Source organism: Paenibacillus sp. FSL K6-0108, from assembly GCF_045040695.1.
In the GTDB taxonomy this organism is placed as follows: Bacteria; Bacillota; Bacilli; order Paenibacillales; family Paenibacillaceae; genus Paenibacillus; species Paenibacillus pabuli_B.
Genome location: NZ_CP150288.1, coordinates 2998914 through 3229599, shown reverse-complemented (window position 1 = coordinate 3229599; position 230686 = coordinate 2998914). Strand labels below are relative to the sequence as shown.

180 protein-coding genes, 1 riboswitch and 1 other annotated feature (2 of these 182 only partly in view) are annotated in these 230686 nt (G+C 46.0%); of the genes, 47 read left to right on the top strand and 133 right to left on the bottom strand.

Going from position 1 to position 230686, the window contains the following annotated elements:
- The 5 genes from MHB49_RS14850 to MHB49_RS14830 form a co-directional block, all read right to left on the bottom strand.
- Positions 1-1347: the 5' portion of an ABC transporter substrate-binding protein gene (locus MHB49_RS14850; RefSeq protein WP_405156651.1), read on the bottom strand. Its footprint begins 210 nt before the window's first position; only the first 1347 of its 1557 coding nucleotides appear in the window; its start codon is at positions 1345-1347; its stop codon lies off the left edge, out of view.
- Positions 1348-1437: 90 nt separating this feature from the next.
- Positions 1438-2352 (bottom strand): carbohydrate ABC transporter permease, encoded by a 915-nt coding sequence (locus tag MHB49_RS14845; protein WP_247902606.1) that lies wholly within the window; start codon positions 2350-2352, stop codon positions 1438-1440.
- A gap of 26 nt (positions 2353-2378) precedes the next feature.
- On the bottom strand, positions 2379-3341 hold the full coding sequence (locus MHB49_RS14840) for a sugar ABC transporter permease (RefSeq protein WP_247902605.1): 963 nt from the start codon (positions 3339-3341) through the stop codon (positions 2379-2381).
- A gap of 214 nt (positions 3342-3555) precedes the next feature.
- Positions 3556-5322 carry a sensor histidine kinase gene (locus tag MHB49_RS14835; RefSeq protein ID WP_405156650.1) on the bottom strand — a complete coding sequence of 589 codons (1767 nt, stop codon included), beginning with the start codon at positions 5320-5322 and terminating at the stop codon, positions 3556-3558.
- A complete protein-coding gene (locus MHB49_RS14830) occupies positions 5319-6827 on the bottom strand; it encodes a response regulator (protein ID WP_405156649.1) in 1509 nt (502 codons plus the stop codon). The genes MHB49_RS14835 and MHB49_RS14830 overlap by 4 nt, the downstream gene beginning before the upstream one ends.
- 276 nt (positions 6828-7103) lie before the next feature.
- On the opposite strand from MHB49_RS14830, the gene MHB49_RS14825 reads away from it, so the two are divergent.
- On the top strand, positions 7104-8081 hold the full coding sequence (locus MHB49_RS14825; protein ID WP_405156648.1) for an alpha/beta fold hydrolase: 978 nt from the start codon (positions 7104-7106) through the stop codon (positions 8079-8081).
- A 100-nt stretch (positions 8082-8181) separates the two neighbouring features.
- On the opposite strand, the gene MHB49_RS14820 is transcribed toward MHB49_RS14825, so the two are convergent.
- From MHB49_RS14820 to MHB49_RS14800, 5 genes are all read right to left on the bottom strand, one after another.
- The gene (locus MHB49_RS14820; protein WP_405156647.1) at positions 8182-8835 is read right to left on the bottom strand and encodes a hypothetical protein; all 654 of its coding nucleotides are present in this window, start codon (positions 8833-8835) and stop codon (positions 8182-8184) included.
- A gap of 377 nt (positions 8836-9212) precedes the next feature.
- Complete coding sequence (locus MHB49_RS14815; protein ID WP_247903153.1) at positions 9213-10694, bottom strand: DHA2 family efflux MFS transporter permease subunit; 1482 nt, start codon at positions 10692-10694, stop codon at positions 9213-9215.
- Between the two features lie 65 nt (positions 10695-10759).
- On the bottom strand, positions 10760-11347 hold the full coding sequence (locus MHB49_RS14810; protein ID WP_405156646.1) for a TetR/AcrR family transcriptional regulator: 588 nt from the start codon (positions 11345-11347) through the stop codon (positions 10760-10762).
- A gap of 461 nt (positions 11348-11808) precedes the next feature.
- Positions 11809-13026: an MFS transporter gene (locus tag MHB49_RS14805; protein WP_405156645.1), complete on the bottom strand. Its 1218-nt coding sequence runs from the start codon at positions 13024-13026 to the stop codon at positions 11809-11811.
- 311 nt (positions 13027-13337) lie between these two features.
- On the bottom strand, positions 13338-14267 hold the full coding sequence (locus MHB49_RS14800; protein WP_405156644.1) for an NAD(P)/FAD-dependent oxidoreductase: 930 nt from the start codon (positions 14265-14267) through the stop codon (positions 13338-13340).
- Between the two features lie 392 nt (positions 14268-14659).
- Here MHB49_RS14800 and cyoE point away from each other — a divergent pair, with 392 nt between their 5' ends.
- Positions 14660-15592 (top strand): heme o synthase, encoded by a 933-nt coding sequence (gene cyoE / locus MHB49_RS14795; protein WP_405156643.1) that lies wholly within the window; start codon positions 14660-14662, stop codon positions 15590-15592.
- Positions 15593-15701: 109 nt separating this feature from the next.
- On the opposite strand, the gene MHB49_RS14790 is transcribed toward cyoE, so the two are convergent.
- From MHB49_RS14790 to MHB49_RS14770, 5 genes are all read right to left on the bottom strand, one after another.
- Positions 15702-17471 (bottom strand): ABC transporter ATP-binding protein, encoded by a 1770-nt coding sequence (locus MHB49_RS14790; RefSeq protein ID WP_405156642.1) that lies wholly within the window; start codon positions 17469-17471, stop codon positions 15702-15704.
- Entirely contained in the window at positions 17468-19213 is a 1746-nt protein-coding gene (locus MHB49_RS14785; protein WP_405156641.1) for an ABC transporter ATP-binding protein, read from the bottom strand. The genes MHB49_RS14790 and MHB49_RS14785 overlap by 4 nt, the downstream gene beginning before the upstream one ends.
- A 144-nt stretch (positions 19214-19357) precedes the next feature.
- Positions 19358-20089, bottom strand: a complete 732-nt coding sequence (locus MHB49_RS14780) for a Stf0 family sulfotransferase (protein ID WP_405156640.1) — start codon at positions 20087-20089, stop codon at positions 19358-19360.
- Positions 20090-20536: 447 nt separating this feature from the next.
- A complete protein-coding gene (locus tag MHB49_RS14775; protein ID WP_405156639.1) occupies positions 20537-21361 on the bottom strand; it encodes a stalk domain-containing protein in 825 nt (274 codons plus the stop codon).
- Between the two features lie 120 nt (positions 21362-21481).
- A complete protein-coding gene (locus MHB49_RS14770) occupies positions 21482-22717 on the bottom strand; it encodes an MDR family MFS transporter (protein ID WP_405156638.1) in 1236 nt (411 codons plus the stop codon).
- A gap of 147 nt (positions 22718-22864) precedes the next feature.
- On the opposite strand from MHB49_RS14770, the gene MHB49_RS14765 reads away from it, so the two are divergent.
- Complete coding sequence (locus MHB49_RS14765) at positions 22865-24631, top strand: ABC transporter substrate-binding protein (protein WP_405156637.1); 1767 nt, start codon at positions 22865-22867, stop codon at positions 24629-24631.
- 83 nt (positions 24632-24714) lie between these two features.
- Here the strand turns inward: MHB49_RS14765 and MHB49_RS14760 are convergent, their stop codons facing one another.
- From MHB49_RS14760 to MHB49_RS14740, 5 genes are all read right to left on the bottom strand, one after another.
- A complete protein-coding gene (locus MHB49_RS14760; protein WP_405156636.1) occupies positions 24715-27351 on the bottom strand; it encodes a PAS domain S-box protein in 2637 nt (878 codons plus the stop codon).
- A 193-nt stretch (positions 27352-27544) separates the two neighbouring features.
- Positions 27545-29929 carry a polyprenyl synthetase family protein gene (locus tag MHB49_RS14755; protein ID WP_405156635.1) on the bottom strand — a complete coding sequence of 795 codons (2385 nt, stop codon included), beginning with the start codon at positions 29927-29929 and terminating at the stop codon, positions 27545-27547.
- Between the two features lie 189 nt (positions 29930-30118).
- A complete protein-coding gene (locus MHB49_RS14750; protein WP_405156634.1) occupies positions 30119-30916 on the bottom strand; it encodes a sulfite exporter TauE/SafE family protein in 798 nt (265 codons plus the stop codon).
- Between the two features lie 473 nt (positions 30917-31389).
- On the bottom strand, positions 31390-32145 hold the full coding sequence (locus MHB49_RS14745; protein WP_405156633.1) for an SDR family NAD(P)-dependent oxidoreductase: 756 nt from the start codon (positions 32143-32145) through the stop codon (positions 31390-31392).
- A 328-nt stretch (positions 32146-32473) separates the two neighbouring features.
- Entirely contained in the window at positions 32474-32950 is a 477-nt protein-coding gene (locus MHB49_RS14740) for a DUF6376 family protein (protein ID WP_405156632.1), read from the bottom strand.
- 140 nt (positions 32951-33090) lie between these two features.
- Here MHB49_RS14740 and MHB49_RS14735 point away from each other — a divergent pair, with 140 nt between their 5' ends.
- Positions 33091-34059, top strand: a complete 969-nt coding sequence (locus MHB49_RS14735; RefSeq protein ID WP_247902576.1) for a bile acid:sodium symporter family protein — start codon at positions 33091-33093, stop codon at positions 34057-34059.
- A gap of 84 nt (positions 34060-34143) precedes the next feature.
- Here the strand turns inward: MHB49_RS14735 and MHB49_RS14730 are convergent, their stop codons facing one another.
- From MHB49_RS14730 to MHB49_RS14700, 7 genes are all read right to left on the bottom strand, one after another.
- Positions 34144-34404, bottom strand: a complete 261-nt coding sequence (locus MHB49_RS14730) for a hypothetical protein (protein WP_405156631.1) — start codon at positions 34402-34404, stop codon at positions 34144-34146.
- 272 nt (positions 34405-34676) lie between these two features.
- Positions 34677-35762 carry an aspartate-semialdehyde dehydrogenase gene (asd, locus tag MHB49_RS14725; RefSeq protein ID WP_405156630.1) on the bottom strand — a complete coding sequence of 362 codons (1086 nt, stop codon included), beginning with the start codon at positions 35760-35762 and terminating at the stop codon, positions 34677-34679.
- Positions 35763-35879: 117 nt separating this feature from the next.
- Positions 35880-36157 (bottom strand) — a binding site (T-box leader).
- Positions 36158-36348: 191 nt separating this feature from the next.
- Positions 36349-37194: a class I SAM-dependent methyltransferase gene (locus tag MHB49_RS14720; protein WP_405156629.1), complete on the bottom strand. Its 846-nt coding sequence runs from the start codon at positions 37192-37194 to the stop codon at positions 36349-36351.
- Positions 37195-37343: 149 nt separating this feature from the next.
- On the bottom strand, positions 37344-38216 hold the full coding sequence (gene galU, locus MHB49_RS14715; RefSeq protein ID WP_405156628.1) for a UTP--glucose-1-phosphate uridylyltransferase GalU: 873 nt from the start codon (positions 38214-38216) through the stop codon (positions 37344-37346).
- Position 38217: 1 nt separating this feature from the next.
- Positions 38218-38655 (bottom strand): GtrA family protein, encoded by a 438-nt coding sequence (locus MHB49_RS14710; RefSeq protein ID WP_405156627.1) that lies wholly within the window; start codon positions 38653-38655, stop codon positions 38218-38220.
- Positions 38648-39634, bottom strand: coding sequence for a glycosyltransferase family 2 protein (locus MHB49_RS14705; RefSeq protein WP_405156626.1), 987 nt, complete (start codon positions 39632-39634; stop codon positions 38648-38650). The genes MHB49_RS14710 and MHB49_RS14705 overlap by 8 nt, the downstream gene beginning before the upstream one ends.
- A 32-nt stretch (positions 39635-39666) precedes the next feature.
- Positions 39667-41922 carry an ArnT family glycosyltransferase gene (locus MHB49_RS14700; RefSeq protein WP_405156625.1) on the bottom strand — a complete coding sequence of 752 codons (2256 nt, stop codon included), beginning with the start codon at positions 41920-41922 and terminating at the stop codon, positions 39667-39669.
- Positions 41923-42125: 203 nt separating this feature from the next.
- Between MHB49_RS14700 and MHB49_RS14695 the strand changes: the two genes are divergently transcribed.
- Positions 42126-42809, top strand: a complete 684-nt coding sequence (locus MHB49_RS14695; protein WP_405156624.1) for a response regulator transcription factor — start codon at positions 42126-42128, stop codon at positions 42807-42809.
- Positions 42809-44335 (top strand): sensor histidine kinase, encoded by a 1527-nt coding sequence (locus MHB49_RS14690; RefSeq protein ID WP_405156623.1) that lies wholly within the window; start codon positions 42809-42811, stop codon positions 44333-44335. Before MHB49_RS14695 ends, MHB49_RS14690 begins: the two co-directional genes overlap by 1 nt.
- 163 nt (positions 44336-44498) lie before the next feature.
- On the opposite strand, the gene MHB49_RS14685 is transcribed toward MHB49_RS14690, so the two are convergent.
- The 8 genes from MHB49_RS14685 to MHB49_RS14650 form a co-directional block, all read right to left on the bottom strand.
- On the bottom strand, positions 44499-45083 hold the full coding sequence (locus tag MHB49_RS14685) for a haloacid dehalogenase (RefSeq protein WP_405156622.1): 585 nt from the start codon (positions 45081-45083) through the stop codon (positions 44499-44501).
- A gap of 43 nt (positions 45084-45126) precedes the next feature.
- On the bottom strand, positions 45127-45714 hold the full coding sequence (locus MHB49_RS14680) for a GNAT family N-acetyltransferase (RefSeq protein WP_405156621.1): 588 nt from the start codon (positions 45712-45714) through the stop codon (positions 45127-45129).
- Positions 45715-45753: 39 nt separating this feature from the next.
- On the bottom strand, positions 45754-47220 hold the full coding sequence (locus tag MHB49_RS14675; protein ID WP_405156620.1) for a S8 family serine peptidase: 1467 nt from the start codon (positions 47218-47220) through the stop codon (positions 45754-45756).
- A gap of 114 nt (positions 47221-47334) precedes the next feature.
- On the bottom strand, positions 47335-47910 hold the full coding sequence (locus MHB49_RS14670) for a GNAT family N-acetyltransferase (RefSeq protein WP_247902563.1): 576 nt from the start codon (positions 47908-47910) through the stop codon (positions 47335-47337).
- Positions 47897-48400: an NUDIX hydrolase gene (locus MHB49_RS14665; protein WP_405156619.1), complete on the bottom strand. Its 504-nt coding sequence runs from the start codon at positions 48398-48400 to the stop codon at positions 47897-47899. The genes MHB49_RS14670 and MHB49_RS14665 overlap by 14 nt, the downstream gene beginning before the upstream one ends.
- Before the next feature lie 179 nt (positions 48401-48579).
- Positions 48580-48885 (bottom strand): hypothetical protein, encoded by a 306-nt coding sequence (locus MHB49_RS14660; RefSeq protein ID WP_247902562.1) that lies wholly within the window; start codon positions 48883-48885, stop codon positions 48580-48582.
- A gap of 98 nt (positions 48886-48983) precedes the next feature.
- Entirely contained in the window at positions 48984-50738 is a 1755-nt protein-coding gene (locus tag MHB49_RS14655) for an ATP-binding cassette domain-containing protein (protein ID WP_405156618.1), read from the bottom strand.
- Positions 50723-51646, bottom strand: coding sequence for an energy-coupling factor ABC transporter ATP-binding protein (locus MHB49_RS14650; RefSeq protein WP_405156617.1), 924 nt, complete (start codon positions 51644-51646; stop codon positions 50723-50725). Before MHB49_RS14650 ends, MHB49_RS14655 begins: the two co-directional genes overlap by 16 nt.
- A 52-nt stretch (positions 51647-51698) precedes the next feature.
- Here MHB49_RS14650 and MHB49_RS14645 point away from each other — a divergent pair, with 52 nt between their 5' ends.
- From MHB49_RS14645 to MHB49_RS14635, 3 genes are all read left to right on the top strand, one after another.
- Positions 51699-52289 carry a biotin transporter BioY gene (locus tag MHB49_RS14645; RefSeq protein WP_405156616.1) on the top strand — a complete coding sequence of 197 codons (591 nt, stop codon included), beginning with the start codon at positions 51699-51701 and terminating at the stop codon, positions 52287-52289.
- Positions 52290-52735: 446 nt separating this feature from the next.
- Positions 52736-53494, top strand: coding sequence for an iron-siderophore ABC transporter substrate-binding protein (locus tag MHB49_RS14640; protein ID WP_405156615.1), 759 nt, complete (start codon positions 52736-52738; stop codon positions 53492-53494).
- A gap of 87 nt (positions 53495-53581) precedes the next feature.
- Positions 53582-55129 (top strand): AraC family transcriptional regulator, encoded by a 1548-nt coding sequence (locus tag MHB49_RS14635; protein ID WP_405156614.1) that lies wholly within the window; start codon positions 53582-53584, stop codon positions 55127-55129.
- Positions 55130-55198: 69 nt separating this feature from the next.
- Here the strand turns inward: MHB49_RS14635 and MHB49_RS14630 are convergent, their stop codons facing one another.
- The 4 genes from MHB49_RS14630 to MHB49_RS14615 form a co-directional block, all read right to left on the bottom strand.
- The gene (locus MHB49_RS14630) at positions 55199-57088 is read right to left on the bottom strand and encodes a beta-glucoside-specific PTS transporter subunit IIABC (protein ID WP_405156613.1); all 1890 of its coding nucleotides are present in this window, start codon (positions 57086-57088) and stop codon (positions 55199-55201) included.
- Between the two features lie 214 nt (positions 57089-57302).
- Positions 57303-58133 (bottom strand): BglG family transcription antiterminator LicT, encoded by an 831-nt coding sequence (gene licT, locus MHB49_RS14625; RefSeq protein WP_090902232.1) that lies wholly within the window; start codon positions 58131-58133, stop codon positions 57303-57305.
- A 284-nt stretch (positions 58134-58417) separates the two neighbouring features.
- The gene (locus tag MHB49_RS14620; protein ID WP_405156612.1) at positions 58418-59860 is read right to left on the bottom strand and encodes a 6-phospho-beta-glucosidase; all 1443 of its coding nucleotides are present in this window, start codon (positions 59858-59860) and stop codon (positions 58418-58420) included.
- Between the two features lie 367 nt (positions 59861-60227).
- A complete protein-coding gene (locus MHB49_RS14615; protein ID WP_405156611.1) occupies positions 60228-61058 on the bottom strand; it encodes an amidohydrolase family protein in 831 nt (276 codons plus the stop codon).
- 312 nt (positions 61059-61370) lie between these two features.
- Between MHB49_RS14615 and MHB49_RS14610 the strand changes: the two genes are divergently transcribed.
- Positions 61371-63095, top strand: coding sequence for a cellulase family glycosylhydrolase (locus MHB49_RS14610; protein WP_405156610.1), 1725 nt, complete (start codon positions 61371-61373; stop codon positions 63093-63095).
- A 149-nt stretch (positions 63096-63244) separates the two neighbouring features.
- Here the strand turns inward: MHB49_RS14610 and MHB49_RS14605 are convergent, their stop codons facing one another.
- Positions 63245-63682 (bottom strand): hypothetical protein, encoded by a 438-nt coding sequence (locus tag MHB49_RS14605; RefSeq protein ID WP_405156609.1) that lies wholly within the window; start codon positions 63680-63682, stop codon positions 63245-63247.
- A gap of 376 nt (positions 63683-64058) precedes the next feature.
- On the opposite strand from MHB49_RS14605, the gene MHB49_RS14600 reads away from it, so the two are divergent.
- Entirely contained in the window at positions 64059-64505 is a 447-nt protein-coding gene (locus tag MHB49_RS14600) for a hypothetical protein (RefSeq protein ID WP_405156608.1), read from the top strand.
- A 106-nt stretch (positions 64506-64611) separates the two neighbouring features.
- On the opposite strand, the gene MHB49_RS14595 is transcribed toward MHB49_RS14600, so the two are convergent.
- The 3 genes from MHB49_RS14595 to MHB49_RS14585 all read right to left on the bottom strand — a co-directional run bounded on the left by MHB49_RS14595 (position 64612) and on the right by MHB49_RS14585 (position 69426).
- Entirely contained in the window at positions 64612-66579 is a 1968-nt protein-coding gene (locus MHB49_RS14595) for a sucrose-specific PTS transporter subunit IIBC (RefSeq protein WP_405156607.1), read from the bottom strand.
- Between the two features lie 20 nt (positions 66580-66599).
- Complete coding sequence (locus tag MHB49_RS14590) at positions 66600-68081, bottom strand: glycoside hydrolase family 32 protein (protein WP_405156606.1); 1482 nt, start codon at positions 68079-68081, stop codon at positions 66600-66602.
- A gap of 361 nt (positions 68082-68442) precedes the next feature.
- Positions 68443-69426, bottom strand: coding sequence for a LacI family DNA-binding transcriptional regulator (locus tag MHB49_RS14585; RefSeq protein WP_405156605.1), 984 nt, complete (start codon positions 69424-69426; stop codon positions 68443-68445).
- Positions 69427-70002: 576 nt separating this feature from the next.
- Between MHB49_RS14585 and MHB49_RS14580 the strand changes: the two genes are divergently transcribed.
- The gene (locus MHB49_RS14580) at positions 70003-71085 is read left to right on the top strand and encodes a bifunctional 3-deoxy-7-phosphoheptulonate synthase/chorismate mutase (protein ID WP_405156604.1); all 1083 of its coding nucleotides are present in this window, start codon (positions 70003-70005) and stop codon (positions 71083-71085) included.
- A gap of 147 nt (positions 71086-71232) precedes the next feature.
- Here the strand turns inward: MHB49_RS14580 and MHB49_RS14575 are convergent, their stop codons facing one another.
- From MHB49_RS14575 to MHB49_RS14505, 15 genes are all read right to left on the bottom strand, one after another.
- Positions 71233-72906 carry a ribonuclease J gene (locus MHB49_RS14575; protein ID WP_405156603.1) on the bottom strand — a complete coding sequence of 558 codons (1674 nt, stop codon included), beginning with the start codon at positions 72904-72906 and terminating at the stop codon, positions 71233-71235.
- Positions 72907-73145: 239 nt separating this feature from the next.
- Positions 73146-74417 (bottom strand): L-rhamnose isomerase, encoded by a 1272-nt coding sequence (gene rhaA / locus MHB49_RS14570; RefSeq protein WP_405156602.1) that lies wholly within the window; start codon positions 74415-74417, stop codon positions 73146-73148.
- 18 nt (positions 74418-74435) lie between these two features.
- On the bottom strand, positions 74436-76505 hold the full coding sequence (locus MHB49_RS14565; RefSeq protein ID WP_405156601.1) for a bifunctional aldolase/short-chain dehydrogenase: 2070 nt from the start codon (positions 76503-76505) through the stop codon (positions 74436-74438).
- Positions 76506-76748: 243 nt separating this feature from the next.
- Positions 76749-77681: a glycoside hydrolase family 5 protein gene (locus MHB49_RS14560; RefSeq protein WP_405157139.1), complete on the bottom strand. Its 933-nt coding sequence runs from the start codon at positions 77679-77681 to the stop codon at positions 76749-76751.
- Positions 77682-78048: 367 nt separating this feature from the next.
- Entirely contained in the window at positions 78049-78759 is a 711-nt protein-coding gene (treR, locus tag MHB49_RS14555) for a trehalose operon repressor (protein ID WP_247903150.1), read from the bottom strand.
- Between the two features lie 132 nt (positions 78760-78891).
- Positions 78892-86406 (bottom strand): fibronectin type III domain-containing protein, encoded by a 7515-nt coding sequence (locus MHB49_RS14550; protein WP_405156600.1) that lies wholly within the window; start codon positions 86404-86406, stop codon positions 78892-78894.
- A gap of 172 nt (positions 86407-86578) precedes the next feature.
- Entirely contained in the window at positions 86579-87235 is a 657-nt protein-coding gene (locus tag MHB49_RS14545; RefSeq protein WP_405156599.1) for a prolyl oligopeptidase family serine peptidase, read from the bottom strand.
- 9 nt (positions 87236-87244) lie between these two features.
- Complete coding sequence (locus MHB49_RS14540; protein WP_405156598.1) at positions 87245-88267, bottom strand: SDR family oxidoreductase; 1023 nt, start codon at positions 88265-88267, stop codon at positions 87245-87247.
- 97 nt (positions 88268-88364) lie between these two features.
- Positions 88365-88790, bottom strand: a complete 426-nt coding sequence (locus tag MHB49_RS14535) for a cupredoxin domain-containing protein (protein WP_405156597.1) — start codon at positions 88788-88790, stop codon at positions 88365-88367.
- A 206-nt stretch (positions 88791-88996) separates the two neighbouring features.
- Entirely contained in the window at positions 88997-89950 is a 954-nt protein-coding gene (locus MHB49_RS14530; protein WP_247902539.1) for a DMT family transporter, read from the bottom strand.
- Positions 89951-90054: 104 nt separating this feature from the next.
- A riboswitch (purine riboswitch) is annotated at positions 90055-90165 on the bottom strand.
- A gap of 120 nt (positions 90166-90285) precedes the next feature.
- Complete coding sequence (locus tag MHB49_RS14525; RefSeq protein WP_405156596.1) at positions 90286-92499, bottom strand: DEAD/DEAH box helicase; 2214 nt, start codon at positions 92497-92499, stop codon at positions 90286-90288.
- Positions 92496-93839 carry an ATP-binding protein gene (locus MHB49_RS14520; protein ID WP_247902537.1) on the bottom strand — a complete coding sequence of 448 codons (1344 nt, stop codon included), beginning with the start codon at positions 93837-93839 and terminating at the stop codon, positions 92496-92498. Before MHB49_RS14520 ends, MHB49_RS14525 begins: the two co-directional genes overlap by 4 nt.
- Positions 93840-93846: 7 nt before the next feature.
- Positions 93847-95556 carry a TerB N-terminal domain-containing protein gene (locus tag MHB49_RS14515; RefSeq protein WP_405156595.1) on the bottom strand — a complete coding sequence of 570 codons (1710 nt, stop codon included), beginning with the start codon at positions 95554-95556 and terminating at the stop codon, positions 93847-93849.
- 150 nt (positions 95557-95706) lie between these two features.
- Positions 95707-98214: a diguanylate cyclase domain-containing protein gene (locus tag MHB49_RS14510; protein ID WP_405156594.1), complete on the bottom strand. Its 2508-nt coding sequence runs from the start codon at positions 98212-98214 to the stop codon at positions 95707-95709.
- Between the two features lie 78 nt (positions 98215-98292).
- On the bottom strand, positions 98293-98898 hold the full coding sequence (locus tag MHB49_RS14505; protein WP_405156593.1) for a biliverdin-producing heme oxygenase: 606 nt from the start codon (positions 98896-98898) through the stop codon (positions 98293-98295).
- 413 nt (positions 98899-99311) lie between these two features.
- On the opposite strand from MHB49_RS14505, the gene MHB49_RS14500 reads away from it, so the two are divergent.
- From MHB49_RS14500 to MHB49_RS14485, 4 genes are all read left to right on the top strand, one after another.
- Positions 99312-100109: a Nif3-like dinuclear metal center hexameric protein gene (locus tag MHB49_RS14500; RefSeq protein ID WP_405156592.1), complete on the top strand. Its 798-nt coding sequence runs from the start codon at positions 99312-99314 to the stop codon at positions 100107-100109.
- A gap of 168 nt (positions 100110-100277) precedes the next feature.
- Positions 100278-100703: a DMT family transporter gene (locus MHB49_RS14495; protein WP_024633836.1), complete on the top strand. Its 426-nt coding sequence runs from the start codon at positions 100278-100280 to the stop codon at positions 100701-100703.
- Between the two features lie 34 nt (positions 100704-100737).
- Complete coding sequence (locus MHB49_RS14490; protein ID WP_405156591.1) at positions 100738-101436, top strand: Crp/Fnr family transcriptional regulator; 699 nt, start codon at positions 100738-100740, stop codon at positions 101434-101436.
- Positions 101437-101453: 17 nt separating this feature from the next.
- A complete protein-coding gene (locus MHB49_RS14485; protein WP_405157138.1) occupies positions 101454-101939 on the top strand; it encodes a DMT family transporter in 486 nt (161 codons plus the stop codon).
- 87 nt (positions 101940-102026) lie between these two features.
- On the opposite strand, the gene MHB49_RS14480 is transcribed toward MHB49_RS14485, so the two are convergent.
- The 4 genes from MHB49_RS14480 to MHB49_RS14465 all read right to left on the bottom strand — a co-directional run bounded on the left by MHB49_RS14480 (position 102027) and on the right by MHB49_RS14465 (position 107224).
- Positions 102027-102743 (bottom strand): YebC/PmpR family DNA-binding transcriptional regulator, encoded by a 717-nt coding sequence (locus MHB49_RS14480; protein WP_247903147.1) that lies wholly within the window; start codon positions 102741-102743, stop codon positions 102027-102029.
- 265 nt (positions 102744-103008) lie between these two features.
- Positions 103009-104730, bottom strand: coding sequence for an assimilatory sulfite reductase (NADPH) hemoprotein subunit (gene cysI, locus MHB49_RS14475; RefSeq protein WP_405156590.1), 1722 nt, complete (start codon positions 104728-104730; stop codon positions 103009-103011).
- A gap of 54 nt (positions 104731-104784) precedes the next feature.
- The gene (locus MHB49_RS14470; RefSeq protein WP_405157137.1) at positions 104785-106623 is read right to left on the bottom strand and encodes an assimilatory sulfite reductase (NADPH) flavoprotein subunit; all 1839 of its coding nucleotides are present in this window, start codon (positions 106621-106623) and stop codon (positions 104785-104787) included.
- Positions 106624-106834: 211 nt separating this feature from the next.
- Positions 106835-107224 carry a helix-turn-helix domain-containing protein gene (locus MHB49_RS14465; RefSeq protein ID WP_247902527.1) on the bottom strand — a complete coding sequence of 130 codons (390 nt, stop codon included), beginning with the start codon at positions 107222-107224 and terminating at the stop codon, positions 106835-106837.
- 176 nt (positions 107225-107400) lie between these two features.
- Here MHB49_RS14465 and MHB49_RS14460 point away from each other — a divergent pair, with 176 nt between their 5' ends.
- Complete coding sequence (locus tag MHB49_RS14460) at positions 107401-107961, top strand: NAD(P)H oxidoreductase (protein WP_405156589.1); 561 nt, start codon at positions 107401-107403, stop codon at positions 107959-107961.
- A gap of 163 nt (positions 107962-108124) precedes the next feature.
- Here the strand turns inward: MHB49_RS14460 and MHB49_RS14455 are convergent, their stop codons facing one another.
- Positions 108125-113332 carry an S-layer homology domain-containing protein gene (locus tag MHB49_RS14455; RefSeq protein ID WP_405156588.1) on the bottom strand — a complete coding sequence of 1736 codons (5208 nt, stop codon included), beginning with the start codon at positions 113330-113332 and terminating at the stop codon, positions 108125-108127.
- Positions 113333-113744: 412 nt separating this feature from the next.
- Positions 113745-115301, bottom strand: a complete 1557-nt coding sequence (locus MHB49_RS14450; RefSeq protein ID WP_405156587.1) for an ABC-F family ATP-binding cassette domain-containing protein — start codon at positions 115299-115301, stop codon at positions 113745-113747.
- 244 nt (positions 115302-115545) lie between these two features.
- Here MHB49_RS14450 and MHB49_RS14445 point away from each other — a divergent pair, with 244 nt between their 5' ends.
- Positions 115546-116019: an SET domain-containing protein gene (locus MHB49_RS14445; RefSeq protein ID WP_247903145.1), complete on the top strand. Its 474-nt coding sequence runs from the start codon at positions 115546-115548 to the stop codon at positions 116017-116019.
- 212 nt (positions 116020-116231) lie between these two features.
- On the opposite strand, the gene MHB49_RS14440 is transcribed toward MHB49_RS14445, so the two are convergent.
- The 4 genes from MHB49_RS14440 to MHB49_RS14425 all read right to left on the bottom strand — a co-directional run bounded on the left by MHB49_RS14440 (position 116232) and on the right by MHB49_RS14425 (position 120831).
- On the bottom strand, positions 116232-116840 hold the full coding sequence (locus tag MHB49_RS14440; protein ID WP_405156586.1) for a DUF1349 domain-containing protein: 609 nt from the start codon (positions 116838-116840) through the stop codon (positions 116232-116234).
- Positions 116841-116869: 29 nt separating this feature from the next.
- Entirely contained in the window at positions 116870-118216 is a 1347-nt protein-coding gene (locus MHB49_RS14435) for a dihydrolipoyl dehydrogenase family protein (protein ID WP_405156585.1), read from the bottom strand.
- Between the two features lie 64 nt (positions 118217-118280).
- The gene (opuFB, locus tag MHB49_RS14430) at positions 118281-119795 is read right to left on the bottom strand and encodes an osmoprotectant update ABC transporter permease/substrate-binding subunit OpuFB (protein WP_405156584.1); all 1515 of its coding nucleotides are present in this window, start codon (positions 119793-119795) and stop codon (positions 118281-118283) included.
- A complete protein-coding gene (locus MHB49_RS14425) occupies positions 119788-120831 on the bottom strand; it encodes an ABC transporter ATP-binding protein (RefSeq protein WP_405156583.1) in 1044 nt (347 codons plus the stop codon). Before MHB49_RS14425 ends, opuFB begins: the two co-directional genes overlap by 8 nt.
- Before the next feature lie 378 nt (positions 120832-121209).
- On the opposite strand from MHB49_RS14425, the gene MHB49_RS14420 reads away from it, so the two are divergent.
- From MHB49_RS14420 to MHB49_RS14410, 3 genes are all read left to right on the top strand, one after another.
- Complete coding sequence (locus tag MHB49_RS14420) at positions 121210-121572, top strand: iron-sulfur cluster biosynthesis family protein (RefSeq protein WP_247902516.1); 363 nt, start codon at positions 121210-121212, stop codon at positions 121570-121572.
- A 250-nt stretch (positions 121573-121822) separates the two neighbouring features.
- Positions 121823-122599, top strand: a complete 777-nt coding sequence (locus tag MHB49_RS14415; RefSeq protein ID WP_405156582.1) for a D-alanyl-D-alanine carboxypeptidase family protein — start codon at positions 121823-121825, stop codon at positions 122597-122599.
- A 540-nt stretch (positions 122600-123139) separates the two neighbouring features.
- The gene (locus tag MHB49_RS14410) at positions 123140-123772 is read left to right on the top strand and encodes a nitroreductase family protein (RefSeq protein ID WP_405156581.1); all 633 of its coding nucleotides are present in this window, start codon (positions 123140-123142) and stop codon (positions 123770-123772) included.
- Positions 123773-123810: 38 nt separating this feature from the next.
- Here MHB49_RS14410 and MHB49_RS14405 read toward each other — a convergent pair whose 3' ends face one another.
- Positions 123811-124029: a hypothetical protein gene (locus MHB49_RS14405; RefSeq protein WP_405156580.1), complete on the bottom strand. Its 219-nt coding sequence runs from the start codon at positions 124027-124029 to the stop codon at positions 123811-123813.
- A 108-nt stretch (positions 124030-124137) separates the two neighbouring features.
- Here MHB49_RS14405 and MHB49_RS14400 point away from each other — a divergent pair, with 108 nt between their 5' ends.
- Positions 124138-124602 carry a GyrI-like domain-containing protein gene (locus tag MHB49_RS14400; protein WP_405156579.1) on the top strand — a complete coding sequence of 155 codons (465 nt, stop codon included), beginning with the start codon at positions 124138-124140 and terminating at the stop codon, positions 124600-124602.
- A gap of 92 nt (positions 124603-124694) precedes the next feature.
- Here MHB49_RS14400 and MHB49_RS14395 read toward each other — a convergent pair whose 3' ends face one another.
- Both MHB49_RS14395 and MHB49_RS14390 read right to left on the bottom strand, forming a co-directional pair.
- Positions 124695-125939, bottom strand: coding sequence for an aminopeptidase (locus tag MHB49_RS14395; protein ID WP_247902511.1), 1245 nt, complete (start codon positions 125937-125939; stop codon positions 124695-124697).
- A 111-nt stretch (positions 125940-126050) separates the two neighbouring features.
- Positions 126051-127592: an acyl-CoA synthetase gene (locus tag MHB49_RS14390; protein ID WP_405157136.1), complete on the bottom strand. Its 1542-nt coding sequence runs from the start codon at positions 127590-127592 to the stop codon at positions 126051-126053.
- A gap of 285 nt (positions 127593-127877) precedes the next feature.
- Between MHB49_RS14390 and MHB49_RS14385 the strand changes: the two genes are divergently transcribed.
- Complete coding sequence (locus MHB49_RS14385) at positions 127878-128192, top strand: hypothetical protein (protein ID WP_405156578.1); 315 nt, start codon at positions 127878-127880, stop codon at positions 128190-128192.
- Positions 128193-128393: 201 nt separating this feature from the next.
- Here the strand turns inward: MHB49_RS14385 and MHB49_RS14380 are convergent, their stop codons facing one another.
- Positions 128394-129398 (bottom strand): aldo/keto reductase, encoded by a 1005-nt coding sequence (locus MHB49_RS14380; protein WP_405156577.1) that lies wholly within the window; start codon positions 129396-129398, stop codon positions 128394-128396.
- 203 nt (positions 129399-129601) lie between these two features.
- Between MHB49_RS14380 and MHB49_RS14375 the strand changes: the two genes are divergently transcribed.
- Positions 129602-130447, top strand: a complete 846-nt coding sequence (locus MHB49_RS14375; RefSeq protein WP_405156576.1) for an AraC family transcriptional regulator — start codon at positions 129602-129604, stop codon at positions 130445-130447.
- A gap of 75 nt (positions 130448-130522) precedes the next feature.
- Here MHB49_RS14375 and MHB49_RS14370 read toward each other — a convergent pair whose 3' ends face one another.
- The 13 genes from MHB49_RS14370 to MHB49_RS14310 form a co-directional block, all read right to left on the bottom strand.
- Entirely contained in the window at positions 130523-130921 is a 399-nt protein-coding gene (locus tag MHB49_RS14370; protein WP_247902507.1) for an Asp23/Gls24 family envelope stress response protein, read from the bottom strand.
- 33 nt (positions 130922-130954) lie between these two features.
- Entirely contained in the window at positions 130955-132034 is a 1080-nt protein-coding gene (locus tag MHB49_RS14365) for an AI-2E family transporter (RefSeq protein ID WP_247902506.1), read from the bottom strand.
- A 99-nt stretch (positions 132035-132133) separates the two neighbouring features.
- Positions 132134-133585 carry an ATP-binding protein gene (locus MHB49_RS14360; protein ID WP_405156575.1) on the bottom strand — a complete coding sequence of 484 codons (1452 nt, stop codon included), beginning with the start codon at positions 133583-133585 and terminating at the stop codon, positions 132134-132136.
- Positions 133563-134270: a response regulator transcription factor gene (locus MHB49_RS14355; RefSeq protein ID WP_405156574.1), complete on the bottom strand. Its 708-nt coding sequence runs from the start codon at positions 134268-134270 to the stop codon at positions 133563-133565. The genes MHB49_RS14360 and MHB49_RS14355 overlap by 23 nt, the downstream gene beginning before the upstream one ends.
- A gap of 219 nt (positions 134271-134489) precedes the next feature.
- Positions 134490-135917 carry a 4-hydroxyphenylacetate 3-hydroxylase family protein gene (locus MHB49_RS14350; protein WP_405157135.1) on the bottom strand — a complete coding sequence of 476 codons (1428 nt, stop codon included), beginning with the start codon at positions 135915-135917 and terminating at the stop codon, positions 134490-134492.
- Positions 135918-136113: 196 nt separating this feature from the next.
- The gene (locus MHB49_RS14345; RefSeq protein ID WP_405156573.1) at positions 136114-138066 is read right to left on the bottom strand and encodes an ABC transporter permease; all 1953 of its coding nucleotides are present in this window, start codon (positions 138064-138066) and stop codon (positions 136114-136116) included.
- Entirely contained in the window at positions 138041-138811 is a 771-nt protein-coding gene (locus MHB49_RS14340) for an ABC transporter ATP-binding protein (protein ID WP_072732602.1), read from the bottom strand. The genes MHB49_RS14345 and MHB49_RS14340 overlap by 26 nt, the downstream gene beginning before the upstream one ends.
- 273 nt (positions 138812-139084) lie before the next feature.
- Positions 139085-140071: a sensor histidine kinase gene (locus tag MHB49_RS14335; protein WP_405156572.1), complete on the bottom strand. Its 987-nt coding sequence runs from the start codon at positions 140069-140071 to the stop codon at positions 139085-139087.
- A complete protein-coding gene (locus MHB49_RS14330) occupies positions 140068-140772 on the bottom strand; it encodes a response regulator transcription factor (protein WP_405156571.1) in 705 nt (234 codons plus the stop codon). The genes MHB49_RS14335 and MHB49_RS14330 overlap by 4 nt, the downstream gene beginning before the upstream one ends.
- A gap of 73 nt (positions 140773-140845) precedes the next feature.
- Positions 140846-142183: a beta-N-acetylhexosaminidase gene (gene nagZ, locus MHB49_RS14325; RefSeq protein ID WP_405156570.1), complete on the bottom strand. Its 1338-nt coding sequence runs from the start codon at positions 142181-142183 to the stop codon at positions 140846-140848.
- A gap of 396 nt (positions 142184-142579) precedes the next feature.
- A complete protein-coding gene (locus MHB49_RS14320; RefSeq protein ID WP_405156569.1) occupies positions 142580-143683 on the bottom strand; it encodes an NADH:flavin oxidoreductase in 1104 nt (367 codons plus the stop codon).
- A gap of 326 nt (positions 143684-144009) precedes the next feature.
- A complete protein-coding gene (locus MHB49_RS14315) occupies positions 144010-145323 on the bottom strand; it encodes a hypothetical protein (protein ID WP_405156568.1) in 1314 nt (437 codons plus the stop codon).
- A gap of 282 nt (positions 145324-145605) precedes the next feature.
- The gene (locus MHB49_RS14310) at positions 145606-146655 is read right to left on the bottom strand and encodes a 2,3-butanediol dehydrogenase (RefSeq protein ID WP_405156567.1); all 1050 of its coding nucleotides are present in this window, start codon (positions 146653-146655) and stop codon (positions 145606-145608) included.
- A 445-nt stretch (positions 146656-147100) separates the two neighbouring features.
- Here MHB49_RS14310 and MHB49_RS14305 point away from each other — a divergent pair, with 445 nt between their 5' ends.
- Positions 147101-148144, top strand: coding sequence for a LacI family DNA-binding transcriptional regulator (locus tag MHB49_RS14305; RefSeq protein WP_405156566.1), 1044 nt, complete (start codon positions 147101-147103; stop codon positions 148142-148144).
- Positions 148145-148283: 139 nt separating this feature from the next.
- Here MHB49_RS14305 and MHB49_RS14300 read toward each other — a convergent pair whose 3' ends face one another.
- The 3 genes from MHB49_RS14300 to MHB49_RS14290 all read right to left on the bottom strand — a co-directional run bounded on the left by MHB49_RS14300 (position 148284) and on the right by MHB49_RS14290 (position 150317).
- The gene (locus MHB49_RS14300) at positions 148284-149258 is read right to left on the bottom strand and encodes a D-2-hydroxyacid dehydrogenase family protein (RefSeq protein ID WP_405156565.1); all 975 of its coding nucleotides are present in this window, start codon (positions 149256-149258) and stop codon (positions 148284-148286) included.
- Between the two features lie 187 nt (positions 149259-149445).
- Positions 149446-149697 carry a hypothetical protein gene (locus MHB49_RS14295; protein ID WP_405156564.1) on the bottom strand — a complete coding sequence of 84 codons (252 nt, stop codon included), beginning with the start codon at positions 149695-149697 and terminating at the stop codon, positions 149446-149448.
- Positions 149698-149732: 35 nt separating this feature from the next.
- On the bottom strand, positions 149733-150317 hold the full coding sequence (locus MHB49_RS14290; RefSeq protein WP_247902491.1) for a TetR/AcrR family transcriptional regulator: 585 nt from the start codon (positions 150315-150317) through the stop codon (positions 149733-149735).
- A gap of 246 nt (positions 150318-150563) precedes the next feature.
- On the opposite strand from MHB49_RS14290, the gene MHB49_RS14285 reads away from it, so the two are divergent.
- Entirely contained in the window at positions 150564-151784 is a 1221-nt protein-coding gene (locus MHB49_RS14285) for an MFS transporter (protein ID WP_405156563.1), read from the top strand.
- A 6-nt stretch (positions 151785-151790) separates the two neighbouring features.
- Here the strand turns inward: MHB49_RS14285 and MHB49_RS14280 are convergent, their stop codons facing one another.
- Positions 151791-151952 carry a hypothetical protein gene (locus MHB49_RS14280; protein WP_247903375.1) on the bottom strand — a complete coding sequence of 54 codons (162 nt, stop codon included), beginning with the start codon at positions 151950-151952 and terminating at the stop codon, positions 151791-151793.
- A 13-nt stretch (positions 151953-151965) separates the two neighbouring features.
- The gene (locus MHB49_RS14275) at positions 151966-152430 is read right to left on the bottom strand and encodes an SRPBCC family protein (protein WP_405157134.1); all 465 of its coding nucleotides are present in this window, start codon (positions 152428-152430) and stop codon (positions 151966-151968) included.
- 109 nt (positions 152431-152539) lie between these two features.
- Between MHB49_RS14275 and MHB49_RS14270 the strand changes: the two genes are divergently transcribed.
- Positions 152540-152701 (top strand): hypothetical protein, encoded by a 162-nt coding sequence (locus tag MHB49_RS14270; protein WP_405156562.1) that lies wholly within the window; start codon positions 152540-152542, stop codon positions 152699-152701.
- 128 nt (positions 152702-152829) lie between these two features.
- Here the strand turns inward: MHB49_RS14270 and MHB49_RS14265 are convergent, their stop codons facing one another.
- From MHB49_RS14265 to MHB49_RS14235, 7 genes are all read right to left on the bottom strand, one after another.
- Positions 152830-153921, bottom strand: coding sequence for an HD-GYP domain-containing protein (locus MHB49_RS14265; protein WP_099852681.1), 1092 nt, complete (start codon positions 153919-153921; stop codon positions 152830-152832).
- Between the two features lie 277 nt (positions 153922-154198).
- Positions 154199-156034, bottom strand: a complete 1836-nt coding sequence (locus tag MHB49_RS14260; protein ID WP_405156561.1) for a UbiD family decarboxylase — start codon at positions 156032-156034, stop codon at positions 154199-154201.
- A 281-nt stretch (positions 156035-156315) separates the two neighbouring features.
- A complete protein-coding gene (locus MHB49_RS14255) occupies positions 156316-157644 on the bottom strand; it encodes a sensor histidine kinase (RefSeq protein ID WP_405156560.1) in 1329 nt (442 codons plus the stop codon).
- A 5-nt stretch (positions 157645-157649) separates the two neighbouring features.
- Positions 157650-158318: a response regulator transcription factor gene (locus MHB49_RS14250; RefSeq protein ID WP_405156559.1), complete on the bottom strand. Its 669-nt coding sequence runs from the start codon at positions 158316-158318 to the stop codon at positions 157650-157652.
- 45 nt (positions 158319-158363) lie between these two features.
- Positions 158364-160328 (bottom strand): ATP-binding cassette domain-containing protein, encoded by a 1965-nt coding sequence (locus MHB49_RS14245; RefSeq protein ID WP_405156558.1) that lies wholly within the window; start codon positions 160326-160328, stop codon positions 158364-158366.
- Positions 160329-160563: 235 nt separating this feature from the next.
- Positions 160564-161856: an amidohydrolase gene (locus tag MHB49_RS14240; protein WP_405156557.1), complete on the bottom strand. Its 1293-nt coding sequence runs from the start codon at positions 161854-161856 to the stop codon at positions 160564-160566.
- A gap of 80 nt (positions 161857-161936) precedes the next feature.
- Positions 161937-162230: a hypothetical protein gene (locus MHB49_RS14235; protein ID WP_247902482.1), complete on the bottom strand. Its 294-nt coding sequence runs from the start codon at positions 162228-162230 to the stop codon at positions 161937-161939.
- Positions 162231-162296: 66 nt separating this feature from the next.
- Between MHB49_RS14235 and MHB49_RS14230 the strand changes: the two genes are divergently transcribed.
- Positions 162297-162584, top strand: a complete 288-nt coding sequence (locus MHB49_RS14230; RefSeq protein WP_405156556.1) for a response regulator transcription factor — start codon at positions 162297-162299, stop codon at positions 162582-162584.
- A gap of 135 nt (positions 162585-162719) precedes the next feature.
- On the opposite strand, the gene yidC is transcribed toward MHB49_RS14230, so the two are convergent.
- Both yidC and MHB49_RS14220 read right to left on the bottom strand, forming a co-directional pair.
- Positions 162720-163598, bottom strand: coding sequence for a membrane protein insertase YidC (gene yidC, locus MHB49_RS14225; RefSeq protein WP_405156555.1), 879 nt, complete (start codon positions 163596-163598; stop codon positions 162720-162722).
- Positions 163599-163977: 379 nt separating this feature from the next.
- Entirely contained in the window at positions 163978-165624 is a 1647-nt protein-coding gene (locus MHB49_RS14220; RefSeq protein WP_405156554.1) for a DUF4153 domain-containing protein, read from the bottom strand.
- 133 nt (positions 165625-165757) lie between these two features.
- On the opposite strand from MHB49_RS14220, the gene MHB49_RS14215 reads away from it, so the two are divergent.
- Positions 165758-167542: an ABC transporter substrate-binding protein gene (locus MHB49_RS14215; protein WP_405156553.1), complete on the top strand. Its 1785-nt coding sequence runs from the start codon at positions 165758-165760 to the stop codon at positions 167540-167542.
- 61 nt (positions 167543-167603) lie between these two features.
- Here MHB49_RS14215 and MHB49_RS14210 read toward each other — a convergent pair whose 3' ends face one another.
- Together MHB49_RS14210 and MHB49_RS14205 are read right to left on the bottom strand one after the other, a co-directional pair.
- Positions 167604-168956, bottom strand: a complete 1353-nt coding sequence (locus MHB49_RS14210; RefSeq protein ID WP_405156552.1) for an FtsW/RodA/SpoVE family cell cycle protein — start codon at positions 168954-168956, stop codon at positions 167604-167606.
- A complete protein-coding gene (locus MHB49_RS14205) occupies positions 168953-169288 on the bottom strand; it encodes a PadR family transcriptional regulator (protein WP_024631897.1) in 336 nt (111 codons plus the stop codon). Before MHB49_RS14205 ends, MHB49_RS14210 begins: the two co-directional genes overlap by 4 nt.
- Before the next feature lie 293 nt (positions 169289-169581).
- Between MHB49_RS14205 and MHB49_RS14200 the strand changes: the two genes are divergently transcribed.
- The gene (locus MHB49_RS14200) at positions 169582-170166 is read left to right on the top strand and encodes an AAA family ATPase (RefSeq protein WP_247902474.1); all 585 of its coding nucleotides are present in this window, start codon (positions 169582-169584) and stop codon (positions 170164-170166) included.
- Positions 170167-170340: 174 nt separating this feature from the next.
- Here the strand turns inward: MHB49_RS14200 and MHB49_RS14195 are convergent, their stop codons facing one another.
- The 3 genes from MHB49_RS14195 to MHB49_RS14185 all read right to left on the bottom strand — a co-directional run bounded on the left by MHB49_RS14195 (position 170341) and on the right by MHB49_RS14185 (position 175155).
- Positions 170341-172503, bottom strand: a complete 2163-nt coding sequence (locus tag MHB49_RS14195) for a cytoplasmic protein (RefSeq protein WP_405156551.1) — start codon at positions 172501-172503, stop codon at positions 170341-170343.
- Positions 172504-172812: 309 nt separating this feature from the next.
- The gene (locus MHB49_RS14190) at positions 172813-173778 is read right to left on the bottom strand and encodes a sugar phosphate isomerase/epimerase family protein (protein WP_405156550.1); all 966 of its coding nucleotides are present in this window, start codon (positions 173776-173778) and stop codon (positions 172813-172815) included.
- A gap of 180 nt (positions 173779-173958) precedes the next feature.
- The gene (locus MHB49_RS14185) at positions 173959-175155 is read right to left on the bottom strand and encodes an ROK family transcriptional regulator (RefSeq protein WP_405156549.1); all 1197 of its coding nucleotides are present in this window, start codon (positions 175153-175155) and stop codon (positions 173959-173961) included.
- Positions 175156-175775: 620 nt separating this feature from the next.
- Between MHB49_RS14185 and MHB49_RS14180 the strand changes: the two genes are divergently transcribed.
- Entirely contained in the window at positions 175776-175874 is a 99-nt protein-coding gene (locus MHB49_RS14180; RefSeq protein ID WP_405156548.1) for an IS3 family transposase, read from the top strand.
- 415 nt (positions 175875-176289) lie between these two features.
- On the opposite strand, the gene MHB49_RS14175 is transcribed toward MHB49_RS14180, so the two are convergent.
- The gene (locus MHB49_RS14175) at positions 176290-177129 is read right to left on the bottom strand and encodes a YitT family protein (protein WP_113052849.1); all 840 of its coding nucleotides are present in this window, start codon (positions 177127-177129) and stop codon (positions 176290-176292) included.
- 376 nt (positions 177130-177505) lie between these two features.
- Between MHB49_RS14175 and MHB49_RS14170 the strand changes: the two genes are divergently transcribed.
- The 3 genes from MHB49_RS14170 to MHB49_RS14160 all read left to right on the top strand — a co-directional run bounded on the left by MHB49_RS14170 (position 177506) and on the right by MHB49_RS14160 (position 180402).
- Entirely contained in the window at positions 177506-178564 is a 1059-nt protein-coding gene (locus tag MHB49_RS14170; protein ID WP_405156547.1) for a fatty acid desaturase, read from the top strand.
- Between the two features lie 93 nt (positions 178565-178657).
- Positions 178658-179806 carry a sensor histidine kinase gene (locus MHB49_RS14165; RefSeq protein WP_405157133.1) on the top strand — a complete coding sequence of 383 codons (1149 nt, stop codon included), beginning with the start codon at positions 178658-178660 and terminating at the stop codon, positions 179804-179806.
- The gene (locus tag MHB49_RS14160; RefSeq protein ID WP_247902469.1) at positions 179803-180402 is read left to right on the top strand and encodes a response regulator transcription factor; all 600 of its coding nucleotides are present in this window, start codon (positions 179803-179805) and stop codon (positions 180400-180402) included. Before MHB49_RS14165 ends, MHB49_RS14160 begins: the two co-directional genes overlap by 4 nt.
- Before the next feature lie 138 nt (positions 180403-180540).
- On the opposite strand, the gene MHB49_RS14155 is transcribed toward MHB49_RS14160, so the two are convergent.
- The 8 genes from MHB49_RS14155 to MHB49_RS14120 form a co-directional block, all read right to left on the bottom strand.
- Positions 180541-181449, bottom strand: coding sequence for a hypothetical protein (locus MHB49_RS14155; protein WP_405156546.1), 909 nt, complete (start codon positions 181447-181449; stop codon positions 180541-180543).
- A 61-nt stretch (positions 181450-181510) separates the two neighbouring features.
- Positions 181511-182251, bottom strand: coding sequence for a polysaccharide deacetylase family protein (locus tag MHB49_RS14150; protein ID WP_405156545.1), 741 nt, complete (start codon positions 182249-182251; stop codon positions 181511-181513).
- Between the two features lie 396 nt (positions 182252-182647).
- A complete protein-coding gene (locus tag MHB49_RS14145) occupies positions 182648-183151 on the bottom strand; it encodes a ferritin (RefSeq protein WP_076291009.1) in 504 nt (167 codons plus the stop codon).
- A gap of 258 nt (positions 183152-183409) precedes the next feature.
- Positions 183410-183529, bottom strand: coding sequence for a hypothetical protein (locus MHB49_RS14140; protein ID WP_017688846.1), 120 nt, complete (start codon positions 183527-183529; stop codon positions 183410-183412).
- Positions 183530-183629: 100 nt separating this feature from the next.
- Positions 183630-183887, bottom strand: a complete 258-nt coding sequence (locus MHB49_RS14135) for a YolD-like family protein (protein WP_247902466.1) — start codon at positions 183885-183887, stop codon at positions 183630-183632.
- Positions 183888-184051: 164 nt separating this feature from the next.
- Positions 184052-185749 carry a hypothetical protein gene (locus tag MHB49_RS14130; protein WP_405156544.1) on the bottom strand — a complete coding sequence of 566 codons (1698 nt, stop codon included), beginning with the start codon at positions 185747-185749 and terminating at the stop codon, positions 184052-184054.
- Positions 185746-186210, bottom strand: a complete 465-nt coding sequence (locus MHB49_RS14125; protein WP_405156543.1) for a hypothetical protein — start codon at positions 186208-186210, stop codon at positions 185746-185748. The genes MHB49_RS14130 and MHB49_RS14125 overlap by 4 nt, the downstream gene beginning before the upstream one ends.
- Positions 186198-192455, bottom strand: coding sequence for a hypothetical protein (locus MHB49_RS14120; protein WP_405156542.1), 6258 nt, complete (start codon positions 192453-192455; stop codon positions 186198-186200). Before MHB49_RS14120 ends, MHB49_RS14125 begins: the two co-directional genes overlap by 13 nt.
- 142 nt (positions 192456-192597) lie before the next feature.
- Between MHB49_RS14120 and MHB49_RS14115 the strand changes: the two genes are divergently transcribed.
- Positions 192598-193806, top strand: a complete 1209-nt coding sequence (locus MHB49_RS14115) for a GGDEF domain-containing protein (RefSeq protein ID WP_405156541.1) — start codon at positions 192598-192600, stop codon at positions 193804-193806.
- A gap of 98 nt (positions 193807-193904) precedes the next feature.
- Here MHB49_RS14115 and MHB49_RS14110 read toward each other — a convergent pair whose 3' ends face one another.
- On the bottom strand, positions 193905-194426 hold the full coding sequence (locus MHB49_RS14110) for a hypothetical protein (protein WP_405156540.1): 522 nt from the start codon (positions 194424-194426) through the stop codon (positions 193905-193907).
- A gap of 57 nt (positions 194427-194483) precedes the next feature.
- Positions 194484-196130, bottom strand: coding sequence for a diguanylate cyclase domain-containing protein (locus MHB49_RS14105; protein ID WP_405156539.1), 1647 nt, complete (start codon positions 196128-196130; stop codon positions 194484-194486).
- Between the two features lie 298 nt (positions 196131-196428).
- Here MHB49_RS14105 and MHB49_RS14100 point away from each other — a divergent pair, with 298 nt between their 5' ends.
- From MHB49_RS14100 to mnhG, 6 genes are read left to right on the top strand one after another with little or no spacing between them, the layout of a single operon-like run.
- Entirely contained in the window at positions 196429-199383 is a 2955-nt protein-coding gene (locus tag MHB49_RS14100) for a Na+/H+ antiporter subunit A (protein ID WP_405157132.1), read from the top strand.
- Position 199384: 1 nt separating this feature from the next.
- Positions 199385-199723 (top strand): Na(+)/H(+) antiporter subunit C, encoded by a 339-nt coding sequence (locus MHB49_RS14095; protein WP_090896831.1) that lies wholly within the window; start codon positions 199385-199387, stop codon positions 199721-199723.
- Complete coding sequence (locus MHB49_RS14090) at positions 199716-201194, top strand: Na+/H+ antiporter subunit D (RefSeq protein WP_405156538.1); 1479 nt, start codon at positions 199716-199718, stop codon at positions 201192-201194. The genes MHB49_RS14095 and MHB49_RS14090 overlap by 8 nt, the downstream gene beginning before the upstream one ends.
- 6 nt (positions 201195-201200) lie before the next feature.
- Positions 201201-201677 carry a Na+/H+ antiporter subunit E gene (locus tag MHB49_RS14085; RefSeq protein ID WP_405156537.1) on the top strand — a complete coding sequence of 159 codons (477 nt, stop codon included), beginning with the start codon at positions 201201-201203 and terminating at the stop codon, positions 201675-201677.
- Positions 201677-201961: a Na(+)/H(+) antiporter subunit F1 gene (locus tag MHB49_RS14080; RefSeq protein ID WP_247902457.1), complete on the top strand. Its 285-nt coding sequence runs from the start codon at positions 201677-201679 to the stop codon at positions 201959-201961. The genes MHB49_RS14085 and MHB49_RS14080 overlap by 1 nt, the downstream gene beginning before the upstream one ends.
- Complete coding sequence (gene mnhG / locus MHB49_RS14075; RefSeq protein ID WP_405156536.1) at positions 201945-202337, top strand: monovalent cation/H(+) antiporter subunit G; 393 nt, start codon at positions 201945-201947, stop codon at positions 202335-202337. Before MHB49_RS14080 ends, mnhG begins: the two co-directional genes overlap by 17 nt.
- A 139-nt stretch (positions 202338-202476) precedes the next feature.
- Here the strand turns inward: mnhG and MHB49_RS14070 are convergent, their stop codons facing one another.
- The 6 genes from MHB49_RS14070 to MHB49_RS14045 form a co-directional block, all read right to left on the bottom strand.
- Positions 202477-203649 (bottom strand): rhamnogalacturonan acetylesterase, encoded by a 1173-nt coding sequence (locus tag MHB49_RS14070; RefSeq protein WP_405156535.1) that lies wholly within the window; start codon positions 203647-203649, stop codon positions 202477-202479.
- A gap of 42 nt (positions 203650-203691) precedes the next feature.
- Entirely contained in the window at positions 203692-204711 is a 1020-nt protein-coding gene (locus MHB49_RS14065) for an alpha/beta hydrolase family protein (RefSeq protein WP_405156534.1), read from the bottom strand.
- A 488-nt stretch (positions 204712-205199) separates the two neighbouring features.
- Positions 205200-207467 carry an MMPL family transporter gene (locus MHB49_RS14060; protein ID WP_405156533.1) on the bottom strand — a complete coding sequence of 756 codons (2268 nt, stop codon included), beginning with the start codon at positions 207465-207467 and terminating at the stop codon, positions 205200-205202.
- Between the two features lie 42 nt (positions 207468-207509).
- Positions 207510-208664, bottom strand: a complete 1155-nt coding sequence (locus tag MHB49_RS14055) for a type III polyketide synthase (protein ID WP_405156532.1) — start codon at positions 208662-208664, stop codon at positions 207510-207512.
- Between the two features lie 218 nt (positions 208665-208882).
- Positions 208883-209503: a flavin reductase family protein gene (locus MHB49_RS14050; RefSeq protein WP_247903138.1), complete on the bottom strand. Its 621-nt coding sequence runs from the start codon at positions 209501-209503 to the stop codon at positions 208883-208885.
- 167 nt (positions 209504-209670) lie between these two features.
- Positions 209671-210672, bottom strand: coding sequence for an iron-hydroxamate ABC transporter substrate-binding protein (locus tag MHB49_RS14045; protein WP_405156531.1), 1002 nt, complete (start codon positions 210670-210672; stop codon positions 209671-209673).
- A 251-nt stretch (positions 210673-210923) separates the two neighbouring features.
- On the opposite strand from MHB49_RS14045, the gene MHB49_RS14040 reads away from it, so the two are divergent.
- The gene (locus MHB49_RS14040) at positions 210924-211517 is read left to right on the top strand and encodes a hypothetical protein (RefSeq protein ID WP_405156530.1); all 594 of its coding nucleotides are present in this window, start codon (positions 210924-210926) and stop codon (positions 211515-211517) included.
- 138 nt (positions 211518-211655) lie between these two features.
- Here the strand turns inward: MHB49_RS14040 and MHB49_RS14035 are convergent, their stop codons facing one another.
- Both MHB49_RS14035 and MHB49_RS14030 read right to left on the bottom strand, forming a co-directional pair.
- Positions 211656-212897 (bottom strand): multidrug effflux MFS transporter, encoded by a 1242-nt coding sequence (locus MHB49_RS14035; protein WP_405156529.1) that lies wholly within the window; start codon positions 212895-212897, stop codon positions 211656-211658.
- 39 nt (positions 212898-212936) lie between these two features.
- The gene (locus MHB49_RS14030; RefSeq protein ID WP_247903137.1) at positions 212937-213683 is read right to left on the bottom strand and encodes a GTP pyrophosphokinase family protein; all 747 of its coding nucleotides are present in this window, start codon (positions 213681-213683) and stop codon (positions 212937-212939) included.
- Between the two features lie 244 nt (positions 213684-213927).
- Here MHB49_RS14030 and MHB49_RS14025 point away from each other — a divergent pair, with 244 nt between their 5' ends.
- Positions 213928-214797, top strand: coding sequence for an alpha/beta hydrolase family protein (locus MHB49_RS14025; protein WP_405156528.1), 870 nt, complete (start codon positions 213928-213930; stop codon positions 214795-214797).
- A 133-nt stretch (positions 214798-214930) separates the two neighbouring features.
- Positions 214931-215647, top strand: a complete 717-nt coding sequence (locus MHB49_RS14020) for a YoaK family protein (RefSeq protein ID WP_405156527.1) — start codon at positions 214931-214933, stop codon at positions 215645-215647.
- 36 nt (positions 215648-215683) lie between these two features.
- Here MHB49_RS14020 and MHB49_RS14015 read toward each other — a convergent pair whose 3' ends face one another.
- Positions 215684-216580, bottom strand: coding sequence for a LysR family transcriptional regulator (locus MHB49_RS14015; protein WP_247902447.1), 897 nt, complete (start codon positions 216578-216580; stop codon positions 215684-215686).
- A gap of 134 nt (positions 216581-216714) precedes the next feature.
- Here MHB49_RS14015 and MHB49_RS14010 point away from each other — a divergent pair, with 134 nt between their 5' ends.
- From MHB49_RS14010 to MHB49_RS14000, 3 genes are all read left to right on the top strand, one after another.
- Positions 216715-217425 (top strand): O-methyltransferase, encoded by a 711-nt coding sequence (locus MHB49_RS14010; RefSeq protein WP_405156526.1) that lies wholly within the window; start codon positions 216715-216717, stop codon positions 217423-217425.
- A gap of 77 nt (positions 217426-217502) precedes the next feature.
- Positions 217503-218852, top strand: coding sequence for an MFS transporter (locus MHB49_RS14005; protein ID WP_405156525.1), 1350 nt, complete (start codon positions 217503-217505; stop codon positions 218850-218852).
- 209 nt (positions 218853-219061) lie between these two features.
- Positions 219062-220183 (top strand): AbrB family transcriptional regulator, encoded by a 1122-nt coding sequence (locus tag MHB49_RS14000; RefSeq protein ID WP_405156524.1) that lies wholly within the window; start codon positions 219062-219064, stop codon positions 220181-220183.
- Between the two features lie 77 nt (positions 220184-220260).
- Here MHB49_RS14000 and MHB49_RS13995 read toward each other — a convergent pair whose 3' ends face one another.
- The 9 genes from MHB49_RS13995 to MHB49_RS13955 all read right to left on the bottom strand — a co-directional run.
- Positions 220261-220491 (bottom strand): hypothetical protein, encoded by a 231-nt coding sequence (locus tag MHB49_RS13995; protein ID WP_405156523.1) that lies wholly within the window; start codon positions 220489-220491, stop codon positions 220261-220263.
- 49 nt (positions 220492-220540) lie between these two features.
- Complete coding sequence (locus tag MHB49_RS13990; RefSeq protein ID WP_247902442.1) at positions 220541-220804, bottom strand: YkgJ family cysteine cluster protein; 264 nt, start codon at positions 220802-220804, stop codon at positions 220541-220543.
- Between the two features lie 29 nt (positions 220805-220833).
- A complete protein-coding gene (locus MHB49_RS13985) occupies positions 220834-221688 on the bottom strand; it encodes a chemotaxis protein (protein ID WP_405156522.1) in 855 nt (284 codons plus the stop codon).
- A 278-nt stretch (positions 221689-221966) separates the two neighbouring features.
- The gene (gene treP, locus MHB49_RS13980; RefSeq protein WP_405156521.1) at positions 221967-223985 is read right to left on the bottom strand and encodes a PTS system trehalose-specific EIIBC component; all 2019 of its coding nucleotides are present in this window, start codon (positions 223983-223985) and stop codon (positions 221967-221969) included.
- Positions 223986-224015: 30 nt separating this feature from the next.
- A complete protein-coding gene (gene treC / locus MHB49_RS13975; protein ID WP_405156520.1) occupies positions 224016-225737 on the bottom strand; it encodes an alpha,alpha-phosphotrehalase in 1722 nt (573 codons plus the stop codon).
- Between the two features lie 312 nt (positions 225738-226049).
- Positions 226050-227399, bottom strand: a complete 1350-nt coding sequence (gene dctA, locus MHB49_RS13970; protein ID WP_405156519.1) for a C4-dicarboxylate transporter DctA — start codon at positions 227397-227399, stop codon at positions 226050-226052.
- Between the two features lie 237 nt (positions 227400-227636).
- On the bottom strand, positions 227637-228329 hold the full coding sequence (locus tag MHB49_RS13965) for a metal-dependent hydrolase (RefSeq protein ID WP_247902437.1): 693 nt from the start codon (positions 228327-228329) through the stop codon (positions 227637-227639).
- A gap of 88 nt (positions 228330-228417) precedes the next feature.
- Complete coding sequence (locus MHB49_RS13960; protein WP_405156518.1) at positions 228418-230109, bottom strand: alpha-glucosidase; 1692 nt, start codon at positions 230107-230109, stop codon at positions 228418-228420.
- Between the two features lie 120 nt (positions 230110-230229).
- On the bottom strand, positions 230230-230686 hold the 3' portion of the coding sequence (locus MHB49_RS13955) for a VanZ family protein (RefSeq protein WP_405156517.1). 2 nt of this gene lie beyond the right edge of the window; 457 of the gene's 459 nt are visible here — the last part of the coding sequence; only part of the start codon is in view: it crosses the right edge, with 1 base visible at position 230686; the stop codon is at positions 230230-230232.

The following is a 230686-nucleotide window of genomic DNA, read 5'->3' as shown; positions in this document are numbered from 1 at the left end:
TCCGGCCAGTGGACTTTGACCATTCTCTTCCGCTTTCTTGGCGCCTTCATTCTGCAATTTATCGTTAATGGCTTGCCATTCGTCCGGATACTTCTCCTGCAGGTTCATATATCCATCATAGAGCCCGGTCCAGCCTGGCTTTTTGTTCTCCGATTTGATGCCTTCATAGCTAACGAATTCGCCATCCAGCTTGTAATTCTCTCCTTCAACCCCGTACTGCAACAGATTGTAGTACGTTCGATCGGTGTGAGCCTTTTCGATAAGCTTCAGAGCCGTTTCGACGTGCTTAGAGTGAGCACCGATGGAGATCATGGTGATATTATCCGGTGCCATGAACGGCATGTAAGCCGGAATATTGTTGAAATAATAATCAAACCAGCCATACTCAAAATCAGGATGAAGCTCTTTCAGTGCACCAACATAACTGCTGCTGACAGCGCCAAAGTGGTTGTTAAATTCAAGCGGCTTTTTGTCGGCTTTCATCAATTCCAGCGTTTCGCTTGTCGCATTGCCTTGAGCAGCCAGGATATCGTGGCTCACAATGCCATCTTCATACCACTTTTTGGACCGCTCCAGCACCTGTTTATATTCAGGTGTGTCGTACATGCTGATCGCCTTGTATGGCTCATCCACATTGGCAACAACGTACCCTTTTACCAGATCCAGATATTTGGAACCAGCAACCAGAGTCCAGACGTTATCCGCAAACCGCTTGTCATTAATCATCGGTGTGTCTGGATAAGCTTCTTTGGCTTTGTAAAGATATTGTTCTACGGTATCCAGATCTGTAATTTCCGGTAATCCCCACGCTTTGCGCAGATCTTCTCGGAACAGCAGGCCTTCTCCGCCGCCTCCGGGCTTATTGTATTGTGGAATGCCGTAGAGGCTGTTGTTAATTTTTACGGTATCCAGAGTACCTTTATAATGCTCCACCAGATCAGGCACATCTCCAAGCAGTGGGGTCAGATTCGCAAATGCATTCTTGGTGGCGAACGATGCAAAGTCCGACCAGGCGCCGCCTACATAAACGTCGTATTCCTTCGCGGCGATAGCTCTGCTGATCTGATTCTTTTCGTCTCCCCAAGGCACAAAGTCAAACCGGATCGTTGCCCCCAGATCCTTAATCGTTAACTCATCCAGTTGCTTGTAAAAGTTGTCCATGCCACTGGCGGGAGCATTCCCCATTGTGATCCCCTTCAATTGCACAATCGCCTTGCCATCGGATGTCGTAGTGCCTGAACCTTCGGCAGCACCTTTGTCCGAACCCCCATTCGAACATGCAGAAAGGATAACCGTGAATAGCATGAGACAGGACAGAAGTGATTTTTTAATATGTAACGCTTTCAAAACAATCCCCTCCATTATGATGATATTTTTGTATGTGGAGCGACCAGTGGCAGCCTTTCACCATATCCTGATCGTGTAAAACCATAATCATTATCCCTTCACGCCTCCAACAATCAGACCGCTCACAAAATGACGCTGCATATACGGATACAATAGTATAATGGGACCCGTTACCAGCATGGTGGTTGCCAGCTTCATCGTCTCACTTGGCAGTTGATCCACAACAATCTGAGCATCCCTGACAGCATCCGTCACACGGGATAACATACGATAAAGCAGATACTGCAATCCCCATTTCTCCTGATCCGAAATCAAGTACAAACTATAACCAAACCAGTTATTCCAGTAACCCAGTCCAAGGAACAGTCCGATTGTTGCACTAACAGGCTTCGAGAGTGGAAGAACAATCTGCCAATAGATTCTGAAATCACCTGCCCCGTCGATTCGTGCTGACTCCATCAAGGAATTGGGAATGCTTTTGACATAATTGCGGAACAGGAACACATTAAATGGAGAGAGCATACCCGGAAGAATGATCGCCCACAACGTATGATTGAGATGCAGCACATTGGCAACCACCAGGTAGGTGGGAATCAGTCCGCCGCTGAACAGCGTGGTAAAATAGATAAAGAAGGCCACCTTGTCCCGGTGCTTAAAATCCGGACGGGATAGAATGAATCCGCTCATGGACGTTGTCAATAATCCAAGTAACGTGCCCAGCACCGTAACATAGATTGTCACGAGATACGCCCTCCCAATTTCCCCTCCCAAGGTCGTGAAAACAATTTTGTACGCATCCAATGTGAAATCCTGGGGCAGCAGTGAGTAGCCGTTCACTACAATTTTGGATTCATCACTCAGTGAACCTGACAGCATCAGGATAAATGGAGCGACGCAGATTAGTGCGACCAAGCCAACAATGACCACAGCCATAACATCGAATATTTTCGAGCTTGCATCCACTTTTAACTTCTTCTTGTCAGATGTTGCTGCAAGTTGTGCCATCAAGCTTCCTCCTATTCCGTTGATAATTAAAATAAAGAATTTTCACGATCCACTTTACGCACAATTGCATTTACCGTCACAACAAGTACCAATCCGAACATCGATTGATATAGTCCTGCCGCTGTCCCCAGTCCAAGACTGAAATTCACCGTTAATGAACGGTATACATACGTATCGATTATGTCGGTTGCATTCAGCAGCAGTCCGTTGTTACCGATTATGTTCCAGAACAGATCGAACTGCCCCCTCATAATTCCTCCGATAGCAAACAAAACCAGGATGATAACCGTCGGTTTCAAAAGCGGCAGTGTAATGTACCGAATCCGTTGCCACTTGCTGGCGCCATCGACATACGCTGCTTCGTATACGCTTTCATCAATGCCCATAATGGATGCTAAATAGATGACCGTCCCGTACCCCAGCCCCTTCCAGATTTCGATAATGACGATAATGAACGGCCAGGCCTCAGGTGACTGGTAGAAGTCAAAGCGCTCCAAACCCAATGACGTAAAAACGTTGTTAAACACACCATACTTGTAGTTGAACAGATTGTATACAATGGAGCCAACCACAACCATCGAGACGAAGTAAGGCATGAACATCAGCGTCTGCGAGGTTTTCATGAATTTCTTGAATGTCAGTTCCCTAAGCAGGACAGCCATGGCGATCTGACAAATGTTGCCGAGCACAATGAAGGCCACATTATAGAGCAGCGTATTGCGAGTCAATTTCCAGACAATTGAATCCCAGCCTCCTCTGAACAGGAACTCAAAATTTTTCAACCCAACAAACGGACTGAACAACCCCTTGCTAAAGTCATAATCGGTAAACGCATTGTAGAGACCCGCCATGGGAAGGTAGCTGAATAAGGTGAAAAACACGACCAGGGGAATCAGCATAATATAATAGGTTTTGTGTTCCCTCAGGTCTGCAAAGCGCCTTTTCCTCTGTTTGAGCGCTTTTGTCATTGCTATATTTGGTTCTGCCATCGTATCACCCTCTCCTTGCTTCCTATTGTAGTCCGGCATACTACCTCTCCACTATTCGAATTTCACAAGATTTCTGGTACTTTTCGATGAAAATGCAAAACAAAAGCGACAGGTAGAAATACCTGTCGCCATGATCTCATCCTATTCACGGAAAGGCTGCCGTCGTTTGCTTCGTTTACGGAATCCAAAGTTATCACGATTTTTCTCATCAAAATCATGTACTAGCTTGCTTCAATTCATGTGTAACCCGAAAAACCATGGGAATATTGATAATTACACTTGTGCCTCTACCCTGAACTGATTCATAATGTATCCCATCCGTTTCATTATAATAAAACTCCAGTCGTTTGCGGATGTTATGTACGCCGTATCCGCTCCCTTGATGGCGGTGTTGCCGAGAGGGGGATTGCTCTAAGCCAGGGCCATCGTCAGTGACTACGATCCGTACTCGCCCCTCCTCTATGCCTCCCGTAATTGTAATGATGCCATGACCCTCGGGCTTTTCCAGAATACCGTGTACAATCGCGTTCTCAACCAAAGGCTGTAGCGTAATTTTGGGCAGCATACATTCCATGATCTCCTCGTCTACGTGTACATCGAATTGGATCTTGCCTTTGAATCTTTTTTGCTGAATGCTTACATAGATCTCGGATAACCGCAGCTCATCTCTCAGTGTTACAAAGTCTTCCCCTTTATTCAGAATCAACTTGTAATAGTCAGAGAGGGCGTAAATGACCTGCTGAACGTTCTGCTTCTCTTCTTTCTGGGCCATCCAAACGATCATATCCAGCGTATTATACAAAAAATGAGGGTTAATCTGGGACTGCAATGCCCGCAGTTCTGCCCCTTTCTTTTCTTGTCCAAGTCTGTATTGATTGTCCATTAGTTCCCTGACACTGTTAATCATATAATTGTAGCTTGATACCAGGTGACCTACTTCGTCCTCCCTGTTGGCAATATCCAGCGTGTTTAATCTGCCTTGCCGAACCTGGCTCATTCTGTTCATAAGCAAGAAGATGCGACTGGTAATGGATTTCGTCACCGGGATGATGCATACGAGTAGAGCCAGGCAGACTAGCAAGTAAACGAGGAGAACCTTGTTTCTCACCTGATTAACGGCTGTAGCTGCCGTATCCGGAGATATAACGGAGTGCAGGAACAGATTGCTGGATCCAACTCTCGAATCTCGGACGATATAAGAGGAGTCACCCACTTTGACTTCTTCAAACTGATTTCGGCTCACCTGAGAACTGTATCCACTTCGTTGTTCCAGCTCCGCATGTCCATTGCTGATTACCACTTCTCCCTCATCCGTATCCAAGTAGACCAGCTGCTCCATAGCTGAATTCATGATATAAGGCTGAAGCTGGGGCAACTCCACACGCAGCGTTACGATGCCTACAGGCTCTGAATAGTCGTTAATATTCCACAGCACTCTTCCGAGGGCTAAATAACTAACGGACGATGTGGCACCCTCATCTTTCATCATCACCCACACCGCTTCGCCGCCCCCTGCAACGATCCTTTTTACCCACGGCTTGGACGACACCTGTGCATATGGACGATACATCGTTGCGTGTGGACCTGTAATGACGAAGTCATCATTAATATAATATACGATCCCGTTAATCTCAGAGTTTGTCTGAAGAATACGTGTATAGTCGGTGATCCGTTCAAAGGCGGACAGCTGCTCCGACACCTGCATGCCCTCCGGGTCCTTGGAGAACACCGCATTGATCTGCTCGTCAATCGTAATCATCGACGACACTTCCTCAATGTGGGAGAATTTGCTGGACAGCAGTGATAAAGTTTGGTCAAAACTTTGGTTGGCTGCATAGTTCTGTCCGGTGATTACAGTATTACGAAGTTCGCCGTATGTAGTTGAGAACGTAATCATCAGCGGAATAATGCCTGCGAGTGCCAGCAGAATGACCAGCTTTTTTTGCAGAGATAGATTGCCCAACCACTTCAGAGCCCTCATTTGGAGAACTTCTTTCGATATTCCACAGGCGTTACGCCCGTAGCAGCCTTAAACACCTTGGCAAAATATCCTGCACTGGCATAACCGGACATTTTCGAAATATCGATCATTTTGAAGTGCTCCTCAAGAATAAGCTTCTTGGCAAGCTCCAACCGATAGTCATTCAGATACTGCTTAATCGTAGTTCCTGTCTCCTGCTTGAACAGAACACCAAGATGGGCGGTGGATAAGTGCACATGGTCTGCAATCTCACGCACATCCAGGTCTACATCACTGCAATGCTCAGAAATATAGTTCATCACATTACGAATCAAGCCCGAATATGGCGATATCCGTGTGAACTCCTCCTGATATGCATAACATAGCTCAAGCATGTGATCCTTCACCTCAAGCATCGTACGGCATTCGTTCAACTGCTTCTCCACATCTTGAATCTGAACCATGCTCCCCGTGCGGATCAGTACACCATTCCTCTCCTTGAACAGCGCATTGGCAAACGTGACACACATGGACAGAACTCTTTCTCTTGCCAGTTCCCCTTCTGCCAGCACTCTGTTACAGAACGTCTCCATCCAGTTGATCAATCCTTCCGGTTCCTGCTTCAACAACCGGTAGAATTCAGGATATATGTCACTTCTGAGCCCTTGTGGTGCGTAATTCACCGAATCATATTTGAAGTAACACAGATCTGGCTTGAAAAAAACACGTTCCATGGCCAGTACCGCTTCGCGGAAACTTCTGGATACTTCCTCCAGTCCGGCCACTACCTGACCAGCTGCAATACGAAGTTCGCTGTACTCCCTGCATAGCGTTTGTGCCAGTACCCTCACCATCTCATCATCCGGTCGGGGCAGTGACACGACAAGCAGCAAACGGTCATAATCCAATTGCTCGGCGATGGTAGCAAAGTTATGTTGTTCCCAATAGTTCTGGATGTTGACAGCATCAACTGGCATTTCTTTATTGAACTGAGATATGATCAGACATACATAGCTCGCATGTATCGGATAACCGATCTCCTGAGCTTTACGCCTAAGTTCATCAGCTTGGTGGGACTGTGTTCTCAAAGCATTAGCCAGCTTCACACGCTCCAAATCCATCTTCTGATCCAGCAGCAAATGCTGTGCCCTCCGTTCAGCGATATAATGTACTGTCTTCTGAATGGCATTCTCCATCTCCGGCAGCTTGATTGGCTTCTCCACATAATCGACAGCCGAGAGCTGTATCGCACTTTTCAGATAAGCCACGTCCATATACCCGCTCATGAATAACAGCTTGCTATCCGGACAGACTGCCACGAACTGTTCAGCAAATTCGATACCATTCAGCTTTGGCATCCGTATATCCGTAATGACAATCTCAGGCCTTTGAGCGGTTGCTATACGCAAAGCCTTGGCTCCATCCTCGACCTGAAGCACCTCATGTACACCAAAGCTCTTCCAGTCGATAGCCTCCACTAGCCCTTCTCTTGTATAATCGTCGTCATCCGCAATCAATACTTTCATCGCGATGCCCCCTTTTTTACAATGTGCAGCTAAGGCGTTCGTTAAGATAGCGCTTACATTTATAAGCACGTTCTGCTTCCTCGCCCTTTCTATTCCTCATATCGGTATAATATATCAACAGTGCCGCCTTTGGCTATCAATCAATTCTGAGAAATATACATTTCATCCAATTATATCGGGTGAAAAATAATTAAGATGGAATTAAGTCTCTGTTTTCTCCCCAATAAGATTGGGCATATATGATAGAGAAAATACAGAGAGAGTATGTGAGAGATAATGAAAAAATTTCGCAGAAGATTATTTAAGACGTTTATATTCGGGGCTGTGGCTGTACTTCTCCTACTGTGTACAGGTATGATCTATCAGCAAGTAAGTACCCGTCAGGATCTGAAAACATTTATCCCCCCTGGCAAGCTCTACAGTATACATGGAGACAATATGCATTTATATACGGGTGGTCAAGGAGATGTAACTGTTGTCCTTGCATCCGGATGGGGCACAGCTGATCCTTATGTGGATTATTATCCGCTCTATGAAAAGCTGGCACCTTATACGAAATTTGCGGTTTACGATCGCTTTGGCTATGGTTATAGCGATATGACCGATAAGAAACGCGATGTCGATACCGTGGCAGATGAATTGCATGAGTTATTAGAGGTATCTGGGCAAAAGCCACCATACGTCTTGGTAGGTCACTCCCTCGGTTCGCTGGAAACACTCCGGTTTGCGCAAAAGTATCCGGATGAAGTACAAGGTATTGTCATGGTGGATGGAGGAAGTCCGGAATATTACGCCAATGACACTGACGATATGTCAAGTGTGATTGGTGGCTTCATGAACCAATTCCGGATCAAAACCGGTTTGTTTCGGTTGACCTTACAGTCTGACGCTGTTTTGGAAGCCTCCAATGCCAATCGCAACGGTCTGAAGTTCGTACCAGATAATCTGAAGAAAATAGATACAACGGCTCTACTGCTTAACTATGGGAATGCGAACACCGTGGATGAATTACGTGAAATGACAGCCAATGCCGAGGTTGTCGTCGACAACAAAAAGCCCTTCCCGTTTCCGCTTACCATACTGACAGCGGATTACTTTGGAGCCAGTGAGCCTATATGGGATAAAACCCAAGCTGAATTTACTTCCTGGTCGGAACACTCCAAACATGAGACCGTTAAAGATACCGAGCACTATATTCATCAATATCATCCGGATCTTGTTGCCAATGAAATATTGGAACTGGTTAAGAAGTAGATTCCCTGAAGAAATGCCAAACTGGCTGTACAGTTCATTTGCAAAAATACCCCTAACGATTCTGGTATCGTCAGGGGTATTTTATTTTGGGTTAGAGGTTTCACTGTGCTAATGCCATTCTTGGTGTTTGCAATCTGAAATGTGCCAATGCCTCCTGAACCTCAATGCTCGTTAGACCGTGTCGATCAAGATAATGCATAACCTCCTCCATGTTAGCACCATCACCGCTGTATATCCGCTCAGTCTTTCGAAAAATCTCTTGTTGTAATCGCTCTCGAATACGCATGCAGCTGACAGGCTCACACAGCCAAAAATCAGTTCGCTTGACCTCTCCTGTTGCCGTCCATAACAAATTCTCATATCGTATGACATCCCAATCGAGATAACCGGCCTGAATCTGCTGAAGTTCTGTTGAAAACATATCATATATCAGGTTGCGCGGTATGTCTCCGTATGTTGCCCGATACTGTCCCAGATTGAATCCCTCAATCCATTCTGTCAGCACAAAATTCCCAGCAGCGTACGCATACAATTCGGGAACATGACGATTGTTTTGCAATGACAAGAGCGCTTCACACTCCAATTCTCCATTCACCTTTCCGCGAGGCGTATATATCTTAAGGCAGTAATCTTGTATACGATAGACAACCGACTGCTTTCCCATTAGCGAAGCTTGCATAGTCAGATGACCGTTTTTTTCATAGCGATCTAGCAACTGTTTTATATTCGCAGGTATAGATTTAACGATTCTCATAAAGACGTCTCCTTGCTTATAAAATACACTCTAAAACGTTTTCTTCTATTCGTTATCATTAATCTACTCTCTATATTAACTTTAAAATTCCATATGAACATATACAATTTCATCAGATCATGAACTATTTGCTTCCAACATCGAGATTTATTCCAGAGGCTGTCTTCATATCCTGGGGAATGGGTTTACCATTTTCTAAGGAACTTGAGACGCGTTCAAGTCCGCTTCAGCTTGCTGTAGGTTTGATAAATGCTCTACTCACCTGGCAGGTTTAATTTCACTTTAATGGATGGAACCCGTTTCATGTCAAGGTACAAAAAAACGGCGCCCCCTCTATTGAAGAGAGAGCACCGTTTCATTTCTCATATGACTTTTAATTAATGCATAGGACCTTGTTGACCCTGCTGAGCACCAACCTTAACTCGTTTCACGAAAAGTGAAATGATCAGTCCAATGATCGCAAGAACCATTGCGAAGATAAATGCATTTTGTACACCGGATGTAAAACCAGCCAATTGATTCTCTGGACTTTCAGGGTTCGTTACACCGCTCAAGAAGCGGGTCTGACCTGCGCTCAGTATACTTACCGCAACAGCTGTACCAATAGCTCCTGATACCTGCTGCAATGTATTCATAATCGCCGTTCCGTGTGGGTAGAAAGCAGGTGGCAATTGATTCAAGCCGTTGGTTTGTGCAGGCATCATAATCATCGAAATCCCAATCATCATGAATACATGCAGCGTAATAATTTTGGTCAGAGTTGTTGTTGGAGTAATTCCTGTGTACATGAAGAGTACAACTGTCACAATCGCAAGACCAATAATCACAAGCCATTTTGGACCGAACTTGTCAAACAGACGACCCATAACCGGGGACAAGAATCCATTCAGCAAGCTGCCCGGAAGCAGTACCAGACCGGCAGTCAGTGCCGTAACCGCCATACCTTGTTGCAGGTACATCGGCAGGATCAGCATGGATGACAACATCATCATCATACAAAGGAAAATCAGAATCAAGCCGACTGTAAACATTGGATATTTGAATGCCCGCAGATCCATCATCGGCTGTTTCATTCTCAATTGACGGATGCTGAACAGCAGCAAAGATAATACTCCAATTACCAGTGTGGCTACAACGATTGGACTGGTCCAGCCACCGCCACTATCCCCATGTCCTCCTGCACTACTGAATCCGTACACGATACCACCAAAACCAAGTGTGGAAAGCACAATGGAAAGAACATCAATTTTGGGCTTGGTCAAATTCGAAATATTCGGTAAAAACAGCAAGCCGCATACCAATGAAATAATGAAGAACGGCAAGGAGATCCAGAAGATCCAGTGCCAGCTCAGATTGGCCAGAATCAGACCCGAGATACTCGGACCACTTGCTGGTGCAAACATGATAACCAAACCGATCAATCCCATGGCAGCGCCACGTTTTTCAATCGGGAAGATTACCAATATGGTGTTGAACATTAGTGGCAGTAACAGAGCTGTACCTACAGCTTGCAATACCCGTGCCACCAACAGAACTTCAAAACTCGGTGCAATAGCAGCAACTAGCGTTCCTGCAATCGAAAAAATCAGAGAAGTTGTGAACAACTGTCTCGTTGAAAACCATTGTAACAGCATACCGGAAACCGGCACCAAAATACCCAAAACGAGCAGATAACCTGTCGTTAACCATTGAATGGTAGTTGGTCCCACTTCGAGCAATCCCATAAGCGGTGTCAATGCCACATTTAGTGCCGTTTCACCAAACAGACCAATAAAGCCGCTGAGCAGCATGGCGAATAAAATCGGAAATACTTTATATTGTTTTGTTTCTTGTTGATCCTTTACAGAACCAGCCTTCATGGCAGCTTCCACAATCCCATCCTCCTCAAACAATCTGACGATTTCTATTTCTCTCTTTACGAAGCTTATTGCTTCTCTTTTGCATTCTTCGCCACAACGGACAAATAATCAGCAGCCGTCAGCAAAGGCTGTTTGTCCTGGTTGGTCAGGCTGATAATCAATGCGCCCTCCATTAAGGAAATGACGAGAAGCCCCATCTCTTGTGCTTTCTTTTCGCCTATACCATCCAAAATCAGATGTTTCGTAATGATTTGCTGCCATCCTGCAAACACGTCCTGACAGGCAATTCGCAATTGTTGACTGATGCATGAGGTTTCCACGGCTGCCCAGAAACTAAATGGAAGAAAACCCGTAAATCCTGCCGCTTCCGTTTCAACCGCCAAGTCATGAATAAATTGCTGAATGGCATCCCCGGTATTATCATGAGCAGCAAACAATTCTTCAAACTTCTGCAGAATGTTTTCATTGGCTTTTTGAATGCACTCGTGAGCGAGCTCTTCCTTGCCATGTGGGAAATAATGATATAACGAGCCTTTCGGCGTACTGCTCTCCTTAATAATCTGATTTAGACCGGTCGCATGATATCCTTGTGAAAAAAACAGTCTGGCTGCTGTGCTGACGATTAGCTCTCTAGCATTAGACTTTTCACTCAATAAAGCCACATCCTTCAATAAATTATAACAATCGGTCTATATAATTAAAACCGTTTCGAAAAACACTGTCAACCCTTATATTTAGGCCAATTTTCGTGATAGCGCTATCAATTCAATGTTGCAGAGATTCTTTACTTAACGGATGATACGAGCAGTTCCACGAATTGTAAATATTGGAATGAAAGATGCGGATGAAGATAAGCGTTTTCCATTAGAAGTCATAGAAGCTGAGTGAAGTTTATCCTCAAAATAAAATAAAAAAAGCGAGAATTGATCCTCGCTTTTTTTGTGTATCATTCTTTACATGGAATTCGCATCACTTACTCGAAGAAATCATCGAACGACCGCACAGGTTTTACATCCATGGGCTGTTTGGACGCAGCCAGACATGCATATGCCCCCACATATACAATTAAGCATAACAATATTAATGATAGCATGTTAAGCACTCCCTTTTTTATCTATCCATTCAGAATCTTCTTTTTCAAAATACGATTTACTTGCTCTGAACTGGCCAGCATCACGATAAGGAAAACAAGTACAACCAGCGGGAAAAAGCCGATATTAGTTTTCGCAGCAAGAACGCCAAAAAGCGGAGGCAGCAATGTGGTTCCTGTGTAAGCCAGTGCCATTTGGTATCCCATTAATCGGGCAGAATTCGCTTTGCCGAATCGAGCTGGAGTTTCATGAAGAAGCCCGGGATAGATGGGTGCAAGCCCCAAACCAATCAGCATAAATCCAGCCAGTGCAAATGAAATGGATAATGGAAGCAATAAAATGATGCCACCCACAATGGCAGTCACTTGACCTGCCAGAATTAAGACCCGATTTTTTATTTTCAACGTGATAAAGCCCGTAATTAACCTGCCAATTGTAATACCCCCGTAGTATAAGGAGATCCAGCCCGCAGCCGTTTCTGCCGAGATGTTCCTTGCGCCTACCAGATAGCTGGCTCCCCATAAACCGACCGTTGTCTCCACGCCACAATAAAACAGAAATGTGATCAGTGAATTTTTGACTCCCTTCATCTTCAATACATTATGTTCGGGTCTGTTCTCACGCTGTTCTATCGTGTTGTTTGCCTGCACATCATTTGATTCGTTGTTCAGATTCGTACTCTCCCGACTTGCAGCAACACGCTTCCACAACGGCAATGTTGCAAACAAAATGAGGACAAGACAGCACTGGACGACGGCTACAGCTGTGTACCCGCTTCTCCAGGAATGATGTTCCGCAATGTAATACGACATAATGATGGGACCCATCGTCGCGCCCACACCCCAGAAACAGTGCAGCCAGTTCATATGGTGTGCTTTGTAATGCTCAGCAACATAATGATTCAGCGCAGCATCAACGGCTCCGGCTCCTAGACCCAGAGGAATGGCAAGAATAACGAGCCATACCAATGAAGGTGCGAAGGAAAATCCAAGGAGCGCTCCGGCAGTCAGGCAACAGCTGATTAACGTAACCATGCCTGTTCCCCATTTTTGAATAACCGTGCCGCTTACCAAGCTTGAAACAATGGTTCCTCCCGCAACGACCATCGACAGAATTCCTGCTGACCCAAACGAAGCGCCAAGTTCAGGCCACATGACTGGCCAAGCTGAACCTAGCAGAGAGTCAGGAAGCCCCAGACTGATAAACGCAAGGTAGATAATGATAAGAAACCAAGTTGCCATAAATCGATCCCTTCCCTGCATATAAATTGAAAGTAAATGAACACAAGAATACTAATTAAACCACTTTATTTATATACTTTATAAAGCTCATTCATTATATTGCGTTAAAAAAAATTCTTTGTCAAGAGATCGGTTCATGATTTTGGATTTTCAAACCCTATGGTCGGAACCATTCTACTAAGTGACGGATAAGCTCTGCTGCACACAAAAAGGGGATTGCGTTTGCAATCCCCTTTTTCATCTGATCAATTTTATTAATAGTATCTTCTATGCAAATTTCCAAACATTCATATAACGGATAAGCCGGTTTACTATCGGTTTAAATGTTTAGCGCGTTCATCCCAAGCTTCCAGATTTAGCTCACTGTTGATCGTTACAGCGGTTAATGCACCAAGGGATGCCGCAGTAATGGCCTGATACATTTCCGATGCCGCATCTCCAGCACTGAACACTCCCGGTACGGTCGTTTTACCGAAATCATCCACAACCACTGTACCCGCTTCCGTAACTTCACAGCCTATCGACTGGGGCAGTTCTGATCCAGCCGTTAGTTTCGGCCCAAAGAAAATTCCTGTGCACGGGATTTCGGTGCCATCCTCCAATATAACCTGCTGCACCATCCCATCGCTGGATTCAATGGTTTGAATCGGGGAATCCCATACCGGAACTCCATGCAGCTTCAACTCCTCCCGCTGCTCGTCTGTTAGTTCATCAGGTCCATTGGTACATATGGTAAACTGGCTTGTCCAGCCAGAGATCGTTTTGGCCATGTGATACGCCTTGGCTCCACTAACAATGATGACTAATGTTTGATCTCTTAACTCCCAACCATCACAATAAGGACAGACAAAAGCACTCCTGCCATATACCTCTGTTAATCCGTTAATATTCAGTGGGAGGTCCTTTTTCCCAACGGTGAACAAAACTTTCTTCGTAGAATAGGTAGCTCCTTGCGCCGTTGTAACTTGAAAATCACCATCGGTTCCTGTAACTGAGGTCACTGTGTCCCCAACAAGATGAACGGACGGATAAGCACTGATCTGCTCTTTCGCAACCTTCCGAAACTCACGGGGGCTGGCGCCATCTCTTGTCAGAAAACCATGTGTTTCACGAGTAACCCAGTTACGTGGACGTTCATCATCAATGACGATCACCTCTTTGCGGGCCCTGCCTAGTACAAGTGCTGCATTGAGACCCGCAGGCCCTCCCCCTATGATTAATACATCCATCTGTTGTTCCATATTTAACACCCTTTCCAGATATTCAATATCTTTTATTTCTCCAAAAAAATAGATCCATCCTTGTTCCTTCTTGCGCTTGCTGCTATTCTCTAATAAAAAAAATGCAAGTAGAGATCAATTCAATACTATTAAAGACCCCTTATATCTACAATAACCAAAATAAAATAAACATGCAAGAAGAATATTCATTTTTCTTGTCATGAGCTCTATTCAGAATCTATGATCTGTATCACATAAAATCATTTTTAACAATTGAAAAAAACCGTGTTTTTAAATTGTTCACAATCAAATGACATTATTTTAAATACTAAATCGTTAATTAATTCACATACTACATTGAATGCTATAATAAAACCACGAGATATATAAGTATAGATATAGGAAGTGAGTTCTTGAAAACATTGAATAAAGGGTCACGGCCCGAAATCAGCCTGGAGTATAATAGCTCGATTCCGAAAGTATTTTTTGATACGATCAAGATCGGAATCATCAAATCCAATCTGATTGCCATGTTTGCCGGTTTAAGCTTGGCTTTGTATGTATTTGACGCATCCATTTTAGCGAATATTGTACCCATAATCCTCTCTGTCATCGGGTCTTCCCTGATCATCGGAGCAGCCGGGGTGTTTAACAATTTGTATGATCGGGATATTGATGCGATCATGGAACGCACCAAAACACGTCCGACAGTAACAGGTCGTGTAGATACCAAAAGAGGTTTGATCCTCGGTATTGCCATCACGATAATCGGGGGCATCATGTTGTACATCGCTTCCCCTTCGGCTGCCGTATTCGGTATTTTGGGATTGCTGCTGTATGTATTCCCGTATACGATGTGGACCAAGCGGACAACCGTATATAATACGGAAGTCGGAAGTCTTTCAGGCGCTGTTCCTCCGCTCATCGGTTGGGCAGCCATTTCACCAGAGCTGGGTCATTATGAAATTTGGGCTTTGGTCGTTACCATGCTGTTGTGGCAGATGCCTCACTTCTATGGCATTGCCATCCGGAGATTCGATGAATACAAAGCTGCTGGTGTTCCCATGCTTCCTGTCGTAAAAGGAATCAGACGGACATACATCCAGACGAATGTTTATCTGGTATTGTTATTATTCTCCAGCTTCTTGTTCTGGCCGATGAGTCCGTTCATTGCCATTGTTGCGTTCCTGGTAAGTTTAGCTTGGCTTATTCTTAGTGTGGCAACTTTCGATCGCAAAGAAACCAAGAAATGGTCACATAAGATGTTTATTTTCTCCATTAACCACATCACGATTATTTTCTTGGTCATCATTGCGTATTCATTGATTGCACAACTGATCAAATAAAGATTGACCAATTGAGCAATAATAAAAGCCGTACAGATCTTAACTCTTACGAAAAGAGTTGTCTGTACGGCTTTTTCCATTTGTTATATATCGTAAATTATATCTTATCCTATCCTACTTTAACCGGTGTTTGCTCACCTTGCCAAAGCAGCTGCATCTCTTCATTTGTAGCAAGCAAATCTGATAAGCTGCCTTCGGCCTCAATACGTCCATCCTTCATGACGATAATATGATCTGCCTTGGCAAGTGCTGCTCTGCGGTGAGATACCGCAATACATGTGACATCCGGCTCCTGGAACAATCCCTCCCAGACCTGCTGCTCGGTTTCCACATCCAGCGCACTGGACAGATCATCGAAGATGAACAGGTCCGCTTCCGTCATCAGCATGCGTCCAGTTGCCGCGCGTTGGATCTGACCACCCGACAGCATGACACCTCTTGGACCAACGGACGTTTCGAGTCCTTGATCCAGGTTCTGGATATCCTTATCCATAACAGCCAAACGAATGGCTTTTGCAAGTGCCATATCCGTACGCCCCTGTTTGCCCTGAACGATATTCTCTTTCAGCGTATCACTGAACAGTCGGGGTACTTGCGGCGTATATGCTGCTCTTGGCGGCATCAGGAAGGTAGCGGGATCTACATCTGTACCATTCCAGCGAATCGTGCCTTCCTGTTTGGGCAGCAGTCCAAGAAGTGTGCGGACCAAAGTCGACTTGCCAGAACCGATCCGTCCAGTGATGACCAGAAATTGCCCCCGCTTCACGCGGAAGCTGATATTTTGTATTCCATTTGCAGAATGAGGATATTGGTATGCCAGATTGTTGATTTCCAGCTCTATCAGCTTCTCCTTGGGATCTCTCTGTTCAGCAGTAAGATCAGGCGGATCTTCATTCAAATAAGTCTCTCTGAACTCCATAATCCGGTCTTCCTCACCAGGACGAAACAGGGTTCGCATCCGGTCAAAAGATACTTTAAGCCGTTTATGCTGAAATACCATATATCCAAACAATGAAATACTAAAGCCTATATTGGCAAGATAACTGGTGAATAAGGCAAAATTACCGACGGTAAAATTGCCGGATTTCATCTCGGCTGCACACATGAGAAGAATGAGACCTGTACAGATACTGAGCACATGCTGATTAAGTGATCTCATCCACTGTTTGAACAGATTATCCCGGAGTGCGGCTTGACGACGTTCTTCATTCAATTTGTTAAAGCGAGCAGAGACATGCTCTTCTGCCTGGCCAAGTTTCAGTGCCTGCACAGCCCCAAAGGTTTCGGCAATGAAACTGGTGATTCGACCTGTCGACTCACGATTGACTTGAGCATATCGGCGAGCCCGATTACCAGACAAGTTATTTAGCAGCGTTACGACCACCAGTGGCAAAACAGCTACCAAAGTGATTTTCCAGTTAATATTCGCCATAATGACGATAGATACGATGGCGAACACAAGCCTCCCCCAGAAATCGACCCAGGATTCTACGTACTCAACCACTTCATCCACATCATCTCGAAAGCGACTCATCGCCTCCCCTGGTGAAGCTGGCAAATTACGTCCTGGCCAGCGCATAATGCCAGCGAGCATGTTGGTACGCAGAATGGCCTGAATATGGTAGATATACGTGATCCATGCATAGAATGCAGCAAAAAACGTTCCTACTCTTGCCGCTCTGATTAGAGCAATGAAGATCAATGGAGCTGCCAGCCACATATAATCACTGGACCCCGCTGTTGCGCGGTCAAAAAACCACTGCATCCCGATTCCTATTGCCAGCGGCAAAGAATGAAATATGCACCATGACAATCCGTTAATCAAAAATAGAAACGGCCTGAATCGAAACAAACGGCCTATAAATCCGGTTACAGTCACGCCAATTCCTCCTCTCGCCTCGTAATGAGCAATCTGGCATAATGTGACGCCGGATCACTGGCGAGTTCTTCTCTGGCTCCGAATTCCATTACCTTGCCATCACCCAGCACCATAATTTGATCGACCTTCTCCAAAGTAGCCAGCCGATGTGCAATGATAATCCCCGTACATTGCTTCATCAACTGATCAATGGCAGACTGAAGCATGCTCTCTGTAGCGGCATCCAGCCGTGAGGAAGGCTCATCTAGAATAACCAGACTTGGTTCAGTCAGAAATACTCGCGTCAGGGCAAACAATTGAGCTTCCCCTGCGGACAGTGAAGAGCCACCTGCTTTCAGATGTGTATCCAGCCCTGCGGGCTGTGATTCAATCCAGTGACTTAATCCAAGTCGGTCCGTTGTCTCCTTAATGATCTGATCCGAGACATCCTGGTTAAACAGCGTTAAATTGTCTCGCAGCGTACCGTCAAAGAGCTGTACATCCTGCGTAACCATACCAACCCTACGGTAAAGTGCAGGTAAGGTAAGCTCTGTAATATCTTTGCCACCCACACGGATTGTTCCGCTATCCAGATTGTACAGGCGCAGAAGCACCCGGCTGAGACTTGATTTTCCGCTACCCGTACGCCCGATGATGCCAAGCCGTTCGCCAGGTTTAATGGCAAAGTTAATGTTCTGCAATACAGGTTTATCCTCGTTATAACTGAAGTTCACCTGCTTGAATTCCAGACCAAGCGGCCCTTCTGGCAGCTGATCCTCTTTTCCGTTTTCGATCTCACTGCGCAAAGATAACAGTTCTCTCGACCGAAGCATACCGGATTTTGCCTTCTGAAATTCTTGAACCTGATCGCCCAACATCTCAATCGGATCATTAAGCATCTGTGTGTATTGATAGATCAGAAACAGGGTCCCGATGCTGATGATGCCTTGCATGTAGTAATGAACACCAAGCAAAAGTACCGCCGTGACTGCAAGTGCGAACAGAATGACCGTTGTATTCCATGGCACGACCCGAAGCAGCCAGGCTTTTCTTCCCTTTTGAAATACAACACGCATCGTGCGATAAAATCGATTCATTACATACGGGACATGCCCGTTCGCTTGAACATCTTCAATTCCCGCAATACGCTCTTCAATTAATCCAAACAAGGTTGCACTCGCTTCCCGCTCATTTTTGGAAGAGTTTACTCCCAGATTGCGAATGAACACCATAAACAGAATCGATAACAATGTAAATACCGTCATGACAATTGCAATCGGTACATTTACACTAAACATAAATCCAAGGATCCCGGCAAGCAAAACAAAGCTTCCAACCACCTGCACAATGAACATCGCAAAGAAGTTGGAGATACTCGTCACATCACCATCCACCCGTTCGATCATCTCTCCAGGCGTCTTCACATTATGAAACCGCATATCCAGACGCAAACAATGCTTCAGGAGATCTCCTCGTAATCGGTTCGTTGCCCGCCAGGCAACATCATTCCCCAAATAACTAACGGCTACCGTAATCAGTTGATTGACGACGGCAACAACCAGAAACAATCCGGCAAGCTGAATCAGGTTAGAAAGGACTCCCCCACTTGCGGCTGTGTCAATGAATCGTTTGATAATTTGTGGATTCAGGAGCTGCAGCCCTGTTGACGTTAGCAACATCACCATAAGCAATGCCAATCGGCCCTTGACTGGTTTTAGATATTGCAGCAGCCAGGACATGGAGCGTTTCTCTGTTTTGGGCATGGCCCCTCACCCCTTCGTATAAACAGTTTTATTTCATTTTTGTTTTTGTAATTCAAAGCGTTTTGGCCCCTAACTAAGATGAATCATGCATAATCACAATAAATGCAGCATTTCCAACCCATGAATGAATCTTTCCAAGTATGTTTACCATCTTACATTCTCCCAATCTCTCTGGCATTCTTCCCGAAATCTTTGCACCCATTGTTCGGAAATCTCGTCTGCAATCGGTTCAAAGAATGGGGGCGATACGGTTACACCGTCAGTTTGAATATCCAAAAACTTTAACACATTCATAACGGTCCCTTCGTAATCTTCAATAAAATCCTCATACACAATCGTCAGCGGCACAATGCCTGACTCGGACAGGAAATCTTCAATTGCTGCTTCGCACATGTTACTCTCCACAAGCAGATGCTTAATCGCATCAAAGTTATATTGATCTGCAATATCTTGTAACTGAGGGCTGTCTCCGTGCTTGCGGTGCCATTCACCCGAGACAATCGCCCTCCACCACGACACAGCCAATCTGACTTTGTTGCGACGTGTCATGTAAATATGTTTGGTGCAATTAGGGAAACCCGTACTCCATACCTCAGCACGTGATAATTCTGTTGGCAGACAATAGAGACTGCGGAATGCGTCAATCCATCGTTGTTCAAAATTAATTTTGATTCCGAATACCCCGTTCGACGTTGTTCCACGATCCCAAATCTGCTCCAGATCCTCACGCTTTAATGTGTCTGGGCTCTTATGCTGATAATGCAGCCACTCGTTCGGATATCCTGCGACACCTGTTGAACTTAATGCTTCACTAAGCAGCGTACTGCCTGTTCGTTGGGAAAACCAAATAGTATAACTTTGAGCAGGTCGTTTCATTTCACTGCCTCTCTTTCTCCTCTTGGGGGTAGTTTTATTCCGAATAACACTTCAACATCTCCCTTCCATGTGCAACAAATTGGGTGAAATGCATGCAAAAAAGCCATAGATGAACTAATGTTCATCTACAGCTTGTAACAATAAGAGAACCATATGAAATAAAAAGCGTTTCCAGATTTCTCCTCTGCACGCAATAAGGATGAGCGTCCACGACAGGGGTGCACAAACATGACTGTCTAGACGCCAATTTACAAACCATTGGTTAAGTCACTATGTTCATGCGTATTCAGTTATCGATTCAGAATGCGCCCTGTCTGGAACATGTTCATCTTAACCACCCGTCACACATATTTGTTGTTTATTGTATTCGCTGCACCGTAATCCGTCAAGATAATATTAACTTAATTGTTATTTCCTTCATGCCACTGAACATCATATGCCGTTACTTCAACGATCATAACCCAGATAGGGAATTTCTCTGAGATTAAACATTAACTGATTCACTTTCCATACACCATTACTGTAAACCAGTTCAATATTCCGATCATTTACATAATGGGAATCACCCGTTAGTGTATTTCCGATTACGAACGATTGGGATAACGTCGCTGTTGTAGAGCTTGTATAATAAACGGAAGTCTCTGGAGCATCATACACCATCCAATCACTGACTAGATCCTGCCTCTTGAGAATAAATTGGATTAAATCTTCTGTAAAATAAGGCTTGAAATACGCACCTGCCTGTTTAATCTGAGACAAGCCTGAAATTTCATTCAATTTCTCTGACAAAACATTTAACCGCCCCTGGGTTATTTTCGCAGAATCAGGTATCTGGATCGTATCCTCTTGCATACTTACTATCATGTTTTGATTATTCAGGTGGATGGTTGCCTGTTTCGTTTGTGGGTTCCACTCTAGCTTGGCTCCTAACGTTTGGCTGACAAATCGTAAGGGAACATATGCCGTATTATCAATTAATTCAACAGGAGAATCCATTCCGATTATTCGTTCATTCACTCTCGCATTTTTGAAGTTAGCTACAAGCCAAATTTCTTTATCATCCTTTTTAATTCGAATGCTCTTCCCGTCCTTATACCACGTCACTTCTGCACCCAAGTTGCTGGACACGACCCTCAAAGGAATCAGCACTCGGTTATTGGACAATACTCCAGTCCCAATCTCTAGCGTGGTATCTTCAGCTGAGATCGACGTTGAAAACGCGGCAAACATAATACACGCCAGCAATGTTGAAGTGAGTTTTTTAAATATCATTTGGAACCCCCATGAGGAAATGTTTAACTAATTAACGCTTATTTCTCATTGAAAGTTACCTTTCTCCAAAAAAAGTTAAAAAACCAATACTTATGTGCCGTTCAATTGGCATCGCTTAAGCTAGGCACTTACTTGTATGGGTGTTGTCTCCTTCTCCCTGACGACAAGGCGCTTATGCGCTACGATGAGAAAAGGCAGTCCAAGTGCAGTAGTCAGGGCCAGCGGTACAAAAACGAACAGACCATTCCCCGTCCCAAATTGGGTTAATAACAGCCCTCCCAGAATCGGCGCCATGACGCTGCCAAGGTTATTGAATCCAATGGTGCCAAAGTACGTCCCTTTCCATTCCGGTTTGGCAATACGGTCAATCAGCATATCCATCATGGTGAACATGAGCACTTCCCCAACAGTGAACAGAATGACACTGATCATCAATACCGTAACGCTTGTTGCGATGCCAAAGAGGAACAAGCTTGTAGCGACCAGCACGTTTCCAAGAATGAGGGGTACAACCGGCGGAAATTTGCTGGCAACCTTCACAATCGGGAATTGGATTACAAGTACAGTCAACGCATTGAGTGAAAGCATATAGGAAAACACTTGACTTCCATGTTCAAAAAGAGGATTCCGGGCAACATACTGAGCCAAGGTCGAGCTAAAATGCCCATACCCGAGCACGCAGAAAGTAGTCCCGATAAGTACTGGCAAAAATACACGGTCACGTCCGGTGGTAGCGAGCGCATCTCGTAACCGGGGTGCAGCGACCTGGACATGTTCCGGCAAATTTGCGTGCTGCAATCGAAATTGCAGGAACAAAACCAGGCCGTAAACGATGTATACCATTCCGGAGATCATAAACGGAAACGTAGACTCCGCCGATCCGAGCTGAAGACCAATAATCGGTCCAAACACGACACCCAAATTAATGGCCGCATATCTGAGATTGAAGACAAGCAGTTTATTCTGAGGTGATGTAATATCCGATAGCAGTGCACGTGACGTAGGCTCAAACACGGCGCGGCATAAACCGTTTAACGTATTGGCCACAAAGAATACCCACAGATGTTCTGCTGCGGAAAAAATGAAAAACACACATGCCCAGCCAAATACGGAGACCATCATGACCTTTTTGCGGCCGATTCGATCCGATATGTATCCTCCGTAAAAGCTGACCATGACCCCTGCCAGAGAACTGACCGCAACGGTAATGCCCGTTTGAGTTGGACTAGCTCCCAGTACCTGAGTCAGATAAATCGATAAAAACGGGATGCTCATGGATGTAACAAGACGTCCAAACATCGTTCCAACAATGATTGTCCAGGCTAAAGGGTGAATTTGACGTAAATGTTGCTTCATGCGTATGGTTCTCCTGTTCTAGATGTTTTTGTCTCAGATGGGCTACCTTTGCCCTATCCCTTTATGTATAATTGTATGGATCAAAGGGGGAAATAAAAGTGTAAGAAAATGAGAACCCATTTCACCTTTTATGAAGGAGACTTTCATATGGATACAGCAACAACCCACTATCTGCGTCTCGCCACAGCAAAAGAACTTTCTCTTCAATTTCTTGAAGCGGTTCCTGTAACGATCGACAGCCTTTCCGCTGCCCTGTGCTGTACTCCACGCAATGTGAAGTTTATTCTGCGCAAGCTGGAGGAACAAGGGTTTATTCACTGGCAGCCCGGGCGAGGCCGGGGGCATCGCTCTGAGATGACATTGCTGCGCAGTGTGAATGAGGCGCTTGAGGAGAGCTTTTTGGAACTTATGGGCAGAGGTAAAATGAAGGAAGCGATCGAATTGATCGGCAGCACAGAGAAGAACGACGCTCTTCGGGAACGGCTGCTGAATTCATTGAATAAACAGATGGGATTCCACAGTCATGTTGAAACGGCTTCCGGTCAGGACGTGCTTCGCATGGTGAGGTCACGAAGATTGGCAGACCTTGACCCTGCTTTTGTGTATACTGCTTTTGAAACCTATCTGCTAGGACAGGTATGCAGCACACTAATCACCTATGACCTCAAAACGGGAACTTTCCTGCCGGATCTGGCGCATATGTGGGAGTACAACGAGGATCAAAGCATTTGGATCTTTTATCTGCGCAAGGGTGTGCGATTCCACCATGGTCGTGTAATGACATCCCGGGATGTCCAAGCTACATTGCAGCGCTTGCGCACTGTAGACAGTCCATTCATTTGGCTATACCGGGATATTGAGCGTACTGAAGTTGTCGGGGATTACTGCATTCGTTTTTATTTAAGTCGGCCTAATCGTTTTTTCCTGAACTTGCTTAGTTGTGTCTCCATGACAATTCTCCCCTATGATGTCGATGTAACCCAACAATTGATCGGTACTGGACCTTTTCGGATCAATGAAATAAATGAAACGGTGCTGAGCATAAGCGCATTCGATGCCTATTATGGAATCCGTCCTCATCTGGATCGAGTAGATATTTGGTTTGTCCCGAATCTGGGTCCTTATGAACGTCATTATGAATTGCCGGGAACAGACCGACTGAAGTTGGCTACAGACGATGCAGGGACTAACAGTATTGACTATCCAGCTACAGGATGCCGATACATGATGATTAATTTTCGCAAAGCCGGTATACACCATCAACTGGAATTTCGACAAGCCATGCGAATGGTTTTTGATCCAGTCGCTTTGGTAAGAGAACTGGGCAGCAACCGAATTACGCCGGCAAACAGCTTTCTCCCCTGGAAAAGTGCTGAGCAGGCTTGGTGCGAATCGTCTCTTGATGATGCCCGTGAGCTGCTGCGCAGCAGCGGATATCAAGGGGAAAAGCTCATACTGGCATATACCGTGGCTAAAGATCAGAAAGAAGCAGAGTGGCTTAAGCAGCGCGGAGCCACAATCGGCTTATGTATTGAGTTACAGCCCTTCGTTGAATACCCCAATGTAAGGGAAACTAGCGAGGCCAACTTCATTATTGCAGAAGAAATTTTGGAAGATGACTGGCAATTCGGGATGATTAATTTTTTCATAAACAAGCGTAACTATTTTCATATTTGTTTATCTCCCGCTATACAGTCCATTTTATATCGAAAAATGGAGAATTTCCTGGAGCAGAATGAAGAGCAAAGGTCGATTCTGCTTAATGAAGCCGAGGATTTGCTTCGGGATAACTGCTGGATATTGTACGGCTGCCACATGAATAAAAAAGCGCTGCTGAATCAAAGTCTCTTTGGACTTCATACCGCTGAGTTCGGCTTCATGGATATCTCCAAACTATGGATCAAAAATCAATAGTTTGGCATTCCGGGAAAGCAAATGCCAAAAAAAGCCGCTAACTTATTTATCGATAAGTTAGCGGCTCAACAGGCATTACAAGATCATGAACGGTCCGTTTGTTTCTTGATTTTGTGAAACTCCTCTATCACTTGCATAATGGATTCACTTTTAATAGGTTTGGTCACATAAGCATCCATTCCAGCCTTCAGACACTTGTCCATATCCCCTCTCACCGCGTTCGCAGTAACGGCCACAATATATGGACATAGGTCTGGTGCCAGGGCTTCCTTAATTGCTTTGGTCGCTTCAAATCCATTCAGTCGAGGCATGTGCACGTCCATAAAAATAATATCATACCTATTTCTTTTAACAGCCTCCACAGCTTCTACACCGTTCTCCACATAATCCACGAGATGTCCTTTTCTCTCAATCATTCGGCGCAGGACAAGCTGGTTCACTTCATTGTCTTCTGCAATCAGAATTCGCAATACATCCATCTTATTCTTTTTAAGTTGAAGGTCGTAATTGTTCATTTCCTCGATCGTATTGATTTTAAAGGAAACTGTAAAAACAAATGTTGTCCCGGGATCACTGGACTCTTCAATCCAGATATCTCCCCCCATAAGCTCGATCAGTTTCTTGCTGATCGCCAGCCCAAGGCCTGTACCTTGAGGCTTGCGAGACATGAAGTTCTCCAATTGGTAGAAGGCTTCAAATAGATGCCCTCTCTTCTCAGCCGGGATTCCAATCCCCGTATCTATCACTTTGAATTGAAATTGAACATCATTATATTCTTGTCCAATCACCTTTACTTCGATTTCCACACTGCCTTCCAAGGTGAACTTCACAGCATTCCCTATGATGTTGGTGAGGACCTGTTTAAGACGGTAAGCATCACCGAATACGGGAGTAGGAATGGCATCGTCCAGGCTAAGACGAAGATCCAGCTGCTTCTCTCGGACCATTGGTGTTACGATATTAACCGTCTCGGTCACGATTTCTCTGAGATCAAAGGGTTCATCCACCAAATCGGTTTTGCCCGACTCTATTTTGGAAAAGTCCAGAATATCATTAATGATTGCAAGCAGCGAATCCCCGCTCTTTTGGATGATCTCAATGTATTCCTTTTGTTCTCCGCTGAGTCCAGGTGTATCCAGAAGCAAATCCGTCATTCCGATCACCCCGTTCATGGGAGTACGGATCTCGTGGCTCATCATCGCTAAAAATTCACTCTTAGCCTTGTTCATTCGTTCCGCAGTTTCTTTGGCTACAAGCAATTTTTTCTGCTCTGTAATATCCTTTGCAATCAGGTAAAAACCTACGTTTTGTTCATTAATAATGATGGGAGCAAGCGTTGCCAGCACTTCTGTCTCCGAACCATCAATGTGCTGAATGGCATTGATTTCTTTTTCAGCCAGCTCATAATGACTATTAAGGATCAGTCCAAGATGATACAGCCCGATAAACCTAGATATGCTAGTTCCGATCATTTCCACAACCGGACATCCCGTCATTTTTATGGCTACCGGATTGGCATTTATGATATTGCCGCTCATGTCAAAAGAAATGATGGCATCATGATTATATTTTTTGAGTGAAGTATAGCGTTCCACCGATTCCTGCAGTTTGAATTCAACAAGTTTACGCTCCGTGATATCCTGCAATGTACCATTCAACTGTATCGGTTGTTGATCTTCATCATAGGTAATTAAGCCTCGTAGATGAAGATACTTTTGCTTACCGTCTGACCCCAGATGCCGATATTCAAAATCAAGCGGCTCTCCTTTTTTCACCGTTTCGATACATTTCTTCAAACGCTGTTCCTGTGATGGCTCCATGCAGGCAAAGATCTCACTGGCTGTATAGGTTTTGTTACTGTCTATTTCAAAAATCTCATATATTTGACCCGACATTGAAACATGGCCGCTCAGCATGTCCCACTCCCAACTGCCGATCATAGCAATCCGTTCAGCTTCTGCGCTAATAGCCTCATGTTTCTTTCTCTCCGATATGTCCCGACCAATGGCCAGAATCTGTTGTTCTTGCCCTGGGTCACCGATAACCTTATATGTGGTCTCAAACCAGAGGTTATGCCCTTCTTTGTGACGAACCTGTATGTCCATCAGATGTCCTTTGCTCAAATCGATCTGCGAAGACTCTTCCATATTCTGCGGATGGAAAATGAGGGTATTGTCATTCCCAACCACTTCTTCCGGCGAATAACCAAGCAAATTATATACGGAAGGCGAACAGTAGCGACAAACACCGTCAAAGGTAGCAATATATATGATTTCCTGGGCATTGTCGGAGATAAGTTTGAACATTTCTTCCGTTTGGAGAAGTTTTTGTTCGGTTGCTTTTCGATTCGTAATATCCACAACATGACAAATAAAATAAAGAGGCTCATTTTTGATTTCATTTCGAGCCAATGTTACATGTAACGATACCCATAAAATATCACCATTTTTTTGAATATAACGCTTTTCATATCTGTGCTCTTTCGTTTTGGCATCACAAAGCCCACGCTCATAGACCATGTCCTGTGCTGAATCATCAGGATGGGTGATATCTTTATAGTGATGTCCTATTAATTCTTCAGCTGTATAACCCACCATACTGCAAAAAACAGGATTCACCTTCATCCACTGGCCTGTTGGAGCAACAAGTGCAATCCCAATAGGTGCTTGATTATAAATCTGCTCAAACAATTCGTGATGATCGACCTTTTGAACCTGCATCTTTAGCTCTCCTTTTGGTGTATAAACACAATATTTGCTTAATACCCGATTTTTCAATTGTTGAAACATCTTATATTCTAAAAGTTTGTGTCATTAAAGCAAAATAAGACCTGGATTCTATATGTATCGAATCCAGGCACATTTTTTTATTTTCTATAACCATGCTGAGCATGGGATCAGTCAGGTAAAGATCTCAACGCTCCCGTCCAATGATATAGTCTAACAGATGTCTCAGAAAAGAAATAGGCTTTGGCATTTCGTTCAGCGCATCGGTTGCACGACAATAGTGCTCCCACATCTCTTTCTTGGCGCCGTCTTCACCCAGAATGGATACAAAGGTTGAACTGTTGTTTCGCACATCCTGACCTGCTGGTTTACCGAGTACCCGGTGATCTCCCTCCAGATCCAGCAAATCATCCTTAATTTGAAAGGCGATGCCCGCATGATATGCAAACTTCATTAAGGATGCAATCTCCGCTTCCTTCACCTTGGCCAGAATGGCTGGCATCACAAGTGCCGCCTCGAAAGCAATGCCTGTTTTGTAGAAACAGATCATATTCAATTGTTCCAGAGTCAGCGTTTTTCCTTTGGCGTTCAGATCCATCGCCTGCCCCATACACATGTCCTCGGCTTTTTCAGCAGAATATTGAATCAGGGTGAGTACGGTTGCGGCATCAAACTGATTGAGTGAAGATTGCTCACCAATGGCTTTTTGGATAAGAAATAGACCTGTTAATTCTGCTGTCGCACTGTTGTGCACCTGATGCAAAGTGGAACGCCCCCGCCTGGTTGAAGCATTATCCTGGGTCGGCAGATCATCAAAAATTAATGAAGCGGTATGCATGTATTCCAGTGATCTCAGAAGAGGCATGATAGACGATTCATGCAGGCCATATTCACGCACACCCATCACCCAGGTCAGAATCGGCCTTAGCCGCTTCCCATCTCCCTGTAGGCTGTAATTTGCTGCATCAATAAGCGTACCTTTCATCTCTGGAAGTCCGCTCGACTTGGATATCTGCAATTCAATATTGATCTGTTCACGAACCGTGCGAATTGTATCCAGAAAATCCTGTTTTTCCTGTTTATCATTCTTCAATTGGAGGATGACCTGATCCCGCAGCAATTTATCCAGGAAATCCACATCATCGGCTTTTCGCACCATTTGCTGAATTAGACGATTAAATTCTGGTTGTCCGGAGGCGAAGATGTTCATCACTTCGCTATATTGTTCTTGACCCAAACGCTCTTTACAACGTTTAAGACCATTTATAGCACGATCCAGTATGACCTCACGGGTCTTTGCATCCGAATGGTATACCTCATGAATCAGATAAGAGATAACCGCCCAGTATAATTCATACGGATTGATCAGATCGGGCCGCAGGTCACGATAGTTCAGATAGTAAGTAAACGGGGTTACTGCTCCTTCCTTCATATCGTCAAACATATCAGCGAAATCGTCCGCAAGCTGATTATATATGCCATAGTAGAACGTCCGTAGATCAAAACCTTCATCCACTGATGCACTAAGCACGGAACGAACAATGAGTCTGGAGGAGGAGGATTTAATAATAATCGGGATATACAGTTCTTCATTCGAATAATTCGCATTGGATAGCTGCTTGGCCCGGTCTATTTCCTGAGATTGAAAAAATGCATAAGATTGCTCGAAGAACGTGCGCTGCATCTCAGGGCGCTGGTAGTTCTTGATATACTCGAACGCATCACGCAGCTCGGCATGAACGTATTGAATGATGTTGAGGTTGTCTCCCTTCCATTCGTCAAGATCCGGCACGACACCAGTGAGAAGCGCATTCCGGATCAGGAGAGAATACTGCTCCTTCTCTTGTGCAGTCAACGCCTGCGAATCAAGCAGGTCATCAATAAAGGGATAGGTCAGCCCGTAAGAATAACCGAGCCGTATCGCAGCATCCAGTCTCTCAGAACGCTCTGCCCGAGGAGTCTCATCACTCATATCATCGTAGACATGCAGAACAACGCCGAGGATGATCTTGAGCAGCTTGCGTTGTGCCTGTTCTGCATCCAATTCTTTGGGAATATTGGAAGCCACATTTTTTAATTTTCCGGTTACCCAGATAACTGCTGCTTCCACGTTCTCCTTCTGAGCCCAACGATACAAGGCGGCCAAACTGACATAATCCGGGCTTCCTTTGGGGTCAATTGTATTTGAACGCATAAAGTATGCTTTGGTATCCTCAGCGACACGCTGAATGCGTGCCTGTGTATCTGAGGAATCCAGTGCTTTGCCCAGATCTCGCATATAAATGTAGGAAATACTGCGATTCAGGTAATCATCCAGTTTGCCTGTAACATTCAGCCAATGGATGTATCTATGAGCATCCCGGGAATCCGGTTTTCTTTGATTTGGTGACAAAAAAGATAACCAGGAAAACGGTTGGATATGTGTTTTTTGCCATAAGTGAATATCTTGCGTTAACGTTGTGATATACGTATTATCCATTAGTTGCTCATGAAGAGAAGTAAAATACGCAGCTGCCTTCTGCTCAGCCTGCCGATATCCTGTATCAGCCTGATCTGTAAGTACGTTATTCATAGGATGGATACCTCAACTTCTCATAATGTTAAACATGTATCCATGAAAGGAGTTTGAGGGTGCTCCATGGACGAAAACTGATGTGAATTCATGCAACAACAAATTCGCCAGCTCATGTTCATAACCTTTATACGGCATTTCATCCGTTTGGTTACGAAATCGTCATGGTCGCTTCTATCCTATGCGGTTTTACAAAATGGAAGACCAGACCTTTACTGCTGTAAAGGCGATAAGAACCATCAGTCCATAACGAAGCAGTCTCACATTAATCATCGAACTCACTTTGGAACCTAGTGAAGCTCCAAGCAGACTCCCGATAACCGTATAAATGATGGGCTCCAGCGGAATGTCTCCACCCAAAATCTTTCCTACCACCCCGCCAATGGCGGAGATGAACACAATCGCAAGTGAAGAAGCGATGGTCGTCCGGGTAGGGATTCGAAGCACGGTGAGCATGATCGGAATCAATATAAAAGCACCACCCGCACCAACAATTCCTGAGACAACTCCCACGGCAAGAGCGGATCCTGCTGCAACATAGGTGTTAAATACCAAGTGTCCTCCCGAGCCTTCTGTTCCCTTCCCAGGGATCAGCATGAGCATAATCGCGATAATAGCCAGAATGCCATAGATCAGATTGATGACTTCTTCATTCAGATGACCGGAAATAAAGCCGCCAATCAGACTGCCGACAAGAATACTGGAGCCCATATAAGCGACCAGACCTTTATGAATGAAAGCTTCGCTCTTATTCCCATTCCTTGTCCTCCTAAGGTAAGCAATCACACCAGCAAGTGAGGCAAAAAACACCTGAAACATGCTGATCGAGGACACCTCATGTGCCGAGAACGGTTCCAGTCCCATGAGAGAAGGTACATACAACAACAGCGGATAATTAATTATGGCTCCACCAATACCCAACAAACCGGAGAAGAAGGAACCGATCAGACCCAGTATAAACATGATGACAAAAAGCAGAGTATCCATCGGTTTTTCTTCCTTTCTTGCGGTGTAAAAATGATGCAAAAAAACAGTATACGCAGTTAAAATAATCGGCTATAATAAAAACCAAGTAAATTAATCCGAAATGAGTGATTAAGCATGTTTAACGTGTTGAAGACTCTTTTTGAAAATAAATGCCCGCTGTGCAACGAAAAATTACAAGTTCACAGTGATGCGTTATGCGCTACAAAAACATGCTCCCAATGTCACTACAAAGAAGAGAGCTATGGCTCTCTCGGTGTGCGTATTGTCTATGACACCACAAAATGATAAAAGACGCATGCCTGCTTATTGTATCATGTTCTCCAAACTACCGGGATGACTATATAAAATTATTTTCATAATGAATGTTCGTCTTATATTGAACACAAAAAAACGGTGCGGAACGATTTATTCGTTCTGCACCGTTTTTCCTTTATTTTTCGGAGGGCAGGCTGGATAGCCTCATAACTTCATTCTTATTTTGTTTTGAAGCTGAGGAACCCATCATCTACCGCAACCGTTGTACCATTCACTGCACTTGCAGCGTCACTGAACAGGAAGGTAACTACACTCGCTACTTTCTCCGGTTGAATGAGCTCTCCGCGCATATGCTGGGTGGCAAGTGCATCCTTCATCGCTTTGTCATCACCCAGGATTGGCGTCTCAATGAAGCCCGGCGCCACACCAATTACACGAATGCCATGCTCGGCAAGTTCCAAGGCACCGGATTTGGACATCATTACAACAGCTGCCTTGGCCGCATTGTAGTTAAAGCTTCCTACAGCAGCAATGCTGCCATAGATCGATGCTGTATTTACGATGGTCCCTTGTACGTTCAATTCAACCATTTTCTTCGCTCCATAATACATGCCGTAGTACACACTATGCTGGTCAACATCAATAACTCGGTGATAGGATTCCGGGTCCATCTCCAGAAATGGCTTCACAAGTCCAATGCCCGCATTGTTGAAAATACCGCTCAATGTTCCGTATTTCTCTACGGTCCACTCGACCAGGGCTTTGATCTCATCCCCTTTGGATACATCCACCCTATAAGCTCCTGCTGTACCGCCAGCTGCTTCAATATCAGATGCAAGTTTTTTGGCTCCCTCTTCGTTATAATCAGCTACAATGATTGTTGCACCCTGATCCGATAGCTGAAGCGCTGTTTCTTTGCCAATACCACTCGCTCCGCCCGTAATAATAATTACTTTTCCATGTTGTTCAGACATAACACAGGTCTCCTTTGATAAGAACATATTTTGGTGAACTAAAGTAAGCAACTATAATTTATGACATATTCTAATCATGTTAAATGTATCATCGCGTGATCAAACAACGAGGAATTAACTTCAATATGATCTAGATGTCATATCGAACACACAAAATCTATATATAGTTTTGCTAGTGCGAAGCTAAATATTCATCCGTTCCCATCCAAAGCAGGCTCGAACAATGAAAAACATGAAAAAAGACACTGTACACAAGTGATAATCACTTTGGTATAGTGCCCTTTTCGCGGGAGAACTCCGCTGCTTAATGACTTACTTGTTTAAAATCTTAATTGGATTCATTCCCGAGCCCACTTAGCGGATCTTTCAAATTATTAATATTGGTGATCAATTCGGGAATTCCTGTCTTCTCCCAGTTTTCTGCCGTAAAGCCCTCTTCTGCAAGCGTGTTCTCCAATTGACCCACAACTTCGGTTAATTGGTTGTTGTAACTGACCAAATTTTCATGAATACTTTCCCCGATCGCTGGTGCTGTTAACTGAGAGAATTCGCTGGCTTCCGCCTGAATCTGATCAATTTTCTCCTGTACCTGAGTGGTTATTTCAGGGTTACTCACCGCTCCTGATGCGAGCTCTTGCAGATCGGCTCCGGCGTTCGATACTTGCTCTATATAATCAGTAGCCCCGCTAACGTAACTCAAACTTTGATTCGCTTGTTCCACTACGGAACAGGCCGATATCACAAGAATACTTGACGCAATGAGGCCTGCCATCACTAATGTGTGTTTTCTTTTTCGTTTAATCATGATCATCTCCTCTTCTTCCATTTGAAGTGTTTTTTCAAATTTATGATAACTGCTCAGCATGCTTCATTGCAAATGGGTCTGCAATCCGCGTTATTAACATGTATAATATAGGAATCACACGGTAAAGGGATGTCAAGAATATGCTTCAGGCCTTAAATGTACGCTTGAACCGCATCATGCCACTGATTACCCCAATCAGCATTGTTATTGGCGTTCTATGCGGGAGTCTTCTTTCTTCTTATACCTTTTTGTCACCATGGCTTTTTGCGTTCATGACGTTTGCCGGAAGCATCAGTCTCGGCATCCGGGATTTTGTGAACGTGCTGAAGAAGCCTTTTCCACTGTTTGTTTGTCTGTTTATTTTGCATCTGGCGATGCCTCTGATTGCTCTTGGCATGGGTCACCTGGTCTTTCCAACGGATGCCTACACGATAACAGGCCTTGTTTTGGCTGCCGTTATTCCGACAGGTGTGAGCAGCTTTATCTGGGTTAGCATTTATCGGGGCAATATCGCTCTGACGCTGTCGATTATCCTGATTGACACCATGCTTGCTCCTTTCGTGGTACCGGGTGTCTTATCCTTATTGATCGGCACTAGTGTATCGCTGGATATGGCGGCCATGATGAGCAGTCTATTCTGGATGATCGTTGTCCCCTCCTTGCTCGGAATGCTTCTGAATGAATGGACCAAAGGGGCCATTGTTCCGGTCTGGGGGCCAAGACTGAATCCGTTCTCCAAATTATTTATGGCAGCAGTTGTTGCGATTAATGGCTCTGTTGTTGCCCCCTATTTGGCTGACTTCAACTGGCAGCTCGCTGGTCTAGCAGCCATCATTATTTTTCTGGCCTCATTTGGCTACGCCCTGAGTTACTTCGTTGCCCGATTGCTCGGTTGGAATGAAGCCGATCAGGTTGCACTTGTGTTCAACGGAGGCATGCGCAATATTAGTGCGGGAGCGGTGCTTGCTGTATCGTATTTCCCTCCCCCGGTTGCCGTCCCGGTTGTACTCGGCATGGTATTTCAGCAAATGTTGGCTTCGCTTGCAGGATACCTGCTCGGACGTCGCTCGCAGACTCTGCACAATGCCGATAAGACGTCTGTGGCCTAGCACAACATAAGCAAATCAAAAACGCCGACAATATTGTCGGCGCTTTTTTGGGTTTAGCTATGATGAAGCTACACATTCATAAACCTAATAATCCGAGAGCGAGATTCCGGTTCCAATAATCATTACGAAGACAAGGACGTATATAACAATCCCGATCGCTGCCCACAGCAACGATGCTTTTGCATAATTGGCTTTTGAAGGATTCGAATCCCCGAATGCCCAGACAAACAACATGATAATGTTTACAAGCGGAATCATCATAAGAAACAACGTGAGCATCCAACTACCGAAACTTACGGGCTGTGATCCTGGTTTATGTACTCTTTGATTAGCAACCTCTGACATTATATTTCTTCCTCCTTTCTTTTCCATTTCAATAGCTACCTGCTAAGACAATCTACTTCTACTTTATAAAAGAAAAGTTTGCCGTTAATAAAAATACCGGAAATCTCATGAATTTACAATGTAATATTTACCATATTAGTTTTAACAAAAAATTTTTATAATATATCCTCAATCTCCAATACATAAAAAGGACCTGCAATGAGTGCCACTTTAGAGTAAAGTGCCTACATGCAGGTCCCTATTCGGTCTATTCCTATTTTCACAATGACTGTTTATTTAGGCTGAATATATCCTTCAGCTTTGAGCAATTCAGCGATCAGAACAGCACCGCCTGCTGCTCCGCGCAGCGTGTTGTGGGACAGTCCTACAAACTTGTAATCATACAGGGAGTCTTCGCGCAGTCTGCCTGTTGATACGCCCATACCGCGCTCGATGTCACGATCCAGTTTCGTTTGTGGTCTATTCTCTTCTTCAAAATAAGTAATGAACTGTTTTGGTGCGCTTGGCAGAGCCAGCTCCTGTGGGCGACCTTTGAACTGCAACCAACGCTCCAGAATTTCGTCTTTGCTTGGTTTTTTCTCGAAGTTCACAAACACGGTTGCCAGATGCCCATCCGTTACCGGTACACGAATACATTGTGTTGTAATTAATGGAGCAGATGCTTTGACGATTTGATTATTTTCGATTCTACCCCAGATCCGCAGTGGTTCCTGCTCACTCTTCTCTTCTTCTCCACCGATGTATGGAATGACATTATCGAGCATATCTGGCCAGTCCGTAAAGTTTTTACCTGCTCCAGAGATGGCTTGGTATGTGGAAGCCACCACTTGAGTTGGATTGAACTCGCGCAACGCGTGCAGTGCAGGCACATAGCTCTGAATCGAGCAGTTGGGTTTAACTGCGATGAATCCGGTTTTGGTTCCGAGACGTTTGCGTTGAGCTTCAATCACGTCCAGATGTCCCGGGTTAATTTCCGGAATGACCATTGGTACATCCGCTGTCCAGCGGTGAGCCGAGTTGTTGGAAACAACCGGAGTTCCCGTTTTGGCATAAGCCTCTTCGAGCGCTTGAATTTCGTTCTTTTTCATATCTACAGCACAGAATATAAAATCAACCTGGCTCGCAAAAGCTTCAACTTGGGAAGCGTCCTGCACAACGATGTTTTTCACTGCTTCCGGGATCGCAGCAGCGAGTTTCCATCTGCCTTGTACGGATTCTTCGTATGTTTTGCCTGCCGAGTTGGCACTTGCTGAAATAGCCGTTACTTCAAACCATGGGTGTTCATTGAGCAGATCCACAAAACGCTGACCTACCATCCCCGTTCCTCCGACGATACCGACTTTCAATTTTGCTGACATAAAATCATCATTTCCTTTCGGTGTGAGTTTCCTCTTATTAAACACTATTCAGGCGTTTCCAAAGCGTGTAGCCAACATCCCGGAAAAACCAAAAAATCCCATCCCCAAGACAAAAGTCTCAGGGACGAGATTGTTACACTCGTGGTACCACCCAGATTCGCCAATATGTCACCATACCAGCCTCTTCGAGTTAAGGACTACTGCATTCAATCATGCGTATCCGCTTATACTCTCGCTCTGTAACAGGAGCTCCTGTCACACCATCCCTCAATTAGTAGAGTTCCGATGTGCTGCTCTGAGTCTTTATTCAACAAAAAATTCTTTACCCCTTTTCAGCTGCCGGAGCTCTCTGTGAAAGAATGCTTTTTATCTACTCATCTCTTCATCGCATTTGATATTGCGATTATAATATCAAAATTACCATCATGAAGTAAACACATTTTTTTGGATCATGGAATTTATACGTTTTCAGCAGAGCTGAACAATTCAATTATCGCAAGAAAAACTTCAGCTAAACGCGGTCTGTCTTCTGTGAAAAGTACGTCGATAGACCTTTTTTTATAAATTGCTGGAAATGGCTATTGCTTTACTGCTTTTTGGCAACAATTGCATACGTTCCCAATGGAGTTCCTGGCCCTGCGGTGTGATGTGTTCTAAGTAATTTCAATTCGGAAAGAAGGAGTGTTCTTACCTTATCCGGGATCGGAAGCATTTTCAGTTCCACAGGCGCTTCTGCCAATGTCATTTCGGTTTCCCAGTGACCGTCCTGCAGTTTGGGAGAATGGATCGAAACCTCTTCCTTAATCGTCCAGCCTGCCGAAGAGACAAGCTCTTGGATGTCCTCCGGTGTAAACAGCGTTCGCACATTGGAGAAGCTGTTCTCCTTGTAACATTCGACCTGGGACTGAATCAGAACAGATAACCAGTGTGAGAGTTGGCTCACATCTGTAACTCGTGCATCCCATTCGGCAAAACATAACTGATGTCCCCATGTCCTAACCTTGCTAAGAATCTGGGCAAGTTCGTCAAATGATTTCAAGTACCACGAACAATGGGAAAGCACAATCACATCAAACTCATTCTCGGCAAATTGGACCTGATCACTTAGAATATCGAAATCATAATCCATTCGAATTCGGTTACCTAGCGGAGATTTCCGCAGATTGGCTGCCGCTTCACCCACAGTTAGCGGTGCACCATAACTCTCTGGTGCAATGTCTACACCATGAACGTAACCATGCTCCCCCACCAGATGCGCAAGCACGGCCGTTGTATCTCCCTGACCACATCCGATTTCCAAAACGCGGCTGCCTTCTTTGATTCCCCAAAAGAGTCCCAGTTTCAACCGATGCTCGGTCTGAATGTATTGAATGGCGGCGTTATCCTCCACATCCATACACTGAATAAGATCCTTTATAACAGATTCATGCATATGATTCCTCACTCCTCAAAGAGCAACTTGAACTTCAAGCTCATTGTAGCGTGACAGGAAGCATTGTACAATGCTGGAGTCTATGCCAGAAGCATGGCACGGAGGATCCCCCGTCCTACAGCAGATATAAACGCCTGCTACATATGCCCCTATGCCCACTGAGTTGAAAGTTTCTGAAGATATGGAGTCAGTATGGGCTGTAATTCCTTACGCATCAGTCCGATCTCCAAGATCGCCTGAATATATCCGAACTGATCACCAATATCGTAGCGGCGTCCTTCCAGTTCAAGAGCCAGCAGCTCTTCCACCTGGCTTACTTCTTTCAGCGCATCCGTTAGCTGATATTCCCCACCAGCACCTCTTTCAATTCGATCCAGAATGGGAAAGATGGACGGTTTCAGAATGTAACGTCCCATCACGGCTGTTCGCGAGGGCGCTTCTGCAATGGAAGGCTTTTCGACCAAATTGGTGATCCGGTGAACACGATCCTCCGCCCCCTGTGAATCAATAATCCCATATTTAATCACATCAGCAGCCTGCACTTGCCGCACGCCAACAATCTGACTGCCTGTCTTTTCATATAAATGAATCATCTGTGCGAGCGCCGGTGGATCAGACACCATAATATCATCTCCAAGTAGTACCGCGAATGGATCGTCTCCCACAAACTGACGAGCACATCCAATCGCATGGCCTAATCCAAGCGGCTCTTTTTGCCGGATAAAATGAATACTCGCCATTTCGCTGATCGCTTGCACCTCTTCCAGTAGTGCTTGCTTGCCTTTGGCGTACAGGGAGTGCTCCAACTCAACCGACTTGTCAAAATGATCCTCAATCGATTTTTTATTGCGCCCGGTTACGATAATGATATTTTCAATGCCGGATTGTACTGCTTCTTCCACAATGTATTGAATGGCCGGTTTGTCCACTATTGGCAGCATTTCTTTGGGTTGTGCCTTGGTTGCCGGCAAGAAACGGGTGCCAAGCCCCGCTGCCGGAATGACTGCTTTTTTAATTCTCATATCATGAAACACTCCTTTCATTCGCATCGGGTGAAGGGTCAGATCCTTGAACGGGCTCTGCCCGGAACACCCAATACCGACTGGCAATATAGTTTATAACCATGCCCGAGAGGGTTGCCAGTATTTTACTCATGACAACGCTCCAACCTAATGTGCTATTGCAGATGTACAGGATCAGGGAGGATAACGCCAGAACCACCAGATTGGTAATTACAAAACGTATGATTTCGTTTTTTTTGCCCTGTCTTCCCGCATCCTGAAAGGTCCATCTGCCGTTCCACCAGTAACTGTTCACGACCCCACAGCTATACGAGATCACCTGGGCAATTAGAGCATGTGCGCCTGCGGCAGCGAGCAGCGTGAATACCATCGCATCCACTGCCGTATTCAGGACACCCACAATTCCGAACTTGAATATAGTGACCAACCGATTAGTCATGATGAGCAACTCTGCCCGTTAACCGTGACTGACTTGACTGACTCTCCATCTGATACACATCTCTTACGATATATAGCGGACGCGCCTTCGTTTCATCATAGATTCGGCCGACATACTCGCCAAGAATGCCCAGCATAATCAGAATGAAGCCGTTAAAAATCAGCATGATGCTGACCATCGAAGGCCATCCTTTGATCGTTGAATCTGTAAATATCGCTGAAACGATGACACTTAACATATAGATGAAGCCGCCGATGGATAGAACAGCTCCTACGTAACCTGCAAGCTTGAGCGGTTTGTGTGAGAATGATGTAATGCCGTCCAGACTCAGCTTTAACATGCGTTTCAACGGGTATTTGGTCTCCCCTGCCAAGCGTTCATCCCGTTCATACTCAATGGCCGTCTGACGGAACCCCACCCAACTCACCAGTCCTCGAACAAATCGATTCTTCTCCGGAAGACGTTTCATCTCATCACATACCTTGCGATCCATCAGGCGGAAATCCCCGGTATCCACTGGAATATCTGTATCCGTCGATGCTCGCAGTACGCGGTAGAACAGGCTTGCAGACCATTTCTTGAAGCGGGTTTCCCCGCTTCGTCTGGTCCGACGGGCATAGACAACCTCATAGCCTTCCTTCCACTTGGCAATCATGTCCAATATCAGCTCGGGAGGGTCCTGAAGATCCGCATCAATAATGACGACCGCATCGCCTGCTGCAAAATCCATCCCTGCCGTAATTGCGATCTGGTGACCGAAGTTGCGTGCAAAATCAATCAGCTTTACACTTTCATCCCAGCGGGCGTAGTCTCGGATCATCTGTGCACTTTGGTCCACGCTACCGTCATTGACAAACAGCAGCTCGTAGCTCTCTCCCGTACTGCCCATCACTTTTTTCAGACGCCGATAAGTCTCCTCAATCACCGCTTCTTCGTTATACATTGGAATGATAATGCTGTAACGGCACTTTTGAGCCATGTTCCTTCCCTCCCTTTTCTCATCGATTACACTCATAATTTCACTTCATATAAAGTGGTTTGACCGCCAAAACCGGAACCGCTATCCATACCCGTCTTCCACTCAGACGCTGGGATTTCGGTGCCATGCTCCTTGATCCAGTCACCAATATCAGAACTGCCGCCTCGGCCGCCCATGCCACCTACCATGAAGTATTTCACTTGGCCACTTTTCACAAGTTGTTCCAGTTTTTCCGTGGTATACACCGGATCTGAGCCCGAGAACCCTCCAAGCGTAATGACTGCTTCATTTTCGTCGATGATATATGGAGCTGCCTGGTTATAGTCCGTCGTTGCGAAGAGATAGGTTTCACCTGTGTTATGTTCTCTCAAATAATTCAGTGTTGTGGTATCCACTTCTTCGTTACGGTTTCCCGCGCCACCTCGACCACCCATTGTAGGCATTCCTCCGCCGCCATTCATGTTTCCGCCTGAATTCGGAGGTGTTCCGTTGCCTGCATTGTTCGAGTACGCATCATCGGATGATGGGAAATTCGGATCGGTGTCCGTGTCATCTGATGCATTTGGCGGAGTCATACCCATTCCGCCACCATTGCGATCCCCTTGTCGATCTCCCATAGCCATACCCATTCCGCCAAACATCCCATTGGAACCTGTAGGACCGGCGGCCGGGATCATGCTGTTGCCTCCATACGTAATAGGGGTAAAGGCCCAATAGGTCGGACCGATCAGCATGACCATGAAGCCTGCGATAATCAGACCCTGTTTCCATGGATGTGAACGTTTAAGCATCACAATCAGAATAACTGTAATCAGAATGCCTGCAATTAATTCACTTATAGACCAAGCTGCCCCGATAGTTTCGTTATACACCTGCATGATATACCAGCCGAAGATGGTCGTAAGCAGCACGGATATCGGAAGCAGCCAGGCTTGCCAGCCATGGCGTTCACGATACGCCGTCCACATGGCTGCAAATCCTGCTCCGGTTAATGCCGCTACTGGAGGGGCGAGCATAATCAGATAATATTGATGGAAGAAACCCGCCACACTGAAGAAAGCAGCTACTGGAAGCAGCCAGGCCAGCCAGAACAAAGCTTCCTTATGCTTATCGGTTATGTTTCTCCGTCTTAACCCGGCAAAAATGGCTATGCAGCCAAGCAATACAATGGGCAAAAGCCAACTGGCCTGACCGGAAAGTTCAGTCTGGAACAAACGTAGAGGACCTTTTTCCCCCGTGCCAAACATGCCGCCCATGCCTCCACCGCCACCATTGCCACCTCCAAAATTCCTTCCATTAGGCATCTCGACACCGTTTGGCATTTGACCGCCCGGAAAAGTCATGCCGTTCATGCCACCCATTTCACCATTTCCAGGTAGATTGCCTGTTGGAGCCGAGCCACTGCCCGATTGATCGGTTCCTGAAACCTGGGAATTGGAGTTGCCACGAACATTACCTTCATCAGAGGCGTTTGGCATGCCAGCATTCGCTGATCTATTCTGTTGCCCAGTGAGACGAGATAAGCCGTTATATCCAAAAGCCAGCTCCAGCACCGAATTGGTTTCACTGCTGCCGATATAAGGCCGTTCATCTGTCGGTATAGAATCCACGGTGACCGCCCAGGATAAGGAAACGACTGCCAACACCGCCGTACTTCCTATCAGCAAAATGATTTTTCTTCTCCACTTTGCGTTGAATGCAAGCAGATAGAACAAGTAGAAAGCGGGAAGAATCATGTAGGCTTGCAGCATTTTCATATTAAAAGCAAGTCCAATGAGTGCAAAGGCAACCAGGATACGCCACGTACTGCCTTGCTTGCTTCCCTTGAACAAAAACAATGAACCCAGCAGCAGTGTAAAGACCAGCATGCTGTCAATATTGTTGGTACGGCTGACTGCTGCCACAACAGGAACAGTCGCCATCGCAAGTGCCGAGATTCGCGCCGCGGCAAGACCAAATGTAGGCTTGACCATGAAATATATCAACAGCACCGAACCAATCCCCGCTAACGCTTGCGGTAAAATAACACTCCATCCATGCAATCCAAAAACGTAAGCAAAAGCGGTTTGAATCCAGAAGACAACCGGTGGTTTGTCTACGGTTACCGAACCAGCCGAGTCGAGCGACGCGTAGAAGAAGTTATGGAAATTCCTCAGCATGCTCCCGACGGCGGTCGTATAATAGGAATTGGCATATTGGTCGTTCCAGATGCCATACCCGTTCAGAAATGCCGCCAGTAAAACAATCGGCAGAAGGACCAGATCAATCCTTCGTTTGGCGTTATTCAATCTCAATCACTCCTTCAAGTTCTTCATGTCTACTATTGTGACATGCCAAAGTAAAACTGGGATGAGTGCCCGCTGAATGTTGCCTGAGGATAACTTGCAAACTTTTCAGCTAATTTTCAGTTTGGGGAGCGATAATACAGCATATAGACCTCTAGAATTGAGGGTATGTAATCGATGGATTTAACGGGAGGGAACGCCTGCTTATGAAGCTAAGTACTGGCATTAAAATACTTTTGGCCGATGATGAACCACATATTTTGCAATTTTTGGAGCTTGGACTAAGCAACGAAGGCTTTGATGTACGTACGGCCTCGGATGGAGTCGCTGCACTTGAGGTGGCCCTCGACTTTCGTCCGCATATGGCCATTCTGGATGTCATGATGCCGGAGATGGACGGATTTGAAGTGGTTGAGCGTCTGCGCAAGAGCGGGGTTCAGATCGGAGTGATCATGCTGACAGCCAAAGATGAGGTCGAGAATCGGGTAAAGGGGCTATGGCTTGGGGCTGACGACTACATGATTAAACCTTTTGCGTTCGATGAACTGCTTGCACGGATTCAGGCAAGACTGCGTAATCAGTTTCCTTTATTAATAGGCGCAGTGACTCATGGTCCATTCCGAATTGATGATCAACGCAAAGAGATTTCCTATCATAATCAGATTCTGGAGTTGTCTCCTACCGAATATGAACTCTTAAAATTCATCGTGCTTAATCATGGTATTGTCCTGAGTAAAGCGACTATTCTAAACCGTGTATGGGGGTACGATTTTGGAGGAGAAGAGAATATTGTGGAGGTGTACGTCCGCTCCTTGCGTGACAAACTGGGAGATAAAGAGCATAAACTGATTCGTACCCTTCGAGGTGTCGGATACAGGGTGGATCTCTGATGGCCTTTTTATTAAAGAAAAATAAACATCTTTGGGCATGGATGCAACGATGGATCTCGCCACGTTCGCTTCGCTCTCAATTACTCGCGCGCTCCCTGTTCATTCTGGCTGCTCTGTTACTATTGATTGGGATACTTCAATTCTGGATTATGGAAAGCTTTCTGTATCGCAACCAAGCGAAAACCATGGAAGAGCAGCTCATGTCCATGCCCCCGGTCTGGCTTGGATCGTCTTCACGTAATGGTTCGACAAACAATCCTTTTGGCGGGCAATCCGGATCAGATCCAAGAGGATCAGGCAATCGTTTCTTGTACATTCCTGATCGTTCACTGGCCTTATTTGATAATCAAAGTGGTTTCGAGGATATTTTTGGTGAAGACGGTCTGACTGCTCCTCGTTTGACGTCCATTGAATATCAGAACATTACCGATCAGATCAACGATAAACAGCATGTTCCGTACCAAATTGTAACGGATAGCCAAGGCAATGAGCAGTTAATCGTCTTCTCCTCGCCTGGACCACGTAATCGCGGATTACCCATGGTGCAGATGGGTACTGCTACGAAACCACTAAAGGATCTGATTGTGAAACAGCTTCTGATCTTCTTGATGTTATCCCTACTGGCGATGGTGGCCGGGCTCGTGTTATACACCAAGGCGCTTCGGCGGACTTTGATCCCGTTGTCCAGTATGGTAGATACGGTACAACGGATTGATGCAGGCAGCTTGGGCGAACGTCTTCCTTCAATTCAGGGACAACAGGAAGTGGATCAACTGGCGCTTTCTTTTAACGGCATGCTGGAGAGGCTTGAAGACTCGTTTGAAGCAGAACGAGAGGCCCGGGAGCAAATGCAGCGTTTCCTGTCTGATGCTTCCCATGAGCTGCGCACCCCGCTTACCTCCATTCACGGATTTATTGAGGTACTCAAGCGCGGTGCAGCCTCCAACAGCGAGCAATTATATAGTGCTTTGAACAGCATGTACGGTGAATCAGTACGGATTAACAAACTTGTAGAGGACCTGTTAATGCTGACCAAGCTGGATCAGGCGCCTCAGCAGGAACAGGAAATCATCCAACTGGGCAGTCTGCTGCTCGAAATGCAGCCGCAGCTGGTCATGATGGCTCGGGAAAGACAAGTTCATCTCGACTTGACCGCTGAAGTCCATGTCATGGCTGATGCTCACAAATTGAAGCAGGTTGTACTCAACCTGTTCCACAACGCAGTACAGCATACCGATTCAGATCGGGGAGCCATCAGCATCACGTTATATGCCGCTCATCATAAAGCCGAGTTAACCGTCAAAGATAACGGCTCGGGGATTGAACCGGAGCATCTCCCTCACATCTTTGAACGCTTCTATCGAACAAGCTCTTCCCGTTCAAGAAAACAAGGAGGCGCGGGTCTTGGTCTTGCCATTACCCGTTCGATTGTGGAGTCGTATGGCGGGAAAATTACAGTGCGCAGCCAACCAGGTGCAGGAACGGAATTTACGATTTTGCTGCCATTGGTCAAGAGTGAATTCTAAGTCGAACGAGGCTTGCAAAACGCAGCTTTCCGTTTTCTTGCCACTCTTATCATATGACCAATACCCCTATCATTTCTGCAGAGAATTGATAGGGGTATTGGTTTAGCATCGAATTGATGGATAGGTGGATTGGTATGCAGTGCATCTGTATCGTGGATTATCGTTAGTCTGCGAGCCATCCGTCCATTTCAGCAATCCATTGATGCTGTTCATCAGCAAGTAATGTTTCCCATCCCAGCTCAGCTGCAGGCTTCAAATTTTTAGCTTGATCATCCACATATATAATGCGTGCACCCCTGTGTAGATGAGATTGTACAAGTTTATATATTTCTATATTTGGCTTGCAATATCCGACCTGATTGGAAATGGTTATGCTCTTGCAATACGGTTGGATCAACGGCAAAATGGGTTCAATCCATTCATGACAATGATTACTCAAGAGATGAAGTTCCGCCTGCTCGCTCCATCGTTCAAGACAATGCATGGCAGGCAGCAACTCTGTTGTTTGTTCAAGCAATTCATAAGCATACATCTTTTCAATATTGGGATATTGTGTTTGCATCCAGATCCAGAACCTCTCCTCTGTCAACCTTCCCGTCCACAAATCCTTGCGTATACCACTCAATTGCTCGATTAATACAGAAAAAGGCGTACCTGCATACCTAGCAAGCTCCTGCCAGAATGAAGAGGAAAGATTGGTGATCAGCACACCGGCCAGATCTAAAACAAGTTGGGGTTTGGAATCCATGGGATCACTCCTGTGCAGTCATCTTGAACCAATTACAGTAGGGTTAGTGTTGGTGCTTCAACAATTGGTAATGGTTGTACGGTTCATTTTCGATTTCAATCCTATTCAGATATTCAAAATTGCATTTCTGTATTACCTTATTCGATGCCTGATTCGTCAATAAAGCGATGGCATTCAATACTTTAACGTTTGTATTTTCAAATAAATACTGTGATATTCCTTGTACTGCCTGCGTTGTATAACCACGGTTCCGGAAGTGTTTCGAAATGCCGTACATAATTTCCCGATTGGGCGCTGGCAGTTCGTCCTTGATCCCCGAGCAGCACCATCCAATAAACTCATCATTTTCTTTGAGCACGATAGCCAAACGTAAACAGAGGTCTCCGATGTCTCCTCCCGCCAAAACAGCTTGTTTAAAATTCTGATTCTCAGGGATTTCGTATTGAGTGAGCCAAAGAGTTCTCTCTTCAACCGTAGCATTCCATCCCGGCAAAAATTCGTAAACCTCGGGCTGCCAGGTGATCTCCTGCAATTTCTGCAAATCCTCAAGTCGATACTCACGCAAATAAATATCTTTGCAATCAATGATTAATTCATCACTTTGTAAGGTTAGTTTCATAATTTGTTTCATAATGCCTCTTTTCATTGTTTTTATGGGTTTATTGAGAACCTAATTTTCTTTACAATATAAGGCTGTGTACCATTGCCATAAGGGCAATGCGTTGGCTTGTATGGAGTCAGGATCTTGCGTTTTTTCAAGTTGGGGGAAATACTCTGGGTATTGAGCCATATATTCGCTGACACACCATCGAACCGACCAATTGATATCTGTCGCAGAGTTCATCCAATTGTGTATTTCCTCCTTTGGAGCATTTTGCAATAACCCATGCATATACCACCCTCTTACGCCACCTTCTTTTTCATGCAATAAGCACTCCCAATAAAACTTCCGCTCTTGTTCGTTTATTGGTTCACGGAGGGTCGATACCGCAATTTTACGAACAATAGGAGATGAATCCTCAGTGAAATCCCATAACTCTTCTCGTGATAACACATTACTCCGGACTAACATAGTTAAAGCAAGCGCTCTTTCAATCTCATCCATCGAATGAATGGCCACAAAGGGGTTTTGAATACTTGTAATTAGTAAAGTATTTGGTATGTACTTTGGCCCACCAACAGTTTTTAGATAACGTATCGTATTAGCAACATTAATTCTCGGAGCAGGGTTATCATAACTCTCAAATGGGTCACCATACTCAACCAAGGCACGCCTCAACATATCGGAACTTAGTTCCGGAAATTGAGAGAACAAATAGGCGGCAACACCAGCGACAAGCGCAGCAGCTCCAGATGTTCCTCCATAATAAGATACACTGTGATCACGTTCTTCCGTTTTATAAGAAGGGATTGTAAGGTGTAGTCTGGGAGCCAAAACATCGGGTCTGAAGTGACCGTCTCCATTTCTGCCATAAGGTTCATCCGGGAAAGGAACATGTGATGAACGATCAGCCCTTCCACGATCAACGTAGCCACCAACCGCTAAATACTGTATTGGCGGCATAATGTTGTTTAAACGTGTATTCCCATTCGAGCAAATAACCAAAATCCCCTGTTGAACGGCTGAACCCAGTGCTTTAACTGTCGAGTTTTCTCTCGTATTTTGAAGATGAACTTCATCATCTAATGCCTGCCAACCCGTGCTTAGAATAATTTTTATATTCCATTCGATACCATGTTCAAGAATCCAGTCCATTCCTTTTTTCAGACGTTCTCCTTCTCCTGCTGTAAATGCTCCATGATCAAGAACGATATATGTTGCCGCTGGTGCAATTCCGACATGAATCATTCCCTCTAATCGAATTGGCTCATGTGTCAATGCCAGCACACTCATAAGTCCATGCTCACCTTTAAGGTGATCTTCCTCCCCGTTATTAGATGAAATGTCCTTCATGGTGACGGTCAGATTTTCATGTACGGTAACGCATTTAATTCGAGTATTTAAGTGATTTATGAGATGATGTGGCTTGATTGAATCAATAATTACAATCCCTACTCCCTGACCTGAAGTATGAACATCAGGGTGTTCAGAAAAACCTAACCTTTGCCATGTTGGATCGGGTATTGCTCTATCCACACGATCACCTCAGATTTGGATATTATTAAAACAATTTCACCCCTTGCACATTGTCAGTTACCCAACTAACATTGGCAGATCATAAACATCTGGTCGCTCTGATTTAAAATGGACTTACGCAAGCCCTTCCTTATCAATAAACTCGTCTTTGGTTAATCCGAACAGGATCAGATCCTGGTATTTTCCATCGGTATAAATCACCTGACGACGCACGCCCTCCTCCACACATCCAAGCTTTCTCATCATGGCTGCGGAAGGTTCATTTCCTTCGAGAACACAATCATTGAATTTATTAAGCCTGCGCTCGAAAAAGGCATATTTGAGTAAAATTCGAATGGCTCTCGTCCCGTATCCTTTTCCGCGATGGTCCCTGTCAATTTGAATTCCAATGCTAAAGGTACCATTCCTCTCATCGATGCTGTTCAGGTTCACGCCTCCGACATTCTCACCATCCATATTTTCAATCGTAAACATGATTCGTCCTCTGTCTAGAGAAAAATCGGAAAAGGCTTCCGTAAATTTCTTTGCCTCAGCATTCGTAGGGGGCAGCTCCACTGCACATTCCAGTAAACGGCGAGCAGGTGAGTCGAAACGGTTATAATAATGATTTTCCCAATCTTCCTCACGCAAAGCACGCAATCTGACCTGATCATCCTGCCAAAAATAATCGCTGTAGTTAATCTCTCTCATTCTGATATCCTCCAATATTTAGTTCACTAGTTTTCCAATCTTTTTTGTTCCTTAGATCTTCAATAATTTGCTTGTGTGTAGGTAAGAAATGTTCTGGTACGGAATGTATATCAAAAAACCGCGTTTCTATGGACTCTTCACTCTCTTTTATCGTTCCGCAAAAGTCGTTGCTTTTGAACATTACTTGCACCAACGCAACTTCATCTCCATTACCATAACCCACTTCGTATTCTGGACCTGAGTAAATCGAGAATAATTCTACTGAATTCAGTGTTAAACCTGTTTCTTCATATAATTCTCTTTGTGCTGTCTCCTCAACGGTTTCTCCCATCTCCATATACCCACCGGGAAATCCCCAGTATCCATTGTCCGATCTTTTTTGTAATAATACTCTGTCAGCCTTATCAATCACGATCGCTCCTGAAACTACCATGATAACTTTGGCTTTCCCCACAAACGACCGTATATATTGAATATAGCCCTGATCCATGGTTATCTCCTAATATTGTTGTAATTGATATATCACATACCTTTTTAGTATAAGCTACGCCTATGATAACCCATATTGTGGAATTTGAGGAGATTTGTTTTTTTTTCGATTCAACTAAAAATAGCCCCCGGACAGAAATATCCTGCCGAAGGCTATCATCTAATTTATATTAAACGTCATTACGATTCTTCTTCTTCCGGGTATTGTGGCTTTGTTACACTATCGGGGACCGATTCATCGAAGACGTCCTGGCCGGGATAATCCCGAACCTCCCCTTCGTGCAGTTCATGATTTTCATAATCGAAACGGTGCGCGCTCCTTTGATCCACTCGCCATGGCGAGCTTTTGCCAAGAGATTCAGACATTAGAGATGAGCCATAAGGACCTTCTGGGAACTCTTCGAGTGTGATATCATTTCGCTGCGACTCCACCGTGGACACATCGGTATATTCTTGTCTTTCTTCTTGCAAAAATTTATCCTTCATCGTTCGTCCCTCCATATCTGCTTCGTGGTGATCAAAGCATGTTTATTTTGAACGGAAATGAAAGGATTTATGCATGAACCATGGCTAAAGTCCATTCTTCAGTCTCTGATCCAGATATAAAATACAAAAACAATAAGTCCAGTCATGCAAATCCATGTATCTCGTTTGGACCATACCAATAAGGAGGAACGTGCTCCAAGCAAGGAATTCTCTCTAACTTTCCGCATTTCCATCGCAATCGTCATATCTTCTGCACGCTGAAACAGCGCCATGAGCAGAGGAATGACCATTGGACCAAGATCACGCACACGTACCGTATTCGGTCGTAATGCAGCTTTGCCGCGTGCCCGGACGATCAGCGAGAATCGCTGCCATTCACTCCAGATCATCGGAATAAAACGAAAGATTAAGGATACGGCGAGTGCAAACGACGACACGGGCAGTTTAATTTTTTTGCCGACACCAAGCACCCAATTCAGCCCCTCCACCATGCGCCCATACGGCGTAGTCAGTGAAAACCAAAGACTCGCTAACGTGACGATAAACAAACGGTATACATTCAGTAACGTCGCCTCCGCCTGCGTCAAGGAAAATCCGAACTGTAGGCCGCCACCTTCTGTAGAAAGAGTTGTGCCCGACAACGCGGTTGATACGAGAAAGAACAGTACGAGCGGCTTCATTAATTTCAAGCATCCCATCAGAGCCTGACGTGGCAGCACAACAAGTGCCAAGATGACTGGCATCATCGTAAGAGAGAGACCTAACCAGTGATGTTGAAGCATCGTAGCGGTCACGAGCAAAATGTATAAAATCCATTTCAGACGCGGGTCCATGGCACCATACAATCCTCTGTTGGATCCTGATTCTGCGTGGGTGTATATGCCCTCCTGCGTGCCTTCTCCTCTCGAAGTGTCGGAGTTTGAAAAGGCAAGCTTCGCTTCATCCATTCTGAATTGATCCTCATTACCAATAACATCAACCTTCTGCTCTAACGGTTCATTGACGGACTGAACAATACCTTCAGCCATTTCCTCCGGAGTCAACGCAGTAGTAGGAAAATGAATGCCCGCAGCAGCAAATTGTTGTGCCAGTTGCATGGAGGGTGGCAGACCAATTCCGGCAAGCTCCAGCAGATCTGGTCTTGTGTGAAGCTCCCGTGGTTTGAGATCAGCAACCAGACGCCCATCCTTCAACAACAGAACCCGATCCGCATGCGGTAAAAATGTGTCCAGGTCGTGTGTAGCCACAATGGCTCCCTCACCTGCAGTTCGATGCTGGTTCAAAGCATCTAGCAGCATGAGCACACTTTGGGCTTCCAATCCAGCGCTGGGTTCATCGAGCAATAGCCATGAAGGATGCGTAGCAGTTCCCAGGGCAAGCCCCAATCTTCTCCGTTCTCCCCCGCTTAGTGCAAAGGGTGATCTGTCCGAATGGAATCGTTCTTCCTCTCCCTGACCCACTGGAGAGTCCCAGCGCTTCAGTGCTTCGGAAATCTGCTTTTTCTTTTGTTCGTCGGGTAGACGATATGGTCTCAGGGAATAAGCAAATTCGCGCCCAATGTTTCGGGCGAACAGCTGTTGCTCGGGGAATTGAAAGACCAATCCCATCTGCAGCAGAATGGACTGTGGTACTTTTCCGTTCTGCCAATAAGGCTCTCCGTCCAGCATGAGGCTGCCCTCATCTGGAGGTTTTAAGCCAGCGATCGTTTGCAGCAAAGTGGTTTTGCCTGATCCTGTGCAGCCTAGCAATAAAGTGATTTCGCCACGGTTCAGTTGGACAGTGATATCTTGAAGCAGCGCTCTTTTGTCAGGTTGTGACGAAGCTATGCTTACATGTTCTAATTCAATCGCCAAAGGGCTACCTCCTTAACCAACTGCTCAGGTCGTAAAGGTGTCGCATGATGGAGCAGACCTTTCCGTTTCAGGAGTAGAGCTGTCTGCACTGTAAAAGGTGGAGCAAGCCCAAGCTTTTCGCAGGGCGATGGTTGTTGTCTTTCTTTTCCAGCCTCGGGCGTTGTGTCTTCCTTCTCCCTTCCATAGAAGAAAGCTGCAGGAGCTCCGTCGTAAACACAGCGTCCCTCTTCCATGGCAATAATTCGATCGCACAACGTTGCTTCCTCCAGATGATGCGTAATCCAGATTACCGCCGTCCCTTGCTGGACAATGGCTTGAACTACCGCTTCCATTCGTTCTCTCGCTCCCGGATCAAGCATGGCCGTAGGTTCATCCAGAATAAGTACATTCGGCTTGGCCGCCAGAGCTACCGCGATATTAAGCAACTGCTTCTGTCCTCCAGATAACTGGGCAATCGCCGTCTCAGACGGGTGTTTAAGTCCTACCGTATGTAATGCGTGCTCTCTCCGACGTAGTAGTTCATCAGGAGATTCAAGCAGTGAGGATAAGGCAAAATGAAACTCCTCCTCAATGGTATCTCCAAGCACCTGCGCATCAGGCTGCTGGAGGACTCCACGAACAACTATTTCGGAAGAAGCTTTTCTTTCTCCGCCGGATAGCGGAATGAATCCAATCAGCAGTCCAGCCAGCGTACTTTTGCCGCTGCCATTGGCTCCCACAATACTTATCCATTCACCGGGAGCTAATTCCAGCGAAACCCCATCCACTGCCTTTCGAACACGTCCTGACTCGGATGCATAATGAACACGGACATTCTCTAGTCTTATCAAAGGTGTAACGTCTTGCATCGCAAATTGGTCCTTTCCCTTTTGAATCTTTTGTGGTACGATCCAAATCGTTAACCACATCCGTTTAATCGGTTAACAATAAGATTACCAAAATTGAAAGGAATGTTCAAACATGAAATTATCTTTGCGAGGTATCGTTTTCAGCGCACTCATGGCAGCCATACTTGTTCTTTTTGGTTACATAAGTATTCCCATTGGCTTCTCTCCTGTGCCGATTACATTGCAAACCCTCGCGGTTATGCTGGCAGGCGGACTGCTTGGCCCATTATATGGTTTTCTAAGTATCGCTCTGGTCGTCATTCTGACTGCCATTGGCTTCCCGCTTCTGCATGGTGCAGGCGGACTTGCAGTACTCCTTGGGCCAACCGGGGGATATGTTATGATGTGGCCTTTCTCGGCATTACTCATTGGGCTATTACTCAGCAGAATCAAACTGAACGGGTTCGTTGGTTATTTCCTGGCTTTTATCGTATTTGAGTTGTTTGGTTCAATCTTGATCTATGTTTCGGGCGTACCCTGGCTGGCCTATGCTTACAAAATGTCGTTACCCGAAGCCATGATACAAGGGTTTTATCCCTACATCATCGGTGATCTCATCAAAGCCTTGTTCGCTACGATCATCATCGCACCTGTACGCATGGTCTTCCCTCCACAGCGGCTGACAGGCAACATGAACTCAACGGTTGTGCGGGCAGATTCTTAAGAAATCAGCGGATCGTAAATAAAAGAAACAAATGCCTCCAAAATTAATTTTTGGAGGTATTTTCTTTTGCGCCAGACAGTTCATGTCCATATTTTCCATGCTTCAAGTCCATATTCAACATGTTCTTCAAAAGAAGTCTTGACTATAATAATTGATAATGATTATCATTATAAAAGAAAAAGGGGATTTCATTATTATGCTGCGTCATCCAAATAAACTCCAGCTTTCATGTATCATTCTTATTTTAACCTTGCTTCTCTCCGCTTGCGGTCAAGGGAAACAAAACTCATCCCCTTCTACTGAGGGGAATTCTGCACAGCAGACAGAAACGTCAACCCATACCTGCAGGAGAATCGGCAACTCATGTATATAAGGACGCTCTGGGCCGTGAGGTAACCATTCCAACCCATCCCCAACGGGTTCTAACCACACAGTACTTACCGGAAATGCTGGCAGCGGGAATTAAGCCGGCTGGGGCAGCATCTCATCTACTTAACAACTATGTCTCGATTAAGGATCAATTGGAAGGGATCGAAGATATCGGGGTATCCAATAAGCTGAATTTGGAAAAGGCACTCGAACTGCAGCCGGACCTCATCATTGCCGCAGAGTGGAATGAGGACCAATTGGAGCAGTTGTCCAAGATTGCCCCTACCGTTGTTGTCCAATGGGAAGGTGCCGATGCATTCCAACATTTCAAGTCAGTGGCTGACGTTATCGGCAGAAGCGAACAGGCAGAGGAATGGATTCAGGCATTTAATCAGAAATCCGAAGAGGCACGGACCAAGCTCTCTTCCTCCGTTTCACCAGATGAGACATTCGGCGTTGTGGTTATTGGCGGATTTGAAAAAGGTCAACTCAGAGTGTACGGGAACGCTAATGTCGGTTATACCTTATATGATGCGTTGAAATTCAACATGACGGATACCGTCAAAGAGGAATGGGCAAAAGGGGATCATGAACTCGGCATCAACATCTCTCTTGAGAAGCTGCCGGAATATGCTTCAGCAGATCGACTGTTTGTGGTAAGATTCGATAATGATCCTGATTTCCTGAAAGAGGTGGATGACAGCCAGTTGTGGCACTCATTGCCTGCCGTCAAAAATAATAAAGTATACGTGGTTGATGAGAGCCTATGGTTCTCTTACGATGTGATGTCTCTCAGTGCCCAATTGGATGATGCCGTTCAATTGCTCACCAAATAAAAGATATGAATGACATGATATACATTGGAGAAGTTCTTCAGCGATCCTGCCTGAAGAGCTTCTTTTCAGCTTTTGAGGAGGGATACCATGATTTCGCTGGTCTATATACTTACAGGGACATACTGCGATGCGATATCCAGTTTGTGTACAAAATTAATACAACGTCACACGTTGATGATCATCACCGAAGGGCGCGGCAACGTCCATTTCATGGATAAACAGACTGAGGTTATGCCAGGAAACTGCTTTCTATTTCATCCCGGGACGGAAGTGCAGCTTGAGAGTCTGTCAGGTCTCCCTCTGCAAGTTAACAGCGTTGAATTCGAGCCTCTGCCCGTACCTGTTCAGGGCACGCCCCGAATAGCTTCGTTAGTGCAAGGACAAATATACCCTGAACATGTTTCTCGCATGATTCAATTGGTGCACCTACTGCACCCCGTTGAGGATCTTTACGATGAAAAGGAAAACTACAGCAAACATGTGCTGTTTCAGGAACTGATTTTACTAGCCATGAAAGCCGACACGATGGATAAAGAGCATCGCAGCATACAGACCTTGGATACACTCTTACAACGATTGGAACAATCCGTTACACTTGACTATACTTTGGACCAACTTGCCGCAGAGACCGGGCTATCCACACGGCATTTTTCGCGCCTTTTTCGTGAGCGCACCGGACAGAGCCCCATCCAATATTTGAATGCCCTACGAATGAATCGTGCCAAAAAACGTCTGCTGGAATCGAATGATTCGATCCAGGAAATTGCAGGACACATCGGGTTCCGTGATCCTTTTCATTTCAGTCGCAGCTTCAAGCAATATACCGGTGTATCGCCGCGTTTATATATTCATCTAAGAAAGCATACGATGCGTGTTGCCTCTTTTCAATTCCTGGGTGAGCTGCTTGCGCTCGGCATAACACCTATTGGTGCACCTTACCAATTGCTGAACTGCCGTTACTACCAGGGGCATGTGCGAGGTGTTCCTTCGATTGGCCATTCCGTGGTAACACCATATATGAATAAGATATCGGAGCTGAAACCCGATCTCATCGTAACTTTTAACGGGCATCATTATGCGGAATACTCCAAAATCGCTCCTACACTGGATGTTCCCTGGTCCCTGCCCTTCTTTGAACGCTTTCGTCTTATTGCGGATTTGACTGGAAGGACTTCTGTGGCAGAAGCCTGGATGGAGAGCTATATGAACAAGATCAAGGAAACCCAAAGACTCTTGTCTCCTCTTCAAGATGGTGAGCAAACCGTTTCATTCTTCTGGATGAGAGGACTTCCCGCTGCCTTCCAGGTCTACTACGACGTAGGTGTGTTATATCGTGATTTGCAATTAAAACCACCTGCTCCGGTGCTGGAAGCCCAGCAAAACAAATCTCATCCGTTCAAAGAAGATATTCCCTTAGATCAATTGCATAAGTATGCGGGCGACCATCTCTTTGTCGTTGTGTCAGGCGACCCGGAATCCATCCGACAGTTTGAACAGCTTGAACGCACCATGTATTGGCAGCAGCTTCCCGCAGTACAGAACGGTCAGGTCTACCGTATGACCGAGGACTGGCTTCGGGAAGATCCAATCTCCATGATGGGACAGGTTCAGGATCTGGTGAATTGGATTGGCTAACAGCAAAAAAGCCGTATCCACGTAAACAGAAAACGTTCTGTTCCACGTTGGACACGGCTTTTGTTAGTTCTACTCTTGTTCCTGTCCTTTTCCACCATACAGGGTAAGTAACGGCTCTTGTACCCGAACTTGTCCCGTAATCAAAGAAACTACTTCCTCATAATTCGCAGAATTCGTAACAATGATAGGCGTTACCGTATGATAACCAGCCGCCTTGATTGCAGCGATATCGAATTCCAGCAGCAAATCTCCTGCTTTAACCCGATCACCTTCCTGAATATGTGATGTAAAGTGCTGACCATCAAGCTTGACGGTATCCACTCCGACATGGACCAAAATCTCCGCACCTGTATCTGATACAACAGCCAGGGCATGTTTCTTTTTGAAAGCCACGGTAATGGTACCGTCAAAAGGAGCAACAACTCGGCCAACTGCTGGTTCAATCGCAATACCTTTACCCATTGCACCGGATGAAAATGCCGGATCTGGCACCTCAGACAGTTCAACAATGGTCCCCTCAATCGGGCTAAGAACTTCTTGATCCACGGAATCCGCTGTTCTTACTGATGGATGGATAGATTCCGTACTTTTTTCTTGTTCTTCCTCTTCAACCGGATCTTTGAATCCCATAATGTACGTCAATGCAGCCGAAACAACAAAGGACACGCAGATCCCAAGAATGAGTCCAGGGAAACCCTCTCCACCCGGTCCATAGAAAATTGGCAGAGTAAGCAGTCCTGGAGCACCTGAAGCGAATGCCTGAGTACCTGCTTGACCAATAATGGCACCACCAACGGCACCCCCGATCACTCCTGCGATGAATGGACGTTTGAGTGGCAGAGTAACACCATAGATGGCAGGCTCGGTAATCCCGAACAAGGCTGTCAGTGTGGATGAACCCGCCAGCGTTTTCAGTTTTTTATTTTTGGTTTTCAGCATAACGCCGAAGGCAGCTCCGGTCTGTGCGAAGATGGAAGCCGTTGCAGCCGGTTTGACACCATCGCGTCCATACACAGCAACGTTATTGATAAATACGGGAATGAGCCCCCAGTGAATTCCGAAAATAACGAGCAGCTGCCAGCTTGCACCCATAACGGCTCCTGCCAATAACGGACTGAATCCGAAAGCGGCCACCAGTCCTGATGCAATGGCATTACCTACATATACTCCAAATGGACCGAATACGAGCAGGGTAAGAGGAACCATAATGACTAGCAAAAATAATGGAGTGACAAAATTTTTCACACTTTCGTGAAGAACCTTATTGAAGAATTTCTCCAATTTGCTCATGACGATGACTGCCAGAATAATAGGGATAACGGTAGATGAATAATTCATCAATATCACAGGGATACCGAAGAAATCGGTTGGCGTTCCCTCCGCCTTGAGCGTGACGATGGAAGGATAGATTAATGCCCCAGCAATGGTCATCGCCACAAACATGTTACCCTGGAATTTGCGAGCGGTTGTAACCGCTAACAGCAAAGGTAAGAAATAAAACAAGCTGTCTGCTGCTGCAAATAGGATCTTATACGTGGTTTCTGTCGTTTCCAGCCAGCCGACATTACTTGCAATGAGCAGTAGCCCTTTCAAAATACCAGCTCCCGCCATTACCCCTAGCAGCGGTGCGAATATACTGGAAATCACATCGATAATGCCGCCTAAGCCTTTCGCGGACTTCTTGGACTTTTCCTTTTCGGAAGAGTCATCCAAAATGTTGCTGATCTGACCAATGGCGTTATAAACCTCAGGCACCTTATTGCCAACGACCACCTGAAACTGTCCCCCGTTTTCCTTGACTGCGATGATTCCTTCTGTCTTTTCCAGCTTGGCTTTGTCTGCCTTGGCGTCATCTTTCAATACAAACCGCAAACGTGTTGCGCAATGTACCAGTGATACCACATTTTTTTCCCCGCCGACCAGCTCGACGATCTCTTTTGCGAGTTTTTCCTGACTCATGATGTGCACCCCCATATTTACTAAAACAGGCATCATACCGATTTTTTTGCACGCAAAAAACCTAAGCCTAGAGTAAGGTTTGGACACATGGGTCCTGCCTTCTCATGACTTAGGTTTTGCCTGCATAACCAGTAACAATCCCAGTTAAATCGTATTCAATTCCTGTTAATCTCATATTATTATGATTTAACCAAATTTGTCAACATTTTAATTGTTATCGATTAACGACCCGTTCAATGTGGACGGTCAGATACAATTTCTCTTCGTTGGTAAGCTGATGGTTGTATTCCTTGTTGACGAACATTTCGATTTTCTCTGTACATGCCGCCGCTTCCGGGTGCTTCTCTTTGATCATGTCGTAAAAGTGGTCATAATTATTGTCATAATGCGTGCCGCTTAATACCCTTTGAGAGAAGAACTTCAGATGCGTAATGAAGCGAAAATAGCTGAGAGACTCCTCATCGAATTCCATCTTGAAGTGATATTTGGCTATATTAATAATCTGCTGAATAAACTTCGTGATGTTCATCGTTGTAATGACTTCTTCATTCATCTCCGCATTGACAATATGCAGGGCAATATACGCAGCTTCATCCGGTGGAAGCTCGATATGAAGTCTGGACTTGATCTGCTCCAACGTTTTCAGACCCAGTCCGAACTCAGCCTTGTACAGCTGTTTGATTTCCCACATCAGTGCATTCTTGATTTCTACCCCTTCACGATATCGTTCAATCGCAAAGTTAATATGATCTGTTAGGGAAACATAGATATTTTCATTCAGGTTACGGCCCAGATTCTCTTTGGCATAGGTAATAATTTCTTCCACAATCTCAATCAGTTCCATTGGCACTTCGCGCAGCAGCATTTTGAAATTGTCGGATGTCTGCTTGTTTTTAAGCGCAAATACTTTCTGGATGCGGGTTTCGTCTACTTTATCCCCCGGCTTTTTCTTAAAGGCAATCCCACGCCCCATCACTACAAGCTCTGCTCCATCCGCTTGATAGATGCTAATGACGTTATTGTTGATAACCTTTGCTATTTTCACTTCAATCCCCCCGTCACGATCCACTCTCTTGGCAGTCATATATCGCCTTTTGGGCATACAAAAAAAACCTGAAGCATCACAAAATAAACAAGACATGTACGTCTGTTTTTTTGGGTGCTTAGGTTTTGCCTACTTCAAGTAGTAACAATCCCAAAACGATATAATTGCGTCAAGTATAGCGCGAAGAGAGACATATGTCAACGCTTTCAACGAGGGAACAATCGGAAGTTCCATGAAGAATGGTCCTTCCGATTCTAAGAGGGAAAACGCCCTCTTTGCACTGGTTACTCTTCGCCTAAATTGCTGCCATCCGATTCAATCACATTTTTGTACCAATAGAAGCTCTTTTTCTTGATTCGCTTCAGGTCACCCTTTCCTTCATTGTCACGGTCCACATAGATGTAACCATAGCGTTTTCTCATCTCTCCTGAAGAAGCGCTGACAATATCGATAGGGCCCCAGCTTGTATAACCGATGATCTCTACACCGTCCTGCAGAGCTTCACCCATCTCGGCAACATGGCGTTTCAGATAATCAATCCGGTATTCATCATCAACCTCACCATCAGGGGTAACCACGTCATTGGCTCCAAATCCATTCTCTACAACAAACAGCGGTTTTTGATACCGGTCATGCAGCTGATTGGCTGTAATACGGAAGCCTTTGGGATCAATCGTCCAGCCCCACTCCGATTTGGCCAAATAGGGATTGGCTACAGAACCAAATACATTGCCGCTTGTCATGTTTTTGACGACTTCCGGGTCTGTGGAGGTTGTACGACTTGAATAATAACTAAATCCGATATAATCAACCGTATGGTTTTTCAAAATTTCCGCATCACCTGACTGCATGGCAATATTCAATCCATGATCCTTGAAGAAACGTTTGGCATAACCCGGGTACTCTCCACGCGACTGAACATCAATAAAGAAATAGGACTCCCTGTCTTTCTCCATGCCCTGGAACACATCTTCCGGATTACAGGTATAAGGATAAAAGCTTCCTGCCGCAAGCATACAGCCGATCATTGCGCCCGGGATGATCTCGTGACAGGCTTTAACCGCCAGTGCACTTGCCACCAGTTGATGGTGTGCTGCCTGATACTGAATCTCTTTTACATGATCACCATCCTTGAAAACAAGACCCGCGCCAAGGAATGGCAGATGCAGCAGCATATTAATCTCGTTGAACGTCATCCAGTATTTCACCTTATCCTTATAACGGCTGAATACGGTTTTCGCGTAGGTTTCAAACAGAGTCACCAACTCACGGCTTCTCCAGCTGCCATATTTCTCAATCAGATTAACCGGTACATCGAAGTGAGCAAGTGTTACTACAGGTTCGATGCCATGCTTCAACAGTTCATCGAATAATCGATCATAAAACTGCAAACCCGCTTCATTCGGCTGTGCATCTTCTCCGGTTGGGAAAATCCGTGCCCAGGCAATCGACACACGCAGCGCTTTGAATCCCATCTCGGCAAATAAAGTAATATCCTCGGGATAACGATGGTAAAAATCAATCGCTTCATGTGAAGGATAGAACTCGGTTTCCAGCGGGGTCAATACAGGGACATTGCCCTTCATGATGCTTCTTCGGCTTTCTCCTGTTGGCAGCAAGTCAACAATGCTCAAACCTTTGCCATCTTCCAGATAGGCACCCTCTGCCTGATTGGCAGCAATGGCTCCACCCCACAAAAAGTCTTTGGGAAACTTAAAATTAGTCATCCGTATTCTCCTTCCAAATATGTAATACTGTTATCCGCTCCAATCGCATGAAACTTTATAAGACAAAAATATTTATGTTGAACTACACATTTACACATACACGGAGAGCACAGAAAAAATCTTGAGATAACAGCGATCGGAAGATTGTTCTGGCAGCGCAGTGTCCAATGTAAAATCGTTGTTCGTTCAACTTAAATACAAAAAACCCGAACCAGCCCGAATACACGTTGCAGTGTATACAAGCCAGCTCAGGTTATGCCCATATCGGTAACATTCCCAGATCACAATTATGCGGATTGGTTAAAACTTTAGCAAGAATTAGGGAACCTGTCAACATCGTGAAGCCTGAATCTGCTGTCTAATTCAATCACGATAACTGATAAAAGGTAGCACAGGTGCCACCAAATATCATCTGTTTCTCTACCTCAGACATCCAAGAAGTATGCTTTGTGATAATCTCAAGCACTTGAGCATATGTACCAGCCACCGTACATACAGGCCAATCCGAGCCAAACATCACCCGATCCGGACCAAACGCTTCTAAGGCGATATTCAGATAAGGCGCAAAGTCCTCCTGTTTCCAGTTTGTCCAATCGGCTTCCGTTATCATTCCAGATAATTTGCAGTATACATTCGGTTGTTCTGACAAAGAGTATAGCGCTTCCTTCCAGGGGGAAACCGTTCCTGCCTTAATATCGGGCTTCGCCAAATGATCAAGTACAAATCGCTGTTCAGGAAACATCTTAACCAGCTCTACAGCATAAGGGAGCTGCTCCTTGGACACGAGCAGATCGTAGGCCAGATTATATTGCTGCAGCAAAGCAATTCCGCGCTGAAAATCGTCACGCAATACAAACTGGACATCCGGTTCATCCTGTATTACATGACGCACCCCCTTCAGCCAAGGGCTTGATGCATACTTCTCAAGTTGATGTTCAGCTTCTACAGAACACAGATCCACCCACCCCACAACACCCCTGATGAACTCATGCCGTTCCGCCAAGTCCAGAAGCCATTCCGTTTCCTCCAACGATTGTCTAGCCTGTACCGCCATGCAACCGGATATTCCTGCCCCGGTTAACAGAGGCTCCAAATCTTCTGGAAGAAACGATCGTCGAATGACGCTCATGTGTTCCTCGATCCAACCATATTCACGAATATTATAATTCCAGAAATGTTGATGCGCATCCAGTCTCATTTAATATCCCCTCCTGAGATTTATTTAACTTCAACCACGAATGTAATGCAACGCTATTTATTTGAATGAATTTAGAATAAAATAATCCATTAATCTCTAATTATGACATGGATTTTGTGCTAATTACGAGGGTATTTACTTTCAATGAATCGTGCTATATTTGCATTTCAGAAAACGTTTTCAATACTTAATTTGGTGGTGATTCCATTTAAATCAATTCAGAGTCTTGTTCTATGCTGAGCTTAAATCGCCATTTTTTTGTAAGCGCTCTATTTTAGTTCAACGATAAACATTACAAAGGAGAATATGTGAATGAACAAAAACCGCAAATCGGTCCTCTCACTCACTATCGTAACGGCAATGATTCTATCCCTGTTGTCATCCGCCATCGCTTCTGCTGCTAAAGAAGACTCGATTCAGGCAAATGCAGCCGCTGCCCCAACCAATATTCAGTCCTATGTTACTGCGATGGAGCCGGGCTGGAATCTGGGCAACTCCCTTGATGCTGTTGGCGCAGACGAAACGGCCTGGGGTAACCCGCTGATCACTCAGCAGCTGATTCAAAATATCGCCAATCAAGGCTACAAGAGCATTCGTATTCCAGTGACCTGGCAAGCTCATATAGGAGGAGCACCCAACTATACAATTGATACCGCTTACATGAATCGTGTACAACAGGTTGTAAACTGGGCGCTTGATGCCAATTTGTATGTCATGATCAATATCCATCACGATTCATGGCAGTGGATCAGCTATATGGAGAATGACCATGCCAATGTTCTTGCTCGTTACAACTCAGCCTGGACTCAAATTGCAAACAAATTCAAAAACTCATCCACGAAGCTCATGTTCGAAAGTGTAAATGAACCACGCTTCACGGAAGGTGGTACAACGAATACCGCTACTGCTTACGCTTTGCTGGATGAGTTAAATGTATCTTTTCATAACATCGTGAGAGCATCAGGCGGAAATAATGCAACACGTCCATTGGTCCTGCCAACGTTGCATACCTCTTCCGCTCAACCCGATCTGGATGCATTATCCCAGACGATTGCGAAATTAAATGACCCTAACATTATCGCTACCGTTCACTACTATGGTTTCTGGCCATTCAGCGTGAATATCGCAGGGTACACCAAATATAATGCTGAAGTGCAGCAGGATATTATCGATACATTTGACCGAGTGTACAATGCATTCACAGCCAAAGGTATTCCGGTTATCGTCGGTGAGTATGGCTTGCTCGGCTTTGATCAGCACACAGGTGTCATTGAGCAAGGTGAGAAGTTGAAATTCTTCGAATTTATCGGCCAGTACCTGCGTCAGAAACAGATGACCACCATGTTATGGGATAATGGGCAGCATTTTGGCCGTACCAGCTTCACCTGGTCTGATCCGGATCTGTATAACACGATGAAAGCAAGCTGGACTGGTCGTTCCTCCACAGCTGAATCCGATCTGGTTTATTTGAAAAAAGGGGCTGCAATTCAGGATAAAACAGTAAAATTGAATCTCAATGGCAATACATTTAGCTCTCTTGCTAATGGCAGCACAACTCTTGTTCAAGGTACAGATTACACAATCAGTGGTGATGTGCTCACATTGAAATCAAGCCTGTTAAGCAGACTGACCACGTCCGGCAATCTTGGGGTTAATGCCAAGCTGACCGTCAAATTCAACAAAGGCGCAAACTGGAACCTGAATATCATCAAGTATGATACGCCTAAACTGAGCAATGTAACGGGCACAACGAGCTCGTTTGCGATTCCGACAACCTTTAATGGCAATCAACTGGCCACCATGGAAGCCACTTATACAAGTGGCGGAAACGCAGGTCCGCAAAACTGGACTTCTTTCAAAGAATTTTCCTACACTTTCAGTCCGAATTATAGCAGCAACGTGATTGAATTGAAACAAAACTTCTTCAACGAAACGAATAATGGCGAAGTTATTCTCAAGTTCCACTTCTGGAGTGGAGACGTCATTACGTACAAAATTACGAAGAATGGTTCCAGTGTAGTCGGAATCTCTTCCTAATAGGGTTTCACAATTCAATGTATAGCACATAGGAATCAGCACATAAAAATTCACGAAACGTTGTGTCAAGGGCAACAGGCTCCGGACACAACGTTTTTCATTTATACTTGGTTCATCGGACTGGCGACAGGAACCCACGATCAGGTGAATTACAATAAAAATGAGACATCTCCACTCCGGCTGTGAATGACATATGTCGCTCCCAGACCTTTATAAACCAGCCCAACAGGAGCTCTGTTGCCGGAAACAACGTAGAGTTGTTGCGGACACAAGCTGCGACACAGCTCAATGTCCTGACAGCACTGCGGCAAGTTATTTTCAAATACAAAGGCGTGTTTCACCACAAATTCTGGCGGAAGCTGATTACGGAATGCCATTTCCTGAATGTAACGTACGGTGACTGCACCAAGCGACTGAAATTGTTCCCCCTCCTCTTCGCTGTGTACAAGCACGACAACCGCAAATCCCCTTTTCAATAATACATCCACAAAATTCTTTCCCGCCTCACCGTGTCCTGTTGATACCACCATCATTGCTTCATCCATTGCCGCCAACCTCGCCTTCACATCAGATCCTGCAAATGCCATCTGGAGTACGTTATGTGCGAATCATAGTCCTCTGTCTGCATCTCTGCAATTGAACTGCATGCGATTTCTGCACCGTTCTGATCGATTCCAGACAATCCAGGTGAGCAATTCTTGCCTAATCTCCTCTTTTCGCAGTCATGCGGCATGTTGCTTGGTCTGTCATGAGCGGAAGAAAAAATCGAGATAATGGAGTCCAAAACGAAGATATATCTCTTGTTAATCGCTTACATGTATGAATTTTATACCAAACATCGGAAAATCAGGCGTAAATCCATTCCGATTGATTTTACATGAGCTGTGTTCAGCCGTAACATCATGGGCAGGATAACGAAAACATAATACAATAAGATAATTTTGCCTATGGAGGTTGGATCGTGTGATTGCAAGTGGTGATGTGGAAATTCCATCGGAGATTCGTGTTGTTGCACGAATTAGTTCCATGGAGATTATTCGGTACGATATGCGAAAATTACCTTTCATAGCGCGGGAACATGCATCCAGCTACTGCGGATTGTTCAAAATCTCATGCGGGAATGTTCATGGTTTTGCCGAATTTGAATTGCCTGTAGGTTCCCATCCCTCTGATCTGGTAAAATGGGCTTCGGTGTTCAGAGCTTTAAAAGGTATGGAGCTGTCGCAGGTCACGCAATTTATCCAGCAGCATCAAGAGCTGTGGGGAAATGAACGCATGCTGTTCCTGCATGAAGCCGTCAGCAATTTGCTTCTCAACCTGGAGCAAGGCAGCACATCTGATGTGATGTTAAACCGGGAAGAAATTCGTGCCTTTCTGATGCAATACGCGCTGACGTATTATTCTTTTTGACACCTTCCGTTAAGTAGAAAAGATACATAAAAGTGCAAAGAAACCCTGGTGATATACACCGGGTCTCTTTGCATTTTCCGACCTGTCTTTTTCAAAGGTTTTACGCTTATTGCGGTTCAGTAAATTTCACAACGATTAGTGCTTCTCCATTAGCTTGAACAGGGCCTGTCATCGTTGGCATCACCTGTTCGATTCTATCATTCCCATTCGGGATGAGCACAGGTGTAATCAATGGCAACCCTGCGGCCTGGATCGCTTCCATGTCAAATTCAATTAACAGTTGTCCTGCAGTTACGGTGTCTCCGCTATTCACATATGCGGTAAAGTCTTCCCCCTTCAGTCCAACGGTATTAATTCCAATATGCACAAGCATCTGAACACCTGTTTCATGTTCCAGGATTACGGCATGTTTGCTCTTGTTCATCACATGAGCGATGACGCCGTCAAAAGGTGCAAATACTTTGCCCTCAGAAGGCTCAATAGCGATCCCTTCTCCCATATGCTTTTCCGAAAATGCAGGATCAGGAACCTGCTCCAAAGCAACCGCTGTGCCTGTGATGGGTGATGCAATCTCCAGCATATCTACCTTGGTGCGCTGGTTAATGGTATGGTTGGAAGATGAGTTTGACTTATCCGACAGAACTTCCGACTTCATCTGTTCTCCTGCATGGCTCGGCACTTCCTCCGCAACCGGCTGATCCTTGTATCCGAAGAACCAGGTAAGTGCAAATGCAATTCCCATGGCTGCCACGTTGGACAAAATGTACAAAGGCAATTGGCTATTCAAATACAGCAGGGTGCCCGGAATAACCGTCACCGCCATGCCTGTACCTTGCAAATGGAACAAGGATGCGAGAAATCCGCCTACTGCGCCACCGACAAGACCCATGATGAACGGTTTCATATACCGCAAGTTAACCCCGAAGATAGCAGGTTCGGTAATCCCTAGAAATGCAGAGAATGACGAAGGCAGTGCGAGTGCTTTCAGCTTTGTATTTTTGGTCTTCAACCCCACCGCCAGACAAGCCGCTCCTTGTGCAGCCATAGCACAGGTAATGATCGCATTGAACGGGTTAAAGCCCGTTTTCTCCAGCAGTTGAATCTCCAGAAAGTTAAAGATGTGATGTACACCGGTAACAACAATGATTTGATGGAAGAAACCAATAATAATACCCGCAATACCGAATGGCAGTCCCAATACGGCTGTCGTCCCATGCAGCACCCACTCCTCAAGAGAATGGAATACCGGACCAATTGCGAAGAGCCCTAATGTAATCATGACCGTCAACGTAATAAAAGGAGTCAGAATTAAGTCGAGCGCCTCGGGTACGTGTCTTCTCAGAATTTTCTCAAATTTCGCTCCGATCAACCCGACGAAAAACGCAGGCAGCACGGAACCCTGATACCCGACCACCGGTATGAATCCGAACATATGCAGCGGTTGTGCCGATCCATCGGCCACAGCGTAAGCATTTGGCAGCGCTGGGTTCACAAGCATCAGACCCAAAACGATGCCGAGAACCGGACTCCCGCCAAACACTCGGAATGCAGACCAGGCTACCAGCGCAGGCAGAAATGCAAATGCCGTGTCCGTCAGGATCTGAGTAAATAACAGGAAATTGGGCGAAATGTCCTCTGGTGTTGCACCAAACAGCGATAGAATTTCATTTTGAGTGAGCAGCCCGCGCAGACCCATGAACAGCCCCGTTGCTACGAGCACAGGGATGATTGGTACAAATACATCACCGAACGTGCGAATGGCCCGTTGAAAAGCATTACCTTCCTTTTTGCCCTGACTCTTCACTTCTTCCTTGGAAGATCCTTCGACTCCCAGCTTCTCGACCTCTTCAAATATCCGGTTTACGGTTCCGGTTCCAAAAATGATCTGATACTGGCCAGAGTTGAAGAAGGCCCCTTTGACTTTGTCGATGTTCTCGACCTGCTTCTGATCGATCTTGTTCTTGTCATTCACCATGATCCGAAGACGTGTTGCACAGTGTGCAAATGATGCGATATTTTCTTTGCCCCCGATGGCACGAATAACGTCCTGGGCAATCTGCTGATTATCCGACATGGTCCTTCATTCCTCTCAAGTTATATCTCATAATCCCATTTTGATGCCTTAAATCCTGCCTTACCTCCAAGTGCAAAGAAGCGAATCTCCGTACTATCCTTACTTGGGAAGATACGGCTTGTGAATACCTCTTCTCCATCGTTGACAAAGATCTCAACGGAAGAAGAATCCACAAAGATATGGAACTTCAGCACGTCTGCATTCAATGCGCAGCGCCGTACATTCCCGTTCTGATCCGCGAGCGTGGCGCCTGACTGCGAGCGATCCAGGGTTACTTTCTGTACCAACCGATCATACTGCAACACGGTCTTCTCTTCTGCACTCGCCCGCAATTCAATGCCTACAACCTCTGCGTCAAAATCACGGATCTCACATTCCAATTCATAAGCCAATCCAGCAAAGTCTGCGAAAGATCGAGTCTCATGATTCATTGTGAATTCCATATGATTCCCCTCAGAATCCCCACGCAGCTTCACCATTTCAGAGACTGGCTGCTGAATTAACTTCCCCTCCCGGAGTGACAACTGCCGCGGAATCGTCAGGCAATGTGCCCATCCACTCTTATCTGTCGGATACTCCAAATCGGGAAGTCCCATCCAGCCCACCAAAATTCGTCTTCCATCTGACGCCTGCATCGTCTGTGGGGCATAAAAGTCGAATCCCCGATCCATCTCATGAAATGAACCATGTTCGAATTGCCTTGTCTGAAGATCCAGTGGTTCGCCAATCAGATAGCCCGACTGAAAAATATTCTGATACTCATCTTCCTGACTCTCTATTCCTTGTGGCGAAAAGATCAGTACACCTTGACCCTGCATCTCCAGATAATCGGGGCACTCCCACATGTAGCCAAAGTCAGGTAGCTCAGTATGAATCTCTCCAAGAAACGTCCAGTTTCTGAGATCTGATGAGCGATATAATACCGTGCATCCCGTTTCATCAACACGCTGGGCTCCAATCACACAATAATACGTGTCACCCTGCTGCCAAACCTTGGGGTCTCTGAAATGTTCCGTGTAGCCAGAAGGTACTTCTGAGATTACAGGTTGATGCACTTTGGTTATTGAACCGCTTTCATCCATAATCGCCAGACACTGATACGGATGTCTAATCCAGTCCTCATCTCTTGTATTGCCTGTGTATAGCAGATGCAGTTGACCATCTTTTTCAATAGCACTGCCCGAATAAGCCCCGTGTGAATCATAGGTGTCCCCCGGCCGGATTCCGATTCCGACTTCTTCCCAGTGCACCAGATCTGTTGAACGGGTATGGTACCAATACTTCAATCCATGCTCAGTCCCGAGTGGGAACCACTGATAAAACAGATGATAATATCCCTGGTAATAAGAGAATCCATTAGGATCGTTAAGCAGTCCGGTGATCGGCTGGATATGGTAATGCTGTCTCCACGGACAAGCAGAGATCAAAGCCTCCAGCTTGCCTATTTCTTCAGGCTCTGCCTGTTCGATTCGTCTGTAGCGTTGTTCTCTAGTCATTTTCATAAAAAGTGTTCTCCATCCTAGCTAATATAAATTAGAGAAAGAAATTTTACACTTGGTCACTTCAATGGCAGAACAATCTTTCGATCGCTGTTATCCCCAGATTTCCTTGATCCCTTTTCTAAAGGGTGAAATCCGGGGATAAAGGCGAACACTACGTTTCTACAGATTTTTTCTGCCCTCTCCGTGATCGTGTAACTCTTAATTTAATTTATTTAAAAATCCAAAAAATGAAAGGAACCGGTTCCATCGCACTCAAAAAAATAATTCCATACCGACTTTTACGCCTGCCACCGGTGTTCCCAAATCCGTATTGGATTTTCAGTGTGGAACCGGTTCGATGGAATTATCATAAAGGATGCATTTATATCTTGTCAACGCTTTCTCGTGGAATAATCTCCACATCAAGGATTGTGCACTGTTCCACTGGCTCGCCTTTTACCAGACGAATAATGTGCTCGGCCGCCACTTGACCCGCTTCAAAATAATGATATTTCACTGTCGTTAGTGTAGGGTGAATCATCTCGGTAATTTCATAACCGCCAAATCCAGTAACCGATAAATCCTGCGGGATTTGTACCTTGTTGGAAAAAGCTATCTTCATCACACCCAGCGCGATGTTATCTGTGGCCCCCACGATAATGGTCGGTTTGCTTTCTTTCAAAATCGCTTCTGCGGAAACGATGGCTTCGGACATTTTGAAGCTGGTCTCATAATAGGTCACATCACATCCGCCATATTCATCAATTGCACGTTTGAACCCCTGTTTGCGATGGATACCCACCGCCTGATCTCTCTCGGTAACGCCAATATAGACCATTTTTCGATGGCCCTTCTCCACAACATGCTTCCCCATCTCATACCCCGCCTGATCATCGTTATGTACCAGACTGTGAAGCTGCTCATGCTGCTGCCCTACCAATAGAACCGGAATTCCGATGTCTTCCACAGCTTTGAGATGTGCATCGGTCACTTCTGCGGCAAGCAGAATAATGCCGGATACCTTCTGTCTGGCAAAGTCATATATGGCATCAATCTCCCGCTGCATATCCTGGCTCGTATTTGCGATCAGCATCTGATACTGATTTTTTCTTAATTCTTCATCGATGCCGATCAATGTCTGGGAGGTTGCAAAGGAATCCAGACGAGGAACAACAGTTCCAATAATGCTTGTTTTTTTGGCTTTGAGACTCTGTGCAAACGTATTGGGTACGTAATTGTATTGTTTAATAATGCGCTCAATTTTCTGTCGTGTATCGTCACTAACCGAACCACCATTCAGGAAACGAGAGACTGTGCTCTTCGCCACACCTGCCATTTGAGCGATATCGGAAATCGTTTTATTCATAACTTCTCCTCTTATTCTCATTCGCTTAAATTCACTTATATTACCTTATATTATACTTCGAATGGTAAACCCTTGCGAATACTATTCCCATGGAGCTATCAGTAAATCTCATAGAACATTGGAAGCAGATACATAATTCGTCACGGTAAAGCGATATTGTTGCATCGCATTAATTCGCCTTCTTGCAGACAAGGAACATGAGATGCTAGTATAACTTCAATTCATAACGTGCATCATGAAATACGGAACAGAACATCATTATCCATACAGGCTATGACGGAAAGAGTAAGCGGAGTTATCGTTCATTACAGGGACGCGGTGCCAAAGACTGAGAGCACCCGAAAGGAACATGCCGCCGAAGTTCACTCCCGAGCCGATTGCTGAAGAGCTGCTCCTGTAAGGTACAGCTTCTAGGACAATCCGTTCCTTGCGTTAAAAGGTCAAAGTGAGAAACAGATCGGCTGTATTTAACAGCAGGAGCGTTTCTAATTAGGGTGGTACCACGGCTTCTTCGTCCCTTACGGATGAAGGGCCTTTTTGTGTTTTCATCAATCTATATTGAAGGAGTGGATCAGCATGGATCAAAGCATGAACCTGGAACAATTAAGAGGACGATTGAGTGAGATTAATCATAACCTCCTCCACTTGTTGTCAGAACGAGCCCAAATTACACAGGAAATTGGTCAAATCAAGGAAAAACAGGGTGTACCCAAGTTTGATCCGGTTCGCGAAAAAGAAATGCTGGAGGAACTGACTGCCGCCAATCCGGGGCCATTCCAGGACGATGCCATCAAACTTTTGTTCAAACAGATTTTCCAGGCTTCCCTGAACCTTCAGGTCGACGAACACAAGAAACAGCTGCTCGTTAGCCGTAAAAATCAGCAGGAAGATACGGTCGTCTCCATCGGAAACGTCAAGGTGGGCGCTGGCAAACCAATCATGATTGCCGGACCGTGCTCGGTTGAAAGTTATGAGCAGGTACGTGAGGTCGCCGCAGCGCTGAAAGAAGCGGGCATTACCGTGATGCGCGGAGGAGCTTTTAAACCTCGTACTTCTCCGTATGACTTCCAGGGACTCGGAATCGAAGGATTGAAAATTCTGAAGGAAGTGGCCGATGAGTTCGGACTGAAGACCATTAGTGAGATCGTTCATCCAGGGCATATCGAGCTTGCTGCGCAATATATTGATGTAATTCAGATCGGTGCGCGTAACATGCAAAACTTTGAGCTGCTCAAGGCCGCCGGGGATGTTCAAATTCCGATCCTGCTGAAACGCGGTTTGGCGGCAACTATTGATGAATTCGTTCATGCTGCGGAATACGTCGTCTCCCGGGGGAACAAACAGGTCATGCTGATTGAACGCGGCATTCGCACCTATGAAAAAGCAACACGAAACACACTGGACATCTCTGCTGTACCGATTCTGAAACAGGAAACCCATCTGCCTGTGCTTGTGGATGTCACGCACTCTACCGGGCGCAAAGATATCCTTGCTCCTTGTGCCAAAGCAGCTCTTGCAGCCGGTGCGGATGGTGTTATGGTTGAGGTTCATCCAAATCCAGCGGTAGCCCTCTCCGACAGCGCTCAGCAATTAAACATTGAACAGTTCAACCAGTTCCTCTCTTCTGTGAGACAATCGGGATTGCTGAACGATCTATAGGTTAATTAACAATAATAAAAGCCTGACTGAAATGTAGGTCATACAAATGCTGTACGATGCTACATTTCTCAGGCTTTTGATCAACTTAATGTCCTTGCAGGAATCTCGGTTCCAGACCGGACACGATAACCGTTTTCTGCCCTTTCTTCATACCTCAATAATAATGGGCAGAATCATCGGTCTTCGTTTTGTCTGGGCGTAGATGTAATGACCGATCTCGTCTTTCAGCTTTCTTTTGATGACATTCCACTGATTCGCTCCACTTTCGGTTAACTCATGCATCTTGTTCTGAACCAGCTCATGAATCTCCTTCATAAATTCCTCGGAGTCTTTCACAAAAACAAAACCTCTGGAGATAATCTCGGGAGCTGTCACCATATGCTTCTCTGTTTTGCTGAGCGTGGTCACAATCACCAACATTCCATCGGAAGACAGCTGCCGGCGATCACGCAGCACGATATTCCCGACATCGCCCATGAGCAGACCGTCGACCAGACTGTTGCCTGATGCAATTTTGGGACCAAGAGAAGCCACGCCATCTTTGTACTGAATCATATCCCCATTGTTCACGATGAATACATGATCCCGTTCGATCCCCACGGATTCCGCCAGTTGTCTATGTTGATACAGCATGCGGAACTCACCGTGAACTGGAATCAGATAATCAGGCTTCATCAGGGTCAGCATCAATTTGAGTTCTTCCTGGCTGCCGTGTCCTGATACATGCATGCCCGCTGCGCCGCTTGAACCGTAAATAACACGTGCTCCGAGCAAATACAGATTGTCAATGACATGCGCAAGATTGCGTTCATTTCCTGGGATCGCTCCAGCTGCAATAATGACGGTATCTCCAGGTGCGATCTTTACATGAGGATGTTTGGAGGCCGCCAAACGGGATAATGCTGCCATCGTTTCACCCTGGCTTCCCGTACAGAGCACAACAACCTCATCAGGTGGAAACTGGTCCGAATCAACGGCCTCAATGAGCAGCCCTTCAGGTACATTCAGATATCCCAATTCACTGGCTACAGACACCACATTAACCATGCTTCTGCCCAGAAGAGCCAGCTTGCGCCCTGTCTCGAACGCTGCATTTACAATCTGTTGAACCCTGCTTACGTTGGACGCAAAGGTTGAAATAAATACCTTTTGTTTGGCACGAATGAACGCATCCAATATGTGGTCACCAACGATACGCTCGGAAGGCGTAAATCCTGGTCTCTCTGCATTAGTACTCTCGGACAAAAGCACATGCACACCTTGTTTGCCAATCTCGGCCATACGGTGCAGATCGGGATACGGCCCATTAACAGGAGACATATCAAATTTGAAATCCCCGGTATGAACGACATTCCCGCCAGGTGTCTGAAAGAAAATACCGAGACAATCCGGTATGCTATGACTAGTTGCAAAAAAAGAGATCTCTATGCTACCCAGTGTAATGCTGGACTTGGAATCAACCGTATGCAGATCTGCTTTGCGCAGCAGCCCATGCTCTTTTAGTTTCAGCTCAATCAATCCTCGTGTCAGTCTGGACGCATACACAGGAATATTGATTTGTTTTAACAAATAGGGAATGCCCCCAATATGGTCTTCATGTCCATGAGTAACCACAAGGGCTCTTACCTTGTCCTGGTTTTCCAGCAGATATGTCACATCCGGAATGATGAGATCAATGCCCGGCAGGGTTTCATCCGGAAACTTCGAACCGCAGTCAATGACAATGATGTCTTGATTATACTGGATAAGGTACATATTCTTGCCTATTTCATTCAAGCCGCCAAGTGCAGCGACATACAATTTGTTATGGACGAGATTCAAATCGGATGGAGCCCCCTCTACTTTTTAATTATGGATTTTGATAACGGGATGATGCTTTGCGTTTTTTTAAGTATTTTTAGTATGGAACTTATGACTGCACTTATGCATTACTCACTGTTTTTCCATGCAAAAAGCCACAGCGGAGAACTTCTCCACTGTGGACTGCATGATTGATGATGACTGTATAATGACTCTAATCTTATATGGAGCATTAATTCCCAGTTTCGTTTACTTAATGGTTACACAAAGCTTTTATCCCGCTGAAGCAAAACTTCCTGCTCATACGTTTTGATCTCAGCAATCCACTGTTCACGTACAGGTACTTGCTGCTGGGCACAATAATAATCCCAGATCGCCCCGAAAGGATAGGACTTGAACTCTTCCGTCAAAGCAAGGCGAAGGGTGTAATCCCCTTCCAACTCAGCTGATTTCAGTGCATCCACAGGTTCCAGCATCGCACGCAGCAATGCTTTAATGGTGTTGCGTGTACCAACCACCCAAGCAGCAACCCGGTTGATGCTTGCATCAAAGAAATCTAGTCCGATATGGGTCATTGGAAGCAGATCATGACGCACCAATTCACGCGCAATTTCCAGCAGCTCATCATCCATAATGACAACATGGTCACTGTCCCAACGCATTGGACGGCTGACATGCAGCAGAATGCCGTTGGTGAACAGAGCTAATGAAGACAGTTTGTTGGATATAACTTCCGTTGGATGAAAATGTCCGGCATCGAGGCAGATTAACGTATCATTTTGCAGTCCATAGCCCATATAGAATTCATGAGAACCAACGACATATGCTTCGGAACCAAGGCCAAAGAGCTTGCTCTCTACCGCATCCAGATGATACTTCGGATCAAGCTTCTCGGCAAATACCTCATCGAGAGAATCCTTCAGCCGCTTTCGCGGAGTCATGCGATCGACCGGATTATCCTTGAACCCGTCCGGTACCCATACATTAGTTACACAGGTCTGACCCAGCTGCTCGCCAAAGTAAGCACCAATGCGGCGGGACGCTTTGCAGTGATCGATCCAGAACTTGCGAATGGCCGGATCGGAATGACTTAGCGTGAAGCCGTCACTTGATTTTTCATGCGAAAAGCAGGTTGGATTGAAATCCAGACCGAGCCCCTGCTCTTTCGCCCATTTCACCCAGTTCTCATAATGCTTTGGCTCAATCCGATCCAGCTCCACTTGTTCGTCCGTGTCCGCATAGATCGCATGCAAATTAACCTTATGTTTGCCAGGAATCATCGAAAAGGCTTGCTCCAGGTCTGCCCGAAGCTCTGCGGGTGTCGTTGCAGCACCAGGATATTGACCTGTAACGGATATTCCACCCGTAAGTTCCCCGTCTTTATTCAGAAAACCTTTCACATCGTCCCCTTGCCAACAGTGAACAGACACTTTGATCTCCGCGAGCTTCTTCAGCACTTCATCCGTATCAATTCCATGCTCGGCATATAATGATTTGGCTGCTTCATATGCTTGCTTGACCTGATTTTCCATGTGCGAGAACCCTCCTTATTATCGTGTAAATGCTGCTGGCACACCACCGTCAATCGTCATCATGCATCCGGTTGTTTTTTCCGATTTGGAAGAGGCAAAAAAGGCGATGCCTTCCGCAATATCTCTTGGATAAATATTGACGAGCAGCGTTGTCCGTTTACGATAGTACTCTTCCAGTTGATCCGGTTCGATGCCATAGGCTGCTGCACGTTCATTTCTCCATGAACCGTTCCAGATTGCTGAACCCTGCAGGATGGCATCCGGGAGAATCGTATTTACACGAATGCCGTATTCCCCACCTTCCGCCGCGATACAACGGGCCAGATGAGCTTCCAGCGCTTTGGCAGAGCTGTAAGCAGAGGCACTTTTACCCGCATAGACCGAGTTTTTAGACCCAATAAATACCATACTACCGCCAATTCCCTGCTGTTTCATCAATTTGAAGGCCTCACGCGCAACTAGGAAATACCCTGTACCCAACACATTCATGTTCAGGTTCCATTCCTTCAAGGAAGTTTCGTCAAATGGACTGGAGGTGGCCAGGCCTGCATTGTTCACGATAATGTCCACGCCGCCATATTGTACGGCAACTTCGGCATACGCTGTTTGCACGGCTTCTTCATCGGTCACATCCATCTTCAATGCATATGCACGATTGGCTCCGTATTGATCGTTAATTTCCTGAGCTACCTTCTGCGCTCCTTCAAGGTTAAGGTCCGCGAGAACAACATGTGCCCCTTCGGATACCAATCTGCGCGCCGTTTCACTTCCAATTCCACCGGCACCCCCGGTAATAAACGCCACTTTGCGGGAAAACTCAGTCTCTGCCGGAGCCAGCGATAATTTGTACAGCTCAAGCGGCCAGTACTCTACATTGTAGGATTCACTGGCGCTGAGGGATACGAATTGACCCAGACTTGTCGCACCGCGCATCACCGCAATGGCTCTATGATACAATGCCCCGCTTACTTGGGACAGCGCCCAGCTTTTTCCTGTGTTGATCATGCCCACACCGGGGATAAGTATGACGCGAGGTGCAGCTTCAAACATCACGTCGCCATCATTTTTGTTGTTCTCAAAATATTGTTGATATTGTTCTTTGTAGGCCGCCACGCCTTCCACCAGTTTGGATTTCAGCCCTTCAATATCCTCCGCATCCGGTGTCCAATCGATGAAAAGAGGTACCACTTTGGTATGCACCAAATGATCCGGGCATGCCGCACCTACCTGTGACAATTCTGGTGAATTCGTACCACCAACAAAGGCAAGCACATCCTCCTGATCGTCAAAGGACAAAATCATTTTTTTGTTATCCGATACCGCTCCCCGAATGGTTGGCATTACTTGGGATACGATCTGACGACGAACTTCTGCCTCAAATGCAGGATATTTCTCTCCACCAAACAGGTTTCCTTCGTCAACACGTGCTTCAATGAAAGCTTCCGCTTCATTAATAATTTTGATCGTCTGCGCGTAACATTCTTCCGATGTTTCTCCCCAAGTCACAAGTCCGTGCTTCTCCATTAGAACAAGCTCGGCATTCGGATTTGAGAATACGCTTTCAGCAATCATCTTGGATAGTGTGAATCCTGGACGCACATAAGGAACCCATACAAATCGATCCCCGTAAATTTCTTTTGCCAGTTCTTTTCCGTTATCTGCACAACACAGACTGATAATCGCATCCGGATGGGTATGGTCCACGTGTTTATATGGAAGGAAAGCATGCAGCAATGTCTCTATGGACGCACGCGGGTGTTTGGAATCGATCATGCAGTGCCCCAGATATTCAACCATCTCTTCATCCGACATGGATTCACGTTCGATTAATGGACGGATATCTTCAAGTCCAAGGCCAGTAAAATGCTTCGCCTGCATGGACGCAAGGTCCGATCCGCTGCCTTTTACATACATCACTTCTATATCACGGCCACGAAAATCTTTCACCGTCGTTTTGGTAGACGTGTTGCCTCCGAAAATGTTACATACACGGCGATCTGCCCCAATCAGATTGGATCGGTAAACCAGCTGCTCCAGACCGGTTGTTTTCTCCGAAGCCTGTGATGAATCCCATAAACTCTGTACCATTTGTTCCCCTCCGATAATGTTTGTTTTATTCCTAATCAGAGTTTAACATCTTTGTTTTGTTTTGAAAACAAAAGTTTTTAAATACAAACGGAAAAATTCAAAAGGAAGTTGCTTTGGTGTTTTTCATTCAAAAAACACCCTGACGTATGGTCAGAGTGTTTGGGTGAGATTTTTTAGTCACAACAAGCTTTATGTCATTAATTGATTAGATGCATCTCTTTAGAAAAGTTAGACCTTATGACCCTAGTAGATCCCTGCTTTTTTTGATGTATTTTTAATTCCATAAGTGTCGTTGACGACTGTGTTTCCAAAGGATGTCAAACTTCCGTTAGGGCCCGTAGCCAAGTCCAAATAGTTCAAATCGGAGCTGTTGCCATACCATGACCATGCGAGCCAGCCTACCCCTTTTTCCTGACCATATTTCATGATCGCATATTCATCGACGTCCCCGTTCGTGTGGTAACCACCGAATTCACCGATGATCAGGGCAAGACCTTTGTTCAATACGCTTTCCATGTTGGATTTAACGGTTGCCGCGTCTTTACCGGCATATTCATACATGTGAATCGAGAACACCGTATTTTTTTGTGTATCTGCTGCAAATACACTTTGTCCATAATCCACGATGGATTGTGGGTACTGCCCCCAGCCCGCTGCATCCACGATCAATGTATTGTTGATACCGGCATTTCTCAGCTTTGGAATCGCTTTTTTGTATCCGTCAGCCCACGCACTCCCATTCCAAGTTCCATACCATTCATTCGCAATATTTACGATTACTCTATCCTCTTTGCCAATGAGTGCTTCCTTGATGCTAATCCAGTAGTTCACTGCTGCATCCAACGAATTATGATCATCCTTACCTGTTGCATCATGTACTTCGAGCACCGTAATCATTTTGTTTGCGCTTACAACATTGATGATGTTTTTAACAGAGTTCAGATCGTCTTTGGTATACTGTACGCCATTGGAGAGCACAATCCGTACGGTGTTGGCACCAGTTTTGGCAATCGCGGGGATCGCCGTGTTCAGGTCATTTTTAAACCACGAATGTCCATGATTGACACCTCTCATAACAAATGCCTTGCCAGTGGAATCGTACAATTTGCCTCCGTTTACATAAAATCCTGTAGCAGCAGATGCTTTGGGTGCCGCACTCGCCAGAATCACCAACATAAGTGCAGCAATTACGGTAAAGACTGTACACTTTTGCAACTTGACCATTCGCTAGAACCTCCTACATTTTTTTGTTTATTTCAATTAACCCTGCTCAAGGCAATAAGTTAACTAAAATCAAATGAAAACCACAAACAACATAAGGTTATTTACACAAATTAATAACTTTATTTAAATGAATATTTTTAAATATAATTACTTTATCGTTAAGGTTATGGACATATAATAAAATGAAAACGCTTACTGGTCAAGTTATTTTTACCATGATAAGGAACTTATTTTGAACTACACAGCAAAGAGAGTACCTCATTCACTATATAGGAAGTGATGAGGTACTCTCTTTGTTCTGTGGACAATCAACTGGATATCATCTGCGCCGGGCAAAATCCACAAACCTAAACTTGTCCGGTCGGTGCCTCGACTCGGTGAACTGAAATTGACTCGCATCCTCCAGGTAAACCTGACTTCTAACCACAACTACATTGTGGAAGCCTTCGAGATCGAGCAATTCCCGATCCTCAGCTGTGGGCTCCTCCACCAGAATTTCCTTTTTGGCAAAAGAAATAGTCAGCCCCAGCTCTTCTTCAATGTACGCAAAGATGGAGTCGTTACATATGTCCTTGCTCAAACCGGGAATAAGCTTCTGGCTTATATGGTCCTTATCGAGAATGACATGTTCGCCATCCACTTTGCGCACACGTCTGATCTCCCAGACCTTTTCATTCAGACCAAAATTGATTTTCTTGAACAAGGCTTGATCAACCTTTTTTTCTTCAAAAACCTTAACATACGTTTTGGCCCGATGTCCCATTTTTTTAGCGAGCTCCTTAAAACTAACAAGGCCCGAAATAGGAAAATCGATTTTACGTATATCCAGAACAATGGAGCCTTTACCTTGAATTTTCTGAATATAACCTTCTTCAGACAGCATTTTCAGCGCTTTGCGAATCGTCTCTCTGGACGTTTGATAACTTTCCGATAAATCAAGTTCCGAAGGAAGCAGCGTACCTGCTTCAATTTCTCCAGTCCGAATACGAGCTGCAATATCTTCATAGATTCGGATAAATTTATTATTCATCATTCATCACCACTGTCCATTACCCTTTTTTATCATATTGGCAACCTATTATAACATTAAAAGTTGAATAAAGGATAATCGTTACTGACGATGATGAAATGATGAATTTACATGCGGTTTAATCCAAATCGTTCACTCCGCTTTTGATGTCATAGTTATAGCATCAATATTTGTTCCATTGTCGCCTGCAGTTTTACCTTCTTCTATAATGCGGACCAGTTTATTCAGTCGAAAAATTAAGGCTGCCGCTTCGGATCTGCTCAGATGCTGCATGGGACGGAAACTGCCGTCTTCATACCCAGTAAGCATGTACATTCCTGCAAGCTCTTCGACCTCTTCTTTGGCCCAATCAGACACATCCATCTGATCCGTAAACGCACGACGTGAAGTTGCGGGTTCCGGCTTAATTTTGCGAATAACATTCGCAATAATCTTCGATGCCTGTTCCCGGGTTACAAGCGCATGTGGAGCAAATTTGCCATTCCCCATGCCATGTACCATACCACGGCTTACGGCTGCTTCGATCTCAGGAGCAAACCAATCCTGAGCGTTCACATCCCGAAAAGCATGCTGATAATTCGCAGACGTGTCCACACCCATTAATCTTACAATAAGTGCTGTGAATTCAGCTCTTGTAATGGGACGGCGGGGTTCGAAACGTGTTTCACTCACACCTTGAATGATGTTTTGTTCTGCCAGCCATATAATCTGATCTTTATTGAATGTTTGACCAATATCTATGAACTTGACCTCTTTCTTGACTTTAGCTTCTACTTTGTCACTTTGCTCAGGCTGAGATACTCCGGACTGAACATCTTCCGGTTTGAAGGAAGGTGCAGGTGAGCCAGCTCCACTTCCGCCTGGAAGTGAATACGGCATAGTCACAGCCGAGGCCTGTCGGCTTTCGCTTTTTTCCCCCGTAGAATTTTCAGTCCACAATATTACATCATAACGCTGTCCACCCGATAATCCTGTCCAGATGTAGCTTCGATCTTTTCCACGATAAATCTCCCGCCCACTGTGGGAAAGCACGACCGTTTCATTCAATGATTCCAGCTTCCAGTTCAATGCAATACTGCTTGTGCTCTGGGCGACTGCAGAAAAGGTGAATTCTTCTGATGGCATAGTCTCGAACTCGGGTACTTTAACTGTCTCTCCGTCTCCCGCCTCATTGAAAGGCACAATAGAAAAGTCGGAATAGCGCTGGGCACTTTTCAATTCACTCAAATGCATGGACGTTTCCATTGTTGTCGCAATCAGCTTGTCTTCTCGATAGATGCGATATCCCGCTGCCCCAGGAATCATCTCCCACACAATGTCTGCACCATGCTGAGAGCGTTCTTCCACTTGAGGTGGTGAAGGAATCTTGCCAGGCAGTGTTACTGCTGTTAGATTGAAACCGACCTCACTCTTACCGGAAGCATTAACGGTTTTGATGGTATAGACATAATTTACACCAGACTCAAGCCCCTGGTCCTCATAGTAAGGCTCGTCAACAGACACTCGGCCGATCTCCGCACCGTCACGTTCAATGATGAATTGCTCGGCCCCCTTGACATGGCTCTTGTTGAACTGAAGTTGTATGCTCTCCTGTGTCGAACGATATTCCACTTCCTTGGGAGCTTCCGGTTTGGTCAACAGCGTATATTCTAGCTTATGAGATGTATCTCCCCATTCGTTCGTAGTATACAGTTCGATGGAATAGTTCGTTCCCCCCTGCAGTTCATTTACGATATACTCTTTTTGTTTGCCTCTGTACAGCTCGAGACCATCCATTAGAACCACAAACGTTTCGTTGAAATAAGGGAAAGCCCACTCCAGTCTGGCATGATCCGTCTCCGGATATAGATTCATCTCAACAGAATCGACATGAGGCAGCGTGAAAAATGGAGCAACGATTATTGGACTTCCATTACCCGCCGTATTATAAGGAACGATCTGTACTTGATCATATTGAGCCGCACTGGTAAGTCCATTAAGGGTAACCTCAGTCAATTCACTCTCTGTAATGGTTGTGAATTCGTCATTCGCTATCATTACAATGTAACCCTCTGCTCCTTGAACCTTTTCCCACTTAATGACTGCCTCCGTCTCTTCAATCACATCTGGATGCAGCGTTTCCGTTATTGTTGCAGGCAGCGTACGCAATTGAACATCAAATCCCGTATCGCTATCACCGGAAGCATTCGACGTTTTAACTGTATAGGTGTATCTTTCTCCTGGCGTCAGGTCCTTATCTTCATAAGAAATACGGTCAGCAGGAATACGATCAATTTCAATACCATCTCGCAAAATGATCAATTGTTCTGCGCCTCGTGTGGCGCTGCCACTCAGATCCAGCGTTGCTGATTGATCGGTTACGGCAGCAATACTTGCTGTTTGTGGGGATATGGGTTTGGTCAATAAAAGAACCTGAACAGGAGAAGAACGGTGACCATCCTCATTTATGACAGTAAGTTCAAACGCATACGTTGTGCCGTCCAATAAACTGGAGAGATGGATTGATGGTTCGGACACAGTCTGTACTTCCCCCGTTGTCTGATTGCGTATTTCATATGCAGCGGCTCCCTTTACTGCTTCCCACGCCAGATCAGACTCGTGCGTTCCCTTGATCACTGTAATCCCATCAGATGATAGTGGCAGGGTTTGAGTTGTTATTCCATAGGTAAGGGAAGCACCCGAACCACTTGCATTAACCGCCCGGATTCTATACGTATATTTCGTGCCTGGTGTCAAATTCTCATCTACGAATCGGGTTTCGCTCGCATCCATGCGTACAATCTCTCGCCCATTGCGTTCTATGATGTATTCGTCTGCGCCTTTTACCCCTGTTTTGGTGAAATCCAGACTAAGACTGTTTTCCGACACTTCCAATGCCTTAATCTCCACTGGTTTCTCGGGCAATGTCAGTATGGATATACCCGTCGCTTCGGATGAGGTCCCTTGTCTGTTCACTGCAAGAAGTGTGTAATGATGCATTGTTCCATCCTCAAGTCCTGAAATAAGAGTTGTCAGCTCTGTTCCACGGTAAATCTCTTTGTTCCCCTGTTGAATTACATACTCCGAGGCACCTGCTACCGCAGCCCATGACAAGTTCGCTTTATGTACCCCTGGTTCAACTACGATTTCTGAAGGCGATGCTGGTTTGGATAATCGAATCAAGCTGGCGGACTGACCGACTCCAGACGTGTTCACGCCCTGTACTTCCACTAAATACTCCATACCTGGTGACAATTCTTCAGCCGTATAGGCAAGTCCAGAAGTTCGACCCACTTCGGTCCCATTGATACTCACAATATAGGATTCGGCTGTATTTACAGATTCCCATTCCACTCCAATACTCGTTTCATTCGTACGTGTTACTGTGAGTCCTTCAGGTCTGGTTGGCAAAGTAAGCAGTTCACCGCTTGTGGGTGCACCGTAACCGGCTGCATTTCCAGCTTCCACCTGATACGTATAGTGGCGACTGCCAGATAACTGATGGACTTCAAGCTGTGTATCTGACATCTCATAAACTTGACCCTCAAGAACGACCCGGTACTTCGACGCCCCGGGTACTGCATCCCATCTGAGTGTTGCTCCTGTTTCAGTCGGCTGAACAAAGTGAAGACCTGAAGGACTCTCGGGAAGCGTCATTCCAGATACTCGATTAGATTGACCTTGTCCACTTCCATTGCCTGCCTGAACGTCCACTTGAACCAACGTTCCCGCGGTCAATCCCGTTAGCAGATATTCATGGGTTCCAGCAGGCAGCGTCTCCCGCTTCTCCCCATCCACAAAGATTTCGTATCGCTCCGCTCCTCTTACAGAATCCCAGCTTAGACGCAGGCTCGTTGTTGTAGCATGGTCTATGCTCAAGCTCTCAATAGCCCCCGGCAATGTCATCAGCTTCTGCAAGCTTGTTACCGGACCTTCTCCTGTCTCGTTTGCTGCCAGCAATTCATAGCTATACTCTGTTCCACTATCCAGACCTGCGTCCAAATACTCCGCTTCCAATCCTTCGTAGACTCCTGCTCCACTGCGCGAAAGGCTGTAATACGTGGCTGAAGTTACCGTCTCCCATGCGAGAGAGATCTCATGCTCCCGAATCTGCACTGCCGCAAATTCACCGGGAGCTGCAGGCAATGTCAGGAATCCGGCCCTGCTGCTTTCTCCGGCACCACTCTCATTCAAAGCAGTGACTGAAATTGTATGAATGCTCCCCGGGATCAGATTGGTAATGTACGGAATATTGGAAGAATCGGAGATCGTCTCGTCAAAAACAATATTCCCATCTGAACTTGAAGCTGTAATACGATACGCAGTAGCGCCTTGAACCGAATCGAAATGCACTTCTGCCAGCTCAGGCCGGGAATCCACTTTTCGAACTTGTAATGAACCTGGTGCCGCAGGGATTGTCAGTGCACGGACAGTTACTGCATCACTGATGCCAGTATGGTTTCGAACTCTTACTTCATAATCATAGACTTGACCGCCACTTAGAGAGTGATCAATGAGCGTATGTTTAGGATAATCCAATGTCCACGACTGGCCTGTCATCTGGTTTATAATTTCATACTGATATCCGTCGGTATACCATTCTCCTGTCGGCAAATCCCACGTAAGTTCTGCTGAAGTCTCATTGATCTGTGTGATGCTTGCATTTCCCGGTTGCTGCGGCTTGCGCTGGATCTGATAAGGTGCGGATACTGTCTCATATGTATTTCCTGCCATGTCCATCGCTTTGGCATGGATATACCAAATGCCTTCGGATTCGATTAAAATCTCTGTCTCATTCGAACGGGCTTCATTCCAGTTGTCTGGCGATGCGGTACTGTTGGTTACTTTATACAATCGCGAATTCTCATTAATGCCCGAATCGGAATCTGCATATTGAACCGTAGCAGATATATTTGTGTCGCTCCAGCCGCTTCCGTTCGGTGTAAATTTAATTGTTGGAGCAACCTGATCGATATAAGCCGTTCGATTGATCTCCTTGCTAACGTTTCCAACAGCGTCTCTCGCTCTTGCTCGAATTACGTTTGGACCGTTTGTATTCACTGTGCCGGAGTTTCCTGCAATATACGGAGCGCCATTCAAACTATATTCATACGAAACAGCATGTTCATCAACGCTGCCAGCAATCGTAAATTGTACAGCTTCCTTGCTCCAGCCGGACTGACTTAAGGTAATAATCGGCTCAGTTGGAGCGGTCTTATCCAGTCGAATGAGTGCTTTCGCTACCACGCTTACATTTCCTATATGGTCAAGCGAGCGAGCATATACTGTGGTTTGTCCTTCTTCGGTCACCTTCACTTTTCCGGTGTAATCGATCCAGGGGCCTTGTTCGTTTAGGCGATATTGGCTCTTGGCAAGTCCACTGCCTGTGTCCTCACCACTGATTATTTCAAAGGACACATCCTGATTCGTCCATTCATCGTCACTGAGTGTAATCTTCGGTTCGTCAGGCCCTGTCTTGTCAATTCGAGCAATGGCTGAAGTTGACGCACTTACGTTAGAGGCCCGATCCACACTTCGCGCCTGAATCTCGGTTAATCCTTCCGTATTGATGGTAAATGGCTCTCGATAATCGACCCAAGTCCCTTCACCTCCAAGCCTATATTGCGTAAGACCCACTCCGCTTGCTTCATCCGTACCTGCCGTTAACGTCACCGTTACTGCTGAATGGGTCCACTCCGGAGGATTTAAGGAGATGACGGGAGGAGTGGGAGCTGTACGGTCCACTCGCGCAGTAACAGAAGCCTCCTGTCCAGTATTGCCAAACGCATCTATACTTCGTGCAATAATGAGTGTGTTTCCTTCAGAAACAACTGTAATGGGAGCCGTATATTCCTTCCATTCTCCCCCAATCCCCTGCTTGTACTGTGTCTTCTGTACACCGCTTAAGGCATCCGTGCCTGCTGTAATTGTAACAAGTACATCTTCCTTAGTCCAAGAAGAAGGATTGACTGCTATCGAGGGAGCGGTGGGGCCGGTTGTGTCCTTTGTGATCTGACCTGCAAAGATAAATCCAGTCTGTACGCCTTCTCCATTCAGTGCTGCGACATATACGTCATACAATCCGTCTGCAAGTCCAGTTAACGCAAGTTCAGTCCGAGTTGATGTAGTTGTACCCGATGCAAGCACTTGTCCAACTGAGTTACGTATTTCCGTTTTGTAATTCGTTCCCGCAGGATTGCCATTGCTGTTCCAGCTAGCTGTAACCAAGTTACCTGACTGGCTCACAGCTGCATCGCCTGGTGTATTTGCCAGTGTAAATTTGCTAGATGGACTTGAATATCCCGTATAGGAACCGACCAAATTTTTGGCGCGCACAGCAAAAGAATACGGGGTATTCGGTGTAAGCCCGGTCACCTGTCGACTATTTGACGTACTTGTATCAAAGGTCTGATTCGTCGTTACATTTTTCAGTTCATACGTCACAGAAGCATCATTCGCCTTCTTGTCCCAGTTCACCGTCAGATTATTAGTGTTAACCGCTGTAAATGTCGGTGTTCCCGGAACAACAAAACTTTTCACCGTGAAATTGACCGTACCTGCCGAAGATACCCCACCCTTGTCATCCATAACCCATACCTGCAACGTATGTGCGCCATCTGCAAGCGAGTCAGGCAATGTGTAATTCGTGTTAAACGACTGATTGGAACCTGTAGCCGTCATCTGTGTCAAAATGTTTTCAGAGCCACCGTCGATCGACCATTTGACGGTCAGAAGATCTCCAACATCCGTATCCCTAGTTGTACCGGAAATTTGAAGCTGTTCTCCTTTATAATAGGTCTGACCCGAAGAGGGGGCTGATAGTGCAAATGAAGGCGGTGCATTTTTGGGACCAATCCCTACAATCGTTGAAAATTTGCGTGAAGCCTGGTTGTCGGTTGCTTTGCCGTTCCACCAAAACTGCGCAGCGGTATCCGTGGCGGTAACGGTCTGCCCGGGCGTAAATGAAGATGGAGAAGAACCACCTGTCAGCTGTGCACTGTCCGGGCTATTGTACTGCCCCATAAAAATGCGATCCGCGTCCACAACATTGTACGTATTGGCATAAAAAGCCGTTACCTGAACGCCACCACTGTAGTTACGCCAGCCGTTCTCAATTACTTCAAACGGAGAAGCATCGTTGCCATTCACCATCGTATCCCAATAGAACGTGCCTCCCAGATTCAGCGTCGAGCCGCTCCGGTTAACTGCCTCCAACTCCACCTTCATATAACCGCCCTGAGATGTAGCGTTAACGATGGACACCCGCAAAATATACTCTACATTGTCTTTCTGTCTGGACATTTCGATTACGTTGTTATTGATTCGATAATAGTTAAGGGGCAATGACTTAAAGTTAACAGGCGTTCCGTTATGATCAATAATGGTGGATACATTCCCTGTATCGCCACCGTAGAATACGTTTGTATTTGGAAGCAACACAATTCTATATTTGCCATCACTATTCATCTCCACTTTTACTTTGGAGGATTGAACAGCCTTCATGCTGGAAGTATCGGATACAATACTGATGGTTTCTACAGCTTCAGCCATAATTACCGTTGAACCCCATTCAACCAACAAGGCTTGGGGTGACAGCAAGGCAAATGCCAATACCACTTTCGTTAATTGCTCAGCTTGCTTTTTCACAGATTTTCGCGATTTCTTCAACGTCTGCTCTCCTTTTCTGCACACCAAAAAAAGGAGGCACCCCAACAAAGGAACAAAGTCCTCTGTTGGGGTGCCTCCCCTAACAAGTGTCATTTTTTCTTGATTATAACGATTCAAATAACGAAAGTAAATACTTAAGAATGCTGAGTATTGTCAATTCACGAAAAAATGATTATAACGTATGACTCAGAAACCACTTGTACAACTCCGGGTTGTCATACGTTTCGGTCCAAGCATCATGGTCGCCTTCAGGGTATATCGTCAGCTTCACATCTGCGTTCAGCGCTTCAAGCGCATGAACAATCTTCTCGGATTCAGAGACGTAAACGATGTCATCCTTGGCGCCATGAAAAGCCCAGACGGGTATATTACGCAATTTTTCCGCTTTGGAAGGGTCCGCTCCCCCACATACAGGAGCTAATGCTGCAAATGTATTCGGGTAAAAAAGAGGCAAATCCCAAGCGCCGTATCCGCCCATACTCAAACCTGTAAGATATACCCGTTGCGGGTCAGCTGCTTCATTTTCCAATACATGTTCCAGAAGAGCCATAACAGCTTCACGATGCATGCCCCAGAATTCATCTACCGGGCACTGCGGTGAAATGACGATAAATGGGAAACTCTTGTCCTGATCGGCAATAAGCGGAACCCCATTTGCTTTTAGCATTTTCACATCATCGCCTCGTTCCCCAGCACCATGGAGAAACAAAATGACCGGCCACTTCTGGTCCACAGCAGGTGGTTCCTCCATCTCGGGAATGTGCAGCAAATAGTCCAATGTGACGGTTTTGGTAATCTCTTTTATCAGACGATGCTCTGTTTGGGACATATACTCACCTCACTTCTCATCTCTAATTTTAAGCAATGCTTCATCCAACGCTCCGACCACCTTGTCACACCAGGCATCAAACTCGGGATCTTCGGTCTGCAATTCAGGATGTGCAAGAATATATTCTATAGTGCTCCGGATTCCTTGATCGGCCCTAATCGTTGCCACAAACTCCGGAACAAGCCTTTTTAATTTACTGTTATCAAACACAACTGTATTCGCCTTATCTCCCAGCAAACCGCCTCGAAGATCCTGATCACTGCACGCCGCCAAAAACTCGGAAGATACATGAACGGCATGAAGTTTAACGCCAAGTACTCCTGCAATAATCTCATAGATCTGATTCCAGGTTACTGACTCGTCCGAGGTAATATGTACTGATTCACCAATAGCATGAATATTGCCCATAAGGCCTATAAATCCTTTGGCAAAATCACGGTTATGCGTTATGGTCCAGAGAGATGTGCCATCTCCATGAATGAGTACGGGTTTATTTTCACGTATACGCTTGAGGACCTGCCAGCTTCCCGCTGCTCCATGTACACCGAGAGGTACAGAACGTTCATTATACGTATGGCTTGGACGCACAATAGTCACCGGAAATCCTTCTTCACGATACTGTTTCATCAAGTAGTCTTCACATGCAATTTTGTTGCGCGAATATTCCCAATAGGGATTGGATAATGGCGTTCCTTCCGTAATCCGATAATCAGCAAGTGGCGTCTGGTAGGCAGATGCCGAACTGATAAATATAAACTGTTTTGTTTTGTCTTTGAATAAACGGTAATCTCTTTCCAGCTGTGAAGGTACAAATGCGATAAAGTCTGCGACAACATCGAACTCCAGGTCGGCAATCAGCTCCGCAACCCGTGCTTCATCGTTAATATCGGCTTGCAGCACTTTGATTTGCGCAGGCAAATTGTCATTTTGATTTCCCCGGTTGATCAAATAAAGTTCACAGTCTTGCTTGGCAAGCTGTTCTGTAATTGCTGTACTGATGGTACCTGTTCCTCCAATAAAAAGCGCTTTCATATTTGGCCACCTCCAGATGAAATTGATCACTAGTCCATGATATCATGCACACAAAAGAGGAGCAAAGATTCAAATGAAGAATCTTTGCTCCTGTCCATTATATGACCTTAATTGTTCCGTAAATCATGTACATACCGCAGTGAATTTCATATTCACCAGGTTGGACATCCTTGTCTACAGTATAGTAGTTGTTTCCTTTTTGCATGTAAAGATCCATGCCCAGCTTGTCAGCCGCTACTGATTTAACATGCGTAACCTTACGAGTAAGGATAAAGTTAATTTTGGTTGGAACCCCGGCTTTAACTTTAATAACATCAGGCTCAAAACCATCGTTGCTTACATTAACATCAATAACTTCATATCCCTTCAAGTCCTCCGGCGTCTCGGCTTTGGCCGTTACAGCACTTCCTGAGCCTGGGGACATATCCTTGCCCATAAAATACACCATAAAAGATCCAAGCAGCACAACTACAACAAGACCCAGCGTTAGCCAAGGCCACATTTTTTTGATCCAGCTTTTCATCTCAACGCTCCTCTGTCTATGTTCCCATTCTATTGCAACTCTTCTTCAGCATACCCCATCCGGTTAAAAATGAAAATGACTCATATGGGCCATATTGAATGGACTTCACTTAGCCAAATGTATTCATAAAAAAAGAGCCTGCGTTATTCAGGCTCCTTCTCTTTCAGTTATAGCTATGATCCTTATAACTCTATCTTATTCCCCACTCAGGAATATAGAGGTGTATTTCGACTTCGTCTCATCCGCAATTTATAAATCTCTGGCAGCGCTACACCAATCAGAACCACGATAACCCCGATCCATTGCAGTGGGCTCACATGCTCGTGGAGCACGATGGCTGAGAGCAGCACCGCAATTGGGAGCTCAACCGCACCAAGTATTCCAGCCATGTCGCCACCAATATGAGGAACACCTATTGCAAACAGTACTGGCGGGATAAATGCTCCGAAAAAGCCAAGCAACAATCCGAAAACAAGCAGCTGGCTCCAGATCAAGCCGTTAAACAGAAACGTCGGCGGGAACAGGATGCACAGCAGGACGAGACCTCCCGTGACCATCCAGGCACTTCGAAAAGCCGGATGTGCTGTTGGAACCGCTTTACCACTAAACAGTACAAACAAGGAGTAACTTACAGCCGCCATCAAGCCAAGCGCTATGCCCAAGCCGTTAAACTCTCCGAGTCCCTGTTCCAGGAAACCTGCTGCCAGCAATGTTCCGCCAAAGAGGATAATCAAAGTCAGGAATGTTACCTTGTCAGGACGCTGACGTTTGCTCACGGCTTGAATCAATACGCTGATCCACGTAAATTGGAACAAAAGAATAATGGCTAGTGACGCGGGAATATACCGCAAAGACTGATAATAAACAAGACCAGTAATGACCGTCGGTGTGCCTGCAGCCATTAACAGCAAGCGCTGCTTCCACGTTAATTTCTGAAAAGCTTTTGCCACAGCTGCTGATGGTTTCCCATCTGCCTGTGATTTCCGTTTCATTCTAAACTTCGAGTATAATGCCAGCATCCAGGATAGGATGAAGCCCGTAATCAGCTGTGTACCCACAACCTCTCCGAGTTTGTACCCTTCGCCGTAAGCCAGAACCACAATTGTGGATAATATGCCATAGCTCATCGCTCCTGCGAGAACGGACAGATAATATTTCATGTAGATAAACCTCCTGATGATCGAAAATGCGTCCGCATGTTTGATCCATGCCAAGGTCACAGACTTCAAACAAATGCAAAAAATCCTAACTACGAGCAAGGGATACAATGATTCCCTGGCATCGTAGTTAGGAAGTATAGGCTTCCTGTAGAGACCCTCGCCCTGTGTACACTTTCGGCCTGCGAGGTTATACGAGATGAAATATGCATTTGTTGTTTGCCATTCGTATGTGACGACTTTTCATATATTACATGGCAGGTGAGGGGGTGTCAACCCTGATTCATCATTTAAATTTTTCTAATTCAATTTCAAAGTAAATAAAAAGCGTAAATACGTTATTCAAGAGATGAAGAATCCCATGTTAACGTTTGCTGCAATCCTTCCCTGAGACCAATTAAATCCAATCCATCTACTGCAAACGCCTCACGGATCAAAGGAGGAGCCACGAATTCATCATACTTACCAAGATACGGGGCCTCATCTTCCGAGAGTAACGCAGATGCGTCTTCTGCTGCTCGGCACTCACTCATAATTTCGGACAAAAGTGTACGACCATCCACTTTGCCTGACACAACAAAATAATAAGGCTCCATAGGTACAACAGAACGCAAGGCAAGTTTGTCGGTCAAGGTGTGCTTCATCAAACGTTCCAATGTACGGAAAGACTTGCTTCCCACCCAAGGCAATACATACAAGGAATCTCCTCCAGCCGGAATAACCACCTGTTTCAGTAATCCACTTTCACGTGCAAGTCGTCGGGCGCGTTCCAATCGGTTTACCGCTTGCGGAGACAGATAGGGATATATCACCGTGTCTGACAGCACTTCACGCATTTTTTGGACGACCGTCGTATGAATGTCCCCACCGGCACCAAGCCATAACGTATCCACCTTTCCTTTGGCTGCCTTCACATACACGGATTTATGCTTGTGATCTACCTCTTCCACTTTCCATAGTTTCCCTGCAAGAGAGAAGCAATAACCTGGTGGTGGCACCGTTGTAATGGAGCCAATCTCCTCGGAACCGTTCAGCACTTTGTGCTCTTCATCATCTTTGAACACCGCGTAAAAGCGGTAATTATTAACGGTTTTCTCACCCGTAAGCCCGATAATCAATGTCCGGTCTTCTGTCCATTGCAGATGATCGGTCTCAATCAGATAATTTAGAAAAACCTGATATTGCTCTGCACGAATCTGAGCGAATGGTGCGAGCGAAAGTATGGCTTCGGCCAATTCTTTTGGTTCAGCCTCCCCCATGCTTTTCAGCATGCTCATCGTCTGGTGATAGAGTACACCCATTGGCATCTTCCGGGCCTCAAGTGGTTCAACCCACTTGGTCTTTACATACAATTCAATAACAGCAATAGCCCGCAGGAGTGTCCATGGCATTCGAGCAGGCAATTGAGCTTCCTCATCCTCTTCTTCCGGACATACAAAAAGCATCTCGGAAGCCATATCCTCGCGCCTGCCTGACCGTCCAAGACGTTGAACAAAACTCGATGCACTATAAGGCGCTCCAAGCTGCACAACCCGCTCCAGTTCACCCAGGTCGATACCCAATTCCAGTGTTACGGTAGCCGCAGCTACTGCTGGCCCTGAACCAGTTCGCAAGGCAGCCTCGGTCTCTTCTCTTAGCATCGCGGAGATGCTTCCATGATGAACATGGAATACATCCCTCTCCTGTCTCCTTGCGGCGACACGCCGCATCTCAAGTATAGTGACTTCGGCATCCGTTCGGCTGTTGGTGAAAATTAAAGCTTTTTTACGATGTGTGCTTTCATAGATGAAGTCATAATAGACTTTACGTGCATTATGCAAATGTTCCGCCTGTTCTTCATCCCGCGCATCTGGAAATGAAAAATGTTCCACCCGTAAACGCAGCTTGCGACCACCAGGGGAAGAAACCACATCCACTCCCTGCCCTGTTCCAGCAGCAAGCCAGGCTGTAGCTGCCTCATAATCACTAAGTGTCGCAGATAGCCCTACTCTCCGCGGTTTACACCCAGCCATGCGCTCAATTCGGGCCAGTTCACTCAATACCTGAATCCCTCGATCCGCCCCCATGAAAGCATGAACCTCATCAATAATGACATACCGCAGATCATGAAAGAGTGCTGGTATGGCATTGGGACGATTCATCAGCAAACCTTCCAGCGATTCAGGCGTAATTTGAAGCACACCTGAGGGACTTCGCATAAGGCGAGTTTTCTCTGCCTGAGACACATCACCATGCCAATGCCATACCGGAATATTCCCCTCAGACAATAAGTCCTTAAGTCGTTCGAATTGGTCATTAATCAATGCCTTAAGTGGCCCGATGTACAAGATGCCCACGGATTTGGAGGGCCGTTCATGCAGCTCGGTCAGCGCAGGAAAAAAAGCCGCCTCCGTCTTGCCAGAGGCTGTGCCTGCCGCAATCAGCATATGATGCGGAGTATGAAAGCAAATATTACAAGCTTCAATCTGGGCAGGCCGAAGTGATTCCCATCTTTTTTTATAAATAAATTCCTGTACAAAAGGAGCCAGTCGATAGAAAGGATTCTCACTCATAATTCAAACTCCGCCAGAAAATCATCCAGATCATCAGCAGATGATGAAGAATCCGTTCCTTTTCCTGCTTCCGTTGGTTTCGCTGCCCGCTCACCAAGCAATTGAGCATAGGTCACTTCGGGATTCTGATGGAGTGTGTGCAGCACATCCATGAAGTCCCGTACCACTTCACGTGTGGTCAGTAATTCATCCGCACCAAGTCGATTGACCGCTATTTGCATAAAATCAACTAAATTCTCATCCGTCAGACTTGCACTGTATCCAAAATGCAGGGCATGAATCTGACGCAACTTCTGCAGCAGAATCAAAATTTCTTCATGAGACAACATCGATAGTTTCAGGATTGGTCCGGTATAATTCGCATATTCTCTTGCTGCATAGCGGCCATCAATGAGTCTGGAACGAAGTGCTTCGTAACTGAAAAGCCCCCGCCGTTCATCCTCCACAAATTGTGGTGTACCGCCCACAAAAATACCAAAATGTTCTGCTTTGCCCTGCATCGTATCATTGAACATGGTAAGCAGCTTCTCGTAGTTGCTTTGTCGGGATATGCTGTTTGTAATTTTGTACAGATTCACCGCTTCATCAATGAATAATAGCAATCCTTTATAACCGATCCGTGCCATAAATTCGGACCATAATTTGAAGTAGTCATACCAGTTATCATCATCAATGATGACGCCGACAGCCAGCTCTTTCTTGGCTTCCGTCTTGGTGGCGAATTCCCCTCTCAACCAGCGAAGCGCCGCCTGTTTGCGGTCATCATCCTCCAATTTATAGCCGTTCCAATACGAAGCCAGCACCTTGGCAAAATCGAATCCATGCACCAAATTCTGCATTTCGTTTGTCACCACATAAATCTGCTTCTCGACTTCAGCAGGAAGAGCAGGATCATCCGGGCGCAACCCCTGACTTTGCATCGCTTGCTGCTGAAGACCAGCGATCCATTTCTGCAAAATCGGTTCCAGTGCCCCGCCATCCGGTCGTGTACGTGTAGACAGACGAGTCATCAGCTCACGGTATGTTGCGAGCCCCTGACCTTTGGTTCCCACCAGTCTGCGCTCAGGTGACAAGTCGGCGTCCGCCACAACAAATTCCCGATCCATCGCATAGTTCCGAATCATCTGCAACAGAAAACTTTTCCCGCTCCCGTACCTTCCTGTAATCAGTTTAAAGGCTGCCCCGCCTTCTGCAATATTGTCCATATCCCGCAAGATCGCGTCCACTTCAGACTTCCGACCAACAGCAATCTGCTCCAGTCCGATTCGTGGCACAACGCCCGCGGTCAAGGAATTCACTAGTGCGGTAGTCAGCCGCTTTGGTATTTTAAGTTCTGCCACTGCCCAATCACCTCTTCACATGTTCAAACACATTCATATAATCCGAAACTATACGATCACCATCAATCAAAAGATCACCAATCGTTTCCATGGCCATATCATTAATTTCATCCAACAACAGTGCAGGCATCGTTCCATATTGTTCAGCTACCCGCATCAGCTCCGTATCCGGGTTTACACCTAACAAGGCATAAATGGCCTGTACATGCTGCGGAGAAAGCTGCCCTGAGAATTCTGTCCATTCTTCATCCAGATCAGCAAAAACGGTTTCCTCCCATTGCAGGGTTGATGACTCTGAATCTCCGCTTCCTTGTCCTCGGTCAGAATTAATCGCCTTCTCACCATCGACCTTCAGTTGGCTAGAGTACGTATCATCTTCACTTTGGGCTTCATCAACTGAGTTCTGGATGATCACATGGCCTTGACTGTCCGTATCTTGTTCAATCTCTGCCAAGGTTTCTAATCCATCCCATCTGTTGCTCACATCGGTCGCATGATTTACATTCCCATCTTCAGGAACTTGCTCGTCCTCGATCATGAGTGCTCTTCGCACATATTCGCTTTCCTGCTGCAGTGCTGCAAGTTTCTCCGCATCAATTCGGACTATCGCTTGCTCTACCACTGGCATTTGTTCGGCTGCGAAGGCCTTGTCCAGATAACGTTCAATCACATTCGCAAACTCAGGTTCAAGGGTTTTTCCACGAAGCCGCCCTCTGAAACCGAGCAGTTCACGGCATTTATTTTCCGTGCATCGAAAAACTCGGGTTACAAACTGGACAAAATCGGCATGCTCTCCAATCGGAACATACGTCATTTGAACCGATTTTCCATAAATGGAATCGTCATATACCGCTTTTCGAAACAACGTACGTTCGATAGTCCTTTCATGAATTAGCTCAAACTGATCCAAGATGCCTGCCTTGCGTGTACGCAGCAGATAAGAATCCACCAATGCCATGACCCGGGGGATGTACTGTTCCAAAACTTGCTTGCCGCCATCCCTGTAAAATTTGCTGAGTGTAATATCGTAGTCATAATATCTTTGTAATAACTTCAGCGAGATATCCGATACATTGCTGCTCAACAGCCGCTGCAATTCCATATCCAGAATCTCCGGTGGCAGATATCCACTCGAAAGCTCCACCATCTCGGATAATGACATGTTCAACTCATGTACCAGATCATAATCAAGAATCCATTCCTGCATGTACACATCCAACTGTGGAAGCCGTTCACGATAGTTCATCCATAGCTGTTTTAATTGGTCGTAACCTTCCAGTGGTTTCTGCCAACCAATTCCATTTATCAGCTCATAAATATGAATGAACAGATAGGATAGATCGGTATCAGGAAAACGTCCTTGTCTGACTTCCGTCCTCCAATACATATACCACTTGCGTTGGGCTTCGTTCATTACACCATAAGTCGGCCAATAACTCATAAAAGGAACCCAGGGGACCTGTTCCCCTTCCACTTCAATGAGTTGTCTTGCTTCCTCCACAAACCTTTTCTCCGAAGACAATATGCCGCCAGGCAATTTTATATCAAAATCAGCACGCACAATCGTTGTGCGATCAGGAACCGGGACTGCCGCTGTGATAGGCTCTTCGCTAAGATCTATCTCCATAAACTCCAGTTGTCTTGAATCCTCTTTCATTGAATTCCGTTTCACCGTCCTCCACGTGGGAATACGAACAAGTGTATCCATATTCATCATTATAACACTTGTCCTGGGCCTGTGGTGATGAAAATAATACTTTCCTCTTTAATAGAAAAAAGAAAGGCATTCAAACTGATATCCAGTTTAAATGCCTTCCCTTTATAGCGTTTGTTTCATCCTTTACAGCAAGGTTAGTTCAACCTCATATCAAACCACGATGGCCCGATTTTTCCCGTCACTCTTGGCTTGAGTTAGGGCCTGACAGGCTTTCTCAATTAAATTCGACATCAGTAGGGTCTCTTCCGGAACCATTACCGCACCACCAACGCTAACCGTGACCACTTCACTTGGACTGGACAGATCCCTCTGAATTTGAAGTGCAAGCACATGTTGTCTAATTTCTTCGGCAAGCTTCGCTGAACGCTCCGATGTTGCATTCTTCAGTTTCAGCATGAAGGTTCCTCCCCGAAGGCGTGAGATGACGGCATCATTCTGTTCACTAACTACCGTCAGCACTTCCCCAATCCACTGCAGGCACAGATCTCCACCTTGAAGTCCATATGATACATTGTATGAACGGAAATCATCGATATCTATAATAAACAGTCCCAAACTGCATTTCTCCTGTAAACATTCATTCCAATCATCCTGAAGCTGGGATTGGAAGATGGTCTGAAGCGGCATTTCTGTTAACGGATCTGTATTGAGATAGTTCTGGAGCTGACTGGTTGTCTCCGTATAATGATCTTGATCGTGATGGGATGCCCCGCTGTTCAGAAGGACCATCACTGACGGTTTGCCTGCATGTGTAACAGAAGCCAGTGTAATCTCAAGCAATAAAGACGTGCCAGTTGCTGTGGTGAAATATGCCTGGTTGGTAAACAGACGAGTGTTGTTAAGCTTCAGTTCCTGCAGGTTTTGCTGCAAAACCGTTCTCGTCTTATCAGGAATAAATTCCCTGAAATCCTTGCCGATAAGATTTTTAGAGTTTTCAAAGCCGAGCAGGTCTGCTGCCTTGTTATTGCAATAAATAATGAACCCATCCGTCAACGTAAAAAAGGCCACTGGAGAAAACTCCATCAATTGCAAGTAACGCTGCTCATTTTGCCGCAAAACACGTGCATTCTGCAAGGCCTGTTCTTCCGCCTGAACCAGTTGATTTTCCGTCTGACGGCGTACGATGCTTTTGAGCAGTGGCAGAACATTCAGCTCCTTCGTTGTCCAAGGATAGGAGGTAGATTGTACGACCTCTCTCCATTTCTCGAAGGATTTCCGGGGAGACAGACGCATGCCATCATCGGTTTTGATCACTGCTTTGGCTGGATCACCTGCCCAATCCACGAGCTGAACGACCTCAGGTCGGAACCAGATGATGTAATGATGCTGCCCAGGGGATATGGCAACATAAACAATGCCTGAGGCTTTTTCCTTGTAAGCTTGGGCAGGATCATACTCTAAACTCAGCTTGGAGCTATGATAACTGTAATCTTCCGACTTGCCTGCCAACCATGCGGCCAATTCCCTTACTTGCTCTCTTGCTGGCGTATCACCATATAACAACAGCTTGTCCTGATAACAGATCGCAGCTCCCGAAGCATCCATAAGACTCAGTAAGGTCTGCTCTTCGCCCTGCAATTCCTCAATAATCCTCGCCGGACTTGTATTTCCAATAAAAATATTTGCAATTTGGGTAGCTGCTTCACGAGACTGAATCTCGGCTTGATATTCATCCAGCTGCTGACGTTGAAACAGTTCACTTGAGAAGAAAGAGCCCAAGAAGTTACACAAGTTCCGAACACGATGAGGTACATATCGAGCTGAATAGTGATGACATGTAATCAGGCCCCACAGCTGGTTGTCATGGATTAGAGAGATGGTTACGGTCGCACCAACACCCATGTTCTGTAAATACTCAATGTGCAAAGGGGATACACTCCGCAGAACCGACAAGCTCAGATTAAGCGGTTTGCCCGTCAAAGGTTGAAGCAAGGGAACGATCTCGACAGGTGTATAATTCACGTTCACGATGGTGCGCAACCAATTTCGCAAGTACAATTCCCGTGCCTGTTTGGGGATATCTGACGCTGGATAATGGTGCCCGAGAAACGGTTCGAGCTCTTCCTCACGCGCTTCTGCGATGACCTTCCCATTCCATTGTTCGTCAAATTCATAGATCATGACCCGATCATAACCTAGCATTTCTTTCACTTGCTCGGCTGCAATCTGACTCGCTTCCACACGATTATCAGTACTTTTAAGTCGGCTAAAGAAGCTGGAAATCCACTCAAAATCATTAACTTCCATATTTCCTTTTTCATAGGAAGGCTCCATTTCCAAAATTAACAGGCCTTCACTTTCATGAATGACAGAAGTGAAGACCTTAGCATGTCCCGATACGGCAACCGTGAGATCCATATATTGCAGGTCTGATGTTACAGATGCACTGAAGGTGCGTGCCAGTACCTGCCTGATATTATCCTTGCCAATCAGATGTTCGAGTGGAAGGCCCAACACCTCTTGCGTAGTAAGACCGAGATGTTCTTCTGTATTTTGGCTGCATTGTACAATAGTCGGTATATTGTTGGTGGTTACAGCCAAGAGCACACCATGAGGTTGAATGAAGCCGGGGATATGAATGGGTTCCTTATCGCAATTGTTTATATCAATTGGATCATTGGTGTACGTACCCTGATTAAGCAATGTACGGTTAAGCATATTATTTTCTTTCCTGGACTTCGATTCGGGCATAGCCTGAAAAATCCCCTCTCATGATGTGATAACTCTTATTTCAACTTACAGATCATCTGTATTTGTATTGATCCATTGATCAAGTAATCGGAACGTTTCCGAAGCTGTGTGCACCATCATGTCGTGATCTTCTTCCGCCGTGATGGATTGACGCAGTAGTTCCGTGAACTCCGCCCATCTTGTTCTAGTCTCCGTACCATAGGCATTAAAATATTCCAATCCCCGATCTGCTTCAATCGGCAGGAACTGAGACAAACGTTTGGTCATGATCTGGCCTCCGTTCGTCGATCCTTCAATGACATATAAATAACCGAACAACCTTGCTGGTGTCGAGATATCCGGAAGATCCTTACATAAAGGAACTTGGCCAATTTGCTCTTCACTGGCGCCAAGATTCCGCAAATCATTTTCAAGCAATTTCGCTTTTCCTCTAATCTCGAAATCCAGTCCCGTACTTTCCCAGAAAGGCTGCTGTACAGCCTGATCTTCTAATGGTTTCAGAAAACCGTAGAATTTCTCCAGATATTTCTTATACTTTTCTAAGCTAACGGTTTGATTCATAATAGCCTTGGCATAATCGTTCTGTTCCACTTGTCTGTGATAATGAGCTGTCTCACTCTTCAGACGTTCCATAATGGTACTGGCTGTCATGTAATCATCACCCTTCATATCGGATCTCTTCATCAGAATTAAGACTTATACTTAACTGTATGTTCAGTGTAGGTTTAAATGGATACTCCATTAATCTAGATAAAGATTCTATGTAAGTATACTTTTTCTTGATCCAGAAAACTATATGAATCCAGTATCGTTGCATCTTGAGTCGTTTTTACGGTGTTACACTAACCAGCTTCCTATGATCGAGTTCACTTCTCTTTTCAAAATAGAAAAAAACGGCCACTTTGATATTTACCAGAAGCCCATTGATATGAATCTGTGAATTGAATCGGAGTTGTCGTGTGTCTTCTTTCTTTCAATCGTAAAAAGCACATATCATAATGCTGTACATCCATCAACATGATAAACTGGGCATATCCTATCCTGTCATTGGAGGAATACCGCATATGAAAATAACCATTCAACATGTTATAAACCATCTCACGGCCAAGATTGAACTACCGGAAAACACCGTGGATCTACTGATTACGGGTTCTCCCAATCAAATGGTCAAAGGCATCTTTGTAACTTTTATGCCTACACAACATGTGATTGAGCATGCCATACAACGTGGAGCTAATCTGATTATCGCTCATGAGCCGCCCTTCTATAACCATCATAGCCATACCGATTGGCTGGCTAATGATCCGGTCTATGAAACCAAGAGAAGGCTGATCGAGAACGGCGGAATTGCGATCTATCGCTGCCATGATGCCATTCACCGCTTTCAGCCGGATGGCATTACGGAAGGATTGGTTCAGGCACTGGGGTGGTCATCATCTGTAGAACACAGCAAACCGGAAGCTGACATTCTGTCCTTTCCGGAAGGAATGACAGTCCAGCTTATTGCGGAACATATTAAACATTCGCTTGGGATCGAATATGTACGCCTAACTGGTGATCCCAAGATGGTATGCAATCGTGCAGCGATTTTGGTTGGATTTCGAGGCAACGGCAATCTGACCATTCCTCTGCTTCAACAGGAAGAGCTGGATCTGATTATCGCAGGTGAAGGTTTCGAATGGGAGACACCGGAGTACATACGTGATGCTGTACAACAAGGGAAACACAAGGCTCTTATCATGATTGGCCATGCAGAGAGTGAGGCTTCCGGGATGAAGCATCTGTCTGAAAAATTGGCTAGAGCTTTCCCGGAATTGCCAGTGCATTATGTTGGTGAGCAACCGGTGTTTCAAGTATTGTGATGTTCAGAATAACGAGCCATCCTGGGTTCTATCTGGATTTTGCAGAGGGTTTATCGTACTCTAAATGCTATGACTTCTGAGCTGAGGACATTTGTCCTTGGCTTTTTGAGTGAAAATATCATTTAATAGAATTCGAAGAAGTAATGACGCGACAAGGAGAGTACAACCATGAGAGGAATTATTTTTGCACTTTTAGGTGGTGCATGCATTACCCTGCAAGGGGTTGCCAATACCCGAATCAGTACGGACATGGGCACCTGGCAAGCTGCAACCATTACACAACTCACCGGGTTCATATTAGCGGCTCTAATCCTGGTGTTTGTTCGTGATATTAACTTGCAAGGATTGAAACAAGTGAAGCCCATGTACCTGGCAGGAGGCGCGTTTGGTGCAGTGATTATTTTCAGCGAAGTCACGGCTATCCAGCAAATTGGGGTAACTTTTACGATCTCAGCCCTGTTGATTGCACAGCTGTTCCTGACCTTTCTCGTCGACAGTAACGGATGGTTCGGTGTCGTGAAGCAAAAAATGAAACTACCGCAATTTCTGGGTATCGCATTAATGGTTACGGGCGTTATTATTATGAAGCTGTAGCTGATCGAGTATAAAGTCGGGGGTGAAATACATTATGGAAGAATTCACAAATGAGCATCAATTGCTGCACTATTTAAAACAGTATCAACTCGAATCGGTATTTCACGAGCCCCTGCGTCCGCATATGACGTTATGCCACTTCGAGAAGTGCGAATTGATCTGCCGCGAAGGTGAAATATCCGAATATTTATATGTGCTGGTTGAGGGAAAAGTCAAAATTTTCACAACCTCACCACAGGATAAAACACTCGTTCTTTGCTTCAAAACACCGCTTGAGGTGGTTGGTGATATCGAGTACGTTCGGGAGAGTAACATTGTGAACACCGTACAGGCTGTCTCTCCTGTCGTGATGCTGCGCATTCATTATCAATGGTTAGCTGAACTTGCCAGCGATTACGCACCCCTGTTGAAATTTCTGCTCAAAATTATTTCCCACAAGTTTTACATTGATTCGAACTTCTCCAACTTCAACCTGATGTATCCGGTCGAGGTTCGATTAGCCAGCTATCTGCTCTCCATCTCTACCGAAGAAGCGGGGACTGTGGTCCACGAAGAACTGGACGCCTTTAATTTGACAGATATCGCGAATCTGATCGGTACGAGCTATCGGCATTTGAATCGGGTGATTCAGAAACTGTGTGCAGAGGGATTAATTATGCGGGATCAGGGGTTTATTATGGTCAAAGATCGGGCAGGTCTGGCAGAAGTGGCGGGGCACAACATCTATGAATAAGGAGAGCTACATCTATGATCATTACAGGTATATTGCTTGCGTTACTGGCAGGTTCTCTTGTCAGTCTGCAAACCATCTTTAATAGTAAAGTAAATGAACGTACCGGCTCGTGGTCCACAACAACGATGGTGCTTTTCACTGGATTCATTGCATCGTTTCTGATTTCTCTGTTGGTGGAGGGCAAAAATACATTCAGCTTCCAACATATGCAGCCCTGGTATTGGCTTAGCGGAGCCATCGGTGTTGGGGTGGTCTTCTGTCTCGTTCAGGCCATGAAGCTGCTCGGTCCCACCTTTGCGATCTCCATCGTACTTACATCCCAGTTAAGTTTCGCCTTACTGTTTGATTCCATGGGGTGGCTTGGATTGGAGCAGATTCCATTCTCGTGGAACCAGCTTCTCGGGGTTCTCGTCATCGTAGGTGGTATCGTGTTGTTCAAGTTTGGCGGAAGCCAGTCAGCAAAATCGAAAAAGTCTCCTGGCAAATTGCAATCCGATTCATAGGAGAGCAATAAAAAAGAGTGTCTGTCCAATCCATTTGATTGGCTAGACACTCTTTTTGGCAATCGAACCACGTATCGTGTAATTCGCTTATACAAACTCTACGTTATGGTACACTTGCTGAACATCTTCCAGGTCTTCAAGCGCATCAATCAGCTTCTCGAACTGGGCTTGTGCGTCCTCTGGAAGTTCAATATGGTTTTGCGCCAGCATCGTCAGCTCGGCTACGGTAAATTCAGTTACACCCGCCGCTTTGAACGCTTCTTGTACGGCGTGGAATTGATCCGGCTCTGCGTAAACGATAACGGATTCATCTTCATCCACAATATCACGTACATCGACATCCGCTTCAAGCATAATTTCAAGTACTTCTTCTGAGTTTTTACCTTCGACCCCGATTACCGCTGTAGGATCAAACATATATGCAACGGAACCGCTCACTCCCATATTACCCGCGTTTTTGTTAAATGCGGAGCGTACTTCCGGTGCAGTACGGTTTACATTATTGGTGAGGGCATCCACGATAACCATGGCACCATTTGGCCCGAATCCTTCATAACGCAGTTCTTCATAATTCTCGTCCCCGCTGCCTTTTGCCTTTTCCATGGCACGGTCAATGATCGCTTTGGGTACGTTATACGTTTTGGCACGTTCCAGCACGACTTTCAGTGCACGGTTCGCTTCCGGGTCCGGTTCGCCCTTTTTGGCAGCTACATAAATCTCAACACCGAATTTAGCATAGACACGGCTTGTATTTGCATCTTTTGAAGCTTTTTTTTCTTTAATATTATTCCACTTACGACCCATATCGTTTCCGCTCACTTTCAACATATAATCTGCTTTCTACTTTGTCATTATATCTTGTTGGGCGTACTTCAACAAGTTTAGACTCACGAAAAAATGGTAAAAGGCCAGTAGATTCAACCTTCCCGAATGGAGGGTTAAGTCTCGATTATCCTTTAATCGACGTCTGCGCACCATCTGCATACACTTCTGTTCTTTGAATGTAATGACATAGAAACGCCAAAGAAGCTATTCCCTAAGGAATGCTTCTCTGCGCGAATTCATCTAATTAAGCATGAAACTGCTGACCATCCAGCACTTCAGGCACATAACCGGCACGAATGACGAAATCTCCAAAATGCTCACCATCAAGGCGCTCTTTGGCATATTGATTCACCATTGGAGTCAATGTATCCAAAATTTCGGCTTCGCCAATATTTTCTTTGTACAATTTGTTCAAGCGGTGCCCGGTAAAACTTCCACCGAGGTACATATTGTATTTTCCCGGAGCTTTGCCGATAAACGAAATCTCGGCCAGCATCGGTCTCGCGCAGCCGTTCGGGCAGCCCGTCATACGAATAACAATCTCTTCGTCTCTGAGACCCGCTTCGTCTAGTACAGGCTCGAGCTTGTCGATCAGTGATGGCAGATATCGTTCGGATTCCGCCATGGCAAGACCACAAGTCGGAAGCGCCACACAAGCCATAGAACTTCTGCGAAGCGCCGAGTAATGCGCACCATCGGTCAGATTGTATTGCTCAATCAGTGCCTCAATTTTTTTCTTCTTCTGGCTGCTGATGTTACCGATAATGAGATTCTGATTCGCTGTCAGACGAAAATCTCCGGTATGGACTTTGGCAATTTCACGTAGACCTGTCATGAGCGGATAACCGTCCACATCCTTCACACGTCCATTTTGAATGAACAAGGTATAGTGCCATCTGCCGTTGCTGCCTTTCACCCAACCGTAACGATCTCCATTATGGTCAAAATGGAACTCGCGCGCCGTATCCAGCTTCCAGCCGAGACGACTTGTCAGTTCTTCCACGAACCAGGCGAGGCCACGATCATCGATTGTATATTTGAAACGGGCATGTTTACGCACTGCACGATCCCCATAATCACGCTGAATCATAACCGTTTTCTCAGCAACATCAATCATTTGCTCCGGTGTACAGAAACCAATGACCTTGGACACTTGAGGATACGTCTTTGGATCACCATGCGACATCCCCATACCACCGCCGACAGAAACGTTAAAACCTTGCAGCTTGCCATTCTCTACAATTGCGATAAAGCCAAGATCCTGCGAAAACACATCTACATCATTGGATGGCGGAACTGCAATCCCGATTTTGAACTTACGCGGCAAATACACTTTGCCGTAGATCGGTTCTACCTCTTCATCCGTGTCCTGCGAGTCGATAATTTTCTCTCCATCCAGCCACAGCTCATGATAGGCACGTGTGCGTGGATCAAGATGATTACTCACCTGACATGCCCATTCATACACTTCAGCATGAATATCCGATTGATCCGGATTCGGGTTGCACATGACGTTTCGGTTGACGTCACCGCACGCAGCGAGGGTGCTGAGCAACGAATCGTTCACTTCACGAATGGTATTTTTGAGGTTCCATTTAAGTACTCCATGGAGTTGAAAAGACTGGCGTGTCGTCAGACGAATGGTTTCATTCGCATATTTATGCGCCACACGATCCATCATCAACCACTGTTCTGGTGTAACAATCCCTCCGGAAGCACGCACACGCAACATGAATTGATAAGCAGGCTCCAGCTTGGATTTATTCCGTTCATTACGCAGATCACGGTCGTCTTGCATATAACTTCCGTGATGTTTCATCAGACGGTTATCGTCCTCGGGAATCGAACCACTGATCCGATCCGCCAGCGTTTCAGTCAGACTTCCGCGCAAGTAGTCACTTTTGATCTTTATATCTTCCACATCGCTGTTTGTGCGCTGCGGGTTAAGCAAGTTATTATAAGCCATGCTGCTTTCTCCTCTCGTCTCTCCGGGATGCCTTATCCGGCATATGATCTGAAATTAATACACATCCCGCTGATAACGTTTTTCCTGCTGCAACCGCGTCAGATATTCCGCTGCCTGTTCAGGTGATAGGCCACCCTCTTGTTCAAGAATGGTTGCGAGTGCAGCATGAACATCATGTGCCATTCTTTTCTCGTCACCACAGATATATATAACCGCACCTTCCTGTAACCATTGATACAGTTCTTTGCTGTGCTCCAGCATCCGATGCTGAACATATACTTTCTCTTCTGCATCACGGGAAAAAGCGACGTCCATCTTCGTAAGAACGCCGTCCTTGAGCCAGCGCTGCCATTCGGTCTGATAAAGGAAATCGGTGGAGAAATGCTGATCTCCGTAGAACAGCCACGTCTTGCCTTCTGCACCTGTCTCTTCACGCTCTCCAAGGAATGATCTGAACGGAGCTACACCTGTGCCTGGGCCAACCATGATGATTGGAACATCCGGGTTCTCCGGCAGTTTGAAGTTTGGATTTTGCTGAATAAATACAGGCAGTGTATCCCCTAATTCGACTCGTTCAGCCAGATGAACAGAGCACACACCGTAGCGTTCTCTGCCGCGTGATTCATAACGTACTGTTCGAACAGTAAGATGAACTTCATCCGGGAACGATTTTGAACTGCTGGCAATCGAATACAGACGTGCCGGGATTTTGCGAAGCACAGCTACGAACGCTGCAGCCGGAATACCTTTAAGCCCGTAATCCTGTACCAGATCCAGCAAATCACAGCTGTTCATGACCTTGCGGAATTCCGAATCATCTGCTAGCAGAGCGGGCAGGCCGCTACCCGGACTAAGTTTTGCCAACTGCTCCACAACGGGTTTAGTTACAGCAGTAATTTCGAAGTAACGCAATAGTGCTTCACGTACAGATACCTGGTCTCCACTTTTATTAACCGTGACGCGCTCATCCGCGTTCCATTCCATAGATGCAATCAGCTCATCGACAAGGCGTGGATGATTCTCAGGGAATACACCGAGGCTGTCGCCCGGCTCGTAGTCCAGATTGGAACCTTCCAGAGACAATTCGATATGACGCGTCTCGCGGTCCGATCCTCTGCCATTCAGATTGAGATTCTCCAGTACTTCCGCCTTGAACGGATTCGTCCGGTTGAACTCAGATTCACCGCTGCTGACTGCGGCTCCAACCGCTTCACTGGTTACCACTCCCGCAGAAACAGGTGTGCTGCTTAATGAAGCAAGCACATCATTCATCCACTCTGCAGCCGCTTCATCAAAATCAACATCACAGTCCACACGTGGTACAAGTGCTGTTCCGCCAAGCTCCTGCAAACGAATGTCAAAATCCTTTCCTGTCTTACAAAAAAACTCGTATGAAGTATCTCCCAATGCCAATACGGAGTAGCGCAATCCATCGAGCTTCGGAGCCCGTTTGCTATGCAGGAATTCATGCAGCGGAATTGCATTATCCGGCGGTTCGCCTTCTCCGTGTGTGCTGACAATAATGAGAAGATTCTCTACTTTTTTCAGTCCGTTCGGTTTGAAATCTCCCATTGACGACAGGGTCACCTGAAGCCCCTGCTCTTCCAGCTTTTTCGCCAGTTTCTTGGATAGTCCACTGGAGTTCCCGGTTTGTGATCCAAAGAGTACCGTAACTTCCTTGGACACCGCAGGTGTACTTGCAGGAGTTATACCTGCTGAAGGTGCAGACTGTTGTTCCACACCAGCAGGTGCAGCTACAGCTGCAAATCCCTGAATGGCTGTCAGATAACCGCTAAGCCATGTTTTTTGTCCATCGTTCAATGTAGGAATAAGGCGATTGAGCAGCTCAACCTGTTCCTGATTAAAAGGGCTGTTTGTCACTTGAAGTTCCACCATTTGCCACCTCGCGCATTACGTCAATTTTAATTCCTACTAAAATGATCATATTAATTTCTACTCTCTTGAACCTACCATACCCGATGGTAGGGGTCAATTTCGATGATTTTATGGTATTTATCAGTTTCACTGATAAAGGACAAAAAAACAACAAATGCCTCCTCCTAAATGTAGGACGGTTTTTGTTGTTTTTTAATTTGGGAGCAGTTTAGTTCGGAGTCGAAAGCGGAATATATTCGCTAAAATGATTCTCCAGCACTTTGTTTTTATCACCATATACTCTGTCCAGATGATTCTCTCCCCACAGACAGATGCGGTCGATGATTGCCTGCAGTGTCAAGCCATACTCGGTCAGCTCATACTCTACCTTAGGTGGAATCTGGGGATGAATAATTCGATGGATGATTTCATTCTTTTCAAGATCACGCAGCTGCTGGGTTAGGACCTTCTGAGTAATGCCAGGGATAGCTCTGCGAAGTTCGCTTGTTCGTTTTTTACCTGTTATCAGCTGATGCAGAATAAGAATCCTCCATTTTCCACCGACCAGTTCCAGCATTGCCTGCACACCACTCTCATATCTTTTCAGTTCCTGTTCCACTGGTAATCCCCCTTAAATCACATATATGTATATCCATTATTAAAAGTAACCGAAGAACCTCAAGGTATCTACAGCACTCGAAGGTGCGTACTTCTCAAAAAGATGTCATGAAACTTATAATAACATTGGTCAGAACGTTAAACCAAAAATGAAGGAAAAAGGATGGTTACTCATACATGAAAATCAAACTGGTCGTTACTCACCCAAGACAGGATTCCCTAACATTTGCCGTGATGAACCGTGTTATAGAAGGTATGAAGGAGAATCACCATGAAATTGATATCCTTGATCTGTATCATGATGGATTCGATCCGTTATATAGCGTAGAAGATGAGCGAGATTGGCAAAATCCCGATAAGCAGCATGCCCCTGTAATTCGCAAAGAGCTGGATCGCGTGCTCGCGGCTGATACCATTGTATTTGTTTTCCCGATCTGGTGGTACAACGTTCCTTCCATGCTCAAAGCTTATCTGGACAAGGTATGGAACATGGGGCTGCTGAACAAGGCAAATTCCAAAAAGGCACTCTGGATTGCACTAGCTGGAGGAACGGAGGCATCATTCCATAAATACGATTATTACAACATGATTTCAAATTATCTGAATAATGGGATCGCGGGTTATGCAGGATTGCAGGAATCCCGAGTCGAGTTTCTCTATGAAACCATATCCGAATCCAAAACACATATTGAAGGCTTGCTGGAGCAAGCGTATCAAATCGGCAGATATTACAAGTAGCCAACCTCTCCAATCCGGTAGAAGGCTACTTCCTCGTTAAGAGTGGACTTCACCGTCCTGTTTTATCCCCGTGCCGGCGCATAAGCAAAAGAAAAAGGCTTACTCCACCTGCAATCCAGGTTGAAGTAAGCCTTCTCTCCTTACACTACAATTGTTGATATCGTCATTCAGGCCAAACCATTTTGCTCATCATCGCATACAGCAGCGCTGCCGATTCAGCACGAGTCGCATGGGTAAGAGGTTTCACTTCGTTATTGTATCCACCGACGATGCCCAGATTTACAAGCAGGGCTACACTGTCACGGGCATATGAACGAATCGTGGAAGCATCGCGGAACTGAGCGAGACTGTCGGCCGAAGCTGATTCCTGCTCGACTAATCCGGCCACTCCAAGTGCCCTCACCATCAGCGTCATCATTTCCTGACGGGTGATGGTTGCCTCAGGCATAAAGCGCCCGTTCCCGGTGCCGCCAGTGATGCCAAGCGAACGCGCTGCAGTTACCGCTTCATAATATGATGCGTCCGCGCTGACATCGGAGAACGCATTCCCGTGCAACGTATTCAAGCTCAGTGCGGTCATCAGCCACTGTACGTATTGGCCACGCGTCATCTCCTGTTTCGGATGCAACTGACGGGAGTTTTTGCTCACATCTTGATCAATCACTCCTCGGGCTGCCAACGCCTCCATTGCGTTCTTGGCCCATGGTACATTCGCGAGATCTGTGAACGTCTGCTGCACAGACACGGCAGCATAATTTCCTGCTGAAGACGGAACGGAGAATACGACCTCCCCGCTGTTCTGATCGTAACGGCTTTGCGGCAGCGGAATTGCCACATGATTCGCGTCTATAGCAAAAGCTACGATTACATCCCGTTGTACATGTTTCAGTGCATTGTGGGGCAGACGGAGAGTAAGCTCGCCTGCGGATGGCCAAGCATCACCGTCAAGATCAATTTCGAAACGAACTCCATGCTGTGTTCCAAGCTGACTCGCAACCGCCTGCGGCAGTTTCTTTCGAATGAAGCGAATTGAAACAGTCTCGTGATCCACCAGATCCTTCGGTAAGAGTGTAGCAGGAAGTTCTAACGTGCCCAGTTCTGTGACGATGTTAAACACATGTGATTTGCCTTGACTCACCAACGCCGAGACAGGCAGAAGCAGTTCATAAGCGGCTGCACCTGAGAGCGGTTTCTGGCGAAGTTCAACCCGACGGACTCCCGCATTTGACGGAGCCACTTTAAATGCCTCTTCAATCACTGAAGCATCCACCTTCACCTGCACTACACCCTGCTGGTCAACTATACCTTGCAACTCAAAAACAGCGCGGTCTTTTTGCAATTCAGGTCGTGGCGAGGAATTCTCCGTATTCGGGGTACCACTTCCCGGCTGTCCTCCCGAGCTGTTTGAATTACCGCCTGGATTTCCACCTGAACCACCGCCCGCCCCCTCGGAGCCCGTGCCCCCTGGTGATGGCGTATATGAAGGTACATTTACCGTCAGCGGTATGGTCATCGCTTTGCTGTCATCAGAGGTTCGTGTAATCTCCAATTCCAGTGTTACCGAGGTTTCCTTCGATGGCGGTATGATCGTTCCATCGATTTGAATGACGGACGGTACCGAACTTGCGGCGATCTCCACCGCAAATCCTTGCGGCACTTTCGGCAGCTCCAGCCTCTTTGCACCTGCAGAAGGCTGCTCCAGTGCTGTAATGCTTGCAGCCACATCGGCAGCGGTCTGTTGGGCCGTAAGTACATGATAAGCGGAAGATAAACCGCGCATTGAATGCCCTGACGTATCAAAAGCTTCCACTTTATAATAATAACTGGTGCCGGAATTCAATCCGTTGTCCGTGTATTCCCGCAGACTGCCGTTATAGACAACATTGTACTCTCCATTCTCACGAGCGGAGCGATAGAGCTTGTAGCTAGCTGCGCCAAGAGCTGCATCCCAGCGGAGTGATACACTTGTTGCAGCCGATACATCAGCATTCAGACCGGCGCTGTTGTCCGTAGGTGGCACTGCATCAGGCTTGGAGATTATAATCCAACTGATCAGTGGGTCCTGTGATGCCGTATTGCGTACCGTCAATTCCAGCTTGTTGCCAGATACAACAATACCAGTGTGGGCTCTTACACTGGCCGGCGTATAAGTAACTGCACCGGTATTTGTGCCGTTGATGAGGAAGTTCGCTTTGCGCGACGTGTTTGTCCACGGATCGTTGAACCCGGCGTATATATCGTATGTCCCGTTCGGCACATCGAAGGTATAGATCAGATCAGTGCCTTTGGGCGAGTTGCTGACATTCCCTCCATTCAAATAACGGACGGTCGAGAAAATATCCCCGCCACTCGAACCGGAAGGAAGCGCGTCGGCGCTGACGTACCCCCAAGTCCGTCCCTCTACAGGCGCGTACATCTGATCCGCCGTTCCCGAGTTGGCAAGCGAGCCTTTCATGTATGCACCCATAAGTTTATAATCGGCCGTTTCGTATCCACCGTTGTTCACGAAATACTGTGCGTTCTCCGGAATAACGTATACTCGGACCGCCTGCTTTTTGTTGCCGAACTCCGGTGTCGTTACTTGAAGTGTGATCGGTCCGGGTTTCGCAAAATCGTCTGCCGTCATGGCCCGGTTATCGACCGTCCACACCGCTGACGTTGACACAAGCGTACCTCCGTCACGCACATTGACCGTCGTTGGCAGGGGAGGTATTTTCCCTAGAGGCACCGCCTCTGGCAGCGGATCGGCAATGTCGACCTTGCCCATCGAATTCAGCAGATCAGGCGACCAACTATTATACCACTTGATAGCAATGTCTGACCCGATTCCGAATTCAATCGGCAAAAATACGTATTTGGCTCCGTCGTTTGAGAAATTGCCACCGTTCCACGTATCTCCCACGTAAATGAATTTCCCTTTTTCCGGATCGACTGGAATGACCGACGTAGTTTGCGTGCCGAACGCCTTCCCCGGATCGGGATCACTCGGCAACGTGCGCACAAATGGATTGGTCATCGTGGACCAAGGGCCAAAGATGTTGTCTGCCACTGTCACCTTGTTTTCGTTAGGGGCCCAGCCGGACGCGCCGGAAGTCAAAATATAATATTTGCCCTGATACTTGAACATTGCGGGCGCTTCACGCTGTCCACCCGGAAACACACGCACATAATCGACGCCGTACTCAGCCTGATAGGTGGAATCTCGCACCGGATTGCCCTTGTCATCCGTTAGCCCCTGCTTATGCCAACCTGTCACATCGCTGTAATCCTCAGTCAGTTTGGAGATATACAACGTCAGGTTTTCCTCACTGGAATAGATTAAATATCCTGTACCGTCATCGTCCTTAAACAGCGTCATATCACGAGCCATGCCCCGATCGCTTGGGAAGTAATCTTTCTCCCCCTCGGGAGCTCTGTCCATCCGGTAACTCTTCTGATACACAAAAGGTCCTGTCGGGGAGTCACTAACCGCGTATCCGGCCCGAGCTTTACCGTAGTTCGCATTGTTATTGTACGGGTCCTTGTCTCCATCCATGTGGGCCCACATTACGTATTTTTTTGTTTTGTCGTTATAAATGACCTTAGGTCGTTCAACAATTCTGCCCTTTCGAATATCGGCCCAGATGTCTACTCTGTCTTCACGCCCTTCATACAACGCAGAGATAAACGGGTCCTTGTCGAAATCATCCATGGATTGAATCATGGTCAGTGCCATGCCTTGATCTGTCCAATTCAGCAGGTCCTTGGATGAATATACCCGCACACCAACAGCTGGCCATCCTCCCGTATGGTTTTCCCCATACCAGTAATACGTCTCCGTCTTTTCATCGTAGAAGAATCCTGCGCCATGTGCGTCGATTGGCTTGCCGTCCTGATCCGGCCATAACTGCCCCGGAGTAAAACTCGTGCGAATGGTTGCAACGCCAAGCGGTGCAGACGGGGGAGAAACGACGTCATCCACTTTCGCCTGAATCATGTAAAAATACCCTGTGCCCATCGTCAGGCCACGATCGTTAAACGTACTTTCATGACCACTATATACCTGCTGGTACGTACCCGCAGCACTGGTTGCCCTGGAGATCGTATATGTTACATCAGATCCAGGAAGTTCGTTCCACCCCAGGGAAATTGACGTATCCGTTACAACTGTAGCAGCAAACCCTGCTGGGGAATCAATCGAGTATGTGGCAGCCTCGGCAGTGGTGATTGGAGACTCTCCGGCAGCATTAAAGGCCGTTACGCGATAGCTGTAGCTGTTGCCGGGCTCCAGCCCCTGATCAGTGTAACTGAGTGCCGTACCTTCATACACCTGCTCATACTGGTCGCTGCCAGCCTCAGCCCGAGCCACACGATAACCAGCAGCCTTGTCCACTGCCAGCCAGGACAGCTTCACGCTTGTGGCATCAAGTGCCACGGCCTTCAGTTCGCCTGGAGCCTGCGGCGCAGTGGCCGTCGTCCGAACCTCTAGTGGCGAGGACCACAAAGATTCCGTCATGCCTCCGTATTCGTAGGCAAGCTTGTAATAATACACCGTATCGGTACCTAATCCCTCATCCACATAACTTGAAGCCCCTGTGCTGGCAACGAGGGAATAACCACCTTCAGGCGTAGAAGAACGATACAGGCGATAACTTGTTGCACCTGCTGCCTCGGTCCATTGCAGCGAAACCGAAGATGCCGTCTGCTCATCACTGGAAAACAGAACATCGTTCCTTGGCGGCTGCTCGGCAATGATCACGTCATCTATATGTACCGACTGCCACTTATTTCGAATGCCAACTGTGCCTGCCCCGAATGTAGTATCAGCCAGATCAAATACCAAGCGATCCGAACCGTTTTCGGAGATGTACCCGCGAATGGAAGAACCCGATAGCACCATTTTGAGCGTATACCACGTATTTTTGGCGAACCCATAATCCACCGATTTCAATGTTGTATCCGTTCCGTTCACCCGCTTGGAGAAGACGAGTTTGTTGCTGGGGACCTGCATTTGAAAATAATAAAAGTTGCTCTTATCCTGAAACCGCGGCAAAATCCCGGGATACCCCTGACCAGCTCCAGTATAAAAGCGCATGGACACCGTCATATCAGATACGACATCTCCAGTAGAAATGATGCCTTCCCCTGTATCGCTCTGATAAAGCGTGGAGTTGGACGCATCCGTTGGGTCCGCAATTACCTCCCAACTGCCTGAGCTTACATCCCACGCAGGGGATGCAGTGTAATCCCCGTCAGAAAAATCGTCCCGCAGCAACGTGGCTGGTATTCCATAAGGATCGGCATATGCACGGCTTGGTAACATCAACGGTACAGATGACAACGCCAATGTAACAGATAACATGAATACCAAAGGTTTCCTGAGTTTTTCCAATGTTCATTCTCTCCTTTACCTCGGAAAATGAAAGCATGGTTCTTTAAGGCGCGGTGTTGTTATTCGGCTACAGTCCTCAGCAGCGTGCGGTAGAAAGTGCGTTCCCCCCCCCTTTTTCAATGAAACCGGTTTCATTATAGTGCAAAAAAAGACCCGTCTTCCCTCCTAAGTGCAATGTTACCAAAACGGAATACCTCGTCTTTTTGCCCCTATGTCGTGAAACAGGTTTATAATATATAAATGTAATCGCTTTCTCGAATTATATGATTACGTATTTGAAGCTGTCAACCACTAACTCAGCTTGGACCTTATTCGCTTTAACATGCAAAAAACGCGTATTTTGCCTGCCTTGCAAGCAAAATACGCGCATGTATCACCGTTCGAGCTTGTTCGCAAGCTCGCTCATACTACGTTAAAATACTTTCGTTGTCCACGACTCACAGTTCCATGTCTCTGTAACCACATCACGATAGAATTCAGGTTCATGAGAGATTAACAGAATACTGCCTTTGTAAGCTTTGAGTGCACGTTTCAATTCATCCTTAGCGTCAACGTCCAGATGGTTCGTCGGCTCATCGAGTACAAGCAGGTTCGTTTCGTTATTAATCAGTTTGCAGAGACGCACTTTGGCTTTCTCGCCACCACTCAGTACCGCAACCTTGCTCTCAATATGCTTCGTAGTCAGTCCACATTTTGCGAGTGCAGCACGCACTTCAAATTGGGTATAGGACGGGAACTCCTGCCAGATCTCTTCGATACAGGTATTGTAATTCGCATCCTTTATCTCTTGTTGGAAATACCCAATCTCCAGGTGTTCGCCGCGCTGAACGGTTCCTTCCAAAGCCTGAATTTCACCCAAAATGCTGCGCATCAGCGTTGTTTTACCGATACCGTTCGCACCAACGAGGGCGATCTTCTGTCCACGCTCCATGCGCAGGTCCAGTGGTCTCGACAACGGCTCATTGTATCCAATGACAAGACCTTTTGTTTCGAAAATGAGCTTGCCGGATGTTCTGGCATCACGGAAATTGAACTGTGGTTTCGGTTTTTCCTTGGCGATTTCGATGACTTCCATCTTGTCCAGCTTCTTCTGTCTGGACATCGCCATGTTGCGTGTAGCGACACTTGCCTTGTTCCGGGCAACAAAGTCTTTGAGATCGGCAATTTCCTGTTGTTGGCGCTTATACGCCGACTCCAGCTGCTGTTTTTTCATCTCGTGAACTTCCTGGAAGTGACTATAATCGCCCACATAACGTGTAAGATCCTGATTCTCCATGTGATAAATCAAGTTAATTACACTGTTCAGGAACGGGATGTCATGGGAGATCAGAATAAAAGCATTCTCATATTCCTGCAAATAGCGTTTCAGCCATTCGATATGCAGTTCATCCAGATAGTTCGTAGGCTCATCCAGGAGCAGAATATCCGGTTTTTCAAGCAGCAGCTTGGCAAGCAGTACTTTCGTTCGCTGTCCACCACTAAGGTCGTTAACGTCCTTGTCCAGACCGATATCGGTCAGACCCAAACCGCGTGCTGTCTCATCCACTTTGGCATCGATCATGTAGAAATCCTGATTGGTCAGCGTATCCTGAATGGTACCTACATCCTCCAGCAGCTGTTCGAGTTCCTCTGGGGTTACATCGCCCATCTTGCCATACATATCATTCATTTCCTGCTCCATGTCGAACAAATACTGGAACGCACCACGAAGGACATCACGAATGGATTGTCCCTTGCTCAGCACTGCGTGCTGATCCAAATATCCGACACGCATGCGTTTGGACCACTCCACTTTGCCTTCATCCGGCTGGAGTTTGCCCGTAATAATGTTCATGAAGGTCGATTTACCTTCACCATTGGCCCCGATCAGACCAATATGTTCGCCTTTCAGGAGGCGGAAAGAAACGTTGTTAAAGATAGCACGGTCACCAAAACCGTGACTTAATTTTTCGACATTTAATATGCTCATTCATGACACCTTTTCTATATAGACTTAATTCTTTGTATATTATAAGCGTTATATCATGCACAACTCAACGCCATATTGTAAATTTAGCACCATTTATCAATGAAATATCCTATGTTTCGACTCCTGATCCACTCAAACTGAATTCATTGACATTTGCCTTATAGGTATGGATGAGTTAAAATTTTTTCTTAACGACTTACTACTATAAGAATGGAGCTCTCTAGGAGAGCATCAGGTGAAAATCATGATTGAAGTGAAACAATCCAAATTGGGCGATGGTGAATTTAACCGCGGTGTATTTGCGACCGTAGACATTCCCAAAGGCCAGCTAATCCATCAGGCTCCGGTTGTCCCTTATCCCAATGAAGACCACGAACATGTTGAGAAAACCATTCTCGAAGATTACGTATTCGAATACGGAGCCAATCATACGGCTATCCTGCTTGGCTATGGCAGTTTGATCAACCATTCCTATGAACCAAATGCTACCTATGACATCAACTTTGAAAACCACACCTTTGACTTCTATGCGTACACAGATATCAAAGCCGGTGAAGAAGTATTGATTAATTACAATGGTGAGGAAGATAACATGGACCCGTTATGGTTCTTGGATGATTACGAGGAGCGCATGCGTGAGTTGAACGAAACAGATGATGGTGCAGAGGATGCTGATGGCATCGAATCTGACTCCAAGGATTCGGACTCAAGCAAATAAGACCTTGAGGAAAAATTACAACAGTAGTGCAACTTCATATGGACAAAAATTAAATATGCCTCACCCTATTCGTTGAAGGCTTGATAAATTAACCTCATAGCGCTGCCTAATGCAAACGAAATTGCAAACGAAACAAGCAAGTCCTCCACCAAGGAAGACTTGCTTGTTTCGTTTGTTGCGATTGCAACCACATTTCCCAACAAAAACCAATCTTAGTCGGCAATGGGAGGGTCTGTGTGTAGATCCTGATCCGGTTCAGTTAACTTCCATTTGGTAAACGCAACCTCGAATCCGGCACGTTTTGGTGAACAGAGAAATGGTCCAGCTTGCTTGTTCGTCGGATAAGCAAACCTCGCGACTCGAATTGTGCGCCAAGGATGCTCGTCCGTGCGTGCTCGAATGACTACGGCTTCGTCGTGGTACGATGCACGAATGGTAACGATTCGACCACCCCACTCCGGTACAGGTGAAAGCGACCAATCGGAAAATCGATCCGTCACAACCGCTCCTACATGAGCCACGCCGTCATTTACTTCTACCCCCGCCTTGATCCATTGATCCTGTCCGTGCCAGAGCATCAATCCCGCCTGATCATATAATTCCGTGAATGAACTCAGATCAAACGATACTTCAATGGCCTGGGTTCCATCCCATGGAGCTAGCATGGCATGTCCATTCTGGTGGCAGAAACCATAAAATGTTTTCTCCCAGAAGTCACTGCCCTCCTGTGCCTCCACAATCAGACGGTCACCTTCTGTCCGTGCCTGAACCGGTTCGGTTGTCCACTCGGCATCATGAATCCGATGAAAATTAACAGACATGATTCTTCCCTTCCTTCCACACCATCACATTAAAATAAAGAGCCCATATCCGATGCGGCTGTTGGATATGCAAAATTCATGGTGTTTAACTGATCGGTTGTCAAATCGAACTGAATTGCCATGGCGAACAGGTTAATCAGTTCTTCTGTTTTGCCACCTAATACGTGGGCACCCAGGATACGCCCTGTTGCCTCGTCGATTACGACTTTAGCCATGGCAAATTTTTCATTCGTACGTTTATAAGTATACCATTTCGACATGTCATTTACCTTCACCTTGTATCCCTCTTCCTTGGCCTGCTCAACATCAAGGCCCACTGAACCCAAGGAGGGCACGGTAAATACAACCGAGGGCATTACTTTATAATTGGGTTTGTGATGATTGCCTTCAAGCAGATTCAAGGATACGGCGCGTGATTCCTGGCCTGCGAGCGGAGTTAATGGAAGTCCTTCCGTTGCGCTAACATCACCAGCTGCGTAAACTCTTGGATTGCTTTCGCTCTGCAAGTACTCATTAACAGAGATACCTTTTTCCGTATAGCTGACATTTCCCTTTTCCAGTTCAAGCCCGTCCACATTTGGAATACGTCCTGCTCCATGAACGACAAGTCCGCACTGCCATTGATGATCAGCTCCATTGCGGGTTCCGCTAACCACATACGTGTTCCCCTGCTGACGAATCGCCTTTACTTCTGCATTTAAATGCACCTGAATGCCTACTTCCTCGGATTTTTTCAGCAGCAAATTCACGAGTTCCGAATCAAACTGTTCCAGTGGCTCTTCACCTCGATGAATAATATGAACTTCCGTACCGGCTCTGGCCGCGATATGTGCAAATTCAAAAGCAATATAACCACCACCCACCAGAACCAATTTATCTGGCAGCTGTTCCAAATCAAGAAAATCATCACTGTATATCAAATGCTCTGCCCCATCAATAGGTAGGGGCGCCGGACGCGCACCTGTTGCAATTAAAATATGTTTCCCCTGCAGCACTTTATCACCTACACGAATGTGATCCTCATCGACGAAAGAAGCTTTTCCATGGAATGTATCCATCCCGGCCTGTTTGAACTTATCCTCGCTTGCTCTCGGAATACTCTCCGTAAATGTTCGCTTGAACGCCATCAGCTCCGACCACTGAATAGAGGCGTTACCTTCCACTCCTTTGCCCTTCATTCGTTCATTCCAGTCGATCAGTTCAGCCGCTCCTGCAAGCACTTTTTTGGGATCACAGCCCCGTAACGCACAGGTTCCGCCAAACTCCCGTTCATCAATCACGGCGATTTTCCATCCGGCTTCGGCGCAGCGAGAAATAACAGAGCTTGCTGCGCTTCCGGTTCCAATTGCGATCAGATCATAAATTTGTTGTGTCATGTTGGTTCCTCCTCTTCATGTATAACTGTGAATTTTAATTGGTGAGGATCAATTGAGTATCAGACTATAGTAAACCTGCTTTTTGCAGATAATCCGTTGCAACTTGTTCTGCACCTGTTCCATTCACGTTCACTTCGTAATTCATTTGTCGCATCTCATCGTCCGTGATCCGGCCTGCCAGTTGATTCAGTACCTCCACCAGCTGCGGATATTGATCTTCCGTTTCTTTGCGGAGCATCGGGGCACCCTGATATGGCGGGAACAATTCCTGATCATCCTCCAGCACAACGAGTTTATATTGTCTCAGTTCACTGTCTGTGGAGTAAGCATCCAGCAAATTGATATCTCCACGCTGAACGGCTGAATAACGCAATTTCGGTTCCATGGTGGCCACATTCGGGAATTTGATGCCATACTTCTTCTGAATACCAACATAGCCGTCTTCCCGATCTGAGAATTCCAATGTGAATCCCGCCTTAATCTGCTGCTGCACGGACTTAAGATCTGATATCGTCTTCAGATTATACTGATCCGCAACCTTCTGAGGCACAGCCAATGTATACGTATTGTTGTAATCCATTGGCTTCAAAAGAACCATATTGAACTGGCTCAACATTCCGTCTCTTGCTTGTTCATACACTTCTGTTCGATCTGTGCTTACTGCGGTTTTCTTCATAAATTCCGATATCGCCGTACCCGTAAATTCCGGATAAATATCAATATCACCTGATTTCAATGCATTGAACAAAAATGCGGTTTTCCCCAATCCTGGTTTCAATTCAACCTTCAGATCGGTATCCTTTTCAATGAGCAATTTGTACATATTAATGAGAATTTCCGGTTCTGCACCCAGCTTGCCGGCAATTACCAGATCCTTTTGCCCCCCACGGGAGAGCCAGGGAATCGCGATTACCAGAACGGCCACCAGAGCGAGTGTTCCGAGAGTGACCAGCGTTCTCTTGAACGATAAACGTTGGAACTGACGTAGAAGCACATCAAACAAAATGGCCAGCAATGCAGCCGGAATGGCTCCCAGAACAATTAAAGCTGTATCGTTTCGGTCGATGCCAAGCAAAATCAGTTCACCCAGACCACCTGCGCCAATCAGGGCAGCAAGCGTTGCTGTACCCACAATCAGAACCATGGCGGTTCGAATCCCTGCCATAATGACAGGCATCGCTAGCGGGAGCTCTACTTTGGTAAGACGTTGACGACTGTTCATACCCATGGCATTCGCTGCCTCGATCATGGAAGGATCGACTTCGGATATGCCTGTATACGTGTTGCGCAGTACAGGAAGCAGGGCATACACTACAAGCGCGATAATCGCAGGAAGTGTGCCGATACCGAATAACGGTATGAGCAAGCCAAGAAGGGCCAGAGACGGGATCGTCTGCAATACGGCTGTAACCCCAATAATCGGCTCAGCTACTCTCGGTTTGCGTGTCAGATAAATGCCAAGCGGGATAGCGATTAGAACTGCAAAGAACAACGCGATAAATGAGATCTGAATATGCTCAAAGAGAGCTGATAGTAACTGTCCCTTACGCTCGCTGAACACCTCCGTAAATCTACTCATGTCCTTCACCCCGTTCCTGCAACTGACCGGACCAGTAGCGGATCAGATCGGTTCGACTGACCTCGCCTATAATCTGACGGTCTCTCTCAACCAGTAAATGGTCATGGGAAGACATGATATCCAAAAGATCTGTCAGCGAGATTGATACGGAAACTGCCGTTTTGGCTGACTTCGGCACATGCCCAGGTGCGAGTGGTGACATGATCGATTCAAGATCAAATAATGAAGTCAAACCTTCATGTTCACCAGTGGACTTTTGTAATCCATACATCGGGTTGCCTTCACCAGACACTGACTGTGAATTCATATCCGGACCAGGACTGCCAACAAAGTCACGTACAAATTCATTGGCAGGCTGCTGGATCAGTTCTTCCGGGGTACCCACCTGCAGCACTTGCCCATCCTTCATGATACAGATGCGATCGCCCAGCTTCATCGCTTCCTGAATATCATGAGTAACAAATACAATCGTCTTCTTCATCTGACGCTGTATATCCAGAATATCGTCCTGCAATTTCTCGCGGCTCATCGGGTCAAGTGCACTGAACGGTTCATCCATCAGTACAATTTCGGGATCCGCAGCGAGTGCGCGCAATACACCGATTCTCTGCTGTTGTCCACCGGATAGTTCAGCAGGCTTGCGATCACTGTATGTGGTACCTTTCAGTCCAACCATGTTCAGCAACGTATGTACGCGTTCCTTAATTTGCTCTGACTTCCATTTTCGAAGTTCAGGAACAACCGCAATATTCTCGGCGATCGTCATATGCGGGAACAATGCAATCTGTTGCAGTACATATCCGATATTCCAGCGCAATTCATGAATGTTATATTCATCAATGGGCCGTTCGTTAATCCGTACGGTCCCGTCTGTGCGCTCGATCAGGCGATTGATCATTTTAAGCATGGTGGTTTTGCCACAACCGCTCGGACCAATCATGACGAACAGCTCTCCCCTATTAATGTTGAGATTAACCTGACGCAGAGCATGGGTTCCATCAGGGTATTGCTTGGATACATTTTCGAACTGAATCATCCGTTCTCTTCTCTCCTTTTATCACACATTCATTCTCATCTATTTCCCCAAAAGCGTACACATATAATCACCGTGGTGGACTGGAGTATTGTTGTTTCAGTAGCAATCGGTACACGAACGAGCACCTCTAAAGGTTGAACAATCAGCAGAAAAGGCGGGCCTCGACGCACCGTCTCTGTCGTCTAATCTTCTCTGTCTTCCTCCCGGATGAACACTTCCAGCCCTCAGTGTTAAAGGTTTATCGGTGATCATTTTCCAGACTGATCAATCAGGAAAATAAATGCTTTGAATTTTGGCAAAGTGGTATAATGTTAATAGAAGTTAATTTCCTTCATTTACTATTACGATCATGCCAACATATAAAAGGAGTGTAACTATATGCATATTCAAATTACAGATTTGGCTGCGGCGCGATTGACTGAAAGTCTGAATGACCAGCCCGGATATTTTAAAGTGATTTATGACTTGGAAGGGTGTGGTTGTAATGGAGTTATCGCCATACTAATCGTTGATGAACCCGAAGCTCTGGATGTACAAATTGAAACCAATCTGGTGCCATTCTATGTGGATCCGAAGCAGCAGTTAAACCTGGAGCAGCACATGAAGCTGGACACGGAACCAAACTATCCTTCCTTCAAATTAAGCAGTGATTCCGGCGTTCTTAGCAGCAATATCCGTGTTCGCGATGCTCGTACAGTGGCTGTTGGAAGTTCCGGTAATTCGGTTTCGTGCGAGCTGTAATCCAAAGATTCGTGGCTGAAATAATGAGCATTTGAATCACCTATATGTACACATGAAGACTTTGCACAAAGGGTGCAGAGTCTTTTTTCATGTTCTTTTTATGCCTCTTTCCTCCTAAAACACTTAAAAGCTATGAATCTCGCAAACTTTGTTTACAACTCGGAAACAATTGGAGAACCTATCGATATAATCCTCTAGTATACTCGGGATATAACACGAGATTGATATAACCTGAGGAGGAACACGCATCATGAAATCTTTTACACGTAAATCCATCGTATCTACGATACTTATAGGTTCTGTCGTAGCGGGCTCAGCATTCACAACGCTGCCCTTCACTAAGGAACTGAATCCAGTCGCCTCTGCTGCCAGCTCCAGCTTCACTCAATTCCTGCACGATAATGCACCTGGGCGCACAATCAAAACGAGCAGCAGCGGTCTGGCAACGGTAACGAATCTATCAAGCACGGTTGTGCTAGTGAATAAAAAGAGAAACTTGCCATCTACCTATGCTCCTCAAGATCTGGTTGTTCCTAACATTCCATTCAGTTTCTCCGGCTCCAGTCCGAAAAAACAAATGCGTAAAGTGGCTGCTACCGCGATTGAGAAGTTATTCGCAGCAGCAAAAAAAGACGGCATTGATATTAAAGCCGTGTCCGGTTATCGCTCTTATGCCACGCAGAAATCCATTTTTGATCGTAATGCAAGTATCAAAGGTGAAGCGGTTGCCAATAAAACCAGTGCCCGTCCAGGCCAAAGTGAACATCAGACCGGTCTTGCAATGGATATCTCCAGCGCATCAGCGGGATATGATTTGCAACAAAGCTTTGGAAACACCAAGGAAGGCAAATGGCTGAAAGCCAATGCACATAAATACGGATTCATCATTCGTTATGGCAAAGATCAGGAGAAACTGACAGGCTACTCTTATGAGCCATGGCATGTGCGTTATGTTGGCGTATTTATTGCCGGCGAAATTACGAGCCAAAACCTTACACTCGAACAGTACCTGGAGCGGGTGAAATAAACATCAGGAATCTGTATCTTATAAGCTATCCATTCCACTTTTAAGACTATTCCATGTAGACGAACAAAATGAACAATACAGGACGGGGCCCGGTACCGGGCCTTTCATTCCTGCATCTCATCTATATATGCACTTACAACATCCAGCAGTAAATAACTCTCTGTCATAGATTACGGACCTACCATCTTTCGAAAGACGACGGGTAACCTCTTTACGCTTTCTGTTCCAGCCCAGGAACCCACGCCAGCAAGAAGCGCATTATGAAACAGATAAAATGCAACATTGTATGCTATAGTACCGAGAACCATCTCCACCACCAAAAATCGTTTTAGCGTGGAGGATTCGATGACGTATACCTGAAATTCATGGCGGGACTTTCCAGATTTATACCTCGTGATAAGTGTTTTCATGAATCACCTCTACTGTTTTATTTTATCGTATGGGAGGCAGATCTTGTCTTATTCAAAAATAATACTTACATAAAGTAACTTAGTGTGTTATAGTCAGTTTATAAATCATACATAAGCGAGGGAAACTACCATGAGTGAATTGGAGAATCTGGTCAAAAACCGTAGGTCGGCCGTTATTTTTGAAGAAGGAATTGAGATTCCAGAGTCGGAACTGCAAGAAATGTTTGCCTTGAACAAATTCGCACCTTCCGCCTTTAACCTGCAACATACGCACTATCTTGTGCTGACGGACCCGGCCCAGAAAGAAAAAGTGTATGAAGCTTCCCAGCAATACAAAGTAAAAACGGCTTCTGCAGTCATCGTGGTATTGGGCGATGTTAACGCACACCATCACATCCGCACAATCAATGAAGGTCTGCTGAACCTTGGTGCGATGACTCCCTTCCAATACGAGCAGGAATCGCAGAGTGTTACCGAATTTTATGAAACGCGTGGAAGGTTCTTCCAACGGGAAGATGCGATTCGCAATGCAAGCCTTTCAGCGATGCAATTGATGCTGATTGCTCAGGATCGTGGTTGGGACACCTGCCCCATGATTGGCTTCGACCCGGAAGAGTTGCAGCGCAGCTTGGATATTCCTGATCATTATGTACCTGCCATGCTGATTACAATTGGCAAAAAATCAGAAGCCAAACAACGTCCGCGCGGATACCGCAAACCGATTAACGAATATGTCAGCTTCAATAGAATGCATGCCGAATAACTAAAAGTTATAAACAAAAAAGCCACGTTCTCGTGGCTTTAATACGTTTCATAGATAAGCTCATCAGAAGCTACTTTCGTTGAAGCAACAGTAGTAACGACAAGATCTTCTCCCTTGTACGTCAAGGTGGCTGTATAGTATGACATCGAACCATTATATTGAAAGATTCCTACCCCCGAAACGCTAACGTCCGGTTCAATAATCAGATTGTTCCCAAACTGAATTCTATCCAATCCGGGGCGGAGCTCAGAATCCATCTTCAATTCTCCGTGTTTTCTTTTCTCAAAAATACATATGAATATTTTTTTATAGCATGATAGCATTCGATATGTAAGCCATAACCGTAACGAAAGGAATGAATAACAATGGAATTCCACCTTGAGAACCTGCCAACATCCAGAATTGCTTATGTACGACAAGTTGGTCCGTATGGACCTGCTAACAGCCAAGCGATGGAAACATTAAAGAGTTGGGCAAGATCTAAAGGCCTGCTTACAAGGTCGACCGTCTTGTTCGGCATTCCGCAGGATAACCCGGAAACCACCCTCCCCTCTCAATGCAGGTATGATGCTTGTATTGTCATATCAGAGGATTACTGCCTAGATGAGTCGACTCCCCAACTTGAAGAAGCTGAACTTCCTGGCGGTCAATATCTGGTTTGCAAAGTCAAACACACTGCAGAAGATGTGAAACAAGCCTGGACCGAAATTTTCCCGTATTTGCAGAGCAATGGTTGTACCATGGACAACAAACCCATTTTGGAAAGGTACACGGGTGATCTCCTACTTTTAGATTTTTGCGAAATATGTGTACCCATAAAGTCTCTATAAACGAATGCAAAGCTAGTGCAATATGAATACACCAAAAAAAGTGACTTCAATGTTGAAGTCACTTTTTTGGCTTATTGCAGATGATTGACCAATTAAAACGCCCAGTTCCCTTTACGGAATACAGGTTCCACCGTACCATCCTGCAATTCACCATCAATGTCGAGCTCTGCAGAGCCAATCATAAAGTCCACATGAGTTAGACTGACGTTGCATTCATGTTTCAGCAATTCCTCATTGGACATCGTCGTACCATCTTTCATGTTAAATGGATATGCACTTCCGACAGCCAGATGACAGGATGCATTCTCATCTATACCGGTATTATAGAAAATACGATTCAAGTTGGAAATTGGGGAATCATGCGGTACCAAGGCCACTTCGCCAAGATAACGTGCACCTTCATCGGTGGCAAACAGGTTTTTCAGATGCTCTTCACCCGAAGCTGCTGTAAACGCAACGACTTGTCCATCCTTAAACGTAATTCTCATCTGGTCTACAAGTTGTCCATTCAGGTTCAGCGGCATGGTGCTGCTGACAAATCCGTTGACTCCACTGCGCTTTGGCATTGTAAATACTTCTTCTGTCGGCATGTTCGCAACGGTATACACACCTTGCTTGTTTTCGCTACCGCCGCCACCCCAGATGTGGTTGTTGACAAGCTCAATTTTCAAATCCGTTCCTGGTGCGCGGTAGTGCAGGCTCTTATAGTTTTTTTTGTTCAGCAAATCACTCATGGCGTTCAGGGTGTCCAGATGTTTTCTCCAGTTCTGCACTGCGTCTCCACCATCGACACGGTTCATTTTGAAGATGGTTTCCCACATCACGTTAATGCGGTCTTCCTCAGGAATGTCGGCAAACACTTTGTTCGCCCACGCCTTGGTTGGCGCTTTGATCAGACACCAGCTAATCTCGTGGTTACGTGTATATTTTGAATAACCGCGTCGTGCATGAGCCGCCGCTTTGGTTGCACGCGAAACATTGTCGGAATTAATGCCTTTGTACAATTCAGGGTCAGGTACTTTGATCGTGAGGGTAGCGCCACCTGCTTCTGCAAACTTCTCCATCATTTCCGCCTTCCAGGCCGGGTAATAATCGAAGCTATCATCAGAGCCATGTTGGAAACGACTGCGTGTAATATCGTCGTCATCAAAATCAACCTGTACATAGTTGGCGCCAGCCGCATACGCTTTTTGCACGATCAAACGGGTGAATTCCAAAGTTTCAATGGGCGCCGTTACGAGCAGATCCTGCCCTTTCTGAATATTTACGCCGACTTTGACAACCAGCTCTGCGTATTGTTCCAACGATTTTTCAAAGGTTTGTTCAAAATTACTCATGGTTGTGTTCACTCCTGATTCATATTTAAATGACTATTGCTGCACAATGATTTGAGATTTGCCGGGTGACCGTTACAGTGAAGGATCATTCTTTCGATCTCCGTTTTCTTTTTAAGCTTTGCGTTTTTCTTGCTCCCGCAGCTCGATCCGGCGGATTTTACCGGAGTTTGTTTTCGGCAGATCGGCTACAAATTCGATTTTGCGTGGATATTTGTATGGTGCTGTCCATTCCTTCACATGATTTTGTAGTTCACGCGCCAGTTCTGGTGATGCGAGAGACTCGTCTCTCAGCACTACAAATGCTTTCACTACGTTACCACGGATCTCATCGGGACTTGCAACTACAGCACACTCCTTCACGCTGGCGTGTTTCATCAACGCTTCTTCCACCTCGAATGGTCCAATCGTGTAACCCGAACTGATAATGATATCATCACTGCGGCCTTCAAACCAGAAGTAGCCTTCTTCGTCTTTGCGTGCGCGGTCTCCTGTTACAAAATAATCCCCACGCTGATTTGCTTCCTTCCGCCCCTCATCCTGATAATAAGCACGGAACAAGGCCGGCATATCCTTATGGACCGCAATATCTCCTACTTCACCCGCAGGTACAGGTTGTCCTTCTTCGTTGATGATCTCAATGAGCCCTGGTGTAATCGACTGCCCCATGGAACCGATTCGTACGGGAGCATCCTTCAAGCTGCCGATCAGCAGCGTGCTCTCGGTTTGTCCGTAACCGTCACGGATCGTCAGGTCAAAGTGACGCTGGAAGATTTCGATCACTTCCTGATTCAATGGCTCACCGGCAGACACAGCGCTGCGGAGTTTGGACAGGTCATAATGTCCGAGATCATCGGCTTTAGCCATCAAACGGTACTCCGTCGGCGTACAGCAGAGAACGTTGATTTGATGCTCCTGCATCAGTTCCAGATAACGTTTGGGTTGGAATGATCCATTATAGACGAGTCCGGTTGCACCTCTGCCGAGTACGGACAGAAACGGACTCCAGATCCATTTTTGCCATCCAGGTGCTGCCGTTGCCCAGACCGTATCCGAAGGCTGAATATCCAGCCATAACGATGAAGCGATCCTCAAATGGGCGTAACCCCAACCATGACTATGTACTACGCCTTTTGGATTGCCAGTCGTACCGGAGGTATAAGCGAGAATAGCCATATCGTCACGATGTGTTTCCACCGCAGCCATCGTATCGGATTGGCCTTGCATTAACTGGTGCACATTGACCCAGCCTTCTCCAGGTACGCTATCATCACCATTGGGTGATGCAACGATGCGATGTGCCAATGCTGGCAGATCTGCATTTATCTTTTCAACTTCAGCAGTCGTCTCGGACCAGACAATGACAGCCCGGGCCTCGGAATGCCGAAGACGATACTCCAGATCTTTCGCACGCAGCATTTCGGAAGAAGGAATAACAGCAATGCCCAGTTTCAGGCAAGCAATGTATATGACATAGGCAATAATTCGGCGTGGTACCATGACCAGCACCCGGTCGCCCTTCTCCAAACCAAGATCACGCAAGCCTCCAGCAAGACGATTTGCCTGCTTCAATAACTCACCATAAGTGATCTCTTCCAATTCTTTATGATCGCTTAGCCATCTAAGTGCAACCCGATCCGACGGGTGATTCTCCATCTCGGATGTCAGGTTATAGGTTTCAGGCGAAATCCACTGTTGAAAATTCAAATGGAGCCTCTCCTTCATATTTCAAATGTATAGCATCTATATATTATACCCTAAATCCTAGGACCTGGTGCTATGATATGAAATAGTTTAAGAAAAATCCATCACACTTTGATTTATTCACTACGTTTTCAGTTATGAATTCCTATTAATAGTTAAAAAAGTCACATAAAAATATGGATTTATTTAATATAATTTCCTTGAATTAACACATAAAATAAAAGGAGCGTGTTTAGTATGAAAAAGAAATTACTTATACTTACTTTTGTAGCGTTGTTTAGTTTACCAACCGCCATGTTTGCTTCAGGTAATGGAAATTCATTTTCTTCAATAAATATGGATAACAAAGTGGAGATCCAAGGACTTTTGCAAAAGGATGTATCGGTGGTTCTTTACTTCCCTAAATCCAGTTACACAAAAGATATGGTCCCTTTAAAAACTACCTATTATGAGGGAGCTTATGGTGGTGTAGTTACCAGAACAGGTCTTGTTCAAGAATATGGTTCTAACTGGGGGGCTCTATATCAGGGAACAATTTATAAAGAAATGTGATTTTCGCAATGTCATCAGAAGAAATTCGAACTAGCAACATCTTTGTCATTGAATTACGTAATTAATCTCCTTAAATGCAAAGTGCGCATCCCAAATTAAGGATGCGCACTTCTAATCCTGCTCAGAATAATATTTGAGTTTTCATATCATCTAATCCTAAATACCTAACTATACTCCTACACGTATCTCTCCGTTAGAAGCCTACCAAGCATAGTTTCCGATGCCATCCAAGATGCTTTCGATTTCATTCAGTTCTTCTGTCGTCAGATCTGGTGCCTGAAGGGCGGCTACATTTTCTTCGATCTGGGACACACGGCTTGCGCCGATCAGAGCGGAAGTAACTCGGTTATTACGCAAAATCCAATTCAGTGCCAATTGGGAGATCGTTTGGCCTCTCCGCTCGGCAACAGCCTGAAGTGCTTCGAACTTGGTGATCCGTTCGTCCGTATAGGCTTCTTTTCTCAAATTGCCTGTTGGATTAGTGCGCTCTTCCTTGATCTTGTCCACGTATTTATTCGTCAATTGACCGCGGCCAAGTGGACAGAAGGCGATCGATCCTACGCCATGCTCATCCAGCACATCCTGCAATCCATCCTCAATCCAGCGATGCAGCATCGAATAGTTTGGTTGGTGAACCAGACAAGGCGTACCGAGACGTCGCAAAATGGTAACAGCTTCCTTCGTCTGTTCAGCATCATAGTTGGACAAGCCTACATACAGAGCTTTACCCTGTCTAACGATGTGATCCAGGGCAGTCATCGTTTCTTCCAGCGGTGTCTCCGGATCTGGACGGTGATGATAGAAAATATCTACGTAATCAAGTCCCATCCGGCTCAGACTTTGATCCAGACTGGCAATCAGGTTTTTGCGGGAACCCCATTCGCCGTATGGACCGTTCCACATATGATAACCCGCCTTGGTCGAGATGAGCAGTTCGTCGCGATAAGGACGCAGATGTTTTTTGAGAATGACACCAAAATTTTCTTCGGCTGATCCTGGAGGGGGCCCATAGTTGTTTGCCAAGTCGAAATGGTTAATCCCCAGATCAAATGCACGCAGAATCATCTCTTTCTGAATATCAAGGGTACGGTTGCCACCGAAATTCTGCCATAGCCCAAGGGCAATTTGCGGCAGCTTGATTCCGGTTTTGCCAGAGCGTGCGTACTTCATTTCACTGTATCGTTGTTCATTCGCAGTATAGGGCATCGTTAATCTCTCTTTTCCTGTAAAAGTTGTTGAATACCCTTTCATCTTAGACAATTTCCATGTAAAACGATATGGCATTTCACTACAACGATATGGAAAAATGATTGGTATCTTCATCAAATGATATTTATAAAACGATCCCTTTTCACCTTTTATATGTTAAAATGCAAGGTATAATGACCTCATAACAGGAGTGAATAGCCTTGATTACGTACTTGTGCAAAAACAATCATTTTCAGGAGCTGCAGCTCCTTCATTACGGCACCGAAGCTTGCACACCTGGTCACCACTTCGGCCCGGCCATGCGAGACTATTACAAAATCCATTACATATTGGATGGCAAAGGCACCTTCGAAGTTGGAGGCAAGAAGGTCGAGCTTCGTAAAGGACAGGGCTTCCTCATCGTCCCCCATTCTGTGGTCCATTATGAAGCAGATCAACATGAACCTTGGGAGTATAGCTGGGTTGCTTTCCAAGGAAGCACCTGCCCTTCATTACTGCAGCAAGCTTGCCTGTCTGAACACCATCCTATCTTTGAGCTGGGCAATGACGATGACGAGATGCGCTCCTGTCTGCACCGCATGATCAGCTCTCGCAACACCCATAAAGGATGGGAGATCAGCATGACGGGATTGCTCTTTCAGTTTTTCTCCGTTTTGATTGATCGAGCGAGTGAGGACAGACCTATTCCGTTCCAGGACTATACAAAAGAAACTTACGTCTCTCAGGTGATGGATTTCATTGAGATTAATTATGCCAATACCATAACCGTACAGTCCATTGCGTCCCATGTTGGCTTGCAGCGCAGTTACTTATGCTCCCTCTTCAAAGAGAAGATGGGCACCAGCATTCAGTCTTATCTGGTCAATTACCGAATGCGCAGGGCGGCTGAACTTACGCTGGACCCGGCTTTGACCATTGGGGATATCTCTCGCTCCGTTGGTTATGCCGACCAGCTTCTTTTCTCAAAAATGTTCAAAAAAGTCATGGGAGAAGCACCTACGTATTATCGCAAACACAAAACAGCACCTTCCCATTTATGCAGCTAATGGGAAAAGTGCTGTTTTTGTATTTTTACACAGGATATCACTACCTGCTTATGGCTGAATTCCATTCGTTCTGCTTTAAACTTGCTCCTGCATAGTCACGCCGACCACTTGAACTTTAATTTCATTCACCATAATGCCTGTTAACTGCTCGACAGCTTGCTGCACATTATGTTGAAGTTCCTGACAGACTTCATGCATTTTTTTGCCGAATTGAACATTGATTCGCAGTTGGATAGATGCCTGGTCATCTTTTATCACAACGTCAATCCCTTTCTGCAAGCTCTTTCCGCTGATGCTCTTGGCGATCCCTTCGGTAAGACCAACAGACATGGAGGATATTCCCTCTGTAGTCTGAGCCGCCATGCCAACAATTTTGGATACGACATCATTGGAAATATGAATGGTGCCCATTTGAACCAATTGCGGCTCAATATACTCAGGTTCAGTGTATGGTTGTGGGATGATTTCAGACATGATTTCCACTCCTTTTATATAATTTATACATGTTTAAGCATTCTGCCATTTGTCCTTGAAGAATAGCTGATAGATTCGAACCAAAATAATTTTAACAATCATGTAAACAGGGATGATAATCAAAATGGCAATAATGCCGCCCAGATCCCCTGCACCCAACACCAATATAATGGTCGTAAGCGGGTGAATATCGAGCTTTTTGCCGAATACATAAGGTGCAACCAGATTATCCTGAATTTGCTGCGCTACCAGAATAATAATGAGTGACCAGATCGCAACTGAAGGGGATACCACCAGTCCCATAATGACAATTGGAACGGAGGACAGAATCGCCCCGATAAACGGAACAAAATTCATAATGACTGCAATTACAGTTAACAGCAGTGCGTACGGGAGACCAATGATCAGGAAACCGATATACATCAGCACGCCCAGTGCCAGATTCACAAGAACTCGTCCCACGATAAAACCGCTTAATGCCTGATCGATTTCAAGTACGACTTCACGGCTGTCTTTTTGGAAGCGTTTTGGTGCAATATGCACCAGCTTACGACCAAACTTCTCTCCCTGCTTCAACATGTAGAACAAAATAATCGGGAAAGTGAACAACACAATCGCAAAATTTGAGATGAGTGAGAAGAATCCACTTACATAGTTCGTTACAAAATTGAAGCCTTTGTTAATGTATTCCGTAATCTGCGAAAACGGGGTCGAACCATCTGGGAACAAGGCCGTGATGGCACCATTCTGTTCGAGTTCTTTGAGCTGCAAACTTAGTGAATTGAGCAGATTTGGTGCATTATCTACCAGGTTAATCAACTGCTCGCGTAAAGAAGGCCATAGTCCTATAATAAACAGGGCAAACAGTACACCAAACACCAGATAGATCAGCAAAATGCTAAGTGTGCGATTCAGCTTCTTTTTTTCCATGTAATTGACGAGTGGCCGCAGTAAGTAATAAAAAAATACAGATAGCATCATCGGCACGGTAATCACCGTAATCATGGTAACAAGCGGTTGAAAAATAAAGCTGACACGTGATAACAGATAGATATTAACCAATACCAGTGCCAACGCAATACTGAAACGCACAAACGAATTTCCTTTTAACAAAAAGTTTCCCCTCCACTTAACCTTTTCTATATGAGCGTTTTGTAAAACTGATCCGAATGACAACATGTTTATGTCAACCTTATCCTTTATGTCGGTTCTTTATTTCGGAATCTGTATAGTGAACACTGTCGTCTCCCGTCCGCGCCGGGAAAGTGTTAATCGTCCACCCATTTTCTCGGTGTTCCGCCGCGCAATGGCCAGCCCAAGCCCGGTACCTCCGGTTCCCGTACGAGCCTCATCCCCACGTACAAATGGATCAAAGATGGTAGTCCACAGCTCCTGCGGGATACCCACTCCAGTATCTGCTACCTCAATAACGACATGCTTGTCCAGTGGGATTAACTCCACACGCAGCTCCGTTCCCCGCGGGTTGTAGGACAAAGCGTTTGTAATCAGGTTCTGAATCACTCTGGACAACAGCTCCGGATCATACCTTGCATAGATCTCTTCATCAGGAACGAGCACATGCAGGCCAAAATGGTTCTGCTCAATCTCACCATACGTATCAGCCATAATCTCACGTACAAATTCGCCGATTTCCCGCTGTTGAATATGCATACGGAAGTCAGGTGAATCCACTTTGAGCAGTTCCAGCATATTCTGAATCATGCGCGCGACCTGAACGGACTTGTTGTAGATATATCCGAGATATCGCTGCTGCCTGTCCTTATCTCCCCCCCGCCCTTCCACCAATGCCTGGGCGTAACCTTGAATACTCGTGATAGGGGTCTTGAGATCATGCGACAGATCCACAATTAATCGCTGTTTACTCTCTTCGGCATAACGTTTCTCCGCAGATGTATTCTCAATGACGTCAGCCATATAATTGAAGGTTTCTCCAATCTGGACAAATTCCCTCTCTGCAGAGATGGACATGCGCGTACTATAATTCCCCTGGATCATCTGGGTAAGACCTAGAGAGAGAATACTTAGCGGCTTTTTGATTCGCCGGGCGACCCAGTAGCTGTATACAAATATCAGCAGCAAAACCAACCCGATCCCGATCATAATGTAGAACGATAACGGATGCTTCAAATTGGTAATCAGCTGATTATCATTAATTCGCACACTGACCAAGTCACGCGGAATCTTCAGCAAAACGAACTTTGCAGCTCCCTCTGTTGAAAGTGGACTAATGGAGTAATAGTACGGCTGTTCATTTCGGTTTTCGAGTCCTGCATATAGCTCAGCTTCACTGTAATGAGTGAACGTATCCTGCTTGTCCCCGATATAACGAATAACCCTCCGATCCGCATCCAGCACTTCAATCCATCCTCCACTGTCCTTGAGACGCTGAATTTCGGTATTATTGGCCTCATCGTAACTACCGGACAGCCATGCGTCCTCCAGTTCTGTCACATACACATGTGCCTCCACATTCAGATCGGGATCCACCACCTGATCCGAAATGCGGAAATCAACCACATCCAGATTAATGATAATGTACACGATGGCTACCAGTAACAACAAAAAGAAGTTAAACAGCATAAAGTCCAGTGTCAGGGACGTTTGCAATAGTCTCTTTTCTCTAGCTTTCCATGGGCGCTTCAATTTTGTATCCCAGTCCCCTTATCGTTTTTAAATATTCCGGTTGCCTGGAGTCCCGCTCGATCTTTTCCCGAATGTTACTGATATGTACCATTATCGTGCTGTCCTCGTGGGCGTAATAATCTCCCCAGACGGCTTCGTATATTTTTTTGCGAGTGAAGACACGGCCTGGCTGCTCAAGCAGAAGCTCCACAATTTTGTACTCTGTAGAGGTCAATGTCACCGGTTTACCTGAGCGAAAAAGGATACATTGGGATCGATCAAGCCTGAGCTCACCCAGTTCAAGATTTAACTCCTTAGCGGCAGGCACGTCAGGTGCATCAAATTGATTGACTCTTCTGAGCAAAGCCTCTACTCTGGCAACAATCTCCAAAGGATTGAAAGGTTTGGAGATATAATCGTCGGCACCCAGCCCGAGCCCAAGAATTTTGTCATGATCCTGACTTTTGGCCGAAAGGAACAGAACAGGCATATGGTGTGTGGACCTGATTTGTTTAATCAGCTGGAGTCCATCCAGCACGGGCATCATAATATCCAGTATGACCAGATCAATCTGAGTTGAACGGATACACTCTAGTGCCTCTACTCCATTAACGGCTGTCACAATGTTGTAGTCCTTCTCGAGGTACAGCTGAAGCAGTTCCACAATTTCGGGTTCGTCATCTGCAATTAATAGTGTGTATCTCATGCGAATCCTCTCATTCCTGTTTCAATAAATTCATTTTCAATCGAATTCGTATCCGTACATTCCATTTGTTATTGTTCATATGTCTATACGTTACTACTATATACTACGTCTCTTAAATCAATCTAAACCATTTCTAAAGATAACCTAAATAAAAAGCCCGGGCATCAGGCCAGAGCTTCAAATATAAAGCTAAAATAAGCAAAGTTTCAGTACCATTCATCACTGGCTACGTAACCAGGGTTTAACCCGAGCATATAATCGGTCCTTATCATATTGCACGTACTGACTCGCCCGATTGCGAACCGGGTCACCAGCATAGAAACGTTCATACAGATCATGTCTGGCTCCCAGCGGACTTCCTGTCAGCTCCCAGGCGAGCTGAAATAACCGAATCTTCTCTGGTGCCTGCATCGTTACGCCTCCAAGATACTTGTTCATCATGGGGCTGATACTCCCTTCGAGCTCCAGCTTCCCGGAAGGGATCTGAATAAGGCCACCTGCAGCAATCGTCTTCAAAATCTCAACAGCGCGCGGGTAATAACGGTTCCCCAGATTACGGGCTGTTTCAATATATTTGAATGATGGTAGCCAGTTCCCATGAACATCCGGCGCAGCTTGTGCCTCGGATGCGATGATGAGTCCTTCAATCGTATGCATCTGGCTGATCATCTCCCCAAGCTGTTCCTGTACATTCAGGAAGGAATCCACTCCAATCTCCTTGGCAACGGAAGAAGTGATTGCTGTAATGAATTCCAGCTTCGAATGCAGCCGAATAATGCTCTGATGGTAAGCCAGACTGGAGGATGCCACGTTGCAGCGAATCTGCCATACCGCTTCCGGATTGTTGTGAAGCAGTACACGCTCCCAAGGTACAAATACATCGTCAAAAAATAATACAGCATCCATCTCATCATACTGACTACTGAGCGGATGAGCAGTATCTGAATCTAATGTTGCAAAAGATTCTCTACATACCATATGTAATCCTGGACTTCCTGCTGCCACAATAACCATATGCGCCAATTCCGGGCGATGTCCAGGAATGCGCTGAATCGGATATGCAATGATATCGTCCGCATATGGAGCAGCGGTCGCCACCATTTTTGCCCCACGGAGGACAACACCCTCTGTATTGGTACGAATAATTTGAAGCATCGCATCTTCATCTTCCCCTACGGGCAGAGCACGATTAATTTGCGGGTCACGCTGGACAATGGTCAGGAAGGCATCCTTCCGTTTTGCCTCCTCATAATAGGCAGCGATTTTACCTCCATATGCCGGGTCATATACAGCCATCGCATCCCGTGTGGCATACCATCCGGTCAGGCGGGATCGGGCATAATCCGAGAGGCGGCTCATTACCCCGTAGGTGCGATCAGACCACAATCGAAAGGCTGCCGCCCTGCTGCTGATCTCCTGAGCATTGCGGGGTACTCGAAAAGCCTGATGTACATATCCATTCGTCTGCTCATCCCAATAAGCCACTGTTTCTCTCGTGTCCGCACCATCCACCAGATTGAACAGACTTTCAATCGTTTGTAAAGTTCCCCGGAAGGCAGAATGCTCTGTTACGCGAATACGCTCTCCATCTAGCCATACATTCCGTTCATCGTTCAAGCGTTGCAGATAAGCTTGTCCACGGGACATCGTTATGCTCAATGTAATCCTCCTTCTCGGTTAGAAAGGCTAGGAAACTCAATGTTGATAATGTTTTTAATCATTTCGAGACTTAAGTTATACCGAAATGATACATATTGTATCTATTGAAATAGTACTTTGCTTTGGAGGAAAAAGTCAACAGACACCGAACCTAAGGTCTGGTGTCTGTTCTATTAAAATTATGTTAGATCAGTTTGGCATACATATTGCGAAGATAACGCCAGCGTACCAGCAGGAAGAACAGAATCTGCATGGATGCAAATACGAGGAAAATGCGCAAAGTATAACCCATGACGGAGAAATCTACTAACTGCTGTAATGCAACAAAGGCCACGGAGCTGTGGATAATGGCCAGGACGATTGGCAAGAAAAACATTAACAGCAGCTGTCTGGTTACGATGTTGCGAAGCTCCGGGCGACTCAGTCCCATCTTACCAATCATGCGGTACTGCTCTTCATCCCGTTCCAGATCTGCATATAACCGGAAGTAGGTAAAGCTTGCAGCAAAGGTAAAAAAGACGATGCCAATCAATCCACTCAGAATAAGGATAATGCCATTGGTTTGTTTGGAATTAAGCCAATCCAGCACGAGAGCGCTGATCTCGAAGTAGCCCCGATTACTTGAGTCATTTTGAATGGATTCAATCAGATCCGGCGCAAACTTCCGCGTCCCCATCCAATCTGTCACAACAAATTGCGTCTTTCTATCGGGATAATAATTTTCATCAGCCTCGATTTGAATATTAAATTCCTTATTCATCTTGTCGTACAGCTCATTGGATACCACATAAACTTCCCTTTTGAATTCAACAGGGATGACGATATCGGTTGCAGGTGTTGTTAATCTGACCTTTTCCTGAACTTCCCACATACTGATATTTTTCTGAGTTGAACCCTGCCCGGCTTCTGCTCGTAATGTCTTGCGACTCGTAAGATTGCCCGGAGTCATAAAGGAATCGTTAACATTCTCGAGAGTTCGCTCTTGGTAACCGAGCGCCTTGGCAAGATGATTATATTCACTTAGTTTGATGATATAGTTCCCCTCGTCATCAAACAGCGGAGTATAACTTCCTTTCTGGTACGGAACCTCATTATCAATCAGTGTCTCTTCGATCTTCCTGATGTGCCGTTCTGCGCCAGGTGTATCCCATGAATTTTGGTAGGTAAACGCATATGGATTTGACATCGATGACAATCCCGGATCGCCGATCGCCAGCATCGTGCCAATGCCTGTAAAGGCAGAAGCCGAGATCACACTTACCATAAAAAACATGACGGCATTATCTTTCATTCGATAGGTAAGTTCGGACAGAAACAGCAAATTCGTTTTGCGGAAAAACAAACGTTTATTGCCTTTAAGCGCCCGAATGGCATACACACTAAGTTGGGTGAATAACAGATACGTGCCTGCAATAACCAAAACCACACTGCCAAACAGCAAAGGGAAGGAGTATGTGATCCATACAAAGGCAAATACACCTGCATATCCACCCCCAATGAGTATGACGGAGAGAAGTGCTAAAAAACGAGAAGCTTTTGGCTCGGGTTTTGGTTTTTCCTCTGATTTTACAAGGTCAATCAATGACCCTTTTCGCATCAGCAGAGATGAGCTCAGCGCAATCACAACAAACAGCAGCAGAAATGCTCCGACAGTAAGTGCTATTGCTTTTAATGGAAAATAGAATCGGAGACTTTCTTCCACAGCCAGCATGGAACCGCAGATCAACAGGATCAGCTTGGCAAAGACCATTCCTAATCCAACGCCTGCCACAATGGCGGCGAGTCCAATGCACAAGTTTTCCATAAATAACAGTCGGTTCATCTGTTTGCGTGTCATGCCAATGATTTGAAATATGCCGAATTCTTTTTTACGTGTCTTAAGAAATGAACCTACGGAATAGAGCAGAAACAGAAACGAAAAGATGAAAATAATAATCTCAGCAATCAAAAATCCCTGATTTGCAAGCATGGTCACTGTCCCACTTGAACCCTTCAGTCCATCCTTCAGATCCGGGTGAAATAAGAGCAGCGCATACGTAAAAAAGATCATGACCGAAAACGTACTGCTTAGAAAATGGGCCAGGTAAATTCGTTTGTTCCGAACAACATTATTAATGGCGAACTGGCGAAAATTCATGTCCGGAGCCTCCCATCAGGGATAATACGTTGATGATTCGTTGATAGAACGTCGATCGGTTATCTCCATAATGAATTTCGTTGTACAGTCGTCCATCCTTAATAAATACAACCCGGCTGCAATAACTTGCCGCAACAGCGTCATGCGTGACCAGCAGCATGGTGGCCCGATCTTCCTGGTTGCGACGTTCCAGCATCTCCATTACATCACGCGCTGCCTTCGAATCGAGATTTCCTGTAGGCTCATCGGCCAGCACCAGCTTGGGAGAATGGATCAGGGCTCGTGCGATTGCTGTCCGCTGGGCCTGACCTCCGGAAATTTCATACGTGCGTTTGTTCAGAAGAGATGCGATGCCCAGCTTCTCTGCGAGTCGATCAACACGTTCATTCATCTCCTCAACCGGTACTCCGTCGAGCGTAAGCGGCAGGACAATGTTTTCTTTTACCGTGAGTGTGTTGAGCAGGTTAAACGACTGAAATACGAAACCCAACTCTCGGCGTCTGAACAGAGCCAGTTCATCGTGATTCAGTTCAAACGGATTCTTACCTGCAATCTTCAATTCCCCCGAAGTAGGATGGTCAATGGTTGAAATCATGTTCAGCAACGTTGTTTTGCCGCTGCCTGATGGACCCATGATGCCAACGAATTCACCCTCCTGAATACTGAGATCAATCCCCGACAAGGCTTCGTATGACACGATCCCTTTATAAATTTTGCTAATCTGTTTCACTGAACATATCTCCATAGGTTAATGGCTCCTTTTAGATTTCGAATTTGAATTAAGTTGGGCAGAACTACATCGCAAATCGAGGTCGTTCTCTACTTTCTGACTTCAGTCTATCGAAGTTTCGACCATTCTCCTATGGATTAACCTTTCATCTTCATGACATTCTTGTAAGGTTATATAGTCTGGCTGTCCAACAATCGTCTTCTACTATGTAGAAAATGAGAAAGACGCCGATCCCTGTAAAAGGCACCAGACGTCTTCTCATTTCGTTCCGCATTATGCGCTTTATATTTAGATTTCAAAAGTAATGGTTACCGTTGTCCCTTCTCCCTGAACGGATGTAAGGTCAATCCGATGGTTCATTCGTGTCAGGACATCCTTCACAATATACAGTCCCATCCCCGTGGATTCTTTAAAGTGACGCCCATTCTCTCCTGTGAAAAAAGGCTGGTACACTCGGTTGAGATCCGACTTGGGAATACCCACTCCCTGATCATTCACTTCAAGAATGATGGATCGTGTGGATTCGTAAGCCTGAATGGTTACCTTTTGCCCATTGCCGCCGGAAGAGTACTTGATGGCATTGGATAACAGCTGTACGAGGACAAATCGAATCCACTTGGCATCCGACTGGACTTTTAACGCGGAATCAATTTTCAGCTCAGGATATACGTGATTCCGGATGAAGAAACGCTTCAGTTCATGAATGGCTTCTTCTGCAGCTGCCTTGAGCGATACCGGCTCCACACTGAAATCCTGTTCAAATGTCTCCAGCCGCGCCATATACAGCACAGTTTCCAGTCCTCGTCTCATCTGATCTGCTTCCTCTCGAATGCTGATGAAACGCGGATCATCATCCTCCTGGTCCTCAACCGTCAGTTCAATGACGGACAACGGCGTCTTCATCTGATGCACCCACTGATTCATAAAAGTCAGGTATTCCTGTTGACGCTGTTCCAAACGATGCAGATGAGCATGATAAAGACCGTACTGTGAGTCCAGCAGTTCTGACAATGCCTGCGGCAGGGGTGCAGGTTCATTTAGTGGAACAAATTCTTTCAGATCATTCATTCGTTGGGACATCCGGGAATAAAACATGCGATGGGACAGATACCGATAAATAAGATAACCTGCATACAGGCATAACCCCAATGATACCGCATACGCGGCCGTTAACCAGTGGTCGTAACCGTCGTACCAGAAGACGGCAACCACAGTTAGCAGCACAACGATTACCCAACAGGTCAGTACAATATGTTCTTTGATAAACAACTTCATGAGGACGACGGTGCCTTCCAATTACTGTTGAGTCGATAACCCGAACCTCTTACCGTCTCCAGCGCATCTGTAATTCCCAGTTCAGTTAATCGTTTACGCACACGGGTCACATTCACGCTAAGTGTATTATCATCGACAAAGGAATCGTCCCACAGCTTTTCCAAGATGGTTTCACGGCTAACCAGTTTGGGACTCCGCCGCAGCAGCGTCTCCAGCAAAATGGTTTCTTTCTTGGTCAGCTGTATCTTGCGGTCGCCGAGCTCCATCTCCAATCTTTCCAGATAAACAGTTAGTCCATCCAGTTCCACCTTGCGCTCTTCATGACGCGCAGCATAATCGCCATACACCCGGCGCAGCTGACTTCGAATTTTGGCCATGACAATTTCATGCTCAAACGGCTTCGTAATATAATCGTCCGCACCATTCTCCAGCGCCATGACCTGATCCATCTTGCCACTGCGGGCCGAGATGAAAATAATCGGACATGTGGAGATGGAGCGAATTTGGCGGCACCAATAGAATCCATCGTAACTTGGCAAGTTGATGTCCAGCAGCACGACATGCGGCTTAATCTGTTCAAACTGCTGGACGACTTGTTCAAAATCCTCAACCGCAACGGCCCTGTCACCATATCGCTCGATATGGGATTGAAGTAAACCCGCAATCTTCGGATCATCTTCAACAATCATTATCGTATACATAAAAAGGTCTCACCTCTAACCTGTCATAACGGAATATGCAATTCTCTTTCCAAAATCATAACACAGGTAGGTACTATCGGACATCGACCTGCTTGCGCCAATCCACAATGTCAGCGTTCAGCTGCTTCAAATCTCCAGACGGCTGCTGCTCATCGGACAAGTTATACTTCTGTTTCAACGCCAGAATTCGATATACACTTTCATTAATTCGGGATTCTGAAATCTTCCCTGACTTCACCGCACTCTTCAGCGTATCAAAAATAGTTTTGGCACTCTCATAACTGTGAGCTACCAGCAGAATATCGCTCCCTGCCTGAACCGTCGCCACGGCGGCATCGTTCAACTTATAATTTTTCGCGATCGCGCCCATGCTCAGATCATCAGTGATGACCACACCGTCATACTTGAATTTGCCACGCAAATGCTGACCAATAATGACGTCCGACAAAGAGGCCGGATGGTCGGGATCAAGCTTCGGAAACAGAATATGGGCTACCATAACCGCTTCCACCTGTTCCTTCACCGCTGCCTCAAACGGAATCCACTCCAGCTGGGCAAGTTGCTTTTCCGTTTTGTTCACGACAGGCAGATCCAGGTGGGAGTCCACTGACGTGTCTCCATGACCGGGAAAATGCTTCACCACCGGAATAATCCCTTCGCTGCGCAGCCCCTTCATCTCGGCTATGCCCATTTGGGATACCAGACTGGCTGAGCTTCCAAATGAACGATCCCCAATGACCGGGTTATTCGGATTACTGTTTACATCCAGCACTGGAGCAAAATCGACGTTAAAACCTACCAGTTGAATTTGTCTTGCTAACAATTTGCCCATCGTTTCAGCCAAATCAGCGTCCTTCGTCTTGCCTACTTTCCCATTGGAGGGTATAGTCTCTACCGTTTCCGGCATACGACTAACTTTGCCACCCTCCTGATCCACACTCATGAAAATTGGAACCGGATTGGAACGATTGGCATCCTTGATGGATTGTACGAACTTTGCTGTCCCTGGCACGGTTGAGACATTATTCGCATAAAAAATAATCCCTCCCACCTTCTGATCCGTGATCATCTGTTTCGCTTGAGCATCCAAAGCGGTACCCTGAACACCCGCCAGAATCATTTGTCCGATCTTCTCATCCAAAGATAATTGGTCGAGCTGCTCTTGTACCGGATCTTTCTCTTCCTGCGGAGGCACTGTATTCTGTTGATCATCCTGATCGTTCTGATTATCTGAACCAGCGTTTGAATTCGCATTGGTCTCCGTTCCGGCATTATTGTTATTTTGCTCTGACGCGGATGGCTTCTGTGACTGCCCACATGCAGATAAGAGCAGCACTATTCCGAATAGCAGGAACAACATTTGAAGCATGTTGATGTGTTTGTTTTTCAACTTGCGATTATGGTAATACAAGGATGGTCATCCTCCTTAAGCGTTGTTGTCATTCAGGCTGAATGTGGTTCAGGCATAACCTTATCATAAGGTGGTTCATTTTCAAAATGGAGACGGCCCAAGTACAAATTCTGAAGGTGCAGCCTGAATGATGCAAAAAAATTCCCCCTTTCGGGGTTATAGTGTGGTAAGTCATGGTGTTATTCCTTGGGCGTGTGTGATTGGAGGGGATGAGATAAGGTGTCAGCGGTGCGAATAACGGTTTTCTGTTGTGAATTTTTCATATGTTGAAATTATTATTATAGTGAGGTGAAAAAGCCGCCTTTCGGCGGCAATATGTTTAATTTTCGTTGTTGTAGTCGTTGGTTTTCGTTGCTGTTGGCATTTGTTCTTTACGAAGCCTTAAATATTATTCTTTTAATAGAGTGTTTTCAACACTTCTGTTGTAAAAGGAATAATTTCGGACTGGCGTCCTTCACGAACTTTGTTCGGCCATTCCGGATCACTCAGCAGGACACGCCCCAACGCGATCAAGTCGAATTCATTATTCTCCATTTTCTCGTTTAATTGGTCCAGATGAGCGTCACCTGTTCCCTGGTTTTCATTCGCTCTGTCCACAAATTCCGCTTCAAGCCCTACCGATCCAACAGAGATTGCCGGCTTGCCGCTTATTTTCTGTGTCCAGCCCGCAAGATTCAGCTCAGATCCAGCAAATTCCGGCAGCCAGAATCGACGGGTGGAGCAGTGGAAAATATCCACGCCTGCAGCCGTAAGGGGTGCAAGGAATTGCTCCAGTTGTTCTGGTGTTTCCACCAGACGTGCGTCGTAGTTCCCCATTTTCCATTGGGAGAAACGCAGCACAATCGGGAAGTCAGGACCTACAGCAGCGCGACACGCTTCAATAACTTCAACAGCAAAACGCGTACGCTGTGCCAGATCACCTCCATATTTATCTGTACGACGATTGGTGTGCTCCCAGAAGAATTGATCAATCAGGTAGCCATGAGCTCCATGAAGCTCAATACCATCGAAACCTATGCGCTGCGCATCTGCTGCTGCTTGGGCAAACGCCTGGATTAGACCCTTGATCTCGTCCTCTGACAACGGTTCTCTCTCGGGTTCACCTGCCATGCTTAGTCCCGATGGGCCTACCGGCTCAGCTTCTGCATTGGGTAGATCGCCTGAACGGCGGGCTGTGCCCACATGCCACAATTGTGGCATGATTTTGCCACCCGCATCATGGACTGCCTTGACTACATTCGCCCACCCCTGCAGTGATTTTTCGCCATGGAACAGCGGAATGCTTGCACCACTAATGGATGAAGGGTGATTAATGCCCGTTCCTTCCGTAATGATCAGGCCTACACCACCAGCTGCTCTGCGACGATAGTATTCCACAACCTCCGGTCCGGGTACTCCTTCGGGTGAGAACCCACGAGTCATGGGCGCCATAACGATCCGGTTGGACAGGGTAAGCTTGTCCGAGGTAAACGGTTTAAATAAAGCGGACGGTACATTCATTGTGTATTGCTCCTTTAAGTTCAGATTGGAAGAAAACATAACAATTTCTTGCACACGCTTTTGTATAGCCACAGATGTTAATTAGCGATTTGGTTAACATACAACACCTTTCCATTTTATAGTTTCTGATTTTTATTTTCAAATTTCGGATAAAGAGCGTTACTAACATTTTTAATCTACTAAAACAAAACAGAGCAAGCTTGATGTAGCCTCATCTAAGAAGATCTACCATCTCGGCCTGCCCTGTACAATTAACCCAAAAGACTCTCATTAGTAACCAAAAATGTGGATGAAGCATAGTATATAATCCATAATCTTCCTTTCATTTAATTAGAATTAACAGGGATATCGTTGCGATTAACTCTCAGCAATTTGCCTGATGAAGTAGATAGAACGTCGGGGTCTGTGCCTAGCCCAAAGTAGAAATCACCTTCGTGTTCTTCAAAAGACTTGGCGTACGTGTCCTGGTTAAAACGGAGGATTTCATTCCATGTGATCAGATCTGTCGATTGGTATACCCGATTTATATAGAGATTCGCACTTTTACGAGTGTAGGTAAGCACATAGACTTTACCCTCTCGCAGGAGCAAATCTGTAGGAAGGGCCTGGGTATCTGGCAAAATAACGCGCGATGCCTGATTAATGTCGGTCATGACACTTAAAGACTTGGGCAACAACTGCCCATCATTGAATACACCTCCGGCAATATAAAGCAGCTTATTGTTAAAATTAATATTTTTTCCTATTTTATTATACGGAACTGTGCCGATTTGATAGGTTAACCCCGGGAGCATCTTGCTGCCATAAATGACCACATCTTTCTTCTCAAGCTTCTCATTAATCTCTAATATATTGGTTTTGTCGCCCCAGATTTGATTGGCAGGATACATCATGCCCGATGCATATAATTTGCCTTTGAGTTCAAACAGCGTATATGCCCTGAAGCCAAACGTATTGATGGTGGCGAATATTTGCCAGCTTTCTCCCTGATCATGAGAGATCAGCACTGTAGGTTTCTGCTCGGTACCCAGTGCTGCAAAAAGTTTACCCTGATAAGACGCCAAATCGTATACGTGTACACCTAACGGCAGATTGCGATACTTTGTCCATACATCTCCATCTAACCGGTAGAAGTTTCCCTTATCCCACTGCTCTCCATCAGAATCGTTGCCGGGAATATACAATTTGTCATTCAGTACTTTATAAATGTCAATCTGTTCCTCATCTACGACCATTTTGGTCGATGGAACGATGCCCGGATTTCTATTCGTGACAGGCTGGGTCACAAATTTGGGAGTGGCTGTGTCGAAATAAATGACTGGAATTGGGCCAGCGTTGGGTGAAACACCCAAATTACTACTGTTCCCATGCCCCATATATATTTTTCCTCTGTACAGCTGCAAGTCCCATACATTGTTGGCATAGGGTGCTTTCTTAAAAGGTTTTCCAAGCAGCTCAATCTTGGACGTCACATCAGCGGATGTGACAGGCGCATTGGACACCTTGGCAAGTGCCCGTTCGGCAGGCGGCTGCTGATCGGTGTAAACATTGTTTTTGGGTTTCGAATTCCCCATAAGCAACCACCCCATGCCTGCAGCGATGGTCAAAATCACGGCTGCCCACTTCATATTCCTCTGCATGTCCGCTTCCTCCTTTATTTTATGAGATAACTCCTTTATCTCAAAATGATACAAATTGTATCTTTTCATATTATGTAAAATAGAATGTACTTGCAACAAATTCCGCCCGCTCTATGCAAAAAAAATAGACAATCGCATTTGAGGATGCGTTGTCTATCTATCCTAAATTCATTGTGGTTGCCGAAGGAATGCACAGCAACTCTAGTTGAAATTCAGCTGAGCGCCTGCTGCCATTCGTTAGCTTCCACTCTATTATTTCGTCTTGTTATTTGCTTGGTAAATTTACTCTGCTTTCACCAGAATTTTAACCTGGTTTTTCTCCTTCAGCAGGGCTTCAAACCCGTGCTCTACCACTTCGTCCAGGCTGATTCGTTTGGTTACCAGCTTGTCTGCAGGGAAGAAACCTTTAGCCATCAGGCTAATAACAGCCGGGAATACGTCACGGTAACCGATAATGCCATTGACTGTACGCTCCTTCATGACAATGGAGTTCGGCAGAATCGGTGCTTCCTGTTCAAAAATGCTGACAATCATCAATTCACCGCCAATACGCGTTGAATCAATTGCTTGCTGCAGTACGCGTGGTACACCCGTTACTTCATAAGCTACATTCACGCCACCTTGGGTGCGGGCATGAATTTCTTCCACTACATTATATTGTGTAGGATCAATAACAATAGCGCCAAGTTCTTCCGCTTTGGCCTTACGTTCCTCGGATAACTCCACAACATAAATATCCGATGCGCCAGAAGCTTTCAACGCTTCAATAACCAATAGTCCAATTGGACCCGCACCAAAAACAGCCGCAGTGTCTCCGACTTTCAGTTTGCTTTGACGAACAGCATGAAGAGCTACTGCGGAAGGCTCCACCAACGCTCCTTGCTCGTAGGAGATGGAATCCGGAATGGCATGCACCATATATTCCTCAGCCGTTACATACTCGGAAAAACCTCCGCCTCCCCCAGCCAGGCCCAAGAACCCCATCTGATCGCACAAGTTATATTTCCCCTGTTTACAGGCTTCGCAATGACCGCATGCATAGATCGGTTCCACAACAACGCGATCCCCTGCCTGAAAACGTGTCACGCCTTCTCCCACTTCAACCACTTGTCCTGAAAATTCATGTCCCATCACAATAGGTGCTTGTTCCCCTGTTAGCGGATGCGGAGCTTGAACCGGAATGAAAATAGGGCCAGCAGTGTATTCGTGCAAGTCACTGCCACAGATCCCACACCACTCCACTTTTATTTTAACCTTCCCCTGTGCAGGGCGGGGTTCATCAATATTTTCCAGACGCAAATCTTTTACTCCGTGCCAACGCAATGCTTTCATTTGTTTCATCTCCCAGATCATAAGTTATAATACAATCGGAAACGTTTCCGTAAATTAAATATGTCACATTTTAAATAGACTGTCAAACATAATTTGTCACACATATGTCTATCTAATGAATTTTACGTCGATAATCCTAATGTAAATGCCAGCGTTTTCAAATACTTGTAACTCCGATGACAGAAACAACTTTACGATAAGGCGAAGGTTATTCCAATCATCTGTGTTCTCTTGTAAATGTTTCATTCAATGTATATAGAATGCGCTATTTATCTCTATTAATCCATTCAGATTTGCTGAAAACTAACGGGCTTCCATGACTTTTCAATCCTATTCACGAGATACTTGTTGGCTCAAATGTTATAATCAAGGTATAAGATTGTCATTCCATCCGTACATATCTTAAAATTCGGAATCGTTTCCGATGAAGTGAGGTTAACTAAACGTGAGTAAAGATCAGAAGGTTACGATCAAGGACGTTGCAGAACTTGCAGGTGTAGGTATCGCAACCGTTTCCCGAGCCATTAACAATTCCGATGGCATTAGCAACAAAACACGAGATAAAGTCTTGCAGGCCATTGAGGAGCTTGGATTTGTCCCTAATACCTCTGCCCAGAGTTTGAAAATACGCCAGACGCATCAGATTGCACTGGTTGTACCTGACATACGCAATGCCATCATTCCCGAGATCTCTTGGTCTGTTGAACAAACGGCGAAGCAGCACGGGTATCATGTGGTCCAAATCAACACGGCGGGCAATGCCCGCACGGAACTGGAAACCATTCGTACGATCAAAAAACTGCACGTGGACGGGCTTATTTTCATGCCTTTGGCTTATCCCAAAACGTTGCCCGGCTTAATTGATAAAGCCCCCCTTCCCATTTCCATGATCAATTACGGTAAAAAGCTGGACCCCGGCATGAAAGCAGATGTCGTTTCACTTTCCCAGCCTGAAGGGAAGCTGGTCATGGAACATCTAATTAAGATTGGACGAACCCGCATTGCCTATGCCGGTGCTCCCAAAGATATTATTGAAGAGCGTTATCGGGCTTATGAACAGGCGCTTGGACATGTAGATATCTCGCTTGTTTACTTTGGAGAAGATTTCTCATTGAATACAGGAGCCAATGCAGCGGATTACTTCTACGGGCTGACTCACATGCCAGATGCCGTATATGCGATTAATGATATGGTCGCCATCGGACTGGTAAATCGGTTTAAAGAACTGGGTGTTCGTGTACCTGAAGATATTGCCGTTGTGGGCGTTGATAACAACCAGTGGACTACCGTAACCTCTCCTCAGATCAGTTCAGTCTCAATTATGGGCGAAGAAGTCGCCCGGCTTGCGACGGAATTACTGTTAAAACGGATTCGAGAAATGAGCACTACCGATTACGAGCACATCCAATTTGAGCCACGGTTAATTGTGCGTGAGTCCAGTGTTGCCATGATTCGCTCATCTTCACAAGGAACACCCGCAGAAGAATGATCGCGAGGTTACCGGATTTAATGGACAATCCAAACCTTCGATAAACGCAAAAAAGGTGTTTCTCATGAATGAACTTCTTCTGAGAAACACCTTTTTATCTTCATTCACAACCTTTTATCTCAAACCCACCTCTCAGCAATTACTTTTTCGCAAGCAATTGTCTAATCGGTGTTCCTTTCAAATACATCTTAATATCCTCTACGGTATGGTTAAAATAAATGGCATAGTTACCTTGAGTCACATAACCCAGATGCGGTGTTGCCAGCAGATTGGGCAGTGTACGCAATATATGATTTACTGGAAGAGGCTCCTGTTCATATACATCCAGACCCGCGCCGGCAATCCACTCGTTTTGTAAGGCTTCAACCATCGCCTCTTGATCCACAATGCCTGCACGGGATGTGTTGATTAATAAAGCGGTATTTTGCATCCGCTGGAATTCGGCTCGACCAATTAAATTACGGGTGCGATCACTGAGCACCAGATGAATGGAAACAATATCGCTTTGTTCAAGCAGCTGTTCCTTCGTCTCTGCCCACTGGACTCCCTGTTCCTCTGCTCGTTCTTTTGTTAAATTCTCACTCCAGGCGATCACTTGCATGCCAAAAGCTTGGGCAATCTCTGCCATCCGGCTGCCAATCTTGCCTAAACCGAGCAATCCTAGTGTCTTTCCGTACAAATCCATGCCAACTGTACTCTGCCAATTCCGATTGGAACGCAGCGCGTTATTTTCAGTTACCAATTGTCTGGACAGCCCGAGAATCAACGCCCATGTCAGTTCCGTCGGCGGGTTCGAGCTGCCTTCCGTGCCACAGACAATTACTCCGTTTTGTTCCGCAGCTTGGAGGTCAATTGAAGCATTACGCATGCCGCTTGTAATCAGAAGCTTGAGTTTGGGCAATTGTGTAATCACAGATTCAGGAAAAGGTGTACGTTCACGCATCAAGACAATAATCTCAAAATCCTGCAGTTCCTGAACGACCTTCTCTTCTGATCCCATGTAATTATTGAACGTCTGAACCTCAACCCGATCCAGGATAGGAGTCCAATCTGCTGAAGAAAGGGCTACATTCTGATAATCATCCAATATGGCACAACGCAACTTCGTCTGCATGGTTGAATCTCCTCCTCAATATGTACATCATCGAACAAGGTTTAACATGTTTCCCGCATATGTAAATCATATGATACATCCTAATTTTATCTATACCCTATCTGTATTGTATCAACTCAGACCCGATCTGCCCAATGCCCTCAGACACATAAAAGGCAGGAACACGCTCCCACTTCTCTCTTTCACATCAAAACAGTTTGAAAAGCAGCGCCGTGATCAAAATGGCCATCGCCACTAGAAACAAGGACCGTATTTTCGCAAAAATTGTATCCAATTTCGATTGATTATTCTCTGTCAGGGAACCCACAATAGCAATAAAAGCAAGTATACCAATCACAATCAAACTGAACTCAATGATTCCCATTCTGCCGTATGTAGTCAGCAGCACACCTATAATATAAAAAACGACAAGGTAGATCCTATGAAAATAACGCTCCATATGAACACCCTTTCTAAAAAAAGAAGATCTTTCCCTCATGCCTCAAGCAACGATAACGTACCCTTAATACTCTGCAACACAAACGAGCGATCCGGATCCGATTTCATCATCACGGTCAATCCAATCATCGATACAACCAAAGACGTTGATAGCGTATTTGCGTCAAAATTATTAGACAATTCCCCACTTTCCTGCCCCCGTTCAATTGTCTCCTTAAAAATCGCTGTCAGATACATCTGGTGCTCCCGTGTAAGAACAGCGAATTTAGGGTCATGGGGAGCCAGCTCAACCATCGTATTGATGCAAAAACAGCCGAGCCGAGCATCTGTCACATCCCCTTCTGCCCCAATATGTTCAAATAAGGCACGGAAAGCTTCTTTTACAGAGGATGTATGTTGAAGCCTGGATCTGACCTGAGCGGCATGCAAAGTCGTATATCGACGAAGTGCCGTTTCAAACAATTCCTTTTTGTCACCAAAAGCCGCATATAGACTGGGACGTTGAATACCCATGGCTGTCGTCAGATCACTTAAGGATGTCGCTTCAAATCCTTTATCCCAAAATGTCTGCATTGCCGCTTCCAGTGCATTATCCGTATCAAATTCCCGTTGTCTAACCATATATACACCTTCTTTATGTATCGATCAGTATATAAATATTTTAATCTGCATCTGATTCCTATGTCAATTCTATCTCAATTCATAAAGAGAAAATTAATCAGTTCACTTCAAGTCTTGACATCGTGTCAAAGCGTGAAGTATGTTTATTCCGAATCATAATGTACTGATCAGTATAATTAAAAATTCAACCGTGTTCTTTGTTCTCCTCTAACTTACCACATTCAAATTCGGAAAGGTGAATCATCCATGCAAAATCCGTCTTATCAACCACATCCCTATAACGAAGGACATCCGGGCATTTCCCGCCTTGTTGCACTATTATTTGCCCTATGCAGCGGACTTGCGGTAGCCAACATTTATTATGCCCAGCCTTTGCTAGACTCCATTGCTGAAGAGTTCAGCATCACACATTCATCCATTGGCGGCGTCATTACCGTAACCCAGATTTGTTATGCCCTCGGATTGTTATTACTCGTCCCACTTGGTGATCTTTTGAATCGGCGCAAGCTGATCATCACCCAGATGCTTTTATCCGTAATCGCCCTGATTGCTGTCGGTACCTCATCATCCAGCCAAGCTCTGTTCATTGGAATGGCTGCCATCGGGCTGCTTGCCGTGATTACACAAACGCTCGTTGCCTTTGCAGCTTCTCTGGCTGCACCCTCTGAACGAGGGCGCATCGTCGGTCTGGTCACAAGCGGAATCGTCATCGGTATATTACTGGCGCGAACCATAGCAGGCACCTTAAACGATTGGATTGGCTGGAGATCGGTCTATCTCTTCTCTGCCAGTCTGACATTACTGGGCATTATCGCGCTGTTTCTTGTACTGCCCAAACACGAACCCAAGCGAGAGAAACTCACCTATACTCAATTAATCGTTTCTGTCCTGCAACTATACCGGGAGCTGCCTATTCTGCGAACACGCGGCGTTCTCGCCACGTTGATCTTCACAGCCTTCAGCATCCTGTGGACTTCCATGGTGCTGCCGCTTAGCACTCCACCCCTTTCCCTGTCACATACTGCTATCGGAGCCTTTGGTCTTGCGGGAGCTGCTGGTGCGCTGGCTGCTGCACGTGCTGGAAGACTGGCTGATCGGGGATTGGGTCAAAAGACGACGGGCGTTGCTCTTGTCATATTGCTTCTTTCCTGGCTGCCCATAGGCTATGTTCACCACTCTGTATGGCTGTTTGTAGCTGGAGTAATTATGCTGGACCTTGCCGTGCAGGCCGTACATGTCACCAACCAGAGTCTGATCTATGAAGTCCGTCCTGAGGCGCAGAGCCGTTTGACAGGCGCTTACATGATCTTTTATTCGATTGGAAGTGCTACCGGCTCCATTGCTTCTACTCAAGTGTACGCATGGGCAGGTTGGACTGGCGTTTGCTGGCTGGGTGCAAGCGTGAGTGCCGCTGCGCTTCTGTTCTGGACCATTGATCGATATATCCATCGGAATTCGGATCAATAAAAGAACTTAATCCAGCTTATTCCATACCACGATAAACAGCGTGGCTAACGGACCAAATAACAGGGAAATCAGAAACCAGTTCAGTCCACTTCTGTTTTTTCCCTGAGCAAGTCCGGCATTAATAAGCGCAAGCGTTCCCCAACCCACAAAGTATTCGTTATCCATCATATATTATCTCCTCTTAACTGATCGAATCTGTCTGCTGCTCAATGAGTGCCTTTAACTTCAAATTACGGCTCTGCAGGAAAGCCTGCATATACTTTTTGAGTACAGCACGCTCTGCAACCCAACCCAGAACACCAAGAGGAGCTTCAAATCTCAGTGTGTCTCTCATACAAGTCGTCTGCTCGTCCAGCTTGCTGAAGCTGTGTTCATGTCTCATGCTCTTGAAAGCCCCTTTCTCCATCTGATCCACAAAGAGATATGGCCGATTGTACTCGGTAATTCGTGAAGTCAGCTTCTGCCTTATCCCGAAATGGTTTGCTTCGAAAGTTACTGTATCACCCTCACCAATTCTACCCGTTGTAACCCCAGCTACAGCCTGCTCGCGGGTATGTTTCCAGACCGTCCGGGTATGTATATCAATGTCCCGCGCATAGTCAAAGCATCGCTCAATGGGGGCATGTATTCTAATCTCGGTGACCACTTCAATCAAGAACTATCTCTCCTTATCCACTTGCATTACAATATATGAATAGGCAGTTCGCACTCTCTGCAACCTATTGGTAGTCACTGAAAGGAGTTGTGTATGATTCATGAATGCGTCTTCCAAAATCACAACATTTCTAATGTTCTCCGGACAAGCGGAGGAAGCTATTCGCTCATACGCTGCATCCCCGGTCAGTCAACAGTTCGCTTGGGTTCAGGACCGTTATGGCGTGAACTGGCAGCTCAATTTGCCTAAAAAGGAAAATTAAGGTCTTTGCAAAGTATACTCCTGCTCTCCATAAAGAACAATGCATTGGGATAATATAAAAATGAAAAACGGGCCCCCTGTCATCGTGCAGGAGGCCCATTTTCCGTAGGAGTTATTTATTAATCAAATTTAGATAATTAATTCATTAATGGCAAGCGTGCGTTCTTTGGACAGATCACGATATTGTTCCGATTCCACCTTGATCAGTGGTTTGAAAATATCGGATGTATTGTTCATGACAATAACACCCCGCTCGCCGTTGCTCAACAGCACTTGTTTACCAATAAAATTAGGAAGCAGATGCTGCATCAAGGCTTGAACCGGCTTCTCATTCAATTTGCCGAATCCCATCGCATAGATGTCGCGCAAGTTGTTGATCAAATTCGGATTGCTGCTTCCATGACTGCCGGATCTCATGCCGATGTAGATGTCTGCAACAGATACGATCTGTGTGTATGGATGAATCTCATCTTTCTTCAGTTGCATCGGATATCCGGTACCATCCTCCAGCTCATGATGCTGAAGAGCTACCAGCGCAGTGGCTTCATCGGTCATGGAGCTTTTGATAATATCATGTCCATAGATCGTGTGGCGCTGCAATTCGAGCTGTTCATCTGCGGTTAACGGTTCCATCTTGTTGCGTATCCGGTGAGATACCTTACATTTGCCGATATCGTGAAGATAGCCACCACGACTGATCTGATAACTTTCTTTTTGGGAATAGCCCAGCCAATTGGCCAGGTAAAAGGATAACAGTCCAACCTGAATGGAATGTGTGTAGTTATTGACATCATCCCGTTCCAGCATCATCAGGAGATGTACGACATCCTTTTGCTCGTCCAGTCCCTCCACCATCGGTTGAAGCGCATCGTCCACCATTGTTGCGTTGAACTTGCCCACTGTCAGCGCTTCGAGAAACGCGGATTGATAATTATGTACAGTTTGTATAAATTGGGATTTCATTTCTTCTTCAGGCGGTTCTTCCTTGGTGCTTGTGCTTGCTCCAGATGCAAATTTTGCTGCTGCAGCAAAGAATTCCGCTTCCGTGATCTCTTCCTCGCGTGGTTCAATATCCACATAGTCTACCCGGTGCTGCATCAGCAAGGTGATATCTTCACTTTTGATCACAGTACCCTGACCCAGAACGTGTAATCCCGCTTCGCTGAATGTATCCGCAGTCAGACGGTCTCCATCTTGCAGGTTCATAATATGGATTCTCAAATCGGTATTCCCCCTGAACAATCATTTATAGTCAACAGTTCCCGTTAGATCGGGTCCCAAAAATCCCTATACTACTTTATATCGATAAATACATTCTTTTTCTCCATAGTCCAAACGACCTTAATCGCAAAAGGAAATACGAACGTATAAGACTTTATTCTCACTCCCATTTTCAAAAAAGTCCCGGTTTGAATTTGTATTTAAATAACGGACATCTTGTTTTACACATATATAACCAAAAAGCCCAAAAAAATCTTTGGGCTTTTATAGCATTCAATTATATTTTGATCGAGCTTAGACTCGCACCCTGTACGAAAAAGCGTTCGATCCCTTTCTCAACAGAGGGGTCCGGAATTAACGGTGGCGCCTGATGCGGCTTCACTCTGGCATCGATAATGATCTGATCACAGCCCCAATGTTTATAGTTGTAACTGCTGTTCACACCGTACATATCATGGGACGGATTACTGCGGGTAAATGTCGCCCACAAGAAGTTGCTGAGATTCGCACTCAGGAAAGAACTATCATCACATAATATGATCATTGGACAGGAAGACAGATCTCCCTTTTCCATAAGCATGTCCGTAAATGCCTTCATTTCCTGTTCTGTATCCGCATATCTAGTGAATGGCGCACCCTGAACGGCTACAACCCCTGGCATTACGAGCTGCGGATTGCTATACCCCCGGATATCCTTCAATGTCTCTGGTACTTCACGGCACAATTCCCGTTTCTTGTCCCCATAGGCTGCAAAAACAACCTTACTGCCGCTGTTCAATCCGGTTCCCGAGTAATCCAGCGTATCGATTGTTGTGTTGGTGTGGAAATGAATGTCCCGCTGCAGATCCATTCGTTCCAGGATATACGTCAGGAATTCCACTTCCCGGTGCGTATCCAGCGGTTGCTGATCTTCTGCTGTAATAAACAAATACTTCGCCAGACTGAGCTGGCCTGTACCCAGAATACGACTCGCAATCGTCAGCAGCTCTGTGGGCTGCTTTACCTTCTGATAGGGCGTATAACGTTCGCTTCCAATGGCGAACAGAAGAGGATGCACTCCTGCGGCGTCAACTGCGTGGACTTCTTTTACGCCCGGAATCTCCTGTTTAATGGCATCACCCGTAATTTCATGAATCAGATCACCAAATGCAGTATCCTCTTGCGGAGGACGACCCACCACAGTAAATGGCCAGATCGCATTTGGCTTGGCGTACACTTTATGCACTCTCATTAGCGGGAATGGATGGGTCAGACTGTAATATCCGAGATGATCACCAAATGGTCCTTCAGGCTTTGTCTCGTCCGGGTAAATCTCCCCAGTGATGACGAAATCGGCGTCATTGCTGATGCAATATCCATCCTTATAGCTGTAACGGAAGCGTCGCCCCGCAAGCAGTCCAGCGAAAGTCATCTCACTGAGTCCTTCTGGTAAAGGCATCACAGCAGAAAGCGTGTGTGCCGGCGGCCCCCCAATAAAGATACTCACTTTCAGGGGTTCCCCCTTTTTGACTGCTTTGGCTTGATGAATACCGATTCCGCGATGAATCTGATAGTGCAGTCCAATTTCCTTGTTCAGTTCATAATCATTACCACTTAGCTGCACCCGGTACATGCCCAGATTGGAGTTCATGATGCCTGGCTTGTCCGGGTCCTCCGAATAGACCTGAGGCAGCGTAACGAACGCTCCACCATCCATGGGCCAATGCTTGATCAAAGGTAGATCCGAAATCTGAATCTCTTGCGCAGTTACAGGCAAACTGATGGACTTCTGCTTAGGTAGAGCCTGCCAGGCGGCAAGACCTGTGCTGATATGCTGAAATGGCGTTTTGAGTGCCTTCATTGGATCGTCCCGGACAGCCATAACACGTTGAACACCTTCAAGCGTTCCACGGAACATGAATTTGCTTCGTTCCAGTGTACCGAACAGATTCGAAACGGCCTGGAACTTTGAGCCTTTCACATTTTCGAACAGCAGAGCTGGGCCTTTCGCCTCATGCACTTTCATATGTATCGCTGCCATCTCCAAATGAGGGTCCACTTCTTCCTTCACTCGGATCAAATGTCCATGCTGCTCCAGATCATTAATGCAATCTTCCATATTGCGATATTTCATTGGATGGCTCCATTCTTTATATAATAAATTGTTATGTTCATATATTCACATAGATGTGCCGAGGTAGCGGATAGAATATAACGTTGAATCTTTTTCACTATGGTCACCCTACAAATGAATTGCTCCTCGCGTCTCTTCTATCTTATCAAATGATCTGCCTCTAAACAAAACAATATATAAAATCTCTCACTCTGCTCTTACCAAAAAGCAATATTTAGTTGACCGTTGTCCTGTACTCACATAAGGACCACGATCGCTTAAATATTGCTAATCGAGATTACTTAAGATGTAGTCGAAGGTCTCGGGATCGTAACCGTAAACTTCGTTCCTTCTCCAACCTTGCTCTCCACATCAATTGTACAATCATGTAATTTCAATATTTTAATCACAATGGAAAGCCCTAATCCATTCCCTTTAAGAGCACTGCTCCGGGCTTTGTCCACCATATAAAACCGATCGAAAATATACGGAATGGCTTCTTCCGGTATTCCTTGTCCTGAATCTCTAATCGATACCTTAACGACTGAAGCACTCATCACCATTGCAACGTGGATAAACCCGTCGGGACCTGTATATTTTATCGCATTGTTGATTAGATTCTGCCAAACCTGTTCAAACAAATCTTTATCGACCTTGATCTCGTAAGGCAATAAATCCAATTCAATCTTGATATTTTTGTGCGCCCACTGGGGTTCCGCCAATACAATCGTTCTTCTTAATTGTTCATCTAGGTGGAACGTGGTGAGATTAAACGGATGGTGCTCCGAATCGAGCGAAGCTAACCGGAGTAAATTATCACTTAGCCTGGAAAGGCGTAATGTTTCCTCATATATGATATCCAGATGCTCTTTCTGCTCTTCCAATGGGATGACACCATCTTGCAGCGCTCTTGTAAACCCTCTGATCGATGTTAGTGGAGACTGCATTTCATGAGAGACGTTACTGACAAAATCATCACGCACAGAATCTATTTTCTGCAGCTCACTGGCCATGTGATTAAAGCTATCCATTAATTCACCAAACTCATCTTGTTTGTGATGTTTCAACCGGACAGTTAGATCGCCAGATGCCATTTTCTTGGCTGCAAGGGTAAGCCTTTTGATCGGTTTCACAATGTACCCAGACATGAACATGATTAATAAGCTTCCTATGACTAAGACAGTTAATAGCGATATAAATAATGTACGTTTCACATTATGAAAAATCGATGAAAAATTAATTTTGATAAGGAGCGCATTTTTCTCTTCATTCATCCTGGGGACACCGACGATCGCCGTTTCATCTTTATTGGACATCATAAACGCTTCCGTTGTATTTCCATTGAATAATTCATGTACTTTATCGTCTGGTAATGAAGCAAGCAGTTCACTTTGTTCATTCACGGAATTTATAATCAAGCCGTATCTTGCAAAAATATTCAAGCTTGTTTTCACCTTTTCCGGTTCATCGATCAGGTTGATTATCGTAGCGATATCTTCGGCAATGGTGACCATCGTATGATTAGGTGTCTTTTCCTGAGGTTGCATGTTCAGTATAAAGGAGAGAATCAAACTAACGATCACAATACCAATAAATGTGGCTACGATTCGTAGGCGCAGGCTTTTCCTCACGGATTTCATACTAGCTCCAGACGATATCCAAGTCCTCTGACCGTCGAAATCATCAGCTCAGGGATTGGTTCCAGTCGTTCTCTTAGCCTTTTGACATGCACATCTACTGTCCGCTCATCACCTTCATAATCGAGTCCCCATATATCTTCGATAAGCTGTGTACGTGTGAATATTTGTCCTGGCAAACTCGCCAAGGCAAATAACAATTCACATTCCTTCTTTTTTAATTCAACCGTTTGCGCTCCTGCATCGACTGTCAAATTACTCAGATTAATCGTCGCACCACCTATATGAATAACGTTCGATGAAGTCTTGTTGTATCTCTTCATCAGGGATTTTACACGTAAGATTAACTCTACTGGATCAAAAGGCTTCACTAAATAATCGTCGGACCCTGCATTAAATCCTCTGACTTTATCCTTGGACTCTCCTTTGGCTGTCACCATCAGGATCGGAATATCTGTATAGGATCGAATATCTTCAGTCAGTTCAATCCCGTCTATACGGGGCATCATCACGTCCACAATCGCTAAATCAATTTTGGTATGAGACAAGATGTTAAGTGCTTCTTGGCCATCCGGCGCTTCCACGACCGAAAACTGATTTTTTTCGAGATAAATTCGGATTAATTTGCGGATATGCGAATCATCATCAACCACAAGAATCGTGTTCATTTATGCATTATCCCTTCCGCAATTTTCAATATTCACTACTTGGTTTTATTCATATCGTAAGGATTCCATCGGGTCCAGCTTGGCTGCTTTGGATGAAGGCATCAAACCAGCGATGATACTAATCACTGTACTTACGATGATCCCGAACAAGATATAATATCCGGATAAGTTAATTAGTTTTGCTCCAAACGCGTTGTCCAAAAGAATATTTAATACATAACTGATAATTATCGCAAATACTACCGCAATGATACCACTGAATACCCCCAATAGAGCAGATTCAGAAAAGAAAATTCGCTTGATATCCTTCTTTCTGGCTCCAATCGCACGAAGGATTCCGATTTCCTTCGTCCGTTCCACGACACTAATATAAAGCACAACCAGTATCATAATACCCGATACGATTAACGAAATGCCTGCAATACCAGACAGAACGATCGTGGCCATGTTCACATAAGTCGTGATATTTTCCATGACTTTTGCCGTCTGGGAGCCTGAGAAGCCCGCATCAACAGCAGCTGCATTAATATCATTGACATATTTCATATCGGTTGCATAGGCATTCACTTGAATCGGGCCAATGGTGATGCCTTGGTCTGTATACATCTGCTCCAGTGTCTGTGATGAAATGTAACCCGGTGATTGCTGCATTGGTGATCTTTGATCTGACGCTTCATAAATACCTGATATAGTTATTTCTTTCTCCAAAGTTACCGGTTTATTATTGCCATCCATCTCATTGATATATAGAAACACAGACTTGCCGATCATGGATTCAGCTTGGTCATTTCCGCTTAATTTATTCGCCGTATCGAGGGGTAACAACATCTCATTTTCTACCGGAAGCGTACCCTTTGTTATCATTGCTGGATCAAAAGCATTCGTTAATGTCGTTAACTGCGTGAGTGGCGCACTTTGCTTTGCATTAACCATAGTCGATTTGCCCGTAATAGTAGTGATCGTCTCTACATGATCCACATTAGGGAAATTGCGAATGGTCTCAATATCAGCTGCTGTGAACGGTTCACCTGTTGCCATCAAGGCTTCCGGGCCTTGCATGTCTTTGGCTACTTCACTCGGCTTCGTTATATCCACGAGCAGCGGGTCCATGCTTGAATTGATTTCGTCGTTCATATATGTCGTTATTCCATTACCCAAGGAGAGCATCAGGAGTACGCTTAAAATCCCTATCGACCCACCTAAAGCTACCAATACATTACGCTTGCCATTGAGTTTCATATTTTTGAGAGCCATTTGGAAAGAAGCCAGTAAGCCCAGGTTTCTCGAAGCACCACGACTGCCCTCATAGGTAGTCAAGGAACGATCTTTTAAATGGATATCATCCTTAATCCGTCCCTCCTCAACCTTCACAATCCGTGTACCGGAATCGGCCACTTTCTGCGAGTGAGTTACGGCAATAACAAGCATCCCTTTTTGTGCAATGCTGTCCAGCAAATCCAGAATTTGATCCCCGTTTTCCTTATCCAGAGCACCCGTTGGTTCATCCGCCAAAATAATGTCTGGATTATTGGATAATGCACGAGCAATGGAAACCCGTTGCTTCTGTCCACCCGACAGCTGGTTGGGCCGTTTATTTAGATGATTCTTCAACCCAACCTCGGTCAAAATATCAATAGCACGCTTATTGCGTTCCTTTTCACTAGTATCCGTCATTTGCATAGCAATCGTAACATTTTCCAGCACAGACAGATGCGGGATCAGATTGAAATTTTGAAACACAAAACCGATATTATTCTTGCGATAATCATCCATTTCCTTCTCGGTCATGGCACTTAAGTTCTTTCCACGAACAAGGATCTCCCCTTCAAAATCGGAATCCATCCCACCAATAATATTCATAAGGGTTGACTTTCCGCAACCCGATTCACCAAGGATCGAGACGAATTCTCCTGTCTCAAAGCTCAAATTCACATCATGGAGCACAGGTACCTTTTCCTTACCATACAACGTGTATGATTTCTTCACATGTTTAACTTCTAATATAGTCATTTTGATCTCTTCCTCTCCAAGTTGTACACCTTATCTATATATTGGACATCTCACATTCTAACAAATTTGTGTGAACTGATAATGAACTGGACAATCCGCGTTTACCTGGCAAAAAGAAATACACCTGCAATGGCTTGAGGAGAACTGTATCAAGTCATTGCAGGTGTGATATGTAAGCAAAAGCAAACAGAACCCTATACTTTAGGACTCCGTTTGCATCGTTCCGTTTGAGACATTAAATCCCTTCTACAATACGTTTCGCCCGAACCTCTACCTGACGGAAAAGTTCTTCCTCATCAATCGTCAGCAACTGCCTGCCTCTCATAAGCACACGGCCATTCACAATCGTGGTATCTACATCGGCGCCATTCACGCTGTACGCGAGCAAGGATTCCAGCTCGTGAACCGGCTGCAAATGCGGTTTCTTCAGATCAATCAGAATCAGGTCGGCCTTGCGCCCAACTTCCAGGACACCTACATCATGCTGAATATTTAGGAGTTCTGCACTTCCGTGGGTAGCCATCCGAAGAACTTCTTTTGCAGACAACCGGGTGGGATCACCATAATCAAGCTTCTGCAGCCAGGTCGCGGCTTTGATTTCTTCAAACATATCCACGGTTGTCGCACTTCCTGCCCCATCCGTTCCAAGGCCTACGTTAATCCCCTGTGCAGTCATCTCGGTAATTGGAGCGATTCCGCAGCCCAATTTCAGATTGCTGACCGGATTGTGTGACACTCCCCCACGCATGCCTTTCAGTCGGGCAATATCTCTGCGATTCAGGTGTACTCCATGGGCAAGCAGTACGTGTGCTTTTTCGAACATACCTGCCTCTTCCAAATACTCTGTTGGTGTCATGCCATAGCGTTCACGAATCTTCACAACTTCCTCTTTCGTCTCAGCCAGATGAATGTGAATGGGTACGTTCTCCTGCTCCGCCATCGCGATCACTTCCCGCAAAGATTCTACCGGGCAAGTATAGGGAGAATGCGGGCCGTACATCGTCGTAATTCGACCCTCAGCCTTACCAGACCAACGTTGTACCAAATCGACCGCTTCCTGTAATCGGCGTCCTCCGTCATCCTCCACGAATACCATTCCGCGTGTGAGCGATGCCCGAATACCGGTTTCCGTTACCGCTTCGGCGATTTCATTCATGTGAATGTACATATCCGCGTAAGCTGTAGTTCCTGAGCGAATCATCTCAGCAATGGATAATTGCGCTCCCCAGTATATATCTTCGGGGGTCATCCGGGCTTCTGCTGGCAGCATCTTACGGTCAAGCCAATCCATGAGCTTCAGATCATCCGAGAATGCCCGTAACAGACTCATTGGTGTATGCTGGTGAGCATTGATCAAGCCTGGCATGGCCAGTTTGTGTTGACCATCCATAATGTCATCTCCCGGTTGAGCCTGAATGTGGGGAGCCATCTCTGTGATCCGGTCCCCTACAATGCGAATATCGCCCGTATAAGGGGAATCGGTGTCTTTCATCGTTAAGATTGTGGCTTGCTGGATTAATATACTCATTCATTTCACAACTCCTCTAGGTTTGGATTTCCTTACTTCCAAATCCGAGGATAAGCCTTCACGTAACGGCAAGGTCAAGATTAAGTTAATTTTTGAGCAGACATTGTTCTGAAACTTTGGATAAAAGGCTTGGGATCTATGTTGACCATATAAGGATAGACTCCGGTGCTGGTATGTAGATAGAAAAAACCACCTTCATTCCCCATTCTCCGAAAGGACATGTCGAACACTTCCGTAATGTTAAACTCGCGGTATTTCGTTACAATCTTGTCCGAGTACAGGATCATGGATCGATCGCTCTGCAGTATTTCCTGTGCGAGACCCGTCACTTCTCTCTGTACTTTGTAATATGGCAATACAGCAATGCAGTTCATGATCTCCCTCCGTTCTGGCATGATTATTGGTTCCATCATATCAGATCGGAGAGCCTGAGCAAAAAAATGATCCAACCACATATTAGACTAGAACAGGCTATGCCACAGGACTTGCTGCATTTACTCGCCGAGAGTCATGGATTATCCATTCGGGAACGGGAACTGTTAGGTTACGTGCTGCGCAGTTATTCTTCCAAGGATATCGCTGAAGCGATGCATATCTCCGCTTACACAGTACAGGATCATTTAAAATCCATTTTTGCCAAAACAGATGTATCCTCCCGCCGTGAGCTAATCTTGTATTTTGTATCCCGTTTCCAGTTGTCTGATGAGCCGGCAATTTCAATGTTATAACCTGGACATACAAAAAGATGCCTTGTCCCATGGGACAAGGCCTCTTTGCACGTATGAAAGTGAAGAAATACCAGCTATATCAACACATAAGTTCATTTCATGTGAACCTACAATACTATTCTCACGAATGAACAATTAAGACTTGGCAGGTTTGGCAGCCTTTTTCGCAGGTTTAATATTTTTGTTGCTTACCTGCACAGCAGCGGGCTCTTGCGGATGTTCAACCGGATACAATTTGCGGAACAATAACGTCTGCAAGACCAGGAACGAACCGCCAATCGTCCAATACAGCGGCATCGCAGCAGGTGCCGAAAGAGAGAAAAAGGCCATCATCAAAGGAGAGATATATCCTATGATTGCAAATTGTTTTCGCTGTTCCGGCGCCATATTGGCTTGTGAAACCTTGGCTTGGATCAGATAAATTATTGCTACCACAACTGCAAGCACATAGTCAGGCGCTCCTAATTTGAACCAAAGAAATGAGTGGGATGAAAGCTCCGGCGTAAGCCGAATAGCTGTGTAGATACCTGACAGAATGGGCAGCTGAATCAGCAGTGGCAAACATCCGATATTCAGCGGATTGAACTTGTGCTTCTTGTAGAGATCCATCGTTTCCTGTGAAAGCTTCTGCTTATCAGCTGGATCGTTTTTGCCCTCATACTTTTTCTTGAGCGCATCCATCTCCGGCTTCATGGCATTCATAATCACTCGGGTACCTTGCTGAGATTTGGCTTGTCGCATCATCAATGGCAACAACGCAAGACGGATAATGAGGGTTATTACAATAATGGCGACCCCATAACTTCCATTAAATATCGTTGCGATGTGCTGAATGAGATACGACAGCGGAAATACAACATAATGATTAAAGAACCCCGGTGTTGATGAATTAATCTCTGAAACGTTGTTACTGCATCCAGCCAGCAGCATTACTGCAAATAAAATTGCAATCAGCCCATAGATCCGTCCTTTGCCAGATGTAAAAGTGAACCCCTTGCTTGTCTTATGTTCCATATATATCCTCCTCGTTGATTTGTAGAAAATGGATTCAACGAGGATTGGCAATCTGGTTCATCTTCATCCGGCGATTCTCTCCGTCTGATCATTCGACTTAAAGCTTCCGGTCTGTATTGTCCGTCCAAGGACAAAGCTGGTAATCCAGGCTCCAGACCACCTCCGGCCCCACCTTCCATCCAGTACTCTGTAATGCCGCAATGCAGATGGGCAATATAAGCATAACTGACGGTGAAAATGAGTCCGATTGAAAATATATAAGGTATTAATTCGTGAAGTTCAAACAAGGGATTCACCCCCTTTATAGGTTAGTTTTTATATTATAACACTTACATATTGATTTTGCATAAATTCATTACTGGAAAACAGGTAGAAGAATTCATTCCATTCTCCATTTGGACAATTCTAGCTTAGCTCTATGTCTTGCTGTATTAAAAGAAGTCCATGAACTCTCTGCTTCACCCCAGTCGAAGTTGGCTTGACGATCCAACATTTCCCCTTTCAAATTCGGGTACTCTCTCTGGGCAAATTCCCGCAATAGCGGAACGGCATCTGCAGATAAACTCGCCAAGTAGGATGTATCAATAATGCCTGTCTGATGATATCGTGCAATATTGAGCTCCGCAATCCGTTTATCCATACCTACATAGTTGACTGTCACATAGGCTGTAAGGGACAGTACAATATACCAACGGATCAATGGTATGGATGTATAACGGATTCGAAGAGCGGCAATAAGCAGCAGCAGGGCCAGAAAAATCATAAATGCATGTACTAGAAATCGAATGTAGGTATATCCGTAAGCCTGTTCATATAGGTTGAGGCGTATAAACGCCGAGTACAGCATGATTGCGGAACAACCCACCAGGACAAAGAGCAGCACCTGATGCACAACAGAACCTATTTTGCCGCTTGAACGCGTGAACTGAAGAGCGACGATCAGGATGAAAAAATTAATGCCTGTTACCAGTATCAGCTCCACAAATCCACTTCTTGCATACTCCGCATAGGACAAGTCTGACGGAAGATGCCCCTCACCCGCTCCAAAAAGATAAGAAAATTGTACAAGCACAAACAGAACATACACACAGTTGATAACCAGCAGCATCGTGCCCACAATGACGGGGTCCAATCTAAAAGGTACACGATGAGCTTGAGTAGAAATTGCCTTTGATGAGCTCCTATTTGCTGTCTGACCCTCTATGATTGAGTTCAATGAATGATTCTCTTGTATGGAGTTCACGGAAACGTCTTCTCGCTTTTCGATTTCTGAAGCAGCTGTAATTGCTTTTCCATTTTTCCAATGTGCATTCTCTCTTTTCTCCGCTTCATATTGCATCGGCTGCACGAATCCCCATACGTAACTGAACAATAAAACGCCTCCGATGAGAATCCAGATCACTCTCGGCAACCCTGGTGTCAGTGTCAGTTGATTTAACCATTCCGGAAAACCGGATAAATACTGATTAAAAATTCCATCTGCAGAGGAGAGCAGTGTTACGACCACGATGAGGATGGGAACGGATGCTATAAGGCCAATGAATACTTTGAAAGCAACCGTTTTCTGCGTTTTGCCCAATCCACGTCCTCCTGTTTTCAGAACAATGCTTGCAACAGTTCCCCAATGGCGGATGGATTGTGGCAGCAAATGGTCCATTGCGGTACCGATCAGTCCAATATCCCACCATTGTCTCTGTTTTCTACCGACCAGATAAGTCATATGTAAGATAATAAGCCCTGTTACGACCAGGAAATTAAGTATACGCAGCGGTTTATTGTCGTAAAACAGAAACGTCAGCGCCAGCATCAGCACCACCCCAGCCATAAAAGCATTAATCATGGTCAATGGCCGCATGCGGTCTCTGGCAAACAAGAACATAAAGCCATAAAAGAGGATAACAAAGATGGGATAAGAAACACCAGGCTCCTTGCCATAAAACAAATACTGATGAATGATAGCTAACATTAATGCCGATAGTAGCGTAATTAAAGCGCGATTGGGTGAAGCCATTATCTTATCAATCATGGGAAATACCTCCATTAACTTTCTAGGTTTAATTCTAGATGATAAAATAAGAATATAAATAGAAATTAAAAACGATAAAACTTCTTATTTTATTATATTGCGTCAGCTACAACCTCCAGGAGGGATCAAAAACTTGAAATTACATCAGCAATATTTGCTGCTCCATAGCCGATTTGGTCAACTTTCAGAACATGAAGTAACGCTCTCTGACCTCGCGGAACTTCTCGAGTGTACACACCGTAACACGTTAACAATCGTTAAAAAAATGGTTGCGCAAGGATGGATTCGATGGGTATCCCAGCGCGGACGTGGACGGCGTTCTACGCTGACCCTGCTTGTTCCGGCTGATCAAATTGCAGCAGAATACATGATGCAGGCCATGAATCGCCGCGAGTTGCAGCAAGCCGCCGAACAGGTTGGTGCTTTCTCCAGTTCTACGACAATGCAGGATCACCTAAACCAGTGGCTGCTTGGTTATTCTGGGCACCATACGGAAGCTGGTAGCCATAATGAGCGAATTGATACGCTCAGGTTACCAATTCGCCAACGGCTGCATGCGCTTGATCCCCTGTATATCAATTTGCTGGCAGAATCTTTTATCACCAGTCATGTGTTCGACGGGCTGGTTCAACGTAATGAACATGGGGAGATTGTTCCCTGTCTGTCTCATACCTGGGATGTCAGTTCAGATCGGAAAACATGGTTCTTTTATTTGCGTAAAGGCATTACTTTTCACAATGGACACCTGCTGACAGCCGCGGATGTGGTGTATACATTTGAACGACTGCAATCCACAGAACGGCGGACATTATACCGCGAAGTGAGCAAACAAATTCTATCGATTGAAGCAGTAGATCCCTTGACCGTTTGTTTCAAGCTCAAAGCCACACACGAATTGTTTTTGCCCTTTCTTTCTACGAGCCGTGCAGCGATTGTTGCTTCACAAGCCACGTACGGGCAACATAAAGATGGAGACAAGGAACCCAATCTACCGAATACCATGCAACAGCCTATAGGAACAGGCCCTTTCAAGGTCACAAATTGGGATGATTACCTGTGCAGACTTGAAGCTTTTCAGATGTATTTTCAAGGCAGAGCGCATCTGGACCGAGTAGATATTCTACAAATTCCGTGGAGTACCCCTGCTGCACATGTGGATGAAAAGCAAGATATCGAATCTCCCTTCTTCCACCTTGTTCATAATCCATCCTCGTCAGAGAGTAGGGACTGGACACAGATTAGTGCAGGTGTGATGGTGCGCAAATTGCTTACTTGTAATACGCAAAAAACCGGACCGCTAAGCGATCCGGAAGTAAGAGCACGTGTTCAGACATGTATTGCTGAATTGTATCGGAATGGCATGAATGAATGTAATGAAGGTGATCTAGGAGATGCTGATAAGATGTTGAAGAATGCGGAAGAATGGACTCATTCGTCTCAGTACCGCACTTTTGATCTCCCTATCCCCTTGCAAATCACAACCATTCCTCAATATCGGATGGATGCTAAACGTTTGGCATCGTCATTGGACATGTGCGGCTTCTCATGTACTGTCCGTATAGGCACGATGGAGCAATTCAAAGGAAACCTGAGACTGGAATCCGATCTAATCCTCTTCTCCCTGATTCGGGACCGGGATGAAGAATTACGCAGATACGATCTCTATCTCACGTTATCCGAACATCTGGAGGACTCTTCCAAGAAGAGTGTTCAAGAGATACTGCAAACCGTTGTTTCTTCGCAAATATCCGCAGACCGAACTGCCGATCTGGATCGGATTGAACAATTTTTGGTGCAGCAGAGTTTATTATTCCATTTATCTGAAAAACCTGTGGAGACTGCCTACCTGCCTTCCGTTCGCGGCCTCTCCTTCAACAATCAGGGATGGGTAAACCTCCGTCACATCTGGTTCCCATAAATGCTCGTTAAACGAGAATAACAATCCCTTTGTTTCAAGATACGGTAAAGATTTTGGATGCTTATGAACTGGTCACTGGGTCGGCATCTACCTTCTGCCGTATTTTTTCATTTTTCATGGAAATGGTATCCTTCCGACGGTATACACCGAGGAGTAAACCGAGCATGGCGTAATCAAACATCAGGTGATTTCCGTATCCAATAAAAGGAAAAGGAATACTAAGAATCGGAACCTTACCGGTGGTCATCGCCAACGAATAAATGATCTGCAATGCAAACATGGCGGTAATACTGACAATAATCATTCGACTGTAATCATCCCGAATGCGAGGAAGTATCTTCATCATACTGGCAACATACCAGATGACACCCACCAATAACAGTATCCCGGCTGACCAGCCAAACACATCAATGAGCAGCACACCTGGGTAATTATAATAACTCGTTTTGAACTTGTCGAACGTTGTATCAATCCCATTTCCCCACCAGCCGGCTGATCGAATAACTTCAATAATGGAATTATTGCTATATCCACTTCCGTAAGGGTCATCCTGAAGATTCAAAACGACAAAGAGCCTCTCCAGACGGCCGTACTGATCTGCAAAAAACAATAACAATACAAAAATACTTCCTGTTACAACAGCACCTATGACTGTATAAAGCCATTTTCGCGTGAGCCAGCCAAATAAAATAATGCACATTGTGCCAAACAGAAACATGCGAACCCAGTCCGACATTTGAAACAGTAGCACTAACGGTAACGCTACCATTGCAATGTAGGTCAATATGGATTGCATATTACAATTCGAACGAAGCTTGTCCAGCATAATTGTGCCAATGGCGAGTGGCAATACCCACATTGAAATCGTCGTCACATCTAGCACAAAGCCGAATGGTAACGCCCAAAATCTATTTATACCATTGTAAGTTGAAGATAACGCTGGATTGATCCACAGCATAGCATTAAGTAGAATATAGATCCACCAGGCCGCTCTTTTAAACTTTCGATAATCAAAATAAATAAAGAACAACATGAATATGAAACCCATAACGGTGTATATTACATGATTGTTATATAACTCCTTATATATTTTTACAGTAACATTGGTTGTAAAAATCCACATTAACAACAGGCTAACTGTAGCCAAACCAATTAATCCGACTATCAGCCCCCAGTGCATACGATGACGATGCAAGCGGTGCATACTTTTGCCCACCACTGCGGGGTCACCCATCTGCTCAATGGCGTATGACGCTGCCTCTTCCTGACTCAGTCCCTCTTGTTCCTTGTCCAACATCATTTCTTCCATGTGGTTGCCAAGTTCATCACGAAGATCAGTATGTACTTCACGTGCCTTAACTTGACTACACAGTTGATCAAGATAATGTTTAATCTTCTCATGTCGATCCGTCATGTTAAGCCTCCCTCTCCAAGCACCCGATCCACGGCACCGCGGAATAAAAGCCACTCGGCTTTTTTATGCTGTAACGCCTCCACACCCTTGTCACAAATGGAATAATATTTACGTTTCCTACCTTCAACCTCCATCCAGTAAGACTCCACCCAACCCTCAAGCTCCATCGCATGCAGAATGGGATATAACGTGCCTTCCTTTAAATTAAATACACCTTCCGATTGACGATGGAGTTCCTTGATCAATTCATAACCGTAAAGCGGCTGTTCCTTCAGAAGTGTAAGAATCAATGTCTCTGTGCTGCCTTTAATCATTTGTTTGTTTACCTGCAAAGCTGTCACTCCCTTTTGTTCATGCTTCCATGTCCACTATCAACAACTTTTAATACTTCTTAAAAATTCAACGTGAACTCAATAAAATCATTTCACTTTATACATCGGAAATCTATGCATAGTAAAACTAGGTATAATATTACCTGATCCTTCCTTTTCTGTCTAGCTATCAATTGAAGGCGTTTATGATAAAATAAATAAGTCATTTCACACCTGATATGTCATCATGAATGTCTTATTCTTACTCACATTCTACATATTCTTTCTATTCATTATGAGGAGGCCATTCAACCATGAGTAAACTGATTTTCTTTCTTGGGGGCGCCGGGAGCGGCAAAACAACCCTTGCTAAAGCCCTCTCACGTAAACATAAAGCTGCTTTTTTGGATATGGATATCCTGCTGCGTCCTGCTGCTGAAGCAATAATGACCTTACAAGGACTCGATCCATCCGATCGGGATTCACCGGAATACAAGAGACTGTGCCGTGATTTGGGATACCGTATTACGATGGATGCCGCACTGGACAACGTGCAATTGGGGATCGATACGGTTGTTGTTGGGCCTTTTACCAAAGAAATTGGAACTCCGGACTGGATCGAGCAGGAACTCGCACGGATCGGACGTTCCCTCGATGATACGGATGTACGTGTGGCCTATATTTATCTTGCAAATGAAGCGTTGTATCGTGAGCGGATTGCAGCCAGACAATCTCCGCTGGATGAGTGGAAGCTGGAGAACTGGGATGCCTTCACAGCCTCACTTGCCCGTAAAAAAGTAGCCTGGCCCTTGCCCGCCTCAGCCGTGGCTTATATCAATAATTCAAATGAGAACCCTGATATCGCTTTTGCTGAAGTCGAACAACGAATGTACGAATAAAATATGGAATGACCCTGAACCCATCCGCTTTGTTCACTTACATGTTTTATATACTTAATAAATGTATCCCAACCCAAAAGGGGTACTTGTCACGATGACCCGCGTAGGCCCAACATGACAAATACCCCTTTACAATGATCTATAACCAAACGTTACATCCAAACTACATCATCATTACAAGAACTGCTTTATAATATATTCCTGCTCCAGAGGTGTAATCACGGTGCGATCCAAGGGTGGGCCTTTTGTCAAATACTCTGCCACTTCAGCCACACGATTGGATTCCAGCTCTGCTGTAAATAAGAGATTGGCCATCCCTAATGTCTCAACTAATGTTCCCCGCGCTATAGTGTGAAGCATGAATAAGGTATATAAATCCGGTCTTTTCAACTCCGTCATTGCTCGGGCGATTAAAGCCAAATCAGCTTTCTTGTTCTCCACCAGATGATACGTTTTAGGATGTCTTTTCAAACCAAGATCGCACCACAAAATGCGCCGCTCCTGCACATCAATAATGGCCGGAATACAAATACGGGCTGCCGTCAGATTTATTCGTTCCTGAACCGTTGAAGGTTCAAACATCTCATCCGACTGGGGCGCCTGACGCATCATCCAGCCAGCATAATACCCCGGCAAAACCTTGAAAGTATCGTCCATGAATGCGTTAACCAATATCACCAAATAACGTACGCCCAACCTGGAAACCGACGGCAAGTACACATCCATATACTTTGCCGCCCCATCCGGTGCATTCACCATATTCCCACTAGATATAGGCTGATATTCATTTGATTGCAGAGGAGTCCAGGATGTTTGGTCCATATAACGCCAATCCGGATCATACAGTATACTCGACAGATTGGCACCTACATGACCATGTGGTTCATCTCCAACTTTACCTTTCTTCCCCCACAGAAAAAAGCGAACGGTATTACCCGCGGGTAACGATATCCATGACGCATGGGATAGAGCTCGAAGAGATTTGCTGGTACGGCGTTCTGCCCATGGAACCGAATATTCCTGAAGTCTCTCATCAATATAGACATTCCCCAGTGGAGGTAAAGTGGCAAACCGTTTCAACAGTATCTGCTCTATCACACCTATTACCGTATGAACATCCTTCACGCTGAGGGGTGGCAACGGCTGTGTGGAGACATACAAATTTTCGATATTTCCTTTGGGGAAAAAGCTCCTCCTGACCTGACACTCCGTTCGTGTGCCGAAATGGGCCGACACTCGAAGCAGCGCCCTTGTCGATACCTTCTCTTCCACAGCTTCCATTTTGCCGATCACTTGCTGTACCGGAATACCTGAACGTATCATTCGGTCCAGTTGACCAACCATCTCTTCCGGACGTTCGGCGAGCATCTCCAGAATAAGCTGGTTATCCTTCTGTTCAAATGCCCGTTCCACTCTTCCATGAAAGGTAAGCGGTCGTTCCCCACGTCGCAACTGCTCCAGCGCCGCTGCTGCACGTGGATAACGGTGTCGGTACTCACCCGGATGCAATCGCTCGGCCAATCTCAGCCAGCGCCCTTTGTATCGAAACAAATCTTCCAAAGGGTCCGAAACACCCTCCAATAAAGCAAGTATTAGCCGCCGTTCGGATCGCTTAAATGAACGGAAGCGGGTATTCAACTTCAAAGTGACATCTCCATCTGAACAGGCCACAGCCAATCGCAATATATTCGTTGCTGTGCGCAAATGTCGATGGAATTGCTGGAGTTGCTCCACCGAAGTACGCCCCGCCTTTAATATTGCCGCACAATAAACGGCTGCATTTTCTCCCACAGGTATTTGACCTGCCTCTGGCTCAAATGCGGCCCATCCCTCGTACTCTGTCGCAAACCAGATTAACTGAGCTTTTGCAACTGGCGTTAATGCCGATCTCGCTTCAAGCAGATCCATCCCCACTTGGTGAAAATCTGCTTCACTGCCAAGATGAATCACACGCAGCCGCAGCTTGTCCAGCTGCAATATGCGCTGCTCCTGTTCCTTTTCAAGAGACTGTTGTCTCCATGAATACATCAACGCATTTAAATAACATTGACTCTCCTGAATACTCATTTTTTTCTTAGGAAATCTGGGATACTTGAGGGTTCCTTTTAAATTGATTCCTTTGATCTGTCGAAGCTCGTCCATTATTCGCTCGAACCAGGATATGAATTTGTCACGTTCCCAGGTGTGCAGCACATCCATTAATTTCGTCGAAAACGTATATCCCAGCGATTCCAAATTTTTAAGTGCAGTCGCCAATATACGCACAGGCAGCTTGCCCTTCCGCTCTGCGATGATCACTTTCAAATTCCTGCTGAAATAAATTGAGAATAAGTCCATCACTTGTACTCTCCCACATGACGATAATATATTCAGCATTGGTATACTTCGCCTAGCTCGTGGCGGTTCTTCATATGTATAACGCAGCCCAAAAACTAAAAAAATCAGGGAAGCAGCACCCCTAATACCATTGTAAGAGTTCAGAAGGAAGGGATGCCATAGCCTGATTAATGCATATTATATCTTATAATTGCAGATTAGAAAATATCACATCGAAAAGAGAGCGGCAGAATACCACTTTATCCGAAAGATAAAGTTATTCTGACCGCTCTCTTTACATTTATTTTTCGTCGCTATTCACTTGCCAGATTATCCGTGCTGACGTGCCGCTTGACGTCCGGCGATTCGAGCAGTAATTAACCGGTGACTCTCATCAATCTCTTCCGGTGTGCAGGCCGCTTTCAACTCGTAGACTTTGACCGGAGAACGATCAATAATATCCAGGAATGAGTCAAAAAACGCCATGTCCTTACTATGGATATAAGGACACCAATGATCAGATAAGCCTACCGTCTCATGAATGTGGACCCCGACAACATGATCGATCAATTCATTTGCTTCGCGTACATTATCATAGAGTCCCATTCGGTCCATCATCATACCATGACCGATGTCATACCATAAGCCGAGCGGTGCACCTTTCAACTCACGGATGATTGCCCCCGCCTCTTGCAGCGTCGGCATCTGATAACAGCGCGATCGGGTTTCAATGCCGAAATTCACCCCGTACCCACGCTGCTCAGACAACTCGCACACTTCTTCCAAACTCTCCTGAATCCGCTTCAGGTAATGTGTGCTACTCGCTTCACGCTTCTCCAACATTTCTTGCCACAACGATTGATAGTCCGAGGAGTCCGGCCCTTGATCGTGATATATCTTTTTTAATGCTTCATCGATATTATATTCAAATGGCACCTCGCCTGGATGCACGACGACTGCCTTCGCACCATACCGGTGCGCATATTCAGCTGAACGAAGGAGCAGTTCGATGGCTCGCTTCCGGCGAGCCTCATCATCGAAACCGAGCAGAACCGAATCGGTTCCGTAATCCGGATCAGCTACATGTGGAAACGTATTGTGCACACTGGATATGCCGATTTCCCCCCGCTCAATCATTGGTTCAATCGTTTGCAGCAATTCGTCCGTAACGTTATAGTTCAGCTCTACCTGTCTGAACCCCAGAGATTTGATCTCCTCGATCATGCCCTCACCAGTAGTATGACGTTTGATGTTCCAGCAAGTCGAAAATGAATATTCCTTTTTGTCGGTAAACATGGCTTTGTCCTCCTATGCGCGATGTTCAACCCGTTCAATGTCTGATAAATCTTCTCTATATTTTAAATCAGTCTAGCTGATGTTTAATTCAAATCTCATTTTGTTCTCGGTTAACAGTTAAGCCAATATCGATCTCGTCCCGTTCAATCTAACATACCTCTATAATTTGAAGTAACGTCTTTATTCCAACGCCTCTTGCTGGAGATTCAGCATCGTCTGTTGTAACGCCACCTGCACTGCTCCAGTCACTACAGCCCGCTCGCCCAGCTTTGAACAGATCAGTGCCGGCTTCACTGGGAATTGTGCAGATATGATCTGTCTGAGAAATGGCAATAACACATCCCCGTTCCCCCCAATGCCTCCGCCAAGTACAATGAGATGGGGAGCAAGGACGACACAGATATGCCGCAGAGCCGAAGCAATCATTTGGCTGTATTGTTTTAGAATCTGTACAACATGCGTTTCTCCACTTCGCGCAGCTTCGAACAGTTTCTCAGGAGTCAGCTGTTCACGAAGGGCTTCTGTACCAGAATCAGGGTCCTCAAGAAGAATGGCGTCCAACTGACGCTTGGCGAGTTCCAATAGACCTTCCGCTGACAAAACATCCTCCAATCGACGATCCTCTTCCAACAACATCTCCGCGAGCTCGCCTGTCAACCCGCCCATCCCTCGAAGCAATTGCCCATTTACCATGATGCCTGCACCCGTTCCAGTACCGATGGAGAAAAAAATAAACAAATTGGATTCCGCTGCGGCTCCACCCCTGTACTCACCCAGTGCAGCCAGGTTCACATCGTTCTCCAGAATCACTTCACACGGGAAGGCTCCCGACAATGATTCAAGCGAGAGCAATTTTCCCAATCCCTCTAACGGGGCAACGATTCGATCGATATCTCCAGATTCCGGGACTACAACACCAGGGATGCCAAAACCAACACATCGAATCTGCTCCCAATTTAATTGATTTTCAGTCAGCAATTCATCCATATGGCTTCGAAGAACATCAAGGAGTGCCGTCCTTTCTGGGTCACCACTTTGAACCGATAACATCGGATACGTTCTGTAATCCATAATCTCACCATTCAGATCAGAGAGAGCGATCCGAATTCGGGTTGCCCCAATATCGATGCCACAGACATAATAAGCTGTTTCGTTGAATCGAATGAGTGTTGCTTTACGACCCTGGGCATTGTCAGCCCTACCGGTTTCCAGCACCAAGTTTCGTTTAATTAGATGTTCGATCGCTGACGACACCGTAGGTTTGCTGAGTCCGGTTTGACGACTGATATCTGCCCTGGACATCGCGCCAGCTGCAATCAGCGCATCCATAATCAAATTCTCGTTCAAATTGCGGATATATTGCGGTGAGCCAGCCATTTTATCGCCTCCTTCTATAGTTAGTTAAGTTTCTTAACGAATTAAATTCAATATATCATCGGGTTTATAACGTGTACAGCTTTTTGTCTGTTTCGGATGATAGGATTTCAAAATCAAGACCTGATCTCATCGTGATCATTTATTTTCGACTTTACATTATGTAAATCAAAAAAAGCCGCCGTTGGCGTGCTTCGTATCATGAAGCGGGTGTAGAAGGCTTACAGGATACACGCAAATCGAATTCAGGTCGCCCATCGGAACGTGAATTAACATTAGAGCCAAAAATTGAGCGATTAGAAGCAAAGAATCGATTATTACGAGCGAAAAATGAACTGCTAAAAAAGCTCGATCTACTCGAAAGGCAGATGTTGAAGAAGAAATAAAAGTGGCAGTAGAGGTGAAGTTCGAACTCATTCAGCGTACGATCCAAACCTACAAATTGAAACGATTGGTCTGCTATCTATGCGATGTTATGGAAGTATCACGTTCGGGATATTACAATTACTTCTCTAAACAATCAGCCCAAAAGCGCGTAGCTAAAGCCAAAGTAGATGAGATTGTAAAGGAAATTAACGGCGTATCTTTTTCGTGGACAAAAGAAAGGAGCACGCAAAATCAAAATGACATTAGAAAATCAGTATGCGGTCACATACAACTTAAAGCGAATTCGCCGTATTATGAAAAAATTCAAGATCATCTGTCCCATTCGAAAGGCGTAATCCAGCCCGTAGAATGGCAAAAGCAACGAAAGAGCATCGCATATGTCCAAACAAATTACAGCGCAATTTTAAGCCAGGCGAAGCTGGAAAGGTGTTATTAACCGACATCACTTATTTAACGTACAAAGGCATAAACGCGCGTATTTATCGACCATTAAAGACGCACAGACGAATGAAATTTTAGCGTATGAAGTATCTTCTTCGTTACATGTAGAAATTTCGCTGAACACGCTCCATCGATTGAAGAAGCACCGCCATAACAATGATTATCGAGGGCAATGGAATTTGAAAAAGCTGCCGCCTGTAAAATACAGACAGCAGCTTGAACTAGTTGCCTAGTTTTTTTCAGAATGTCCTTTACAAAAAGTACACTTTAATACACCGCAGCTCCTTATTTCCTTATATATACGTTTTATTACGATTTGGACAATTCGATGAACCCTTCCCCAAATACGTCACGCACATCATGGATTGTTATAAATGCGATCTCGTCCTCCGCCCGCACGATCTTCTTCAGCATCGGAACTTCCTGTTTACTAATGACAATATATAAGATCTCTTTCGGGTTCTTTGTATAGTAACCATGACCAGACAGGACGGTGACTCCCCGATCCATCTTCTCAATGACCTGCTGAGCAATGGCATCCTGTTTGGTGGATATAATCGTGACTGCTTTTTTTGGATTGAGCCCTTCAATAATGAACTCCATCGTTTTGGTACCAACGAACAACATGACAATCGTACACATCAATCCTTGCGGCCCGATAATGAAGAACGACGAGAACGCCACGATAAGATCAAAGAATAACAGTCCATAACTGATGTTCCAATCCAGATATTTGTTGGCAAGTCGGGCCAGAATAACCGTACCCGCCGTTGTACCGCCTACTCTAACAATCAAGCCGATACCCAGACCGGCAAATAATCCACCAAATATAGTATTGATCCAAAGCTCGTCCGATGCAATCGTCCAGCTTTCGGTCAGGTGCAGGAACAGCGAGTTAAATACCACCGCAATAATGGTATACACCGTTGTTGTTCTGTCCAGAAACTTGTAACCCACAATGAGCAAAATACCATTCAGGAGCAAGTTCATCAGTCCTGGAGACCATTCAAAAAGGTAATACAAAATAATTGTAATCCCCGTAACGCCACCTTCAGCCAAATCATTCGGGATGACGAACAGGTTTACTGCAAGTGCAAACAGAAATGCACCCGCCATAATAAATAGAATATCCGTTATTCTTTTCTTCATCATGCACTCCATCCAATCCATCAGAAAATCAACCTATCAACCAATTTCATAAGTTGTCATAACCACTCAATGATAGATTCTACCATGCCAGGCTCAAAATTTGTATACATAATACAAATTGTTGCTTGAATTGTACAAAGGAGTATACAAACACTGTTTTTTCAGGCTCAAAAAATCCGTTTCGCTTCACCCACCCATGACAAATGTCATGGGTCATCATTGATATTCATCATTACAGTGTACTGACACTTATGACTTACTGCACTGGATGCATTCTTATACAATGATAAAAACGCCTCACTTGGAGACATCTTCCCAGGAAGCGTTGGGTTATAACTGATTACAGTTATTGACCATCGAAGGAGGACGTAAGTCTATGAGCAGAACCAAAGAAATGGCCCTTAAAAAAGAAGTAACCCCTTATGAGAAAAATAATCTTCGCCTGAGTATTCAACAATTAGTGAATTCCATACTGCCATTATTATTATTGTGGGCCGCAGCGTACTATAGCTTGTCCGTGTCCTACTGGTTGACATTTCCGATAGCCCTCGTAGCCTCGGGATTTGTTCTTCGAACGTTTATCATCTTCCATGACTGCTGTCATGGTTCATTCTTTAAGAGCAAACGTGCCAACGACATTCTCGGCACAATTACAGGTGTATTAACGCTCACACCCTACCTGCAATGGAAAAACGAGCATTCCATTCACCACGCAACCAGCGGCAATCTGGACAAACGTGGAGTTGGCGATATCTGGGTGATGACGGTTGAGGAATACAAAGCCGCTTCCCCTTGGGGTCGTCTGTTCTACCGGATTTATCGTAATCCGTTTGTTATGTTCGGTATTGGACCCATCTATGTGTTCCTTTTTGCCTACCGCTTTAACCGTAAAGGTGCAAGACGCAAAGAACGTATGAATACTCACCTGACTACAGTGTTGATCGTAGCGCTCTACGCTTCCATGTGCTGGTTGATCGGCTGGCAGGCTTTTGTTCTGGTGCAGGCACCCGTCTTTTTCTTCTCCGGCTTCTTCGGCATCTGGCTGTTCTACGTACAGCATCAATTTGAAGATACGTACTTTGAAAATGAAGATGAGTGGAGTTATGTGAAGGCTGCTGTAGAAGGTAGTTCATATTATAAATTGCCTAAACTGCTGCAATGGATCAGTGGCAATATCGGGTTCCACCATGTGCATCACTTGAGCCCACGTGTACCCAACTATTATTTGGAAGAAGCCCATAACGCAACACCGCCATTGCAGAAGGCTACAACGATTACGCTGCGTTCCAGTCTGGCTGCCCTGCGATTCCGTCTGTGGGACGAAGAATCCAAGCAATTTGTCAGTTTCAGAGAGATCAAAAGCTTAACTCGCAAGCCTTACGTTCAACCGCCTATTCGAGTAACCAACCAAGCGAGTCTGACAGAGAAGCCTTAACTCTGTCAGATTCGTTTTCTTGTATTCAGGCTAAAGTCGTGCTACAGTCAGGCTAAGTTTGAGTACAATGCAAGTCCGAGGAGGAGAATTTTCATTCAAAAGTGGATGCAGCTCTTTTATAAAAATACAGGTTTGAATCCGTATGTATGGCTCGTCTTTTTCATCCTGCCCTTCTATTATATTTCACAATATTCCAAATTGTGGCCCATGGTTGCGGGTATTTTCATCATTCTGTTCTTCTTTGTTTGTTATCTGCTTGCCTTCATCACAAAGGGCTGGCAAGTCTATATGTGGATTGGACTCTTGATCGCCATATCGATTACGATGACCATCGCTTATGATTATGCCTATTTCTCATTGTTTCTTGCTTTTTTTATTGGGAATATTAAAAATAAGGCCGGTTTCTTCACCCTTTATTCGGTGAACCTGGCAGCCAGTTTTTTAACCATTAATTATAGTTTCATTAAACAGAGCACCCTGCTGCTCAGTCAGTTCCCGTTTGTATTCATTACTCTTATGGCATCGATCCTGCTCCCGATTAGCACGTATAACAAAAACAAGCGTGAACAGCTGGAAGGTCAACTGGAGAGTGCGAACAAGCGGCTGGATGATCTTGTGAAAATGGAAGAACGGCAGCGTATCGCTCGAGATCTGCATGATACGCTTGGACAGAAACTCTCTCTGATCGGTCTGAAAACCGATCTGGCGAAGCGCCTGCTCCGCATGAATCCCGATCAGGCCGAGATCGAATTAAACGATTTAAGACAGACGGCGAGCACGGCACTGAAGGAAGTCCGTGAAATGGTAACGACCATGCGTGGCACACAACTAGTGGATGAACTGTTCCGTGCCGAACAGATTCTGAAGGCAGCTTCGATTGAATTTGTACTGGAAGGCAATCCGAAGCTGCAGGATACGTCACAGCTAAATGAAAATGTACTCGGCATGTGTCTGAAAGAAGCCGTCACGAATGTGATCAAACATAGTCAGGCAGAGGTATGCACTATCCGTATCGAGCAGACAATTGCCGATAATGTATTAACGATTCAGGATAACGGAGTCGGAATAGAACGTACCCGCAAGCAAGAACGGCGCGGTACGGGAATATTGGGGATGAAAGAACGACTTGAATTTGTAAATGGTTGTCTGGATATTCGCTCTGGAGCAGACCTGGAAGGTACAGGTATTGTCATCCATGTTCCCAAGCTGGTTCGCAAACCAATAAAGGAGGTTGAACAATGATCAGGATCATCATTGCCGAAGATCAGCGCATGATGCTGGGGGCGTTGTCCTCTCTACTCAATCTGGAAGAGGATATGGAAGTCGTGGGACGCGCAAGCAATGGACAGGAAGCTCTCGATCTCGTCAGGGAGCTTACACCGGACATCTGTCTGATGGACATTGAAATGCCAGTCAAAAGTGGCCTGGAGGCCGCTGAGGAACTTAAAGGCATGAACTGTAAAGTCATTATTTTAACTACCTTTGCCCGGACCGGATACTTCGAACGAGCTTTGAAGGGCGGTGTACGAGGTTATCTGTTAAAGGATAGCCCCATCGAGGAATTGGCTGAAGCGATCCGTCAGGTCATGAATGGAAGACGTATTTTTGCACCCGATTTGGTGGACGAGGCTTATGTACAGGAGAACCCGCTAACCGAGCGTGAACATGCCGTTCTCGGTCTGATGGCAGATGGTAAAAATACAAAAGAAATTGCCGGACATCTATTTATTACAACCGGTACGGTGCGAAATTACATTTCGATTATCCTTAACAAATTAAATGCGAGTAACCGCATTGAAGCCATTACCCGTTCAAAGGAAAAAGGATGGTTCAAATGAAAGTACCGCCTTAACCCATTGAAACCAAAATAAGCAAGGTACGTCGATTGGGGCGATACCTTGTTTATACAGAAATAGGCTGGTCTGGAGCATTCGCTCCGGGCCAGCCTATTTCCTTTAAAGCCTTTTTTTGAAAGGCTATTTTACTGAAACCACCATACCTAAAGCTTCCAGTGGAACCTGCTCTGTCTGAAGCTGATGAATCTGCTTGCCATCTTGCCAGGAGATCGTTACATTGACGCTTTTGCCACCACTTGGGTATTCCACGTCCACGAATCCTTTATCCTTCGGTGCAGGCAGTGTATGAGACTCCAGGTATTCCACCATTCTCTTCGCAATCCCAGGATTATTCATGTTATCCTCGGAAACGGATCGAATCTGAAGGGTCCATCTACCTTCTGTCCAAGTCAGATACTGGCTGCCGGCCGCTCCTTCAGCCATTCCCTTGATACCATGTCCCAGATCCACTGTCATATCCTTAGGAATGTTTTTCAAGTCTGTCTCAGGAAAAATATCCGTACTCTTCGGGTCTTTATAAGTCTTCACTCCATAGGATGCCAGAACAGGCACCTTGCTGCCAGAGGCTGTCAATGAAGGATCGTTAACCGCAACAGTTTTATCCGTTGAATAGAAATTAATTTGGAAGTCATCTGAAGTATTCGATATGATCGATGCAGTCAGATGTTTACCCTTTTCCAAGGAAAATGAAGTAGGTAACGACGCGCTTTTCATCTTCAGCTGGCTGCGTATGTCCTTAATGACATCGTTCGTACTTTGCTGGTCTTGAGCGTTATTGCTGCTACCCGTTTCCGAAGAAGCCGCTGTTCCATCTTCTGCAGAACCTTCCGTCCCCGTTGTATCTGTTCCGTCATCATTGGTTCCTTTGGAGAAATCCGCTCCTCCGCTGCCTGACTGTGCTTGTTCACCAACCGCAGGGGACGTGTTGTCCGCTGAGGATGAATTGGTATTCTGACCACCACACCCCGCAAGAGCAAGCAGTACTGCTGTTGTCACAGGAATGGTCATCCATAATTTGGGTTTTCTCATGTTGTTGTCCTCCTTGAAGCTGTTATTGAGTTTAACTTATTTATGTTATCTAGTCAGAATTTTAACGTTTGTCATTCCAGAAATTCACCGGCTGCACTTTCTTTGTGAGCACTTCAAACTGGTATCCTTCTGCTTTCAGTGTTTTTAACACTTGCGGAAGTACTTTCAATGTCGCTTCCTGGTCATGCATCAGGACCACAGGGGTAGTTCCGCTTTTCTGCACATTATGGATCTGCTTCATCATGCTGTTGTAGACTTTCTGATGATCCTTCTTGTATTTCCAATCTTCGGAGTCGACATTCCAATCCCACAAATGGAATCCACCCTGACCCAGTAGAACATTGCGATATGCCGGCTTGAGATAAGGTTTGCTGCCGTACGGTGTACGGACAAGACTGGTTTTGACACCTGCCACTTTATTCAAACTTGCATTCGCCTGCTGCATTTCTTTCAAGCCGCTGTATGCGGATTTATAAAATTTGCCGGGAACATGTGTTACACCGTGCAAGCCTAGTCCATGTCCGTCTGCAACAATACGCTTGGTGGCCTTCTGAAACTTCTCCATCTGAGGTCCAAGCATGAAGAACGTTGCTTTGGCATTGTACTGGTCCAGAATATCCAATAATTGTCCCGTGTGAGCGGTCGGGCCATCATCAAAAGTTAGATAGATGATTTTGGAACTCGCTTTATTTCCAGCATTCTTGGATGCGGATGATGCAGCTAATGCTGAATGCGGCAATAACAATGGAATGATCAATAGAATAGCAAGTGCGGTGATGAACGTTTTACGAATATGTAGCATAATAAAAGTCTCCCTTATGTCTTGTATTTCCCCGGGTGTCTATGTTTCTCTCATTGCAGCCCTTGGCGATAATCCTAATACTATCAAAAAGAGTGCGTCCCATTCTCGCTTCAAATGCTACGTTCGAGTTACACTTTTGTCAGATTACCCAAAAAAATAAAACGAATTTGATAGATTTGCTCGAAATAGAACATCCGTCCGGGATAGATCAATGTTGACATATATTCTATTAACCCAAATTGTGGTTTCTGATAGATTCCTTTCTGGAATTTATGTGTAGCCAGCGAGAAGTCTTAAAATGATATAAAAAAAAGCCTGCCCAAAAGCAGACTTTTGATATGTAGATCAATTTTCTTGTCGATCAGATCAATTCCGATTGCTTTGCTTAGTCCCCTCTTATTCCGCAGGAGCTGTGAACGAACGTTTACCAAATTCGGCGTCCAGCATGTAGAAGGCATTGCTGTCTTTTTCGATGCGGCGCAGCTTCTGGATGATATTATCAAACAAAGCTTCCTCTTCGACTTGCTCATCGATGAACCATTTCAGGAAATACATCGTGGCATGTTCACGCTCATTCAGGGCAATGTCTGCCAGATTGTAGAACTTCTTCGTATTTTGCTGCTCGTGTGCATATCCATGTTCAAACACATCCAGCATCGAGGAATATTCATTCTTCGGCTCTGGCAATGCAGCAAGGGTTGCGCGTTGTCCGCGGTCATTCAGAAATTTGTATATTTTCATTGCATGGAACCGCTCTTCCTCTGCCTGAACGATGAAGAAATTGGCAAATCCGTCCAGGCTTTCACCGGAACAGTATGCAGCCATCGCTTGATATACGTGAGCCGAATAAAATTCGAAGTTCATCTGTTCGTTCAAAGCTTCTGTTAACTCTTTACTCATTGGGGAAACACCTCATTCTTTCTCTAGGGATGGTTTTATTTTATCATAACGTCCGCATGACTTACATCGAAATTTCTACAAAATTCGCCAATGACTGATCTCATCTCTTCCCGCAATATTTACATCGTCTCTCTGCCAGATGGGCCGTGTTCTATCCTGCAGAAATCGTCCTTCTCAGTTTGGCAAACAACAGGAAAAATCACAAAAAAAGCTCTGCCGGGATGGCAGAGCTTCCTTCATTCATTGGGGAATAACGTATTATACCAAGAACGCTTTGGAGATGATAACCAACAGGATGAACAGAACCAGAATGGCACCTACAGAAGTAAAACCTCCGTATCCGTAGCCTCTTGTTTCTCCACCTAATACTTCGCTCATTGACCGTACCTCCTCTGCAACAGGTATGGGTTATCTTATGCAGGGAGAAACGATTTGACAGGGCGGATGCCCTATTTCAAGACCTATTTATAATTTCCCTTCAGTAACGTGGAGAATCAACGCGCATAATATCCAGGAACGGCACTTTGGCTGTGAATTCTTCCTCGGTATACTCCACATGCACAAGTCTGGTACGTGAGTCCAACTTCACAATCACCCCATGAACCTGATCTTCCTTGCCCCACACGGTTAGTAACACTTCCGAACGTTCATGAAAAGCTTCAACCAATTGGTTCCCCAATTCTTCCAGTTCAAACTCATCCCGGGTAGGTCTTTTTGCAACTTTTGCTTTTGCCAATGCAGCGGCCTCCTCTATAGCTAATCCGACGTCCCGAATCCACGGGTTGTTTGCCGAGGTCATATTTAATTAGTATACCATTCATTTACGTTCGTGTAATGTCATGACTCCAAAATGAAGCAAAAACCTCCTTACATTTACAGATAAAAGGTAGTTTTCTCCCATTACTCATCGCTATCTTCAACAATAATGGTATATATATTCGAAGTGGACTGTCCTGAATGTTTCTGACCGTTCCATTCATAGGTGTACATCGCAATCATGGAACCCTTCTGGGCTCCTAGTTGTTCTGATGAGGATATTTGCGCAACGTAGGTAATCTCTCTAACTGCACTAGGCACTAATTCTCCCAAATGTAAATGCCTTGGTGAAGAGTACTCTGAAATGATCGCTCGTTCCCGCACTTCCGCCTCTCCAATCCATTTGGCTCCTGGAGGCAGAACATCAGCCAACTGCACCCTTGCTGGCCAGGACCCTGTGTTGGTCACACGTACATGAAAAGTTACAATCCCTCCTCTTTCGATCAGATCAGGTTTCACTTCCACATGGACCGAAATGATGGGGAACTTCAACTGAATGACAGCCGGATTGGAAGAAATCATTCGCTGCACGGAACGAGAATCCGGTAAGCGAAATGTATAAAGCAGGCGAGCCTGATTCATCAGCTCAAAGACGGCAGGAACATGCTTCTCCTGCTCTGCAAGGTTCACTTCGAATTGGATATTTACCGTAGATCGTGCAGTCAGCGTTCCAAGATTGATACCTTTGACTAGACTTGTTTCACGCCGTTTCACACCATTCCACACAAGACTTCCCTCGACATATTGCATGCCCGGCGGAAGAAAATCCGTCACGACTGCATCCACTGCAAATGAACCTTCATTGCGTACCGTTATCTGATACTGAACGATATCTCCAAGAGTAGCAACGGACGGATCTGCACTTTTTGCAATCGAAATCCGGGGCTGAATAACTTGCAAAGTTACTACGTTTGAGTATACGGTCTCCAATTGGTCACCTGAAGTGTACTCTAACAATGCCTGAGTGGAGAGACTTTCTGCTGTGCTACTTCCTCCCGTGACCTGTACTCGAAATTGAATTGGTATCGATTTTCCAGGCAAAACCTCGCCTACCATAATTCCGGAATCAGGCGTCGCCTCAGGAACAAAAATCTCATTCATTACGACACTTCCTGGCAGAAATTCAATATTATTGGGCACTGGAATTGTTACCATAGCATCGTTTCCTATCACAAATCCCGGATTACTCACCAAGAGGTTATAAGTAACGATATCCCCGACAAAGGTCTGTACACGGTCTGCGTTCAAAACCAACGACAGACTCGACGAGACCAGGTTTACTTCTACCACGTTGGATTTCTCTTCTCCCTCAACCGTTCGTCCTTCTGGCGTCACAAACTCATACCGCACCATCGCTTGATTCACCAATTTCAGGGCCAGTGGGATCCCGACGATGATCACCTGGAAATGAATTCGCAACGTCATTCCGGGTGCGACTTCCTGTGCCGGAATACCTCTCTCCGGTGATACTCCCGGTAGAGGAGTTCCATCCCGGAGCACACTGTTGGCAAGAAGTGAAGTTTCCGGTGACAGATAATCCAGCACACGAACCATCGCAGGACAATTACCGGAATTCATAATTTCGATCAGGTAGGTCAGCGTCTGCCCCAGTGCAGCCTCATCAACGTTGCATAATTTGTGAACTTCCAGCCGGGGGCCGATCCATGGTGTTACTACCGTATTGGAATAGGCCACCTGTTCCAGTTCAGTCGCACCCGAGCTGAATCGAACCAGTGACTGATTCTTTAGCGTGTGGGACAACGGACCGGAAGATTGGCTCATATCACCACAACCTCTACTCGGAATGTAACAGTAACTGAAGCACCGGCAGCAATTGAACCGAGCGTTATTCCTGTATTCGGATTTCCGGTAGGCCTTGCCACACCATCCACCGTCACACTTCCCGGTACAAATACGGTGCCTGTTGGTACAGGGTCTACCATGACCACGTTATTGACCACTTCGATGCCACTGTTAGTGACCGTAACCGTATAAGTGATCACATCTCCTACAACAGCATCAATGGCACTTGTGCTTTTAACGACAGTCACGTTCGGTGCAGAAACAGGAATCACCAGAACGTTGGAAGATACAGTATCCGTCAACTGACGGCCATCCGGTGGGCTAAATGTATAATTGGCCACAGCTTGGTTGGTCAACCGCTGATTCTGCGGCAGCGTATCCACAGTAACTTCAAGGGTAACTGTTACATTAACCGTTCCCCCTGGCGTTATGGTACCCACAACGATGCCTGCTTCCGGATTGGCACCTGGCGTGGAACACCATCGATCAAAACGCTATTTGGAACAAGCACAGCCCCGTCCGGAATGTTATCGGTCAACGTCAGATTAGCAGCAAGGTTTCCACTATTATTAATGGAAAAAGAATAAACAATGGTGTCACCCACGGTCGCATTGGACGTATTTGCGGTTTTGGTTACGGCAATAATCGGCTGATAGATCGGCGTAACCACTGTATTGGAATAGGTTGCTCCCGAAAAAGTACCTGATGTAAAACTTACGGATGATTGACTGCTCACCTGCGGTGGCGTAGGTAGTGAATTGACCCTGACTGCATAGGATACGGCTACAGATGCTCCAGGTGCCAACGTTCCAAGCGCGATCCCCAAAGCAGGGTTTGCAGAGGCACGTGGAACGCCATCCACCAGCACACTACCGGCAACAAAAGTAACCGCCGGATCAATCGGATCGGTTAACACCACGTTGTTAACCTGCTCAATTCCGTCATTGGTCACAACCATCTCATACACAATGGTATCGCCCACAACAGCATCAGCAGCCGTTGTCGTTTTCACTACGCGTACATCCGGAGCAGATACTTGTATATTGAGTGCATTCGAGGTTAGACTGCCTCCCAGTGTTCTTCCATCTGGGAGTGTATACGTAAAGGTCGCTGAAGCCTGATTTGTTATTGACTGACTCAAAGGAAGCGTAACGATGACGACCGAGAACAAGACGATGGTTGTTGTGGAAATAACACCTAGCGGAATACCCGAAGCGGGATTGGCACCCGGCGCAGAGGCGCCATTTATAATAACGCTATTGGGAACGAGTTCAGTTCCTGCAGGAATGGTATCTGTCAGCGTGACAGAAGTCCCATAGTTCCCTGCATTGGAGATGGCAATGCTATACACAATGGTGTCTCCTACTGTGGCTACAGCTTGACTTCCTGACTTGACCGCAGTGAGAATTGGTTGATATACCGGCGTTGTAACTGTATTGGAGAACGTGGTGGCTGAGAACGTACCTGATGTAAAGCTAACTGTGGACTGATTGTTCAGAGCAGCACTGGCCGGGAGCGCTGTAACCCGTACACTAAATACGACGGTAACGGTAACTCCTGGTGCAATGGAACCAATCGTAATACCTGTGGAAGGGTTAGCACCTGGGCGAAGAGCGCCATCTACAAACACGCCGTTTGCAGTTAGAACGGTACTTGCCGGCACTGCATCCGTAAAGACCACATTGTTGACCGTCTCAATACCGCTGTTTGTTACTGCGACGCTATACGTTACAATATCCCCAACAGAAACTGCCGTGGATGTCGTCGATTTCACTACAAGTACATCCGGAGCTGAGACGGGAATGGTAATTACATTGGACAGAACAGAACCTGTAATGGTCCGGCCATCGGGTAGTGTAAAGGAAAGAGCGACTGAGGCCTGATTCACCAGCTGCTGCGGAGATGGCAAGGTGTCAATGATGACTGAAAAGGTAATGGTTGTTGTTGCTCCGGCAGCTACCGTTCCAGCGGGAATACCTGTGGCTGGATTTGCAGCAGGCAGTGGCTGACCATTCACAATGACACTGTTTGGAACAAGAATGGTACCCGCAGGGATATTATCCGTCAGGTTAATTTGAGCCCCGAAGTTCCCCTGATTAGAGACGGTAATCGTGTAGCTGACCGTATCTCCAACGGTCGCATTTTGTGTACTTGCCCTCTTTTGTGCAGTAAGAATGGGTTGGAGTACAGGCGTGACCACCGTATTAGAGAATGTTGTGCTTGAGAATGCTCCCGAGGTGAAACTTACTGTGGATTGATTGCTTAATTGACCACTTGAAGGAATTGCATTGACACGGATACTAAAGGTAACAGTAGCAGACGCTCCAGGAGCTAGCGTACCAAGCGATATTCCCCCTGCGGGATTGGCTCCGGGTTGTGCCACCCCATTTACCGTAACACTGCCTGTTACAAAGGTGGCTCCGGAAGGAATCGGATCCGAAAACTGAATATTGTTTACGGGGGCAATCCCGCTGTTCGTGATCAGTATGGAGTAAGTAACGGTATCACCAACGGCAGCCGCTGTCGATGGTGTACTTTTAACAACAGCAACGTTTGGAGATGACACCGGAAACGTTAACGTATTTGATGTCGCGTTTCCTGTTAAGGTTCGTCCGTCTGGAGGAGTAAAAGTAAAGGTTGAGGTAGCAAAGTTACTGAGCTGCTGAGGAGATGGAAGGGAATTCACGACGACGGCGAACGTGACCACTGCTGTCGCTCCCGCTGCTACGACGCCTACCGGAATACCGGTTCCTGGCGCTGCTCCAGGCTGCGGTATACCAGATACCACTACACTGTTGGCTACAAACGTCGTTGCAGCGGGAATGGTATCCGATACCGTAACATTTGCCTGCAAATTGCCTGTGTTGCTAACGGTCACTGTGTATACAACTGTATCACCTACAGTTGCATTGATTGTATTAGCCGTTTTGACGAGTGAAATCTGCGGTTGAATGACCGGAGTCTGTGTTGTGTTGGATGATGAGGACCCCGAAAATGAACCGGATGTGAAGCTGACCGTCGACTGATTGTTAATCTGTGAAGGGATCGGCATGGTAATCGTCACCTCAAAAGTTACGGTAACCTCAGCTCCTGGAGCCAGGGTACCGAGTGGAATGCCGGCGGTCGGATTGGAGAGCGAGGATGAAACCCCGTTCACAATGACGCTTCCGGGTACAAATGGGGTATTCGAAGGAAGAGGATTAACATAGATCACATTGTTAACTGCTACTGTTCCGTTGTTCCTTATAACAGATGTGTATCGTATGACATCCCCCACTACGCCAGATGCAACATTGCTGCTGTCTACAATGGATACATTCGGCAGAGAAACGGGAATTGTGATCGTATTCGATGAAGAAAAGCCGGCAATCGTTCGTCCACTCGGAAGAGTGTAGGAATATGATCCAACCGCCTGATTAGTCAACTGCCTAGAACTAGGCAAACTTGTAACCGTTGCAACAAAGGTTACCGTTGCGCTTGAGCCAGCCGCAATCGAACCCAGATTAATCCCGGTTGCCGGGTTTACTCCAGGAGTAGGTACACCATTGATAATGACGCTGTTTGTGCTGAATACAGCTCCAGCAGGAATGGGATCTGTCAAGGTAACCGTGGATGCGATATTACCTGTGTTGCTAATCTGTATGCTGTAATTAAAGGTATCGCCTACCATCAGATTGGTTGTACTTGCTGATTTCACCACTTGTATGACAGGCTGGAATATGGGTGTACTAACGGTAATTGATGAAGAAACGCCATTAAAACTGCCTGACGTAAATGCTGCACTCGCCCGATTGGTAACCGAACCCGAAGCCGGAACGGAGGTCACCCTTGCTTGATAAGTCACGGTTACGCTGCTGGAGCTATTCAGGGTTCCCACAACAATTCCTGCAATTGGGCTTGCACTTCCAGCGGTAGTTCCATTAATTGTTACGCTGCCCGGGACGAATTCCGATCCGGACGGCGTATCAGAAACAACGAGATTTTGAACTGCGCTTACCCCCGTGTTCGTTGCAATAACCCTATAGGTAAGTACATCTCCTACAGTGGCATCGGGAGTATTTACGGTTTTGCTGATCGAGACGTTAGGTGCTGATGCTGCAATACGAACGACGTTGGATTGGCTGCTGCCTGACAGACTTCGTCCGCTTGGAAGCAGGTACGTATAGGTTGCTGTCCCCTGGTTCTCCAGCGTTGGCGGAGATGGGAGAGTATTAAGCGTAGCTCGAAATACGATGGTGGTCGTGGTTCCTGGCTGAAGACTGCCCAGCGCAATTCCGGTTAATGGACTTACACCCGGACGGGCTGTACTATTTACCGTTACCGAGTTAGGCACAAATGTGAGACCAGCAGGAATGGTATCAGTCACCGTAACCTGTGCTCCCAAATTACCGCTGCTGCTAACGACCAGTGTATAAGCAAGCTGATCTCCCAGGGTAGCACTTGTTTGACTTGCCGACTTGTTAATGGCAATAATCGGCTGGTATACGGGAGTTGTAATGGAATTGGAGTTGGAAATGCCCGTAAATGCACCTGAACTATAGGAAACGGAAGCCCGATTCGCAAGTGAACCCGATGAAGGTAAGGATTGAACACTAACCTGGAAAGTCACTGTCGCAGAACTTCCTGCAGCAAGGGTCCCAATGGATATTCCACTACCCGGATTCGCTGCTGCTACAGCAGTTCCTCCTACAGTTACACTTCCGGGAACAAATGCAGACCCAGCGGGCACAGCATCTGTGAGAATCACGTTGTTAATCGGCTCAATGCCACCATTCGCGGTCACCACGGTGTAGGTAAATGTCTCCCCCACAGCCACATCGCTAACCGAGGCCGATTTTACCGCAGTTACATTCGGTAATGTCACCGGAATTGTCACCGTATTCGATGTTGTTGTACCGGTGATGGTCCGTCCGTCAGGTGAGTTGAACGAATAGGAAGTGGTTGCCTGATCCACCAGGGTTGGCGGTGTAGGCAAGCTTGTGACGAGCACTTGAAAGGTGACGGTATTCGCGCTGCCTGCAGCAAGACTGCCCAGATTCACACCGGTAGCCGGATTTGCACCTGCAATAACATTACCATTCAGGCGGAAGCTGCCTGCTACATAGGAGCTCCCACTTGGGATGTTATCTGTCAATGTAACAACCGCAGCGATATTCCCACGGTTGTTTACCTGAAGCGTATACGTTACCGTGTCACCCACCGTTGCATTGGCTGTACTCGCCGATTTCACAACGGACAGGTTTGGTGAATATACAGGAAGTGTGGAGCTGTTGGAGGGAATTACTCCTGAGATGGTCGGACCGTCGGCCACACTTTGAAAAGTAAAAGCTGCATTGGCCGTATTCACCAGTTGCAAAATGCTTGCATCCTGTGCGATGAGCGCCCGGTAGGTCACAACAATACTCGTGGACAGGTTTAATGAACCCAGCGGAATGCCAGCTGTTATATCCAGTGTTGAACGGGAAACCCCCGCAACCGTAACGCTGCCCGGAATGAAAGTAAGCCCTGCAGGCAATGAATCGGATAATACCACACTGGCAGCACTGGCAGTACCCGCGTTGGCAACCGTAACCGTGTATAAAATGCTATCCCCTGCTACGGCACCGGTGGCGGTTGATCCTTTCGATACCGTAATTCTTGGTGCGTTGATATCAACCTGAATGGCATTGCCGTTTACAATATAGGCATCGCCTGATGTAGTTAACGTCAACACGGCTGAAGACTGATTATTAATCAGTCTGGCAGACACGTCCACATTGGTTATATCCCAGCCTTGACGTCCGCCGGAAATGTTGGTGCCCGGTGCTCCATTGATCTGGTTCCGTGTTCCGAACGTTCCGGTTGTATTAAGCGCTCCCGTATCTCCGTTAATTTGGGATGCAAAAAAGTTGGCAGCCAGGTTGTTGGGCCCCGATAAAGCAACCGAAGTCGCCGACGTTGGTCCAAACAACGCCTGGTCTCCAGTCCGATTCGCGTCCCCCTCCTGCGCACTGAACAATGCCCTTCCTCCCAATGCACCTGAAAGAGGAGTAGCAAATCCAGTCAGTGTGGTAACAACTGGCGCCGAGGTTGCCTGGACGAGTACTCCACCTGCACGCAAGGACATGTTGCGAAAGGGCAGGCTGGGATTCTGATAAATGACTCCAAGCGTCCAGCCTGCATGATTGGCCGTGGCATCATTTGTAATGACAATCGTCCCAACAACTGCTCCAGTGATATATGTACCGGCTCCTCCACTTTGGACAAGCGACGTCACATTAGCAGAACGTACATAACCTGAAGCACCGTTTCCCAAATCAAATTGATTGTAGGTCGCCGGGTCAGGCGTAACGCTGGAAGTCCCTGCAGGCGTAATAAACGTAACTGGATTGTTAATGGCCGAGCTCAGATTCACGGTCCCATTAATATAACTTCCGCCCCAGATCAATTCTGCGTATAGAACCGTACTACCCGCAGGAAGAACCAATATGGCAGCTGAGCTGTTACTTTGATACAAACTTGTCGTACCTGCTGGATATGTCCCATAAGTCAAGGCCGTATTGGTTGTTGTGAATGCCCCAATACTGTCCTGTGTTCCGGGTACCCCTGCCGTATCAGAACGACTCAATCCAAGCGTATTTCCTGTAAATGTAATTGCTCCCGTAGCATTAACGGTTGAACGAACGACAAGAGGAATGGATCTCACCTCCCCATCATCATAATTGCAGTCATATGGATTGGAGCCTTCAAACACAGTCTATGAGCCTTATTCGGATTTTTGTTTGTCCCATAAAAGAACTTTATGCACTTTGCCCTTATGTAAGCTTTGTTTTCATATAACAAATTAAATGATTTGCGTTTTGCACAATGTGTTTTATAATCAGATTATACGAGAGCGGCGTCTGTCGTATCATTATGATGCAGTCAGCGGTGATATATTGAAAAGTCCCCATTCACACAGCAACCATATCCCAACTGAGTACGAATTCAAGCATTCCAAATGGATTAAAAAAATGCTTCGCGCTTACTGGGTCGTCGTTTTAACGCATGTTGTCATTCAAATAGGCTGCTTTCTGTTTCTGGATTATGACCGTACTCCGGAAGATTTCATAATTCATGTTTTATTTTGGCCTACATTAGCCAGCACCTTAGCTATTCTAATCGCCAGTTGGGTAGAAAATCGTTTTATTTCATTTTCCTTCTATTCCATGTCCATGGCCAGCACGGTGATTGCTTGGACCATCATTTATGTCAATTACGACATTCGTATCATCCTAGCCATTTGTCTGCTGCCGATCTTCGCCTCGGTTCTGTTCTTCAGCAAGAAAAGGGTATGGACGGTATGCCTGATGCAAATGATTGGCTATCTTCTCGTACTCTGCGACCCAGCTTATAGGCTGTACTTGTCTTCCTTTGACATGGTTTCCATTCCGGCTTTTCTCATTATAGGTACATATGTTGCACAACTGATTGTTACGAGCGGCGTCGAGGTACTGGATGATCTTCAAGCCAGTATGCTCGCCAAGCAGGATCTGATTGTGCGAAACGCAATTATGAGCAAGCAGTCCAAGACAGACGGGTTAACCAATCTGTATAATCAAAGCTCCTTTAAGGACTACTATGAGAAAGCGTTTGAGTATGCCAAAAATGGCATGAGTCTACACCTGGCTCTGATTGATATTGACAACTTCAAGTCTATTAATGATACATATGGGCATCGGGTGGGAGACGCCATTTTGGAGAGAGTTTCTTTGGTCATTCAGGAGAACATCACATCAAGCGATATCGCCGCGCGTTATGGTGGAGAAGAATTTGCACTGTTAATGTTTGAGCAACCTATCGAGCAGGCATATGCCTTGGTGGAGCAGATCCGTAAGAAGATCGCCCGACTTGTTCATCTGGAGCTCGAAGGGGCTTATATCACGGTGAGTGTCGGCCTCAAAAGCTACAGCAGCCATCTGAACAAGGACAAACTGTTTGAGGAAGTGGATGCATATCTGTATGCAGCCAAACGAACAGGTAAAAATAAAACGGTAACATCCCTTGATCCGATTTAGCTTTCCAAAATAACGCAAAAAAAGTAGTGCTGCTCACCGGGGAACCGGTTGTACAGCACTACTTTTTTACTGCTAATCGTCATTCCGCATTGATCGGTTTACTCTGCCCATTCCCAGCGTTTTGTATTTTGCTCCAGCTTCGGATGGAGCTTAACGGGCTCTCCATCAATAATCAGACGTACTTCCTTAATCCAATCTTTGAATGAGTCAAATGCTGCGAACTGATTCGCCATTTCCACTGTGAGATACAGGAAATGAGGAGCAGGATATTCTTCTGCCATATGACGCAAGGCTGCTTCAATCGGCGTATACTTCTTTCGCTTGCCTTCCCAGCCTTCCACCCGTACGCGGGAAGATGTATGTTCCCTTCTCCAGTCATGTAGGCGGTCTTCTCTTTTGTAAAAAGGCTGCACACCATCCTTGCTCATTCGCTTCACCGTATTCTCATGCAGCGGATACAGCACAAGTTGAACAAAGGAACGTGTGTCCGCAATAGCAGCAGCATGTTCAAGCTGCTCATCCGTTACATGCTCAAAGGAATCATAGAAAATCAGCGTGCCTTTCCGTGCCGCAGGGGGCGGTTCATAGCCATAGGGTACATTGGTATATTTTCCTGACATCTCATCGCTCCTAGCATATATGCTGTACAGTTACCTCATAATTTAATTTATACTATATTATTCACCAACTGTGTTCTTCAATTCAGGATAGAATGTCATTCTATTTTTGCCTGCCCTTTTCGATTCATACAGCGCCTCATCTGCCATGCGAATTATTTCACTCGGATTGTCACTATTGGCAGGATACTCAGCGCCTCCAATGCTGCAACCAATATGAATTCGTTCGTATTCAATAATAAACGGCTTATTTAGACTCCGAATGATATCCTCTGCATAGGTACCAGCTTCTTCTCTTGGATTGCTTCCCGTAGAGCGGAGTACAATGAGGAACTCATCTCCGCCAAGCCTTACCGTGATCCCCTTATCCTGCTTGAGACTGGTTAAACGTTGTGCCACTTTTTGCAGCAGGATGTCTCCCGTCTGGTGACCGAGTGTATCATTCACACTTTTGAAACCGTCCAAATCAAGGTACAGAAAAGTTAAGGTGTGATCCATACTTTCCGATTCCAGTGATTTCTCCAAATATAATTCCAGTGCAGTTCGATTGGGGAGCCCTGTCAATTGATCATAATGCGCAAGATTCTGCATAACCACCAGCTCCGAATCCTTATTCGTTAGCGAGGTTAGCATATCCTCAAGGGAACGCGACAGCACTTCAATTTCCCGAAAGCCTCGGTTTTCGGGAATCTGCACTTGTTCTCCAGCACCAAGTCGATTCGCCACTTGAGTCAGCCGTGCAATTGGAGCCGAAATCTGGCGGGAAATCAGCCAGCCAATCACTGCAAACAGCACCGTAACCAAGAGTCCTGCCCATACATTGAACCAGAGCATGTCAGTCACGGAAGAAAAAGCGGTTGATTTGAGCTGACGGATAACCACCGTCCACCCAAGACCGGGATAGTCCAGATGGCCCTGGCTAGTCGCAAATCCGGTTACATATTCTTTTCCATCCGGCCATTCTTCTATGGACCAGCTGCTTTTGTTCAGTCTTGCCCTTTCAATGCCGGATAACTTCAAAGGACGACCAATCCAGTCTTTAGGACCAAGCAGCACCGTATTTTCCTTTTGGCTGACAATAAACATCTGGATGTCCTTTTCTTCATATTTCAGCGGTTTCAGGACACTGTCCTCCATTTCCTTCGCCCAGGCCCAGCTCAAATGTGCGGCAAGTACACCAGCAATCTCTCCATTCTTGTATTTTACCGGAAAGCTGATATCGACAAATTGCAACGGTTCGCCAGTTGGATTAGGAAGCAGCTTCGCCAGCAGGACTGCATCATGTACATCTCCAATAAATTTACCCTTGATTCCCTCTTGATACACAGGGCGTTCAGATAAATTTTCACCGCGCAATATGCCGTCTGTTGAAGCCAGTACTTTTCCTTTCGAATTCATGAATCCAACCCATGAGAATGTGGGAAAGCTATCTTGAAGCTGATCAAGCAGCTGCTGCATTTCGGCAGGCTGAAAACGGTCTCTCAGGGCAATCATTTGGTCCAGCAGATCCAATTCGCTTGAGCGCGACCACATGAATCGATCCATCTTGTCTGAAGTCTGAGAAGCCGTGCTGATGAGGGAATGACCAATCTCCGTCTCGACAGCAATGGATGATTTTTGACTGAGAATATAACCTATCGTGAGTGTAACCAGCAGGGATAACACAGCGAAGGTCATGGTGAGAACAGTTTTAAGCTTGAATGACATAATTGCCTCCAATAAATGGTGAAAACATCTTGCTTTTTCAACATTGTCATGCTGTAAAAACCACGTAATGTCACCTATTCGTTTTCATCTTTATCGGAAATAATGTCTTTTTTCATTATACATATCCATACAATATGGGAACGCTATTTGCACCCTGTTTCTTCCATTCAAAGAATAGTCACGATTCTGTATATACATACTTGGGTTATGAATATAAAGAGCAAGCATGTCACATCGCTGATCGCGCCTGCTCATTACAACAAAGAGCACTAGAAATTCAGTCATTGGAGGTGTAATGTTGAGCCTGCTTCATGTTGCTGTAATTCTGCCTTTTGCCGCTGGTATTGTACTTGCCATGCTGCATCGTTTCTTCCGAAAAACCCATATGGGATGGCTGGTTTTATTTGTCCCTGCCTTATTATTTGTTTATTTTGCGAGCCTCGTACCCGCTGTGTCTCAGCGAAACACGGTATCTGGGTATCTCCCCTGGATTCCTTCACTGGACATTGGATTCAATCTATATCTGGATGGTCTAAGTCTGCTGCTGACTTTGTTAATCACGGGAGTAGGGTCTCTTGTCGTCCTTTACTCCATTTACTACATGGATGCCAAAGAAGCCTTGAACCGCTTTTACTTGTATCTGCTGATGTTTATGGGAGCCATGCTTGGCGTGGTGCTATCAGACAATATGATTGTGTTGTACGGATTCTGGGAGTTGACCAGTATTACGTCCTTTCTCCTGATCGCTTTTCACTACAAACGCAAAGCGTCCACCTCAGGCGCACAGAAGTCGTTCCTCATTACCGTATTTGGCGGTTTCGCCATGCTTGCCGGATTCATGCTGATGTATCTTATGACGGGTACATTCAGCATCCGGGCAACCATTACGGAATGGGGACAGATTCAGAGTAGTGAACTGTTTTTGCCCGCTCTGGTGCTCATACTAATCGGGGCCTTCACGAAATCGGCGCAGTTCCCTTTCCACATCTGGCTGCCTGACGCCATGGAAGCTCCAACACCCGTCAGCGCCTATCTGCATTCGGCTACCATGGTCAAGGCGGGACTCTATGTCGTAGCACGATTTACACCAATCTTTGGTGGACAGGGATTATGGTTCTGGCTTGTCACCGGGGTTGGACTGCTCACCCTGTGTTATGGATCATTCCTTGCCGTGAAAAAAACTGACCTTAAGGCTATTCTGGCCTATTCAACCATTTCACAGCTTGGTCTAATCATGTCCCTGCTCGGCGTTGGCTCTGCGGCCATCTATTTCGGATATGGCGAATCCTCCGCGATGTACACAGTTGCCATTACGGCAGCACTGCTTCATCTGTTCAATCACGCTACCTTCAAAGCGGCACTATTCATGGTTGTTGGCGTTGTGGATCATGAGACAGGCACGCGCGATATAAGGAAACTCGGCGGACTTGCTTCATTTATGCCAGTGACCTTTACGGTAGCGCTCGTCGGAGCACTCGCCATGGCCGGAATTCCGCCTTTTAATGGATTTCTCAGCAAGGAGCTGTTCTTCCAGGCTATGGTGGAAGTAACACACCTTAGCATCTTTGGACTCGGGTCATGGAGTGTGCTCTTACCTGTGTTCGCCTGGCTCGCAAGTGTGTTCACTCTGATCTATGCGCTTATTATTGTGTTCAAAACATTCCTTGGCCGCACGCGCAGCGAGCTTCCTGTCGAGAAGCTGCACGAAGCTCCAGTCGGTATGCTGATTTCTCCAGTTATTCTCGTAATACTCGTCATCCTATTCGGCTTGTTCCCGAATCTGCTGGCTGGATCATTAATTGAACCGGCGATGGCTGCTGTACTTCCATCACTGCTGAACGGAAATGAACACTTTGATGTTCACTTCTCCCTCTGGCATGGCATTACACCGGAATTAATCATGACTATCGGTGTTATCGCCCTTGGTATTACATTGTACAAACTGCTGCCTCGCTGGAGAACGATTTATGAGCACTACCCTCAAGCTTTAACGATAAACAATATGTATCATGTCGTACTCGATAATCTTCAGCATTATGCACGCAAATGGACGGAAGCCTATATGAATGGCTCGGTTCGTAATTATCTGGTGTACATTTTCTCGTTCACCGTAGCATTGCTGGTGTATGCTTTTTTCCGCTCAGGGGAAAATATCACCTGGAATTTCAAGGGTAATGCCCCCTTCTCTTTCTATGAAGCAGTACTGCTCGTCGCACTGATTGCGGCAGCGGTATCGATCCCTTTTGCCAAAAACAGGCTATCCGCCGTCATTATGACAGGCGCAGTAGGCTACCTCGTTACTTTACTGTTCGTGCTGTTCCGAGCGCCGGATCTGGCATTGACTCAGATGATTGTCGAAACGGTATCCGTTGCGTTATTCCTGCTCTGCTTCTACCATCTGCCTGAACTGCAACGGGGCAAATCAAGCCGACGTTATCTTCGTGTGAATATGATTGTTGCGGTTGCAGTTGGGATCGTAATGACCTTTGTTGCCTTGGCAGCGAGCGGAACCGCGTCACTGGAGAGCATTTCCGACTTTTTCATTCAGGAGAGCTACAACTTGGCTGGCGGTAAAAATGTCGTCAACGTGCTACTGGTAGACTTCCGAGGATTCGATACCTTACTCGAGATAATGGTGCTTGGGGTGGCTTCACTGTCCATCTATTCCATGATTAACTTGAATCTCGAAGCGAGGGACCTTGGCGCTAGACTGAAATTTCGCAAGAAAGAACAGACTGAAGAAACCGAAGAAGATACGGATGACAAATCGGACAATACGAAAAAGTATGGCAACCGTGAACACAGCTCGTCAACGTGGGATACCGTACCACTTCAAAGCAACGATGTATTGTTGCAAACGACGACCAAAGTTGTTGTCTTTATCATTCTGACATTCGCGCTGCATCTGTTCTTCGCAGGACATCATAACCCGGGTGGCGGGTTTATTGGAGGCCTGGTAACCGCCGCAGGTCTGGTTTTAATTGCGCTGGCGTTCAGTACAGATACCGTACGCAAAGCGTTACCTATTGATTTTCGCACCTTGACAGCCATCGGGCTGGGCATCGCCTTATTGACTGGAGCAGGTTCGTTTTTGTTCGGCGTACCCTTCCTCAGTCAGACCTTTGGTTACTTCGATCTTCCAATACTTGGAGAGACGGAACTTGCAACTGCGATGCTGTTTGACCTCGGCGTATATCTCGCCGTTCTGGGAGTCACCATGAATATCATTCTACAGATCGGGGAGGATCGCTGATATGGAAATATTGATGTGTGTGGCCGTTGGCATTTTGTTTGCAGTCGCCGTCTTTTTAATCTTATCGCGGAGCCTGCTCCGAATTGTGCTCGGCATGTCCATACTCACTCACGGGGTGCATCTGCTGCTGATTACGATGTCCCGTCTCAAAACGGGAGCACCGCCGCTGCTTGGGGAACACGCAGAACGCTACGTCGATCCACTTCCCCAGGCGCTAATATTAACATCCATTGTCATTAATTTCGGACTTACCGCCTTTTTCTTTGTACTCTCCTATCGATCCTATTTGAAGCTGAAAACAGACGATATGGAAGAAGTAAGGGGGCGTCCTTATGAATAATCTCGTTGTTCTGCCCATTCTGCTGCCACTGATTACCGGGGTTATAGCCCTTCTGTTCTTCCGGCGGATAAGCATCCAGCGGGTTGTGAGTGTTGTTGGCCTTTTGCTGACAGCAGCCGCTTCAATCATGCTGATTACTCAAGTGGCACAGTCCGGCATACAGACACTCAATATGGGAGGTTGGGAACCACCCTACGGGATTGTACTTGTTGCAGATATGGTATCGGCCTTGCTCGTTGTGGCCGCTTCGATCATTGCACTGGCGTGTCTGCTCTATGCCTTCCGCAGTGTGAATAAGGAACGGGAAGAACATCATTTTTACCCGTTCTTTCATTTCCTGATTGCGGGCGTGAACGGTTCGTTTCTTACCGGAGACCTGTTTAACCTGTTTGTTTGCTTTGAACTGATGCTCATCTCTTCTTATGCACTGATTGTATTAGGAGGTACGGAAAGACAACTACGGGAAACGATCAAGTATGTCTTGATTAACATTGTTTCTTCAGCGCTTTTTGTAGCTTCTATTGGCTTCCTCTATTCTGTTACCGGCACATTAAACATGGCCGACTTGTCCAATCGGATCGCCGAAGTTGGGCAGAGTGGAGTCATCACCTTGATCGCTGTCCTCTTCCTGATCGTATTCAGCATTAAGGCCGGACTGTTCCTGTTTTTCTGGTTGTCCGGCTCTTACGCAGCCCCTCCGGCAGTGGTCACCGCCCTATTCGCCGGTTTGCTGACCAAAGTTGGCCTGTACGCCATTGTGCGAACATTCACACTGATTTTCTATCACGATCCGGACTTCTTCCACGCCCTTATCGGCTGGATGGCTGGAGCAACGATGGTTCTAGGGGTAATCGGGGCAATTTCCTATCGTGACGTCAATAAAATTCTAATCTACAACGTGATCGCAGGGGTGGGATTTGTAGCCTTCGGGATGGCTGCTGCCAGCCGTCCTGCACTGGAAGGTCTGCTCTTCTACATGCTGCATGATATGCTCATCAAAACACTGCTATTCCTGCTCGGGGGCGCTCTGATCGCGGTCGCAGGCACCTCCAAGCTCGACAATATGGGCGGGCTGATTCACCGCTATCCACTGCTTGGCTGGATGTTCTTCATCAGCGCACTTGCTCTGGCAGGTATTCCTCCGTTCAGTGGATTTCCTGGGAAATTGTTGCTATTTGAAGGCGGTTTGCAGGCAGGTCTGTACGGACTGACAGGCATCGCCGTCCTGTCCAGTCTGCTGATGTTGTATTCGGTTCTTCGCATCTTCATCCAGGCGTTCTGGGGTGAACCGCCGACAGGCGCAGTGAGAAGACCTTATGCCGTGAACGGCCTGCTCATCCCTGCCGGAATTCTGTTTGTGTTCATCATCGCGATGGGTGTGGGGGCTGAGGGCATGTTCCAACTGACCTCCCGCGCAGGCGACATTCTGCTGCATCCCAATGTTTATATTGATGCAGTGTTGAAGGAGTAGATGCGTATGGCCTTTCAGATTGTACTGAATCTGATCATTACCTTTGTGTGGATGTTTCTGAATAACGCGTGGAATGGTGTTGGTTTTCTCACGGGTTTTCTGCTGGGTCTGCTGCTGATTGGGAGCATGCGACGTTTCTTTCCGCAACGCTTCTATATCGTTCGTGTCTGGGCGATCATCAAGCTGATTGTCTTACTGTTCAAGGAACTGGTGCGGGCCAGTATTGAAGTTATTCGCCAGATTGTGAAGCCGAAGCTGGATATTCGACCCGGCATATTCACCTATCAGACACAGCTGTCCTCTGACTGGGAAGTTACATTGCTGTGCCTACTCATTTCACTAACACCAGGTTCCCTGCCATTGGAAATTTCCGGAAATCAACGCAAATTGTTTATTCACGCACTGGATATCAAAGACGAACAGAAAATGAGTGATGATATCAAAAATACGTTCGAAAAAGCCATTATGGAGGTGACACGATAATGTTATCCTCACTGTTGTTCATTTCCCTGCTTATTCTCTCGTTGGCCATTCTGGGCTGTCTGTACCGGGTGCTGCGGGGACCCTCCATGGCAGACCGGATTACGGCACTGGATACGATCGGTATTAACGTCATTGCCATCGTTGCTGTTCTATGCATGATGCTTCATACCCAAGCTTATCTGGATATTATTCTGTTGATTGGTATTCTCGCTTTTCTAAGCACTGTTGCATTTGCACGATACATTGAACGGGGGGCGGTATTCAAAAATGAAGGAGATCGTTGATGGAACCGCCGGACTTGTCATTGGGCTCATTGTCTTGCTTGGAGCACTACTGAGTGCATTTAGCGCGTTCGGATTAATCCGGCTGCCCGATGTATATTTACGAGCGCATGCCGCCACCAAAAGCACTACACTCGGCGTACTTTGTGTGCTGAGCGGAGCGTTTCTCTTCTTCTGGTATTACGATAACTATATCAGCGCCAGGGTATTGCTCGGCATTATGTTTGTCTTTATCACAGCACCGGTAGCCGGACATCTGAACGGGCGGGCTGCCTATCGCACAGACGTACCTTTATGGGAGCAGAGTGTGCAGGATGAACTTGAACCGCTCTTGAAAGGTAAAAAGGTCAACCACGAGGCCAAGGATATGATGGAATAATCACTTGGTTCTTACAATCAGATACCCCCGGGACATGCTGCATATTACGTGCTGTCCCGGGGGTATGTTGGTTTATACGATTCAGCTTAGTCCAATCTATGTTTGTGGAGCAGTGGAACGAAGCTTTATTTTAACCGGCTCAAAATCCGTCCAGTCCCTGTCTTCTCAGATCGGCAGCAACGATTCTTGCAAGCTGGGAAGCCCCTTCCCGATTCGGATGCAGCGTATCCCCTGTCATATACAAGGCCAGTGTTGCAGCAGGTCCAATGGAAGTGAAATAAGTGGAACTGAGTTTGTTCAGTTCTACAAGTGTCACGCCCTCTTCCTGCGCCAGTGCACGCGTTGATGCATTGTACCAGCGATTTTCCGCAGTATGCACATTGGATGAATTGAAATCAGTTGCCCGACCCTGAGGCGTCGATAGAATGACGGTGGCTCCTTTATTTTTGGCCTGACGTACCATGTCGCGCATGATCTCCTTGAACTCCGCTTCCGTTGTATTGTTCTTGGCATTTGTATCATTAATCCCTAATTGCAAAATAAAGTAGTCTCCTGGTTTAATATACTTCAGAATGGCTTCCATCTGACCATCATCTCGGAAACCTCTGGCAATTTGGCCACTTGAGGCCATATTGCGAATCTGAAATGTACTGGTATTCACGTAGGAAGGAAACAGCTGGCCCCAGCCACCCTGTACACTGGTGCTGAGCGGATAATAATTGCAGACTGTTGAATCGCCGCCAATATAGATCGTACGGTTGTTCACCGTCTGATTCGATATTTTCCGGATTTCAAGTGCGCTGAGTGTAAATGCCGTGCCTTCTTTTCCTTCCGTTACCAGCAGATTTAACTGCCCATCCGTCACCGGAATTTGAAATTGATCAGTCGCCCCATTACCCGTCATATTAATGATTTGGTATACCCCTTCTGCTGCCACACTTGATCTGGCTGTATTGCCCAGGATCACTTTGACTTCGTACAGACCATTGGACAGATCCACATTAAACGTATTCGTACTCTTCGTTCCAAAAGTTACAAACTGTACGGCATCGCTTGCAACACCTGTTCCAGAGGCAGTGACATTACGCATATTGGCAGGTGTATTAAATCCATAACCTTTCGCTGAAGTGTAGGCCTCTGTTGCTGATACACCAGTGTAACCGTTCTCAACTGCACCCGCGCCAAAGTCAAATTTGTACTCATTCGCGGCAGCTTGGGCGACCTGTCCTCCATTAGCTGCCAGAGCACCTCCAATCAGACTAGTAAACAGGGTAAGACAGAGCAAATACCGCACGGATTTTGACCATTTCATAACTAAACTCTCCTCTCAAAGGTTCATTTATATAGGATTGCCCTACAGAACATTATCCAGCCAGTCATAGGCTTTCGCTCCACTGATCTCATGGCCACCTGTAAAAAAGTCTGCATCGAGCCATTTCTGTGCTCCCGCCTGTTCATAAATTTCTGTCAATCGTGTATAAGCTTCTTTTGCTGTTGGCAGCGGAAATACCTGATCTTCACTTCCAGCTTCAATAAATAGCGGCCTCGGTGCGATCAGCCCTATGATATCCGGCAGCTCTGCCTCCCTCAGAATTCCTGGAATGTAATTGTCGAGACAATGATTTCTATCCAATATGCTGCCTTGGAATGTACTTGCGTAACCACTCACGACAGCCGCACGGCAGCGTTCATCCAGCGCAGCAGTGAATGCCGTCACAAGTCCGCCACCCGAGATGCCCATGCTGCCGATCCGTGCTGGATCAGCTTCAGGACGTGTGGTTACGTAATCCAGTACACGCATCGTTTCATAGATTCGGTGCCCAGCAAGCGTCTGCCCTGTCATGAGCAGATGGGCGGCAATTTTGGTACATGAGCTTGCGCCGGGTGGTGCATCTCGATCCTCCTCCAGCCTGCGGTCACCAAATCCAAGCAATTCAGGCGCCGCAACCACATATCCACGCTGTACAAGAGCGACGGCAAAGTCTTTATGCAAGCCAGGCTCTCCACTACGCGGTGAACCGTCGGGTTCCATACCTGAGATCTCTCTGCTGCCATACCCGTGTCCATGACAGGCTATAATGGCTGGGCGTGATTCTTTGGTAGCGCTTACCATATCCGGTATCAGCATATAAATGGGCATGCGCAGCCCCGCATAGGTCGTAATCTCAACCCGTTCTCGGATATAGCCGTCACATACAGTGCGTTCGAGCAATACGGGATTCAGCTCCGCCGCCACGGACGGGAAACCGCCCAGCCGTTCTATAATCCGTGTGCGCAACTGGCTGCGCCATTGCTCAAGAGCTTGGCCCGCCTGATAAGCGGAACGTCCGCGCGGGGTTGTTTGTTTTTGCAGATAGGATTCAATATCCGACATTACCGTTCATCCCTCCAGTGGATTCAATTGATATATAAATTGAACTAAAGAATATTTACACTTGCCACTCCGATGACAGAACAACCTTCCGATCGCTGTTATCCCCAGATTTTTTGAATTCCCTTTTTCAAAGGGGAACATCCGGGGATAAAGGCGAGGTGTATGCTTCCGATGCAGCTTTCTTCCTTCCATAAAGCTTGCAGCTCCGCTTCTTCAGGTTATTTCTGTCCTCTCCGTTCTCGTGTACATGTTTTGTTCAATTTATATAGACGTATGTAAAAAGATATATGTTGGACTTGTCCAGTCTATTATAAATCACAGTACAGTCGGTGAATTGAACATTATTGCCTGTTTTGGGCTGAATTCACACTATTTTGATGAAAAAAAGGATGTTCTCACATACCTGATCTTCAGGCTCCGAGAACATCCTTATTGATCATGTCTCTAAACTGTACACGTCATAATAGCAAGTTTCACGAACGATGATGTCAGTCTTTATTCCCTGTCCCTGGTAGCCACCAATTCCATCTGCCCATCAGTTTCATGAGTGCTGGAACCAATACCAGACGGATCATGGTTACATCAAGGAACACCGCCGCGGTAATTCCGATTCCCAGCTGTTTGACACCCGCCACGTCAGCAAAGGCAAATGGGACAGTCACTGCCAGCAGAATCGCCGCTGCCGATGTAATGAGACGTCCGGTTGAAGCCAGTCCTTGCTGTACGGCCAGATCACTATCTCCTGTTCGTCTGTAAACCTCCTGAATGCGAGTCAGCATAAATACGCCATAGTCCATCGAGATTCCAAATACAAGCCCGGCAATGAATACGGGAATCATGATCGCAATTGCCGATGACTCCATGCCAAAATGTCCCTGATTGAACACGAGGACGAGCACGCCGAACGAAGCAGCCAGGCTGAGCAGATTCATCAGAATGGCTTTGATTGGAATAAGCAATGACCGGAAAGCAGCGAGCAATACGAGATAATTCGATACCACAACAAACACCAGCACTTTGGGCAGTTGTCCAGAGACCTCTTGCATGATTTCATGCTGCATGACTGCTTCTCCCCCATAACGCAGGGGGATGAAGGGAATGGAGTTAGCGATGTCCTTTGCCCTTATCTGTTCGAGCCAGGATGCAGCCTCATCGGAACCAGGTGCTCCGTGAATGGAAGCTACAATACGAATAGAGTAGTCGGACACATATGAACGCAGCCAAGCAGGCGGCTGAGATGCGGTTTCTTTCAGTGCTTCACGCAAAGATAGTGATGGAATGTTCATTTGCGATTTGATATGAGTTTGAGCTTGGTCTGAGAGCTTGTCCGGCAGCATGATTCCCCATGCGGATTCAACAGCAATCACATTCGAATCCTGCTGAAGCTCTCGCATTTTACTCCATGCCATTCGCCAGTGGTATGAGGTCAACGGCTCTGCCGTTCCGCCAATTACAATCTCTACAGCAGAGACGTCCTTTTGTCCAAAAATGCGCTGAATCTGCTCTGCCGCTTGGCGAGACTCCATTCTGTCAGGCAAAGAAGAAGCATCCGGAATGGCGATCTCTAACCGGGCAACCGGTAGAACAAAAATAAGCAGCGCACCCGTTCCAAGCAGAGCCATCCGAACAGGCCGTTTCATAATCATGCCTGACCAGAATGACCAGATCGAACGTGACTGCAGCGTTTGTTGGTACTGCCCCTGTTTTGAGGAGATAAAATTCCCAGATGGTTGTCTAAAGATTCTCACAGAATATAGGGATAGAATGGCTGGCAGCAATGTTATATTTAGCAGGACCGATATGACCAGTACGATAATGGCTCCCAGGGAAACACTCAGGAACATCGGCAATCTAATCCATAGCAGACCGAGCAGTCCTAACAGCACACAAGCCGCAGAAAAGAATACGGCTCTTCCCGCGGTGCACAGCATTCTCTGGAGAAGTTCCTCGTCCCCCATAACTGTTTCTTCACTATTCTGACCACGTTGGAGTTCCTCCCTGAATCTGCTGAGAATAATCAGGGCAAAGTCTATGCTGAGCGCCATTCCCACCATCGGAATGACGTTGATTACAAAGTTGGAGAGCGCCGAATGGTAACCCATCAGGGATGTAACTCCCATTGCCGTTATGACGCCGGATACTCCCATCATGACTGCAATCAGCGCTGCATAAAGTCCTCTAAATGCAAAACACAAAATAAAAAAGGCAAGCGGCAATCCCACAACCTCTGCCCGTTCCAAATCGCGAAAACTGAGACGGTTTACATCCTGCTGTACAACAGATTTCCCAGTTATTCGGATCGTTCCCGGACCGTCTGTTGTAAGCAAGGAACGCAGCTGTTCAAGCGGAGGACCCATCTTGTGAGGCGGAACATCAAACGCCAGCAAAGCATACGCCGCATCCCCCCGCAGCATTAGGCTATCACGCGATTCAAGTGGAGAGATGATGGACGTTACACTTGAAAGTGTATGCACTTGTTGCAGACGATCTTTAATCCAATCCCGGAATTCGGCGGGGGTAGTGCCTGTCTTTTTTTCAAATAGAAGAATAACCGGATCAGCAGGAACATGGAACTCTTCCTCCAGAATAAGCTCTACAGCATGAGCATCTCCCTGGTTCAAATTCAATCCATGATCCTGGACAATGCCAGGCAGCTTCCACGCCCAGACGGCTGACATCCCGATGACAAATACCCAGCTGAGAATAATAAACCGCGGATATCGGCTAATGAGGACAGCAAGGCTGCGATAACCCATACCCAAGCTCCTCTGATATCAGAATGGTAGATTCTTTTCTTTTTAAATCATGCCTTGATTCACTGGTTCTCTTTCCTCAACGGGTGCAGGAATATAAGTAAAAGGAAGCAATTCTGCCGTAAGTCCCGGTCCAAAGGCAAGGGCAATTCCGCTGGAGGCTTCTTCCCTTTTACAATAATCATGGCGGATGGCTTGTAAAACAAACAAAATCGTCACAGAGGATAAATTTCCATAATCCCGTAAAATGTTTCGGCTGTATGCGACCGTCTCATCCGACAGCTTGTACAGCTTTTGCACCGCGTCCACAATGCCTCGGCCTCCAGGGTGGATCGCCCAGATCTCCGGCAGATTACTTCCGTTCAGTGATCGTTCAAGCTCTGGACCAAGATGTAAACCGAGAAGCTTCGGAATCTGTGGTGAGAGATACAGATCGAATCCGGTGTTGCCGACTTCCCAGATCATCTCTTCCGAACAGTCTGGCAGCAGCGCGGATTGCCCGTTACCCAATCTGAACAGTTCTTTGCGTCCTGTTCCGGACAGGCCCACAACACAGGCAGATGCACCATCCCCGAAGAAGGACGCTGCAAACAGGTCATCCCGCTTGGCGGAAGGCTGAAAGTGAAGGGTGCACAGCTCCACACATACGATAAGAACCTTGGCATCTTTATCACTCGTTACAATCGAATTCGCCAACTGTACAGCCTTCAGACCAGCAGCGCATCCTTGGAAAACAAGCGGAATTCGGTTTATGCGCGGCGCTAGTTCAAGCTGCTGAATCAGTCGTACATCAAGACCAGGCAGGAATTGCCCTGTACAGCTGACCGTAATAAGATGTGTAATTTCCGAATTTGAAACGACAGCATCCTCAAGTGCCTGATGTGCTGCCTGAATTCCAAGCGGAACGGCAGCCTTCTTATATTTGGCCATACGTTCAGCTGTGGTTGGAACATTCTCCATCTGAGTAAAGGGCAGATAACGGCAAGACTCTACAGGCTCCAGCAGGTTCGGTTCACATGTATAACGTGTCTCGACACCACACTGGTTGAATATACGCTTGGCCCATCGTCTGGAATCTGGTTCATGCTCCAGCGCTTGTGCGAGCCGAGCAGAGACATCCTTTTGCTCAATGCGGTGAACAGGCAATGCTGTTCCAATTCCCATGATACTTGCGGTTAAGGTTCCATCACGTTGGTTCATCGGCTCCAACCTCCTTATATATAAAATAGGTTCATGTCACATGTGCAGGATATAGTACAAGTCTATTCGAGACTTACCCCCTTTATGTTCACAAAACAAGCAAAGACGGACAACATATGCGAATTCCGCACATGTTGTCCGTCTTATTAAATGGAGAATAATATTTTTATTTCTTATTCAGACCCATCCATCAACAGGTCGTTCAACCTGCTCCGCTGTTACTCCGGTCTGACCACCGTAAATCTCTCGCCAAGTTTGGCATAGTCATTCCCGGCCAGCCTGCTGATCGGTTTCAGCTGATCCATTAATATATACTTGGTGGCAGGATCATACACGTTCTCTCTGAAATGATACTGCACAATGCGAACCAGAAGCAGATCACTCACAGGTTTCCCCTCATCGTTCGATATCGGAATATGCTGATACAGTCTGCACTCCATCCGAATAAGCGCTTCCTGTATTCCGGGCACCGCCACAACTGAACTGGGTACCGTCGTCAGGCTGGTTCGCTCCAGCTCGCTCTCATGCGGCTCAAGTAGTGCTGCTGTCTCGTTCATTTCGTTAACGATCGATTCGTCGCAGATATGTACGACTAGCTCTTTCCCTTCAATTGCATTGCGGGCAGTATCTTTCATCACTCCATCCTTACGGTTAATGGAAATGGACAACAACGGCGGATCGGAGCTAACGACATTAAAGAAACTGAACGGAGCTGCATTCACGACGCTGCCGTCCTCTGAAATGGTTGTGACAAAAGCAATCGGTCGCGGCACTACCGAACCACTCATCAGTTTATAATTATCCCTGCTCGTCAGATCATTTGGATTCAATGTATACATCATAGACGTATCCCCTTTCTTAATCGGGAACGAATAGTTCCCATACGGACACTGTTACTTCGTAAGTATATATCGGGTTATACTAAAAAAACAAAAAAACTCCCTGATGCCCGTGGACACCAGAGAATTGTACAATGATGTGCAGCACATATCATGTGCTATTTCATTTATTTAACAATGCTTTTCTGGATATCCTCCAGAATTTGGGTGTTTGCTTGCACTCCGCTATACAACCAGCTGCTTGTGCTCTCAAACTCGTATACTTCTCCGTTTTTCACAGCAGGAATACTTTGCCAAACTGCATCTTTCAATGCTTCTGCCCCTGTTCCCTTATCACTGTTAACCAGGAAGAGATAGTCAGCATTCATATCTGCGATTCTTTCCAAAGAAACCTCGGACCAGTTCCCTGTTGCTTTTGCCGATATTTCCTTCACAACTTCCGGCTGTAGTAGTCCGAGTTCATTGTACATGACTTCACCACTGGAGACATTGTTACTAACCACATAAAACTTGTTATTAAAGAGCCAGAGTGCCGCTGCAGTTTTCGTACCACCTGTTGCGGCAGCCACCTTTTCCTTAATTACTTTTGCTTTTGCATCGTAATCGTCAAGAGCTTTTTGAGCTTCATCTGATTTGTTCAACAGCTCGCCTATTTTCAAAAGAGCCTGACGCCAATCCTTGTTCACATCATCACCAAGTACATAAGTCGGGGCAATTTTATTGTATTGTTCGTACTTCTCCCCTTCTACTGTACTTTCGGAACCCATAATGATCAGGTCCGGCGAGAAGCTGGCAACAGCTTCAAAAGGAAGTTCGCTTGCAATTGTAGGAATTCCGTTCAGATTTTCTTGAAGATAAGCCTGCACACTGCTGCCATCACGGACTGACCACTGTGCAGCTGGCTTAACGCCAAGTGTTACCAGATGATCTTCGAGATAGGAAGCGATAACGCGCTGTGGATTGGCTGGAATCGTTACATCATGACCCTGAGCATCTTTTACTGTTCGTTCTGTTGGAGCTTCTGTCTGAGTCTCAGTCTCCGTTGTTGTATTTGTTTCTCCTCCTGCAGTTCTATTATCTGCGGACTTCGTTCCGCATGCAGCCAGCCACAATGACATGACCATAATCGTGATTAGCAGCATGATCCCTTTTTTATTACTCTTCAACACGTGATTATCCCCTTTCATGGTGAACACCTCAATATGAGCTGGTATGGCAAATTTAAAAAGAGCCCTATACTCTCCGGTATATGATTCCTGTATGTACTTGTCCACTTCCATTGACAATGATAATTGTTATCAACTGAGTTGTCAATCCGGTTTTACTTTTACAATGATCGATAGCTCCAGATCCATTCACCTTTGGGCGAATGCCGCCATATGATGTTTTCAGAATACGACGACAGGAAGGATGTTCGTAGATGGATTACATCAATCATACCTATGCAGGTTACGGTGAAGACCGCTCTGTACAGTTTCCTGCATTATTCCCGGGTGGCAGCCAGGGAGGGCAGCCCATCCAAGGAATCCCCGGTGGACAAGGATCGTTTCCCCCATACTTTCCAGGTGGTACCACCGGGGGACAGCCGCCGTTCTTTCCAGGAGGAGGCCAAGGTACGGTTCTAGGCGTTCCCGCACAGTTGTCACAAGGTAATCTGCCTACCCTGTTAAGCGCCTATCCACGTCCGGTTGGGCAGCCACCAGCTGAGATGGTATTTCTCTACAATCTGATCAAAAGCAGCCCCGGCCTTCTACCGCAATTTATCCAGCAACAGCCTCAGAATTTGACCCAGGCTGTGCAATTTGCCCAAACAGGAGTAGCAACGCCTCGTGATCCTGAGCAGCGTGTATTGCAAAATTTCTGTTACAACCGCTGGTCTCTTGTATTTACGTACAATGATGTTTACCTGATGTGGCCAGCCATCAATTTGTTCGGTTTTGTCGTGGGATACTTCTACCCGTTCCTGACTCCAGGCATCCTGGTCAATACACAGATTTTGTTTGCTTTCTGCTAAAGCATTGTTCGAATATGAACAAGCGCTCCAGATGAAGGACAGAAACCTTCCACTTGGAGCGCTTTTTTTAGGTCATTCTCGTTTATGATTATTGACAGTGATTCATTATCCTAGCCAGACAACAGCGCAAATCCAGATTCACGCCAGCTGCTGTTTACCCTGATGTTTCCCTCTCTTGCCTTTGCCTACCATTACAAAATAAATCAGTAATGCACCAAGGTCCGCACAAGCAATTACAATGCCCATTGGTACCGCTGTGCCCTCTCCTCCAAGACCTACAAGCGGAGCGACAATACCGCCGAACAGGAACGTCATTACCCCAATAAGTGCTGAGGCACTGCCTGCCGATTTCTCCTGATTGGCCATCGCCAGTGCGAAGGAAGCCGTATTAACCAGACCCACACTGGATACCACAAGAAATAACGGAATCAGGACCGTAATCAGATTGCCTCCCGCCAGAATGGCGATCAGCAGCGATGTTCCTCCCAGAGCAGCAGTTAGCAGCCCTGCGATTAATAAGCGGGTTTCAGATACTTTACCGGCCAGCTTTCCGGCGATTTGACTTGCCAGAATGATGCCCAGACCGTTAATGGCGAAACAGACACTGAACATTTGCGGAGAGATGCCATATATTTTCTGAAGCACAAACGGCGATCCCGATATGTAGGCAAACATGCCAGCAGATACAAACCCCTGGGTTAAAGCATATCCCATAAACAGGCGATCTCCTGCGATTTTGCGGAATGTAACCAGCGTCTGTTTCAGTCCTCCGCTTGATCGGCGTTCAATAGGCAGTGTCTCTCCGAGACCAAACACGACAGCAACTAAAGTCAAAATACCGATGATACTCAGCAAAATAAATACGCCTCGCCATGAAGTATAAGCGAGCAATTGCCCACCGATAATTGGTGCAGCAATCGGAGCGACCCCATTAATCAGCATTAAGAGGGAGAAGAACCGGGTTAACTCCGGTCCGGAATACAAATCCCTTACCACTGCACGCGAGATGACAATTCCCGCAGCTCCCGCTGCACCCTGAATGAAACGCAGCACAACAAAGGAGCCCATCGTTGGGCTGACCAGGCAGAGTATGGAAGCAATCGTATAAAGTATAAGGCCCGCAATAAGCGGTGTACGACGACCACGCACATCACTCAAGGGTCCTGCAAGCAGCTGCCCTGCCGCGAGTCCGACCATACATGCCGTAAGACTGAGCTGGGCATAAGAAGTAGATGATTGGAATTCATCGGCCAGTGTGGGCAGTGCTGGCAAATACATATCCAGGGACAGCGGGCCAAAGGCCGACAGTGTCCCCAGAATCAATGCCATTCGTACACGGGATGCAGCATTGCTGCTTAATGAGACTGGTGTACTTTTCATATTAAAACATATTCCTTTCCCTGCGGTAGTTCTCGTTTCCTAGTGTCCCCCGTCTCCCAGCAGCTTCAGAAGATTGGAGGGTAACGTGAACTGTTGATTGTTAATGATAATACGACGCAGCTCTTCTTCATCCCGCTCATTCTCGGCGTCCTTGATCTCCTGAATCTCCCTGTGCAATCTCTCCATTTGCTGATCCAGTGCGTTCGCAGAGTCTGCTGCACTTTTCAGTTCTTTTGTTAAACGTTCGGGAACATCCTTATTGTATTTATAAAAGATTTTATGCTCCAGACTCGCCCAGAAATCCATCGCAATGGTACGAATCTGGATTTCCACACACGCCCGCTCTTCTCCATTGGACATATATACAGGCACTTCAACCAAAAGATGAAGGCTCTGGTAACCGTTTGGCTTCGGATTCTGGATATAATCTTTCACTTCAAGCACACGCAGGTCACTTTGATTGCACAGCATATCCTTAATCCGGTAGATATCGGAGATAAAGGAGCAGGTAATACGCACACCGGCGATATCCTTAATATTTTTCTTGATACTCTCAAAGGTTAATTCATGATTTTTACGGAACATCTTGTTCATAATGCTCTCAGGTGACTTTAATCGGGATTTGGTATGTTCGATCGGGCTGTAATCATGCAGGGACTGAAATTCTTCCTTCAGCACCTCAATTTTAGTCTCCATTTGATCCAAAGCAAATTTATAGATCATCATAAATCTCGTAATTTCATATTTAAATTTCTTGAATTGATCAATCGGATGTGGAGCGTTCATCATGGTTTTCTTCCTTTCTTCATGCACACTAAAGTTAGTTTTATAAATAAAGAGGACAGAGGTCAATCCGCATGTCTCCTGAACTATTATAAATCATATGGAGCCAATAAACGAATTTCTCGCACCGAACTGCTGTTACTTTCCGAAAGGTATGGCAATCAGGTTTAGGCGTATCCTATAAAAGAGTCATTGTCCATTAGCTAGCCATTTCCGATGAAAGAAGTCGATCCTCCTGCTCTATCATGTGACATATTCGTCCGATGCGCTTCGGGTAAAAGGCTATTTATGCCTGCCAGACGGGTGCTCCTTGGCCACATCCTCCGGCTTTGAAGACGCTCATTCCAGTTCAGCCCTACAAGGCTTCGCCACAACAGAAGAACCCATGCAAATGCAACAGCTCGCAAGCCGCTATCCTCCTGTAAAACAACAAACCAAGGAAAATCATGGTGCCAGGTGGCCGGTTCTGATCTATTGCCGTGGCGGGCTGGGCAACTATGGTGGGGTGAATACGGCTTGGCTGGAACAATTCGTCAATAAAGGTTATATCGTGTTCGCTCCGTCTTATCGTGGTAACGAGGGGGGCGAAGGACATGACGAATATGGTGGACGAGATGCCGAGGATGTACATGCCGCTTACCGGCTTGTGCAAGGGTGGCCTTTTGCTGATACCGAACGAATTTCATTAATGGGATTTTCGCGTGGAGCCATTAATGCCGTACATACAGCAACGACCTATAATGAAGGACCCGGGCAGGTACATAAATTGGTGCTCTGGAGCGGTGTCGCCGATGTGGAACGCACCTATCATGAACGAACTGACTTGAGACGTACGTTGAAAAGAGTGCTTGGCGGTTCGCCGAGATCCGTTCCGGAAGCTTATCTGGCCCGCTCTCCGTTGTCGAAGGCACACAAACTTCACTGTCCTGTGCTGATTATGCACGGCACATCAGATACGCAGGTGAACTACACTCATGGAACGCGGATGTATCATTGGCTGAAACGTAGAGTTACCGACGTAACGTTTCATGCTTACGGAGGACAGGATCATCGTTTTCAGGAGAGGATGCACGAAGCGGCAGTGAACAATATGTTCGACTGGCTTGCAGCACCATAGGTTCTAGGTAGGGACGATTTAAACATTTTGCTGCTGAGAGAAATTTGCCTTGCATCATAAACTTCATTTTGAAGGACCTTGCGTTGTGGATGTATACTGGAGGGGTTACGTTTTTGGAAAGGACGGATAAACCATGTATCAAAATACCCTCCAAAGGTACGCTATGCTGCTGCTGTGCATGTCTGCCGGAATGGTCGATGTGATCGGATACCTGGGGCTGGGACATGTGCTTACAGCCAATATGACGGGCAATATTGTGCTATTGGGGATCGCGATTGCCCGTGCTCAGGAATTTGTTGTACTGCGTGCACTCGTTGCCCTCATTGGTTTTATCGCCGGAAATGCCATCGCGGCACACATGATTGGACATATGCAGACGAAAAATGGCTGGTCTTCCCGGGTCACAACCGTGTTCACTGTAGAAAGTATATTGCTTCTGCTCTTTGCCATCGCCATGATCAGTCCATATTCCGAACAACTATCCTATCTGCTGATTGCCATGCTGGCCACAGCCATGGGGATGCAAACGACTGCTGCACGCCGCATTGGAATTGCCGGCATCTCGACGACCGTGCTCACCAATAATCTGGCCGCCGTGGTTGAGGATGCGGTAAGCATCCTTCAGCGACTGCGGCACGCCAATATCCGCTCGCTGGTCAAAGCACTATCAGTAGATTCCTACCTTCGTGCAGGTGCCGTTGTGATCTATTTGGGCGGCGTTATTCTAGCTGCGATGTTGTTCCACCACGTACCCATGATAGCAGTCTGGATACCTGTCCTGATCGTTGGTGGAGTCACCCTGTACGCCCGATTCTACTCCAGAGGTACCACCAAAAAAAGCGACGGATAACATTCAACGTTCGCTCTCATGCAATTATTGAACGATTCATTTCATCGATGATGCTTCCTGTCTGATGAGTTCAACCAGATGCTGAGCAGCAGGAGATAATACTTCGCCTGCTCGTGTACATACAGCTACCGTGTTTTTGAGCTGTACACCTCGAACGAACACACGTGCCAGTCTGCCTTGCTGCACATCATCCTTAACAACCAGAGAAGAAATAAAGTTGGCTCCATAACCTGCCTTCACCGCACTGATCGTTTCGTTCAACCCATTGAACTGAAGCGCAATACGGGGAGCGGTCAGGTTATTCGTTGTGCAAAGAGAGACCAGACGCTCCCGTGTAGCGCTGCCTTCTTCGCGCATGATGAAGGGCTCCGCCACCATCTCCCGAAGTTCAATTTCCTTCCCCGCATAGGGGTGATCCGGATGTACCACAAACCACATCTCATCTTCAAACAATTCGTCCCAATGAACACCTGAATGTGTAATGCCACTTCCACCATAAATCGCAATGTCGGCCTCATAACGCAGCAGTTGGTCAAAAGCCATCCGGGTATTGGTTGTGCTTACAACCAGCTCCACATCCTCGTGCATTTGCTTGAAACGGGCAATCCAGCCCGGCAGCAGAAAATTCGAAGGCAAATACGTTGCAGTAAGACGAATCATGCCTTTCTTCCCCGCCCGAAAATCCTGTACAAAGTTCTCGACATCCTGTTCCAGCATGAACAGACGTTCCGCGTAGCCAGTTAATTGTATTCCTGCATCGGTAAGAACCAATCTCCTTCCCTCCGTAACAAATAAAGGAATGCCCAATTCCCGCTCAAATTTCTTCACCTGAGAAGATACCGCTGGTTGGCTAATTTTGAGTTCTTCCGCCGCACGCGTGACTCCCCCATATCTCACGATGGCATGAAACAAGCGTAATCCGTGTAAATTCAAGCGTTACCCCTCCATTCATTCGACTTTACATAATCTAAAGTTATATTAACATACATAATATATATTTTATTTATATATTTATTCGCTTTATAGTTGAAGTATGAAATCCAATACATGCAAACGGAAAGGAACTGATGACATTGAACAATCTGAATGTTTCTGCTCAACAGCAAACCTGGAGCCAAGTTGACCATTATCTGAGCGCTTTATTAATCCCCTCGGATTCACTGCTAGAGCAGGCCTTGCACTCCAATGCCGAGGCCGGCTTGCCAGCTCATGACGTTACACCCAATCAGGGGAAGCTGCTTCAGCTTCTGCTCCAAATACAGGGTGCAGCACGAGTGCTGGAGATTGGGACGCTTGGCGGATACAGTACGATCTGGATGGCCAGAGCCCTGCCCGAACACGGACGTATCGTCACCCTGGATGCTGAGCCACACCATGCAGAGATGGCACGTACCAACCTTACACGTGCAGGATTGATGCACAAGGTTGACCTTCGAGTAGGCCCGGCCCTGACTACCCTTCCCGACGTTCAGGAAGAGTACAGAGAGCCCTTTGATTTCATCTTCATCGATGCTGACAAACCGAGTAATCCCGACTATTTGCGTTGGGCGCTGCGTCTGGCTCGCCCTGGAAGTTTGATTATTGGTGACAACATCGTCAGGGACGGCGAAGTTATCAATGCAGACAGTACGGACAACAGGGTTCAGGGTGTTCAGTCTTTCCTGAAATTAATTGCAGATAATCCGCGTCTTGAAGCTACAGCACTGCAAACTGTAGGCAGTAAAGGCTACGATGGATTTGTGATTGCCCGAGTACTGGAATCTTCTATGTCAAAATAAACAGTGGTCAATTCTTCCGCAAATCCCCCATTCCTGTTAAACTAAAATTACTGCACAGGCAGACTGGGGGAAACCACTTGAGACTTCTACAACAGATTCATGCTGAAATTCGGGGCTGGTCCCGCAATATTCAATTGTTTTTTCTGGCAAGCATCTTGTATCAGATCGGAAATGGCATGTTCTCTGTCTTGTACAATCTGTACATTCAGGGTCTCGGCTACAATGATACAATGAACGGCCAGATTGTAAGTATTCAATCACTTGCGACAGCGATTATGTTTGTTCCTATCGGACTATGCGGCGATTTATTCAGCCGTAAGCGGCTGCTGATTACTGGCGCCTTGTTTAGTGGAATCTTTCTGATTGGCCGTTCCTTTGATTATTCTGCCAGCGGACTGATCTGGTTTGCTGTATTTTCAGGACTTTTCGCTGGCGTATTTCAGGTACTGGCTATTCCTTTCCTTGCTGAGAATGTGAAGAAGAGTCAACGGCTGAAGATGTTCAGCTATTACTCCTCCCTCGTGCTCGCTTCTCAGGTACTTGGCAGCTTGGGTGGTGGCGTGTTTGCAGACCTGCTTCATACGGCAGGCCTTGCCAAAGTTACTGGTTTGCAGACGGTATTGTTTGTGGGCGGGGCAGCTACACTGGTTGCGTTTATCCCGATGCTGTTTGTGTCAGAGGACAAGAAGACACTGCAGACGGCTGTTTCGTCACAACCCATCACTGAACCTGCTGCATCTGCAACAGGTGGTGAAGCATCTATCGTTTCACCACCTGAACAAGGCAGGAAGAATGATACTATTGATACCCCTGATACCCTTAGCCAAAAGAAAGATTCCCGTTTGATCGGCCAATTTGTAATCACCCAATTATTAATCGGTTTTGGTTCCGGGCTGGTTGTGCCTTATCTGAATTTATATTTTACCAACCGTTTTTCGGTATCCTTAAGTGCTATGAGTCTGCTCATTTCATTAGGTCAGATCATGACCATTGTATCGATGCTGATCGGGCCTACACTCGCGGCCAAAGTGGGAAGCGTTCGGGCTGTTGTTATCTTTCAGGTGATGTCCCTGCCCTTCCTTCTGTTAACTGGCTTCACGAATATGCTGCTCATCGCCTCGGTCAGTTTCCTATTCAGACAAGCGCTGATGAATGCAGCCAACCCGATCCAATCCGCCATTCTGGTGGACAGAGTATCGGACAAACGCCGTGGAATCGCCAATTCACTAATGCAAACCGCGTTTATGATTGGATGGGCAACCATGGGACCCGTGCAATCCTACCTTGTAACCACTTATGGCACGTATTGGGGTTACGCGATCACGTTCAGCATTACAGGCAGTTTATACGTGATTTCCTCACTGATGTACTATATGATGTTCAAAGAACCGAAGCCTTCAGCCCGTGTTCTTGCGGCGAACAGATAAATGAAAACCATTCAGCAGGACAGTGGATGAAATCAGCTTCCTGTCCTGCTTCGTAATGAGTCGATTACCATCACTGTCCAAGGATCAATCATTGTATCTTATCATCAGGAGTGATCTTACATGTATAGCACCTTGCATTTTCAAACAAACGCTTACTCTCATTTATACTTATACTGCAATGTACCTCTTGCAACCGAAAGACAACGCGGATGGAGCTGATGCACAAGCTCGGTTCCCACGTTGTCTTTCGGTTTTTTCTAAGTTTGGGTGTCTCTGTTCTTGGCGGATTCCTATTTACCGCAATCCATACTCCCATCCCTTGGCTTCTTGGACCGATGATTTTGATGCTGGTTGGTTCACAGATTGCCAGGCTGCCGCTCATGTGGCCGACTTCCATTCGGGACTACGGCATTCTGATCGTGGGTTATTCCATCGGATTAACACTGACGGGAGAAGCGCTTCAAGGCATTCTGCACCAGCTGCCTATGATGCTGCTTATGACATTACTCTTGATCGGATTATGTACATTGACCGCCTACGTTGCTTCAAAGCTGACAGACTTTGACTTCCCTTCCCTGCTGGTTGGCAGCATTCCCGGGGGACTGTCCCAGATGGTCTCCCTTGCGGATGAGATGAAATCCATCAATCTCACACTCGTTACTTTTTTGCAGGTCACGCGGCTGATCATGATTGTATTCTGTGTTCCGTTCCTGTTGTTCAGTCCATGGATCGGAGGAACGACAGGTGGAGGCACAGATCAGCCAATGATCGAGACAGCCACTTGGGCAGCACTCTTTCCCGAAGTCTTGCTCTATGCCCCGCTCTGTATCGCTGGTGCGTGGATTGCACGCAAGCTTCGGTTTCCGACAGCATTTATGCTTGGACCCATGATTGTCATGTGTGTTATTCAATTAAGCACAACGATGCACACACCCAATCTGCCGTCGTCCCTGCTTAATATTTCGCAACTGATGATTGGAAGTCATGTGGGCCTAATGCTTCGTCCTGAGCAGCTGCAACGCAAGATGCAGACCGTAACACTCGCAATCACGAGCAGTGTTCTCCTCATTGCAGGTTCGCTTGGCTTGAGCTATGTATTAATGAAGATGTTCTCCCTCTCGGCGGCTACATCATTGCTGAGCATGGCACCTGGCGGAATGGATCAGATGGGCATCATGGCCCATGAGGTCAATGCCAACCTTTCGGTGGTGTCCGGATATCAGCTGTTTCGCATCTTATTTATATTCTTTATTGTCTCTTCGCTCCTTAAGATGATTCTCATGCATTTATTGAGGAAAAAAGAGACGAGCCCTCACTCTTCGGTCACATAAACCTAAATGGACATACCAAAGAGAGTATCCGACTGATTTTCATCCTATCGATACTCTCTTTTATTTGTTTGCTCATTTTATGAATAAACCCGACTATAAATCCAGCTTACAATACCCACGGTTACAGTTGCCGCCCCAATAATAAATGCATAATAGCCAAATTTGCTTTTTGCCCCTGATGTCTGTTCGTCATAAAAGTCTGAGTTTCGCCTGTAGAATCCCATCCACAGTTCTCCAATCATATTCACAACGACCATTACAAATCGTTTGGCAAGTCCCATTCGTCCCATACCCCTTTCTTTCCTCAAACTCCTTCCATATTAAGTATAATTATCCTTTTCCCTCAAAACAACTTTGTCACGCTGAACTCGGCGCAGTTTCCTGTTCCAGCCAGCTCAATCGTTCAAATGCCTCCTGATCTGTGCTGCCGCACATCTCTTCCGAAGCCTGTAATCCGCTGCATACAGCGGGGCGCTCTTTCTGACCAAAGATTCCGCAGCGATTGTCCTCTGTCAGCTGTACACAGCGTACACCTGCCGGCTTGCCGCCCGCCATCCCGGGTATCGGCGATGAGATCGAAATCGCGATACAGCATGCGGCACAGCCTGTCCTGCATTCCATCCTTATTGTCCTCCCTTCATACCTGGCATTTAACGTGATCCACGATTCACCCACGTCCACGTTCGCGCCAAACCTTGTGCGATTCTCCGATTCATGGCTCCATTCGAGAAATATCCGCCATGACTCAACGGATTCCAGCTCCCGATTACACCGCCAGAGTTAATTTCCACGTCTTCGTTGACCGCTGCCTCATAGGCCGGATCAATAGGGCGCAGCGGGTAACCCAGAATATCATCCCGATCATAAAAGTTAATCCATTCCCCTTCAAGCCCAGGAAAGTACTGCCCTGCCAGTGGAGAAGGCACCTGAATCGGGCGGCTAAAATCATGATACCGTAAGCTCCATAATGGCAATGTCGTTCCAAAGGAATAAAAGTTCGTTAAGGTGTCTCCCCGTTCCAACGCAGAAGTTACATCCACGATGGAAGGTGTGCGATTGGACGGAAATTGCAGATCATAGAAAAAATTACTTGCAATCACTGCGCCCAAACTATGTGCAATGATACAGAGTGGGGTTTCTGGCCCGTTCCGCTGTGCAAGTGCATGCATCGCCCGATTCAGCGTATGATGTACCGCATCATAGTTGTGACCCTGATTTTCCACAGGTTGATACGCGACGGCATCAGCCAGATAATGGATGACAAATCGACGTAACACTTGATAGTTCAAACCCTGAGAGCTGACAAGCTGCTGAAACAGCGCTTCTTCCCGATCCTCAAATACATCAGCCCAAAATACGGGCTCAATATCCAGCATCTGTTTGGCTGCTCCCGGCAACACCATAACCTGATCCAATTCCTTATGCAAACGCGAAATCAGTGTATCCGCATAATTCTCCTTTTGCATACCCAGACCATGAATGACCATTACCGAAACACGAGTCATGGCTCTCCTCCTCCGTCCATTGACTAGCCACCCTCTTTGAACCATATGAACTTTTCAATCTGAACATGCATACTCCTGTTGAACAAGCTTTCCGATCGCTGTAAACATGGAATTTTGCCTCATGCATCCTAACTACAGTTTACCACGATATAAATAAAAAAAACGAACTGACCTGAAGAGACCACCGCCATAATAAGTTGAGATGCGTTCAGCTTTATTTCGGTATCAGGATGAAAAAAGAAGCTGCGAATATCGCAGCTCCCGATTTGTTCGTGAACTTAACCTTTCAAATGAACCTTAAGCACACCATTCTGATTGGATGTTACATCACCAGTAGTGACCTCCACCCGATCAACCATGTCCTGACCGTCTGGAATAATAATTGGCGTAATGAGCGGATATCCCGCAGCTTCAATCACTTTACGGTCGAATTCAAGCAGCGTTTGCCCGGCTCTTACATTCTCTCCAGCCTCTACATGCATGTTAAACCCTTCGCCTTTGAGTGATACCGTATTGATCCCGACATGAATCAGAATCTGCAAGCCGCTCGCGTGCTCAAGAATGACCGCATGTTTACTCTTGATGACATGGGCAACCTGAGCATCAAACGGGGCAACGACCTGATTACCGGAAGGTTCAATGGCAACCCCTTCACCCATTTGTTTCTCTGCAAATGCCGGATCAGGTACTTGTTCCAACGGAACGGCTGTACCTGTTAATGGTGCCATGATTTCCAGTGTATTTACAGGCTCATCCGCCACCTGTGCAGCACTGCGTGAGCGCTGATTCAGATTTGAACCTGTATTTGCCACAGTTGTACCAGAAGCAGATTCAGCTGCAGGTGTTTGACCACCAGCTACAGCTGCACGATCTGCGCTGCGTTCTTCTTTTCTCAACTTCGCTCTTCCGAAAATAACAGTCAGTACAAACGGAACAACCAGCACAATCGCCATACCGATGAAGAATACTCCCCATTTGTTCGGGAAAATGGACAGGAATCCAGGTACCCCACCTACACCGATAGAGGTGGCCTGAACATTATTCATCGTGAGCAGTACACCGCCGATCGCAGAACCGACCATACCGAAGATAAACGGATAACGATAACGGATATTCACCCCGAAGATCGCCGGCTCGGTTACCCCGAGGAAAGCCGAGACGGATGAAGTTGCCGCAAGTCCTCTCATCTTCTTCTCACGAAGCACGAGCATCATGGCAAGTGCGGCTGAACCTTGCGCGATATTGGACAGTGCCAGCATCGGCCACAGGAACGTCCCGCCCTGGCTACCAATCAGCTGTACGTCTACCGCCAGGAACGTATGGTGCATTCCTGTAATAACGAGCAATGCGTACAGTCCACCGTAGATCAGACCGCCCAGAGCTGCGTATGAATCGTAAATATAGATCAAGCCGGAAGTAATTCCATTCGCAATGGCAAATGTAACTGGACCAATGATCGTAAAGGCCAGGAACCCGGTAATTAATAAAGTGACAGGTGCAACAACCAGCAGTTTGATCGAATCATGCACCCTTTTGTTCAGGAAAATCTCCAGCTTGGCAAGCAGATAGGCCGAGACCAATACCGGCAGAACCTGCCCCTGATAACCAATCTTCTCAATATGCCAGCCGAACAGATTCCACGTAGGCACGGTGCCTTCGTTGACTGCATTGGCATAGCCATAAGCACTCAGCAAATCGGGATGAACCAGGATCAGACCAAGGACAATCCCGAGCAACGGACTGCCGCCGAACCTGGTTACCGCGGACCAACCAATTAACGCAGGCAGGAAGGTAAAGGCTGTGCTCGCGATAGTATTGATAATAGATGCGAGGTCTTTCCATGCCGGATATACATCCACCAGCGATTTACCATCAAAGAATATGCCTGGCCCTGTCAGTATGTTATTAATACCGAGCAAGAGACCGGCCGTGATGATGGCTGGCAGGATCGGGATAAAAATGTCCGATAACGTTTTGATCGCACGCTGGAGTGGGTTTTGCTTTTTACCCGCAACAGCCTTCACGTCATCCTTGGAAGCGCGTTCGCCTCCGGTAATCTGAATCATTTCATCATACACTTTATCCACAAGCCCAGGCCCGATAACAACCTGGAATTGTCCTTGCGAAGAGAACTGGCCCTTGACCAGATCGTTTTGGTCCAGACTTTGCGTATCTACTTTACTTTCGTCGTACAGGGCGAACCGGAGTCGTGTGACACAGTGCGTTGCAGCTTCAATATTATCTTTGCCGCCCACCGCGCGTACGATCTCCTCAACCTGTTTTTTATCAATTGCCATATTGTCACTTCCCACTTTATATAATGTGAATTAGTCCTGTTGCGGTACAAGCCACATATAGGATGAATACGGGCTGAGGGAGATTTCTTGCTCCAGTGCAGGCGGCGCCTGCGTGTTACCAATCAGTAACTCTGCGGACTTACCTGCAAAATGATCATTCCAGACAGCCTGGGATAAAGCAAAAGTGACGTCTCGCTTGCTAAAGTTGGACACCACAAGCAACGTCTCGCTTCCATTGGTCCGTGCATATGCAAATACATCCGGATGTGCATCGTCCAAACGTTCATACAGACCATCAGTCAACACGCGGACCTCTTTGCGCAGAGCAATCAGTTTGCGATAGTGATAGTAGATCGAATTCGGGTCAGCGATTTGCTGGGCCACGTGAATTGACGGATATCGTTCGTCTACTTTGATCCACGGTGTACCGGTTGTAAATCCGGCATTCTCGCTTCCATCCCACTGCATCGGTGTCCGGGAATTGTCCCGGGAACGCTCTTTTACAATATTGAACGCTTCCTGGGCGGATTTGCCTCGTTCTTCCTGGAGCAGTCGGTACATATTGGTCGATTCGATATCACGGAACTCACTAACGTCGTTCCAGACCGGATTAGGCATGCCGATCTCTTCGCCTTGGAATACGTAAGGGGTTCCCTGCAAGCCATGAATGGTCGTAGCAAGCATTTTGGCACTCTCGGCACGATATTCGCCATCATCGGCGAATCGAGACAGCGCACGCGGTTGATCATGGTTATTCAGGAACAACGCATTCCATCCCCCGCCTGCCTGCATGCCGATCTGCCAATCGCTAAACAGCTGTTTCATCGCTTCGAAATCGTAAGGCATCAGCTCCCACTTCTGTCCGTTTGGATAATCCACTTTCAGGTGATGGAAGTTAAACGTCATGGAGAATTCCTTGGAAGAAGGATTCGAATATTGAATGCAGTGTTCCAATGTAGTGGAGGACATCTCTCCTACGGTTACCATGTTGTGTGGCCCAAACACTTCTTCATACATTTCTTTAATATACTCATGCACACGTGGTCCATCGGTGTAGAACTTGCGTCCGTCTCCCGGGGAAACGCTACCATCATCATCAGGGAAACGCTGATCCTTCGAAATCAGATTGATGACGTCCATACGGAAACCGTCAACGCCTTTCTCCGCCCAGAACTTGATCATATCCCGCACGGACTTGCGTACCTGCTCGTTCTCCCAATTCAAATCAGCCTGTGTTTTGTCAAACAATGTCAGGAAATATTGTCCTGTCTGCTCATCAAACTGCCATGCAGGTCCACCGAACTTGGATTTCCAATTATTCGGCACACCGCCGTCCGGAGCAGGGTCCTTCCAAATATAATAATCGCGATACGGATTATCCTTGGATGAGCGTGATTGCTGGAACCATTCATGATCCGTAGAAGAGTGGTTCACCACGATATCAATCATCAGCTTCATGTCACGCGCCTTCAGACCTTTAAGCAGTTGGTCAAAATCCTCCATCGTACCAAAATCAGGATTGATCCGATAATAGTCCGCTACGTCATAACCGTTATCATGCTGTGGAGATACATATACGGGCTGCAGCCAAACGATATCAATACCGAGATGCTGCAAGTAGTCCAACTTTTCCGTCAATCCCCGAATGTCTCCGGTACCCGATCCGGTTGTATCATTGAAACTTTTGGGATATACCTGATACACCGTGGACGTTTTCCACCACGATGATGAAGTTGTGTTGGTTGAACTCATGTTAACGCCTCCAATAAGTTGTATTGCTTATGTGGTTCTCTTGACCTAACTTCATTTATATATTACATAACTAAACATGTATATACAAGTTGAAACTTTAATATGCTATCTTTTTCCTCTTCTACACATTCCCCATTAATGATTCCCCTGTAACAATTATTTTGCCGCTTGCGTTCGAAAACTCCATGATATCTGTATCTGAAACGAAAAAAACCATCTGTTACCCCATGATTTCATGCGGGTGAACAGATGGTTCAAATTAATATAATATGATGAGTTAACATCTCATACAAAGCTCGTTTATTTTCTTTTTTACACCATATCCGTTGACACCATTCCTTGTCCCTCCCTCTGGTTCAACTTCACCGGGTACAAGGACGCTTGTTCTTCTCTTTCCAGCTCTTCGGCACTAATCTCCCCGGAGAGCACCGCCCGCATGCGTTTTTGGTCCAACAGTCCTTCCCATTTTGCTACTACAAATGCCGCAACACAGTTGCCCATCAGATTCGTGAATACTCGCATCGTATCCATGAAGCGATCCGCACCAAGCAGTAAGGCAACAGCAGCTACCGGGAATGCATTCAAGGCCGCAGCTGTAGCAGACAAAGCAAGGAATGCGGAGCCAGGTACACCCGCCATCCCTTTGGAGCTGAGCATTAACACCAGTAAAATCGTAATCTCTTGCCCAAGTGTCAGATCAATGCCAACTGCCTGTGCCAGAAATACCGTCGCTAGCGAAAGGTATATCGAGGCTCCGTCCAGATTGAACGAATACCCTGTTGGAACCACGAGGCCAACGACAGCGCGATCACAGCCTGCTTTGGTCAGCTTGTCCATCATGCGGGGCATAACCACCTCCGAAGAGCCTGTGCCAATCGCCAGCATAACTTCGGAACGTGTATATTTTACAAATTGCAAAAAGTTCAGTCCTGTAATCCACCAGGCAGCCAGGGCTAGCATTACCAGGAACAGCAACGCTGCCCCGTAACAAGCAACAATTAACAACCCGAAGGAGGACAGTGTGGAAGCCCCATACGCTCCTACAGTGTATGCCATGGCCCCAAATGCTCCGATCGGTGCCAGTTTCATAATGTATCCAATAATGCGGAACAAGATATTCAACACATTTTCAATCAGTGTCAGTACATTGTCCTTTGCCTTACTTTCCGTTGCTGCCAAGGCTACTCCGAACAAACAGGCCACGAGCAGTACTTGCAGCAGTGCATTTTGTGCAAAAGCATCTACTACACTTGTCGGAATAATGTTCATAATAAAATCGACGACATGTGGCAGTTCGGAGCCATTGGTTTTGGCTTCAATGGCACTTGCATCAAGGGTCGAGGGGTCCACGTTCATGCTTGCACCCGGACGAAGCAGATTGGCTGTGCCGAGTCCAAGGACCAGCGCAACCGTTGTTGCGATTTCAAACCACAGAATGGCTTTGAATCCAATACGTCCAACAGATTTCAGATCACCGATCTTGGCGATGCCTGTTACAATCACCATAAAGATCAGCGGTGCAATGATCATTTTGATCAACTTGATGAAACCTGTTCCGAGCGGCTGCAGCAGGCTGCCCAGATCAGGCCACAGAATGCCTACCCCAATCCCGATAATAACCGCTACAATAATTTGAAAAAACAATGATTTCACAAATGACATGAACGCTCCCCCTATTTTCGCCAATTCGGATTTCCGTTTGGTTTCCGTGTAATTTTTTATAACATTGCAGCAGGGGCTTCAACAATGGAATTTCAACGTTTTTGTCATGAGAACCAACTGGAGCCGGCTAAATTGAACTTAAAACCGAAAAAAGACGAATATCACGTCAGTTATATTGACATGATATTCGTCTTTAGCTTCATATTGCGTTTATGATAAACAGAGATAAGAAGAGCGTTACAGAGTAATGGATTGTCCCGGTGCCAGCACACGGCCTTCCAGACCTTTGGAAGCAAGCTGCTCCACAAACTTCTCGGCATCCTGACGGATTACCGGGAACGTATCATAATGCACCGGAATTGTCAGCTTGGCATTAAACCATTCCGCCGCTTGCAGCGCATCTTCCGGTCCCATGGTGAAATGGCCGCCAATAGGCAGGATAGCTACATCGATATCATGGCGATCACCAATCATTTTCATATCACCGAACAGGCTCGTATCACCGGCATGCAAAATGGTTTTGCCACCAATGTTAATAATGTATCCCGCAGGCAATCCTGCATACATGATTCGTTGTTCCTCTTCCAGCACGATCCCGGATGTATGGAAAGCCTGAATCATTTTGGCTTGGGCAAAGCCAAGATCCACCGTTCCACCCATGTTCATGCCTATCGTATCCAGACCTTTCCATGACATGTATGTAGCCAGTTCCACAATTGCGACCACTTTGGCTTGATTAGCCTTGGCAATCGGCTCAGCATCCAGAATGTGATCCATATGTGCATGTGTCAGCAACACGGCATCGGTCTTGATGTCTTCCGGTTTGGTGACAGCAAGCTCATTGCCACGCAGGAAAGGATCAATGATTAACGACTTCTCTTCTGTGCCCAGTTGTACACTGGAGTGTCCGTGGTAAGTAATATTCAGCAACTTGGTATCCTCCTGACATATGCGTTCATTGGTTTGATTTTCAACCTATATTATAATTCAAAACTCTCCGCCGAAGCAAAATAACGCCTCATCGCTGCATTCGATAAACCCGTGCTTCATAAGGCTGAAGCAGAATTGCACCCTTATCGGTGGAATAACGTTTGCTTACATTGCTGATGATCGTCTTGGCATTCTCATTGCTCCACCCTTCAGGCCATTGCATCTCGGGCTCATGTTCCCGAAAATTCAGAATAATCAGCATCTGCTCATCATCCAGCGTCCGGGTGTAGGCATAGATGTCGGGATCATCCGGCAAAAGCAGCTCATATGCCCCATAGATAAGTACTTTATGCTGTTTGCGAAGTGCGATTAGTTTACGGTAATAATGCAAAATGGACTGAGGATCACGTTCGGCATCCGCCACATTAATCTCAGCATAATTCGCATTCACCTGAATCCATGGCTCACCATCGGTAAATCCCGCATGCTTGGTATCATCCCACTGCATCGGTGTACGGGCATTATCACGGCTTTTGCGCCAGATCGCTTGCATGACCTCATGTTTCGCTCGCCCCTGACTAATATGCTGCCGATAATAATTCATTGTTTCAACATCTCGATAATCCTCAATATCAGGAAAAGCAACATTGGTCATGCCGATTTCTTCCCCTTGATAAATGTAAGGCGTGCCTTCCAGGGTAAGCATCCATGTAGCCAGCATCTGGGCAGATCGCACCCTGTACTTGCCATCATTACCAAAGCGGGATACCGGACGGGGCTGGTCATGATTGCCCATGTAATTGGCATTCCAGCCTCTGTCATGCAGTACGGTTTGCCAGCGGCTCATAATTTCTTTCAGTTCGGGCAGCTTCCACTCCCGATAGTTCCATTTGCCGATTCCGGATGATTGCGCGTCCACAAACATATGCTCAAACTGGAACACCATATTGAGCTCATTTCGATCTGTCCCCACATAGGCCAGCGCCTGCTCCGGTCCAAGCCCGGAAGTCTCTCCAACGGTCATCGGACCGTAAGGTTTCAGGATCATGTCGTTCAGTTTGTTCAGAATCGAATGTACCTGCTCGAGGTTGGAAAAAAGCTGGTACGCAGGAACGACCGGCAGATTATCGGGATTATGTGCGCTGGGTAATCCATCTGCCTTGGCGATATGCGCCACCGCATCGAAACGAAAACCATCCACTCCTTTTTGCAACCACCAATGCACCATTTCATACATCTCTTCTGCCATCTGTGCATTGTTCCAATTCAGATCAGGCTGGTGTTCCGTATAGAGATGCAAATAATATTCATTTGTCTCCGGATCATGCTTCCACACAGAACCGCCAAAGTAGGACTCCCAGTTGTTTGGAACCTGACCATTTTTACCTGAACGCCAAATATAATAATCCCGTTTCGGATTTACTTTCGATGAACGTGACTCAGCAAACCACGCATGTTCATCCGACGTATGATTCAGCACCAGATCCATCATGATCTTGAGGCCACGCTTGTGCGCCTCAGCCAGCAAACGGTCAAAATCCTCCATCGTGCCATACTTGCGTAAAATGGAGTAATAATCTCGGATGTCATATCCGTTATCATGACCAGGTGAATCGTAAATTGGGCAGATCCAAATTACATCCACGCCCAGCCCAGTCAAATAATCGAGCTTGTCATATATGCCCTGCAAGTCACCCTGACCGTCCCCATCGGAATCTTTGAAGCTGTTGGGATAGATCTGGTACACTACACTCTCTTTCCACCAAACGATATAGACCACCTCACTTTCATCACTCTTTACTATATAACCCGTTAGTATGTTTTATCCGAAATGCTCCTCTTATAAACAGAAAAAATCCGTGAAACCAAAAAGACCCGAACATCAACCGCTATTCGCAGTTTAATTTCGAGTCCTTCTCTGTAAAAATATGAATAAGGCGAATCCTATGTATCCAATCCAGGCACCCACCGTATTCAAAATAATGTCATCGACATCAAACGAACCAACACGGCTAATCAATTGTGTAACCTCAACAGCAAACAAAAGTAGGACGACAATCCCTGTAAATGGTAAAAACCTTTGGAATCTGCGAAATAACCAGGGAATCCATACCCCTAGAGGTATGAACAAAACAATGTTCCCAAACAGGTTTTTCACCCAGGCTTCGGTATGGTATCTGTTCTTTTCAAAAAGAAGAGGCTTGATTGTTTCCAAGGGTACCAAATTATATTGATAATTCACGCCAGGTGTTCTCCCGCTGACAAAGAGCAAGTTACCCATAATCAACATGTACAATACTGCCATGCAGCCAACGATAACAAGCATCCATCTGGAGTAGAGCCATGAGCCTTCATTC

What these genes read in the sequence shown, in the direction of transcription:
- MHB49_RS14530 (WP_247902539.1), bottom strand. Translation starts at nt 89,950, where the DNA reads ATGAAATATTATCTGTCCGTTCTCGCAGGAGCGATGAGCTATGGCATA.
- MHB49_RS14050 (WP_247903138.1), bottom strand. Translation starts at nt 209,503, where the DNA reads ATGTATACATTGAATCCAAATGATCTGACGAGCAGGGATAATTATAAA.
- MHB49_RS14115 (WP_405156541.1), top strand. Translation starts at nt 192,598, where the DNA reads ATGATTTGCGTTTTGCACAATGTGTTTTATAATCAGATTATACGAGAG.
- MHB49_RS14230 (WP_405156556.1), top strand. Translation starts at nt 162,297, where the DNA reads ATGATCCAACCACATATTAGACTAGAACAGGCTATGCCACAGGACTTG.
- MHB49_RS14355 (WP_405156574.1), bottom strand. Translation starts at nt 134,270, where the DNA reads ATGAGATACACACTATTAATTGCAGATGACGAACCCGAAATTGTGGAA.
- MHB49_RS14370 (WP_247902507.1), bottom strand. Translation starts at nt 130,921, where the DNA reads ATGTCTGAAATCATCCCACAACCATACACTGAACCTGAGTATATTGAG.
- MHB49_RS14680 (WP_405156621.1), bottom strand. Translation starts at nt 45,714, where the DNA reads ATGAAACAAATTATGAAACTAACCTTACAAAGTGATGAATTAATCATT.
- MHB49_RS14685 (WP_405156622.1), bottom strand. Translation starts at nt 45,083, where the DNA reads ATGGATTCCAAACCCCAACTTGTTTTAGATCTGGCCGGTGTGCTGATC.
- MHB49_RS14020 (WP_405156527.1), top strand. Translation starts at nt 214,931, where the DNA reads ATGTATCAAAATACCCTCCAAAGGTACGCTATGCTGCTGCTGTGCATG.
- MHB49_RS14240 (WP_405156557.1), bottom strand. Translation starts at nt 161,856, where the DNA reads ATGAGTATATTAATCCAGCAAGCCACAATCTTAACGATGAAAGACACC.
- MHB49_RS14210 (WP_405156552.1), bottom strand. Translation starts at nt 168,956, where the DNA reads ATGACGGATCGACATGAGAAGATTAAACATTATCTTGATCAACTGTGT.
- MHB49_RS14295 (WP_405156564.1), bottom strand. Translation starts at nt 149,697, where the DNA reads ATGGAGCGTTATTTTCATAGGATCTACCTTGTCGTTTTTTATATTATA.
- MHB49_RS14300 (WP_405156565.1), bottom strand. Translation starts at nt 149,258, where the DNA reads ATGCAGACGAAGTTGCGTTGTGCCATATTGGATGATTATCAGAATGTA.
- MHB49_RS14690 (WP_405156623.1), top strand. Translation starts at nt 42,809, where the DNA reads ATGGCCTTTTTATTAAAGAAAAATAAACATCTTTGGGCATGGATGCAA.
- MHB49_RS14095 (WP_090896831.1), top strand. Translation starts at nt 199,385, where the DNA reads ATGGAAATATTGATGTGTGTGGCCGTTGGCATTTTGTTTGCAGTCGCC.
- MHB49_RS14335 (WP_405156572.1), bottom strand. Translation starts at nt 140,071, where the DNA reads ATGAAGTTGTTTATCAAAGAACATATTGTACTGACCTGTTGGGTAATC.
- MHB49_RS14340 (WP_072732602.1), bottom strand. Translation starts at nt 138,811, where the DNA reads ATGGAGATATGTTCAGTGAAACAGATTAGCAAAATTTATAAAGGGATC.
- MHB49_RS14755 (WP_405156635.1), bottom strand. Translation starts at nt 29,929, where the DNA reads ATGAATAACGTACTTACAGATCAGGCTGATACAGGATATCGGCAGGCT.
- galU (WP_405156628.1), bottom strand. Translation starts at nt 38,216, where the DNA reads ATGAGAATTAAAAAAGCAGTCATTCCGGCAGCGGGGCTTGGCACCCGT.
- MHB49_RS14235 (WP_247902482.1), bottom strand. Translation starts at nt 162,230, where the DNA reads ATGAACTGCATTGCTGTATTGCCATATTACAAAGTACAGAGAGAAGTG.
- MHB49_RS14615 (WP_405156611.1), bottom strand. Translation starts at nt 61,058, where the DNA reads ATGAGACTGGATGCGCATCAACATTTCTGGAATTATAATATTCGTGAA.
- MHB49_RS14085 (WP_405156537.1), top strand. Translation starts at nt 201,201, where the DNA reads ATGGCCTTTCAGATTGTACTGAATCTGATCATTACCTTTGTGTGGATG.
- asd (WP_405156630.1), bottom strand. Translation starts at nt 35,762, where the DNA reads ATGTCAGCAAAATTGAAAGTCGGTATCGTCGGAGGAACGGGGATGGTA.
- MHB49_RS14500 (WP_405156592.1), top strand. Translation starts at nt 99,312, where the DNA reads ATGAAAATAACCATTCAACATGTTATAAACCATCTCACGGCCAAGATT.
- MHB49_RS14780 (WP_405156640.1), bottom strand. Translation starts at nt 20,089, where the DNA reads ATGAAACGACCTGCTCAAAGTTATACTATTTGGTTTTCCCAACGAACA.
- MHB49_RS14540 (WP_405156598.1), bottom strand. Translation starts at nt 88,267, where the DNA reads ATGAAAGCGCTTTTTATTGGAGGAACAGGTACCATCAGTACAGCAATT.
- opuFB (WP_405156584.1), bottom strand. Translation starts at nt 119,795, where the DNA reads ATGAGTAGATTTACGGAGGTGTTCAGCGAGCGTAAGGGACAGTTACTA.
- MHB49_RS13990 (WP_247902442.1), bottom strand. Translation starts at nt 220,804, where the DNA reads ATGGAATGCAGGACAGGCTGTGCCGCATGCTGTATCGCGATTTCGATC.
- MHB49_RS14405 (WP_405156580.1), bottom strand. Translation starts at nt 124,029, where the DNA reads ATGGATTCTGAGCTCCGCCCCGGATTGGATAGAATTCAGTTTGGGAAC.
- MHB49_RS14480 (WP_247903147.1), bottom strand. Translation starts at nt 102,743, where the DNA reads ATGGGTCGTAAGTGGAATAATATTAAAGAAAAAAAAGCTTCAAAAGAT.
- MHB49_RS14720 (WP_405156629.1), bottom strand. Translation starts at nt 37,194, where the DNA reads ATGCATGAATCTGTTATAAAGGATCTTATTCAGTGTATGGATGTGGAG.
- MHB49_RS14175 (WP_113052849.1), bottom strand. Translation starts at nt 177,129, where the DNA reads ATGAAGAAAAGAATAACGGATATTCTATTTATTATGGCGGGTGCATTT.
- MHB49_RS14380 (WP_405156577.1), bottom strand. Translation starts at nt 129,398, where the DNA reads ATGCCCTATACTGCGAATGAACAACGATACAGTGAAATGAAGTACGCA.
- MHB49_RS14110 (WP_405156540.1), bottom strand. Translation starts at nt 194,426, where the DNA reads ATGTCAGGAAAATATACCAATGTACCCTATGGCTATGAACCGCCCCCT.
- treC (WP_405156520.1), bottom strand. Translation starts at nt 225,737, where the DNA reads ATGAGTTCAACCAACACAACTTCATCATCGTGGTGGAAAACGTCCACG.
- MHB49_RS14775 (WP_405156639.1), bottom strand. Translation starts at nt 21,361, where the DNA reads ATGATATTTAAAAAACTCACTTCAACATTGCTGGCGTGTATTATGTTT.
- MHB49_RS14545 (WP_405156599.1), bottom strand. Translation starts at nt 87,235, where the DNA reads ATGTCCCAAACAGAGCATCGTCTGATAAAAGAGATTACCAAAACCGTC.
- MHB49_RS14740 (WP_405156632.1), bottom strand. Translation starts at nt 32,950, where the DNA reads ATGATTAAACGAAAAAGAAAACACACATTAGTGATGGCAGGCCTCATT.
- MHB49_RS14260 (WP_405156561.1), bottom strand. Translation starts at nt 156,034, where the DNA reads ATGAAATATCGCAATATGGAAGATTGCATTAATGATCTGGAGCAGCAT.
- MHB49_RS14090 (WP_405156538.1), top strand. Translation starts at nt 199,716, where the DNA reads ATGAATAATCTCGTTGTTCTGCCCATTCTGCTGCCACTGATTACCGGG.
- MHB49_RS14560 (WP_405157139.1), bottom strand. Translation starts at nt 77,681, where the DNA reads ATGTTGGTGATTCTGGCGAGTGCGGCACCCAAAGCATCTGCTGCTACA.
- MHB49_RS14390 (WP_405157136.1), bottom strand. Translation starts at nt 127,592, where the DNA reads ATGGAGAATCACCCGTCGGATCGGGTTGCACTTAGATGGCTAAGCGAT.
- MHB49_RS14065 (WP_405156534.1), bottom strand. Translation starts at nt 204,711, where the DNA reads ATGTCGGATATTGAATCCTATCTGCAAAAACAAACAACCCCGCGCGGA.
- MHB49_RS14620 (WP_405156612.1), bottom strand. Translation starts at nt 59,860, where the DNA reads ATGACTAATTTTAAGTTTCCCAAAGACTTTTTGTGGGGTGGAGCCATT.
- dctA (WP_405156519.1), bottom strand. Translation starts at nt 227,399, where the DNA reads ATGTCATTTGTGAAATCATTGTTTTTTCAAATTATTGTAGCGGTTATT.
- MHB49_RS14000 (WP_405156524.1), top strand. Translation starts at nt 219,062, where the DNA reads ATGGAGCTGATGCACAAGCTCGGTTCCCACGTTGTCTTTCGGTTTTTT.
- MHB49_RS14180 (WP_405156548.1), top strand. Translation starts at nt 175,776, where the DNA reads ATGACATTAGAAAATCAGTATGCGGTCACATACAACTTAAAGCGAATT.
- MHB49_RS14200 (WP_247902474.1), top strand. Translation starts at nt 169,582, where the DNA reads ATGAGTAAACTGATTTTCTTTCTTGGGGGCGCCGGGAGCGGCAAAACA.
- MHB49_RS14730 (WP_405156631.1), bottom strand. Translation starts at nt 34,404, where the DNA reads ATGTCAGAGGTTGCTAATCAAAGAGTACATAAACCAGGATCACAGCCC.
- MHB49_RS14140 (WP_017688846.1), bottom strand. Translation starts at nt 183,529, where the DNA reads ATGAGCGAAGTATTAGGTGGAGAAACAAGAGGCTACGGATACGGAGGT.
- MHB49_RS13985 (WP_405156522.1), bottom strand. Translation starts at nt 221,688, where the DNA reads ATGACTCGTGTTTCGGTAATGGTCATTCATGGTCTGGGTATGCAAAAG.
- MHB49_RS14505 (WP_405156593.1), bottom strand. Translation starts at nt 98,898, where the DNA reads ATGACAGCCAGTACCATTATGGAACGTCTGAAGAGTGAGACAGCTCAT.
- MHB49_RS14835 (WP_405156650.1), bottom strand. Translation starts at nt 5,322, where the DNA reads ATGAGGGCTCTGAAGTGGTTGGGCAATCTATCTCTGCAAAAAAAGCTG.
- MHB49_RS14765 (WP_405156637.1), top strand. Translation starts at nt 22,865, where the DNA reads ATGGATACAGCAACAACCCACTATCTGCGTCTCGCCACAGCAAAAGAA.
- MHB49_RS14145 (WP_076291009.1), bottom strand. Translation starts at nt 183,151, where the DNA reads ATGAGTAAAGAGTTAACAGAAGCTTTGAACGAACAGATGAACTTCGAA.
- MHB49_RS14735 (WP_247902576.1), top strand. Translation starts at nt 33,091, where the DNA reads ATGCTTCAGGCCTTAAATGTACGCTTGAACCGCATCATGCCACTGATT.
- MHB49_RS14800 (WP_405156644.1), bottom strand. Translation starts at nt 14,267, where the DNA reads ATGGAACAACAGATGGATGTATTAATCATAGGGGGAGGGCCTGCGGGT.
- MHB49_RS14640 (WP_405156615.1), top strand. Translation starts at nt 52,736, where the DNA reads ATGCTGGCAGCGGGAATTAAGCCGGCTGGGGCAGCATCTCATCTACTT.
- MHB49_RS14770 (WP_405156638.1), bottom strand. Translation starts at nt 22,717, where the DNA reads ATGAAGCAACATTTACGTCAAATTCACCCTTTAGCCTGGACAATCATT.
- mnhG (WP_405156536.1), top strand. Translation starts at nt 201,945, where the DNA reads ATGAAGGAGATCGTTGATGGAACCGCCGGACTTGTCATTGGGCTCATT.
- MHB49_RS14535 (WP_405156597.1), bottom strand. Translation starts at nt 88,790, where the DNA reads ATGAAAAGCTGGATCAAAAAAATGTGGCCTTGGCTAACGCTGGGTCTT.
- MHB49_RS14330 (WP_405156571.1), bottom strand. Translation starts at nt 140,772, where the DNA reads ATGTATACGATAATGATTGTTGAAGATGATCCGAAGATTGCGGGTTTA.
- MHB49_RS14170 (WP_405156547.1), top strand. Translation starts at nt 177,506, where the DNA reads ATGAGCAGAACCAAAGAAATGGCCCTTAAAAAAGAAGTAACCCCTTAT.
- MHB49_RS14315 (WP_405156568.1), bottom strand. Translation starts at nt 145,323, where the DNA reads ATGCAGAGGAATATGAAGTGGGCAGCCGTGATTTTGACCATCGCTGCA.
- cysI (WP_405156590.1), bottom strand. Translation starts at nt 104,730, where the DNA reads ATGGCTTATAATAACTTGCTTAACCCGCAGCGCACAAACAGCGATGTG.
- MHB49_RS14185 (WP_405156549.1), bottom strand. Translation starts at nt 175,155, where the DNA reads ATGGCTGGCTCACCGCAATATATCCGCAATTTGAACGAGAATTTGATT.
- treP (WP_405156521.1), bottom strand. Translation starts at nt 223,985, where the DNA reads ATGGCAATTGATAAAAAACAGGTTGAGGAGATCGTACGCGCGGTGGGC.
- MHB49_RS14595 (WP_405156607.1), bottom strand. Translation starts at nt 66,579, where the DNA reads ATGTCGGATAATCAGCAGATTGCCCAGGACGTTATTCGTGCCATCGGG.
- MHB49_RS14220 (WP_405156554.1), bottom strand. Translation starts at nt 165,624, where the DNA reads ATGATTGATAAGATAATGGCTTCACCCAATCGCGCTTTAATTACGCTA.
- MHB49_RS14150 (WP_405156545.1), bottom strand. Translation starts at nt 182,251, where the DNA reads ATGCTACATATTCGTAAAACGTTCATCACCGCACTTGCTATTCTATTG.
- MHB49_RS14490 (WP_405156591.1), top strand. Translation starts at nt 100,738, where the DNA reads ATGGAAGAATTCACAAATGAGCATCAATTGCTGCACTATTTAAAACAG.
- MHB49_RS14345 (WP_405156573.1), bottom strand. Translation starts at nt 138,066, where the DNA reads ATGAATTTTCGCCAGTTCGCCATTAATAATGTTGTTCGGAACAAACGA.
- MHB49_RS14400 (WP_405156579.1), top strand. Translation starts at nt 124,138, where the DNA reads ATGGAATTCCACCTTGAGAACCTGCCAACATCCAGAATTGCTTATGTA.
- MHB49_RS14070 (WP_405156535.1), bottom strand. Translation starts at nt 203,649, where the DNA reads ATGAAATGGTCAAAATCCGTGCGGTATTTGCTCTGTCTTACCCTGTTT.
- MHB49_RS14450 (WP_405156587.1), bottom strand. Translation starts at nt 115,301, where the DNA reads ATGAGCATATTAAATGTCGAAAAATTAAGTCACGGTTTTGGTGACCGT.
- MHB49_RS14830 (WP_405156649.1), bottom strand. Translation starts at nt 6,827, where the DNA reads ATGAAAGTATTGATTGCGGATGACGACGATTATACAAGAGAAGGGCTA.
- MHB49_RS14510 (WP_405156594.1), bottom strand. Translation starts at nt 98,214, where the DNA reads ATGCTTAACCGTACATTGCTTAATCAGGGTACGTACACCAATGATCCA.
- rhaA (WP_405156602.1), bottom strand. Translation starts at nt 74,417, where the DNA reads ATGGAAAATCAGGTCAAGCAAGCATATGAAGCAGCCAAATCATTATAT.
- MHB49_RS14750 (WP_405156634.1), bottom strand. Translation starts at nt 30,916, where the DNA reads ATGGATACTCTGCTTTTTGTCATCATGTTTATACTGGGTCTGATCGGT.
- MHB49_RS14040 (WP_405156530.1), top strand. Translation starts at nt 210,924, where the DNA reads ATGGATTACATCAATCATACCTATGCAGGTTACGGTGAAGACCGCTCT.
- MHB49_RS14660 (WP_247902562.1), bottom strand. Translation starts at nt 48,885, where the DNA reads ATGAAGGATAAATTTTTGCAAGAAGAAAGACAAGAATATACCGATGTG.
- MHB49_RS14710 (WP_405156627.1), bottom strand. Translation starts at nt 38,655, where the DNA reads ATGACTAATCGGTTGGTCACTATATTCAAGTTCGGAATTGTGGGTGTC.
- MHB49_RS14840 (WP_247902605.1), bottom strand. Translation starts at nt 3,341, where the DNA reads ATGGCAGAACCAAATATAGCAATGACAAAAGCGCTCAAACAGAGGAAA.
- MHB49_RS14815 (WP_247903153.1), bottom strand. Translation starts at nt 10,694, where the DNA reads ATGAAGGCTGGTTCTGTAAAGGATCAACAAGAAACAAAACAATATAAA.
- MHB49_RS14385 (WP_405156578.1), top strand. Translation starts at nt 127,878, where the DNA reads ATGAAAAAGAAATTACTTATACTTACTTTTGTAGCGTTGTTTAGTTTA.
- MHB49_RS14705 (WP_405156626.1), bottom strand. Translation starts at nt 39,634, where the DNA reads ATGGCTCAAAAGTGCCGTTACAGCATTATCATTCCAATGTATAACGAA.
- MHB49_RS14460 (WP_405156589.1), top strand. Translation starts at nt 107,401, where the DNA reads ATGAAAATCAAACTGGTCGTTACTCACCCAAGACAGGATTCCCTAACA.
- MHB49_RS14105 (WP_405156539.1), bottom strand. Translation starts at nt 196,130, where the DNA reads ATGTCATTCAAGCTTAAAACTGTTCTCACCATGACCTTCGCTGTGTTA.
- MHB49_RS14130 (WP_405156544.1), bottom strand. Translation starts at nt 185,749, where the DNA reads ATGAGCCAATCTTCCGGTCCGTTGTCCCACACGCTAAAGAATCAGTCA.
- MHB49_RS14670 (WP_247902563.1), bottom strand. Translation starts at nt 47,910, where the DNA reads ATGAGAGAGATTAACTACAGCGATTATTTTTGGCAGGATGATCAGGTC.
- MHB49_RS14515 (WP_405156595.1), bottom strand. Translation starts at nt 95,556, where the DNA reads ATGATGAATATGGATACACTTGTTCGTATTCCCACGTGGAGGACGGTG.
- MHB49_RS14080 (WP_247902457.1), top strand. Translation starts at nt 201,677, where the DNA reads ATGTTATCCTCACTGTTGTTCATTTCCCTGCTTATTCTCTCGTTGGCC.
- MHB49_RS14610 (WP_405156610.1), top strand. Translation starts at nt 61,371, where the DNA reads ATGAACAAAAACCGCAAATCGGTCCTCTCACTCACTATCGTAACGGCA.
- MHB49_RS14805 (WP_405156645.1), bottom strand. Translation starts at nt 13,026, where the DNA reads ATGGCAACTTGGTTTCTTATCATTATCTACCTTGCGTTTATCAGTCTG.
- MHB49_RS14320 (WP_405156569.1), bottom strand. Translation starts at nt 143,683, where the DNA reads ATGAATGTACCGTCCGCTTTATTTAAACCGTTTACCTCGGACAAGCTT.
- MHB49_RS14195 (WP_405156551.1), bottom strand. Translation starts at nt 172,503, where the DNA reads ATGGACTTATTCTCAATTTATTTCAGCAGGAATTTGAAAGTGATCATC.
- MHB49_RS14745 (WP_405156633.1), bottom strand. Translation starts at nt 32,145, where the DNA reads ATGTCTGAACAACATGGAAAAGTAATTATTATTACGGGCGGAGCGAGT.
- MHB49_RS14695 (WP_405156624.1), top strand. Translation starts at nt 42,126, where the DNA reads ATGAAGCTAAGTACTGGCATTAAAATACTTTTGGCCGATGATGAACCA.
- MHB49_RS14420 (WP_247902516.1), top strand. Translation starts at nt 121,210, where the DNA reads ATGCATATTCAAATTACAGATTTGGCTGCGGCGCGATTGACTGAAAGT.
- MHB49_RS14635 (WP_405156614.1), top strand. Translation starts at nt 53,582, where the DNA reads ATGATTTCGCTGGTCTATATACTTACAGGGACATACTGCGATGCGATA.
- MHB49_RS14825 (WP_405156648.1), top strand. Translation starts at nt 7,104, where the DNA reads ATGAAAAAATTTCGCAGAAGATTATTTAAGACGTTTATATTCGGGGCT.
- MHB49_RS14245 (WP_405156558.1), bottom strand. Translation starts at nt 160,328, where the DNA reads ATGACTATATTAGAAGTTAAACATGTGAAGAAATCATACACGTTGTAT.
- MHB49_RS14410 (WP_405156581.1), top strand. Translation starts at nt 123,140, where the DNA reads ATGAGTGAATTGGAGAATCTGGTCAAAAACCGTAGGTCGGCCGTTATT.
- MHB49_RS14290 (WP_247902491.1), bottom strand. Translation starts at nt 150,317, where the DNA reads ATGGTTAGACAACGGGAATTTGATACGGATAATGCACTGGAAGCGGCA.
- MHB49_RS14445 (WP_247903145.1), top strand. Translation starts at nt 115,546, where the DNA reads ATGATTGAAGTGAAACAATCCAAATTGGGCGATGGTGAATTTAACCGC.
- MHB49_RS14760 (WP_405156636.1), bottom strand. Translation starts at nt 27,351, where the DNA reads ATGCAGGTTCAAAAGGTCGATCATCACGAATTGTTTGAGCAGATTTAT.
- MHB49_RS14820 (WP_405156647.1), bottom strand. Translation starts at nt 8,835, where the DNA reads ATGAGAATCGTTAAATCTATACCTGCGAATATAAAACAGTTGCTAGAT.
- MHB49_RS14435 (WP_405156585.1), bottom strand. Translation starts at nt 118,216, where the DNA reads ATGACACAACAAATTTATGATCTGATCGCAATTGGAACCGGAAGCGCA.
- MHB49_RS14580 (WP_405156604.1), top strand. Translation starts at nt 70,003, where the DNA reads ATGGATCAAAGCATGAACCTGGAACAATTAAGAGGACGATTGAGTGAG.
- MHB49_RS14155 (WP_405156546.1), bottom strand. Translation starts at nt 181,449, where the DNA reads ATGAGAAAACCCAAATTATGGATGACCATTCCTGTGACAACAGCAGTA.
- MHB49_RS14495 (WP_024633836.1), top strand. Translation starts at nt 100,278, where the DNA reads ATGAGAGGAATTATTTTTGCACTTTTAGGTGGTGCATGCATTACCCTG.
- MHB49_RS14055 (WP_405156532.1), bottom strand. Translation starts at nt 208,664, where the DNA reads ATGAACCAACGTGATGGAACCTTAACCGCAAGTATCATGGGAATTGGA.
- MHB49_RS14845 (WP_247902606.1), bottom strand. Translation starts at nt 2,352, where the DNA reads ATGGCACAACTTGCAGCAACATCTGACAAGAAGAAGTTAAAAGTGGAT.
- MHB49_RS14030 (WP_247903137.1), bottom strand. Translation starts at nt 213,683, where the DNA reads ATGAACGCTCCACATCCGATTGATCAATTCAAGAAATTTAAATATGAA.
- yidC (WP_405156555.1), bottom strand. Translation starts at nt 163,598, where the DNA reads ATGGAACATAAGACAAGCAAGGGGTTCACTTTTACATCTGGCAAAGGA.
- MHB49_RS14035 (WP_405156529.1), bottom strand. Translation starts at nt 212,897, where the DNA reads ATGAAAAGTACACCAGTCTCATTAAGCAGCAATGCTGCATCCCGTGTA.
- MHB49_RS14160 (WP_247902469.1), top strand. Translation starts at nt 179,803, where the DNA reads ATGATCAGGATCATCATTGCCGAAGATCAGCGCATGATGCTGGGGGCG.
- MHB49_RS14630 (WP_405156613.1), bottom strand. Translation starts at nt 57,088, where the DNA reads ATGAGTCAGGAAAAACTCGCAAAAGAGATCGTCGAGCTGGTCGGCGGG.
- MHB49_RS14350 (WP_405157135.1), bottom strand. Translation starts at nt 135,917, where the DNA reads ATGTCCCGTGGACAAGCTTATCTGCAACGCTTGAACGATGAACGGAAT.
- MHB49_RS14285 (WP_405156563.1), top strand. Translation starts at nt 150,564, where the DNA reads ATGCAAAATCCGTCTTATCAACCACATCCCTATAACGAAGGACATCCG.
- MHB49_RS14605 (WP_405156609.1), bottom strand. Translation starts at nt 63,682, where the DNA reads ATGGCATTTGCAGGATCTGATGTGAAGGCGAGGTTGGCGGCAATGGAT.
- MHB49_RS14525 (WP_405156596.1), bottom strand. Translation starts at nt 92,499, where the DNA reads ATGAGTGAGAATCCTTTCTATCGACTGGCTCCTTTTGTACAGGAATTT.
- MHB49_RS14250 (WP_405156559.1), bottom strand. Translation starts at nt 158,318, where the DNA reads ATGAACACGATTCTTGTGGTTGATGATGATTCGCATATCCGCAAATTA.
- MHB49_RS14440 (WP_405156586.1), bottom strand. Translation starts at nt 116,840, where the DNA reads ATGTCTGTTAATTTTCATCGGATTCATGATGCCGAGTGGACAACCGAA.
- MHB49_RS14425 (WP_405156583.1), bottom strand. Translation starts at nt 120,831, where the DNA reads ATGATTCAGTTCGAAAATGTATCCAAGCAATACCCTGATGGAACCCAT.
- MHB49_RS14645 (WP_405156616.1), top strand. Translation starts at nt 51,699, where the DNA reads ATGAAATTATCTTTGCGAGGTATCGTTTTCAGCGCACTCATGGCAGCC.
- treR (WP_247903150.1), bottom strand. Translation starts at nt 78,759, where the DNA reads ATGAATAATAAATTTATCCGAATCTATGAAGATATTGCAGCTCGTATT.
- MHB49_RS14785 (WP_405156641.1), bottom strand. Translation starts at nt 19,213, where the DNA reads ATGCCCAAAACAGAGAAACGCTCCATGTCCTGGCTGCTGCAATATCTA.
- MHB49_RS14395 (WP_247902511.1), bottom strand. Translation starts at nt 125,939, where the DNA reads ATGAGTAATTTTGAACAAACCTTTGAAAAATCGTTGGAACAATACGCA.
- MHB49_RS14280 (WP_247903375.1), bottom strand. Translation starts at nt 151,952, where the DNA reads ATGATGGATAACGAATACTTTGTGGGTTGGGGAACGCTTGCGCTTATT.
- MHB49_RS14585 (WP_405156605.1), bottom strand. Translation starts at nt 69,426, where the DNA reads ATGAATAAAACGATTTCCGATATCGCTCAAATGGCAGGTGTGGCGAAG.
- MHB49_RS14190 (WP_405156550.1), bottom strand. Translation starts at nt 173,778, where the DNA reads ATGTTTACCGACAAAAAGGAATATTCATTTTCGACTTGCTGGAACATC.
- MHB49_RS14415 (WP_405156582.1), top strand. Translation starts at nt 121,823, where the DNA reads ATGAAATCTTTTACACGTAAATCCATCGTATCTACGATACTTATAGGT.
- MHB49_RS14665 (WP_405156619.1), bottom strand. Translation starts at nt 48,400, where the DNA reads ATGGATCAGGGCTATATTCAATATATACGGTCGTTTGTGGGGAAAGCC.
- MHB49_RS14310 (WP_405156567.1), bottom strand. Translation starts at nt 146,655, where the DNA reads ATGAAAGCATTGCGTTGGCACGGAGTAAAAGATTTGCGTCTGGAAAAT.
- MHB49_RS14270 (WP_405156562.1), top strand. Translation starts at nt 152,540, where the DNA reads ATGAATGCGTCTTCCAAAATCACAACATTTCTAATGTTCTCCGGACAA.
- MHB49_RS14590 (WP_405156606.1), bottom strand. Translation starts at nt 68,081, where the DNA reads ATGAAAATGACTAGAGAACAACGCTACAGACGAATCGAACAGGCAGAG.
- MHB49_RS14565 (WP_405156601.1), bottom strand. Translation starts at nt 76,505, where the DNA reads ATGGTACAGAGTTTATGGGATTCATCACAGGCTTCGGAGAAAACAACC.
- MHB49_RS14060 (WP_405156533.1), bottom strand. Translation starts at nt 207,467, where the DNA reads ATGGGTTATCGCAGCCTTGCTGTCCTCATTAGCCGATATCCGCGGTTT.
- MHB49_RS14010 (WP_405156526.1), top strand. Translation starts at nt 216,715, where the DNA reads ATGACATTGAACAATCTGAATGTTTCTGCTCAACAGCAAACCTGGAGC.
- MHB49_RS14650 (WP_405156617.1), bottom strand. Translation starts at nt 51,646, where the DNA reads ATGTGGTTAACGATTTGGATCGTACCACAAAAGATTCAAAAGGGAAAG.